This is a genomic window from Pseudescherichia sp., from assembly GCF_031979925.1.
Lineage (GTDB): Bacteria > Pseudomonadota > Gammaproteobacteria > Enterobacterales > Enterobacteriaceae > Pseudescherichia.
In genome coordinates this window covers 280,625-507,275 of sequence record NZ_DALZFB010000002.1, presented here as the reverse complement: position 1 = coordinate 507,275, position 226,651 = coordinate 280,625, and the positions used below count along the sequence as shown (strand labels likewise).

Genomic DNA, 226,651 nt, shown 5'->3' with positions numbered 1-226,651 from the left:
CGGATACGGTGAAAGCGGAAACCGACAAGCTGGCAGTGTTTAACGATCCGCAAAGCCGCTACGCGTTTTGCCTGACCTGCGCCAACATTCGTTAACTATCCTCCCCCCGTCAACGGGGGGATTTTCTTTGCGTTACCAGAACAGATAACCATGCAAAAAAAATCGATTTACGTCGCCTACACCGGCGGGACCATTGGTATGCAGCGTTCGGAGCAGGGCTACATTCCGGTCTCTGGCCATCTGCAACGCCAGCTGGCACTGATGCCCGAGTTCCATCGCCCGGAAATGCCGGACTTTACTATCCATGAGTACGATCCGCTGATGGACTCGTCGGATATGACGCCTGAGGACTGGCAGCATATCGCAGATGATATCAAGGCTAACTACGATCGCTACGATGGCTTTGTGATCCTGCACGGTACGGATACCATGGCCTTCACCGCCTCGGCGCTATCGTTCATGCTGGAGAACCTCGGCAAGCCGGTAATTGTGACAGGGTCACAAATCCCTCTCGCTGAACTGCGCTCGGACGGACAGATTAACCTGCTCAACGCCCTTTACGTGGCGGCGAACTACCCGATCAACGAGGTGACGCTGTTCTTCAACAACCGTCTGTTCCGCGGCAATCGCACCACTAAAGCCCATGCGGACGGCTTTAATGCTTTCGACTCCCCTAACCTACAGCCGCTGCTGGAGGCGGGGATCCATATTCGTCGCCTCGGCAACCCCGGTGCACCGAGCTGCCAGGGCGAGCTGATTGTTCACCGCATCACTCCGCAGCCAATCGGCGTGGTAACGATCTATCCGGGCATCTCTGCCGACGTGGTGCGCAACTTCCTGCGTCAGCCGGTGAAGGCGCTGATCCTACGCTCCTATGGCGTGGGTAATGCGCCGCAAAACGGCGAGTTTCTGCGGGAGCTGGAGGCAGCCAGCGCGCGCGGTATTGTGGTTGTCAATCTCACCCAGTGCATGTCCGGCAAGGTTAACATGGGCGGCTATGCCACCGGCAACGCGCTGGCGCATGCCGGCGTGATTGGCGGCGCGGATATGACGGTTGAAGCAACGCTGACTAAGCTACACTGGCTGCTGAGCCAGGAGCTGGACGCCGGGGCCATTCGCCAGGCGATGACCCAGAACCTGCGCGGCGAGCTGACCCCCGACGAATAAGGAGCCTGGTATGACTCAACGAGCACTTTTGCTGGTGGATATACAGAATGATTTTTGTGCCGGTGGCGCGCTGGCTGTCCCGGAGGGCGACAGCGTGGTAGACGTAGCGAATGCGCTGATCGCGTGGTGTAAAGCGCGTGGTGATGCGGTAGTGGCCAGCCAGGACTGGCATCCAGCCGATCACGGTAGCTTTGCCAGCCAGCACGGTGTAGAGCCCTATACCCAGGGAACGCTGGATGGGCTTCCGCAAACCTTCTGGCCCGATCACTGCGTTCAGGGAAGCGAAGGTGCAGAACTGCATCCCCTGCTTCAGCAAAAAGCCATTGACGAGGTTTTTCACAAGGGTGAAAACCGGACTATCGACAGCTACAGCGCCTTTTTTGACAACGGCCACAAGCAGAAGACTGGCCTGGATGCCTGGCTGCGCATGCGCGGCATCACCGAGCTTATCGTGCTGGGCCTTGCTACGGACTACTGCGTGAAGTTTACCGTGCTGGATGCGCTACAGCTGGGCTATCAGGTCAACTTGATTACCGACGGCTGCCGGGGCGTTAACATTGGCAAACAGGACAGCGCCCAGGCGTTTATGGACATGGCATCAGAGGGGGCAACGCTCTATACGCTGGCAGATTGGGTAGAGACGCACGCCTAGTACGTACAGGCGGCCATATCGCCGGGCGGCACTGCGTTTGCCCGGCCTACGCAAGGCACGGAGCTGTGTAGGCCCGGTAAGCGAAGCGCCACCGGGCGTTTACCAACCCATTACTTGAATGTCGCGATCGGTTTGGGCGCGATGCCAAACTCCTCTTTCAGCTGCTGCTTGCTCTTCATGACCATCTGTCCGTTGGTATCGATAGTCATATGCTGCGCATCGGTATTGTGGCGTGCCTGCCAGAGCATCACCAGCTGCAGGCTGTTCTCTTTCTGCTCGGGGGTCAGCGCCACGCCATCGGGCCATTTTCCCGTCTCAACTGCCGTCGCCAGGCGCTGATAAACTTCCGGCGTCATGCTGGCAACAAGCTCATTAATTTCCATCGTTCACCCGCTCCCGTGGAATAATTTGCTGAATCGATTCTTTAGCCTTTGATCTGCACGCCGTCGGCCTCGTCATTAAAGCTCAGGGAGGCAGAATTGACGCAAAAACGCTCACCGGTCGGTTGCGGACCGTCAGGGAAAACATGACCCAAATGGGCATCACAATTGCCGCAGCGGATCTCAATGCGCTGCATGCCATGTGAGTAATCGTTAAGATAACGGATCGCATTTTCACTGACCGGCTCGTAAAAGCTTGGCCAGCCGCAGCCGGAGTCATATTTGCTCTGGGAGTTAAACAGCGCGGCATCGCATACCAGGCAGTGGTAGACGCCTTCGCGCTTATTATGCAACAGCTTACCGCTGAAAGGCGGCTCTGTACCGTGATTTTGCGTTACATGAAACTGCATTTCAGTAAGGCTTTTTTTCAGGTCATCCTGAGAGGATTGATTAGCCATTTGCTTGCTTCTCGCTATAGGGTCATTTACATCTTTTGTCTGATTCTAACAAAACATTAACAGTGCCGTCCTGACTTTTGTTCTAAACTTAGGCGGTGCGAAAATGTAGCGGAGGAATTGTGATCTATTTCACGTTTTTATCCTGCATGCCCTTTAAAATCCACGCCGGCGACCCCATACGGGTTGTAGCTGATTGGAATAGTGAGACGACATCGCCGCGCAAAGGTTATGCACAGGATTGATTTGTCGCAATGATTGACACGATTCCGCTTGACGCTGCGTAAGGTTTTTGTAATTTTACAGCCAACCTTTTATTCACTAACAAATAGCTGGTGGAATATATGACTATCAAAGTAGGTATCAACGGTTTTGGCCGTATCGGTCGCATTGTTTTCCGTGCTGCTCAGGAACGTTCTGACATCGAAATCGTTGGCATCAACGATCTGTTAGACGCAGACTACATGGCGTACATGCTGAAGTATGACTCAACTCACGGTCGTTTCAACGGCACCGTTGAAGTCAAAGACGGCCATCTGGTTGTAAACGGCAAAACCATCCGTGTTACCGCTGAAAAAGACCCGGCTAACCTGAAATGGGACGAAATCGGCGTTGACGTTGTTGCTGAAGCTACCGGTATCTTCCTGACCGACGAAACTGCTCGTAAGCACATCACTGCTGGCGCGAAAAAAGTAGTTCTGACCGGTCCGTCTAAAGACAACACCCCGATGTTTGTTAAAGGCGCTAACTTTGACAAATACGAAGGCCAGGACATCGTTTCTAACGCATCCTGCACCACCAACTGCCTGGCTCCGCTGGCGAAAGTTATCAACGACAACTTCGGCATCATCGAAGGCCTGATGACTACCGTTCACGCGACTACCGCTACCCAGAAAACCGTTGACGGCCCGTCTCACAAAGACTGGCGCGGCGGCCGTGGCGCATCCCAGAACATCATCCCGTCCTCTACCGGTGCTGCTAAAGCAGTAGGTAAAGTACTGCCAGAACTGAACGGCAAACTGACCGGTATGGCGTTCCGCGTTCCGACTCCGAACGTATCTGTTGTTGACCTGACCGTACGTCTGGAAAAAGCAGCATCTTACGAAGAGATCAAGAAAGCCATCAAAGCCGCTTCTGAAGGCGATATGAAAGGCGTTCTGGGTTACACCGAAGATGACGTTGTTTCCACCGACTTCAACGGCGAAATCTGCACTTCCGTGTTCGATGCCAAAGCAGGTATCGCACTGAACGACAACTTCGTTAAACTGGTCTCCTGGTACGACAACGAAACCGGCTACTCTAACAAAGTACTGGACCTGATTGCTCACATCTCCAAATAAGATGTGACACTCAACTTAAGAGCGACTTCGGTCGCTCTTTTTTTTGGCTTAAGACAGAGGATTGAGGAATACGAATATGATCAATAAAATTTTTGCTCTTCCAGTAGTCGAAAACATTACGCCGGTCATTTCCCGTCGCCAGCTGGACGAGCTGGAGCTGATTGTGGTCGATCATCCGCAGGTTAAAGCCTCTTTCGCGCTGCAGGGCGCGCACCTGCTCTCTTTTAAACCGGCTGGGGAAGAGGAAGTGCTGTGGCTGAGCGGCAACACGCCGTTCAAAAATGGCGTCGCGCTGCGCGGCGGCGTACCGGTGTGCTGGCCGTGGTTTGGTCCGGCACAGCAGCAGGGCCTGCCCGCCCACGGTATTGCCCGCATCCTGCCCTGGACGTTGACCGCCCATAACGAAGATGAGAACGGCGTGGTGCTGACCTTTGAACTGCAAAGCAGCGACGCGACGCGTGAACAGTGGCCGCACGACTTCACCCTTTTTGCTCGCTTTAAGCTCTGCCAGACCTGCGAAATTGAGCTGGAAGCCCACGGCGAGTTTGAGACCACCTCTGCCCTGCACACCTACTTTAACGTAGGCGACATCAGCGCGGTGAAGGTGAGCGGGCTGGGCGATCGCTTTATCGATAAGGTGAACAACGCGCAGGAAGATGTGCTGGCCGACGGCGTACAGACCTTCCCGGATCGTACCGACCGCGTCTATCTGAACCCGGAAGCGTGCAGCGTGATCCACGACGGCGCGTTGAATCGCGCTATTGAGGTGATCCATCATCACCATAGCAACGTGGTAGGCTGGAACCCAGGCCCGGCCCTCTCCGTGAGCATGGCCGACATGCCGGACGACGGTTACAAAACCTTTGTCTGCGTGGAGTCTGCCTGCGTCACCGTGCCGCAGAAGACCACCGAAGAGAAGCCATCCCGCCTGGCGCAAACCATTCGCGTGAGCAAGCGATAATCATTAAAAAAGCTATGCCCTCTCACCCGGAGAGGGCAATTTCTCTACACCACATCCAGCGGCGTTTTACGACCCGGTGCTGGAAAAGCCCGATCCAGCTGGTTCAGCTCATCTTCACTCAGATTTAAACCGAGCGCAGCGGCGTTCTCTTTGACGTGCGCAACGCTGGCGGCCTTCGGGATCGCCATCACGCCCTGGTGACTGATAACCCATGCCAGCAGCACCTGCGCGGCGCTTACGCTATGCCCATGGGCAATCTCGCGCACGGTGGCGTTCTCCAGCAGGCCATCGCGCAGGCGTCCGGCCTGGGCCAGCGGACAGTAGGCCATCACCGGCAGAGACTGCTGCTGACACCAGGGCAGCAGGTCAAATTCAATGCCGCGCGAGGCGAGATGATAGAGCACCTGGTTGGTGGCGCAGGCTTGACCGCCTTTAACGCGCCACAGCTCCTGCATATCGCTATAGTCGAGGTTAGAGACGCCCCAACGGCGGATCTTGCCCTGACGGATCAGCGTTTCCATCGCCTCGACGGTTTCGGTCAGGGAGTAGTTACCGCGCCAGTGCAGCAGATAGAGATCGAGATAGTCTGTACCCAGACGGCGCAGGCTGGCTTCACAGGCGGCAATCGCTTTCTGACCGCCCGCGTTCCACGGGTAAACCTTTGATACCAGGAAAACCTCGTCGCGCTTGCCCATAATGGCCTCGCCGACCACCTCTTCCGCGCCGCCGTCGGCATACATCTCAGCGGTATCGATAAGGGTCAGGCCAAGATCGATCCCGGCCCGCAGCGCCGCCACTTCGCTTTGCCGCTGGCGGGGATTTTCTCCCATATACCAGGTGCCCTGGCCGATAGCGGCCAACGGCTGGCTGTCGGCAAACTGCACGCGTTTTTCTGCCATGATCTCCTCCAGAAATGATTGTCCTACCCTAAAACAAACAGGGCGCAAGCGCCCTGTTTAAATGCACAACAATCAGCATATCAGCATTAGAAGCTATAGGTTACACCGGTAGAGAATGCGCCAGCCCAGGACTTATCGACCATCGGGCTGTCTTTGATCTCATCCCCCAGACGGGTATAACGCCCTACGCCATACACGCTCCAGCTGTCGTTCAGCTGGTAGCTAGCGCTCAGCTCCAGATAAGGACTCCAGTCGCTATCCGGATCGTAAGTGCGTAGGCCGCTGTTGCGAGACTCCTTACCCGAAACACCGTAGTAGTACTCGTTCTGGTTTTCACTACTCCACTCGGCACCGATCCCCGGGGTCAGGGTCAGGCCGCCGTTGGTGTAGCGGTAGAGCCATGCCAGATCCCAGGTGATACCGTTGCTGTTATCCAGCGTATCGCCGGCCAGAGTGGTGCGCAAAAATCCGTACTGGGTGTTATGCACATACGACAGGCCCGCCATCAGGGTAGCTCTACGCTTATCGAGCTGGCGCAGCTGCCAATCATCGCTGTCTTTTGGCCGGAAGTGGAACGGAGAGTAGTAAGCGGTAAGCGAGAGCTTATCGCTTTCGTCATTCCACAAATAGTAGCCGCCGCCGAGGCCACGGAACCAGAAGTTATCCCCTTCGTAGGTAATTACCGGGACGGGGGCGACTTCGCGATCGTAGTCTTTGTAAGGAGACTCAAGCACACCGACGCCCGCGCCTACAGACCAGGGTCCCGCTGCGTTTGCCGTTGCGGCACATGATGCGATAAATACACCAAGCGCCAGAAATTTGAGTTTGGTCACAATCCTTTCCTTCCTGTAGTCAAATAATCAGCGGGAGCAGTGTAACCGCCCGCCTCCGTCATCCCAAATTTTTTCACTGATTATTATATAACTGAACGCGACAGCATGCTGTTTTCGCATGACAACCTGCTTAAGGATAAATGACGGAGAGATGAATCTTTCGCAACCCCCTTTATCTATAAAGAAAATAAATTCAGATGAGTTATTGATATGTCATTGAAATTAGATTGGCGTGCAATGCAAGTTTTGCAAATGCCATCTACGCTTAATTTTAAGAAGGTGTATCGCGGGCGCGTTAACTGCTGGCGTTCACAACCTGGCATAAGGGTTGCTGCATTCCGGTGCTGAAGTAGAGCTAGCGTCGTTCAGCTTATCTCTTCCGGGAGCCTCCACTATTCATATGAACGGCTCTTTTCTTGTGCTAAAAACGAAAGGACGGCATGCCATGAATATATTCGATCACTATCGCCAGCGTTATGAAGCTGCCAAGGACGAAGAGTTCACCCTGCAGGAATTTCTTACCATCTGCCGCCAGGATCGCAGCGCCTATGCGAACGCGGCAGAACGGCTACTTACGGCTATCGGCGAACCCGTGATGGTAGATACTGCTCTGGAGCCCAGGCTTTCCCGTCTATTTTCGAATCGGGTTGTCGCACGTTACCCAGCGTTTGAAGAGTTTTATGGCATGGAAGATGCCATCGAGCAGATTGTCTCCTATCTGAAACATGCTGCTCAGGGGCTGGAAGAGAAGAAACAGATCCTCTACCTGCTGGGGCCAGTGGGTGGCGGTAAATCATCTCTTGCTGAACGCCTCAAATCCCTGATGCAGCGCGTACCAATCTATGTGCTGAGCGCCAACGGCGAGCGTAGCCCGGTTAACGATCATCCTCTGTGCCTGTTCAACCCACAGGAGGATGAGCAGATCCTTGAGAAAGAGTACGGCATTCCGCGCCGCTACCTCGGCACCATTATGTCCCCGTGGGCAGCTAAGCGCCTGCACGAGTTTGGTGGCGATATCACCAAGTTCCGCGTGGTGAAGGTATGGCCCTCTATTCTGCAACAGATCGCTATTGCGAAAACCGAACCCGGCGATGAGAACAACCAGGATATCTCGGCGCTGGTGGGTAAAGTGGATATCCGCAAACTGGAAAACCACGCTCAGAACGATCCTGACGCCTACGGCTACTCCGGTGCGCTGTGCCGGGCCAACCAGGGGATCATGGAGTTCGTCGAGATGTTTAAAGCGCCTATCAAGGTGCTGCACCCGCTGCTGACGGCAACTCAGGAGGGGAACTACAACGGGACAGAGGGTATCTCCGCCCTGCCGTTCAACGGCATTATTCTGGCGCACTCGAACGAATCCGAGTGGGTAACGTTCCGTAACAACAAGAACAACGAAGCCTTCCTTGACCGCGTTTACATTGTGAAGGTGCCATACTGCCTGCGCATCTCGGAAGAGATCAAAATTTACGAGAAGCTGCTTAACCACAGTGAGCTGGCTCATGCCCCTTGCGCGCCGGGAACCCTGGAGACGCTCTCACGCTTCTCTATTCTTTCGCGTCTGAAAGAGCCGGAGAACTCCAGCATCTACTCAAAAATGCGCGTCTACGACGGTGAGAGCCTGAAAGACACCGACCCGAAAGCCAAATCCTACCAGGAGTATCGGGACTACGCCGGGGTAGACGAGGGAATGAACGGGCTGTCCACGCGCTTCGCGTTTAAAATCCTCTCCAGGGTCTTTAACTTTGACCACGTTGAGGTAGCGGCGAACCCCGTGCACCTCTTCTATGTGCTGGAGCAGCAGATCGAGCGCGAACAGTTCCCGCAGGAGCAGGCTGAACGTTATCTCGAGTTCCTGAAAGGCTATCTGATCCCGAAATATGCTGAGTTTATTGGCAAAGAGATCCAGACCGCCTATCTGGAGTCCTATTCTGAATATGGCCAGAACATTTTTGACCGCTACGTAACCTATGCGGATTTCTGGATCCAGGATCAGGAGTATCGCGATCCCGATACTGGCCAGCTGTTTGACCGTGAATCGTTGAATGCCGAACTGGAAAAAATCGAGAAGCCTGCCGGGATCAGCAACCCGAAAGACTTCCGTAACGAGATCGTTAACTTCGTACTGCGCGCCCGCGCCAACAATAGCGGCCGCAATCCGAACTGGACCAGTTATGAAAAACTGCGCACGGTTATCGAGAAGAAAATGTTCTCGAACACTGAAGAGCTGCTGCCGGTAATTTCGTTTAACGCCAAAACCTCTACGGATGAGCAGAAGAAACACGACGATTTTGTCGACCGGATGATGGAGAAAGGTTACACCCGCAAACAGGTGCGCTTGCTGTGCGAATGGTATCTGCGCGTTCGTAAATCGTCCTAAAACAGATGCCCGGTAGCGCTTATGCCTACCGGGCCGACTACTGGAACGGCAATGCACCGTGGATGGAGGGCTTATGACCTGGTTCATCGACCGGCGTCTTAACGGCAAAAACAAGAGCACGGTTAACCGCCAGCGTTTCTTGCGCCGTTATAAATCGCAAATCAAGCAGTCGATCTCCGAGGCGATTAACAAGCGTTCGGTGACCGACGTAGAGAGCGGCGAGTCCGTCTCTATTCCTTCAGAAGATATTAGCGAACCGATGTTCCACCAGGGGCGCGGTGGCCTGCGCAATCGTGTTCATCCTGGTAACGATCACTTTGTACAGAATGACCGTATCGAACGCCCGCAGGGCGGCGGTGGCGGAGGGGGCAGCGGCCAGGGCCAGGCCAGTCAGGATGGCGAAGGTCAGGATGAGTTTGTCTTTCAGATCTCGAAAGATGAGTATCTGGATCTGCTGTTTGAAGATCTGGCGCTACCGAACCTGAAGAAAAACCAGCATCGGCAGCTGAACGAATACAAAACGCACCGTTCGGGCTACACCGCTAACGGCGTGCCTGCCAACATCAGCGTGGTTCGCTCGCTGCAAAACTCGCTGGCACGCCGTACGGCGATGACGGCGGGTAAACGTCGCGAGCTGCGCGCCCTTGAGGCGGATCTCACGACCGTTGCGAACAGCGAACCAGCCCAGCTGCTGGAAGAGGAGCGGCTGCGCAAAGAGATTGCGGAGCTGCGGGCCAAGATCGAGCGTGTGCCTTTTATCGACACCTTTGACCTGCGTTACAAAAACTACGAGAAACGACCGGAGCCATCCAGCCAGGCGGTGATGTTCTGCCTGATGGACGTCTCCGGCTCGATGGATCAGTCCACTAAGGATATGGCGAAGCGTTTCTATATTCTGCTTTATCTCTTCCTGAGCAGAACCTATAAGAACGTGGAGGTGGTCTATATCCGCCACCATACACAAGCCAAGGAGGTCGACGAGCATGAGTTCTTCTACTCACAGGAGACCGGCGGGACTATTGTCTCCAGCGCGCTGAAGCTGATGGATGAGGTGGTGAAGGAGCGTTACGATCCGGCGCAGTGGAACATCTATGCGGCGCAGGCCTCGGACGGCGATAACTGGGCCGATGATTCACCGCTCTGTCATGAGATTCTGGCCAAGAAAATTTTGCCGGTGGTGCGTTACTACAGCTATATCGAGATTACCCGCCGGGCGCATCAAACCCTGTGGCGCGAATACGAGCACCTGCAGGCGACGTTTGAGAACTTTGCTATGCAGCATATCCGCGACCAGGAAGATATCTACCCGGTCTTCCGCGAACTGTTTCATAAACAGACGTCCGATTCTCACAGTTAATCCTAACCAGCCGGTAAAGTGATTTACCGGCTGCCCGGCGGCGCTCTGCTTGCACGGGCCTACATAAGCACGCAGAACCTGTAGGCCGGGTAAGGCGTCAGCCGCCACCCGGCGTCTGTCACATTAGAGCCTTCACAATCTTTAACGTCTACCGATCCTTTAATATCTGCACCACCGACATCTTTTAGCCATAAATACGGAGGGATAGGAATTTCATTTGCTCCTTACTGTTTTGACTAACTTTACCGTTATGAGATATAAAATAATGGAAGATACCAAGTTAAAAACAATTAAAATATAGTCATAACTATAATAAATGTCTTCAGGTGTAGGCTCAGAACTAAACCAGTATGCGACTTTGATTGCGGCATCGTTGCTGATCATTGGGTTCTCAGAGAAGTGACGAACATCTATCCATGACACGACGCAAAAGAGAGTAATAAACCAAAGCAACTTAAGGGAAACTTTCCAAATAACCACTATCAATCACCTCAATTGTTCCGTATGAGTCTATATTTTTACCTGGAGATCAGACGCCGTTACCCGCGACGACCCTACATGCGCCTTTATTCCTGTAAACACTATTATCAAAAAAATTGATAAATACTCCAGTTCTATCAAAGGGAAAGGATGAGTTAGGTGCAGCATTTTTACTATATTAGTCGATGCGGTAACTCCGGCCAAGTGTAGATTGGTGACTAATTCATATTTGCCGCAATTATATATGTCTTAATTACATTTATCATAGGTATATTTTAACTAAATTCATTCATGAATGACATGGCACAAATTGTGCTTAATGTAATATCCGCTTATGCTTATATAATAAGCAACAGAAACCATTATTATGTACTAAGGAACATAAATAGCTATTTCTTCTTACCTAAGGCTTCGAAACATAATGGCGGTCGTCCTAATTTCAGTGATTTGGCTTTTTACCTGCGCTACGCTTTGGGCACAACTCTTCCCGCTCGAAAAGGTCTACTCGCTTGCCGGGACGCTAAGCCTTTATGGAGTAGAGAACATTTATGACCTGGCAGCAGCGCTTGGCATTATCGTCTCAGGCGCGGGTTCGCTGGCGCTAACGTGGCTGTCTATTGTGCTTTTAAGACGCTGCTCTACCTGCCCTGGCTCACCCCATACGCTCCAAAATAAACACCGACGCCACCAGCACGGCGACGATGGCTAAAAAGGAAGAGGCAATAATAAGCGTCTCGGTCAGCATCGGATCGTTCATTTTGTCGTCTCTTTTCTGCGCGATACAGCATTCATAATAGAGCGACATGAACATTCAATGACAGCCAAACTGACTTTAAGTGAAACTTTTAAGAACTTTCGTAGCGGGGTGAAAAAATTCTGCTGCCACACGGAGATAGGGTAAAGTAAGCGGGCTTATATTTCTGCCTGGAATCCTCTTTTATGTTCGATACCACTCTGTTTATTCTGCTTGGCCTGACTGCTCTCGGCTTTATTAGCCACAACACCACCGTTGCCGTGTCGATCATGGTATTGATTATGATCCGCATGACCCCGCTGAACGCTTATTTTCCGTGGATTGAGAAACAGGGTCTGACCATCGGGATTATCATTCTTACCATTGGCGTCATGGCCCCTATTGCCAGCGGTACGCTTCCGCCCTCCACCCTACTGCACTCCTTTGTAAACTGGAAATCACTGATCGCCATTGCGGTAGGGATCTTTGTCTCGTGGCTTGGCGGACGCGGCGTGGCGCTGATGAGCGCGCAGCCCTCACTGGTGGCAGGGCTGCTGGTGGGTACAGTGTTGGGCGTGGCCCTGTTCCGGGGCGTCCCGGTCGGGCCACTGATTGCGGCAGGCCTGGTGTCGCTGCTACTTGGCCGCCAGTAAGCTGCGGCGCTGCCAGCGCTTAACCGAGTGCTCCAGCAGAGTACAGAGCAGGTAGTAGACCAGCCCGGTAAAGATAAACAGCGCTGCCGGGTAGACCTGCACGCGGTTATTAACCTGCCCTGCAACGGTGGTTAGCTCTGGGACGTTGACGATAAACGCCAGCGACGTGTCCTTTAATAGAGCAATCAGCAACCCCGTGTACGAAGGGAGCGCGTTGCGCAGCGCCTGCGGGAGCAGCACCCAGCGCAGCAGTTGAAAGCTACTGAAGCCTCCCGCCAGCGCCGCCTCATGCTGTCCCTTAGGCAGAGAGCCGATGGCAGCGAGCGTGGAGTACATTACCGAGGCGGAGGTGAACCATGCCAGCGCCAGGGTCACGGTCAGCGCGCCAGGCAGATCGGCCCCGGTCAGCATCGGCAGTAAAAACCACAGCCAGAAGATGACGAAGATCAGCGGAATGCCGCGAATGATCTCCGCCCAAGCGAACAGCACACGCCGCGGCCAGCCCTTGAAACGCCAGGCGAAGCAGGCCAGCGCGATACCGCCGGGAAAGGCCAGCAGCGCCGCCCCGAGGGTCATCAGCACCGACAGCAGCACTCCGCCCGGCTCGCCCTGAGCTGCGCGGCCCAGCAGCAGATAGTCCAGGTTATCGGTAATCACCGTAATATTAGCGATCATCCTGCATCTCCCTGCGCGCCAGCGTCCTCTCCTGTCGCGCCGCACGCCACCACATGGGAGCGTTGAACAGCAGGCTCATCACCAGCCCCAGGAGCAGATAGAGCACGCTTCCGATGGCAAATGCCTCCAGGGCATGGGCGTTATAGCTCTCAATCTGCCGGGTCTGATAGGTCAGCTCGGCAAAGCCAATCCCGGTTGCCAGCGAGGAGAGCTTCATCAGGTTCAGATACTGTCCCACTACCGGCTGCCAGGCGTTGCGTAACCCCTGGGGCAGCAGCACCCAGCGAAACAGCGCCAGCTCGCTAAACCCCTGCGACTTAGCCGCCTCAATCTGCCCCTTCGCCACGGCATGCAGCCCGGCCTGGATCTCCTCCACCAGGAAGGCGGCGGTAAAGAGTCCCAGCGCCCAGGCAGAGCAGAGAAACTCTGGCGTAAACCACCAGACATCCCCCGGTAAGATGCTGAAGGCGTGATCGTCATTAACATACTGACGAAAGCCCAGCGGCAGCAGGTTCCAGGCAGCAAAGTACCAGAACAGCAGCTGAACCAGCAGCGGCGTATTGCGAAACAGCGACACCCATACCGCCACCGCTCCGCGTCCCAGCGTGCCCCCTGCCAGCCTGAGGGCTAGCAGCAGCACGGTCAGCACCGTTGCCAGCACGATGCCGACAACGGTTACCCAGATTGTGGTGAGAAAGCCAGAGAGGATCCACTGCGCAGCCTGGCCGGTAAGCACCCCGGCCCAGTCGAGATGGATGTGCATTACAGCTCCCTGTTTTCTGCGTGCAGCGGGTTGAGAACCTTCTGCAGGAAGCGCTGCGCCCGGGGATGCTGCGGGGCGGTAAAGAACTGCTCCGGAGCGGCCTGCTCAAGGATCTCGCCACCGTCGATAAAGATCACCCGATCGGCAATCTCGCGGGCAAACTGCATCTCATGCGTCACCACAATAAGCGTCATGCCGCTATGTGCCAGGCTGCGCATGACCTGTAACACTTCACCGATCGTCTCGGGATCGAGCGCCGATGTCGGCTCGTCAAACAGGATGATGTACGGCCTGGCGGCCAGCGTGCGGGCGATAGCCACCCGCTGCTGCTGGCCGCCGGAGAGCTGGGACGGCAGGTGGTGTGCTTTATCGCGCAATCCAACCCGATCCAGCAGGGCCAGCGCTGTCTCCTCCGCCTCACGCGGGGGCTGGCCGTGCACTTTGGTTAGCGCCAGGGTGATGTTATCCAGCGCGTTAAGATGGGCGTAAAGGTTGAACTGTTGGAAAACGAAGCCTACATGGCGACGCAGCTCGCGCAGCGCCCTACCTTTCAGGGTGCTGGTGGGTTTACCATCAACGTAGATTTCGCCCCCGCTCACCGTCTCAAGCTGGTTGATCAGGCGGATCAGGGTCGATTTACCCGAGCCGGAAGGCCCGCAGACGGCAAGCACCTCGCCGGCGCGAACCTGAAGGTCGATCTGCTTTAGAACCTGATGATCGCCATAGCGTTTACTGACCTGACGGAATTCGACCGTGCCCGCCTGCACGGGAAACGCCTCCGTGGCACTGACCACAGAGGCGGAGAAAAGGCCGGCAAACATATTACTTCGCTTCTATTGTAAAGCTGCGCGGCTGGGGCGTTTTGGTCTGCGGACCAAACCAGGTATCGTAGATTTTGGCCGCTTCGCCACTCTGCTCAAGCTTCATCAGCTCGCTGTTCACCGCGTTCAGCAGCGCCGTTTCGCCTTTGGTTACGCCCACGCCAATCTCCTCTTTAGAGAGCAGATCCGGCAGGATTTTGAATTTTGCTTTATCCGGCGCTTCCGCCAGCAGGCCCGCCAGAATGGTGCTGTCCTGAGTGATCGCCTGCACATTGCCGTTACGCAGTGCGGTCAGGGCCAGCGGGATATCGTCATAGGCCAGCACGCGTGCCTGCGGGAAGCGCTGATGCAGCGCCTGCTCGCCGGTAGTGCCTTTCACCGCGCCGATACGCGACTTGCTGTAGGCGTCCAGCTTATCCGCGCCGTCTGCTGCGACCAGGAACTGCTGGCCAGTAACAAAGTACGGCGTGGAGAAGTCGATAACCTGCGCACGCTCTGGCGTAATGGTGATGTCAGCAACGATCAGATCTACTTTGCCGGACTGCAACAGTGGAATACGGTTCGCCGGGTTAGTGGCGACCAGCGCTAACTTAACCCCGAGGCTTTTGGCCAGCGCTTTAGCAAAATCTACGTCATAGCCCACAATGTCATGAGTTTTAGCATCGACCGCACCAAAAGGTGGATTTGCATCAAAGGTGGCGATTTTCACCACGCCAGCCGATTTGATATCGGCCAGCTTGTCAGCGTGAGCGGCAAAAGAGAGCGTTGAGAGGAGTACCAGCGCGGAGAGCGCCCCGCCTTTTTTAGTCTGTGTAATAGTTGCCATGCTTAATCCCTGTTGTCCCTTGTTATAAGTATTAAGCGCTACGTTCACACAAGCCCCAGCGGCAGACAAATATCAAAAAGTGCATTACATATCCATAAACAGAATAAGGCTATATAGGCAGGCGCTTTCCGTTACTTTCATCGTAGCGAAAAAGCGTTATCCTATCGGCAACGTATTCAACCTGAGAAAACAATGACTAGCCAGACCTCCTCCGGTCGCAAGCAGGGACTGCTGCTGATTGCCGGGATCTTAATGATTGCCACTACCCTACGCGTCACCTTTACCGGTGCCGCGCCGCTGCTGGATGCCATTCGCGCTGACTACGGCCTGACTACGGCGCAAACCGGACTGCTGACGACCCTGCCGCTGCTGGCCTTTGCTCTTATCTCTCCGCTGGCGGCCGGTACCGCACGCCGCTTTGGCATGGAGCGCAGCCTCGCCACGGCGCTGATCCTTATCTGTACGGGCATCGCCCTGCGCTCGCTGCCGTCCTCTGCGCTGCTGTTCATCGGTACGGCGATCATCGGCTGCGGGATTGCGCTGGGTAACGTGCTGCTGCCCGGCCTGATTAAACGCGACTTTCCCGGCCAGGTTGCAAAGCTTACCGGAGCCTATTCGCTGACGATGGGGGCAGCCGCGGCGCTGGGTTCAGCACTGGTTGTCCCCCTGGCACTGCACGGATTTGGCTGGCGGGGTGCGCTGTTGATGCTGATGGCTTTCCCGCTTCTTGCCCTGCTGCTGTGGCTTCCTCAGACCGGTCGTCGGGCGGCAAGCAGCCTGACCCAGGCAGGCAGCCTGCAAAACCGTGGGATCTGGCGATCGGCCCTGGCCTGGCAGGTGACGCTCTTCTTAGGCATCAACTCGCTGATTTACTATGTGGTTATCGGTTGGCTACCGGCTATCCTGCTTAGCCTGGGCTACAGCGAAACCCAGGCGGGCTCCCTCCACGGCCTGCTACAGCTGGCAACCGCCGCGCCGGGCATTGCTATTCCGCTTATTCTGCACCGCCTGCGCGATCAACGCAGCATCGCCGCCATGGTGGCGTTGATGTGCGCCGTCAGCGCCGCCGGGCTGTGGCTGATCCCCACCCATGCGGTGCTGTGGACGGTTATCTTTGGCTTCGGCTCGGGGGCAACAATGATCCTCGGTCTGACCTTTATCGGCCTGCGCGCCAGTTCGGCGCATCAGGCTGCGGCCCTCTCCGGCATGGCCCAGTCGGTAGGCTATCTGCTGGCGGCGTTTGGCCCGCCGCTGATGGGTAAGATCCACGACGCCAGCGGCGACTGGCATATTCCGCTCATCGCCTGTGCCCTGCTCTCGGTGGTGATGGCCGTATTTGGTGTCTTTGCCGGACGCGATCGCGAGATCAACGCCCGATAAGCCAACAGTTAATTACTGGCAACGCGCAGCAGGGCATGAACCAGCGGAGACGGGCGTCCGCTCAGCGCTGCGCGCTCGTGCTGGAACAGGGTCACAACAAAGAACGGGTGCGTGACCAGCTCAACGGCACGTACTTCACCCTCTTCATCCCAGCCGGTGACCCGAAGATCGCTCTTATCCAGCTCGGCAGTGAACTCCGGCGAAACCCCGTAGTTGCAATGATAGCCTTCATCAATGGCATCTTTTCCGTAGGCGCGGGCAATCAGCGTATTGGCTCGCAGCTCGATCGTGCCGGTTTGCTCTACCAGCGAGCAGGCCAGCGGGGTCACAACCATTCGGCCTTCGCTGTCGGTTTCAGCGTGGGCCGCATCGTCCCAGCCCATTACGTTACGAGCATACTCGATCAGCGCGTGCTGGAATCCGCCGCAGGTGCCGAGAAACGGCACGCCGTTCTCCCGGGCATAGCGGATGGCGGTAAACGCGCCTTCAGCACTTTTATAGGGGCTGCCCGGCACGACCCAAATGGCGTCATAGCCGACTAAATCGTCCGCGCTGCCAATCTCATCTGTTGCCAGCCAGTCATAATCGGCAGTCAGCTCCTGCACGGCGGCGGCGTCATCAATGGCCAGAGGGATAGCCTGGTGCGCAACAACGTCAGGGTTATAGTCGCCCACAAGGGCAATGCGCAACGTTTCTTTCGGAGGAGTGTGTTCCATGCAGGAGTCCTTACGTCAGGGGCAAATTAGGGATAACATAAGGAACCTCAGACTACCGATCTTTTACTGATATCACAATACCTTAAAATGGGTGGGCGGCGAATTACAGCTTTTCTCATACCGCTGTATTACCCTGTGGCTCTTCTCCCCTCGCCGTCTCTGAAACCATGAAAACGAAGATCCTCGTAAGCGCCTGCCTGATGGGCTTTAAGGTGCGCTATAACGGCAGTGAAAAACAGGCAATAGAGGAAACTCTTGCACGCTGGCAACAGGAGGGGCGGCTGGTGATCCACTGCCCTGAACTTGCCGCTGGACTGCCGGTACCGCGTCTTTCAGCGGAAATTAGCGGCGGCAATGGGATGGACGTAATGCAGAGTACGGCCCACATCATAGAGAGCGACGGTACGGACGTCACCGGACACTATCAGTTGGCGGCCTGGCTGGCACTGCGTGCAGCGCAGGACGCGGGCTGTCACGTGGCGCTGTTAACCGACGGCAGCCCGACCTGCGGCAGCCGTGCTATTTACGACGGGAGCTTTAGTGGTCAACGCCAGCCGGGGATGGGCGTAGCGGCGGCGCTGCTGGCTGAACATGGCATTAAGGTATTTTCAGAGCAGGAACTGCCCGCGCTGGTTGCCTGGATCAACGCGCACGATGCAGCTTAACACCACTCGCGGGCATCGGCCTCCTCCGGCATTGAGTCCGGTAGAAGCGGCATCAGATGCTCGGCACGAACAAATGCAAATCCCTGCTGGCCGTCAAAGGCCACGACGTCTCCTGTCACCAGCCATAGCGCACGGGGAGCGGTAACCGGCATGTCGGTCATCACGCCGTTAACCGGGTTAAGAAAACGTTCTCCCGGCTGGCACAGCGCAAACAACTCCACGGATTTACCAATATTGCGGCGTCCAGCTGGAGTTTGTGCGCCAATAATCATTGCCAGGCTGCCCGGTTTTAACTGAAACATAGCTCTCTCGTTCACGAAAAAATAGAATTTGCGGTTAGGATAATTCCTAACGGAAATTTTACTCCGGGAGACAGGTCATTGTCACGACAGTAATTCATGGCCGCGATCAAAACCTCTGCTATTTTTTTGCAGATGAGAAAACATGATATATGAATCTGCTGGTTTTCATGTTTAATTGTACACATAGTCCAAATATTCACCATAACGTATAAGGGGTTATTGCCTTTATACGGGAGTAAAAGATAGTCATGTCAGATATTATTCTGGCTCGCGTCTCGGAAACGCTCTCTAGTGAACAAACCGTTGAAAGCCTGGTCCGCCAGCTGCTGGAGATGCTTGAGCTGGTGACCGAGATGGAGTCAACCTACCTGACCAAAATCGATATTGATGCCCGTCTGCAGCATATTTTGTATGCCCGGAACAGCAAGCAGATGAATATTCCAGAGGGGTTCTCCGTTTCCTGGGGCGATACGCTCTGCAAACGCGCGCTGGATGATGAACGTTTTTTTAGCAGTAACGTTGCCGAGCAGTGGGGCGACTGCGAACCGGCCCGTGCGCTGGGCATCAAAACCTATCTCAGTACGCCTGTCCATCTGGCTGACGGGTCGCTGTACGGCACGCTTTGCGCGGCCAGCGCAGAAACCCATACGCTAAGCGTGCGGGCGAACCAGGTTCTGCATCTCTTTGCCGGGCTAATTTCTCAGGCGATCCAGAAAGAGTCGCTGGTAACACAGCTGCGGGAGGCCAACGCGGCGCTGATTGCCCACTCCTACACCGATGCGCTCACCGGCCTGCCTAACCGGCGGGCAATCTTTGACAATCTCACCACCCTCTTTTCGCTGGCACGCCATCTTGATGTGCCGGTGATCATCGCCTTTATCGATCTTGATAACTTTAAGTCAATTAACGACAGCTTTGGTCATGACGTAGGCGATATGTTTCTGGTTCAGGTGGGTCAGCGGATTATGCGTCAGTGCGACAGCAACGACATCGCTGGCAGGCTGGGCGGCGATGAGTTTATGCTTGCCTGTCCAGGCAGCGCCCGTGGTAAAAGCGACGAGACCTACCTTAGCGAACTCAAGGCGCGCCTGAGCGAGTATATTACCGGTGATTACACCCTGGGGGATGTACGGATCTACTACCCCGGTGCCAGTATCGGTATTGTAGAGATTGACCCAACGCAGACCGACGCCGATACTGCCCTGCGCATGGCCGATGTCGCCATGTATCAGGAGAAGAAAAGTCGGCAAAAAAGCCCCTTTATTGTTCTGGATTAATTTATTATTTAGCGATCTTTCAGGAGCAACGCGTGAAGAAAACAACCGTTATTATGCTTATCGTGGCAATTGTCGTTGTCGCCGGCACGCAGCTGGGCTGGTGGTAATCCCTCTCGATCCCCCTGGTTCTTTATATCGTCTGCCCGCAATCTGCCTGTAGACGATATATTCTATGCCTCACTCCCTCATCTCAATGGTGCTTTTACCGTATTGACATCGGCTATGCTTAAAAAGCATTAACGCGTGGATGACATGTTAATTTGGTGTTACAAATAATATTGCGTCAGTACTGATTTTGAATGTTTCAGATCGTAATCTGAGCAGGAGCTCATACATGTTCGGCGGACTTAACAAAAACGAAACAAAAAGACTGGCGGCACTTGCGCTCTTACGTAAGCATGATAAAGCGAGAGATACCGCCCTGGGCGAGTTTGCGAATCTGGCTAGCGATATAATGGGTGTTAGCGGATGCTTCGTCACCATTTTCGACGACCAGTATCAATATATTAAATATGTAAAGAACATCTCCCGACTGCAACAAAAATCACCTATCCCCGAAACGATGTGCCAGTATGCTGTCGCCAGCGCTGAAACCGTGATCTGCTACGATACCCGTACCGATAGCCGCTTTGCCAGCCACTCCCTGGTGACCAGAAACCAGGTTATCTTCTACGCCGCCGCGCCTCTGCAAACCAAAGAGGGATTTGTGCTGGGCACGCTGTGCGTTAGCCATGCTCAAACAATCTTCCCAACGTCTGAACAGATTGAAAATTTTCTGCGCGTCGCCGCCCTTGCAAGCACCTATCTTGAGGCCTGGTACTCATTAGGCCGTATTGACGGCCTGACCGGGCTGCCCAACCGTCAGTTCCTCCTGAAAGAGATAGAGAAGCTGGAGCAGGATAGGAATGCGCAGCGTTGGTCACTGATCCTCTTCGACTGCATTGATATGCCCCGCGCCTATGAGCTGGCGCGCTACCTGGGCGTTCCGGAAGTAGAGAAGATGCTACGCGGGTTTGGTCCGCTGCTACGTCTGCGTCTGAAGCTGCCCTCGCGGATGACGCTGTTTGCCTTTGCCCCTGGCCGTTACGCCGTGCTGGTAGGCGCCGATGTTGCCCGGACGCTGATCCAGAGGGCAGAATCCCTGCCGGATATCGAGGCGCAGATCCGTGGCGACATCGATATTAATCTTAAGGTGCATACCGGCTACGTTAACTTCATTCCGCAGGATAGCGATCCGCATGAGATCCTGCGCCAGGCGATCAGCGCCCTGCACGAGGCGATGCGCCAGCAAATTCCCGTTCTGGCATTCGATCCGATCCTCGACCAGAAGCGTAATAATCATTTTCGGCTGCTGCACGATCTGAGCGAGGCGATCAAAGCGAAAGATCAGCTCTATATGGTCTACCAGCCGAAAATTTCACTGCACACCGGCCTGACGGAGGGTTGTGAAGCGCTGCTTCGCTGGCATCATCCGATCCAGGGCAACGTGCCACCCTCCACCATCGTTCAGCTTGCAGAGAAGACCAGCCTGATGACGGATATTACCCACTGGGTAATTAAAACCGTCATTGCCCAGCTTCAGGCCTGGCGCAGAGCCAGAATTGGCCTGCCCATTTCAATTAACGTCACGGTGAGCGACTTTTCGCGCCACGGCTTTGCCGACGAGCTGGAGAAGAAACTTATACGCGCGGGACTCACCGTCGCGGATCTGCGCATCGAATGTCTGGAGACAGAAAAGGTGCTGGAGAGCGATGAGGCGCTATATGAGCTTGACCAGTTGAAGAAGAAGGGTTTTAAAATCCTGCTGGATGATTTCGGCGCAGGTTATAGCAACATCAGCTATCTGCGGCGCATTCCCATCGACATTATCAAGCTCGATCGTTCGCTCATCAGCCAGATTGTCTCTGACTCTGATAGCCGGATTATCGCTCGCAATGTCATCATGATGCTAAAGGAGCTGAACTATCTGGTGCTGGCGGAGGGGGTTGAAGATCGGCAAACCGCCATGATGCTGAAAGAGTATGGCTGCGACGAGGCGCAGGGGTACTACTTCTCCAGGCCGATCCCCGCCGCGGAGATCCCGGCCTGGCTGGCAAAAGGCAGTGCAATAGATAAGCTACCTGGCCTGCTGCGCCGTGGAACCTGTTAGCGTTTACTCAGCGCGAGTTTAGCGGCAAAGAGAATAAACAGCGTGCCGGTCGTGCGATCCATCCAGCGCATTACCGCGCTGCGCTTCAGGAAGCGGCCCAGCGGGCGCGTCGCCAGAATCAGTACCGTCGACCATGTCTGGCCCAACACCACGTGGATCGCCACCAGCCCAAAGGTCCAGGCGATTAACGGCTGACCATGGGGAATAAACTGCGGTAAGAAGGAGACGTAAAAAACGCCCATTTTAGGGTTTAACAGATTACCCAGCAGCCCCTTCATAAACCCGCTCTGCTTTGCTTTTGGCGCATTGCCCTCCACCGCGGCGGTTAACCCACCTCCGCGGCTCAGCAGCATGTTTACTCCCAGCCAGCAGAGGTAGGCCGCGCCGCAGTATTTTAGAATCGAATAGGCCAGTTCAGAGACGGCGATTAGCGCTCCGAGACCAAACGCCACCATTGCTCCCCAGATAAAGCAGCCGGCATTGATACCCAGTGCCACTTTAAACGCCTGTGCCCGGCTCTCCACCGAGGCGGTGCGCAACACCAGCGCGGTATCCAGCCCTGGCGTCAGGGTAAGCAGCGCGGCAGCCAGCGTAAACGCCAGCAGGGAGTCATAAATGGTCACGGGGTTTCTCCATGGTTATGTAAAAGATGCCTAAATCATACTTTACGTCAGACGATCGCCGTCTATACTTCTCTCATTGTAAATGTCCGGCAATCATCGTGAAATCATTGTCGTTTGGCATACACTATTTTTGGTAGTTTTTACTTCATTGAATTGGTTTAAACTCCCCGTCACTTAACCGAAAGGACGCAACAATGAATGTATCAAGCAGAACGGTAGTCTTGCTGAATGTGTTAGCCGCAGCGGGTCTCTTTCTGACACTCTCTTCTAAGTACAACTGGTTTTGACGCTGTTTCAGACCGGGTTGTCATAGGTAATAAAAACGGGAACCGACTGGCTCCCGTTTTTGTTTTCTTGATTAACCGATAAGCTTCAAGTCGCCCTTTCGATTATTTTTCTGATCTTAATAGAAATTTTCGTGCGGGCCGATGCTGAGCAGGTATAGCTCCAGCTTACCCTTGACCCAACTATATCCCAGAAGCACCTGCTGTTTATTCAGCTGAAATTTATGAACCCAGAGAAAACTGAGGTCGCCTCTCTTCTGCTCGCCTATAGCTGGGTTATCAATGATTTTATCGATTTTATCCTCCACCACCTTCAGTAAGGTGGCAGGAAGTTTATCCAGTGCTTTTTCGAAACGGCGACTCTGATAAACATCAATCTTTTGAACGCCCTGTCCTTCTGGCATATCGCGTTACCTTCTGGTTTTTAACTTCGCTTTGCGCCAGCAGGGTTTCACTGATAAAGCTATAGGGAAGGTCGGGGTTATCCTCCGCAATCCGCCCTATTTTTGCCCAGTGCTCAATTTGCCTGGGAACGCTGCGGTTTGCAGCTTCAGCATGAATCTTTACGTCGCTAACGAAGTCGTCGTCTAAACGAATGCTTATGGCCATATCACCTGTCTCCCGGATTTAATCACCTTGCGTGGAAAATTTGTATGCAAAGCGTGCGCAAATCAATATGCGACATTTTGTCGCATTATGCAATCTTTACGCTACGGTGATGAGAAAGAAGATTCATCTGGCTCACGTTTTATAGCAGTATCTTACCGTTCCCCAGTAACCCGGTTTCCCATCCGTCACTTTTTCCCAGCCAGCACGCTCCAGCTCTTTGGATATCAGTTTGTTCATGATGCCGTGCCCCATGCTGAGAACGCGATCGTGTTCATCGGCCAGCGCCGTTAGGCGATCGGCGACTCTTTTAGCTCTCTGTTTCGCATCAGAGCAGGACTCACTGCTCGACGAAGCGCCTGCCAGCCATAGCAGCCTGAAGAGTATTAGCCACAGTGATGGCGACAGTTTAATCGTCGGTACGTTGAAGATGGGCAGTGGAGCTTCGCTCAGCTCATTTAAAATAAGATCCGGCTTCACGCCCAGGGTCTCAAGGGAGGAAGTTGCCCGAGGAAGCGGACTGCTGACGATGAGATTACTGTTTTGACACGCCGCGTTGGCCGCAGACCCTGGCGAGCCAGAAATACGGGACGCATCGTATGCCAATACCCACTCTCCCATGCCTGCCGCACTCACGCTGCCAGACTTCTTCAAATCGGGTTTGCCATGCCTTACTAACGTAATCTCCATTGCGGATAATTTCCCTCTGATTATCAAACAGCCTTAACAAATCAGCAGATTAGCACCTTTGCCAGCAACATGTCTCCGGAACCCGGTTGTTTTCAACTACGCTTCTTAATTAAGATTTTAATCTTGCTCAGGAGAGCGCAATGCCGCCATTAACGTCTGCTCGTCATTCCGACTTAAAACGATCGCTAACAGCCACCGTTCCACTTGGCATCGGTATGATGGCGGCGATTGATGAGGTGGTGTTCCATCAGATTCTCGCCTGGCATCACTTTTTTGACTGGGGTACGCCGGCTTTTAGCCTGCTCTCGGATGGGCTGCTGCACTCCGCTGAGCTGATCTTATTTGTGCTCGGCTTTTTTATGTTTGCCAGGCTTCATCGCCGCGGCACGCTAAACCGGACAGCCGCATGGGCAGGATTCGTTTTTGGCATGGGTGGTTTTCAGCTGTTTGACGGGATTGTCGATCACAAGCTGCTCAGGCTGCATCAGATCCGCTACGTTGACAACGTTCTGCTCTACGACCTTATCTGGAACGGGGTTGCTCTGCTGCTGTTACTGGCAGGTTATTTGATATGGCGTCGCGCACAACGTATGGCAAGGGGTTGAGTCGTGGAGCCGATGATGCACCATCCAGAAAGCGCACCTTCTTTCGCGCTGTTCATTCTACTGGTGATTGTTCCTCTGGTGCTGCTCTGCTTTTATCTCTTCGCCGCCCTGCGCATACGCCGTACCGCTCGCTGGAGCACCTGGCGCATCGCCAGCTTTACCGCTGGAACCCTGTTGATCGTGGCCGCCATGCTGCCGCCTCTGGCAAGCTGGGCCCATCACGATCTGCGCGGCCATATGTTGCAGCACCTGTTTTTAGGGATGTTTGGACCTCTCGGGCTGGTATTTGGCGCACCGGGTTCGCTTTTGCTACGCAGCGTGCCCGCGCGTACGGCTCGCGGCATTATGAACTTGCTCCGCATTCGCCCGATACGTTTTTTGATCCACCCGGTTACCGCTGCGTTTCTGGATATAGGCGGGATGTACCTGCTCTACCTCACTCCCTTTTACGCGTTGAGCATGGGCGATCCCGTGCTGTTTATTTTTCTCCACGTGCATTTTGTCCTCTCCGGCTACCTGTTTACCTGGTCGGTCGCCGGGCCGGATCCTGCCCCCCATCGTCCGTCGAGAAACGTCCGGCTGATAGTGATTTTCTTAGCTACCGCCGCGCACGCGATTCTTGGCAAGCTAATGTACGGGTATGGGTACCCGCAGGGCACCTCGGCCAGCCTTGAGGAGATACAGGCGGCCGCGCAGTGGATGTATTATGGCGGCGATCTTGCCGAGTTTCTCATTATCATCGGCTTCTTTGCGGCGTGGTTCAGGCAGCGCAGCACGTTGCTTGGTGTGCTGAAGGGGTATTAGCGGCAATAAAAAACGGGAGCACACTGGCTCCCGTTATCATCTAACCGCGGAGCTGATTACATATTCGCGACGATCGCGTCACCAAACTCTGAGCATTTCAGCAGTTTAGCGCCGTCCATCAGACGTTCAAAGTCATAGGTCACGGTTTTGTTGTTAATCGCGCCTTCCATGCCTTTAACGATCAGGTCTGCGGCTTCGAACCACTCCATGTGGCGGAGCATCATCTCAGCGGAGAGGATGATCGAGCCTGGGTTGACCTTGTCCTGGCCTGCGTATTTCGGTGCAGTACCATGGGTTGCTTCAAACAGTGCGCACTCGTCGCCAATGTTCGCACCCGGTGCGATGCCGATCCCGCCAACCTGAGCTGCCAGGGCGTCGGAGATGTAGTCACCGTTCAGGTTCATACAGGCAATCACGTCATATTCGGCCGGACGCAGCAGGATCTGCTGCAGGAACGCATCGGCGATCACATCTTTAATGATGATCTCTTTGCCGGTGTTCGGGTTTTTAATCTTCTGCCACGGGCCGCCGTCGATCAGTTCACCACCGAACTCTTCCTGAGCCAGCTGGTAGCCCCAGTCTTTGAATGCGCCTTCGGTGAACTTCATGATGTTGCCTTTGTGCACCAGGGTCACGGAGTCACGGTCGTTGGTGATCGCATACTCAATGGCAGCGCGCACCAGACGTTTGGTACCCTCTTCCGAGCACGGCTTGATGCCGATACCGCAATGTTCAGGGAAGCGAATTTTCTTCACGCCCATCTCTTCGCGCAGGAATTTGATCACTTTCTCAGCGTCAGCGCTGTCGGCTTTCCACTCAATACCGGCGTAGATGTCTTCTGAGTTTTCACGGAAGATCACCATGTCGGTCAGCTCCGGGTGTTTAACCGGGCTTGGCGTCCCCTGGTAGTAACGTACCGGACGCAGGCAGACGTAAAGGTCAAGCTCCTGGCGCAGGGCAACGTTCAGGGAACGAATACCGCCGCCGACTGGAGTAGTCAACGGACCTTTGATTGCTACACGATACTCACGGATCAGATCCAGGGTCTCAGTCGGCAGCCAGACATCCTGGCCATACACCTGGGTCGATTTCTCACCGGTATAAATTTCCATCCAGGAAATTTTACGCTCACCGTTGTAGGCCTTTTGCACGGCGGCATCGACCACCTTGATCATCGGCGGCGTGACGTCCACACCGATACCATCACCTTCGATAAACGGGATGATCGGATTGTTAGGCACGTTCAGCTTGCCGTCTTGCAGGGTGATCTTACTACCTTCCGCCGGAACAACTACTTTGCTTTCCATTCACCTCTCCTTCGAGTTCGAGCGTGTTTTCGTTCTGCTGTTTTGTTAATAAATTGTAATGGGCCTGTCAATACTAACTGATTGTCGGCTGGCATGAAAGGCGCAAGTTATTCCGCTATAATGCGGCAATTGATAACATCTGAAAATACCATGCGCAAAACTTCTTTTACAGATCACCGGGTTAAGCGATTCAGCTCACAACAACCCACCAAACGTAACGGCAAAAACCACCCAAAACGTGTGATTTTGTTTAATAAACCCTACGATGTGTTGCCGCAGTTTACCGACGAGGCTGGCCGCAACACGTTGAAAGATTTTATTCCCGTTGCCGACGTCTACGCCGCAGGCCGTCTCGATCGTGACAGCGAAGGGTTGCTGGTTCTGACCAACGACGGCGCATTGCAGGCGCGGCTGACGCAGCCGGGTAAGCGCACCGGGAAGATCTACTACGTTCAGGTTGAGGGCGAACCCGACGAGAAGGCGCTGACGGCGCTGCGTAACGGGGTGACGCTCAACGATGGCCCTACCTTGCCCGCGGGTGTCGAGTTGGTCAGCGAGCCAGCGTGGCTCTGGCCTCGCAATCCGCCGATCCGCGAACGTAAATCTATTCCTACCGCCTGGCTGAAAATCACTCTCTATGAAGGGCGTAACCGCCAGGTCAGACGCATGACTGCGCACGTTGGTTTTCCCACGCTGCGCCTAATCCGTTACGCTATGGGGAATTACACGCTGGAAAATCTCGCTAACGGTGAGTGGCGAGATATTGCTGAATAAGGAAGAGAGTATGTTTAAACCGCACGTAACCGTTGCTTGCGTAGTGCATGCCCAGGGCAAGTTTCTCGTGGTTGAAGAGACCATTAACGATAAGGCGCTCTGGAACCAGCCTGCCGGACACCTGGAAGCAAATGAAACGCTGGTACAGGCCGCGGCACGCGAGCTTTGGGAAGAGACCGGCATCGATGCCGTACCCCAGCACTTTATCCGCATGCACCAGTGGATTGCCCCGGATAATACCCCCTTCCTGCGCTTTCTGTTTGCCATCGAGCTTAACGAAACGTGCGCTACCTGGCCTAACGATGGCGATATCGATCGCTGCCTGTGGGTCAGCGCCGATGAGATTTTAAGCGCTTCCAACCTGCGCTCGCCGCTGGTGGCGGAGAGTATCCGCTGTTACCAAAGCGGGCAGCGCTATCCGCTGGCGCTGATCGGCGAATTTAACTGGCCTTTTACAAGTGATGCCTGAGGCGCGCTGGCATGATAGAATACGCCGCCTTGAAGTTTAATGTCGCGAGTATTCTATGTCTGAAAGCCCAAAAAAAGTGATCGTCGGGATGTCCGGCGGTGTCGACTCTTCCGTCTCTGCCTACCTGCTGCAACAGCAGGGCTATAAGGTGGAAGGCCTGTTCATGAAGAACTGGGAAGAGGATGACGGCGAGGAATACTGCACCGCCGCCGCCGATCTTGCGGATGCGCAAGCGGTGTGCGACAAGCTCGGCATTGAGCTGCACACCGTTAACTTTGCCGCAGAGTACTGGGATAACGTCTTTGAGCACTTCCTCGAAGAGTACAAGGCCGGACGCACGCCAAACCCGGATATCCTCTGCAACAAAGAGATCAAATTTAAAGCCTTCCTCGAGTTCGCTGCTGAAGATCTCGGCGCGGACTACATCGCCACCGGCCACTACGTGCGCCGGGCAGACGTTGACGGCAAAAGCCGTCTGCTGCGCGGGCTGGACGGCAACAAAGACCAGAGTTACTTCCTCTATACCCTCGGCCACGAACAGATCGCCCAGAGCCTCTTCCCGGTCGGCGAGCTGGAGAAGCCCGAGGTGCGGAAAATTGCTGAAGAGCTGGGTCTGATCACCGCTAAGAAGAAAGATTCTACCGGGATCTGCTTTATCGGCGAGCGTAAATTCCGCGAGTTCCTGGGTCGCTACCTGCCTGCCCAGCCGGGTAAAATCATCACCGTTGACGGCGACGAGATTGGCGAGCACCAGGGGCTGATGTATCACACCCTCGGCCAGCGTAAAGGCCTCGGTATTGGCGGCACCAAAGAGGGTAGCGAAGACCCATGGTACGTGGTCGATAAAGACGTTGAGAATAACGTACTGATCGTCGCCCAGGGTCACGATCATCCGCGCCTGATGTCGGTGGGCCTGATTGCCCAGCAGCTGCACTGGGTCGATCGCGAAACCTTTACCGGCACGCTGCACTGCACGGTGAAAACGCGCTATCGCCAGACTGATATTCCCTGCACGGTCACCGCGCTGAATGACGAACGTATCGAGGTCCGTTTTGACGAGCCGGTGGCTGCCGTCACGCCGGGCCAGTCCGCTGTTTTCTACAGCGGTGAAGTTTGCCTGGGCGGCGGCATTATTGAGCAGCGCCTGCCGCTGCCGGTTTAACGTAGAGCATTCTCCCCGTGGCACGTAAGGCGGCGGGGATACAAGGAGTGAGTGTGGCGAAGAACTATTATGATATCACCATCGCGCTGGCAGGGATCTGTCAGTCGGCCCGTCTGGTACAGCAGCTGGCACACCAGGGTACCTGCGATTCCGACGCGCTGCATGTCTCGCTGAACAGCGTGATTGACCAGAATCCGGACTCCACGCTGGCGGTATTTGGCGGCAGCGAAGCTAATCTGCGCATGGGCCTTGAGACCCTGCTCGGCGTGCTCAACGCCAGCAGCCGTCAGGGGCTGAATGCCGAGCTGACGCGCTACACACTGAGCCTGATGGTGCTGGAGCGTAAGCTCGCCGCAGGTAAAGGCGCGATGGATGAGCTGGGCAATCGCATTGCCGGGTTACAGCGCCAGCTTGAACACTTCGACCTGCACTCCGACACGCTGTTAAGCGCGATGGCCGCGATCTATGTTGATGTCATAAGCCCTCTTGGTCCGCGTATTCAAGTCACCGGCACCCCGGCGGTGCTGCAAAGCGCTCAGGTGCAGGCTAAAGTCCGCGCCTCGCTGCTGGCTGGTATCCGCGCCGCCGTGCTCTGGCACCAGGTCGGCGGTGGCCGTCTGCAGCTGATGTTTTCCCGTAATCGTCTGTCCACGCAGGCGAAACAAATTCTTGCCCATTGTTAACGTCCCGGAGTTTTGTCTTATGGAATTATCCTCACTGACCGCCGTTTCCCCTGTCGATGGACGCTACGGCGATAAAGTCAGCGCGCTACGCGAGATCTTCAGCGAATACGGCCTGCTGAAGTTTCGTGTTCAGGTAGAAGTACGCTGGCTACAAAAGCTGGCGGCACATGCAGCTATCAAGGAAGTTCCTGCTTTTGCTGCCGACGCAAACGGTTACCTTGATAAGATTGTTGCGGAATTCAGCGAAGAAGACGCCGCGCGTATCAAAACTATTGAGCGCACCACCAACCATGACGTGAAAGCGGTCGAGTATTTTCTGAAAGAGAAAGTAGCCGACGTTCCGGCCCTGCACGCGGTCTCCGAGTTCATCCACTTCGCCTGCACCTCGGAAGATATCAATAACATCTCCCATGCCCTGATGCTGCATACCGCCCGGGAAGAGGTGGTTCTGCCCTACTGGCGCAAGATTATCGATGCGGTGAAAGATCTGGCGGTGCAGTATCGCGATATCCCCCTGCTCTCACGCACTCACGGCCAGCCGGCCACGCCGTCAACCATGGGTAAAGAGATGGCCAACGTGGCCTACCGGATGGAACGTCAGTTCCGCCAGCTCGCCCAGGTGGAGATCCTCGGTAAAATCAACGGCGCGGTAGGTAACTATAACGCCCACATCGCGGCTTACCCGGAAGTAGACTGGCACCAGTTCAGCGAAGAGTTTGTGACCTCTCTTGGCATCCAGTGGAACCCCTACACCACCCAGATCGAGCCGCACGACTATATTGCCGAGCTGTTTGACTGCATGGCGCGCTTTAACACCATTCTGATCGACTTTGACCGTGACGTCTGGGGATACATCGCCCTGAACCACTTTAAACAGAAGACGATCGCCGGTGAGATTGGCTCCTCGACTATGCCGCACAAGGTTAACCCTATCGACTTCGAAAACTCCGAAGGCAACCTGGGCCTCTCTAACGCGGTGCTGCAACACCTGGCGGCTAAGCTGCCGGTCTCCCGTTGGCAGCGCGACCTCACCGACTCCACGGTGCTGCGTAACCTTGGCGTGGGCATCGGCTACGCGCTGATCGCCTACCAGTCGACGCTGAAAGGCGTGAGCAAGCTGGAAGTGAATCGCGATCGTCTGCTTGACGAGCTGGATCACAACTGGGAAGTGCTGGCTGAGCCGATCCAGACGGTAATGCGCCGCTACGGTATCGAAAAGCCGTACGAAAAATTAAAAGAGCTGACTCGCGGCAAACGCGTCGACGCTGAAGGTATGAAGCAGTTTATCGATAGCCTTGCGCTGCCGGAAGAGGAAAAAACCCGCCTCAAAGCCATGACCCCTGCCAACTATATCGGTCGGGCCATTACCATGGTTGATGAGCTGAAATAATTTCCTCTCTTTTAGCCTGCTCTCGCTATGGGAGCAGGCTGCTTCCCGCTGGTTTACTCTCTGTTGATTCCGATCGCCTCATAATCACTAATTCGCGTTAAACTATTCACAATAAGAATACATGGGAGTTCGGACAATGCGCGTACTCGTCGTAGAGGACAACCCTTTGCTGCGCCACCACCTGAAAGTGCAGCTTCAGGAGCTGGGACATCAGGTTGACGCCGCCGAAGATGCAAAGGAAGCAGATTACTATTTAAATGAACACCTTCCCGATATCGCCATTGTCGATCTCGGCCTGCCGGATGAGGATGGACTGTCGCTGATCCGCCGCTGGCGCAGCCATGATGTTACCCTCCCCGTGCTGGTGCTTACCGCCCGCGAAGGGTGGCAGGACAAGGTCGAGGTGCTGAGCGCCGGGGCCGATGATTACGTCACCAAGCCGTTCCATATTGAAGAGGTGGCCGCCCGTATGCAGGCCCTGATGCGCCGCAACGGCGGCCACGCCTCGCAGGTTATCTCCATGCCGCCTTTCCAGGTCGATCTTTCGCGCCGGGAGCTCTCTATCAATGACGAGGTGATCAAGCTGACCGCTTTCGAGTACACCATTATGGAGACGCTGATCCGCAATAGCGGCAAGGTTGTCAGCAAAGATGCTCTGATGCTACAGCTCTATCCGGACGCCGAGCTGCGTGAGAGCCATACCATCGACGTACTGATGGGCCGCCTGCGGAAAAAGATCCAGGCGCAGTATCCTCATGACGTGATTAATACCGTGCGCGGCCAGGGCTATCTGTTCGAACTGCATTCATGAAAAAGCTCCGGCGGCACCTGCTGCCGCTCTCCCTGCGGGTCCGCTTTCTGCTTGCCACCGCCGCCGTGGTGCTGGTGCTCTCCCTCTCCTACGGCCTGGTGGCGCTGGTGGGCTACAGCGTCAGCTTTGACAAGACTACCTTTCGCCTGCTGCGCGGTGAGAGCAATCTCTTCTATACCCTTTCGAGGTGGGATAACCAGCGCTTCAGTATTGAGCTGCCTGAGAACCTGAATCTGCACGGCCCTACCGTGGCGCTGATCTATGACCAGCAGGGTCAGCTGCTGTGGTCCCAGCGCAGCGTGCCGTGGCTGGTGCAGCGCATCCGCCCTGAGTGGCTAAAAGTCGACGGTTTTCATGAGATTGAAGCCGACGCCGACGCCACCAGCGTCTTAATTAGCGGCGATCCGTCCGCACAGAAAGCGCTCAGCGACCTACGTGCCAACGACCACGATAGTGAAACCACCCACTCGGTGGCGGTGAACTATTACCCCGCAACGGCTCACATGCCACCGATGACCATTGTGGTGATCGACACCGTGCCCGACGAGCTCAAGCAGGCGCATCAGGTCTGGAACTGGTTTATCTACGTGGTGATCGCCAACCTGCTACTGGTTATTCCTCTGCTGTGGATGGCGGCGCGCTGGAGCCTGCGGCCTATTGAAGCCCTGGCAAAAGAGGTACGCGAGCTGGAGGATCACTACCGCGAGCGCCTGAACCCGGAGACCTCGCGCGAGCTGGTCAGTCTGGTACGTAACCTCAATCGCCTGGTAAAAAGCGAACGCGAGCGCTACGACAAGTATCGCACCACCCTTACCGATCTCACCCACAGCCTAAAAACGCCGCTGGCGGTGCTGCAAAGCACGCTGCGCTCGCTGCGCAGCAACAGGTTGAGCGTGAGCGACGCCGAGCCGGTGATGCTGGAACAGATCAGCCGTATCTCCCAGCAGATAGGCTACTATCTGCACCGGGCCAGCATGCGCGGCGGCAGTATTATGCTCAGCCGCGAACTGCATCCGGTCGCGGCGTTGCTGGACAGCCTGACCTCAGCTCTGAATAAGGTCTATCAGCGTAAAGGGGTGGTCATCACTCTCGATATCTCCCCGGAGATCAGCTTTGTCGGCGAGAAAAATGATTTGATGGAGGTGATGGGTAACCTGCTGGATAACGCCTGCAAATACTGTCTGGAGTTTGTTGAGGTGTCCGCCCGGCAGTCCGACGATCGGCTGCACATTATCATTGATGATGATGGCCCCGGTATTCCGGTCAGCCTGCGGGAGACCATTTTCGACCGTGGTCAACGGGCCGATACCCTGCGACCCGGCCAGGGCGTGGGCTTAGCTGTCGCCCGGGAGATCGTGGAGCAGTACGACGGGGAGATCGTTGCTGGCGAAAGCCCGCTTGGCGGCGCACGGATGGAGGCTATATTTGCCCGTCAGCAGGAGAGCGCTGGGGATAATTAACGAATTAAACACGCAGGCGTGTTGCCATCCGTTATAATCCGAGTCAGACACGAGACCGGGAAACTAATATGGAATATCAACTAACACTCGACTGGCCCGATTTTATTCAGCGTTACTGGCAAAAACGCCCGGTGGTGCTGAAGCGAGGCATAGCCAACTTTATCGATCCCCTCTCGCCGGATGAGCTGGCTGGACTGGCGATGGAGAGCGAAGTCGACAGCCGCCTGGTCAGTCATCAGGATGGTAAATGGAACGTCAGCCACGGCCCCTTTGAGAGCTACGATCACCTGGGTGAAACCAACTGGTCGCTGCTGGTGCAGGCGGTGGATCATTGGCACGAGCAGAGCGCCGCGCTGATGCGCCCCTTCCGGGCGCTGCCGGACTGGCGTATTGACGATCTGATGATCTCTTTCTCCGTCCCGGGAGGCGGCGTGGGTCCACATCTCGATCAGTACGACGTGTTTATTATTCAGGGTACCGGCCGCCGCCGCTGGCGCGTGGGCGATAAGGTGCCGATGAAGCAGCACTGTCCGCACCCGGATCTGCTACAGGTTGATCCTTTTGAGGCGATCATTGATGAAGAGCTGGAGCCGGGCGATATCCTCTATATTCCCCCTGCCTACCCGCACGAGGGCTACTCCCTTGAAAACTCAATGAACTACTCGGTGGGCTTCCGCGCACCCAGCGGTCGGGAGATGATCAGCGGTTTCGCGGACTATGTATTGCAGCGCGAGTTGGGTAGCCACCGCTATAGCGATCCGGACGTGCCGTCGCGGGAGCACCCGGCGGATATCCTGCCTCAGGAGCTGGATAAGCTGCGCGGCATGATGCTTGAGCTGATTAACCAGCCAGCGCAGTTCCAGCAGTGGTTTGGTGAGTTTATCTCCCAGTCGCGCCACGAGCTGGACGTCTCTCCGCCGGAGCCGCCGTATCAGCCAGATGAGATCTACGACGCGCTGAAGCAGGGTGACAAGCTGGTACGCCTTGGCGGCCTGCGCGTGCTGCGCGTCGGCGAAGAGGTATTTGTCAACGGTGAGAAGGTCGACTCCCCGCACCGCCCGGCCCTTGCCGCGCTGGCGAATCATATCATCGTGACCGCCGACACGCTCGGCGACGCGCTGGACGACCCGTCGTTCCTCGCCATGCTCGCCGCGTTGGTCAACAGCGGCTACTGGTTCTTCGAGGATTAATTCTCGGTAACGTAACGCCCGGCGGCGCAGGCTTGCCGGGCCAACAAAGCCCGAGATATGCGATTAACGCCGTTCTCCGGTGGTAAACTCGGTATAATCTCCGGCCCAATCCAGCGGATATAATCCGTTTTTGACATCACGATGAAAGGTCGAATAAGGCCAGTCCTGCACCCGCTTAACCCAGCCATGCTTAACCGGGTTGATATAGATGTAATCCATATGCCGCCGGTAATCCTCTTCATTGCGCAGGGTATGCTCCCAGAATCGGGGCTGCCAGATACCATTCGTTTGCAGCATCCGGGTGAAGTGCTTTTTGATGTCGCGCCAGCGGCCGGAGTAATCACTCTCTTCAGCCGGTAGCGTCCAGATACAGTGCATATGCTCAGGCAGAACAACCCAGCCGTTAATTAAAAATGGCTTACGGCGCTTTACCTGCGCCGTTGCCATACGCAATGCGTCAATGCGCCTGACCAGCAAATCACTATAGCGGTTGCGCAGGTTGACGGTGAAAAACCAGCTCCCGCCGGGAACGTAATGACGACGATAGTGTGACAAGCGCCATCAACCCCGTTTTGCGGTCAGCTCCGCAATCCGTACGATCACGCGCACCGCTTTCTCCATCCCTTCCAGGGTCACAAACTCATGCTTGCCGTGGTAGTTGTAGCCGCCGGTAAAAATATTCGGGCACGGCAGCCCCATAAAGGAGAGTTGGGCGCCGTCCGTACCGCCGCGAATCGGCTTGAGGTGAGGTTCAATATCGCAGTCGCGCATCGCCTGCTGGGCGATGTCGATAATATGCGGATGCTCAGCCACCTTCTCGTGCATGTTGTAGTAGCTGTCCTCGATCGTCAGTTCGATATAGCAGTCCGGATGCAATCCCTTACCAACCTTTTTGGCAATCTCCATGATCTTGCGTTTGCGCGCCTCGAAGTTTTTGCGGTCGAAATCACGGATGATGTAGTGCATCTCTGCGCGATCGACCGCCCCTTTCATGCTGGCAAGGTGATAGAAACCTTCGTAGCCCTCGGTAGTCTCCGGGCTCTCATCGGCAGGGACCAGTGCGTGAATACGCGTGGCAAGCGTCAGGGCGTTAACCATCACCCCTTTCGCCGTGCCAGGGTGCACGTTGTTGCCGACGATTTTAATGGTCACCGAGGCGGCGTTGAAGTTCTCAAACTCCAGCTCGCCCACGCCGCCGCCGTCCACGGTATAGGCCCACTGTGCACCAAACGCCGCTACGTCGAAGTGCTTCGCCCCTTTTCCTACCTCTTCATCCGGGGTAAACGCCACGCGGATCTCACCGTGGGGCACGTTCTGCTTAATCAGCACCGCAAGCGCGGTCATGATCTCCGCCACGCCAGCTTTGTCGTCCGCACCGAGCAGGGTCTTACCGTCGGTCGTGATCAGCGTCTGACCCAGCAGCTGATGCAGTACCGGGAACATCACCGGGGAGAGGATCTCATCGCCTACGCCCAGGGCGATATCGCCTCCGCGGTAGTTCTCGACGATCTGTGGATTGACGTTTTTGCCGGTAAAGTCCGGGGAGGTATCGACGTGGGAGATGAACCCAATGGTGGGAATGTCCCCCTCTACGTTGGCGGGGAGCGTCGCCATCACCGTGCCTTTGTCGCTTAGCGTCACGTTGATGAGACCCATCTCGTTAAGCCGATCGCGAAGCAGCTCCAATAGCTTCCACTGCCCTTCTGTGCTTGGAACCTGTCTGACACCCGGTTTCGACTGGGTATCCAACGAAACATAGTGCAAAAAACGCTCAAGTAATTTTTCCATGCGGCCACCCTCACTTTTTGTCACGTCATTATCAAGAAGCGCGACAGGATATGTATTGCGTCAGGTCACTTTTAACTTGTAAACCCTGTATTTTATTACACCCTTAATAGTGGCTGAGATATTACCTGGCCGGGTAAGAAATAAGAACAAGGTTTGGCGATTTCAGTGGTTTGCCGTAGAATGCCAGGCCTTATTAATGTGCCAAAACCCAAGGTGGTTACTCACAAACCCCGCATCGGTAAGCCAGCCGCTGCGTCTACATGGGACAGAGTCAAAAATTGAATACACAATCACGTTCGCTTTCACCGCTGGTACAAATGGCGGGGATTCGAAAAAGTTTTGATGGGAAAACCGTTATCTCCGATCTCAATCTCACCATCAATAACGGCGAATTCCTGACGCTGCTTGGCCCCTCTGGCTGCGGTAAGACCACCGTCCTGCGCCTGATTGCAGGTCTGGAGAGCGTCGACACCGGCCGTATCACCCTCGATAGCGATGATATAACGAACGTTCCGGCAGAACATCGCCATGTTAACACCGTCTTTCAAAGCTACGCCCTCTTCCCGCACATGACGGTGTTCGAAAACGTCGCCTTTGGCCTACGCATGCAGAAGACCCCGGCGGATCAGATTGCTCCTCGCGTTACTGATGCCCTGCGTATGGTGCAGCTGGAGGAGTTTGCCCAGCGTAAGCCGCACCAGCTCTCCGGCGGCCAGCAGCAGCGCGTTGCCATCGCCCGGGCGGTGGTTAACAAGCCGCGCATGCTGCTGCTGGATGAGTCTCTCTCGGCCCTCGACTACAAGCTGCGCAAGCAGATGCAGAACGAGCTGAAGGCGCTGCAGCGCAAGCTCGGCATCACCTTTGTCTTCGTCACCCACGATCAGGAGGAGGCGCTGACCATGTCCGATCGTATTGTGGTGATGCAGAATGGCAAAATCGAGCAGGACGGCACCCCGCGTGAGATCTACGAGGAGCCGAAGAATCTGTTCGTCGCCAGCTTTATCGGTGAGATCAACATCTTTAACGCCACGGTGATCGAGCGCCTGGATGCACAGCGCGTGCAGGCCAGCGTTGAAGGTCGCGAATGCAATATCTATGTCAATTTTGCCGTCACGCCAGGCCAGAAGCTGAACGTGCTGCTGCGTCCGGAGGATCTGCGCGTCGATGAGATCAACGATGACAATGAGATCGAAGGGCTGATTGGCTACGTGCGCGAGCGTAACTACAAGGGCATGACCCTGGAGTCGGTGGTGGAGCTGGAGAACGGCAAGATTGTGATGGTCAGCGAGTTCTTCAACGAAGACGATCCCGACTTCGACCACTCGCTGGATCAGAAGATGGCGATCAACTGGGTAGAGAGCTGGGAGGTCGTACTGGCTGATGAAGAGCACAAGTAAATTCCAGAACGTGGTGATCGCCACTATCGTCGGTTGGCTTGTGCTGTTTGTCTTTTTGCCCAACCTGATGATTGTGGTGACCAGCTTTTTGACCCGCGACGACGTCTCCTTCGTTAAGCTGGTCTTTACGCTGGATAACTACACGCGCCTGCTCGATCCGCTCTATTTTGAGGTGCTGCTGCACTCTCTCAATATGGCGCTGATCGCCACCCTCGCCTGTCTGGCGCTGGGCTATCCGTTCGCCTGGTTCCTGGCGAAGCTGCCGCAGAAGGTGCGCCCACTGCTGCTCTTCCTGCTGATCGTGCCGTTCTGGACCAACTCTCTGATCCGCATTTATGGCCTGAAGCTGTTTCTTAGTACCAAGGGCTACCTCAATGCCTTCCTGCTTGAGCTGGGGATCATCGATACGCCGCTGCGCATTATGTTTACCCCCAGCGCGGTAATCATTGGTCTCGTCTATATTCTGCTGCCCTTTATGGTGATGCCGCTCTACTCCAGCATTGAAAAACTGGACAAGCCGCTGCTGGAGGCGGCGCGGGATCTCGGCGCAAGCAAGCTGCAAACCTTTATCCGCATCATCCTGCCGCTGACCATGCCGGGCATTATCGCCGGCTGCCTGCTGGTGATGCTCCCGGCGATGGGGCTGTTCTACGTCTCGGATTTGATGGGCGGCGCGAAAAACCTGTTGATCGGCAACGTAATTAAGAGCCAGTTCCTCAACATTCGCGACTGGCCGTTCGGTGCGGCGACCAGCATCACCCTGACTGTGGTGATGGGTCTGATGCTGCTGGTCTACTGGCGCGCAATGCGCCTGCTGAATAAAAAGGTGGAGCTGGAGTGATGGGTCGACTGCTGCGCGGCGGTTTTATGACCGCCATTTACGCTTACCTCTATATTCCGATCGTTATTCTGATCGTCAACTCCTTTAACCAGGCGCGCTTTGGCATCAACTGGCAGGGCTTTACCACAAGCTGGTATAGCCTGCTGATGAACAACGACAGCCTGCTGCAGGCGGCCCAGCATTCGCTGACCATGGCGGTGCTGTCGGCAACCTTTGCCACGCTGATCGGCTCCCTGACGGCGGTGGCGCTCTACCGCTACCGCTTTCGCGGCAAGCCTTTCGTCAGCGGGATGCTGTTCGTAGTGATGATGTCCCCGGATATCGTCATGGCGATCTCGCTGCTGGTGCTGTTTATGCTGCTCGGCATCCAGCTCGGCTTCTGGTCGCTGCTCTTCTCGCACATCACCTTCTGCCTGCCGTTTGTGGTCGTGACGGTCTATTCCCGGCTGAAGGGCTTTGACGTGCGGATGCTGGAAGCAGCAAAGGATCTGGGGGCCAGCGAAATCACTATCCTGCGTAAGATCATACTGCCGCTGGCGATGCCCGCCGTGGCCGCCGGCTGGGTACTGAGCTTTACCCTGTCGATGGATGACGTGGTTGTCTCGTCGTTCGTGACCGGGCCAGGGTATGAAATTCTACCGTTGAAGATCTACTCAATGGTGAAAGTCGGCGTCTCACCGGAGGTGAACGCGCTGGCGACCATTCTGTTGGTACTCTCGCTGGGTCTGGTGATTGCCAGCCAGCTTATTGGCCGCGATAAAACCAGGGGCCTGAAGACAGGCTCCGCAATCAGGGGACGTTAAAATGAAAAACTGGTCACGCCACCTGCTCGCCGCAGGGGCTTTAGCGCTCAGCGTGAGCGCCGCCCATGCCGAGGATAATAAGACCCTCTACTTCTATAACTGGACCGAGTATGTGCCTCCTGGCCTGCTGGAGCAGTTCACCAAGGAGACCGGCATTAAGGTGATCTATTCGACCTATGAGTCGAACGAGACCATGTATGCCAAGCTCAAAACCTATAAAGATGGCGCCTACGATCTGGTTGTGCCCTCCACCTACTTTGTCGACAAGATGCGCAAAGAGGGGATGATCCAGAAGATTGATAAGAGCAAGCTGACCAACTTTAGTAACCTCGATCCAGAGGTGCTGAACAAGCCGTTCGATCCAAGCAACGACTACTCTATCCCCTATATCTGGGGCGCGACGGCAATCGGGGTGAATAGCGAAGCGATCGATCCAAAGAGCGTGACCAGCTGGGCCGATCTGTGGAAGCCGGAGTATAAGAGCAGCCTGGTGCTGACCGACGATGCCCGAGAAGTGTTCCAGATGGCGCTGCGCAAGCTGGGCTACTCCGGTAACACCACCGATCCAAAAGAGATTGAGGCGGCCTACCACGAGCTGCAAAAGCTGATGCCAAACGTCGCAGCCTTCAACTCTGACAACCCGGCCAACCCCTATATGGAGGGTGAGGTAAACCTGGGGATGGTCTGGAACGGTTCCGCCTATGTGGCGCGCCAGAACGGTACGCCGCTGACGGTGGTGTGGCCTAAAGAGGGCGGCATCTTCTGGATGGATAGCCTGGCGATCCCGGCCAACGCGAAAAACGTTGATGGTGCGCATAAGCTAATCAACTTCCTGCTGCGCCCGGACGTGGCGAAACAGGTTGCTGAGACCATCGGCTATCCGACACCTAACCTGGCAGCGCGCAAGCTACTCACCCCGGCGGTAGCCAACGATAAGTCGCTCTACCCGGATGCTGAGACCGTCACTAAAGGCGAGTGGCAGAATGATGTTGGCGATGCCAGCGCTATCTACGAGAGCTACTATCAGAAGCTAAAAGCGGGTCGTTAAGCGTAAAATGCCCGGCGGCGCTGCGCTTGCCGGGCCTACAAAAAACACTGTAGCCACACGTAGGCCGGGCAAACGCCGTGCCGCCCGGCGTTTTTCTGGACCTACAGCCCTTTCAGCAGCCGGTCGACAAACTCCGGTACCACCTGGCTCGCCAGCCCGTAGTGCTTCTCTTCAAATTCGCTGCCTACTTGGCTCGGTTCAAGGTTAAGCTCGACGGTATGCGCCCCCTGTAGCTTCGCCTCATGCACAAAACCGGCTGCGGGATAGACGTGTCCAGAGGTGCCGATGGCGATAAACAGATCCGCCAGCGCCAGGGCGCTGTAGATCTCATCCATGCCCAGCGGCATCTCACCAAACCAGACCACGTGCGGGCGCAGCGGCGAAGGGAACTGGCAGCAGTGGCATTTGTCTTCCTGCGTAATATCGCCCGTCCACTCCAGCACCTGGCCGCTGGAGGCGCAACGCACCTTTAGCAGCTCGCCGTGCATATGCAGCACATTATTATTCCCTGCCCGCTCGTGCAGGTTATCGATGTTCTGGGTGATCAGCAGAAAGCGATCCCCAAGCTCCTCTTCCAGCTTAGCCAGCGCCAGATGCGCGGCGTTAGGCGCAATCTCCGGCTGCTGAAGCTGGCGACGGCGCGCGTTATAGAACGACTGCACCAGTTCCGGGTTACGGGCAAACCCCTCCGGCGTGGCAACGTCCTCTACATGGTGCTCCTCCCACAGCCCGTCGGCGGCGCGGAAGGTACGAATGCCCGATTCGGCGGAGATCCCCGCCCCGGTCAATATGACCACTCTTGGTTTTTCCATCACTTCGGGTACCACTCTGTCTCTGAAAAAGATGCGCTGGCGTAGACGCTCGCGCAAACGGCGTTTGTTGCGGCGAAAACGACTTAGTCGGCTAAAACGACGCGACTGCATATCGGCCTCTTGTGCTTAATCGGTGAGATGGAGGAAGGCTGCGCCACGCATGCCGCCCGCGTCGCCGTGCCGGGCGCGCTCAATGCGCGGTACCCGGGCAACCGGCAGCAGACGCAGCGGCAAACGGTCGGACAACAGCGTGGTCAGCGCGGCGAAATTTGACAGCCCGCCGCCGATCACCAGCAGATCCGGATCTACGATGGTCAAAATGGTCCCCAGGCAAGTCGCCAGCAGCTCAACGTAGCGAGCCACATGCGCCAGCGCCCTCTCATCACCTTGTTCCCATAGAGCGATTATTTCAGGTGCGTTCAGAGATTGATCGTAGAAGTGATTGTAGAGCCATGCAAAGCCGTGGCCAGAAAGATAGTTCTCAATGCAGCCCAGCTGGCCGCAGCCGCAGCGGATAAGTGGGATATCACGCCCGAGGATCTCAAGGGCATCGACGGGCAGGCGAATGTGGCCAAATTCACCGGTAATATAGCTGTGGCCGGGAATGGATTTGCCGTTGATCACCAGCCCGCCGCCCACGCCGGTGCCGAGGATCAGCCCCATCACCAGCGGATAGCGGGCAAACTCCTCGTCCCAGGCTTCCGAAAGAGCAAAGCAGTTGGCGTCATTATCGAGGCGTACCTCGCGTCCCAGCAGAGCGCAGAGATCGGCCCGTAATGCCCTGCCGCTGGCGGCAGGAAGATTCGCCGCGTAGAGCGTGCCGTTGGCGGTAGTGGGCATGCCCGGAATACCGATGCCCACCGAGCCGCGTTCGCCCGTGCGGGCGTCGGCATCGTGCACCAGTCCGGCGATGGCGTCTAAAAAGGCGCTGTAACTCTCATGGGGCGTGGCGATGCGCCGCTCCCACTGTAACGTTCTGTCACTGTCGAAGACGCCCAGCGCGATTTTACTCCCGCCAATGTCCAGCCCGTAATACATCGCCACTCCTTGTTACTGGCCGCTTAAGCTATTGCCCGCTCAAAACTCGGGCCGGATCGATATTGCTGGCGCGTCTGGCTGGATACCAGCTTGCCACAAGGCTCAGCACCAGGGCGGTCAGCAGTACGTAAACCACGTCAAGCGCGTGCAGCTCTGACGGCAGGAAATCGATAAAGTAGATATCTCCAGACAGGAATTGATGGCCGATCAGCGTCTCAAGACCGTTGATAATCGGCGTCAGCTGGAGAGCCACCACCACGCCAATCACTACCCCCGCCACGCTGCCGAACAGCCCGGCCAGCAGACCATACCAGACGAAGACCGCGCGGATAAGGCCATCTTTCGCCCCCAGGGTGCGCAGCACGGCGATATCGCCGCTCTTGTCCTTCACCGCCATCACAAGAGTAGAGACAATGTTGAAGCAGGCCACGCCAATCACCAGCACCATCGCCAGATACATAATGGCGCGGATCATCTGGATATCGCGATACATGTAGCCGTAGGTGCCAATCCAGCTCTTGATGTAGACGTAGCTGTCTGTCACGCTACCGGCATCGCGCACCAGCTTGTTGGCGTTGAAGACATCGTTGACCTTGATGGCAATCCCGGTCACGCCGTCGTTCATCTCCAGATACTGCTGAGCATCCTGCATCGGGATCATGGCAAAGCTGTGATCGAGCTGGCCGCTAAGCTGTAAAATTCCGCTGACGTGGAGCCTGACGCGCTTCGGCTGCTGTAACTTATGGTCAGCGCTGGCATTAGGGATCATTATCGAGACCCAGTCGCCCTGCTTAACCTTCAGCGCATCGGCCACGCCTTTACCGAGGATCACCTGCTGCTCGCCTGCTTTGAAGCTGGCCCATGCATTATTCTGCACATAGTGCGGCAGCGCGCTCAGACGCGTCTCCTGCTGCGGATCGACCCCTTTCACCTGAATAGCGCGCAGGTTCACTCCGCTCTCTACCAGACCGGTGAAGTTGATATAGGGCGCGGCGGCTTCAATCCCCGCCACCTTCTCAACCTTGCTCAGCGCTTCACGCCAGTTGCTCCACGGCTGGTTGACTGGCTCGATCTCGCCGTGAGGCACCACGGCAAGGATGCGGTTATTTAGCTCACGCTCAAAGCCGTTCATGGCGCTCAGGCCGACGATCAGTACCGCCACTCCCAGCGCAATACCGATGGTGGAGATGACCGAGATCAGCGACACCATGCCGCCGCGGCGACGGCCGCGGCTAAAGCGCAGGGCAATGAGTAACGACAGTGGTGAAGCCATTACTGCGCCCCCATCAGCGTCATCTCCGCGCTGAGGTGGCCGTCGCGCATCTCCATCTGACGGCTCATGCGTTTTGCCAGCTGCAGATCGTGGGTGACCACCAGAAACGCCGTCCCCTGCGAGGCGTTTAGCTCGCCGAGCAGGGCAAAGATCGCATCGGCGTTACGGGCATCAAGGTTACCGGTGGGTTCATCCGCCAGCACCAGACGCGGATTGTTCACCAGCGCCCGGGCAATCGCCACGCGCTGGCGCTCGCCGCCGGAAAGCTCTGACGGACGGTGGTTCGCCCGGTGCAGCAGGCCGACCGCCTGAAGCATATCCCGCGCCCGCTGGGTAATCTCCGCCGGTTTATGCTTGCCAATCAGCAGCGGCATGGCGACGTTCTCCTGGGCGGTAAAGTCCGGCAGCAGGTGGTGAAACTGGTAGATAAAGCCCAGCTCGCGGTTGCGCAGTTCGGCTTTTGCCGTCGAGGAGAGCTGGCTCAGATGGCGATCGCCAAAAATCACGTCGCCGGAGGTGGGCGTATCCAGCCCCCCCAGCAGGTGCAGCAGCGTACTCTTACCGGAGCCAGAGCTGCCGACAATCGCCACGGTTTCACCTTCGTTCACGCTAAAGCTGACATCGTGCAGCACGTCGGTCTGCACGTTCCCTTCCTGATAGCGTTTGCACAGGTTGTCGCATTGCAACAGGATCTTATTCATAACGTAAAGCCTCAGCGGGTTGGGTGGCGGCGGCGCGCCATGAGGGATAGAGCGTAGAGAGCAGCGCGATGGCCATCGCCACCAGCGCAATAATAACGACCTGCAACGGCTCAATGGCCACCGGCAGCGCCGCGCCGTCCAGCAGCGCGCCAATGATCGGCATCAGATTGTTAAGCTGGCTGGCCAGCAGCGCCCCCAGTACGGCACCGAGCAGCGCGCCGATAATCCCCGCGCTGGCCCCCTGTACCATAAAGACCGCCATGATCTGGCGTGGGGTCAGCCCCTGGGTTTGCAGGATCGCCACTTCGCCCTGCTTCTCCATCACCATCAGCCCCAGCGAGGTGATGATGTTAAACGCGGCCACGGCGACGATCAGGCTCAGCAGCAGGCCCATCATGTTCTTCTCCATGCGCACGGCCTGGAACAGCTCGCCTTTGCGATCGCGCCAGTCTTGCCATTTGGTCCCCTCCGGCAGCGCCTGCTGACTTAGCTCGTCCACCTTCAGCGGCTCGTTCAGCCACAACCGCCAGCCGGTAATATTACCCGCCGGGTAGCGCATCAGGCGTGACGCGTCCTGAATGTTTACCAGCATCTGGTAGCCATCCACTTCGCTGTTGGCGGCAAAGGTGCCGATCACGGTAAAGAGGCGCTGGCTCGGCAGGCGGCCCATCGGTGTGAACTGGCTGGCGGAGGGCACCATCACCCGCAGCTGATCGCCGCGGTTAACGCCCAGCTGCCCGGCCAGCTGCTCGCCGAGGATCACGTTATATTTGCCCGGCTGCAGGTCGGTCTGCTTGACGTTGACGAGGTATGGGGTGAGCGGATCCTTCTGTGCGGGATCGATGCCGAGCATGACCCCCACCGAGACGCTGCGCGCGCTCTGTAACACCACGTCGCCGGTGGTCAGCGGCGCAACGCGGCTGACGCCCTGGAGCTTCGCGGCGCTGGCCGGTAGCTGCTGCGGGTTCAGGGAGCCATTGGCCGAGGAGAGTACCGCCTGCGGCATCAGCCCCAGGATGTTATTTTGCAGCTCGCGCTCAAAGCCGTTCATCACTGACAGCACGGTCACCAGCGCCATCACGCCGAGCGTAATACCAATGGTGGAGAGCCAGGAGACAAAGCGACCGAATCGGTCCGCTGCGCGCCCACGCATATAACGCAGGCCTATGAATAGTGCGACAGGTTGGTACATGACATCCGTCTGGTTGCGATTAGCAGACTCACGAGTATATAAGCGAAACCGGGGATGGTAAATCGCTTATGCGCTAAGAATTGTCGGGGATTGAAGTAAAAAATTGTTCAAAATCAATTTGGTAAAATGAAGTTTATCGGCTAAACCCAGGTTTACCGACCTGATCTTTTTCCGAAAACTTCCCATAACGGGGCAAATCCAGAGCGTTACCGATTACAGCGTCGCCCGCTCTCACCACTATTAACGCCAAAATTTATCGCAACACGGGCGTTTTAACGATGAAGCAAAAAGCATTGTGGATTAACCAGATCAAAGGGTTATGTATTAGCCTGGTGGTGATCTATCACTCGGTTATCACCTTTTACCCCCACCTTGAAGGGCTGCGGCACCCGCTCTCTGGCCTGCTCGCCAAATGCTGGCTCTATATGAATCTCTACCTCGCCCCGTTCCGCATGCCGGTTTTTTTCTTCATCTCCGGCTACCTGATCCGCCGCTATATCAATGAGGTCGAGTGGAAAAGCTGTATCGACAAGCGGCTATGGTCGATCTTTTACGTGCTGGCGCTATGGGGCATTTTGCAGTGGCAAGGGATCGGTTTTCTCAACCGCTGGCTGGCTCCGGATCGTGACCTAAGCCAGTCGGCCAACGCGGCCTACGCCGACTCGTTGAGTGAATTTCTGCACGGCATGCTGACCGCCAGCACCAGCCTGTGGTACCTCTACGCGCTGCTGATCTACTTCGTGGTCTGCAAATTCCTCAGCCGCTGGAAGCGTCCCGCACTGGTGCTGATGCTGGTGGCGTCCATAGCCATTAACTTTCTTCCGCTTCCGTGGTGGGGAATGAACAGCGTGGTACGCAACGTCATTTACTATGCCCTCGGGGCCTGGTACGGCGTGAGCATTATGAGCTGGCTGCAAAGTATCCCCCTGCGCCGGCAAATTTTACCCCTGATACCTGCCCTGCTGGTGGCGGTGGCGCTCTGGTTCTGTAACGTGCCGGTGCTGCTCTCGCTGCTCTCGGCGTGGCTGATCATGTCCCTCTTCTGGCGGCTGGAGCAGCGCTTTACCCCCGGAGAAGACAGGCTCCTGAACGTGATTGGCTCCAACACTATCGCCATCTACACCACCCACCGCATTTTGATCGAAGGCAGCAGTCTTGCCCTGCTACCGCTGTTTCGCCAGAGCGTGCTCTCGCCGACGCTGGAGCTGGGCCTGCTGCTGGTCTACCCCATTCTGAGTTTGCTGGTGTGCACGCTGATTGGGCTAGGTATTCGCCGCCTCTCCGTGCGCCTGTTTGGCGACCTCTTTTTTTCCCCGCCGGAGAAGCTGCGTCTGGACCCTGTCACCCGCTAATGACGCAACTTTGCTACTATTGAAGGATCAAGGATAATAAACTGCATTGTGTATCAGTGATATGCCCCCATATCAGGGGGCATAAACCCATGAGATCCCGATATTCGCTATGCCTGAACAATACCGTTACTCCCTTCCCGCCAAAGCGGGCGACCAGCGCCAACTGGGTGAGCTTACAGGCAGCGCCTGTGCCACAGAAGTGGCAGAAATCGTTGAGCGTCACGCAGGCCCGGTGGTGCTGATTGCACCCGATATGCAAAATGCGCTGCGCCTGCATGATGAGATCCGGCAGTTTACCGACAGTATGGTGATGAACCTCGCCGACTGGGAGACGCTGCCCTACGACAGCTTCTCGCCGCACCAGGAGATCATCTCCTCGCGGCTCTCGACGCTCTATCAGCTGCCCTCTATGCAGCGCGGCGTGTTGATTATGCCGGTGAACACGCTGATGCAGCGCGTCTGCCCGCACAGCTATCTGCACGGCCACGCGCTGGTGATGAAAAAGGGTCAGCGCCTCTCCCGTGACGCCCTGCGCGCCCAGTTGGATACCGCAGGCTACCGCCACGTTGACCAGGTCATGGAGCATGGCGAATACGCGACCCGCGGCGCGCTGCTGGATCTCTACCCAATGGGCAGCGCCCAGCCCTACCGCATCGACTTCTTTGATGATGAAATCGATAGCCTGCGGCTGTTCGATCCCGATACCCAGCGCACCCTGGAAGAGGTGGAGGCGATTAACCTCCTGCCTGCTCACGAGTTCCCTACCGACAAGGCGGCCATTGAGCTGTTCCGCAGCCAGTGGCGCGATACGTTTGAGGTGAAGCGCGACGCCGAGCATATCTACCAGCAGGTGAGCAAAGGCACCCTGCCGGCCGGGATCGAGTACTGGCAGCCGCTCTTCTTCAACGAGCCGCTGCCGCCGCTTTTTAGCTACTTCCCGGCCAATACGCTGGTGATTAACACCGGCGATCTCGATGCCAGCGCGGTGCGTTTCCAGAGCGAAACCCAGGCCCGCTATGAGAACCGCGGCGTCGATCCGATGCGCCCCCTGCTGCCGCCGGAGACGCTGTGGCTGCGCAGCGACGAGCTGTTTGCCGAGCTGAAGCGCTGGCCGCGTATTCAGTTGAAAACCGAGCAGCTGGCGGAGAAGGCCGCTAATACCAATCTTGGCTACCAGACGCTGCCGGATCTGGCGATCCAGGCCCAGCAGAAAGCGCCTCTGGATAGCCTGCGTAAGTTTCTCGAATCCTTCACTGGCCCGGTGGTCTTCTCCGTGGAGAGTGAGGGCCGCCGTGAGGCGCTGGGTGAGCTGCTGGCCCGTATTAAGGTTGCTCCGAAGCGCATTTTGCGTCTTGATGAGGCCACCGCCAGCGGACGCTACCTGCTGATCGGCGCGGCCGAGCGCGGTTTTATCGATACCCTGCGCAACCGGGCGCTGATCTGCGAGAGCGATCTGCTGGGCGAGCGCGTTGCCCGTCGTCGTCAGGACAACCGCCGGACCATCAACCCGGATACGCTGATCCGCAACCTTGCCGAGCTGCACCCCGGTCAGCCGGTGGTGCATCTGGAGCACGGCGTTGGGCGCTACGCGGGCATGACTACCCTGGAGGCGGGCGGCATCAAGGGCGAGTACCTGATGCTGACCTATGCCAACGATGCCAAACTCTACGTGCCGGTATCGTCCCTGCATCTGATTAGCCGCTACGCAGGCGGCGCGGAGGAGAATGCTCCCCTGCATAAGCTGGGCAGCGATGCCTGGACGCGGGCGCGGCAGAAGGCGGCGGAAAAAGTACGCGACGTGGCCGCTGAGCTGCTGGACGTTTACGCCCAGCGCGCGGCCAAAACCGGCTTTGCCTTTAAGCATGACAAAGAGCAGTATCAGCTCTTCTGCGATGCCTTCCCGTTTGAAACCACGCCGGATCAGGCCCAGGCAATCAACGCCGTGCTCAGCGACATGTGCCAGCCGCTGGCGATGGATCGTCTGGTGTGCGGCGACGTGGGCTTCGGTAAAACCGAAGTGGCGATGCGCGCCGCCTTCCTCGCCGTGGAGAACCATAAGCAGGTCGCGGTGCTGGTGCCGACAACTCTGCTGGCCCAGCAGCACTACGACAACTTCCGCGATCGCTTCGCCAACTGGCCGGTACGTATCGAGCTGCTGTCACGCTTCCGTAGCGCCAAAGAGCAGACCCAGGTGCTGGCCGATGCGGCGGAGGGCAAGGTTGATATTCTGATCGGCACCCATAAGCTGCTGCAAAGCGATCTGAAGTGGCGCGATCTCGGCCTGCTGATCGTCGATGAGGAGCACCGCTTCGGGGTGCGCCACAAAGAGCGCATTAAGGCGATGCGTGCCGACGTTGATATCCTGACGCTCACCGCCACGCCGATCCCGCGTACCCTGAATATGGCGATGAGCGGCATGCGCGATCTGTCGATTATCGCCACGCCGCCCGCCCGTCGTCTGGCAGTGAAAACCTTCGTGCGCGAGTACGATAGTCTGGTCGTACGCGAGGCGATGCTGCGTGAAATCCTGCGCGGGGGCCAGGTCTACTACCTCTATAACGACGTTGAGAATATCCAGAAGGCGGCCCAGCGGCTGGCAGAGCTGGTCCCGGAGGCGCGGATCGCCATCGGCCACGGCCAGATGCGCGAGCGCGAGCTGGAGCGGGTGATGAACGACTTTCATCACCAGCGCTTTAACGTGCTGGTCTGTACCACCATCATTGAGACCGGGATCGACATTCCCACCGCCAACACCATTATCATCGAGCGGGCGGATCACTTTGGCCTTGCTCAGCTGCACCAGCTACGTGGTCGTGTCGGACGCTCCCATCACCAGGCCTATGCCTGGCTGCTGACGCCGCATCCGAAGGCGATGACCACCGACGCGCAGAAGCGTCTGGAAGCCATCGCCTCGCTCGAGGATCTGGGCGCAGGCTTCGCGCTGGCCACCCACGACCTGGAGATCCGCGGCGCGGGCGAGCTGCTTGGGGAGGATCAGAGCGGCTCCATGGAAACCATCGGCTTCTCGCTCTATATGGAGCTGCTGGAGAACGCCGTCGATGCACTGAAGGCCGGGCGCGAACCGTCTCTGGAGGATCTTACCAACCAGCAGACCGAGGTAGAGCTACGGATGCCTGCCCTGCTGCCGGATGATTACATTCCTGACGTTAACACGCGCCTGTCGTTCTACAAGCGCGTCGCCAGTGCGAAGAGCAGCAGCGAGCTGGAGGAGATCAAGGTGGAGCTGATCGATCGCTTTGGCCTGCTTCCCGATCCTGCCCGGACGCTGCTTGAGGTAGCCCGACTGCGTCAGCAGGCGCAGAAGCTGGGGATCCGCAAGCTGGAGAGCAACGACAAAGGCGGCGCAATTGAGTTTGCTGAGAAGAACCATGTTAATCCGGCCTGGCTTATCGGCCTGCTGCAGAAGCAGCCGCAGAACTTCCGCCTCGATGGCCCTACCCGGCTGAAGTTTATGCAGGAGCTGGGCGAGCGCAAAACCCGCATGGAGTGGGTGAGTAACTTTATGAAGGAGCTGGCGGAGAACGCCATCGCCTAAGCCTAAGGCGCACGCTGTTACGGCAACGTGCGTCACTCTTTACATATCCTTGCACTTCAAGAAACATCCAGACACACCTTCCGTCCATACTTCACGTTTGCCATTGCATAACAACAAATTGCATAACAATAACCTGAACACACGGTGGTCTAATGATGAAACAGATGCGCATCGCTCGCTGGATAGCGCTGCTGGCCCTTGCGGCAGCGGCAGCCCTCTCTCCCCCCGCCCAGGCCAATACCTGGCCGCTTCCCGCTAACGGCAGTCGCCTGGTGGGCGAAAACCGTTTTCACCTCGTTGAGAACGACGGCGGCTCACTGGAGGCCATCGCGAAAAAGTATAACGTCGGCTTTTTGGCGCTGTTACAGGCCAACCCTGGCGTTGATCCCTACGTGCCTCGCGCTGGCAGCGTTCTGACCATCCCGCTCCAGACTCTGCTGCCGGATGTGCCGCGCCAGGGGATTGTCATCAACCTTTCCGAACTGCGCCTCTACTGGTTCCAGCCGGGGAAAAACCAAGTGACCGTCTACCCTATCGGCATTGGCCAGCTGGGAGGCGACACCTTAACGCCAACGATGGTTACCCGCGTCTCCGATAAACGCGCCAATCCAACCTGGACACCGACGGCTAATATTCGCGCGCGCTATAAGGCGCAGGGCGTTGATCTTCCGGCGGTGGTGCCCGCAGGGCCAAATAACCCGATGGGCCACCATGCGATCCGCCTGGCAGCCCACGGCGGCGTCTACCTGATCCACGGTACTAACGCCGATTTTGGCATTGGCATGCGCGTCAGTTCGGGCTGTATTCGCCTGCGTGATAATGACATTGCGACGCTGTTCCGCCAGGTCACCCCTGGGACGCCGGTGAACATTATCAACGCGCCGGTAAAAGCCTCTGTGGAGCCTGACGGCACGCGGCTGGTGGAAGTGCATCAACCCCTGTCGAAATCCATTAATGACGATCCGAAAACGCAGCCGCTGGTGCTGAATGCCAGCATGGAGAGCTTTAAATCCGCTGCCGAGACCGATGCCCCGCTGATGGATGAAGTCATGGCGGTTCGCTCGGGCATGCCAGTAGACGTCACGCAGCATGAGGCGGCGTCCGTGCAGTCGCTGTAAGCCCTAAAGCGTTAAAAATCATTATGATATGACATAATTATTTTTAATCATTCCCTGCTGGCCTTCGGTGGTAATTATTTTTATAATGATTGCTCAATAATTCAACATCAGGTGAGGAGCCACTATGACCACCGACGTCAGCAGCTGTACAAAAAAAAGCCGTGGCCGACCGAAAGTTTTCGACAGGGAAGCGGCGCTTGATAAAGCCATGACGCTCTTCTGGCAGCATGGCTATGAGGCCACTTCGCTGTCCCATCTTGTCGAGGCCACGGGTGCGAAAGCGCCGACGCTCTACGCGGAGTTTACCAATAAAGAGGGACTGTTCCGCGCCGTGCTGGACCGCTACATTTCGCAGTTTGCGACCAAATACCAGGCGGAGCTTTTTTGCGATGAGAAGCGCGTTGAGCAGGCGCTGCTGGACTACTTCACCGCCGTTGCCACCTGCTTCACCAGTAAAGAGACGCCTTCCGGCTGCTTCTTAATCAGCACCTCGGCGGCGCTGGCGGCATCGTCAAATGAGATTGCCCAGACGCTTAAGTCGCGTCACGCTATGCAGGAGGCGGCTCTGCTACGCTTTTTGGAGCATCGCCAGCAGCGCGGTGACATTCCCGCTAACACTTCCCTGCACTCGGTAGCGCAGTTTCTTAACTGTGTTATTCAGGGGATGTCGGTCAGCGCGCGTGAAGGGGCATCGCAGGAGAAGCTGCTGCAGGTTACCCGCACCACGCTTGCCCTCTGGCCCGAACTCATCAAATCGTAGCGCATCAAATCGTATTATCGCTTTGGCCTATCCTAACGATAGGCTAAAACTTTCTCACACTTTTGTATGACCCTTTGCTACGCTTACTAAGTGATTATTCCCCTGCTAATGATTAGCAGGTTTTTCAGGACATTTTACAACTATACACATGCAGAAGGATAACGGTCATGGTTTTGCTATTACCATTATTTAAGGTGTTAATAGTAATTACATTGTTATTTAGTCTCTGGGTAGTATGTGGTGGTTCGATCCTGTTTGCTTTCATCTCTGTATTGATTACAGGGTGCCTGCTAATCCGCCAGCAGAGTATGATTTGATACTGAGCAATAATAAAAGCCTTGCGTAAGCAGGGCTTTTTTATGCCCATAAAAAAGGCTCCCCAGCCTGAGCGAATGGAGAGCCAAATCGGGGGTACTGCTTTTTTATGCTTTGTTATTCAAAACCAGCTGCCCATTACCATCTAACGGGATCTGGGTGCCGGGATCGTTCTCCATGCGAATTTTTCCCTGCTGATCACCTATTTTATAGGTCACGTCATAGCCGAGCATCTTCTCTGATTTGTCATAGACGGTTTTGCAGCGCTGCTGGGTGCTGGTATAGGTATCACGCTCCTGCATGGCCCCCTGAACCTGGTTACCGGCGTAGCCGCCGCCCAGCGCCCCGACGACCGTAGCGACATCTTTACCGCGTCCACCGCCGAACTGGTGACCAATCACCCCGCCTGCCACTGCCCCCAGCACCGAGCCAGTCAGCCGGTTCTCATCCTGAACCGGACGTCGATGGGTTACCGTCACGTTGCGGCACTCCTTACGCGGCGTTTTTACCGTCTCTTTGATGGGTGTAGCAGAAACCACCTGTGCATACTGAGGGCCGCGATTGAAAACGTCCAGGCCCGCCACCGCAGCAACGCCCAGTGCAGCGGCCACACCAATTCCGATACCCGCTAACATGGATTTATTCATTGAATAGTCCCTCTGGTTGGCTCTGATAGTCACAATTCTGCAATCAGAGCGGACAGAAGCCAATCAGAAAGGCGGTAAATAACGGGGGGTTATGTGGCAAATCACAGTGATTCAGAGAAATCTGAGCCACCTGATGGAAATCAGCAGAAGGATGTGCTAAAGCCCCGCCGGAAGTCGACGGGGCGCCAGGCTTAGTGCAGTTTCAGGCGCGGACGGATCACGCGGTTGATGCTGCCTACCAGCATCATCAGGCCGGTTTTGAAATAACCGTGCAGGGCGACCTGGTGCATACGGTAGAGCGAGATGTAGACGAAGCGTGCCAGACGCCCCTCTACCATCATTGAGCCACGCATCAGGTTACCCATCAGGCTGCCGACGGTAGAGAAGTTGGACAGCGATACCAGCGAGCCGTGATCTTTGTAGACGTAGGCCTTCAGCGGCTTGCCTTTGATCTGCGCGATAATGTTGTGCAGTGCGCAGGTTGCCATCTGGTGCGCAGCCTGAGCGCGCGGCGGCACAAAGCCCCCTTCCGGACGAGAGCAGGAGGCGCAGTCGCCAATCGCATAGATATCCGCATCGCGAGTGGTTTGCAGCGTCGGCTCCACCGCCAGCTGGTTGATACGGTTGGTCTCAAGTCCACCAATCTCTTTCATAAAATCAGGCGCTTTGATCCCTGCCGCCCACACCATCAGATCGGCCTGGATATATTCGCCGTCCTTGGTATGCAGACCGCCCTCGTCGGCGCTGGTGACCATGGTCTGGGTCAATACGCGCACGCCCATCTTGGTCAGCTCGCTGTGAGCCGCCCCGGAGATACGCGGCGGCAGCGCAGGCAGAATACGCTCGCCCGCCTCTACCAGCGTCACGTTCAGCGCCTCGTTGGTAAGGCCCTTATAGCCATAGCTGTGCAGCTGCTTCACCGCGTTGTGCAGCTCGGCTGACAGCTCAACGCCGGTGGCACCGCCGCCAACGATGGCGATGTTGACCTTACCGCTGGCGCCCAAATTAGCGGAGTACTTCAGGAACAGGTTCAGCATCTCCTGATGGAAACGGCGCGCCTGGTGCGGGTTATCGAGGAAAATGCAGTGCTCTTTCACGCCCGGCGTATTGAAGTCGTTGGAGGTACTTCCCAGCGCCATCACCAGCGTGTCATAAGGCAGCTTGCGCTCAGGCACCAGCAGCTCGCCCTTCTCATCACGCAGCTCGGCCAGGGTGATGGTTTTGCTTTCGCGATTAATATCCACAACCGAGCCAAGCTGGAACTGGAAATCGTGATTGCGCGCGTGCGCCAGGTAGCTCAACGCGTCCACGCCCTCATCCAGCGAGCCGGTAGCCACTTCATGCAGCAGCGGCTTCCACAGGTGGCTGTGGTTGCGGTCGACGAGGGTAATTTTGGCTTTTTTACCCCGGCCCAGCTTCTTGCCTAGCTGGGTTGCCAGCTCCAGTCCGCCAGCTCCACCGCCAACAATCACAATCTTTTTCAATGGTGTAGTCAACACGACCCCCTAAAATATTAACCAATTGTTAATTAAAAGTTATTTAAATAGCTTTTAGTTAACAACAAGTTAGCTACATAAAAGTTTAAATACACCCTGAGAATAGCATGAACGGTGCATTGGTCATACCAAAATTGATATATATCAAGTTTTGATGCATAAAAGATAACCAGGGTTTAGCCGAAGGGCGAAAAAAAACCAGTCATTAAAAGGCTGGTTTATTAAGAGGGGGGTTAGCCAAGGGTTTTAAAGGCCTTGATACGCTGTAGATGAGGAGAGATATTCTTAAACTTATGCGTCTGCTCTTCGTCCCAGACAATCTCATAAAAGTTGTGCAGTACCTCGGCGGTACGCTGGCTGTTTAGCGCCTCATCGTGGCGGGAGAGGATCGCCAGGCAGCGGTCGCGGTTCTTCTCACGGAAGTTAGTCACGCACTTGGTAGCGATATCCGTGTACTCCTCCGGCCTGTCGATTTTGCCCTCCATATTCTCTTGCGGAAAGAGATTAGGATTAAAAATCACCTGCCGGATGTCGCAGAGAAAACCGATCCGCTCGGCCCAGTATCCGCCCAGACCTACGCCGCAAATCAGCGGTCGCTCATCGACGTTGAGCTGTAGCATCTTATCGACCTCTTTCAGCAGATGCTGCATATCATGCTTCGGATGGCGCGTGCTGTAGCTCAGCAGGCGCACGTCGGGATCGATAAACTGCAGCTGCAGTACCTTTTCGTGATTGCCCGGACTGTTTGAATCAAAACCGTGTAAGTAGATGATCATCTGTCCTCACCCTGTGCTTTCTCCCTTTCAGGGAGGGTTAATGGGCCGCTGACCGCTCCAGCCAGCGGGCCTGGAGCTGTTCCAGTTTGCTGCTCACCGCTTTCCATTCGGCGGACGCAACCAGCTCCTGACGCGTAAACGAACCTCTATGATACAACTCTGTAACACGCGCTGCATTGATCGGCGACAGGTTATCCAGCACGCTCACCGCCCCCTGGCGATTATTGCAGACCAGAATCATATCGCAACCGGCGTCCAGCGAAGCCTGGGCGCGTTCGGCATAGCTGCCCATGATCGCCGCCCCCTCCATGGAGAGATCGTCAGAGAAGATCACGCCGTTAAAGCCCAGCTCGCCGCGCAGCACCGTTTTCAACCAGTGGGGAGAGCCGCTGGCCGGGCGCGGATCGACCTCGCTGTAGATGACGTGCGCGGGCATAATCGCATCCAGCCTGCCGTCGCGGATCAGAGAGCTAAAGATCGACATGTCGTGCTCGCGGATTAGCGCCTCCGGACGCGGATCGCGCGGAGTCTCTTTATGAGAGTCCGCCGTTACCGCCCCATGGCCTGGAAAGTGTTTGCCGGTGGTCTTCATCCCCGCCCGGTGCATGCCGTCAATCACACGGGTGGCAATGGCCAGCGCCTTATGCGGATCGGCATGGTACGAGCGCTCGCCGATGGCTGCGCTAATGTGGCCGACGTCCAGCACGGGAGCAAAGCTGATATCGATATCCATGGCGATCATCTCGCAGGCCATCAGCCAGCCCGCCTCCTCTGCCAGCCTGCCGCCCTCCTCCATGCCGAGCAACGCAGCGAACGACTGGGCCGCAGGCAGGCGCGTAAAGCCATCGCGAAAACGCTGCACCCGGCCCCCCTCCTGATCCACAGCTACCACGAGACGATGATGCGAGGCGGCGCGGATCTGCCGCACCAGCTCGCGCAGCTGCGCCGGATCGTGATAATTTCGGGTAAAGAGGATCAGGCCCCCTACCAGCGGATGCGCCAGAATCTCGCGCTCCTCCGCATCCAGCTCATAGCCTGCCACATCTAACATTACCGGACCCACACTGACCTCTCTTATCCTTTTGTCTCTAGCTGATACCATGTTTCATTTGCCAACATAATAAATTGCTGCTCCCCGGTCTGCTGCCAGCGGCACTCATACCAGCCTGCCATCAGCATCAGCACCCAGGGCCGCCAGCGCTGCACCTGCCGCGCCAGCCGGGTATTCTCTATATTTGCCATGCAGGCGTAAGCGCGAGTAAGACGCTGGCGCTCGGCCTCATCCGTCGTCCAGACCGAGGCCAGCTCCAAAGCGATATCGCCATCACCGGCATACTCCCAGTCAATCAGCCGCAGGCCCGAGGTGGTATGTACCAGATTACCTGCATGCACATCCATATGTAACGGAGCCAGTCTGATAACGCCCGGCTCGCGCTCACGCTTAAGGTGCTTTAGCCGCGCCAGCCAGCGCGGCGTACGACGTGCAGGATCGCACGCCTGCCAGTAGCGCTCCAGCAGCGGCAGCAGGGTTATGCGCCAGCCAAAACGGGGCTGCTGATGCAGATGATACAGCAAGTCGGCGAGGGGATGGGGATCCGGAAGCGTGGTTTTGACTTCGCCTGCAAGATAGTCAACGGCCATCCAGCCCTGGCCCAGCCACTGTGGGCGGGGTGCAAGCGTGTCTGGAAGTCGCTTCAGGGCGCGGTACTGCCGAAGAAACGGCGCTGGCGTGGTGGCTGCATGCTGCTGGCGCAGTACCAACCGCTGCGGGCCGTTGACAATAACGCAGCTCCCGCCGCTCAGCCCTGTATGGTCAGGACTGGCGACGAGCGCGGCGTGGGGGAAAAAGCGTGACATGATCTCGTCACGCTCAGGATTACTGTTGTTGAACCGCACCTTTACCTGACCAGACGATCTCGCCCGTCTGCACCAGCATCAGCTGCATCTGTAGCGCGGGGGAATTAACGTTGCCGGAGGCGCTGGTATAGAGCACATACTGCGCCCCAACGTTACGGGCGATACCGATCGCTTTACTGCGCGTGCCGAGGCTATCCTGTGGCGACAGGCCAAGCTGCTGCTTAGCCATGGAGAGCTGCTGGGCAGAGACCAGCGTAAATTTCCCGTTATTCGCCAGCGCGCCGCGCAGTACCTCTGTCGCTTCGGCGGTGTTCAACGAGCCGTTGGTACGGTTATTGACGCTGTCGACCAGCAGCACGCTGCCACCGGAAGCGCCACTCGCCTGCAGCATCTTGCTCACCATCGGCGACACTGCCCCGCTCCAGTCAAAATGACGCTCGCGCGGTGCAGGCTGCGCCGTTTCATCCTGGTGCTCAATAGGACCCGGCTGGGATGGCACCGACGGCACGGACGGTACTTCAGGAACCGGCTGCGGCTGCGGCTGCTCAACCGGCTGCTGCGGCTGCGGCTTGGCTTCTTCTACCGGCGCTGGCTGCTGCTCGCCCCGCATAATACATCCCGAAAGGATCATCGCTACGGTCGTGAGTAGCGCATAACGACCCAGTTTATTGATCAAAATTCACCCCTTACAAATAGAGATAGAGTCTCACTTTACGTGCGCCCAGATAGTTGGCGCTGCCGTAGAGCGTTACCGATGAATGCGCAGGAATAGTGATGCGCCGGGGCGCTTCCAGCGGATGCATCTCGAGACCTCTGGCGTCATACCAGAAAAAACGATAGTTTACGGTGACGGTTTCGCCCCGTTCGTTATAGAGCGTTGAGGACGCAGAGGGCTGGATCTCAGCGTTATTCAGCACCGGTTTTTCTGCGTTTATACCTGCCGCCAGTACGGTTGCTTCCATCACCAGCGTCTGATCGTCACTCACCGGAATTGCCGGACGTGAGCTACAGCCGGTCAATGCAGCCAGCGCCAGCAGCGCGGCCAGACCTCCTCTCAGCATGGGCTTAACCTTTATGTGTCAGCATCGGACCCAGCGTGCGGCCACCCAGCAGATGCAGATGAATATGGTACACCTCCTGGCCGCCATGACGGTTGCAGTTCATGATCACCCGGTAGCCATCTTCGGCAATCCCCTCCTGCGCGGCGAGCTTCGCGGCCACGGTGAGCATACGCCCCAGCGCCTGCTCGTGCGCCTCGGAGACGTCGTTTAGCGTCGGGATCAGCAGGTTAGGCACAATGAGGATATGCGTTGGCGCTTGCGGAGAGATATCACGAAATGCCGTGACCAGCTCATCCTGCCAGACGATATCCGACGGAATTTCGCGGCGGATAATTTTACTGAAAATCGTTTCTTCGGCCATGACGTCTTCCTTAATGAATAACTGCGGGACTCAACAAGAGAGTATGATCGAGAATATCCTGATGTTTCAACTATTACGCCGCTTTTCTTCACGCATTAGGATTATGCGCCGCCGTTACGCCTGATTTTTCACCGTTAACGGCGTTCCGCTAATTTACTTAATAAATATTACATCTGTTTACAGCACTAAGATGAATGCGTATATTTCGCATTTGCATTTTCATGCGCAATTGCACCATGAGAACAAACACAGCACGCTCGGCATCGGCAACGTATCGGTCAGAGCGCACTATTAAACTTGCGAAAAGGGTTCACCATGTCTTTCACCGTTCACGCCAGGGATGGACAATGTCCGCCTGCTGCCGCTCCGTCACTGCTGGCAGTCTGTATTGCCTTTGCACTTGCGCCAGCTACAGGCTTTGCCGCCACGCCAGACACCACCAGCGGCGATACCGTTATCGTTGATGGTTCCGCAGCCAGCAGCTATGCCGATGAAGAGAGCCAGGACTACAGCGTTAAAACCACCACCTCCGGCACCAAAATGCTGCTGGTTCCGCGTGATATCCCGCAGTCCGTGAGCATCATCAGCAAACAGCGTATGCAGGATCAGAAGCTGGAGTCCCTCGGCGACGTGCTGAAAAACACCACCGGTATTACCCAAAGCGCGACGGACTCGGAGCGCACCAACTTTTACTCCCGCGGTTTTGAGATCGATAACTTTATGGTCGACGGCATTCCGACCCTGTTTGAGACCCGCTGGAATATGGGTGATGCCCTCTCCGATACCGCCCTGTATGAACGTATTGAAGTGGTTCGCGGTGCCAACGGCCTGACCACCGGCTCCGGTAACCCTTCCGCCGCCATTAACATGGTGCGTAAACACGCCGACAGCCGTGAATTTGTTGGGAACGTCTCCGCCGAGTACGGCAGTTGGAACAAACAGCGCTACGTGGCTGACCTCTCTACTCCGCTGACCGACGACGGTCGCATCCGTGGCCGCATGGTGTCAGGCTACCAGCACAATGACAGCTGGCTGGACCGCTACAGCCAGGAGAAAAAATTCTTCTACGGCGTGCTGGATGTTGATCTGACCGACGCGACGACCTTCTCCGTCGGCTATGACTATCAGGATACCAACTCCAACAGCCCTACCTGGGGCGGCATTCCACGCTGGTATACCGACGGCACCCGCGTTAACTCGGATCGCAGCTTCAGCACCGCGCCGGAGTGGGCTTATGTCGATAAAAAATCCGAACGTACCTTCGCGACCCTGAAGCAGAAGCTGGGCGACAACTGGCAGCTGACCGTCAACGGTACTCATACCGAACAGGATCTCGACAGCAAACAGCTCTATCTGGACGGCCAGGTTGACCGTACCACGGGTCTGATGGTCAGCCCGTACGGTGCATCCTACCCTTACGTGGGCGGCACCGGCTACAACACCGGTAAGCGTAAAGTGGACGCTATCGATACCTTCGCAAACGGCTCCTACGACCTGTTTGGCCGCCAGCACGAGCTGATGATCGGTACTAACTACTCGCGCCAGAACAACATCTACTACAGCTCGTGGGAGAACATTGGCGATACCCAGTTGGGCAACTATGCGAGTTACAACGGCAACTTCCCGGAGACTAACTGGAACCCGCTGAGCCTGGCTCAGGATGACACCATTCACCAGAAGTCAGTCTATGCAGCGACCCGTATCTCCCTGGCCGATCCGCTGCACGTGATCCTCGGTGCACGCTATACCAAGTACAACCTGGATACACTGAACCAGCAGATGGAGAAGAACAACACCTCTCCTTACGCAGGGGTGGTGTTTGATATCAACGACAGCTGGTCTACCTACGCCAGCTATACCTCGATCTTCAAGCCGCAGACCGAGCGCGACGCACAGCGTAAGTACCTGTCGCCGATCACCGGTAATAACTATGAAGCCGGCGTGAAGGCCGACTGGATGAACAGCCGTCTGACCACCTCTCTTGCGGTGTTCCGCATTGAGCAGGATCACCTGGCGCAGTCTACCGGTCTGGTCATTCCTGGCAGCAACGGCGAGACCGCCTATCGCGAAGCGGACGGCACGGTAAGCAAAGGCGTTGAGTTTGAGATCAACGGTGCGCTGACCGATAACTGGCAGATGACCTTTGGCGCAACCCGCTACGTGGCAAACGATGGCGAAGGCGATGCGGTTAACCCGAACCTGCCGCGTACCAGCGTCAAGATGTTCACCAGCTACCGCCTGCCAGCCATTCAGGATCTGACCGTTGGCGGCGGCGTCAACTGGCAGAACCGCGTCTGGTCTAACGTTGCTGTCGCAGACGGCACCCTGCGCGCTGAACAGGGCAGCTATGCACTGGTGGACCTGTTTGCCCGTTACCAGGTCACCAAAGCGCTCTCCCTGCAGGCCAACGTCGACAACCTGTTCGACAAATCCTACGAGACCGACATCGACAGCCGCACCGTTGTTTACGGCGAGCCGCGTAACTTCTCTATCAGCGCTAACTACAGCTTCTGATAGCGCGTACGTAAAAAAGGGAGCCGAAAGGCTCCCTTTTTTATTTGCTTGCAACCCGACGGGGGAACTAACAGACTTCAGTTCCCACCCAGGTGAAGATGAAAACGACATATGAGCCAGACGAAGGCGATCGAAATTGGGCTGCTACTCTACCCCGGAGTCCAGCAGGCAGCCGTTTTAGGGTTAAGTGATCTTTTCAGCGTCGCCAACGGCATTGCCGCAGCGTATCAGCAGCACACCGTCTTACGTGTAACCCACTGGCAGTCGCCGACACCAGAGCAGGACCCGACCCCTACGTGGGACGTGTGCACCCGCAATTCATGTACGCTGTCGGCGTTGATCTTACCTCCTACCCTCTCTACGCCGGTGGTGCCCGACAGAAGTGACAGGCTGACACAGTGGTTACGCGATCGGCATGCACAAGGTGTGGTGCTGGGGTCGATCTGTGCAGGCGCTTTCTTGCTGGGGGCTACGGGGCTGATGGCGGGACGGCGCATGACCACCCACTGGAAATATGCCGAGCTATTACAGCAGCGCTTTCCTGATATTACTGTCGATGCGGATCGGCTCATTATTGACGATGGGGATATTATCTCTGCAGGAGGACTTATGTCCTGGACGGATCTTGGACTCAGGCTGGTTGATCGCCTGCTGGGACCCACCGTCATGATACACACTGCCCGCATGCTGCTGGTTGACCCACCTGGTCGCGAACAGCGCTATTACAGCGTATTCTCCCCTCGTCTTGATCACGGCGACGCGGCGATACTGAAAGTACAACACTGGTTACAAGCTACTCAGGCAAAGAATATCTCACTTAGCGCTCTGGCTCTTCAGGCAAGCCTGGAAGAGCGTACCTTCCTGCGGCGCTTTCAAAAAGCGACGGGAATGACCAGCACTGAATATTGCCAGCGGCTACGCGTAGGCCGGGCGCGGGAGTTGCTCCAGTTTAGCACTGTGCCGGTTGACAGTGTGGCCTGGGAGGTTGGCTATAATGACACCGGGGCCTTCCGTAAAGTGTTTACCCGTATCGTGGGCCTGACGCCTGGAGAGTACCGCCGCCGCTTTAGCGCTGGGGCAGCTCTATAATGTCCTTGAGGCAGCAACGTTGTGTCGTTATTGCCTCTGATAATGTCGTTGAAGCCACTTAGCAGCAGTGCTTAGCCGGGACACAATAGAGCCTCACGATATCATTGAGCGAGAGAATATATGAAAAAGCGTGGCCTTATTGTCATCGACCTGCAAAACGAATACCTGTCCAGCGGTAAGCTTCCCTTAACCAATATTGAAGCTGCTGCAGCCAATGCCGCACGCGTGATTACCGACTTCCGTCGGCATGGGCATCCTATTTTTCACATTCGCCATGAGTTTGCTAGCGAAGATGCACCGATATTTACCCCTGGGACCGAGGGCGTACAGATCCAGCCATCTGTTTACCCAACGGAAAACGAGCCGGTTATTGTTAAAAACTATATAAATGCGTTTCGCGATACCGACCTTAAAGCGCAGCTTGACGCGCAAGGCGTTGAAGAGCTCATTATTGTCGGTGCAATGAGTCATATGTGTGTCGATGCTTGCGTGCGCGCTGCCGCTGACATGGGCTACCCTGTCACCATTCTGCACGATGCCTGTGCCACGTTGGATCTCACCTTTAATAACGTCACCGTGCCCGCTGCCCACGTGCATGCTGCAATGATGGCCGCCTTTGAGTTTGGCTATGGCAAAGTGATATCCACGGAAGATTACCTTCAGAGCTAACGCTCAGACGAAGCCAGTTAAAAACCTGCGCCGCTTAAAGGATCGCAGGTTTTCATTTTCAAAAGGAACCGTCCGCTGTCCGGACGAATCACGCCAACCAGCAAGGTTGTCATGCTGATGCGTTTGTCCTGAATAAAGCGCTGCGCCTGATACCAGAATTTGTTGCAATAGGGACAGAAGGGATCGGATAGCAATTCAAACTGTTCATCGTCCGGATAGGTCACCGCCACATGATAATCCTCCCCGGCAAACGCCTTCACCGCCGATAGGTCTTCCCAGTAGGTTGCGAGGAATTCATATAGAAAAAGGCTGCCGGCCTAAACCAGCAGCCCTTGTAAAGGCGCTAGCGATACTCAGACACATCATTCCTGAAAAGGCGGGGTTGCCCCCGCCTCCAGGTTGCTATTTACCGGATTCGTAAGCCATCGAAGCAGCCACCTCCCTGCTCCCGTCTCTGTAGCGAATTTCACACAGTGATTTTCGCGTCAGCCAGGTGAATATCAATAGCGTTAAACAGACAATTAATACGCACCAGATGAGAGCGTTCCATGGCAGCTTCATCGCCTTCTTCTCCTTGCCTTGCGGCGGGTAAACGGCTACTCTGATGTTGTCTAGCATAAGAGCAAGCCTCGTTGGTTAATTGAAAAATGACCTTCGGGGCTTTCTTCTTTCTGCCTCACCACATCTTTACCACCTCAACGTTATGAGGCAAAAAGCCTCAAGCGCCACGGCCATTCTCTCTGTGTTGCGGCGCGCCACGCATAAAGCCTCGCTGTTGCAAAATAAAGACTCCTTTACCACTCAGCACGTTACACATCCTCATTAAGTTTTACAGGCAAGATTTTCATCCTTTTCTTCTAAAAATGCGCGTAAAGCAGGCTAATATAGTGGTTAGCTTCAAGAGGAAGATGAAGGATTTTTACCGAACAAATAATATAGGGTTGTTGGCAGGATATAAGGGGAAACAATGTCTTTTTTATTTGGTGAGTTATCTGTCGCGCCGACATGGGTGCCTGCGGTATTGGTCGTGACTCTCTCGCTCGCGGTAGGTTTTCTCGCGAGATTTATACTTCTACGATTCATCCGCTACTGGCAGAGTCGCGACAGAAAGCTATTCAAATCACTGGAGAAACACCTTCGTGGATCAATGTTTCTTTTCATTCCTCTGCTGTTAATACGCATAGGGGTTAATTATGTCCACATTCAACCTGAATCCTTTCTATTTATTATAACTGCAATCAATATATTTATTATATTGTCATTTTGCTCTGTGCTGATTCGATTAATTAATGTTGCACAGGATATGCTTTTTATACGCTACGATATTAATATCTCAAATAATCTTCGTGCCCGCAAAATTCGCACTCAGATAATGTATGTTAAGAAAGTCGCTATTGTTGTGCTTGTGACGTTCTGTCTTTCACTGATTCTACTTAGCTTTCCTGGCGTTAGAAAATTTGGTACGACCATCCTGGCCGGTGCAGGGGTTGCCGGAATAATAATTGGTTTCGCCCTACAGAAATCGCTTGTCAATTTGTTTGCCGGAATTCAGATAGCGTTTACGCAACCCATAAAAATCGATGATGCTGTGGTGGTTGAAAAAGAGTGGGGTTGGATTGAAGAGATAAACCTGACGTATGTTGTGGTGCGTCTCTGGGATCTGCGCCGACTGGTCTTACCGATTACCTACTTTACAGAAAATCCATTTCAAAACTGGACGCGTAACAATGCACAAATTTTAGGCTCTGTTTTTCTTTATCTGGATTATTCGATGCCTTTAGAGCCTCTTCGAAAACACTTTGAAAAGGTGCTCAGTGAAACAAAACTCTGGGATCAACAAACGCAGGTCCTCCAGGTTACCGATACGACTGAAAAAAGCATGACAATCAGATTGTTAATGACGGCGCAGAATTCACCTATGGCCTTCGATTTACGCTGTCACGTGCGGGAAAAAATGATTGAGTTTATTCAACAAAATTATCCGCAGAGTCTTCCTCAGGTAAGGGCGACATTGATTGGTCCCGGTGTCTCCGGGAATGAATGATTATCGGCGGGGTTGCCCCCGCCTGCTGTGTCAGGATTTAAACAGGTTCTTAAGCGTGTGAGGCTGGCAGCGAAGGTACTGGCTGGCTGCCCGCACCTGTGCACCCAGTGTCGCCGCGGCGTGCCAGGGCCAACGCGGATCGTACAGCGCCGTACGTGCAATCCCGACAATATCTGCATCACCACTGGATACGATTGCCTCGGCGTGTTGTGGTTCGGTGATTAATCCCACCGCAACAACAGGAATGCTTACAGCGGATTTTACCGCTCTCGCTAACGGAACCTGATAGCCCGGGTAGACATCGATCTTTTGATCGGGATGGAGACCACCGCTGGAAACATGGATAGCATCAACACCACGCGCCTCAAGCATTTTTGCAAACTCCACGGCCTCTTCAATATCGAATCCGCCCTCAACCCAGTCCGTCGCGGAGATGCGCACGCTAATCGCCTTCTCTGCCGGGAACGCTTCCCGAACTACATCAAAAATTTCCAGCGGAAATCTGGCGCGGTTTTCCAGCGAGCCGCCGTACTCATCAGTACGCTGGTTCGATAGGGGCGACAGGAACTGATGCAGCAGGTAACCATGCGCGGCGTGAATTTGAATCAGATCGATATCCAGTTTGGCAGCGCGTTTCGCGGCATTGGCAAACTGGGTGCGGATCTCCTCTAGCCCGGCACTGTCCAGAGCGGTAGGAGGCGTATAGCCTGTGCTGTAAGGTACAGCGGAGGGCGCTAACGTTTGCCAGCCGTTTTCATGGTCAGGCGGGATCTGCCCCTGTTTCTCCCATGGCTTGTAGGTCGATGCTTTTCTTCCTGCATGCGCCAGCTGGATCGCAATCGGCATATCCGACCATTTACGGATTGCATCGAGCACCCGGGCCATGGCGGCCTCAGACTTATCATCATAGAGACCGACGTCGGCAAAGGTGATGCGCCCTTCAGGGGAAACGGCTGTGGCTTCAATCGTCAGTAAACCCGCACCGGATTGCGCCAGCTGTCCCAGATGCATCATGTGCCAGTCAGTCATGCATCCCTCTTCAGCCGAATATTGGCACATGGGGGCAATCACGATCCGGTTTTCAATCTCGAGATTTCTGATGCGGAGCGGTGTAAATAGCGTGGGATTAGACATACAAATACTCTCTGTTTCAGCGTTGGACAAGTATAAAAATCTTAGCCTCCATTCGTTACTTATCATAGTGATTACGCTTTAAGGGCATGAATTACCAAAGGGTAAGCAATAAAAAAGGGAGCCTTGCGGCTCCCTCAGTCTCCCCAGACTGCAAATTAGCTGTTGCGGATGTACTCATCCATTTCGGTTTTCAGGTTATCGGATTTGGTACCGAAAATAGCCTGAACGCCCGAACCTGCAACAACCACACCCGCTGCACCCAGTTTCTTCAGGCCAGCCTGGTCAACCTTCGCCACGTCGGCCACGCTCACGCGCAGACGAGTAATACAGGCGTCGAGGTTAGTGATGTTCTCTTTACCACCGAAGGCGGAGACCAGCGCCGGAGCCATCTCGCTGGTTGCGCCAGCTTTAGAATCTTCGGTTGCGTCTTCACGGCCCGGCGTTTTCAGATCAAGCGCTTTGATCAGCACGCGGAACACGGTGTAGTAGATTGCCGCGTAGCACAGGCCAACAATCGGGAACAGCCACAGTTTGCTGCCGTTACCACTCAGCACGATGAAGTCGATCAGACCGTGTGAGAAGGAGGTCCCGTCACGCATACCCAGCAGGATACAGATCGGGAAGGCCAGACCTGCCAGCACCGCATGGATTGCGTAAAGGATCGGCGCAACGAACATGAAGGAGAACTCGATCGGCTCGGTGATACCGGTCAGGAACGAGGTCAGCGCGGCGGAGATCATGATACCGCCCACTTTGGCACGGTTTTCCGGTTTTGCAGAGTGCCAGATGGCAATCGCAGCAGCCGGCAGGCCGTACATTTTGAACAGGAAGCCACCGGAGAGTTTACCTGCGGTCGGGTCGCCTGCCATGTAGCGCGGGATATCGCCGTGGAAGACCTGGCCTGCCGCGTTGGTGTATTCGCCAATCTGCATCTGGAAAGGAACGTTCCAGATGTGGTGCAGACCGAACGGTACCAGGCAGCGCTCAATGAAACCGTAGATACCAAACGCCACAACCGGGTTCTGGTAAGCAGCCCACTGGGAGAAGGTCTGGATAGCCGTACCGATCGGTGGCCAAATGAAGGAGAGGATCACGCCCATGAAGATCGCAGCCAGACCAGAGATGATCGGCACGAAGCGCTTACCGGCGAAGAAGCCCAGATACTCAGGGAGCTTGATGCGGTAGAAGCGGTTGAACATGTAGGCAGCAATCGCACCCGCGATGATCCCGCCGAGAACACCGGTATCCGCCAGGTGTTTCGCCGCGATCTCTTCCGCAGGCAGATGCAGCACCAGCGGCGCAACTACGGCCATGGTTTTCACCATGATGCCATAAGCAACCACCGCGGCTAGCGCAGATACGCCGTCGTTATTGGTAAAGCCAAGCGCAACACCGATAGCGAAAATCAGAGGCATGTTAGCAAAAACGGAACCGCCCGCTTCTGCCATAACATGGGAAACCACTTCTGGAAGCCAGGTAAAGTTTGCCGAACCGACGCCAAGCAGGATCCCTGCGATGGGCAGTACGGAAACGGGCAGCATCAGTGATTTACCGACCTTTTGCAGGTTAGCAAATGCATTCTTAAACATAATTGAGAGTGCTCCTGAGTATTTGTGCTTTTTTGTACGTTTTCACGCATTGGCGCGGGGGGAGAACCGCGCCCTGGTCAGAGCATCTAAGTGCCCTTTATTTATTACACAGAGTAAAATAAATCGTCCCAAGTTTGTTTGACCGCTATCACGTTTCAAAACGCAGCCGCCGCAAAACTTTCACATATTTACAAAACAGGTGCCAGAACGCGTGAAAAATGGCGTTCACCGCCCCGTTTACGGCGGTGAACTTTACTCGCATTGCAAATTAATTACGAGCTTTAAAAAAACAGAGGTATCAGCGGGATTGCAGGCGGGCGGGGTCAATATGGAACAGCGTGGCGAAGTTCTGTGTAGTCTGCTGCGCCAGCGTCTCCAACGATACGCCCTTCAGCACCGCCATATACTCCGCCACGTCGCGGGTCATTGCGGGCTGGTTCTCTTTGCCCCGGTGTGGTACCGGTGCCAGATAGGGTGAATCCGTCTCTACCAGCATTCTGTCCAGCGGCACATAGCGTGCAGCGTCGCGCAGCTGTTCAGCGTTACGGAACGTAACAATGCCAGAGAACGAAATATAGAAGCCCATATCCAGCAGCTTACCTGCCGTTTCTCTGTCTTCTGTGAAACAGTGTAGTACGCCACCGCAATCCGTCACCTTTTCCTCGGCCAGAATCGCCAGCGTATCTTCGCGAGCGTCACGGGTATGGACAATCACCGGTTTGTTCAGCTCGCGGCCAATGCGGATATGGTTGCGGAACGACTCTTGCTGAATAGGTTTGGTTTCCGGGGTATAAAAGTAGTCCAGCCCCGTCTCGCCCATGGCTACGACGCCCTCTTCTGCCGCCAGGGTACGTAGCTCCTCGACGTCATACACCTCGTCCTGATTGAGCGGATGTACGCCGCAGGAGAAGGCCACGTTGTCACGATTGCCCACCAGCTCACGCATGGCGCGGTAGCCCGGCAGTGTGGTGGCCACGGCGAGGCAGAACTTAACGTCGCGGGCAGCGGCTTTCGCCAGCACGTCGTCCAGGTCCCGGTGCAGAGATTGATAATCAAGGCCATCAAGGTGGCAGTGGGAGTCGACTAAAAACATAATGTCTCTCTTAAAGATGGGATACAGGCAGCACGGCGTCGGGTTGCAGCCAGTGCTCCTGGCTCAGGAGTAAATCGGTTAACAGCAGTTCGCGATTGACGCCGGTCACGGTCAACAGCTGCTCCCGGCAGGTAAAGATCGCCGCTAAGATAACGCGCAACCGGGCAGGCGCGATAATTTTAGCCAGTCGGACCACCAGCGGATGGGCATCAGCGTTGCTAAGCAGCGTCGCCCCCTGCTGGATTTTCATCGCGTCGAGATAGAGCGAAGCCAGCCAGTGCAGACGATCGGTAACGCTGTCATGGTTCAGCGCAGGCAGCAGAGAGAGCCAGTCGCCGCTGGTCAGCGCCGCATCGACTGCGGCACACAGCGCCTGACGCTGCGCCCAGGCATCGGTAGCGAGCATACTTTGCGCCGCGCCCGGCGCACCGCCGCAGAGACGCAAAGCCGTCAGGATCGCCTCGGGCGACGCCTGAACCTCACGCGCAAGCCAGGCGCAGGCGTAGCGCTCTTCAGGTGGCGCAAGGTGATGCAGACGACAGCGGCTGCGCAGGGTGGCCAGCAGACGGGCAGGTTCGCGACAGGCGAGGAAGAACCAGGTGTTAGCCGGCGGCTCCTCCAACGTTTTTAGCAGGGCATTGGCAGCGGCCTCTGTTAGCCGGGCCGCATCGCTGACCCACACCACCTTCGCGCCACCCAGCCGGGCGTGTTCGTAAAGCTTTTCGCTCACCTCACGCACCGCGTCGATACCGAGCGTGCTTTTGCCCTTCTCTGGCTCCAGCACATAGTAATCCGGATGGGTCCCGGCCTGCATCAGCTGACAGCCGCGACAGCGACCGCAGCTTTTATGTCCGTCGGGCTGCTGGCAGAGCAGATAGCGCGTCAGGGCATAGATTAACGCCTCATCGCCCATACCGGGCAGGGCGTGGATCAGTAGCGCATGGTGTCCGCGTCCGGCCTGATAGCTGCTAACCAGGCGTTCAAAGTCGGGGCGTAACCATGGATACCATTTCATGCGCTCTGCTCCTGCACCCAGGCGGTGACCGTCTGGCGGATATCGCTCATCACCTCCTCGAGGGAACGGGTGGCGTCGATGGTTTTGATGCGCGGATCGGCCGCGGCAAGCTCCAGATAACGGGCGCGCGCGCGATGGAAGAAGTCATAGGACTCCTGCTCAATGCGGTCCAGCTCGCCCCGGGCGCGAGCGCGTTTCAGGCCCACTTCCGGCTCTACGTCGAGGTAAAGCGTCAGGTCGGGGCGAAAATCGCCTAACACCGTGTCGCGCAGCGTAGCCAGCATATGCGCATCAATGCCGCGTCCGCCGCCCTGGTAGGCCTGAGTTGAGAGATCGTGGCGATCGCCAATCACCCAGCAGCCTCGGGCCAGCGCAGGCTTGATAACGGTCTCCACCAGCTGAACGCGGGCAGCGTAGAACATCAGCACTTCAGCTTTGTCGGTAATCACCTCATCGCCTACGGATTTGATATCCAGCACCAGGCTACGCAGCTTCTCGGCAAGCTGCGTACCGCCCGGCTCACGGGTAAAGATCATCTCGTTAACGCCGAGCTGGGTCAGCGTCTCCACGACGGTATCGCGGGCAGTGGTCTTTCCGGCCCCTTCCAGCCCTTCGATAACGATGTATTTACTGGCCATTTTTTTCCTTAAGCACTTTCAAATAGTCCTGCACTGCGCGATTGTGGCTGACGAGGTTGGTGGTAAAGGTATGCCCCCCCTTACCGTCCGCCACAAAATAGAGATACGGCGTCTTAGCCGGATGGGCAGCAGCACGCAGCGACGCATCGCTCGGAATGGCAATCGGTCCCGGCGGCAGGCCGCTGATGGTGTAGGTATTATACGCCGTTGGCGTCTCCAGATCGCTACGGCTGATTTTACCGTTATAGCTCTCCCCCATTCCGTAGATCACGGTGGGATCGGTTTGCAGACGCATGCCGGTACGCAGACGGTTGATGAAGACCGAGGCAACCTGGTCCCGCTCGCTGGCAACCGCCGTCTCTTTTTCAATAATTGAGGCCATGGTGACCAGTTGGTTCTGATCCTTGTACGGCAGCCCCTCTATCCGCCCTTCCCAGGCGTTTTTTACCGCGGCGACCATTTTGTCGTGGGCACGCTTGAGCATTGCCACATCGGTGGTGTTCGCCGTGTAGAGCCAGGTATCGGGCCAGAACCATCCCTCGATCCATTCGGGATGGTCAAACTTGAGCACCTCCGCCACCGTGGCGTAGCTGTCATCCTTCAGGGTGTGCTGAATATAGGGTGCGTCCCGAAGCTGCTTCAGGTAGTCGCTAAGACGCATCCCCTCTACCAGACGCAGCGGGAACTGCGCCTCTTTGCCGCTCTCCAGCAGCCGTAGCATATCGCGCACCGTCATATCCGGGGTAAAGCGATAGGTACCGGCCTTAAAGTGAGAAAGATCTGGCTCCACGCGCAGCAGCCACTGGAAAACGCGGGGACGGTTGATAATCTTCTCGCTATAGAGCTGGGTTCCCAGCGCCTGTCGACCAGTGCCCGCTTTCAGGGTAAAGATCGTCTCTGCGTTAATCAGCAGCTTGCTGTCCGCCAGCTGGCGAACCTTCCAGTAACCTGCACCCGCGGCAATGCCCAGCACCACCAACAGGAGTAAAACAAAACGAAGCATTTTCTTCATGACGACATCGCACGCTCACAAAGGGGGGATAAAAAGGTATACAACTCGCGGGAGGTCCAGCCCCACTCGTCACAGGCGTTAACCGGCACAATCGGCATCAGCGCATTGCAGATCAGCACCTCATCGGCGTCAGCCAGCGCCTTTGGCCGCGCGGCCACTTCGGCGAAGCTAAACCCGGACGTAGCCAGCCGATCGATAATGAACCTGCGCATAATGCCCTTCACGCCTGCATGGTCAAGACGCGGCGTAAATACCGTCGTGCCTTTCCGCCAGAATAAATTCGCGGCACAGCATTCCGTAAGCAACCCATCGCTGTCAAGAACCAGCGCCTCGTCCCCTGCCGTCTGCTCAAGATGAGTACGGATCAGCACCTGTTCCAGGCGATTGAGATGCTTAATTCCCGCAAGATGAGGATTACGTCCGAGCCGGATGGGACTGAGCGTAAGGGTAATCCCCTCCTGCCGCCAGCGATCGTAGTGCGCAGGTAGGGCTGACAGGCTTAGGATACGCGTCGGCGTCTCGCAGCCTTTGGCGCTGTAGCCGCGACCGCCTGCGCCCCGGCTGATAATCACCTTCAATACGCCTGTTTGCTGGTGACTCGCAAGGGTAACCATCTCCTGCTCAAGGAGTGCCCAGTCGCTAAAGGGCAGCAGCAGACGCTCACAGGCCTCACGCAGGCGCGCCAGATGTGCCGGGAGCAACTGAACCTGGCCAGTCAGGATCCGGGCGGTAGTAAAGCAGCCGTCACCAAACTGTACTGCCCTGTCGTTTGCCGCCAGCGTCTGCTGTTGGCAGCCATTTATCAAGAACATAGCGGCTCCTGTGTCAGTGACCGGGTAGTCTGGCAGGATGCGTAGCGTAGGACAAGCGGAGAAAGCTGAATTGAAAGGGAAAATGTGCGGAGCAGACCGGGCAGCGCAGAGGCTACCCGGCCATACGGCGTTAGATCCGTTTGAAGATCAGCGAGCCGTTGGTACCACCGAAGCCAAAGGAGTTACACAGGGTGTATTCCAGATTGCTTACCTGGCGTGCGACATGCGGAACGTAGTCCAGATCGCAACCCTCATCCGGGTTATCCAGGTTGATGGTTGGCGGGATCGCCTGGTCGCGCAGGGCCAGGATCGAGTAGATAGACTCTACCGCGCCCGCCGCGCCCAGCAGGTGACCGGTCATGGATTTGGTGGAGCTGACCATCACGCGGCTTGCCGCTTCGCCAAACACCGATTTAACCGCCTGGGATTCGGCCTTATCGCCAGCTGGCGTCGAAGTGCCGTGGGCGTTAACGTAGCCAATCTTCGCCGGATCCAGCTGGGCATCACGCAGTGCGTTAACCATAGCCAGCGCCGCGCCCGCGCCGTTTTCCGGCGGTGAAGTCATGTGGTAGGCATCGCTGCTCATACCAAAGCCAACCAGTTCGGCATAGATTTTCGCGCCGCGTTTTTTCGCATGCTCGTACTCTTCCAGCATGACCATACCCGCGCCGTCGCCCAGCACAAAACCGTCACGATCTTTATCCCACGGACGGCTTGCCGCCTGCGGATTGTCGTTACGGGTTGAGAGCGCACGCGCTGCACCGAAGCCGCCCACGCCAAGCGGGGTACTGGCTTTTTCAGCGCCGCCTGCCAGCATGGCGTCAGCATCGCCGTAGGCGATAATACGCGCCGCATGGCCGATGTTGTGCACGCCAGAGGTACAGGCTGTGGCGATAGAGATGCTCGGACCCTGAAGGCCAAGCATAATCGTCAGGTGACCGGCTACCATGTTAACGATGGTGGAGGGCACAAAGAACGGGCTGATTTTACGCGGGCCGCCGTTGACCAGCGAGGCGTGGTTCTCTTCGATCAGGCCAAGACCGCCGATACCTGAACCGATAGCGGCCCCGATACGGTGAGCGTTCTCTGGGGTAACGTCCAGGCCAGAATCCTGCATGGCCTGCCAGCCCGCAACAACTCCATATTGAATGAAGGCATCCATCTTGCGCTGCTCTTTGCGCGAGATAATGTCATCACAGTTAAAATCCTTTACTAAGCCAGCAAATTTCGTTGCATAGGCGCTAGTATCGAAATGGTCGATCAGGCTGATGCCACTCTGACCGGCAAGGAGAGCACTCCAGGTAGACTCTACGGTATTGCCGACAGGAGACAACATGCCAAGTCCGGTCACAACTACACGACGCTTAGACACGTTTGTCCTCCAGGGAGGGATAAAAAAGAGATTCGTGGGAGAAAAAGATAAAACTCAGGCGGTCGAATGACCGCCTGGAGATGTTCACTTACGCCTGGTGGCCGTTGATGTAATCAATGGCAGCCTGAACGGTAGTGATTTTCTCAGCTTCTTCGTCCGGAATCTCAGTATCAAACTCTTCTTCCAGAGCCATTACCAGCTCAACGGTGTCAAGAGAATCCGCGCCCAGATCGTCAACGAAAGAAGCATTGTTAGTCACTTCTTCCTGCTTAACGCCCAGCTGCTCGCCAATAATTTTCTTAACGCGTTCTTCGATAGTGGTGCTCATACTCTTAAATTTCCTATCAAAACTCGCTTTCGCGATGGTTTTCGTAGTGTATAAAATGTTGAAAAATTTGCAACTAAATCCCGGCAGGTCCTACCACGATTTTGCGCTATTCTGAGGCCTTTTGCCCTAATAACGCAAATAAAATTATTCCCATATAGTGCTTTAGGAAATAACGTGGTTAAACCATATACATTCCGCCGTTGACGTGCAGGGTCTCACCAGTGATGTAACCCGCCTCGTCAGAGGCTAAGAATGCAACCGCACTGGCGATCTCCTTTGGTTCGCCTAAGCGACCCGCCGGAACTGCCGCCAGCGTACCCGCACGCTGATCTTCCGTCAGCGCACGCGTCATGTCCGTTTCAATAAAGCCCGGAGCAACAACGTTTACAGTAATGCCACGGGACGCGACTTCACGCGCCAGCGACTTACTGAAACCGATCAGGCCTGCTTTCGCCGCAGCGTAGTTAGCCTGACCAGCATTTCCCATGGTACCCACCACAGAACCGATAGTGATAATGCGGCCATGACGCTTCTTCATCATAGCCCGCATTACCGCTTTTGACAGGCGGAAAACAGAAGAGAGGTTGGTTTCGATGATATCGTTCCACTCGTCGTCTTTCATCCGCATCAGCAGGTTGTCGCGCGTAATCCCGGCATTATTTACCAGAATGTCCACTTCGCCAAACTCTGCACGGATATTTTCCAGCACAGATTCAATAGATGCAGGATCGGTCACGTTTAACTGTAAACCTTTGCCGTTTGCACCTAAATAGTCGCTGATGGCCTGTGCGCCGCTTTCGCTGGTCGCAGTACCAACCACCTTCGCGCCACGGGCAACGAGGGTTTCAGCGATTGCGCGGCCAATGCCACGGCTTGCACCGGTAACCAGTGCGATCTTTCCTTCAAAACTCATGGTTTTGGGTTCCTTGTTTATTGCTCAGCCGCCGCTGACAGTGCCGCAGGCTCGTTAATGGCCGAGGCGGTCAGGGTGTCAACAATACGTTTGGTCAGGCCAGTCAGCACTTTACCCGGACCGGCTTCATACAGGTGCTCTACGCCCTGGGAAGCCATAAATTCTACGCTCTTCGTCCACTGTACTGGACTGTAGAGCTGGCGCACCAGCGCATCACGGATCGCTTCCGGCGAGGTTTCGCACTTCACATCAACGTTATTCACCACCGGAATCGCCGGGGCGTTGAAGGTGATTTTTTCCAGCTCGGCGGCCAGCTTCTCGGCTGCCGGCTTCATCAGTGCGCAGTGGGAAGGAACGCTCACCGGCAGCGGCAGCGCGCGCTTGGCACCCGCCGCTTTACAGGCCGCGCCTGCACGCTCAACCGCCTCTTTATGACCGGCGATCACCACCTGGCCCGGCGAGTTGAAGTTCACCGGCGAGACGATCTGGCCTTCAGCGGCCTCTTCACAGGCGTTGGCGATGGCTGCATCGTCAAGACCGATAATCGCCGACATGCCGCCAGTGCCTTCCGGTACCGCTTCCTGCATAAATTTGCCGCGCAGTTCAACCAGGCGCACAGCATCGGCGAAATTGATCACACCGGCGCAAACCAATGCAGAGTATTCACCCAGGCTATGGCCTGCCATCAGCGCCGGAGTTTTCCCGCCCTGCTGCTGCCAGACGCGCCACAGGGCGACAGAGGCCGTCAGCAGTGCAGGCTGGGTCTGCCAGGTTTTGTTTAGCTCTTCAGCTGGGCCCTGCTGGGTCAGCGCCCACAGGTCATAGCCCAGCGCCGCAGAGGCTTCGCGGAAGGTCTCTTCCACCAGCGGAAACTGTGCCGCCACGTCGGCGAGCATACCCACGGTTTGAGAACCCTGTCCCGGGAAGACAAAAGCAAATTGCGTCATCTTATTTATCCTTAATACTAAAAACGAACCAGCGCAGAGCCCCAGGTGAAACCGCCACCGAAGGCCTCGAGCAGCACCAGCTGACCCGGTTTGATACGTCCGTCGCGCACGGCTTCATCCAGCGCACAGGGCACCGACGCCGCCGAAGTATTGCCGTGACGGTCAAGGGTCACAACCACTTTATCCATCTCCATGCCCAGCTTTCTCGCCGTCGCGCTGATAATGCGCAGGTTCGCCTGGTGCGGCACCAGCCAGTCCAGCTCAGAGCGATCGATGTTATTCGCGGTCAGCGTCTCTTCAACGATGTGCGCCAGCTCGGTCACGGCCACTTTAAAGACTTCGTTACCGGTCATGGTCAGGTAGGTTGGGCTATCCGGCGTAACGCGATCCAGATTCGGCAGCGTTAACAGCTCGCCGTAGCTACCGTCCGCGTGCAGATGGGTAGAGATAATACCCTGCTCTTCGGATGCGCTCAGCACTGCTGCGCCCGCGCCGTCACCGAAGATAATAATCGTTCCGCGATCGGCAGGATCGCAGGTGCGCGCCAGCACGTCGGAGCCGATCACCAGCGCGTGCTTCACCGCACCGCTTTTAACATACTGATCGGCAATGCTCAGGGCATAGGTAAAACCTGCGCAGGCGGCAGCGACGTCAAACGCCGGGCAGCCTTTGATCTCTAACATGTTCTGCACCTGGCAGGCCGCGCTTGGGAAAGCGTGGGTCGCCGAGGTGGTGGCGACGATGATCAGGCCGATCTCGTTTTTATCAACGCCTGCCATCTCGAGGGCGCGCTTAGCGGCTTCGAAGCCCATCGTCGCTACGGTCTCATTTGGGGCAGCAATGCGGCGCTCGCGGATACCCGTGCGGGTCACAATCCACTCGTCAGAGGTATCGACCATCTTTTCTAAGTCGGCGTTAGTTCGCACTTGCTCGGGCAGGTAGCTGCCGGTACCACTAATCTTCGTATACATATACGCTCAGTCTTTTTCCGGTAACACAGATTCCAGGCGAGCGGCAATCCGTTCGGGGACATGCCGCTGCACCGCCTGCACTGCCTGTTCAATCGCGACAGCAAACGCGCGCTGATTGGCTGCACCATGACTCTTAATCACCGTGCCGCGCAATCCTAACAGACAGGCACCATTATACTGGTCGGGGTTGAGGTGACTGAATCGCCTTGTCAGGCTTTTTTGTAACCAACGCTTTAATAAAAGCAGCCACCACGACCGTTTTTTGCCCTCGCCCTGTGATTTCAGCAACGACAGGAACATTCTGACCATGCCTTCCATCGTCTTCAACGTCACGTTACCGGTGAAGCCATCACAGACCAGCACGTCCGTTTTGCCAGTGAGCAGCTCATTAGCTTCAAGATAGCCAATATAGTTGATCGATGGGATCGATTTTAGCAGCGCCGACGCGTCGCGGATGCTGTCGAGGCCCTTAACCTCTTCTTCACCGATATTGAGCAGCGCCACGCGCGGATGTTCAATACCAATAACCTCTTCGGCCATCACCGATCCCATAATGGCAAACTGCACCAGCATGGTACTGTCGCAGTCAACGTTAGCGCCGAGATCCAGCACCACGGTTCTGCCCTTCTGCTGATGCGGCAACACCGTCATCAGCGCCGGACGTTCAATACCTTCAATGGGCTTAAGCAGCAGCTTAGCCAGCCCCATCAGCGCCCCGGTATTGCCTGCGCTGACGCAGGCCTCGGCGCGCCCCTCTTTTACCAGCTCCAGCGCCATGCGCATAGAGCTACCGCGGCTGTTGCGCACGGCCTGGGCGGGACGGACATCACTGGCAATAACCGACTCAGCAGGAATAACCTGCAGGCGCGAGCGCTGATCAAAATCGGCTTTGGCAAGTAATGGCGTGATAGCGTCGGGATGACCGACTAACAGAAGTGTGAGTTGAGGGTTAGAATGCAGTGCCTGCAATGCTGCAGGCACCGTCACGGAAGGGCCAAAATCGCCCCCCATGACATCTAACGCCAGGGTTAGACGTGTCAAGGTATCGTCGAGCCTGGTTCGGTTAACCCCCGCTTACACGGGGATTTCCTCACTAAGCCTCACGCTTGCGCGTGATTACTTAGTGATAACCTTGCGACCGCGGTAGAAACCGTCAGCGGTCATGTGGTGACGCAGGTGAGACTCACCAGAGGTTTTGTCTACAGACAGGCTGGTGACTGCGGTCAGCGCGTCATGGGAACGACGCATGCCACGTTTGGAACGGGTTGGTTTATTTTGTTGTACGGCCATGGACCTTACTCCTCAATTACGGTAACTCCATTACTACGGAGAGACCTGTTACTTACGCTTTAAGCTGGCTAATACGGCAAATGGGTTTGGCTTCTGTGCCTCTTCAGGCAGTTCACCAAAGACCATGTCCGCGTCGGACACTTCACAGTGTTCAGAATCATGCACCGGCACTACCGGCAGGGAGAGGATAATTTCATCCTCGACCAATGCCAGCAGGTCGATTTCACCGAATTCGTTAACCTGAATCGGTTCATACGCTTCCGGGAGTGCTTCGGCCTGCTCGTCTTTGACGATCGGGCTGAAACAATATTGTGTGTAGACCTGATGGGCAAACGGCTTGCCGCAGCGCTGACACTCGAGCGTTACCGAAACCTTTGCATCGCCGGTTAACACCGCGAGGCGCTGGTTATCGATAGCGAACGACATGGAGCATTCCACATCACTGTCTACACTGACTACGGATTCAGCGACGCGCTCGGCCTGCTCACGAGTGTATACACCCTCGTAATCAAGGCGTTTTTGAGCGGTACGAACCGGATCAAGAGTCAGGGGTAATTTTACCTTTTGCATAGGGCGCGCATATTAACTTTGTAACGTTCTGGAGTCAAAGAAAAAGGCAGTCTGTGATTGCCTTTTGCCAATTATTCGCACACATTGCGGCCTGTAGTTTAAAATGCCTGACCTCGTTATGCCATATAGGGTGGAAAAAATATGTCGAATATTATTCTTGCGTCCACGTCACCATACCGCCGCGCGCTGCTGGAAAAGCTCGGCCTGGCCTTCGAGTGTGCCGCACCGGGCGTAGATGAGACCCCCAAGCCTGGTGAAGCCCCCCGCCACCTGGTGCTGCGCCTGGCACAAGCCAAGGCCCAGTCGCTGGCGGCTCGCTACCCTAACCATCTGATTATTGGATCCGACCAGGTGTGCGTGCTGGACGGAGAGATCACCGGCAAGCCGTTAACAGAGGAGAAAGCTTTTCAGCAGTTAATGAAGGCGCGGGGTAATATCATCACCTTCTATACCGGGCTGGCACTCTATAACTCCGCCACCGGCCACCTGCAAACCGAGTGCGAACCGTTTGATGTCCACTTTCGCCACCTGAGCGAGCAGGAGATTACTGACTATCTGCGTAAAGAGCGGCCGCTGAACTGCGCCGGCAGCTTTAAAAGTGAGGGATTGGGGATTGCGCTGTTTGACCGCCTGGAAGGTCGGGATCCCAATACGCTGGTGGGGCTGCCGCTGATTGCGCTCTGCCAGATGCTGCGCCGGGAGCACTGCAACCCGTTACTGGCGTGATTTACGCCCGGCGGCGCAAGCTTGCCGGGCCTACGAGATAGTAGGCCGGGTCAGGCGAAGCCGCCGGGCGTTACGTTAGCCGCGCAACACCTTCAGGCAGCGCTTCAGCTGCTCATCCAGCGGCGCTTCAATGCGCAGGGTTTCGCCGGTACCCGGATGGGTAAACTTCAACGCCGCCGCATGCAGGAAGAGACGGTTTAACCCGGTGCCTGCCAGCTGCTTATCAAACTCGCGGTCACCATAGCGATCGTCAAAGGCGATAGGATGCCCGGCGTGCTGGGTATGAACGCGGATCTGGTGGGTACGGCCGGTAATCGGGCTGCAACGCACCAGAGTTGCGAACGCATAGCGCTCTTCAACCTTAAAGCGCGTCTCTGAAGGTTTACCTTCGCTATTAACCCGCACAATTCGCTCTCCGCTCTGCAGGATATTTTTCAGCAGCGGAGCCTGTACCGTTTTAACGTGCGACTGCCACTGGCCGCGCACCAGCGCCAGATAGTCCTTCTGCATACCTTTATCGCGCAGCTGCTCATGCAGGGAGCGCAGCGCCGAGCGCTTCTTGGCCACCAGCAGCACGCCGGAGGTGTCACGGTCCAGACGATGTACCAGCTCCAGGAAGCGCGCCTCCGGGCGCAGGGCGCGCAGGCCCTCAATAACGCCGAAGCTCAGTCCGCTGCCGCCGTGCACTGCGGTACCGGAGGGCTTGTTCAGCACCAGAATATGATCGTCTTCATAAAGAATGACATCCGACAGCGCGGCTACCTTATTCAGATGCGGCGACACCGCCTCCTCTTCGCGCTCGGCGACCCGTACCGGCGGGATACGCACCTCATCCCCGCCTTCCAGCTTATACTCGGGCTTCACGCGCTTCTTATTAACCCGCACTTCGCCTTTACGCAGGATGCGGTAGATCATACTTTTCGGCACGCCCTTGAGCTGGGTGCGCAAAAAGTTATCGATGCGTTGCCCGGCGTCGTCGGCCGCGATAGCAACAATTCTTACGGATGGAGTCTCTGTTTTCATGGGGGGCGATTCTAAAAGCCCAGCCCGATTCGCGCCACTCATTTTTATATGCTTATATTTATGGCTGGCGGTCTCTTGTTGACCGTCATCACGCTTTTCGCTGGGTTTTAGAACAATCCCTGGGCAAACGTGAAAAAACTGTTAGTAACCGGGTGATAAATGGCAAAAGTCATCTTGCTATAACAGATTTAGCAAGGAATAATGAAGCTGTTTCCGCTTGAATCTTGTTAAACAAGGAAATTTGCGGAATGACCAGTTTTGCCTGTCCGATCATCCACGCAGCAATGGCGTAAGACGTATTGATCCTTCAGGCACTTAGCGGGCTGCGGGTTGCAGTCCTTACCGGTAAAGGGATCGACTCTGGAGAGTAATACCCAGGCAGTTCCCCTGATAATTGCGCTGTTTTTCCGTATGAAATACAGGCAGCCGACACTCTGCGCCTCTTAAGCGTGCGACAACCGTGAGGTTGGCGACGTGAACAGACACGAGGCCATCGGTTCACCCCCGGAAAGGCGTTAACTATGCCCGCAGCTTAGTCGTCAATGTAAGAATAATGAGTAAGTTACGATGAAAAGAATGTTAATTAACGCAACTCAGCAGGAAGAGTTGCGCGTCGCCCTTGTTGATGGGCAGCGCCTGTACGACCTGGATATCGAAAGCCCGGGACACGAACAGAAAAAAGCGAACATCTACAAAGGCAAAATTACCCGTATCGAACCGAGCCTTGAAGCCGCATTTGTTGACTACGGTGCTGAGCGTCACGGCTTCCTCCCTCTCAAAGAGATCGCCCGCGAATACTTCCCCGCTAATTACAGTGCCCATGGCCGCCCAAACATCAAAGATGTGCTGCGTGAAGGCCAGGAAGTCATTGTTCAGATCGATAAAGAAGAGCGCGGTAACAAAGGCGCAGCCTTAACCACCTTTATCAGCCTTGCCGGTAGCTACCTGGTTCTGATGCCAAACAACCCGCGTGCGGGTGGTATCTCTCGCCGTATCGAAGGTGACGACCGTACCGAGCTGAAAGAGGCACTGGCAAGCCTGGACATGCCGGATGGCATGGGACTGATCGTTCGTACCGCAGGCGTTGGCAAATCTGCCGAAGCGCTGCAGTGGGACCTCAGCTTCCGCCTGAAGCACTGGGAAGCGATCCAGAAAGCCGCTGAAAACCGCCCTGCTCCGTTCCTGATCCACCAGGAGAGCAACGTTATCGTTCGCGCCTTCCGCGACTACCTGCGCCAGGATATCGGTGAGATCCTTATCGATAACCCTAAAGTGCTGGAGCTGGCTCGCCAGCATATCGCCGCGCTGGGCCGTCCGGATTTCAGCAGCAAAATCAAGCTCTACACCGGTGAGATCCCGCTGTTCAGCCACTACCAGATCGAGTCGCAGATCGAGTCCGCCTTCCAGCGTGAAGTGCGTCTGCCTTCCGGCGGCTCCATCGTTATCGACTCTACCGAAGCGCTGACCGCGATTGATATCAACTCCGCCCGCGCTACCCGCGGCGGCGATATCGAAGAGACGGCGTTTAACACCAACCTGGAAGCAGCCGACGAAATTGCCCGCCAGCTGCGCCTGCGTGACCTCGGCGGCCTGATCGTTATCGACTTTATCGATATGACCCCGGTTCGCCACCAGCGCGCGGTAGAAAACCGCCTGCGCGAAGCCGTGCGCCAGGACCGTGCCCGTATTCAGATCAGCCATATTTCACGCTTTGGCCTGCTGGAGATGTCCCGTCAGCGTCTTAGCCCATCCCTGGGCGAGTCCAGCCACCACGTCTGCCCGCGCTGTAGCGGTACCGGGACCATCCGTGACAACGAATCCCTGTCGCTCTCTATTCTGCGCCTGATTGAAGAGGAAGCGCTGAAGGAGAACACCCAGGAAGTTCACGCGATTGTTCCCGTGCCGATTGCCTCCTACCTGCTCAACGAAAAACGTGCGGCGGTAAGCGCGATCGAAGCGCGTCAGGGCGGCATTAAATGCGTGATCGTGCCGAACGACCAGATGGAAACCCCGCACTACTCCGTGCTGCGCGTGCGTAAAGGCGAAGAGACCTCGACCCTAAGCTACAAGCTGCCGAAGCTGCATGAAGAGGCGATGGCGCTGCCGTCCGAAGAGGAGTACGCCGAGCGCAAACAGCCTGAACAGCCTGCACTGGCGACCTTCGTGATGCCTGATATTCCGCCAGCGCCTGCACCGCAGCCGGCTCCGGTCGCGGAAGAGAAAGCGCAGCCGACTACCACACAGCCTGCCGCCGCAGCGGAAACTGGCCTGCTGGGCCGCCTCTTTGGCGCACTGAAGAAAATGTTCGCCAGCGAGCCTGTCAGCCAGCCGGTTGAAGTAAAAGCAGAAGAGGAAGTTAAAGAAGAGAAACCGGCCCGTTCCCAGGAGCGTCGTAAGCCGCGCCAGAATAACCGTCGTGACCGCAACGAGCGCGGTGACCGTGGCGATCGTAATGAACGCCGCGACAGCCGTAGCGAGGGTGCAGAGGCGCGCGAAGGTCGTGATAACCGCGATAATCGCGAACGTGACGAAAACCGCCGCAGCCGCCGTGAAAAACAGCAGCCGACCGGTGAAGTTCGCGAGGTTCGCCAGCCGCAGGCCATTGTTGCTGATGACGCGGATAAATCCAAATCCCGTGATGAACAGCAGCAGTCGCGCCGCGAGCGCAACCGCCGCCGCAACGACGAGAAGCGTCAGGCCCAGCAGGAAGTGAAAGCCCTGAACCGCGACGAGCAGCCAGCTCCGGAAGCGGAACAGGAAGATCGCGTTCAGGTGATGCCGCGCCGCAAACAGCGCCAGCTGAACCAGAAAGTGCGTTTTGAGTCGGCAACGTCCGCTGAAGCCATCGTTGAAGAGACCACTACCGCTGCCCCGGTAACGGATGCCCAGGCGTCCCATACCGAGCTGGCGAAAGTTGATCTGCCTGCGGTCGTTGAGCAGCCTGTTCAGGAGCAGGACGACTCTACCGAGAACCGTGATAACGCCGGTATGCCGCGCCGCTCACGCCGTTCTCCGCGTCACCTGCGCGTCAGTGGCCAGCGCCGCCGCCGCTACCGTGACGAACGCTACCCGACCCAGTCGCCGATGCCGCTGACCGTAGCCTGTGCATCGCCGGAGATGGCGTCAGGTAAAGTGTGGATCCGCTACCCGGTTGCCCAGAACATCGAGCCGGTACAGGATGAAACTACCGTTGAGACCGCACCGGAAGCCATCCAGCAGCCGACCGTTGAGCCAGTGGCCGAGCCGATTGCTGCCTCCGTCAGCGCTGAACCTACCGCTGTGGAACCTACAGCTGTTGAGCCAGTCGCTGCTGAGCCTGCTGTTGTAGAGCCGGAAACCGTCGTGAGCGAGCCACAGCCTGCCGCAGTGGAAACCACGCACCCTGAAGCGATTGAGACGCCGGTTGATGAGCAGCCGCAGCTGATCGCCCCGGAAGACGTCCCGGTTGCTGAGCACATCGCTGAAATTGCCGAGCCTGCTGAAGCCCCTGCCGAAGAGGCTGAAGAGGTGAAAGTCGCTGAGCCTGTCGCTGAGACGAAGCCAGCTGTTGAAGCACAGCCAGCTGTTGAAGCGAAGCCAGTTGTTGAAGCACAGCCAGAGCCAGAAGCGAAACCAGTGGTTGAGCCGAAACCGGCAGTAGCGGTGAAGCCAGCCGTTGCCGCTGAACCTGTTGCCGCGAAACCGCTGCACAGCTTCGCGACCGCACCGATGACCCGTGCGCCAGCCCCGGAATACGTTCCTGAGCCGCCGCGCCACAGTGACTGGGTTCGCCCGGCGTTTGAGTTCTCGGGTAAAGGTTCTGCGGGCGGCCATAGCGCTACCCATCAGGCTACCGCCCCGGCAACGCGCCCGCAGCAGCCTGAGTAATACGCTCTGTTAATAATAAGCCGACCTCCGGGTCGGCTTTTTTTATGCCCCGGTGGCAGGCAGGCGCATCCCGGTGATGCCTGGGACCGCCTCGCGCATCATTTGCAAAAAGGCCCGCAGCCGGGCCGGATAATAACGCGCCCATGGATAGACCAGATGTACCGGCAACGGGGCTGGCTCCCAGTCGGGCAACAGCCTGACCAGCCTGCCCTCACGCAAATCCTCCGCCACCGCCCAGCTTGAGATTATCACCGCGCCTAATCCTTGCAGAGCCGTACTACGCGCAACATAGAGGCTGTCGGTATAGAGCCGCGGGGCAATGGTCACCTGTTCAACCGCCCCGTCGATATGGGTCAGGCTAATGCTGTGCTGGTAAAAGGTACTGAGCGCTACCCAGGGCAGCGCCGCCAGCTGCTGCGGCCCGGTCACGTCAGGGTAGCGAGCCAGCAGCGTAGGCGCAATCACGACGCTACGCGGCACCTCCGCCAATAGTACCGACACCGTACTGGGATCGATCTCCGCGCCGACGCGGATAGCGCAGTCGATGTTAGCGCTCAGAAAATCGACGTTTTTATCGTTTAGCATCCACTCAACCGAGAGCTGGGGATGCTGGCTAAGAAAATGGGTCAGCGGCGCGAGCAGTTGCTCCTGACCGAAAGCGTGGGGGGCGCGTACCCGCAGCGTGCCGACGGGTTCATCCCCGGCGTGGCTCACCTCATCCTCAAGCGTGGACCAGGCCGCTATTAGCTGCCGGGCATGTTGATAGCAGCGCTCGCCGTCGTCGGTCAGCTTCATGGCGTGGGTCGTGCGCAGGATCAGCTTTACCCCCAGCAGCGCCTCCAGCGACTGAAGACGGCGGCTTACCGTCGCCTGGGTGGTCTCCAGCAGCCTGGCAGCTGCCGACAGGGATCCGCTCTCAACGATGCGCACGTAGGTTTGCATCAGGTCAACCCTGTCTATACGTTCATTTCGCTTCATATTGTTTATGCCTATACGTTTCGCGTATAACCCTTTTACCATTGGGCTGGCTACCGCGCCACGTCATCTTCAGCAAAAATGTCCTCACACCATCTTTGAGGACTCGATTATGAACCGCCAGGCATCACCCTTTGACGTACCGCGCTGGATTATCTTTATCCTGGCGATGGGGGCCGGATTCAGCGTTGCCGCCATCTACTATGCTCAGCCTCTGCTGCCGCTGATGGGCAGCGATCTCCATCTAACCATTAACGGCATGGGACTTGTGCCGACGCTGACTCAGACGGGCTACGCGCTGGGCATTCTGTTTCTGCTGCCGCTAGGAGATCGCTACGATCGCCGGATGCTGATCCTGGTGAAATGTGCCGCGCTGGCCCTCTTCCTGCTGGCCTGTAGCCTGACCAGCCACCTTAATACTCTGCTGGCGGTAAGCCTGCTGTTGGGGATGGCGGCGACCATGGCGCAGGATATCGTGCCCGCAGCGGCGATCCTTGCCCCAGAAGGCAAACAGGGAAAAACCGTCGGCACCGTGATGACCGGCCTGCTGCTGGGGATCCTGCTCTCCCGGACGGTGAGCGGCTTCGTGGGTGCGGCCTTTGGCTGGCGGGTAATGTACCAGCTGGCGGCGGCGAGCATTGCGTTTATTGGCGTGGTGATGTGGGCGGTGCTGCCGCGCTTTGCTGTCCACTCTAACCTCAGCTACCCGGCGCTGATGCGCTCTGTAGCTCAACTGTGGGGGCGCTACCCTGCCCTGCGCCGCGCCGCGCTGGCGCAAGGTTTTCTCTCGGTGGCCTTTAGCGCCTTCTGGTCTACCCTGGCGGTGATGCTGCTGGATCGTTTTCACCTTGGCAGCGCGGTAGCGGGTACCTTCGGCATTGCCGGGGCGGCGGGGGCGCTGGCTGCACCGCTGGCCGGTGGCCTGGCTGACCGGGTCGGGGCGGCGAAAGTCACCCAGCTGGGTGCGGCACTGGTCACCGTCTCCTTTGCCCTGATGTTTGCCCTGCCGCTGCTCTCTACCCAGATGCAGCTGGTGTTGATTGCCATTGCGGCGGTAGGCTTTGATCTCGGATTGCAGTCGAGCCTTGTTGCTCACCAGAACCTGGTTTACAGCCTGGAGCCGCAGGCGCGGGGTCGTCTCAACGCCCTGCTGTTTACCGTGGTATTTATTGGCATGGCGGCTGGCTCTGCCCTCGGCAGCAAAATCTACACTCTGGCGGGCTGGCCTGGCGTGGTCGCGCTGGCCACGGCTTCAGGACTCATTGCCCTTGGGATCCGTCTTGTGGCGGGTAGTCGCCAGGCAGCAGTAGCAAACATCGGATAAAAAAAAGCCGCCCCGGTCAATGAGGGCGGCCTGCAAAAAGAGCCGAGACCTGTCCATTTAGCCGGACAGGTTTTCTTGTTTTTAGGAATTAATCTGGAACAGCGACATGCCCTGCATATCAGAGAACGCTTTGTATGAAGCCTGTAACGCCGCCTGCTGCATGGTGTAGGAGGAGATAGCCGCATTCCAGTCAACGTCAATCAGGTCGCTCATCTGCTGGGTTTGGCCCAGAGCGCGATCGGTACCCAGCGAGTCAAGGTTATCCAGCTCATTAAGCTGGGTCCCAACTTCGGCACGCACGGTCAGCACGTTGTTAAGCGCATTGCGCAGGCCGCGGTTGGTTTTATCCATCACGTCCTGAGCCGTGGCCTGGGCGGTTTCATCCCCGCTTACCGGCGTTTTCAGCGAGGCGATTGCCGAGTCCAGCATCGCAAACAGATTCGTTTCCGGGGCTGAACCATCCGGCTCCGGCACCGCATTGCTGGTGACGCTGTCAAAGACCTGGGTGCCGGTGTGGGCAATCACCATGGTCCGTGCGGCGTCGACCTGCTGGGTAATCGGCTGCGCGCCGCCGCCGTACTGGCCGGTAGCCTGATCGAACGGTGCGCTTTCGGTTTTGTAGCCGCCAAAGATATAGCGACCGTTGCCGTCGGTGCTGTTGGCCAGGTTCATGATCTGATCGCGGATACCCTGCAGATCGGTTGCCAGCGAGGCGCGGTCATCATCGCTCAGGGAGCCATTGCCGCTGTTGATCACTTTGGACTGCGCCGACTGGATCGCGGTAGAGACCTGATCCAGAATGCTGTCTTCCAGCGACACTTTCTGGGTCGCGAAGGTGCGGGCCAGCTGATACTGGCTGTTCTGCGCCTGTGCCTGGGAGAGCACCACCGCCTGCGAAGCCGCGATAGGGTCGTCGGAGGCACGGTTTACGCGCTTGCCGGTAGACATCTGCTCACCGTAGCTTAACCATTTGCTCTGCGAACTGGTGACACCACGCATGTTTTGTTCATACATCATCTGAGTGCTAACGCGCATCATTAACCTCTTACTTAGCGGATGTTCAGTAACGCATCAAACAGCGAGCTTGCCGTCTGTAAAACCTGTGCGTTAGCGAGATAATATTGCTGGTAACGCTGCAGGTTACCGTACTCTTCGTCGAGGTTAACGCCGGAGATAGACTGCTGCTGGTTGCTCAGCTGGGTCACGACGTTATCCTGGGTGGTGCTGCTGCTCTTCAGCGTGGCCGTGGTGCTGCCCACGGTGCTGACCAGCGCGGCATAGGCATCGTTGAAGCTCTTGTTGCCCCCGACGCTCTTGCTCTTTTGCAGATCCAGCAGCGCCTGGCCGTTGACGTTATCGCTGTCGCCGCTGGTGGCCGACGCCGCCATAGCAATTTTCGACTCGTCCTGGAATGCCAGATCCATATTGACGATGGCGTTGGCCGTCGGCTTGATAATAAAGCTGTCGTTATTGCCCGCTCCGTTGGTGGCGCTGATGTTCACCTTCAGGCCATCAAAATTCAGGCTGCCGTCGTTAGCATCCGGCGTAGCGGTAAACGAGGTGTTATCTGACAGGCGCGTCACCTGCCACTTCGACCCGTCGTAGACCACCTTATAGTCGGTCGCCTGCACCTTGCTGCTGTCGCTCACCGTAGTGGTCAGTGACGCATCGCCGGTGTTTTTGGCGTTGCTCAGCGTGGAGGGCGATCCAATGGTAAAGAAGTCACCGCCCTTATCGCCGTTAGCGTCATAGCCGTTGGCATGCTGGGTGTTGAAGGCGTCAGCAAAGGAGAGCGCCAGCTGGCCCAGCGAGTTGCGGGTCTGGTCGAGGTTCTGGCTGCGGAAGGTCAGCAGTCCGCCAAGGGAGCCGCTGTTGAGCAGCTTCTCTGGGATCTCCACGTTGCCCGCGGTGGCATCAACGTAGGCCACGGTGGTACGGGACGGATCCGCGCTGGACGGTACGGCAGCCAGCTGGCGTGCAGAGCTGCCCTGCACCAGGGTGTAGCCGTTCGCCATGCTGATGTTATAGGTGCCGCCGTCCTGGATGCTCACTTCCACGCCAACAATCTTATTGAGTTCGCTCACCAGCTGATCGCGCTGGTCCAGCAGGTTGTTCGGCGAGGAGCCTGCGCCTACCCCGGTCAGACGTGAAATCTGATCGTTAAGATTCGCGATCTGGGTGGTGTAGTTATTGATCTGATCTACGCTGGAGGAGATCGACAGGTTAACCTGCTTATCCTGATCGCGCAGATACTGATCGGTCACCTTGAACTGGTTTACCAGGCCGTCGGCCTTGCCCAGCAGCGTCTGGCGGGAGGCGGGATCTTCGGCGTTGCTCACCAGGGTTTGCAGGCTGGTGAAGAAGTCCTGCATGGTGGTGGCCAGGGTATTAGTCGAGCCAGAGAGCATGTCATCAATTTTGGACATCTGCTCGTAGCGCGTGGTCAGGCCGCTGCTCTGAGTCTGCGCGGCGCGCAGCTGATTGGTAATGAAGGCGTCATATTCGCGCTGGACGCCGGTGACGTTCACCCCGTTGCCAACCCAACCGCCTGCACCCAGCGTACTGTTTGCCTGTGCCAGCACCGTCGTCTGACGGGTATAGCCCGCGACGTTATAACTGGAGATGTTATTACTGACGGTATTCAGCGCGGCCTGGGCTGCACTCAGCCCGCTCATGGCGCTGTTAATCAAGCTACTGGACATGGAGATTCCTTATACACTTTTAGACATAAGTCCTGCTAACGATTATCGGCAGCGCCTGGCTGAACTTGAGAGCTGTCAGAACAGATTTTCAATATCGTTGCTGTAGGCTTTGCTCACCTTATCGCTGAGGGATTTCAGCTGCTGGATCATGCTGGTAAGCTTACGGGCATAGTTCGGATCGGTGGCGTAGCCCGCACTCTGCAACGCCTGCGCCCCCTGCTCGGCGGTCGCTGCGGTGGTGACGGCGGCGTAGCGCGGGTTGCGCGACAGCAGGCCAACGTAGTCAGACAGCGCTTCCAGATAGGAGCCGTAGACGCGGAACTTCGCCTTCACCTTCTTCGCCTCACCGTTCTCATACTCGGTGGTGGTGATCTCGGTGGTAGGCCCTTTCCAGCTGCCGCTGGCCTTAACGCCAAACAGGTTGAAACTCGGCTCGCCGTTTTCCCGTTTGATCTGCCGCTGGCCCCAGCCGGACTCCAGCGCCGCCTGGGCGAGGATCAGATGGTGCGGCACCCCGCTCTGCTCACTGGCCAGCCGCGCCGGCAGCGACAGCTGGGCAAGGAACTCTTTGCTATCCCCAGAGAGCGCAGCATCGTTACCTCCGCCGTCGGGCGTTTTCGGCATCGCCTTGCGCACCATCTGGGTCAGGGCCTGGTTTTGATAACTGGTCACCGTTTCCAGTGGGAACTTCATCGGCACCTGCGACGGTGCCTCTGCGGGTTCACTCTGGCCGCCGGACATCTGCTTCACCATCATCTCCGCCAGCCCCAGCCCCTTACCTGCGGTCATCTGCTGGGCAATCTGCTGGTCATACATGCTGGTGTACATGCGGGTGGAGTCGCTGCTGAACAGGCCGTCTTTTGGCAGGGCTTCACGCATGCTCTTCAGCATCATCTGCACGAACATCCCTTCCACCTGACGGGCCACCGGACGCAGGTTAGCCTGCGGATCCTGCCCTGCCTGGGTTTTCAGTTCATTCAGCGATTGCGCATCCCATGCCGCGCTCGCCATCATCCGGCTGTCAGTTAGCATTAGATAATTTCCAGTTTGGCACGCAGACAGCCTGCGCTCTGCATTGACTGAAGGATCGACATCAGATCGATCGGCGTAGCTCCCAGCGCGTTCAGCGCCCGGACAACGTTGTTCAGGTTGGCGCTGGAGCGGACGCTCTGCAACGAACCACCGCTCTGGCGCAGGTCGATCTGCGTCTGCGGGGTGACCACGGTCTGGCCGCCGCCAAACGGCGTATCCGGCTGGCTGACGTTGGCCTGGCGGTTTACCGTCACCGAGAGGTTGCCCTGGGCCACTGCACAGCTGTCGAGGGTGACTTCGCGGTTCATGACCACCGAGCCGGTACGGGAGTTGATCACGACCTTCGCATCCTGCGGCGCTACGCCCACTTCCATATTTTGAATATCGGCGAGGAAACGCACCTGTGAGCTGTTGCCGCTCGGGACGCGGATCTGGATCGTACGCGCATCCAGCGCCGAGGCGCTGCCGTAGCCGCGCGCGCGGTTAATGGTGTCGGTGATCTGCTGTGCGAGGGTGAAATCTTCCTGGTTCAGCTGCAGGTTGATGGTGTTACCGGAGCCAAACTGGGTGGGCAGCTCGCGCTCCACCACTGCGCCGCCGGTGATACGGCCGCCGTTGAGCTGGTTAACCTGCACGCTGCTACCGCCTGCCGCCGCGCCCGCGCCGCCCACCAGAACGTTGCCCTGCGCCAGAGCGTAAACCTGGTTATCAACCCCTTTCAGCGGGGTCATGATGAGCGTACCGCCGCGCAGGCTCTTGGCGTTACCCATCGAGGAGACCACCACGTCGATGGTCTGTCCCTGGCGGGCAAAGGCCGGGAACTGGGCGGTGACCATCACCGCCGCCACGTTTTTGAGCTGCATGTTGGTCCCGGCGGGGACGGTGATCCCCATCTGGGAGAGCATGTTGTTCAGGCTCTGGGTAGTGAACGGCGTCTGGGTGGTCTGGTCGCCCGTCCCATCCAGGCCGACAACCAGCCCGTAGCCAATCAGTGAGTTCTGTCGTACGCCCTGTACGCTGGTGAGGTCGCGGATGCGCTCGGCCTGGGCAATGGTTGCTACCAGTACCAGCGCGATCCCTGCCAGATATTTAAACATTGGTCACCCCGTTACATCGGCGAGAGGTTAAGGAAGAAGCGCTGCAGCCAGCCCATATTCTGCGCTTCATTGATATAGCCGTTGCCGACATATTCGATGCGCGCGTCCGCCACCTGGGTGGACGGAACGGAGTTGCTGCCGCTGATGGTGCGTGGGTTCACAACACCGGAGAAGCGGATGAACTCAGTGCCCTGGTTAATGGCGATCTGTTTTTCACCCACGACGTGTAAGTTGCCGTTGGCCAATACCTGGTCAACCGTGACGGTCAGCGTTCCGCTGAAGGTGTTGCTGGCGTTGGCCCCACCCTTACCGTTAAAGCTGTTGCTGCCGGAGGCATCGACATCCGCACGGGCGTTGCCGAACAGGCCTTCTAAGTAGCGCGGCGCAGTCCCGACGCCGAAATTGGTTTTGCCGTCGCGGCTGGCGTTCGCCGACGAGCTTTTACTGGCGCTGACGTTCTCTTGCAGCACGATGGTCAGCGTATCGCCTACGTTACGCGGTCTGCGATCCTCAAACAGCGGTTGATAGCCGTAGTTAATCGGCTGGGCAGTCTGAAAAATAGAGCCGTTGACAATGGGCTGCGGGCCTGGCGTGGGCTGCGCGGTGGTTGCGCCCTGCACCAGCGGCGTCGAGGGGATCCAGGCACACCCGTTCAGGGTGAGTGCCACCAAAGCCATAAGCGGATAACGAAACGCGGCGGATTTATGCATTGCTTTCATCTTCGAAATCAGGGGCCCGGCGCGGCGATTACCACCGCGCCGGAGCGCGCCTTAGAGTTGCGTCAGTTTTTGCAGCATCTGATCGGTAGTCGATACGGCTTTACTGTTAATTTCGTAAGCGCGCTGAACCTGGATCATATTCACCAGCTCTTCAGCCACGTTCACGTTAGAGGTTTCAACATACCCCTGGTAGAGCAGCCCCGCACCGTTCAGACCGGGCGTCGTATCGTTCGGCGCGCCGGAGGACTGCGTTTCGGTGTAGAGGTTCTCACCAATGCTTTCCAGACCGGTATCGTTCATAAAGGTGGTCAGGTTGAGCTGTCCTACCTGCACCGGCGCGGCCTGGCCCTGCTGGGTCACGCTCACTACGCCGTCACGACCGATGGTGATGCTCAGGGAGTTTGCCGGAATGGTGATAGCCGGCTGCACCTGGAAGCCGCCTGCGGTCACCAGTTGGCCGTTCTGATCCACCTGGAAAGAGCCGTCACGGGTATAGGCAGAGGTACCATCCGGCAGCATTACCTGGAAGAAACCCTGGCCTTTGATCGCCACGTCTTTACTGTTGTTAGTCTGAGAGAGGTTACCCTGGCTGTGCAGGCGCTCGGTGGCCACCGGACGCACGCCGGTACCAATCTGCAGGCCTGATGGCAGCGTAGTCTGCTCGGAAGACTGCGCGCCAGGCTGGCGAACGGTCTGGTAGAGCAGATCTTCAAAGACCGCACGCTGACGCTTGAAACCGTTAGTGCTAACGTTCGCCAGGTTGTTGGCGATGACGTCCATATTGGTTTGCTGGGCATCGAGGCCGGTCTTGGCAATCCATAAGGAGTTAATCATAAATAGTCCTGTATTAGCTCATCGACAGCAGTGAGTTAGCACGCTGCTCATTTTCATCAACGCTGCTGATGACCTTCATCTGCATCTCAAAGCGACGCGCGCTGGCGATCATATCGGTCATCGCTTCAACCGGCTTGACGTTGCTCCCCTCCAGCACGCCCGACATCACACGGATGGTGGGATCGGCCTGGAGCGTAGCACCACGGGTCGCTTGGGCAGCCTGGCTGAGGCGGAACATGCCGTCATCGCCGCGCACCACTTCAGCCCCGGTCGCCTTGACCAGCTTCAGCTTGCCGATTGGCGACACCGTATTAGGCGGATCCCCCGGGGTCAGCGCCGAGATGGTACCGTCCGCCGCAATGGTGATCTCTGCCCCTTCCGGCACGGCAATCGGACCCGCATCGCCCATCACCGGGTTGCCCTGGATGGTCAGCTGGCCCGCTGGGCTAACCTGCATGTTACCGTTGCGGGTATAGCCCTCGGTGCCGTCCGGGGTCTGCACTGCCAGCCAGCCGTCCTGTTGCAGCGCAACGTCCAGCGGGCGGGAGGTGTAATCCATCTGGCCCGGCGTCATATCCGCGCCGGGAGTAGACGCGGTTACCAGCGTACGCGTTGGCAGCGACAGGCCCTCTACCGGCACGGCGCGCAGCGCATTGAGCTGCGCACGAAAGCCTGGCGTGGAGGCGTTCGCGAGGTTGCTGGCCGTGACCGCCTGCTGGTTGAGCGTCTGGCTGGCCGCGCCCATCGCGGTATATATTGCGTGATCCATGAAGCCGTCCCGTCAGGCGCTTAGCGCAGGTTAACCAGGGTATTGAGGATCTGATCCTGGGTTTTGATGGTCTGCGCGTTCGACTGATAGTTACGCTGCGCGACGATCATATTGACCAGCTCTTTACTCAGATCGGTGTTGGAGGCTTCCAGCGCGCCGTTGGTCAGGGTACCGAAGTTACCGTTGCCTGCGGTGCCCAGCAGCGCCACACCGGAGGACTGGGTCGCTGTCCAGACGTTGTCGCCTTCGGAGGCCAGGCCTTCATTGTTAGCGAAGTTAGCCAGCACAATCTGGCCCAGCAGCTGGGTCTGCTCGTTAGAGTAGTTACCCACTACGGTGCCGTCGTCGTTGATCTGGTAGCTCACCAGGTCACCCGGCTTGTAGCCGTTCTGGCTGGTCGCCACGATGTTGTTTGCGCCGGTGTTCTGCTGCATGGAGTTCAGGAAGCTCAGGCTAAAGGAAGCCGGGTCCGCGCCCGGAATAGTGGCCGTCGTCACGTTGGCGGTGCCACCGGAGGTCAGTGCGCCGGTCTCGCTGAAGCCCAGGGTGGTGGAGAGCGTCGCGGCGCTGTTCGCCACGCTGCTGTCCTGAGTGTAGACATCCCAGGTATTGCTGGTGCCGCTCTTCACGAAATAGACGTTCATATCGTGGGAGTTACCCTGGCTGTCGAAGACGGTAACCGAGCCTTTTTTGTTGTAGCTGTCGGCATTGGTCGGATCGAAGGCCACGGTCGGCGCTGCATCGGTGGAGTTCAGGTTGATCTGCATCGCCGCGGTGGTGGTCGTTTTTGCCGACATCAGCGTGTTCGGAATGGAGATCGCCGTCGGGTTTGCGCCCTGCTGGATGGTCGGCGGGGTGCCAGCGGCCGGGAAGCCGGTCAGCTGCAGACCCTGCATGTTAACGATATTGCGGTTTTCATCCAGCTTGAACTGACCGTTGCGGCTGTAGAACACCGAACCGTTACTGTCGACCAGGCGGAAGAAGCCGCTCTGGCTGATGGCAACGTCGAGGCCACGACCGGTATTGGTGGTTGTGCCGTCGGTGAAATCCTGGGTAATACCCGCAACCTTCACGCCGAGACCGACTTTAGAACCGGCAAACATATCGGCGAAGGACGCGGTGCCAGATTTAAAGCCATAGGTGGCGGAGTTGGCGATGTTGTTACCAATGACATCGAGGTTGGTGGCCGCAGCATTCAGGCCGCTGACCGCTTGTGAGAAGGCCATGACTTACTCCTGATAAGTGTAAAGGCTTAGATAATCTGCCGTACTTCGTCGAGGGTGGTGGTACCGTAGGTACCCAAATCTAAGGTGTTACCGGTGCTGCCTTTGGTAATGCCCTGCACCAGCGCAAACTGCAGCGGCTGGGCCACCAGCTGGGTGGATCCGCTGCTGGCGCTGATGGAAACGGTGTAGGCGCTGTCCGGGGCGGCAGTGCCGTCGGTCATCTTGCCGTCCCAGCTAAAGGTGTGAACACCCGCGCTCAGGCCGCCAATATCAATGGTGCGCACCACCACGTTGTTTTTATCGGTGATGGTTGCGGTGACTTTATCCGCCGCCTGGGTCAGCTCAACGCCAAACGGCGTAGTCGTTTCGCTACCCGCCAGCACGGTGGTACCGGGGATCATCACACCGTGACCGATAAGGGTGCTCGCCTGTAACGACTGGCTGTTGTCGATCTGGCCGGAGATAGCGCCCAGGGTGGTATTGAGCTTCTCAATGCCGCTGACGGTGTTGATCTGCGCCAGCTGGGTGGTCAGCTCGTTGTTCTCCATCGGATTGGTGGGATCCTGGTTTTTGAGCTGGGCAACCAGCAGCGTCAGGAAGCTGCTCTGCAGATCCGTCGCGCTACTGCCGCTTGCCGCGCTGGTAGCAGTCGATGTGGCGGTAGTGCTGGTGGTGTCGTTGAGATTTACAGCGATAGACATGCGACTCTCCTTTACGAGCCAAGCGTGAGCGTTTTCAGCATCATGCTCTTCACGGTGTTAAGTACTTCAACGTTTGCCTGGTAGCTGCGCGAGGCGGACATGGAGTTAACCATCTCACCGACGACGTCCACGTTAGGCATCCGCACGTAGCCTTTCGCATCGGCAAGCGGGTTGCCTGGCTCAAAGACCAGCTTGTCCGGGGCCTGGCTCTCAATAACGCTGGCGACCTTGACGCCGCCAGTGGGTGCGCCCGCTGCGGCATTGACCTGGAAAACCACCTGCTTGGCGCGGTAGGGCTGGCCGTCCGGGCCGGTAGCGCTGTCGGCGTTGGCCAGGTTACTGGCCGCCACGTTCAGCCGTTGGGACTGGGCGGTCAGCGCCGATCCGGCGATATCAAAAATGTTCAGTAGTGCCATCTATTAATTTCCTCCCTGCAGCACGCTCATCATGCCTTTGATCTGTCCACCCAGAACGCTCAGCCCGGTCTGGTATTGCAGGCTGTTATCGGCAAACTGGGTACGCTCCCGGTCCATATCGACGGTGTTACCGTCCAGTGAAGGCTGATCGGGAATGCGATAGAGCAGCTCAGTAGACGGTGCGGCGATGGTCTGGGCAGGAATATGACGGCTGGAGGTCAGCGCCAGCGATACACCGCTGGTTTCGGCCCGGCCGCGCTCCATCACTTTTTTAAGTTCGCTGGCAAAATCCATATCGCGCGCCTGATACCCCGGGGTATCGGCGTTGGCAATGTTGGCGGCCAGAACTTCCTGGCGCTGGGCGCGCAGGTTTAATGCTTCTTGCTGAAATCGTAGCGCGGCATCGAGTTTATCGAGCATGTCTCCCCCGCTGATGACGTTACGCTGATGAGAAAATGACAGATGACAGCTTAAAGGGCAGAGGGCACGCCTTATCGTTGGAATAAACGCAAAATGCGTCGCTATTTATTGCGTTGATAGATCTGCGCTACGGGTAAAATCCCCTCACTCTCTAATCCAGGCAGGAGCTAGTCATGCACAGTGTGAAAAGCGTATGCGGCGCAATTTTGCTGTTCGCCAGCCCACTGGCGTCGGCGCAGGATCTCACCGCTCAGCTGACCACCTTTTTTTCCCAACGGTTGGCGGGCTTTAGCGATGAGGTCGCCGTTAAGGTACGAACCCCGGCGAATCTTCTGCCTGCCTGTGAACAACCGGCGCTAAGCGTCGCGGGTAACGCGAAGCTGTGGGGCAGCGTTAACGTGCTGGCCCAGTGCGCCAATGAGAAACGCTATTTACAGGTCATGGTAGAGGCGACCGGCAACTACGTGGTGGCGGCCCAGGCGATTACGCGTGGTAGCACGCTGGAGCCGGGCAGCGTGACCCTGAAGCGTGGCCGTCTGGATCGGCTCCCGCCGCGCACCATGCTGGATATCAACCAGGCCCAGGATGCGGTAAGCCTGCGCGATCTCGCGCCGGGCCAGGCCATTCAGCTCTCGATGCTGCGCCAGTCATGGCGGGTCAAAGCCGGAGAGCGTGTACAGGTAATCGCCAGCGGCGACGGCTTTAGCGTAAACGGTGAAGGCAAGGCGCTGAATAACGCCTCGGTGGCGCAAAACGCCCGCGTGCGGATGGCATCGGGCCAGGTGGTGAGCGGAACGGTGGCGCCTGATGGGAATATTCTTATTAATCTGTAATCTTTTTAAAGATTTTGCGGCCCTTGCCGATAATTAAGCAATATATGATGATGGCAAGCCCCAACGCCGCGAACCCTCGATGAGGACAACACTATGAGCATTGATCGTACATCGCCATTAAAGCCGGTAAGCACTGTCCAGCCGCGCGAAACTAACGACACTCAGACTCCAAAAGCGCGTCTGGAAAAATCCGCTACGGCGAACAGTACCAGCGTCACCATTAGCAATGCGCAAACCAAGCTGACCCAGGCGGGCAGTGAAGATATCAATATGGAGCGCGTGGAAGCCCTGAAAACCGCGATCCGCAACGGCGAGCTGAAAATGGATACCGGCAAAATTGCCGATGCCCTGATTAGCGAAGCGCAGAGTTTCTTACAGAGTAAGTGAGCGTATGAGCAAACTGTCAGAAGTTCTTGATCAAATGACAGTTATCCTGAACGCGCTGAAAGGCGTGATGGATGCTGAGCAACAACATCTTTCGGCGGGCCAGATCAACGGCAGCGCGCTACAGCGTATTACCGAAGAGAAGAGTTCGTTGCTCGCCACGCTGGACTATCTTGAACAGCAGCGTCGTGCCGAACAGAATATGAAGCAGAGCGCAAACGATGATATCGCGGGCCGCTGGCTGACGATCACCAAAAAAACGCAGCACCTGCGCGAGCTTAACCAGCACAACGGCTGGCTGCTGGAAGATCAGATCCAGCGCAACAGACAGGCGCTGGAGGTGTTAAAACCGCATCAGGAGCCTGCCCTCTACGGCGCAAATGGCCAGACTTCAGTATCCCACCGCGGCGGCAAGAAAATTTCCATCTGACCTCTCACCGCGCAGGCCCGGGCGCGCTGCCCAGGCCTGAGCTGTTTTACGCCGTCCGGCGAGCAAACTCCTTCACCTTAAAGCCCAGCAGCGCCAGCGTGGCGAAGTAGGCTATGCCCCCCACCGCCACTACCGCCATCAGGCGTAGCAGACGCCAGGCCATTGTTCCCTGCGACCACTCCGGCATCACCGAGAGAATACCCAACAGCGCTGCGGCCATCACCACCACGGCCACTACCAGACGCAGCAGGAAACGCTGCCAGCCCGGCTGCGGGGTAAAGATTTTTTGCTTACGCAGCTGCCAGTAGAGCAGGCTGGCGTTGAGGCAGGCAGCAAGGCCAATCGACAGCGCCAGTCCGGCGTGTTTGAACGGGCCGATAAAGGCCAGGTTCATCAACTGGGTCACAATCAGCGTGACAACGGCGATTTTAACCGGCGTTTTGATGTCCTGCCGCGAGTAGAACCCCGGTGCCAGTACCTTCACCACAATAAGCCCCATCAGCCCCACGGAGTAGGCTACCAACGCCCGCTGGGTCATCAGCGCGTCGAAGGCGGAGAATTTACCGTACTGGAACAGCGAGACCGTTAGCGGTTTGGCGAGGATCCCCAGCGCCACGGCGCTCGGCAGCGCCAGCAGGAAGCAGAGGCGCAGGCCCCAGTCCATCAGGCGGCAGTATTCATCATGGTTGCCGCTGGCGAAGCTGCGGGAGAGCGACGGTAGCAGGATAGTGCCCAGCGCCACGCCCAGCACGCCGGAGGGGAACTCCATCAGGCGGTCAGCGTAGTACATCCACGAGACCGAGCCGGAGACCAGGAACGAGGCGAAAATGGTGTTGATGATCAGCGAGATCTGGCTGACCGAGACGCCAAGAATAGCCGGTCCCATCTGCTTAACGACGCGGATTGCCCCCGCATCGCGAAAGCTGATGCGCGGCAGCACCAGCATGCCAATCTTTTTAAGGTGCGGCAGCTGGTAGAAGAGCTGCAATACGCCGCCGACGGTGACCGCCCAGGCCAGGGCCAGCACCGGGGGATGAAACAGCGGCGCGGCAAAGAGCGCAAAACCAATCATGCTGATATTCAAGAGCGTGGGCGCGAAGGCCGGCACCGAGAAGCGGTTCCATGTATTAAGGATCGCCCCCACCAGCGAGGCCAGTGAAATCAGCAGAATGTAGGGAAAGGTGATCTTCAGCAGCTGGGTAGTGAGCGCAAACTTGTCGGCGGTATCGGCAAAGCCCGGTGCGGTGACCATAATCACCCAGGGCGCAGCCAGCATCCCGGCGATGGTGACAATCGCCAGCACCAGCGTTAGCAGACCAGAGACATAGGCGACAAAGACGCGGGTGGCATCCTCGCCCTGCTTGCTTTTGTACTCGGCCAGAATCGGCACGAAGGCCTGAGAGAACGCACCTTCGGCAAAGATACGACGCAGCAGATTGGGGAGTTTGAACGCCACGAAGAAGGCGTCAGTTGCCATCCCTGCGCCAAACACCCGCGCCACAATGGCGTCGCGAGCAAAACCCAACACGCGAGAAAAGAGAGTCATCGAGCTGACCGCAGCCAGCGATTTTAATAAATTCATTACCGTATTAATCCGAACCCTGCGGCAAAACGCCTGCAGAGCAGGCGTTAGAAGAAGCGCTTAGTCTACCTGGATTGCGATGAAATACTACATCCAGAAACTATTACCAGATACTACAGTGGGTTATTCAGCCATCGCCTCGCGCCAGAGCCTGTCAATGATACGCTGGGCCAGCACCGCCTGCTCACCGGAAGTTTCAGGTGCAGTCTGATTTTTCACGCAGGAGATAAAGTGTTGGGCGCAGCCAACGAATCCGCGCTGCTCAAGGGTGCTTTGCCAGCCGGGAATCGGACGCAGCGTAATGCCGCTGCCCTGCTCTTCTCGCCACTCGCGCATATCGGTTACGTCGTACAGGCCACCGTCGGTCACCGCCTGCACCCACTCGCGCTGGCTGCCCGCCCGGCGGTGCATGCTGGTGGTGATTTGCAGAGCATCGTGGCTAAAGTGGTGCTCGGCGTAGATCATCGCCCCCTCGTCGTTGGTGAGCAGCGTGCCGCCGTTGAGCTGGCCTTCGCCGCCCGCCAGCCACAGGGCGGTGTCCACCACGTGGAGGTAGTCATCCAGCAGCGTAAAGCGCAGATCCTGCGGCCCGACGCTGTCGCTCCGATGTTTGTCCATGCGCAGCGAGGCCCCGTTAGCCAACTGGGATTTCAGATCGCGGTAGAGCGGCGCGAAGCGGCGATTAAAGCCGACCATCAGGATCAGATTCTTACGCGCGGCCAGCGCCACCAGCCGCTCGGCGTCGGCAAGGTTCTCTGCCAATGGTTTATCGACGCAGACATGCACACCGGCGTTGAGTAACTCGCTTACCACCGCGTAGTGCGAGGCCGTAGAGGTGTGGACAAACACCGCATCGCACTGAGCGGCCAGTTCCGGCAGCGACCCGGCGTAGGGCACCCGCCAACGCTGGCAAATGGCTAACGCTTTCTCCCGCGACGGCGACCAGGCAGCCTGTAGCGTCCAGTCGGTAGCCGCGCCCAGTACCGGCAGCCAGGCCTTCTGGGCGATACCGCCCAGCCCCACTACGCCTATGCGTAACTGTGTCATAGTTAATCTCCCAGGTGTGCCAGCAGCGAATCGAGACGCTGCTTCAGTTCGGCGACTTCACTCTCCAGCGTCGCCACCCGCGCAGCGAGATCCTCTGACGGTGACGCTTCGCTCACATCGGCGGTGGCCTCCGGAACTGCCTCGCCGCTAAACAGGTGCATGTAGCGGCTTTCACGTTTGCCCGGCTCACGCGGCAGACGGACCACAAAGGGGCCATCTTCCCGGCTTGCCAGCGCCTCTAAGGTTTGTTCAACCTCCGGCACGTCGGCAAACTCATGCATTCTGGCCGCCCGCATCCGCAGCTCGCCTGGGGTCTGCGCCCCGCGCAGCAGCAGCGTAGTGACGAGCGCCGTCTCGCCGCTGCTGAGCTTGAGATTGCCAAACTCGGAGTTACAAAAGCGCTGCTCGTATTTCGTGACCCGGTTGCCGAAACCGCTGACGTTGCGCAGATAGTGCCGCTTAACCAGGGCGTCGAGGAGATCCTGCACTTCGGCGTCGCCCAGCGACATGACGGGTTCACGGTTGGTTTTTTGATTGCAGGCGCTCACCACCGCGTTGAGAGAGAGAGGGTATTGCTCCGGGGTCGTGACCTGCTTCTCCAGCAGGCAGCCGATAATCCGCGCTTCGGCGGGGCTTAACAGGATTTTCATCTTATTATTTCCTTAGTTGCGGCCTGCGGTCCACTCCGGTGTGGTCAGCGCCGTCAGCACATGATCGCGCCACTCACCATCAATCAGCAGATAGGCTTTGGCATAGCCCTCTTTTTCAAAGCCCAGCCGTGCCAGCAGACCGCCGCTGCGCTGGTTGTGCGGCATGTAGTTAGCCATGATGCGGTGAATATGCTGGGTGCGCTGCATATAGCGGATAGCGGCGGTCAGCGCCTCAAACATCAGCCCCTGCCCCTGCCACTTTTGCCCGATAGAGTAGCCCAGGTAGCAGGCGTGAAACGAGCCGCGTACCACGTTAGAGAAGTTAGCTACGCCCATGATCTCTTTCTCTTCAGGATCGAGCAGTGCAAAATAGAAGGCGCTTCCCTGCTTATGAAATTCGTTAATCATGCTGAGACGCGCCTGCCAACCGGATGGATAGCAGTGACTCTCATCGCGAATGGGTTCCCAGGGTTTTAAAAACTGGCGGTTTTCTGCGTAGTAGTCTGCCAGACGCCATGCATCGCGCTCATGCACTAAACGCACCACCAGCCGGTCCGTCGTCAAGCGCGCTTTTGGAACGTTGTTACGATAGCCGAACATTAATCACCACTCCTGTCGAAACGTCTTATTACCCCTGCGGATAACTATACCTGCGGTACGCCACTATTACGATAAAGAGCATCAATCAAAGCTTTGCTTTGATAAAAAAATATCGTCGCCGCAACGGTGGGAAAATATCCAGCAACAACGCAGAATAGCAGGGTAACTATTTTGACATTCCCGGGAGGGGAGATGTCCCGCGTATCGCAGGCCAGGCGCCTGGGTAAATATTTCCTGCTCATTGATAATATGCTGGTTGTGTTAGGTTTTTTCGTCGTCTTCCCGCTTATTTCTATTCGTTTTGTGGATCAGCTCGGCTGGGCCGCCCTGATGGTGGGTATCGCCCTCGGCCTGCGTCAGCTTATCCAGCAGGGGCTGGGGATCTTCGGTGGAGCTATCGCCGATCGCTTCGGCGCTAAGCCGATGATCGTCACCGGCATGCTGATGCGAGCCGCCGGTTTCGCCACCATGGCCGTAGCGCAGGAGCCGTGGCTGCTCTGGAGCTCGTGCATCCTCTCCGGCCTCGGCGGCACGCTGTTCGATCCGCCGCGCTCGGCGCTGGTGGTCAAGCTGATCCGCCCTCATCTACGCGGACGTTTCTTCTCGCTGCTGATGATGCAGGACAGCGCCGGAGCGGTGATCGGTGCCCTGCTCGGCAGCTGGTTGCTGCAGTACGATTTCCGCCTGGTGTGCGCTACGGGTGCGGTGATATTTGTCCTCTGCGCCGCCTTTAACGCCTGGCTGCTGCCGAACTGGTCGCTCTCGACGGTAAAAACGCCGGTGCGGGAGGGACTCAGCCGGGTGATGGGCGACAAACGCTTCGTGACCTACGTGCTCACCTTAACCGGCTACTACATGCTGGCGGTACAGGTGATGCTGATGCTGCCCATCATGGTTAACGACATTGCAGGCTCTCCGGCGGCGGTGAAGTGGATGTATGCCATTGAGGCGAGCCTGTCCCTGACCCTGCTCTATCCGCTCGCTCGCTGGAGCGAAAAGCGCTTCCGCCTGGAGCAGCGCCTGATGGCTGGCCTGTTGTTTATGACCCTCAGTCTGCTGCCGATTGGTATGGTCAGCTCGTTACAGCAGCTCTTTACATTAATTTGCACGTTCTATATCGGCTCGATCATTGCCGAACCGGCGCGCGAAACCCTGAGCGCCGAACTGGCGGATGCCAGAGCGCGAGGCAGCTATATGGGCTTTAGCCGCCTCGGTCTCGCCTTCGGCGGTTTCCTTGGCTACGCGGGGGGTGGCTGGCTATTCGACGCCGGGAAAGCGTTCAGCCAGCCCGAGCTGCCGTGGATGATGCTGTCTGCTATTGGCCTGGTTACTCTCTTTGCGCTCTGGTGGCAGTTCAGTCCAAAGCATACCCAGACGGGAATGCTCGAACCGGAGGCCTGATTTGAAAGGCGCTTTTTTCTCTTCCATACTGGTGGTTACGGACAACCATCACCTGGAGGGGAAACGTGAAGCTCTATATTTACGACCACTGCCCGTACTGCCTGAAAGCCCGCATGATCTTCGGACTGAAAAATCTGCCGATCGAACTTAACGTATTACTTAGCGATGATGAAGCCACGCCCACCCGCATGATTGGCCAGAAGATGGCACCGATCCTGCAAAAAGATGACAGCCGCTACATGGCTGAGAGCCTGGACATTGTGAAGTACGTTGACCAACTTGACGGCGAACCGCTGCTCACCGGAGCGCGTAAGCCAGCCATTGAAGCATGGTTACGTAAAGTCAACGAGTACACCAACCGCCTGCTGCTCCCGCGCTTTGCCAAAGCGCCGTTTGATGAGTTTGCGACGCCTGAAGCGCGCGCTTATTTTACCAACAAAAAAGAGGCGGCTATCGGTGACTTTAGCGAGCATCTTGCCCATACCGCAGGGCTGGTAAAAAAAATCAGCGATGACCTGCGCGATCTGGATAAGCATATTGTCCAGCCCAACGCGGTTAACGGTGAACTCTCCGAGGATGATATCCACCTCTTCCCGCTGCTGCGCAACCTGACGATTGTGCCCGGTATCGTCTGGCCTACGCGCGTCGCCGACTACCGCGACAATATGGCCAAGCAGACGCAAATTAACCTCCTGTCATCCATCGCAATTTAACCCCCGGCCCGGCGGAAGCACAGGTTTCCGCCACCGCTTTCAGCCTTTTCTGCTGTTACGCCTCCTGCTGGCACGCCAGACTGCTTTGTGTCACGATGGCATAAATGGATGGCTTTTGAGGGATCCCATGAAGAAGATTTTATTTGCCGCAGCCCTTGTCGCAGGCGGCCTGCTGGCGGGTTGTAACCAGCTTACCCAGTACACCGTCAGCGAGCAGGAGATCAACCAGGCGCTGCAAAAACACAATAACTTCTCCCGCGATCTTGGCCTGCCGGGGGTAGCGGATGCACATATTGTGCTGAATAATCTGGTCAGCGCTATTGGCCGTGAGGAGCCAAACAAAGTCACCCTCTCTGGCGATGCCGGGCTGGATCTCAACTCGCTCTTTGGTAGCCAGCAGGCTACCGTCAAACTGAAGCTCAAGGCGCTGCCGGTTTTCAATAAGGAGAAAGGGGCGATCTTTCTTCAGCAGATGGAGGTAGTAGACGCCTCGGTAATGCCACAGAAGATGCAGCCGGTGGTACAGAGCCTGCTTCCTTACCTGAACCAGGCTCTGCAAAACTACTTTAACCAGCAGCCCGCTTACGTTCTGAGCGAGGACAGCAGCAAAGGCGAAGCGCTGGCGAAAAAGTATGCCAAAGGGCTGGAGATCAAAGCTGGCGAGATTGTTATCCCGTTCGTTAACTGATCTGGCAGGCGGCAATTTTGGTCCTGCGATCAGGAAAGAGGTGCAAACGAAAACGTTTACGCCTATGCTTAGTGCCCGGCATAAAACCAGCCATCACTGACTTTACTTTAGCCGGAGCACTACCATGACAGCACAACCCCAGGTTTTAAAAATTCGCCGCCCTGACGACTGGCACGTACATCTGCGCGATGGCGATATGTTGAAGACTGTCGTGCCCTATACCAGTGAAACCTATGGCCGCGCTATCGTGATGCCAAACCTGGCACCGCCGGTGACCACCGTCGATGCCGCCATCGCCTATCGCCAGCGTATTCTTGCCGCCGTCCCTGCCGGCCACAACTTCACCCCACTGATGACCTGCTACCTCACCGACTCGCTGGATCCCAACGAGGTCGAGCGCGGTTTTAAAGAGGGCGTCTTTACCGCTGCCAAGCTCTATCCGGCTAATGCTACCACCAACTCCAGCCACGGGGTCACCAGCATTGACGCTATCATGCCGGTGCTCGAGCGTATGCAGACGCTGGGTATGCCGCTGCTGGTACACGGCGAAGTCACTCACGCCGAGATCGATATTTTCGATCGCGAGGCACGCTTTATTGAGACGGTGATGGAGCCGTTGCGTCAGCGCCTGCCGGCGCTTAAGGTCGTGTTTGAGCACATCACCACTAAAGATGCAGCCGACTATGTACGTGACGGTAACGAGCTGCTGGCAGCCACCATCACTCCGCAGCATCTGATGTTCAACCGTAACCATATGCTGGTGGGCGGCGTGCGTCCGCATCTCTACTGCCTGCCGATCCTGAAGCGTAACGTCCATCAGCAGGCGCTGCGTGAGCTGGTCGCCAGCGGCTTCGAACGTGCCTTCCTCGGCACCGACTCCGCCCCGCATGCTCGCCTGCGCAAAGAGACCAGCTGCGGCTGCGCAGGCTGTTTCAACGCCCCGACGGCGCTGGCCAGCTACGCCACCGTATTTGAAGAGATGAACGCCCTGGCGCATCTTGAGGCCTTCTGCTCGCTTAACGGCCCACGCTTCTACGGTCTGCCGGTCAATGAAGGTTACGTTGAGCTGGTCCGCGAAGAGGAGCAGGTGCCGGAAAGCATCGCCCTGAGTGATGACACGCTGATCCCTTTCCTGGCGGGTGAGCGCGTTAACTGGCGGATCCGTCGCTAAAAAATAGTCTGCCCCCTGTTGTAAGTTCCTCGTCTATACTGTATAAAAATACAGTACATCATCCAGGGGGCAATCATGCGTATCGAAGTGACCATCGCTAAAACAACACCCTTACCGCCGGGCGCGATTGACGCGCTGGCAAGCGAACTCTCCCGCCGTCTGCAGAGCGACTATCCCGATACCGAAAACAGGGTGACCGTCCGCTATGCGGCCGCCAACAATCTGTCTGTTCTCGGCGGTGCCAAAGGTGATAAAGAGCGCGTTAGCGAGATCCTCCAGCAAACCTGGGAGAGCGCTGACGACTGGTTTACGCAGGATTAACGGTTGTTTCCCTATTGTGCTTTTGCCGGGTCGCCCCGGCTTTTTTTCACTTTTAGGCATTATTCTGATGGTGCCGCTTATCCCTGTAATAAATAAGCCGTAATTAGTCGTTTTCTTGTTCAAAAAATTCTAAGAAAGTTCAGAAAAAAGTGCCCCTCTTTTTTTATTAGCGCAATCTGCTTAATTATTGATATACTTAAGTTGCTTCAATAAACACGCATTGAACCTCAAGAGTCGTTGTCTTTAAACACGCATTTAGGGGGTTAAAATGGTAAAAAATAATGAAGTCATTCAAACCCATCCGCTCGTAGGGTGGGACATCAGCACCGTGGACAGCTACGATGCGCTGATGCTGCGCCTGCACTACCAGACCCCGAACCACGCTGACCGTGATGACACTGAGGTCGGACAGACTCTGTGGTTAACGACCGACGTTGCCCGTCAATTTATATCGATTTTAGAAGCCGGCATTGCCAAGATCGAATCTGGCGACTACCAGGAAAACGAGTACAGGCGGCATTAATGAATGCTCATTTTTCAACCAACAGGCACCCTTAGGGTGCCTTATTTAATTGTGGCTTGTATAACGCCAACGGGTTAATTACTCTCCTGAGCACAGTTTTTGCCAGGAGAGCCTTATGAAATACGATCTCATTATTATCGGTAGCGGTTCAGTCGGCGCGGCGGCGGGCTATTATGCCACCCGAGCGGGGTTAAAGGTGCTGATGACCGATGCCCATATGCCGCCCCACCAGCAGGGTAGCCATCATGGCGATACACGGCTCATCCGCCACGCCTATGGCGAAGGCGAGAAATATGTTCCGCTGGTGCTCAGGGCGCAGGCGCTATGGGAGCAGCTGGCGGCAGAGAGCGGTGAAGAGGTGTTTATCCGCAGCGGCGTGGTCAATCTTGGCCCCGCCAATTCTGACTTCTTGCGTAACGTTGCCCAGAGCGCTAAGCAGTTTAATCTTAACGTTGAGCAGCTCGACGCTGCGGCGCTGATGGCCCGCTGGCCTGAATTCCGCGTGCCTGATGATTACATCGCCCTCTTTGAAGCCAACTCCGGGGTGTTAAAGAGCGAGCTGGCCATAAAAACCTGGATCCGCCTCGCCCGGGAAGCCGGTTGTGCACAGCTCTTTAACTGTTCGGTGACGGCGATCCATCACCATAATGACGGTGTTACCATCGAGACGGCCGATGGTGAGTATCAGGGTGCCAGGCTACTGGTGAGCGCCGGGACGTGGGTGAAGCAGCTACTCCCCTCCCTGCCCATTCAGCCAGTGCGTAAGGTCTTTGCCTGGTATCAGGCCGATGGCCGCTACAGCCGCAAAAACAACTTCCCGGCCTTTACCGGCGAGCTGGCAAACGGCGACCAGTACTACGGTTTCCCGGCGGAAGACGATGCGCTGAAAATCGGCAGGCATAACGGCGGACAGTCCATCAACGCCGAGGATGAGCGCGTGCCCTTTGGCCGTGTGGCTACTGATGGCTCCGAGTGCTTCCCCTTCCTGCGCCAATGCCTGCCTGGCATTGGCGGCTGCCTGTATGGCGCAGCCTGCACCTATGATAACTCCCCGGATGAGGACTTTATCATCGATATGCTGCCGGAGAGCGCCAGCACGATGGTCATCACCGGTCTGAGCGGGCACGGATTTAAGTTTGCCTCCGTGCTGGGTGAAATTGCGGCTGACTTTGCGGCGGGTAAAACATCAACTTTTGATTTAACCCCGTTTTCGCTACGCCGTTTCATGGCAGGATAAGCAAAAGGCCCCGCAGGGGGCCTGTTCACGCTTCATTGTCTCTGGAGATATAATGCGCCGGTTATTTACATGGTTGACTGAAAATGTCCGAGAACATTTGATGGCCTATATTGCTATCTGGTCCCTGCTGGCGTTGATTGATCTTATTTATATAATCTATGCCGGATAGGTAATATTGACAAAAATTGACATTACTTTAATAAACCCTGGTTTTAACGCAGTTTTTTTGAATGAACATAGTAGGCTAACTAGCCTGCAACCTCAGATAGCAAGCAACATTCTGTTGCTTGAAACGAAATCATTGAAAGTCATAAGCCAAATCGAAGCAAAAAAACTGAACAAAATAAAATAGCCATCGCTTTTGTTATTTTTAAGTTGCATTAATATTTTTTGCAGGCCATTTTAAGTTAACTTTATATTTGAACATGGTTAACTGTATGCAAATGCGTAATTCTGCTCGCCGCTATGGCGCGGTCTCGATTGCGTTACACTGGCTGGTTGCCGCTGTGGTTTATGGCATGTTTGCTCTTGGCCTGTGGATGGTCACACTGAGCTACTATGACGGCTGGTATCATCAGGCTCCGGAGCTGCATAAAAGCATCGGCGTGTTGCTGATGATGGGCCTGGTGGTTCGCCTGATCTGGCGCCATGTCTCGCCGCCGCCCAAAGCGCTGGCCTCTTACTCCCGTCTCACCCATGTCGCTGCCGTTGGCGCGCATATCACTCTCTATGGCCTGCTGTTCGCCATTGTGATCAGCGGATACCTCATCTCCACCGCTGACGGTAAACCCATCAGCGTGTTTGGCCTGTTTGAGATCCCGGCGACGCTGGCCGACGCGGGCACACAGGCCGATCTGGCGGGTACCCTACATCTGTGGCTGGCATGGAGCGTGGTTATTCTCTCGGTTCTCCACGCCCTGGCGGCCCTTAAACACCACTTTATTGATAAAGACGACACCCTCAAACGTATGCTGGGTAAATCGTCCCCTGACTCTGGAGCATAAGATGAAGAAAAACCTGCTGGCATTAACTTTCGGCGCACTGCTGTTCACTACCGGCTCTGCAGCAGCTGCTGACTACAAAATCGATAAAGAGGGCCAGCACGCCTTCGTTAACTTCCGTATCCAACACCTCGGCTACAGCTGGCTCTACGGTACCTTCAAAGATTTCGACGGCACCTTTACCTTTGACGAGCAGAATCCCGCTGCGGATAAGGTTAACGTCACCATCAATACCAACAGCGTTGACACCAACCACGCCGAGCGTGATAAGCACCTGCGCAGCGCGGATTTCCTGAACGTAGCGAAATTCCCACAGGCGACCTTTGCCTCAACCGGCGTTAAGAAAGATGGCGACGAGCTGGATATCACCGGTAACCTGACCCTTAACGGCGTGACCAAGCCGGTTACCCTTGAGGCGAAGCTGATTGGTCAGGGTGACGATCCGTGGGGCGGCGTCCGTGCGGGCTTTGAGGCCGAAGGTAAAATTAAGCTGAAGGACTTCAATATCAACACCGATCTGGGTCCGGCATCGCAGGAAGTGGATCTGATTATCTCCGTTGAGGGCGTGCGCCAGAAATAGCACCACCTCGCTGAAGCCCTGCCGGGATCGCTCCCGGCAGGATAGCAACGCTTACTCCGGGTCCGGAATGCCGAGTTTGGTATTCAGGCGACCGCGAGATTTATTAAAGATCTTATTCCCGTTCTCACGCCCCGCCCGCCGGCGACGCTGCTCCTCTTCCGGCAGCTCACGCTCCGTCTGACACAGCTCGCTACAGCAGCCTTTATACTTCTCTGCACACGACGGGCACTGAATAAATAGCAGGTGGCAGCCGTCGTTCAGGCAGTTGGTATGGCTATCGCACGGCGTGCCGCACTGGTGGCAGTGGGCAATCACATCTTCAGAGATACGCTCCCCCATCCGCTCATCGAAAACAAAGTTTTTACCGATAAAGCGTACCGGCAGCCCCTGCTCCCGCGCCCGGCGGGCGTACTCAATGATACCGCCTTCGATATGCCACACCTTGTTAAAGCCGTTGTGCTTCATCCACGCGCTGGCCTTCTCACAGCGGATGCCGCCGGTGCAGTACATAACGATCTTTTTATCCTTATGTTCCTGCATCATCTCAACCGCTTTCGGCAGCTGCTCGCGGAAGGTATCCGCCGGGATCTCCAGCGCCTGCTCAAAATGCCCCACTTCATACTCGTAGTGGTTACGCATATCGATAAAGATTGCGTCGGGATCGTCGAGCATGGCGTTAACTTCAGCTGCCTTTAGATATTCGCCAACGTCGCTGGCGTCAAAGGTAGGATCGTCGATGCCGTCGGCCACGATACGATCGCGCACCTTCATACGCAGCACCCAGAACGATTTACCGTCGTCATCCAGGGCCACGTTCAGGCGAAGGCCGTCCAGCGCCGGGTCAAAGGCGTAGAGGCAGGCGCGCAGCGCCTCGAACTGGCTCTGCGGAACGCTGATCTGCGCGTTAATCCCTTCATGGGCCAGATAGACGCGGCCGAATACGTTCAGCGCGGTTAACGCCTTGTACAGCTCGTCACGGGTAACCTGCGGATCGACAATGGTAAAATATTGATAGAATGAGACAGTGATACGCGGCTCGGTTTCAGCGAGCATACGCGCCTTCAGCTCCTCATTCGAAATGCGGTTGTGTAACACTGGCATGGTGTACGTTCCTGCAATCTGTGAATGATGAATTAAAATCGGGCAGCATCATAAAGCAAATACTGTTAATTTACATCCCTGGCGTTTACGTTACATTGCACACCGTAACGATCATAAGGAGAACAGGTGTTGGAAAACAGGAAAGAGATAACGCATTTACCTCAATTTTCAGCAGCATTGCTGCACCCCCGCTACTGGCTAACGTGGTTCGGCGTGGGCATCTTATGGCTTATTGTTCAGCTCCCCTATCCAATTCTCTATCGTCTGGGCTGTGGTTTGGGACGGCTGGCGATGCGTTTTATGAAGCGTCGGGTGCACGTCGCCACGCGCAATCTTGAGCTGTGCTTTCCTGATATGCCCCCTGACGAGCGCCACGCACTGGTAGTAAAAAACTTTGAGTCTACCGGCATGGGACTGCTGGAGACCGGCATGGCGTGGTTCTGGTCGAACAAGCGCATCGCCCGCTGGATGGATGTCATTAACTTTGAGCCTGTTTATGAGCTGCAAAGACAAAAACGCGGTATTTTGCTGATTGGCATCCATTTTTTGACGCTGGAGCTGGGGGCGCGCATGTTCGGCATGCAGTCGCCGGGCATTGGCGTTTACCGTCCCAACGATAATCCGGTGATCGACTGGCTGCAAACCTGGGGACGGCTGCGTTCAAATAAAACCATGCTCGATCGCAAGGATCTGAAAGGGATGGTAAAGGCGCTGAAGAGCGGTGAAGTTGTCTGGTATGCGCCGGACCACGACTACGGCCCGCGCGCCAGCGTCTTCGTGCCGCTTTTCGCCGTCGATCAGGCCGCCACCACCTCGGGAACCTGGATGCTCTCGCGTCTCTCTGGCGCAGCGCTGGTACCCTTTGTCCCGCGCCGCAAACCGGACGGTAAAGGCTACGAGCTGGTGATGCTGGATCCCGAGCTGTCACCGCCGCTGGACGATGCTGAAACTACCGCCGCCTGGATGAACAAGATCGTCGAGAAGTGCATTCTGATGGCCCCTGAGCAGTATATGTGGCTGCACCGCCGCTTCAAAACTCGCCCCGAAGGCGTGCCGTCACGCTACTAACTTTTGATTCCCGTAACGCCGGATGGCGGCATAATGCCTTATCCGGCCTACGATCCCCAGCGCCCGCACCTCAATTATTTTCCGCAATCATTCTTGTAAAATCTCAGATTCAACTATTCTTTCCCTGAACAACATGTCAATTTCACAGGGAGAAACCAATGACCATGTACGCCACGCTGGAAGAAGCCATTGATGCTGCTCGTGAAGAGTTTCTGGCCAACAGCCCTGAGCTGGACGAAGAGAGCGCCAACATTCAGCAGTTTAATATGCAAAAGTATGTGCTACAGGATGGCGAGATCATGTGGCAGGTGGAATTTTTAGCCGACGAGGGCGAGGACGGGGAGTGTCTGCCATTATTGACCGGCGAAGCCGCGCAGAGCGTTTTTGACGGCGAGTTCGACGAGATTGAGCTGCGCCAGGAGTGGCTGGAGGAGAACACCCTCCACGAGTGGGATGAGGGTGAATACCAGCTCCAACCGCCGCTGGATACCGAAGAGGGTCGCACCGCAGCGGACGAGTGGGACGAGCGTTAATTACTCGTAGGGGCCGTGATGCGCATCAATAGGCAGCAGGAGCGTGTCAAAGACCAGCGAGAAAGGGAGATCCAGAACGGTGATGTAGCGCCACTTTGAGTCGCGTACGTCCCACTGTACGCCGGGGTAGTACTGGTTTCCGTGCCCCTGCCCCGGAATAGTACGGCTGATTATGCTGCCGCATCCGCTAAGCAGCATCGCCATGATCACCAGAGTGATTATCCGCATAGTTTATCCCATATAAAAATACCGGCTACTGGGCCGGTATTACTTTTGTCGGGTGGCGCTACGCTTACCCGGCCTACTTACTCTGTAGGCCCGTGCAAGCGCAGCGCCGCCGGGCGTTGCAAACTTATTTCGTTTTCAGCGCGTCGTATTCACTAATCCACGACGAATAACGCTCCGGCGAGGACCAGACACGGTAGTGCAAACGTGACATTGTCACCGGATCACTCAGCAGCACCAGACGACGGTCGCGGGAGAGTTTATCCGGCGTCTCGTTCAGCGCCTGCTCGACATGGCGATCGCGGGCAATCTCCAGCACCTGGCTTGCTCGGTGACGGGCCGTTGCCATAGCAGTGGCCAGTGCGTTATATGACGGGTTAAACACAGCCTGCATAAAGCCATTTTCCAGCGACCGTTCACGGTTCAGCGTCAGATATCTGTCGGTATCCACCAGCACCTGCGGCGGGGAATACTCTTCCGGGATCAGGAACAGCTTCCAGCGCTTAGTACGCAGGCCTACCGTTGCGCGGCTCGAAATGACCGAGACAAACGGGGAGAGGATCAGCGAGACAACGATCGGTGCCAGCCAGAACAGGAAGCGCAGATCGAGCCACGCCATGCCAATTGCCCAGACCAGACCAAGCAGCATCTGCGAGCCGTGACGCATAAACGCCTCGCCCCACGGGGTAGAGTCATCGTCACGCTGCGGTGAGTTCCAGACCACTTCCCAGCCGAGGAAGGCACTGACCACGAACACGGTGTGGAACAGCATACGCACCGGGGCCAGCAGCACGGAGAACAGCACCTCCAGCAGCAGCGACGCCGTCACACGCAGGAATCCGCCGTACTCTTTCGTGCCTTTGCACCAGATCAGAATGATACTCAGCAGCTTCGGCAGGAACAGTAGCACCATGGTCGAGGCAAAGAGCGCTATCGCCAGTTCAGGACGCCACTGCGGCCAGACCGGGAACAGCTGACGCGGCTGCAGGAAGTACTGCGGCTCGGTCAGGGCGTGAACCACCTGCAGCGCCGTAGAGAGCGCAAGGAACATAAACCACAGCGGCGCGGAGAGGTAGGACATCACCCCGGTCAGGAACACGGCGCGGTGCACCGGATGCATCCCTTTTACCAGGAACAACCGGAAGTTCATCAGGTTGCCATGACACCAGCGACGGTCGCGTTTCAGCTCATCCAGCAGGTTCGGCGGCAGCTCCTCATAGGAGCCTGGCAGATCGTAGGCGATCCACACCCCCCAACCGGCGCGACGCATCAGAGCCGCCTCCACGAAGTCGTGGGAGAGGATAGAGCCAGCAAACGAGCCTTCGCCCGGCAGCGGCGCCAGCGCACAGTGCTCGATAAACGGCTGCACGCGGATGATGGCATTGTGGCCCCAGTAGTGTGACTCCCCGAGCTGCCAGAAGTGCAGACCGGCGGTAAACAGCGGGCCATAAACACGGGTGGCAAACTGCTGACAGCGCGCGTAAAGAGTATCCATACCGGAGGCGCGCGGCGAAGACTGGATAATCCCGGCGTTCGGGTTAGCCTCCATCAGACGTACCAGACCGCACAGGCAGTCGCCAGTCATGACGGAGTCCGCATCCAGTACCACCATATAGCTATACTGGCTGCCCCAGCGGCGGCAGAAGTCGTCAATGTTACCGCTTTTACGCTTCACACGACGGCGGCGGCGGCGATAGAAGATCTGTCCTTCACCCTGCACCTCGGCAATCAGCTCCATCCACGCCTTTTGCTCTGCCACGCAGATATCAGGATTGTAGCTGTCGCTAAGAATATAGACGTCGAAGTGCTCGGCATTACCGGTGGCTTTCACCGACTCCCAGGTCGCACGCAGGCCAGCGAAAACGCGGTCAACGTCCTCATTACAGATCGGCATGATCAGCGCGGTGCGGTGCTGCGGGTTTAGCGCCTCATCCCCCACCGTGGAGGCTGAAATGCTGTATTTATCACGGCCGATCAGCAGCTGGAGGAAGCCCATCAGCGCGGTCCAGAACCCGGCCGACACCCAGCAGAAGAGCACCGCAAAGAGGATCAGGATCCCCGTTTGCAGCACATAGGGCAGAAGCTGCATAAAGGAGACCAGCAGATCCTGACCCATCATGTCTTCCGGGGCGATCAGCGCCCAGCCCTGATAGGGGAGAATGGTTTTCATGTACCAGGTTGCCACCACCGTCTGGGCAATGGTCAGCAACAGCAGAATGTAACGGCGGATAGAGCCCACCGTACGCCACTTCTGCTCGCTCGCCTGCTGCTCTTTAGTCAATCGCGACAGGTAGCGCGGCGGTACATCGCGACCGCGCAGGCGATCCCAGAAACGGCCAATCGGGTTCGTACGCCACGGATCGGGGAACATAGAGGAGCGCTTCGCCTCGGGCATCGCCTTTAGCTGACTGCGTCCTTCATCGTCCTTAATCAGTTGCCCTTCCGCCAGCGAATCCGGCCAGGCGTGCTCAAGGCGCGCCTGAACTGAACCCAGCGGAGTGTCATCGTCCCGCTCATAGCGGCGATGCTCAGCGTCCAGCGCTTCGTGCACGGCGCGCAGATCCGTTGTCGGCAGCGCCGCTCTCTCTTCAGCAGAGAGAGACAGCGCGTCGATATATTCAGTTGTCTTATTCATTGGCAGGTAGCTGATAGCTCCAGGTTTCACTCAGCGGCTGCTCGGCATTCACCAGCGCAGCACGCATATCGGTCGTCTTTTTCTGGTCTTTAACCTTAACGCGTAAGGTTAAACGCCATCCCTGAGTGACCGGGTTATAGCGCACAACGTTTTCAACGATTTCACCGTTATCACCGATGCTGACCTGGGCAGTGACTGGGGTATCCTGCGCCAGCTTTTTCATCTCTTCACCGGTGAAGTCGACGACAAACGCCAGGGTGCCGTCCGGCTGACGGATCAGGTTGGACTGTTTGACATCGCCGGTTGAGCGGCGTGTCTGCGTGACCCAGGCGTTATCCGGAGCATGCAGTTTGTCTTCGTCGCGGCTAAAGGTGATGGTGTACTTAAAGTTCATCTCTTTACCGGCTTCCGGCAGCTGATCCGGCGTCCAGTAGGCCACGATATTGTCGTTGGTCTCATCGTTGGTCGGGATCTCTACCAGCTCGATTTTCCCTTTGCCCCACTCGCCTTTCGGTGTGACCCAGGCGCTCGGACGCAGATCGTAGCGATCGTCGATATCTTCGAAGCGGTTAAACTCGCGGCCACGCTGCAGCAGACCAAAGCCCTGCGGGTTCTCCATGGCATAGCTGCTCACGGCCAGGTGTTTCGGGTTGTTCAGCGGACGCCAGATCCACTCCCCGTTACCGGCATGCATAGAGAGACCGTTGGAGTCGTGCAGCTCCGGGCGGAAGTTGGTCGCCGGTGACGGCTGGTTTGGACCAAAGAGGAACATACTGGTCAGCGGGGCGACGCCCAGCTTGCCGACCTTATCGCGCAGGTAAACTTTAGACTGCACGTCCACTACGGTGTCACGGCCCGGGATCACCACAAACCGGTAGGCCCCGGTCGCGCGCGGCGAATCCAGCAGGGCATAGATAGTCAGGCGTTTGTCGGTGGGTTTCGGGCGTTCAACCCAGAATTCGCGGAAGTGCGGGAACTCTTCGCCGGACGGCAGCGCAGTATCGATGGCCAGACCGCGGGCGGAGAGACCGTAAACCTGCCCGGCACCGATCACACGGAAGTAGCTCGCCCCCAGCATGCTGACAATTTCATCGTTCTTGTCTTTGCTGTTGATAGGATAGAGAACCTTGAAGCCGGCAAAGCCTAAATCTTTGACCGTGTCTTTATCGTGCTGGACGTTGCCAAAGTTAAAATAGTCCGGGCTGTACTTGATCTTATGCACCGCCGTCGCCGTCACTTCATTGACGGTTACCGGCAGGTCGAAGTACATACCCTGGTGGTAGAACTCAAGCTTAAATGGGGTTTTAACGTTGTTCCAATACGCTTTGTCGTGATTGAATTGAATCTGCTGATAGTCCGCGTATTTCATGTCACGGAAGACAGAGGGCAGGTTGCTTTTCGGGGCTTCATAGCCTTTTGCGGCTAACGACTGCGCCTGTTTTGCCACGTCATCGATGTTAAAGGCCCAACCCGATGAAGAGTACAGGGATAACAGCACCGCTGCGCCTAACCAACGCATTTTCATCACTTGTAGATTATGTTTCATAATAACTAAGCACTTCCCCCTTTGTGTGCTTAAATCGATCCGATCTATTTTAATGGTATTTCAGGCAATCCGACAACTTAATCCCCGCTTTGTTCAGCCGCTGGCTCAGTGGATAAGCAAATAAAAGCAACACCTTGCCAATTGCGCGTTTATCCTGGAGACAGGCCGCCACGCTTAGTGTAGGGTTGCCAACGAATGTAATCATAACTGGCCTTAGGGATAAGGCGATAAGTCTGATATTGCACGGAGTGATATGAGTAAAATACCCGCACAGCGCGAATACTTTTTAGATTCCATTCGCGCGTGGCTGATGCTGTTAGGCATCCCCTTTCATATCTCATTAATCTACTCAAGCCACGTCTGGCACGTGAACAGCGCTACGCCTTCGTGGTGGCTGACCCTGTTTAACGACTTTATCCACGCTTTCCGGATGCAGGTCTTCTTTGTTATCTCGGGCTACTTCTCTTATATGCTCTATCTGCGCTATCCCTTGAAGCGCTGGTGGAAAGTGCGCGTCGAACGCGTCGGCATCCCTATGCTGACCGCTATCCCGCTGTTAACGCTGCCGCAGTTCCTGATGCTTCAGCACGTTAAAGGCAAGGCCGATAGCTGGCACACCCTCTCCCTCTACGACAAGTATAATACCTTAGTATGGGATCTGGTTTCCCACCTCTGGTTTTTACTGGTGCTGGTGGTGCTGACTACGCTGGGACTGGTGCTGTTCCGTAAGCTCAAACAGGCGGTGGCGGTGGATCCGGACGCGCTGCTAAGCCAGCTTACCCTGCCAAAGCTCACGCTGCTGTTTCTGCTGCTTGGCGTGCTGTATGCCGCACTGCGCCGCACCCTGCTGGTTCTCTATCCGCCGATCCTCAGCGACGGCCTGTTTAACTTTGCCGTTATGCAGACCCTGTTCTACCTACCGTTTTTTGTGCTGGGAGCGCTAATCTTTATTACGCCTCGGCTCAAGGCGCTCTTCACTACGCCGTCGTGGGGATGCACGCTGGGCGCGGCGCTGGCCTTTGTGGCCTATCTGCTGAACCAGCGCTACGGCAGCGGCGATGCATGGATGTATGAGACAGAGAGCGTGATTACGATGGTGATGGGGCTGTGGATGGTGAACGTGGTCTTTTCCCTGGGGCACCGGCTGCTTAACTTTCAGTCGTCCAGGGTGACCTACTTCGTCAACGCATCGCTCTTTATCTACCTGGTGCACCATCCGCTGACGCTGCTCTTTGGCGCATGGATCACCCCGCTTATTCACTCCAATACGCTGGGCTTTATCTGCGGGCTGATCTTTGTGGTGGGCTGTGCCATAGCACTCTATGAGGTGCATCTGCGCATTCCGCTGCTGCGTTTTCTCTTCTCCGGCAAGCCTGAGGTGAGCAAAGCGCAGCCGAAAGAGGTGCGGAACTAATTTAAAGGAGCCACTCCACTGGCAGCCGGGAGGCTAATCGCACCAGCATTCGCTGCCAGAAACGTGTTTTAGGCTCCTTCTTTAATACTTGCTCCTGGCCGTCCTGGGTGTCGATCCAGTTAATTCGCCCCCAGCGGTCAAGGCGCAGCTCCCAGGCAGCATCGCGCTGGCTCTGCTGAAAACGTTTATGGATCACCTTCGCCAGCGGCTCGCTCTCAATGACGAAGCCCATCTCGGTGTTGAGCATGGCCGAACGGGGATCGAAATTAAACGAGCCGATAAATACTTTCGCGCCATCAATGCTAAAGGTTTTAGCATGCAGGCTGGAGCCGGAGTTACCCGTCAGGCCGCGATCGTGAATATGTCGGCCACCTTCCCGGGTGGGTTTTAGCTCATATAAGGCTACGCCGTGGCGCAGCAGCTTTTTACGCCAGCGCGCATAGCCCGCGTGCACCACCGCCACATCGTTCGCCGCCAGCGAGTTGGTAAGAATGGCAATTTTCACCCCTTTGCGTACCATCTGCAGCAGCTGCGCTACCCCGGCACGGGTCGGGACAAAATAGGCAGAGATGATATCAATCTGCTCCTGCGGCATCCCCATCACCTTCACCAGACGCTGCGGCAGCAGGGTATGCTCGCGCGCCCTGCCCTGCCCCTTGCGCGGATCGTCGCTCAGCAGGCGAGTTTTGGCCCACAGCATAGGCAGCGTTCCCGCCTCTAGCCGGGTGGAAAACTGGGTGGTTTCAAGCTTGGACAGGTAGCGCCGCGCCGTCTCATCGTTGTACCAGGACTCAGGCACCTGAATATGTCCATCGATATCATCATCTTTAATATCGAGCACTTTCTCCAGGGTGGAAACTGACTTACAGGTCCAGTAGCGTTCAAAGTCAGCAACGACGTCGCCTACCACCGGGCCAATCGCCAGTACGTCAAGATCGGAGAAGAGCGGCTGCTCTCCCGCGCCAAAGTACGCGTCGCCAATATTTCTACCACCGACGATGGTAACTTCGCCATCAGCGGTGAAGCTTTTATTGTGCATGCGCCGATTCAGGCGAGCAAAATCGGTAAGATACCCCAGCGCCCTGAAGAGGCGGAAAGAGAAGGGATTAAACAGCCGGACGTCGATATTGGCATGGGCATTTAGCTTGCGCAGAATATCATCCAGCCCCTGGGTGTTGTTATCGTCCAGCAGCAGGCGGATCGTAACGCCCCGCCGGGCCGCTTTAAGCAGCTGGGAGAGCAGCAGCCGCCCGGACATATCGTCTTCCCAGATATAGTACTGAATGTCCAGGGTACGCTCAGCCATCTCAATCAGCCGATAGCGTGCAGCAAAGGCGTCAAGGCTATTGTCCAGCGCCAGAATGCCGCACGCGTCGGGATGGGCTGCGCAAGCCGGAGCGATCGCGCGCCCCAGTCGCGTATTATGCGTCTGGTTCGTCACCCTGCTGGGTGAGTAGTCGTTGATAAAGCCGGGCATTTTCATCGTCATAACAGACAAAGTATACCTGACCAATCGACGGATGCCGGGTTAGATAATCCGAAACCGTAGCGACAGCGATCTCTGCTGCGGCAGGTTTAGGGAAACCGTAAATGCCAGTGCTGATTGCCGGAAACGCCACCGAGTGATAGCCGTTGGCCTCTGCCAGCTTCAGGCTATTACGGTAGGCATCTTCCAGCAGGCGTTGCTCGTGATCCTCACCGCCGCGCCAGATTGGCCCCACGGTGTGGATCACCGCCTTTGCCGGTAGTGCCCCGGCAAGGGTGATCACCGCATGGCCTGGCGGACACTCGCCCTGCTGCTCCCGCACGGCTTTACAGGCGGCCAGCAGCGCGGGTCCGGCGGCACGGTGAATAGCGCCATCGACGCCGCCCCCACCCATTAAGGAGGGATTAGCCGCATTAACAATGACATCTACCTGTAACGTGGTAATGTCACCCTGAATAACCTCCATACGCGATTGCATATTTGCCTCTCTTATCTCATCGCTTTCAACTAAGTGTATAGCAGGGTGTGGCAGGCGGGAGAAATTACACGGCGTTCAGTCAGACTGTATAGCGATCCAGCAGGTTGATTTTACACTGAATATTGCTGCTTTATTGCTCAGCGGGCCACTGCTGCACGAGGTGCAGGGCATCTCCGTCGGTCACCGTCACAACAACTTTGACCGTATCTTTTGGCGAGATATTCATGCTCAGGCGCGCAAGTTTGGTCGGTTGGTTAGCGTGCAGGGTTAGCGTCTTTCGCTGCTGGGTATTGCTCTGCCCGCTTACGCCCGCGTGCACGGTAAGGATCTGGATTTGGCAAACGCAGGGCTGGGTGACAACGACCTGGGGGGTAATGGTATAGATATCCTGCTGGCGCTCGGTCAGAAACGTAATCTGGCTGGCCAGGGCGGCAACTAAGAGAAAGGGGTGCATGGCGGCCTCCTGATAAAAAAACAGGGCCGAAGCCCTGTTTTTTCGCACCAGATAGAATTAGTACTGGTTAGCCGTTGCGTTGTTGCCGTAGCCAACCTGACGTACTTCTACGTAAGACTGAGACGCGGTCTGGTTAACCAGCGCGCCGTTAGCGGTACCGTATTGACGTACGTCGATATCAGAGTGGCGGCTGTTCCACTGGTCGATAGTGGCATTGTTACGAGAGCCGTTCTGGGACAGGCTGATAGAGCTGTCATCAGAACCCTGGCCTACGTCTGCGGCGTTACGTGAGCCATGCTGAGTCACGGTCAGATCGGAGTCACGAGCATCGGTCTGCAGAGCCAGCGCGGAGTTATTGCTGCCGTACTGGAAAATGCTTAATTCAGAGTTCGGGCCGCCGAAGCTGCCGCCGCCATATTGACCAACGGAACCTGCGAAAGCGCTGCCGGAAATAACGATCGCTGCCAATGCTGCCACTTTAATGAATTTCATGGTTAACTCCCATCGGATTGATATATTAGATTCACAACGGATTTAGCGTTGAATAACGCGAATAGCCATTTGTGATTGCCTCTGCACTACAACTGCCGTTTTTTGCGTACCATACTGAGTAATATTCGCTTTGTTACCCGAACCTTTCTGAATAATCATTGCGGTATTACCGTATGCACCTTGCGTTATACTCGCGTCATTAGCACTGCCTGACTGATCTATATACGCAAAGTTATAGGCTCCTGCCTGATCAATCTTTGCCCGGTTACTCGCCCCTTCCTGGGAGATAACAGCGTGCATTTTAGATCCGTCCTGACGTAGCTGGGCGCTATTATTGGTACCATCCTGGCCAATTATCGCAGCCTGATTGTAAGACGTTTTGCTCAATTCATTTACCGCAAAGTTATATTCCGATACAGCCAGATCATAACCTGACGCGGCGGCTATCCCAGGCGCACCCAGCATTGTTAACACCATAATCAACGTTCTGTTTTTCATGTTGTCACCTGGACCTGGATTATTCTCACTATTAAATAATTTGCTCCGCTGTTATTAACGTATTTTTACATCCGTTAACGCTGCGTTACGGAAAAGAGTATGTAACGGCAATTATTAATAATATCTCACCCAGCAGTGGTATTTTTATCTATATGTTCACCTTAAAGTGCTAACGTCCTAAAAAATAGCCGGATGATGCATAAAATAAATTTTGCGACAGAAGTTTGGTACAGGTTTGAGCGTTATAACAACCGGAACTGAGTTATGCCCTGGTAGCAGCCACATGCGGGTACGCGTAAAAATTTTGTGGTTTTGCGATCACCAAAGCAACTTTTTTCACCCCCGACCTGACTTTGATAACGCAAGTTCATAAAATTTAGCAGCATAAAAAAATCAAAATCTTGCCTTTTAAGATATATTACCTTTAAAAACAGTATCTTAAAATAATTTGTATGATTTTTAAATCTGATGCAAAAGTATTAATTTGTACAACTTTTCCATGAAATTTATACATCAAATAATCGTCAATATTACATTTTAAAATTTACTTTTACATTTTGTTACATGTTTAACACTTGATTTAAGATTGGTAATGGCTAGATTGAAATCAGCAGTATGTTTGAGTTTTTGTTAAATTTCGCCCATAGGGCTCACTCTTATTGATTACACACAGCAGTGCAACATCTGTCAGTACTTCTGGATACCCAGTAAGACCTGGGGAAAAAGACAGGTGTACCAACAAGCGGGGTTTATTATGTTTAACGAAGTCCAGAGTTTTCAAAGTCAATCTATTCTCTTGATTACTAAACCTTCCTTACAAGCTGCTGCCTTGCTGCAGCATCTGAAACAGTCCCTCTCTCTATCGGGGAAAGTGCATAATATTCAACGTTCTCTGGATGATATATCGCCCGGAAGCGTGATTCTGTTCGACATGATGGAGGCAGATAAGAAGCTGATCCATTACTGGCAGGACAATTTAGGCAGGAAAAACAATGCAGTTAAGCTGTTATTGCTGAATACGCCGGACGAGTACCCGTTCCGTGACATAGAGAGCTGGCCGCATATCAACGGCGTTTTCTATGTGACGGAGGATCAGTCCCGTGTTGTTGATGGTCTTCTCAGCGTACAGCGCGGCGAGTGCTACTTCTCCCAGAAGCTGGCCAGCTACCTCATTACCCACTCCGGCAACTACCGTTACAACAGCTCCGAAGCCGCGCTGCTCACGCACCGGGAGAAGGAGATCCTTAATAAACTGCGAATTGGCGCATCGAACAATGAGATTGCCCGCTCGCTGTTTATTAGTGAAAATACGGTAAAAACCCATCTCTACAATCTTTTCAAAAAGATATCCGTAAAAAATCGTACACAGGCCGTCTCCTGGGCTAACGATAACCTCAGGCGATAATCCCATGAAACGGTTCGTTGCATGGTTTGCAGCCGCAGGTCTCCTGCTGGCTGCCGGGAACCTGCGCGCTGTCGAAGTGGAAGTTCCCGGATTGCTGACCGATCGTACGGTCTCTTCTGTTGGACACGATTTTTATCGTGCTTTTAGTGATAAATGGGAAAGCAGTTATACAGGGAACCTGAGCATCAATGAACGTCCCAGCGCACGGTGGGGAAGCTGGATAACCATTACGGTCAATCAGGACGTAATATTCCAGACGTTTTTATTTCCTACCAAACGCGACTTTGACAACAACGTCAACGCCGCGATAGCGCAAACCCAGGAAGCACTGGATCGCCGGCAGATAGATCAAGCATTGCTTGGTACTGGCGATTTAGCGCGAGATGAATTCTAAAACACGATAAATTTCTTTCGGAGGCTCACATGCGTATTGCCTGTGCCATAGTCACGCTTTTGCTTGTCTCGCCGTCAATATGGGCTGGAAATATGACCTTCCAGTTTCGCAACCCTAATTTTGGTGGCAACCCCAATAATGGCGCGTTTTTATTAAATAGCGCCCAGGCGCAAAACTCCTATAAAGACCCGGATTATGACGATACTTACGGAATAGAAACACCCTCAGCACTGGATAACTTTACCCAGGCCATTCAGTCCCAGGTACTGGGAGGATTATTGACCAATATTAATACTGGCAAGCCGGGAAGAATGATCACCAGTGATTTTATTGTTGATATCGCTAATAACGACGGGCAGCTTCAGCTCAACGTAACAGATCGCAAAACCGGGAAAACATCCACTATAGAGGTGTCGGGTTTACAGAGTGGTTCAACCGACTTTTAAAGCACAGCTACCGTTTTTACAGGAATAATAATTATGCAGCGCTTACTCACCATGCTGGCTGTCTGTTTACTCAGCGGATGCTTAACGGCACCACCGAAAGAAGCAGCCAAACCAACATTAATGCCTCGGGCCCAAAGTTATCAAGATTTAACCCATCTGCCGATGCCAACCGGTAAGATATTTGTCTCTGTTTATAATATTCAGGATGAAACCGGACAGTTTAAAGCCTATCCGGCGAGTAACTTCTCTACCGCAGTCCCGCAGAGCGCCACCTCTATGCTTGTCACGGCGCTGAAGGATTCACGCTGGTTTATTCCGCTTGAGCGCCAGGGGCTGCAGAACCTGCTTAACGAACGGAAGATCATTCGTGCGGCGCAGGAGAACGGCACGGTGGCGGTTAATAACCGCTTCCCGCTTCAGTCGCTGACTGCGGCTAACGTGATGGTCGAAGGCTCGATTATCGGCTATGAGAGCAACGTGAAGTCCGGTGGAGTGGGTGCGCGTTACTTTGGCATCGGGGCCGACACCCAGTACCAGCTTGATCAGGTCGCGGTTAACCTGCGCGTGGTCAACGTGAGTACCGGAGAGATCCTGTCGTCGGTCAACACCAGCAAGACGATCCTCTCCTATGAGGTGCAGGCCGGGGTCTTCCGCTTCATTGACTACCAGCGTCTGTTGGAGGGTGAGATCGGCTTTACTGCGAACGAACCCGTCATGCTGTGCCTGATGTCAGCGATTGAAACCGGGGTGATTTACCTGATCAACGATGGTATCGATCGCGGGCTGTGGGATCTGCAAAACAAGGCGGAGAGCGAAGATCCGATTCTGGTGAAATACCGCCATATGGCGACGCCGCCAGAGTCGTAATCGCTCCTGAGCACTATCGAAGCGTGGCGGACTACTCCGTCACGCTTTTTTTTGTGCTGTTACTGGCCGCTCTTTCGCGCCAGCTGGCCAGCCACAGGCCGCTGTTCTTCATGGCATAGCCAAACAGTAAGCCGACGGCCAGCGACGGAACGACAGTTCGCCAGTCGCCCTGCCCGGCAAAGGTGGCACAGGCGCCGATAAAGGTACCGGGAACAAAGGAGAGTAGTAGACTCTTTGCCTGGATGCACATCAGGAAGGCTACAACGCCAGTGAGCAGATAGCTAACGATGCTCAAATGCGGACTTAATGCGCTGCCATAAATAATGACCTGCGCCCAGGCTACGCCGCTCATTACCGTAAAGGTGGAGATCAGTAACCCTTTAATCCCACCCTGCGGGCAGGCGAAATAGGCCGTACAGCCAAGGAAACCCGCCCAGCTCAGCAGGCCCAGTGAGACGGCAACCCAGCCCCAGAGGCCGGAGAGAATGCCTGTCGTTAATGCAATTGAGAAGAGTATGTTCATGGCGCGCATCTTAGCAGAAGCGTGCCATTGAAATGAGATCGCCAGCACTTTATTTGCAATCTGGCGACTATTGTTACATTGTTATTGTGATTCTAATCACATTACTCTGCGGACTCTTCCTCAAGCTCATCCCACATGGCGGCGATAGCGTCTCGGGTGAGCGACGCCATGGTGCGCCAGAAAGGGGTAACAGCGTGGGCTTCAACCTTGCCAAGGAACGTTCCACACCAGGGCAGCAGGTAGTCGGCAAACAGCGTCTCCAGGGCCTCACTCTCATCTTCCGCTGCATTATCTTCCAGCCAGGAGGCAGCCAGCAGCAGAGTACCAAAGTGATCCGCTGGCACATCGGTCAGCGGCATACCCCGGGCGGCCAAAAATGCTCTGACCTCTGCCTCGTTTGCCCCCTCCTGCCACGCATGGCGATATGGCGCAACGCTGCACTCGTCACCGATGAACAGATTGTGGTAATCCGTCACCAGGGCGGGATCGTCGACGCTCTTTTGCAGACGGGCCAGCAGCTCATCCTGCTCCAGCGGCCAGTTTGCTGCCAGCTTGCCCTCGCGGATCAGCGTATAGAGCGGGGCTAAAAGCGGATCCTCAGGCTGGCGGTAGTAGAGTGAGCCCAGCACGCGGCAGAGGATTGAAAACTCGTTCATTATAGGTTCCATTAAAAAATTAAAGTTCAGCAAACTCGGCAATCGGCGGCATTCCGCGCGATTTAAGGAAGTTTAACAGGCGGCGCGGCGAGACGTTAAGGATCCGATCTTCGGGAAAACCGACGTCATCCAGCACCTTACGACACTCGGTAAAATCACCCAGCGAAAAGGCGGTGTGCGAGTCGGATCCTAATGCTACCCAGCCCCCGGCATCACGCACGGCGGCGGCGATAGCCCGGCAGTTCGCCTCGCTGCCCTTGCGCGAATGAAGGAAGGAGGAGTTATTGATCTCCAGCGCAACATCATATTTTGCTGCCGCTGCGGCAATGGCCGGTATATCAACAGGATACTTCGGATTCCCAAAAGTAATTTCTGAACATATCATAGCAAAAGTGCACCATCACCGCCATCCAACAGGGCTACAATCTGACATTTTCAATCACAGATCAACAATTAGGTACTCAACCGTTACCACTTCACAAACTACGTTAGTACCGTGCCATTGATCCCGGTAGATAGAAGTATCGATACCGCAACCTGCCTCGAACGTCCAGCCAGTATCTTGAGAGAACTTTTTGTACTTGGTACTTTCACGTCTCTCATAGCAATGTACCCCAGAGTACACAAAACCTGCACTACCTTGCGGTACTATCCATACCCCATACGGGGCTAAGGTACTACCGTGTTCGATTATCTTGTACTCAAACTCGCTACCCGAGTACTTACCAGTTTTAACTTCACTGGTTTTGATCTTACCGAAGGGAGGATTACCATAAACAACATCGTACCTATCAGCACTTGAAAAAGTTAATGCATCACCAGTAACCCATTCAGCTTCTGGTAGTACCCTCTTCCCAATCATTACGTACTCTGGGTTTAGTTCAACGCATGTAATGTGCTCTGGTTTGTTACGCTGGTACTGATCGAATGATAGCCTTCCAATACCCGCACATAGTTCAATGCAACGTCCGGTACATCCGGCATCAATGATGAAATCCCATGAGAGCATTTCAGGGGTAAAGAAGGCTCCGGTCGAACCTACGGCATCCCCTGCATAGTTCTGGAGGATAAACTCTTTTTCATCGTATGTTAGTGCTCTATCTGAATGTACCAACTCCATCACTTTTTGATGTTGTTGTGATTCCTTTTTTGTTAACTTTCCCATAATCTATACCTGTACAATTTAAGTACCAGTATTTAGGAAAAAATAATGAAAAAACTTTGGATGATGTTAATTGCATTAGCTTTAACAGGTTGTGCAATGGTCCAGTACAATGATGGTAAGACTGTTAGTATTCAGGCTGACGCTTGGTATGGTTTGGATAGTTTACAGAAAACAGCTAATAATGCATGTAAGCAGTATGGGAAATCTAAAGCAACATATACACATAGTGCTAACATGAACCCGAATCTACCCGCAGGTACAGGTGTACAAAATACTATCTGGGAATGTAGTTAAATTTTAATGATGATAAAAAAATGAAGAAAGCATTAATATTTTTAGGATTAATTGCTTCATTAAAGTTGAATGCAGCTCAACTTGAAAACCAATTAAATTGGATAAGCATCCCTAAAACAAAACTATGTACAGTCAATGTTCAATTAGATAATGAAACATCACCCCATGAAATGAAGGAGTTTGTGACGATAATTGATTACGGTAATCAATTCTATATAATCCCAGAACCAAAACCTGATCGGAGCAGTATCTTGAGTCCGAAATTAGGTTATTCTGAAAAATATGGACAGCCCAGCGGAATAGCTGATAGAAATGGAATGATCTTTATAAAGGGATTGGGTGCAAGAACGGGGATTTATGACTTATATGATCCAGAGGCGAAATCAAAAATAGTATATCTTTGTCCTTGATCATCCCCCATACAAAGTAAAGGCCGAATTAAATCGGCCTAATTTCTTACTTACTTGCTAATTTTTTTGTTGCGGCAGATGGTTTACCAATAACCATTTGCATACCATCTTTAGTTTTTTTCATTGATTTCATGAGTGATTTGGCCGCAAAAGGTAGCTGGCTATCTTTTTTAACCAAATAGCCACCTTTAACTTTTTCTATAACACCATCTTTTTCAAGTTGTTCAAAGTCGATTGCTGATACTGCTTTAGCTTGCTCAATTAAACTTTTTAAAATTTCGTCGCGTGAGGGCATACCATCATTCATCTTGAAATCTCCAATTAACTCCCACCAACCAATAGTATAAGTACTTTCCATACTTCACTCAACGGTACTGGCGGTAGTAACACACCAAACGCTGCCAGTACCGGAATGATAACATAGTTCCAGAGTACAATGAATGTGAGTACCCATCCCAAGCCTTGCCGCCATGTGTACCCATTACGCGTTTCCTCAAGAGTAATCTGGTTCTGCTCATGACTGTTCTGTACAGTTTCATCCTTCTTCTTCTGAAACAACCCTACCCCTGCCTTGATCAATTCTAAAATTACACTAATCATTTTTTGCATCCTGCATAATTTGGCATACGCATGAATAAACGCGGTGCCCCTTGAAAACATGGTTAAAGGTATAAAGTACCCTAACGTTAACCATACTCTTGTGTAGTTCAATCGATAGTGAATCATCCTCACCCACTCGTGGGGTATTATCATGATTGAACGTATATACCACCAAGTTACCCTGCCCCTTATCTACCTTCTTCTTGATGTACTTACTACCAGATAGACCATTATCATAGGGGATAGTTACGCTTACTGGTGTAATTGTCTGAAATGAAAAATCTTTGAGTACAGAATGATCATAACAGGGGAAATGTTCTAAATCGGTCATATTAATTTCTCCAACGGTAATCGAATGTACCGCGTAATGTTCTTAATTGTTGTATTACCTTCTTCTCTGTTTCATCATAGAAATCAAATAATGGTTTTCTACCTATTGAACCGTAGTACCCAATTACTCGCTTATCTCGTGACAGTTTGGGGTTACGCTTGGATGATTTCTTTGTTGTATCGATGAGGTATGTAGTACCGTTCCTGCTCTTAACTTTCTTGTACTTATTACTCTGAGATCTTGCACGTAACTGTGCAATGTTACCCTGCTTCGTTAGCTTGGCATTCTGGTACGGTATCATTTTCGATTCTGGACGACGTGAGTACTGAGGATCGAGAATATACTTAAGATAAGAAGATTGATTTGGCAGTACAATAATCTGGTTAACAGTTTCATTTTGATTAACCTTTTGGTACTTAAATTTTAAACTACGGTTAGTAAATGGTACTGCCCCACCCTTTACTTCCTGGTTGAGCTTAACTTGCATCTGTTGCGTTACAGTACGCATTCTGGTACTCAATTCTTTTTTAAACTGTTCACCAATCTTTGGACTATTATTATTAATAAATCGTCTCATATCATTTGGGCTATTGCCCCTACGCCATGCCATTATTGTAACTCCCCAATTAGTGTTTGGATTACTCCATACAGGTTCGCACCATTAAGGGGTAAACGAGCTTTACACATTACTGCCTTGTTTAAATTGTCCGGTAATAAGCCAAACATACATATCAATGCAGCTTCTACTATTGCCGCTTCATTTGTTGTTTTGAAACACCATAAGATTGATTTTTCATAATCGTAACCAGCATCAATGAGTTTGTTCACTTTTGTACTACTTCCCGTGTACCTCTTCCAGTCACTTGGCTGCGTAGTACTTAATAGTTTTTTTACATCTCTTGTACGTTTATAAATATTCTTCATACCGATATAAAACCGACCATCTTCAAAACGGATAATGTAGACAAACGAGGCATAGTTACCACTATCTACATCTGACACATCCCATTGTTCTGGATTATGCATACTCCAGTCTTTTGCAATTCTCATAATAAATACTCCTATATATGGAATATTTATTAGGAATTACATAAATGGAATTAAAAGAACGATTAAAAATCTATGAAGGTACGAAAGAGTATCAGGCAAAGTTTAAATACTTTAGAGATGGGAAATTTTACCCCTATGCAGATTCATTAGGAAAAATGACCGTGGGTTATGGTCATCTAATCAAGTCCGGGGAAGATTATAGTAAGGGTCTTACTGAAGAAGAAACAGATAAACTACTATCAAAAGATCTCGCAACTGCGGTACTTGCGGTACAATCATTAGGTTTAGATGTACCATATGACTGGAATGATTTTTTAGTGTTGATGGTTTTTCAACTCGGTTTAGGTGGAGTACAGAAGTTTGTAAAAATGATTGCTGCCCTAAAAGCTAAAAACTATAAAGAGGCAGTAGTACAGGTTAAGGATTCTCGGTGGTATCGACAAACGCCATTCCGCATTATGGATATGTTAGGTCAATTACAAAACAAATAACAAAGGGGCATTATGCCCCTTTTGTATTTTCTAAAATTGTCAGAATCTTTTCAACTTTCAAATTCATCTGGTTAATTTGATTCTCAAGACTCTTAAGCATTTTCTTCATTTCATCTTGTTCTGTTTCAAGGCGTTCAATCGTACTTTCGGCAAGTACAACCTTAGTTTCGATTGTACTTACTCTTTTCTGTAAATCTTCTGTATCAGAACTCTTATCACGGTAGATTGACCATAAAAGGGCAATACCTGCGATGATTAATGATACGATAGTACCAATGTCCATATGTACCTCATTATTGTTATTATTATCGGTATGGGGTATGCACCCCATATTATTTATCCATTACTGACCGGATTTTCACCCGCACGGTATAACCAAATATCTACCCTGTCACCGACTGAATCGCCATATGTTAATGCACAACTACCAGAACGATCATCCTGTGCCATAACATATATGTAGTTCATTTTACCCCGCCCTACTGCTGGTATTAATAAATTATCGACTCTATGTGTGAATGGAGCATATTTACCACCTGTGCCAGCATCATATGATGCGACTAATCTATTGTCGATACCATCACCACCAACAAATACTTGGTAAAGATTCCATTTCACCGCCGATAAGATCATTTTTATATTACTATTCATTATGCGGTCAAAATCTTCGCCATTAATACGTAATACTGTATAAAGTTGGTTAGCAGTAGGTTTACCACCCCATATATTTGGACTTGTAGTAATACCTGATGTTTGTGGCCTGCACTGATCTCCAACAATTCTTGCAGCAGATAGAGTACCTCTAATGGTACAGCTATCGTTGATAGTTACGTTATCCAAAGTACCGGAAGTTGCCTGAATATTACCTCTGACATTCACGTTACCAAAATTTGCAGTACCGTTCTTATTAATCATCCAGCCATTAACACCATCCCAATTAGTACTTTGTAGTTGTTGAGAAATTTTGGCAGAATCGATAATACCATCCTGGAGGTGAAAATTAAGTACGCTCAATCGGGCAATTTTACTTGAGTCTACTGCCTCGGACTGTATTTTCGCTCGTGAGACACTTAAATCATTTATCATGGCCTCATTGATCGAGGCAGTACCTATTACTGTGGAATTAATATAAGTTTTCCCATTCTGTACAACAAATGGATAAACTTTATCACTCTGCTTTGCACTATCTGTACTGATGATACTAAAGCGATCTGCCATAACCGTAAACACAGAATCTTTTTCATCTGCGGCTAAAGCGATACCTGTAACGTTACCATTATTGGATACTTGTACCTGCCAACGTGAACCAAGTTCATCTACGATCTGTTTCTCAACAATACCAGTAGCTACATCGCTTTTCAGAAGATTATCGACTACATCATCATTGAGCTTACTGTACGGTACTTTAGTATTCTGGTTAAAGCCAATAGTCGGCGACCATACTAATTCATCCTGTCCAAACTGATCGTAGGCAGCTACACGAGCGTACCAGGAACCATCCTCTATCCCGAAGGAGGTACTGTAACGGTTAGTAGAGCTGAAGTACTTTGCACCTGAACTAAACCCCTCATCCTTAGCGATCTGCATAACAATACCTGCATAGTCCGGTACGTTCGATTCTGTCCAGTCAATGAATACTGAGTCAAAACCGCTACGTAGGTTGATACCTAACAGTTGTGGATGTTGTGGGTTACTAACTTCAATCTGTACCTCTTCTGAGTAGATACCTGTACCGTAACCATGTGCGATAATACCGAATACTCTGTAACGGCTTAGACCATCACTGGTATTCATGGCAAAGGTATAGGTCCAATCATTAGTAGTTGTATAGTACGATTTGATGTACTTGCGATAACGGTCATATACGCGAACCTCATAGTACTTAAAGAAGTCAGCAAAGGTTTTACCATTAACTACTATAGAGCTTTGATCGTCCCAACGGAAAATAAAATCTTGTGCGTAAGTTTGGTTTAGACTTAAATCATCATTTACCATATCCAGATTAGTGATCTTCGGTAATGCAAAGATCACCTGTGGCATCTGGTTATATAGTGCAACTAACTCTGAAGAGTACCCAAGCGTGTTGTATGCCTCAATACCAAAATCGTATTGAACACCATATATGAGATTTAAAATTTCAAAACTGGTTGAGTACTGGCCTACGTTCCCAATGTTGATCCAGGTAGTGGAATCACTACGTTTGTACCGAATCTTGTAACCACGTACTGAGGTATCTTGTGAAAGATCCCATGAGAGTAGTACCGCGTTACCAGAGGCCGTAGCACCTAATCGCTGTGCTCGTAGGTTACTCGGTGGTGCAACATAGGTAGGGTTAGGTAGATTGGTTAACCCGTTCTGTGGGAACTTACCCGGATCTTTACCCTGATAGATACCATCGTCATATGATATTGCAGTAATCTGGATGATACCCGTTTTATCTACTGTCATTGGTATAGTACGAGATACTACACGGTACTTATTATTTTCAAAGCCAGCTTCTTTAAAGCTAATAGTGAATACATCAAATACTTTCATATCTGTAACGTAAGTATTAAAAGTGATTGTATTGTGAATGTACTTGGATTTTAATAGCTCAATATTACTAAGGGTGGCTAATTGGGTTTTATCCTGAATCCATTTATAGTTTAAGTCTTTCTTAATGATGTAACCATCTTTAACTACTGTCTCATTATTGATTGCATCAGAAGGATAACGAATAATATCTTCTGAATAATCATTATCTGGATTCGTATAAGTACTATCAAGTACGTTCAGGTACTCAGACTTTGAACCAGTAGTAATATTCACATTACCGATAATATTACTTTCGTCAAAATGCTGTACTGCAAGATCTGGTGCATCAACAGTTATATAAAGCACACCATTAGATTCATATAGAACACCACCGAAAGTACTTAACATGGCTTCAATATTTTCTTTGAACGATTTATCGTACTGTATAGAACCGTTCGAATAAAAATGATTCACCTTACAGTAGTTAGCCATATTACGAAAACTTGTAATATCGATATCGTTAGGATTCATACCAAAACCAAACTCTGTATTAGTTATAAAATCGTAAAGTTGGCTTGGAGGGTTAGAGCTTGGTTTTTTAATATTATCCGTTAGGTCATAGATTAGACGGCCTTTCATCTCAACAGATAATGTATAGTTTTCATTTGTTAAAATACCATCAATGAGACTATCATTAGTTTTTTTGATTACACTACAAATTTGAACTAAACCATCACCACGCATTTCATCAGTCCAGCGACTACCGCCATACTGACGTGCTAATGTCATTGAACCACCATAGGTAGGTTTACCGAAACGTACCTCAAGTTGAAGGTAATTTCTAAATTTTGGAATCATTAATGATGCAGGTATCTGGCCTTCTGAGGTAATGAATGCCCCATCAACAAGTATTGGTGCGTTATCGATATATATTTGTTTTATTACACCGCCACCTTCTGTACCTGCACCCGGTTCAAGGCCAATCTCCCCAATAGCAATAGCATGTACCGTACATAATTGGTTAGACGTACCATTATGTACGTTCTGCCAAACAACAATCGAACCTACCTTAACAAATGCCTCATCAAGATTGTTTTTATTAGTACCGCCATATACAATGGGTACGCCAGTACTCGGACTCGTTGACCGTGCATTACTACTACCGGTACTTGGATAATTAACCCCCGACTGACCAATATTCATCATTTGTGATGAGCTAATATATGATAATGCCGCCGAACCTATACCGATAGCTACGATTGCCAGTACAGATAGACCTGCTGCATATGCGGCTGCCGCTGCACTGGCTCCGGCGATGAGGGCTACCCCTAAAGCTGCAATTGCCATTGTTCATTACTCCCCGTAAATCTGTATATTTTTTGTTTTTGATCGGGGTTGTAATAAGAAACGATATACTTAGTTTTATCTTCTGAAAGTACTATAACCTTGCCACGCCAGTACACAGTACTGTGACCTGCTGCAATAATAATATCCCCATCCAATGGTTCTTTAACTAATTTGCCCTTCTCTTTACACAACCCAAGTAATGTAGGAAATGAGCAACTTTCTCTTGCATATTTTCTACCTGCTGTTGGTGTATTATATTTTTGATAGATTTCATCACGGTAATTTGTACCTGTGATCATATCAATTACTGTGAGTACCATAATGTGACAATCATTTTCACCATAAACTAATGGCTCTCCTGCCAAAGTACTTAAGTACTCTGTTATAAATCCATTTTTCATTATTTCTTACTACTCTTCCAGTTTTGCTCACTCGCATTAAGTATCCCGATTAGGTCAAAGAATTTATCCCCCGGATGCATACTCTGGTGTATGCTGGTACTTGATAGTAAGCGTTGAGTTTGATCTAATTTTTTCCAGATACTATTCAGGTTTACTGTTGTTGTATTAGTAGTGTCTGTACCCTGCACACTGAAATCTGAGCTGAAGTAATCTACATACCCACTAAAGATTCTGTATGCATAAAGTATTGAACCATTGGCAGGATTAACAATACCCATCCAGATATTAACCTTGGCATCATTCCATAGGCCACGTAATGCCATTGATAGATAGTCCTGACTAACATTACTTACCTTGAATGATGTACCATTATTGTTAATCTGATTCTTCTCTACATAGTTTGCAAAGCTTGAATCAAGAAAGTCTGGTACAGATTGATAAACGATACCGTTATAGTTCTGATCTGCAATTGAGTCTGTCAGATAGATATTACTGCCCTGTGATGGGAGTAAATCAACTAACTTAACCATAATTCCGCACTGGTATAATTCTTTTTCTGTAAGAGTACTTTTATTGTCACCCCTCATCATGTTCCAGTAGTTCACCAGTACCGGATTGTTTAGTACATTATTTGGAATTGACATACTACCCCCTGATATTTTCGGTGGCTTGTATAGTTACTTCCATTACATTAGTACTTGGTAACTGATAGGTAGAGTTCTGAGGCGTTAGGATGAAAGAACCCTGTAGGTTGTCATACTTGAGTACTTCACTCGTCTGGATAGCTCTCGTTAAGCCTGGGAATATAGTTAAGGTATAACCATTGTTACTGACAACTCTATATAGTTTTTTATGTCCACTGAATTGTACTAAGCTACCAACCTCTAATGTATTTTGGGTAACGTCAATAGAAGTAGCTCCCGCCCCTCTTGCACCTGTAACCTGAATACCAGATGTTTGAGTACCAGTATATGTACCCCACCATCCTAGAGACATATCAAATGGCTTACCATATGCATATGATGCATAGAAATTTGCTAACTCATTTCGATATTTCTTGTTTAAAGTTATTTTGAAACTGAGGGTATAGTATTGTACTCCAACCATACGGGTAATAGTTTCACCCGACCATGTTTGATTTTGATACTGTGGGATATTATCAGATAGTACATAGTCGCTGATTAATGCGTTATTTAACATTTAATAATCCTTTATTAATAAGCCCACATCCTGTGGGCTACATTGTATTTATACGTTCTTCTTCTGAGACTTACGAATTACCTGTACTAAAGTATCGGCGTGCTTATCACACATTGCCTGAAATTTACTATCTGAAAGTTCACCAGCATTTTGGATGATTAATGGTGCTTCGATTTTGATATCACCAGAACCACTACTTCCCTGACTGCTTAAGTACTTTGTAAGATCCTGGTTCAGTGACTTACCTACTACACGTTCACCTTTTTCAAGGTTGTATGTTCCAGTACTAGGTAAAGAGTCCCAACCATCATGTGCCTGACCCTGGATTTTTGTATTTTTTATGGTACTCATGATCTTTGCACCTTCGGCTGCTACTTTTAACCCGGCTGGTATACCAAGAGGCCAACCAAGTTTCATAGCTTCAGATACACCCTGTTGTATGTTGATCATACTCTGAGCCACCGCTACGCCTTTGGAGATCGCGAAACTTGCAACGGCTGCGGCGTTCGACTCGCCAAAAGCCCCGGCCATCATCGTACCGAGATCTTGTGCACCAGTTGCGTACATGGTTAGTGTCTTGTTAGCAGCATCGGTATTAGCCTGGGCGATCTTATTACTGGTGGCATCATTGATTGCTGCCATACGATCCTGGTACTGCTGATACCCAAGAAGTTTCGCTTCGTATAGTTGTTGGTTAAGTGCAAGTTCTGCCTGTCCATCAGTATTGATCTTATCAAGGGTACTTTGTCCTGCTGTCATCTGGAACGGATCGGTACTATCAATACCTAATCGTTCATCCTGAGAGTTCTGTATGTCTGTGAGCTGAGTACCGCTAATGTTGTTACCACCGATTGCGGCAATGTTCTGTGCCAGCTTCTTTGGATCTGATTCGTTCAACATAGATTCAACCATCTCTTTGAACATACGGGTACGGGACTCGTACTGGCCTTTCAGCATTTCTGTAACTTCTGCTTCTGACGTTCCTAACGTTTTGGCACTATCCCGGATACGAGTTTCGATAGCGTCCTGTTGTTCATTGAACTGTTGTACCTGTACCTGTGCACCAGAACCGGCGATAGCGGTTAGAGTTTGCTGAAGAACCTTCTGTGCCTGAATGCGTTTGGCATCTGCCTGTCTCTGAGCGGCGGCAGCCTTTTGAGCGGCGGCTTCAGCCTTCTTCTTTGCCGCCTCGGCTTCCTTGTCCTCAGAAGCAGTAAGACTTTTTACAAGATCCTCTCTTTTCTTCTTATAACCTTCAGTTAGGGTATCAATATCTGCCTGCATAGCTTTGGAGTTACCGCCATAAGCTTTAAGTAAACTCTTCTCAATTGCTTCTTTAGTTTGTTTGTACTGTACATCCAGTGCATCGATTGAAGCCTGAGTAGATTGTTTTGCGGTCTGGAAAGTTTTCATAGAAGCGGTAATAGTACTTTTCTCAACACCTTTGTTATATTCGGTGATAGTACTTTTCAGATTATCTAAGTTGGCCTGAGCAAGCCCTACGGCAAAACTTAAATTATTTGTGAGTTGCTTAGTATCTTTTTCATTTTGCTGTGCTAACTGCCAACCATAAATTGAACTATTTTTTAGAAGATTTTGATCTGCATCTTTTTGATATTGTTTAACAAGATCAATACCCTGCTGACCAGTCGCAGCAGCGGCTGCTGCAACAGGCTTACTGTTCAGAATGCGAGTCATTAGATTTAAAATATCTGCAAGATTACTCGCAATAGGTGCAATTGCAGAATTATTCCATTTTTCCCACGCAATACTTAATGTTGCAGTACTCGCACGATACTTTTCAAATGCTGCACTTTGTTCCTCAGTTAGCTGTACTTGTTGAGTACTTAAACGGTTGTTATATTCTTGTTCACTATTATATTGTTGAAGTACAGTTAAACGTTTAGCTGCATCACTACCCATAGTTTCAAACATATTAACCAATTGTGAAGTACTAAGACCTTGTGCCTTAGCAGCAAAATAAATTTTTGCATATACATCTTCGCCAGCATCTGCCATTTTTTGTAATTCGAGTACATTAAGTTTTAGAGGTTGAATTACATCGGTAAGCATTGACCCAGCTCCGTTTGTAAGTGCATCACCCAAGCGATCTTTTAAATCTTTTTGTTGGTCTGCTACATTCTCAATAGTTAGACCAACTGCGGCATACATGTTTGCCATTTGCTGTAACTGCGTAATTCCCATCTGGGATAAAGAACCAGCCTGAAAGATTTCAAAAGCCTTTTCTGACTGTGCGGAAACTTTTGCCATTGTTGCCGCAATTGCAATACCCGCAACACCTACTGCCCCAGCTAAACTACTTACGGCTATTTGTGTTTGTGACAGTCCAGTGGTAATACCAGAGAATGATCCCCCTGCCCTGTTACTAAAATCACCAATACTATTTGCGGCATTTTTCAATGATCTTTGTAGTCCAGATTCATCACCCCGAATTTCAAATATCATTGCCTGTGTATTATTCTGTGCCATTTGATTTTACTCCCATCCATGTGAGCATATTATTTTTATTTTGTTCTGCGATCCGCTTCTCTCTTTCTGCATGTTTTTCGGCTAACGTTTTATCAGAAATCAAATTCAATGAATCAAGCTCATGTATATTGAACTTTGGAATATCCTCTTTTCTGATATTACCAGTACTAAGCCATATAGCCTGTAGTAGTTCAGTATGCCGAATTTGTTTTATCTGTGCAGAATCGGGATTAACTGTTTCGTTATAAATTAGCAGGTAGTAGAAAAGCAAAATGGGCATAGTGCAGAGTTCGTCCACACCACACCCATTTTTATTAATCAGTGATAAAGCTAATTTGAGAACCGGATCGCGTCTCACTTTGCTTCAACTTCTTCCGGTTTAAAAGCTTCGGCAAATACCCGACCAATTTCATTGTTTAATTTTAATTGAATAGTTAGATCTACATTTTTTTCAACTTGTTCTGCTGAATCAAAAATCTGCTTACCAGTTTCATCAACAACACAATAGAAAATTGCTTTGAATGGATCTGCTACTTCGACATTATCTTTAATTGATGGAAGGCGAATATAAACAGTAACGTCATCAGTAAGTTCGAAACGAGTTAGTTTTACACCGATGACTTTCATTAAAGTATCAAAATCCATCGTTATTCTCCTAATGTTTCACCCTGAGCTACTGGACCGCCAACTACAGAAACAACAAAATCACGAGTTGAGATTGTGTCAAAATCACCTCCAGGGGTAGACGAACCCACGTAACCATTTACAACAGAGTAATAAGCCGCCCCGTTTGTATCTGCCATGTTTTCAAAATACGTAACTTTAACCTGAATTAGTTTTCCAGAAATTTGAGCCGCTGCGAGTTTTTCCTGACCAACTGCACCTGGACGCCATAGTACTGATAGTGTTAGATCTGGTACGCTACGAGAACCGGGAACTTTTTGAACATATTGTTCACCAAAAACATTAACAGTTACCATATTGGTTTCAATACCCGCCGCAGCAGGAAACGCACTTAAATGTTCAAGAGTTGTGAAAGACGTTGCAAGCCCGCCATCTGCTGGAGCATCTGCAATTTCAACCTTTACGTTATTACCAACGAAATTTTTACTAAAAGCCATAATTTTAATCCTTTAAAATGTAGGGTGAAATTCCTTTTCACCCCTTCTTCTTATTTATATATAAAGGTTGTAGTACTTCATATAAAGTGCTAAACCTCTTAGTAGTTCCCCTGTATAGAATCCAAAGTACATACTGTTATTTTGTTCTGTGGTTTCATTACCGCTTCTGATAGCAGGACTCCAGCAGCCATTCATTACATGATTTGGTGTAATTACATCGTAGTTATTCTGAATCTCTGTAAACAATAGATCTAATAGCTCATGATCTGGATAACCTGCGATTGCCATCATTGATGCACCTGCTAACCATAATCCAGACATATGACCTGTGAAACCATCATAGAGTACATCACCATTATCTTTAAAATATGTTGGTGCATGTCCATCATTATTTTTCATAAACCATTTCAGGTAGTTCATCCAGTTTTGACAGTACGTTATGATGTTTTGAGGTATTGCATAATCTCCACGTTGATAGAGTTCATGTACTACATCGCAGCCCGCAAAAAATGCACGAGGTTCATAACCTGACCAGGCTTCAGCGTACCAGTGCTGCATGATAAACGTATCTGGTTCTTCACCTTCAGGTAAGTACGCCAATGCATCCTGTCTGTTCCATACAAAAGCCTGTGCACATGGGCCAGGTAATGTTGGTTTGAACTTATTAGTAAACCAGTTTTGTGCATCGCAGAGGAAATTGATACTATTTTTTAATCTTACCTCATCAATGTTATTACCACTAAAACACCATATAGCGGGCAATTGATACCCAGGATATGGTAATCCTCGCCATCCAGAGTACAATTGTGCATATGGGTCTGTTATATTGCTGAAAGGGATTAACCCTGGCGTATATGCAAGGCTATCTAACATGTATTGCTTTATCGTACAGTCACCCAAACGAGCGGTATAACCATTACCAGTACTATCATTAAATGTCAGATTGAGTAGTACCGAATAATCACCTGTACCGCCATCATCATAAAGTTCTGGCAGATCATTAATACAATACCAGTCAATACGCCCCGAAACTCCATCTACCGGCTCATCATCAAGTAGTAACGTAAATTCTTCACGTCCTGTTAATGTAGGTTGTACCGGAATTAAATCAGGTTGTATCTCTGCCCCATCTTCTGGATCAGTTACTAATGGATGGTCTGGTTGATAGCTATTAAGTTTAAAATCTGTTAGTACAAAACTCTTTGTAACCCATTCACCATTTGTAGCTGGCAGCATAGCCCACCAACGCCAGTTGTTATCATCACTGATACGAAAGTTAAAATTATCGTTATAACTTCTGTAAGTGAAAGAAATTATATCCTGCTTTTCATTATCGAAAATGTAGAAACCTACAACCATCCCCCCGTCACTATCCATAGTACTGGAGATTACGTTATCATAGTACCTTCCAGCAATACCGGATTCGTACTGAAGTTTGGTAACAGTATTTGAACCATAATCACTCACCATACGTAGATCGGCTGTTAGGTACTGCCCGCCGTCTGGTTTACTGATACGGGTAAAGTGATTCATTGGTACGTTCATTGCGGTGATACTGCCATCTGTAGTAGTAATCGGTAAGCCACAACGGTACTTGACTGCACCATCTTCTGTTTTAGTTTTATTTACAGTCAATGCCACTGCTAAACTCAAAGCACTACCGGTAGTATCAACACCGCCATATTCAACATAGAAATTACTGGCATTATTGAACTTAAACCATATTGATTGTTGTTCTAATGTAGTCTGTGCTGTTGCAGCCTGATTAATAACAATGAACCCTTGCTCATCTCGTGAGTATGTTGCTACCTGATCGCTGGGATAGAAGTAGTCATAAGAAATACCATCAGTAAAAGGGGTAATCGCTGCGGTACTTTTACGAAAGAACTGATCGTACTTATCGATATCAGAGTACCCAATACATGTAATCAGTGAGTTCTGCCACGCTAACCAGTACTGACGATCCCCCGTAATATCCCATAGTAATTTACTGGCCTGACAGAACCAGAGTTCTGCATCAGAGGCATTGTCTGCAAAATCAAGATCGCCATAGTTATCGATAGGTACATGTACGGGTCTGTTATGCCAACGTTCATTACGTCCCAGCAGATAGCCGCCATGTTCTACCGGGTTACGTGTAGCATAGTTGAAGCGGTACATACCATTGATGGAGGTATCCTTGAGCTGTACTGTACCTATCTGACTGGTTAACCCAGCCTCAAGTACATCACCATTACTATCTACCTTCCTGCCAGTACGATCTACTATCCAATCTACATCATAAGTTGGTGCTTTGTTCTTCCAGTCAGTAGAACCTTCAGCATCCCACATATATACCGTTGCGTTAACCTGGTTCCATCCTAATGATGCACGTTCTGGAAAAGCAAACCATACAGCATCTAAGTACTCGCCCCATTGAGGTTCACCATGAGGTATCTGTGTACGTCCGTTAGTCCAGTTGAAAACTACCCCTTTGAAGCCCCCATGAGTTGGGTACTCTGGATCTAATGGATAGTTTGCAAGTACCGGTTCCTTGCCATTAGCAATCCAGTTACAACGTAAAGTACCATCCGGTGGATCTGGAAATGGTACGCCACGATAGAAGGCCAGGTGATACCCACCAAAGTACTTTTTAGCAAGTTCAAGGTACTTTGGTTCCTTAGTAGCTTGATAGGCATATATAGCACCCAGGATCGCTAATGACTGTCCCTCTGTAGTACTGTCAGAGTCTGGTTGTGATTCCCACTGAGTTTCTGCAATAAAATGTCTGTTATTTGCCAGTACATAATCTGGATTGAAAACGAAATGCTGTGTTTTGTTATTTGTTGTTAATCCAGTGTTTCTATCCAAAAATTTTAAATGCCCTTCGATCATTTGCAGAGCATTGCTTAAATTACTTTTCCTGATCATTAATGTAAATCCGCCATGAGTAGAGAACCGTACCAGGTACTGCCCCCGTCTACGGATAAAAATTGAAAAATATCTACAGAATCCTTAGTAAAAGTTAGTACCGGAGGACGCCCATAAGACCACTTAACATTGCTGGGCCACTGGATTTTATTTGCACCTGTCCCCTGAGTAATGCATACGGTCACTGTCTGACTGTTCTTATTACCGCCAGCATTGATAATTGATAGCTGAGTATTCGGTACTGATAAAGTAGCCGTGAAAGTACGTTTACCATCGGACATATCAAGTTCCAAGGTTTCTTCAACGGTATTTAGATTTTTAATATCTTGTGTAATTGTTACTTTAGTATCGATGTTTGCCTGTAGTGCAGTATCTTTTGCATCAATCTGTGCTTTTGAGTAAGTACCGACATCATTGTAATTCAACGTAACAGCAGAACTTAAAGGATAACCATTGATAGTAGTAATACGTAGGGCAAAGAGATCATTACTTTGCTGGCGACTATATACATCCGAAATATCGGCGGCAACTAACTGAATGTTTGTACCTGATAGTGGCTTATTATTGATTAAGTAAGTTTTTGGTACGAAAGTACTATTACTATAACTTAAGCTTGCCATATCCGTTAGCTGTGCTGCCGTCAGAGTAATATTACCTGTCAGTGGTAATCCGTTTACAGTAACGCTTTTTGCAACAAAGTTGGTATTAACCTGAGTCTGTGAATAAACATCCAAAATATCTGACGCTACGAGGTTCAGTGAAGTACCCGATAGTGCATGTCCGTTAAGTTGAAAAATCTTTGGTAAGTACTTAGCGTCGGCCTGTGTCTTTGAGTACACATCAGAGATATCGGCTGCTAAGAGAGTGATGTTACTGGTAAGTACCTTACCGTTTACTGTACGGGTATTGGGTACATAGTTAGCAAGATCACTGGCGGCTGCTGCACCAAGTTCCTGTAGTGTAGGTTTATCAGCACTTGTATAGACCTTGTACCATGCCCCCATAGAAGCACTGGAGTAGTTACGTACATCGATAACCGGTGTACCTGTCTTACTTACTACGAGCTGAGTACCATAACCTGCATCCAGGTTAGAGATACCGAGCATATCAGTACCCGTTCTGGAAGAACCAGAAGGTACTTTGACGAATGCGTTACCATCACGGCCCTGGTAACTACTGAACTCTGCCCCATTAGAACCAATACCCCAATTACCACGGTATAGTTCTACCTGAGATTGATCGATGATACCTGATGACACCCTCGCATTTGGCATGAACACATAGGTACGTGTAATGACGTTATCGTAGCCGGATGTATCGCCACGGGATGACAGATGCCCGTTGTACATTACATAGTTGATTGTAGTGTCGTCGATACCCTCATCTGGCATCTCTACCTTGACCTGTACCAGCTCCTGAGACTCTACAAGTGCATCGAGGGTACTATGTACTGAGGGTACATAACTTACCTGTATGGTCATATCCTGATAGGTACTCTCAGCCATAGCTCTGGAAGTGTACTCAGCGTTGTAGGTCTCTACAGATCTGCTTGCAGTACTTTCACCGAGGCTGGGAAAAGCTGAGAGTTGTTGTACCTTACTGAATGCTTTTGAGTTCGGATCGGTATTGGAAGTATCGGTACTCAACCATACGGAGGTTAAGTTACCTGTAAAAATTTGTCCCATGATTATTCCCCATAACTAAATGAAATTGTTTGTGTATGTACGTATGGGGTTTCTGCTGCTTCGGCCTGATTTGTCATCAGACTCTCTTCAATACGAATATTGAAAATAGACATTGCCAGAGTACTGTTTAGTTCGTCGAAAAAATCTGGAGTAAAAAGTGCTGTAATTAATTTTTCTATTTCATCAGAAGCACCCTTGAAACTCTGACCTACAGATACAAACTCAACCCTGAACTCACATAAATTACGTAAATCCGATGGTACTAACTGACCATTCTGAATTTGATTAGCTTTTGAGATTTGAGTACGGGTAACATTACTGTCTCCAATATATACCATTGCGTTTTTATCTACTGAAGCTTTCGAGGGGTATTGAAGGTTAATAAAAGTACTTAATTTATTCATCAGATGTTTTCTGATTGCATAGTCTGCCGTGAACATTAGATATCCCCTAAATCGATATTTTTTATATAGTGATAATTTGAGAGACCACTAAGATCATCTTCAATTCTATTTATTTTGTATTCTGTATTATCGATAGAGAATATACTGTCAAGTTCCAGACCAGACTTTGCAGTGAAATATGTAGTAGTTACCTGCACATCTTCAAAAAAAATCTCGTCCTGTTCAAATATGGCTTTTATAGTTATTGATTTACCATCCTGAACAATGACGAGATTTTCCCCGAAAGCATTAAGTAGTAGCTCACTTTGTGAAGTACTAAAAAATGCTCTCATATTTTTATGCCCCTACGCGTAGAACATAGAAACTTTCTGGACGAGCTACAGCAGTACTCATCGTCGCCCAAATTCTTAGGTACAGACCGCCGCGTGCCCTTGAGGTTGTTGCATCTTTATCGAGTTCAACATCAGAACCCCATTGTGCGATAACGATCTGAGAATAGTCACCTAGAACTACCTGACCATCTTCAACGAGGGTACTTTCAATTACTGGAATCTCACCCGCAAGTACCTGAGAAGTACCCTGGCCCTCAACGAGGAACTTAGCACTGGTATTACCCTTAACAACTTGCTTACGTAGTGCAGCACGAGTTTTTGGGGACATAACAGCAACAATACTTGAACTAATAACATTTTTAGAACCAAGTTCGCCCATTGCATCAACTACTGCATCGAAATCAATATTTGCAAGAGCTGCAACTTCTTTAACATTGCCAGCTTTTTCAGCTTCAGTAATAACATTACCTAAAACATGTTTTTCAAGTTGAGATGCAGCACCTTTGATCATTGCATCTGTGGTGTAACGTTCTGCCGCAGAGCTGGATTTCATCATTAGGCGAGTAAGGTACACAGACCCAGTAAAATCTTTCGGCTCTAAAGTTACTTTACCAAACGCTGGGGTAGCTTCTGGAGAACTGCCATCTTCTGCGACAAAACCAAAAGCATCAGTAAAATCAGAAGATAGTGCAGGTAGAGATAGTTTGCCGTCACCTTCAAGACCACTAATTACAGTGATTGGGAAGTTTGCAAGTACAGAATTAGCACGTAGAATATCGATATATGAATCATATTCGATAGTTTCCTGAATCAGATTAGTACCAACAGTGGTATTAACTGCACGTAGTGCCTGGTTAGGTACAACTACGCCACGTTTACCCTGTTCAAATGCAGACATATCATCATCATTTGCAAAAGCACGTAGGGAGTTCTTTAGAGAAAATTCATTTTTCATTTCATCATCCTTGATGTTATTTTTATCATTAATTTGACGTTTAAAATCGGCCACGCTAATTCCATTAGCAATTGCATCCGATACATCAATATTTAGTACATTACCGATAGAAGTAAGCTCGTGCTGGCGTTCTGCTTCAGCAAAATCTTCCATTACAGGTTCTTCTTCGATTGTTTCTTGTTTAGTTAATTTATTTAGTAACTCTGGACGATTAGAGATAATGTCTAATAGTTCTTCATCACTTTGTTCTGCACGGGTAGCTACTTCTTCTTTGAGTACTTCAGTTTCCTGTACTTCTTCTTGAATAACTTCCGTTTCACTTACAGGTTCATCAATGTCCTGTTTTGTCTCTTCCATGAGTTCACCTTCTTGAATTGTTTCACTGTTACTATTTAGTAAATTCAATTCATTAAGGTTTTCATTTGCGTCAATACTTCTGCCAACCTGACAATTAGTATCTGCCGGGATACTTACAAGAGATATTTCTAAGGGGGTGAACTTCGTAACTACAATATTGTTTTCTTCAATACGGTAATCATCAATGTTATATCCAACAGAAATATGAGTAAGTACCCCTTCCTGAATCATCTCCCATTCATCATTTGCGGTATTACTGATACGAAGAGTGGCACGACCTACCCTGTCCGGGTCCAGACGTGCATCAATTACTGCACCAATAAGAGCATCACGATTATGGTTGTAAAGTACTGCACCAGAGTTATTAAGGCGGCGTAAATCTACATTCTCTGAGCCACACAGAAGAATTTCGTTGTATAACTCACCATTAATTTCTCGTTCTACGGGTTGTTCACTACAGAACGATACGGAGATAGTACGTGAGTCTAAATTAATCGCCTGGTGGGGTACTTGTAGTTCCCTCTTGTTGTTCTTGAGTTCCATCCTGGATCACTTCCTGTTTATTATTATTTTGCTTTTCTTCCTCTTCTATTTCACGCTGGACAACATACGGATCATATCCAAACTCAGAAATAACCATTGAACGGCTCTTGATTTTATTATCAATCATGAGTACTTGAGTCTGCACATCTTTGAGTGGGTCGAGTGAGGTAGCAGTTTCCGAAATATATTTAGCATTAAGTAACTTATCGAAATCACCAAAATTCAGATTTAACTTTCTATTACTTAACATTTCCCTTTTAAGCCACATTGCATAAATTGGTTTTAAGATAGTAGTAGTTAAAGCATTGATTCTTGATTTGAATGTCTGTTGCTGTAGCTTGTCAGTAAGTTTTGCTGCTGAGAATGAAGCGTTTGCAGTTGAACCACTCAATGACTGTTCAGTAATACCTAATGCCATTGCAATCATTTGCATCTGAGTAGAAACGAACTCTGTAATTCCGTCTGTTGCTCCATTTGGGTTTACACTCGTAATGTTCTGTCCCGGTTGTAGTTCAACAATACTACCGCCAGAGAGATAATCATTTTCATAGTACTCTGGTTTATCATCATTGATAAAATCAGTATCACCATCTGAAGAGTCTGCGTTTAAAATGAATGCAGTAGCACTTGCCGAAAGTTTTTTAGAAACAATGGCAGCCTTAATAAAAGACTCAAGATCTTTTAATAATGTAGTACCTGCGATTATGTCCGGGATTCCGCGTTGTTGAGCAGGATAATCGCTTACCATCAGATGTAACATACGTGATGCCGGGATAACATCATAAGTACCAGTCTGGTACGTGTAATTGATTGGATTCAGGCGAGTTACATAGTACTCAATAGGTTTACCGTACTGATCGAATCTAATACCGTTAGAAATATAGCTATTGTCATTAAACATACGGTTTCCAGATACTGGAACACGTAAAGAATCAATCAATTCGAACTTAACATTACCATCAATTTCATGGCAAATTACAAAAGCTTCACCATCAATACTTCGTGTACGTTCAACTAAACGCTGAAAAGAAGCTAAATCTAACTTACCATTTACTGAAAATAGTTCTGGGTTTTCGGCATATTTATAGAAAGCTTTCTCTAATTCTTCATTTACTATGAGGTTCTGTGCATTATCATCATATAAATGTACATCAGGACGGATGTACAGGCCAGAAGCCCCGGTTACACCATCACTGTTGACTTGAAAGAACTTTTTGGCAATACCATTATTCAGGCTATACTCGCGTGATTTTGCTACCAGTACGGGCAATGTGAGATTGATAATACTATTGATATTACCTGCTGCATTTCCTGCCGAAAAGCCGAAATTAATTACAGAGGATTGAGTATTAGTACGTACATCACGTAATTCACGTTTTAGGGTTGAATCTGTAAGAGGTTTACGGTCTTGTTTTGTTTTGTGTTCTTTATTATCTTTTAAATCTAATTTTCTACGCCACGCCATTATGTCCCCCTGTTAAATGTTGTTACTGATTTAATGGGGTTACGTGTCGCAATGCCCTTCATACGTGCATATTCCTGGTTTGCGAGCTTCGTATAATGTGCACGAAGTTTATGTAGTGCATCCAGTGACTCAGTAGTGAGGCTTTTGTTATTAATTGATTGGGTAATTACCCCACCATTCTCTACTTTTGATGAGATAACAATATTGATCTCATCAATAATTTTCATATATTGATTGTACTTACTTGCTGTTGCAGTAGGATCGACAACCTGAAAGACTCGTACTTCAAAACCAGAATCATTGATGATTGCAGTTTGTGCACCCGTTTTCCAGCCAGAGGTATCAATTGGTTGATACGGAAATGAATAGGTAGTTTTAATACCTTCACTATCAACAATATCAATTACAGAATCAGCAGAAAAATCAAATATAACTTTTTCACCCTGGATGATATCTTTACTAAAATCTATCTTCCGAATAGTTGCCATTTTTAATTTCCTTATTCATTAAACCAACTTTTAGTACTCAATCGCTTCCTACGTTTGTTCTGTATTGGTTCTTCGGCGTTTGGTACATCGTCGGTTTGTGTTTCTTCCTTATATTTATGCCTTGCCTGATTATTGTTATATTGTTTGAGCTTTCTATAGGCATCTGTACCTAATTTATTTAACATGTACTCAATGCTTATTAGGTTATAGTTGAGTGTATCGAGCATCTCATTTCGATCTTCTTTCGAACCACTACGCTTTACCCAGACTAATTGACCGCCCTTAACAATTCTTTTTTCGCTCGTATATTGCAAGAATGCATCATCTGGTAATGAATGACTAAAAATTATTCTTTTGCCTTCATGTGCTTCATCATTAATTGCAGCATTCAATAATCTACGGATTCGGTTCTTACCCTCATTAACATTAAGCAACATGAATTTATAACCACTTGAAGTACTTTCTTTATAGAGGGGGATCGTAGTACGTCCATCACCCTTAATTGGCTTGTACTTCTCATTACCCTTCTCATTACAGAAGCGGTAGATAGTATTGGTTGCGGCCCCGTTGGAGCTGTCTACCCATACCTGTAGAATCCTTAGAGGCGTACCGTTCTTAGTTTTTAAATTAAGATTATTAATAAAGCTTTTGAGTTCTTTATAGGCTGGGGAACCATACTTATTACAGTCCACGGCATAAAAAGAGCGGTGATCAAGTACATAGTAAGCAGATGGAGATAATCCTACACAGGTAAGTTCAAGACGATCTAATTGTTGGTCAACTGCAAAAAATGTTCCTACGCAATCATCAGGAATATTATTAATATCAATATCGAAGTTTCTAAGCTGCTCTAATACTGTTAAATCATGTTCTACATTTTCCCTATCAAAGTACGGTTCGCCTAAAGAGTTGTTTACGAATTGCATTAGATCAAAATTCTTAAACGCTTCGGCATAATCAAGTACTAATTTCCGAATTGAGGAAACTGGAGAGTACAAGCGTGAAATGTGATAACCCCGTACATCAGTTATCTCTGGATGGGTTGCAATCCATCTACCTAACGATACCGCCCTTACCCGTTCTGCTTCAGTATACTGGTGCTTGCATTCAGGACATTCCAGGTATGCAGTATCTGCATCAGGGATCGTTCTTCGCCCACCATCAATACTTTTCCATTTGAACTTAACATTCTCCCATACCAGACGTTCTTCTACTCCGCACGCCGGGCAAGGTACATGAAAGTACCGCTTATCCGACATTTCGAACTCCTGGCAGATAGGATCTTCTGGTACGAGTGGGGTACTACACATCATGATTAGTGAATCTCGAAATGATTCACAACGCTGTGAAACTAACGCTATTGGGTTTCCTTCCTCACCATCAGTAGATACCCCAGATATTTCATCACAAAATACACGCTTCGCCGTGAGACCACGTAGAGTTGATGGGGAATTAAGGGATACAAAGTAGTTAAAAGTACCAACGGTTGTTTCCTGGGTATTGGCATCGTTAGTTTTGGTTTTATCGTTTTTACTTGTTATTAGCCTGGCAAGGCTTGGGGTTAACTGGATAGTTGGATCGTACTTACCGTTCTTATACTTCTTGATTGTATTTGCCGTAGTGCCTGCGATTACCATATTTGAGGGATCATGTGCGAGGAAATATAGGGAAGCTCCAGTAACTATTGTCGTCTTAAGTAATTGTGCTGAGGACATTAAACAAATCTTACGTACACCCGGTTCTATAATTGCATTCAGTGGCTCCTGCTGGAACTTGTACAAACGCATGGGAGATCCCTGTAACTCACCGTCACAGAACTTTAAATTATTCTCTACCCAATCACTTGGAAGTACTTTCTCTGGTGGCAATATTGCCTGTACCGACTTGTTCAAAATGCGAATCATTTTCCTCTGATTCTGAAACTCCATTTTCATCTTCTTCTTCCTCATACTCGTAACTTCCAATGTCACGAAGTACTTCATCAATTTTATCTCTTAATATAATCCTTAGATGATTTGCATCTTCACTTGCAAATAGTTCTATGTAGGTTGTATTTGGTATGCCACGTAACATTGATTTTAGTTGATGAAAGTACCCTGATAATGTTTCGGTAACGTAATCAACCTCTATCAAATTTTTTCGTTTTAGGTCTGCTTCCATCTCTTCAATATCTGCTTTTGCCCTGGCTAACCTTAGTTGTTCTTTTTGAGTTTCTTCTCTTAAATCTGTTTGGCCTCTAAGTGGGATTAAAATATTGTCAGTTACCCACTGGTAAATCTCATCATCAGTTTGAGTAATATCCAGCCCTCTTGATTTCCAGTCACGGCTTACAGTTACCGGGTCATAACCATAAATTCTTGCTAATTGTTGATAGGTCATTTGTACCTCATGATATTGTACTGAATGAATGGGTTTTAAAACCTCACACACATTAAAAAGAACGAGCGGCGAAACTACTCGATCTTTCAAAATCTGGCGGAGAACCTATCTGGGATGCTCTCTGTCGCTCTGTGAGATGCATTGTGACTGAATATGCAAAGGTACATGTAATTTTCAGCCCTTCCCATATCGCGTCTTGTTAAGCATTTAGCGGGCATAAAAAAACCCACAGCACTACTGCTATGGGTTATTTATCATTTAGTTATAGTTAGTACGACAGTACTATTTTTTTGTCCGGGTCAGCCACTTTTTTCAAGTGCTTTATTTTGCTGATATAAAGAACGTTATCAATCCTTCGTTAGTTTGTAAAATTGAATATCGTTTCCCATCAACAAAAACCTCATCATTTGGGTACTTATGTTTTACTAGTCCCATAACTATATCTGCCGATTTGCCGCTTTTCATTTCATTGTCCCCTAATGTTGCAGATACTGTTGATAGGACTGTGTGCAGAACATCGAATCCGCTTTGCATACTGCCATTGCCCATAGTGATAATCATCATACTGGTTATCATTCCGGTAGCGTTATCGGATGTAATCAAAACTGCATTGTGATCATTAAGTTCCTGTTTTGATAACGTTGAATTTTCGTTTTTTTCTGTATCAAAATGAACCTTGAATTTTGAACCCAGATCTACAAGGTTTTTTTGCATACGTTTAGTCAGAGTCTCAACATTAATACCAATCGATTTCTTTGGGACGGAATCAACAGCACTGTTATCACCTTCAGTGTTCTTGCTGGTACTAGCACTACTTACAGTATTGGTGGTGCTTTCAGTACTGGAATCATCAAAATAGATAATTGATGCTATTAAACATATAAAGCCAACAACAGCTCCACCTAAAGTACCTGAAAGTCTGGACATCAGTTTATTATTATTCTTTTCCTGCATATTACTAGAGATTGTACACCCAGCTATCGCCCATGCCAATAAACCAATACCCAATGGAGCCAGTATGCTAACACTACTCATTATTATTCCTTAATTGTGGTTCTTTGTTGATAACGAGATAATGCTCCAATCTCTAAATTTTATCAATGTCTGCCCTTAGAATTTGGGTCATCTAAATTGGAGTCTAGCCCATCTTAGGCTCGTGGCATGCTCTTGTGTGTTATCCTCGCATCCTCATTCCAGAGCCAGTTAAGTACTACGGCCTGTAGTGTACGCGAGTAGTACTACATTAAGTCTATAACTGGAACGAGTACATACTTGAAACTATGATGTATGCACTATATGAGCATCTGTAAGCTATTGAACGATACTGGCCTGTACTCACCCTGTACCGCCCATACACCTGCATCACGTAGTATGGATAGATGCTGTCTGTTCTTTATTGGTACTATGAGCTTGTCGCAGTACTGCCCTAGGTTCTTGAGAATGATTGGGAAGATATCTCGATCTATATGTTCCTTGGTAAATGTTCTATCCAGCCTCGCTACCTCAACCACCCCAGCAACAAGGGGGATCGTACTACTGGTATAGGCTCCTACTCCATCCAGCCATACCCCACCTTTAGAACAATCGGTAGTAGTTGTCAGGTACTTCAGGAAAGGTAGTTCTGTGGCCTGGGTATCTGTCTCTGTACTGATTACACAGAAGAGGTTGTTGTTACTGAACCAATTACCCATTCTGCGTACCTCACGGATCTGTTGGGTATGTATGTGCTCCCGTATGTGTGCCGCTTCCCGACTACTACTACCAACTATCATCCGGCAGCCGTTGATCTCAACTCTGGTTTCAAGCTCAACGCCCAACAATTTTCCGTTTAAAGCCGAAGTGATTGGTACTGCAAAATTTTCAATTTTCATTCCGATCCTTCAAGGGGGAATCCTTAGTTAACTTATTGATATTGATCATTTTTTATGTGTTTCATGTCAATACCCTTCCCCCTACCTGATCCTGGGAGTGAACATTTTTTAAATCATTGGGGTGACAGGTTGTGTCACAAGATGTCTTTTTTGGATGAAGGATAAATGGTCAATAATGCAGCAAAGCAAGTTGATGGGACTTTACAAACACTTATGATTGTTAGAGCATAAGAAATAATCTAATAAAGACCGATTTGTACAATTAGCGTTCGATAATCCAAATATTTTAAATGGAGTTTTACACATGGCATACCGTGACGATTCAGATCTTGAGTTTTTGTCAAAATGTTCTGATAAAGATCTTAGTGGCTTGGTTGAATGTTTAATTTATGATAAAGATGGTGAGACCCGCTGGACTGAAGAACTTTCTGCAAATGAGATGTATAAAAAATACAAACCTCAGCATAGCAAGTATTGGCAAGAAATTGCAGCAGAAATTCAATGCTTTGGTGGGAACACATTTGCCACTATGTTGCGTGGTGGTAAGGGCGTCAAATATAAAGAAGTACTAATCGACGTCTGTGATAAAATGAAAGTAAATTACAATAAAGATAGTTCTGTTGAGGTTATTGAGCAGAGTTTATTGCTTAAAGTACTTCGTGATGCTTTAGAGAAAATGACTCCAGAAGAATTGAAAAAATTCGCGAGTGAAGTTGGTGTCAAAAATACCAGTGGTATTACAAGTGAAACTTTAGTTACTGCATTTCAAGTAATTTTTAGAAGCGGTGGCTTTAAATCTTATCAATTGACGTTAGTTCTTGCCAATACGATCTTAAAAGCGTTAATTGGTCGCGGTTTATCTTTTGGTGGTAATATTCTTCTTACAAGAACTATGGCCGTACTTACTGGCCCTATTGGTTGGGCGATAACTGCTATATGGACAATGATTGATGTTGGTGGGGCTGCATATCGGGTTACTATTCCAGCAGTAATTCAGGTTGCTGCACTCCGCAGCAAAATTTCAAATAATATTGCTGACGAAATAGATTTTAATTAGTTTGTAATTTTACCGAACGAGTAGAAATACTCGTTCCCATCCTGTAATTTATAATCATTTAGATGAAGCCGAAACGCTTAGGGGATTAAATGCTTATCATTCCAATGTTTGATAACGAAAAAGAAATGCTTTTAGAATCATTCGACAAAAATGATTCTTTGTATATCGACAATGATGAAGAACCATATTTTAGTACTTTACGGTTTTTCTTAAATGGTTCACCAAGTGACCTTTGGGTTGATAAGTTCACATCAGATTATAGTAATTTCTTTCCGAAAGATGACTCGTACTCCATTGAATTTGACGGTAACAAATTAATAGTAAGAGATCATTATGTCGAGCTTGAGTCATTACAAGAATATGTAAACCAGCTTAAGCTGTTGTTTTCTTCAACTAATCAATACTTTAAAGACAAAGAAGACAATAATAAATCTAAAGAATTACGTTTCAATAACATAGTTGATAATTTAGAGATCTAACATTTAAAAATACTACTCTCGCATCACCTAACAAACCAACCCACCAGATGTGAGAGTAGTACCGGATCATTCTAATGATGGTTCATATCTTAATGCAATGAGATTTTTAGGGTTTAACTCATAGTTAGTCAGCCTGTAGGGTTACACATGGAATAACCCTTGTACTGCTTACCTTGAACTGCCAGTACCGTAATGTACTGGCACTTCTGTCTTTATTCTGACTCAAAACTGATGAACTGAATTTTCCATTTACCGTTGATCTTAATCCAATTCTCAATGAAGTTAGTTTGAGTAATATTATCACCATCATGTATTGCAGCTCTACCGGTAACACAAGCAATATTCTTGAACTCACGAATTTGTAGATCGCTTTCACTTCTTTTCAACTTCACGATGTTTTCTTTATTTTCCAAAATTCTTTTTAACTGGATTTCTTTAGTTAGAAACTTTTGACCATTAGTCGATAAAAACCATTCAGTTTGGAGGTAGGCAAGTTGTTCGGTATCAGCATAATAAAAAGCGTTATACCATTCATTTCTAACAATTACTAAATTTGCACTTACAGTATTCATAGAATCTTCCTTTATCTATTGATGAATCTGAGAGCGATAGTACTACACCCTACCTACCAACAAACCAACCCATTAAGGTAGGGGTAGTACCGAATCATTTTAATAATAGTGCATATCGTAATGCAATGAGATTGTTAGGATAAAACTCATGGTTAATCTGTCTATAGGGTACTAAGGTTACTCATGGAGTACCCCTTGTATGTGCTCACTTTAAGCAGCCAGTACCGCAATGTACTGGCATTTTTTTCATTTATTGGATAGGTACTCTCTAACTGCCGTTTAAGGTATTGAATAGTACTTAAGTGTGGGATATAGAACTTCGTGAATATCGCGTATTGTACAACTATCCATCAATCCTTAAACCTACGTGTTTAGGTAGTTTTGTTAAAATTTTGTTTACAGATGTTTGTTCAATGTTAAGCTGCCCTGGAAAACTATGTTGTACCCGTGTTGGCTCATTTGAGAAGCCAGTACTTAATTGTACTGGTATTTTTTTTACTTAATCTCTGCCCCAATATCTTTCATCTTAGAAAGTACTTTTTCGAGTTCTTCTTCATTCAATGCTAACTGTGCTGCCAGGTAGAACAAGATGTGCAGAGACATATCGCGGGGAGCCGTACCGCCAGTGTACTTCCGCCACTGGTTGTTACTCGATACCCCAGCAAGATCTGCCATCTGGTTTCCCGTGTACCCAAGCTGTGATTTCAACTCATTGAGATCTTCGGTACTTGGTGGTGTGTATTGGTCAATCAGTCGCATATGCTCCCCAAAGCAAAAAGCCCCTTTCGGGGCTTCGTGTTAGATAAATTTTATGAGTAGTGCTGTCATCGTTGCCACTGCCCCGATCAGGCCAGTAGCGACTACTATCGGATACCAGGCTGATTCTCTGTTGAGTTTACTCGTCTCAGCGATCAGCTTTGCGATCTCTGCGTGAATTTTTTCGAGTTCGGCAGTGGTCATTTCGTTGGTACTCATCGTTCATCCTCTCGGGTTGTCGGGCTGCGACTATTCGCTACCCTGTGAAGATAATATAGCCCCTTTGGTGCTACTTTGCAAATTATTTGTACAGCTATTTTAATCGTCGTATTATTCAGTTATCCGCCCTGTTATATTTTAATTGATTAGCATTAAATGGATAAATTTTACACAAAACCCGATTACGCTTTGTACTGCATGGATGTAGTTAAATCTAGAATCAATTTATCAGAAATGCATTTTTTTGAACCCTGCGTAGGTGATGGTTCATTTTACAACCTCATGCCCATTGATCGGCGTAGCGGATATGATATTCATCCGAGAGTACCCAATGTACCAGCACGTAATTTCCTCATACAACGTTCATTAGTCAATAATGGATTACCAGTTTGTGTTGTGAGTAATCCACCATTTGGGCGGTTATCATCAGTTGCAGTAAAATTTTTTAATAAATGTGCATCATTCCCAGATGTATGTTTTATCTGTTTCATTGTCCCCCTAACATTTAGAAAAGCAGCAACACAAAATAAACTGAATGAATCTTTCCATTTAATACATGATGAGGAATGCCCTAAAAAATGTTTTCTCATTGATGGCAGGGAACATCACGTACCAACATGTTTTCAGATATGGGAACGACGCGAATTCTTAAGACCCAAAAACATAATTAAAAACGACTCAGAGTACTTTGAATTTTGTACCAAAGAAGTAGCAGATATTCAGATCAAACGTGTCGGTACTAAAGCCGGAGAGATTGCGGAACTTGGTCATGAACATAAAGATGCTGCCATGTACTACATCAAATCGCCACATAAAGGGCAAATAAAAAAAGTCATGGAATCAGAACATTATATTAATGACATTATCGGTTTACGCAATAGTACGGCAGGGGTTTATTGTGTGAGTAAATCAGAATTGGTACAAACAATTGAAAAGCACATTTCATTTTGAAGAATTTATGATGCACTGTAGGATGGGGTAAAAAAATGGATCGGGTATCGCTTCGCTCCCGTATGTACTGAATGGGGTTTATGTACATGACAATAATCGATAAAAAAATCGAAATTGCTTGCTGCGGGTATCGCCAAAGGCGGTACTTGCGAGAGCTATTTCAAGCCGAAAGCGACGTCGCTTTCGAGCTTCCCTTCTCTATTAAAAGAAATCCATGTACATATTACATAATGTACTCATAAGTACTATTAGATACACGAATCCAGATTCATGGCCGTTCGGCCGAACGGCAACAATCTTTCATAACTATTCGATTTTACTCATTCGCCTTGCTCATTCGTAACAATCGAATAGTTATGGGGTTTTAATTGAATTAAGTACATATAAAAAAAGGGACAACCTCTCTTATAATAGGAAGAGATGTCCCTTTTTAGTTTAACCCCTTCAATATGTTCCCCTTACCTAAAGTGCTTTACCAAAAACAAAAAAGGGGGCTTAATGCCCCCTCTTCATTTCGGTTCAACTGATAAAGTACTTTGCAATTCATGAAAATTCTCACCTACAAACTGTGGATATTTTTTAATGGTTTTTTCCACCCATTTATGAAACCGAATCATTGTATCTGCCCGGTGATTCCATTTGTTTTTCCAGTTTTTGAATAAGTTCTTCAATGCATCACATACATCAAGTACATGCAGATTTTTCAAGGAGTTCAATCCAATATCTATTTTTGATACAGAACCGGATGGGATACTATTTGCAATACCATCATCATACACATACACAGTAACACGTTCGGTACTTTAATAGTTACGTACACAGGTACGATATACAAATTGATAAAATTGCTCCGTTTCAAATTCCCGAAGTGCATCTTCTCTTGTTAGGTCAAAGAGATCATTTAGGTATTCTTCGGCTTGAGGATGTGCATTACATGCCACCATGAATACACATGTATTGTAGCCCGTATAACCATTAAGACCGCGTGTTACTACTGGTACACGTGCACCGGGTAATCTGAAAGTACTTTTATCGTTAGTAGTCCAGTAGTAAGAATCTGCTGGTACATTATCACTAATCCATTTCTGTACTTTCTCAATATTGGCACAATTCTTTTTAAGCTGTTCCTTCGATAGTCCTTTATCATTCTTTGTTGTTTCGAAAAAGTACTTCACATCAATACGTGAATCATTAGTATTGATCTTCACATAATCCAAGGGTATTTTAACTTCCATGAATAGATGTGACCAGCGTTTATATAGTAATGAATTTTCAAAATCATTTGCCAGATATGTAATATCAATTCCTGCATCAACATAACGAGTGAGGTCATACCAACCAGCAATCACTAACTGATCGGCTTTACCAGTCAATGAATCTTCCAGCACTGCAATATGATGATAAAATTTCAATTTACGGTATTGTTCCTTCAATAAATCTACATCAGCAGATAATTTAATCTCATCATTAATCATTACCGACTTGTACTTCTTATTAACTGGATCATTTGCAGTACCACTAATCTCAAGGTACTCTGTCCCCGTAATAAACATCTTGTTATAGATATTGATAATCCCATCACGATCTGAATTACTGATACCACGAATCATTAAATCAAATGATTTTGTACAATCATCAATCCACACTCTCCACCCCACTAAACGATTAGGATCGATACGGTAGAACATTTTATCCGTAATCATTAGTACCTTTGGTTCCGTACATGTTAATGCAGTATTGATACTCGCCAATAGGTTACAACTGAAATCATCCTCAGATACAATCATCTCTGGGTTGTGGTGCTCTAAGTACCCATAGAACTGTTCCAACAATACTTTGGTACTTTGAACAATGATGTGATGTATCTGGTTGCCCGTTGCGATACCTTCATTGATCTCCTTCTGCATATGTAGTCCCTTCCCCGAACCACATTTGGTACTGATAAACTTCAAAAAATTCTGATGATAAATATTATTACTCATGATAAATCCTTTTATGTAAAAGTCGGCATCCTTGCCATTGCTAAAACAACCTAAGTACCAGAACGCCAAATTCTGGTACTTTTTTATTTCTTAAATGTTAAAAATTTTATCTAAGAATACATTTTAATATTTTAAAGTAACTCTATTATTTTTAATATCGTTACTGATTAAATTCTTTCTCTCGATAATTGCATCATACACTCGACTGTCGAAATTATAGGTACATTCGAATTTATATCTCAGTGCGACCTCTTGAAAATTTCTCATCTTGCCTTGCTGCCATGCTTTATGTGCTTCTGTCTCTGTCATAAAAGAACCTAAATGGTATTGCTTATGGTTATATCCAATATGTGCAATATATCTATTGCCCTTCTTTTGCGTACCCAATAAACTGTCTGATTTCTTATTAAACACAATTGATAAATTTACAAACTGAGGAACAAATACACAATACTCAGGGCAATAAACATTATTTCCTATTTTCAATAAATCTTTATCTAACTGAAAGTCTTCGTAATAGTTATTGATATAAAAATCATAAAAATTACTAATGAGTAACCATCTCTTACATACTTTCGTGTTAATATATGATGGATTTCTCTTCAAATTTGTTGGGTTATAACATCGATTAATCATATTCGTCCATAACCCATATACTGTATCTGAGGAATTTAACTCCATATCATTAACTGCACCTACCATTTCAAATACTTTTTTATTCATCCTTGAATCTCCTATCTTCTACTTTTTAAATATCATTTTTTGGTTTATTAGATAATGAATAATTCCACTTCTTGTTTTTGCCATTCCTGTTTCAATCAACTGATCGAGGAATAATGCTTGTGCCTCTGTAACTCGCAAATTTAATTGCACGGTTTTATTTTCTTTCATTGTTTCTCCTTTTGTATTTCAAAATTCCACAATTTTTCCGCAAAAAAGTACCTGCACGAAATGCAGGTAACTTCTTCGGAGGAAAATATAATGTCACCAGACGAATGCCTGATTGAGAAGAGTTTTCTATCTTTATTAATAGTATAGCACAGAATGCCTTTTTGTTTCACGTTTTTCTCTTCTCTGTTTTATTTATCAAATCAGGTCTAAATATAGTCACAAATACCAATAAAATCATTGAAATCGGCAACACCACAATAAAAAGTAACACTCTCAAAAACTCTACTAACCACATCATTGAAACCTCCTCATTTTGTATACAGTATTTATCATTGAGGGTCGAAAACGTGCCATAATGTGGAAAATTAAGGGGCAACTTAACCCTGAGATGGTTACTAAACATACAAATATCCCGTGTTTGCAGTGTATTTGTATACGTTTAGTGCATGAAATTTTCACCACCATACATAAAACGCTCTACAAGCCTCTATGAGCAACTTAAAGCTTAACTCACATAATCGCCTTACTTCAGATGAGATAACGCAACAGAGAGCCTCCTGTGATGTCATTTTTAAATGATTACTGAAATAACTGTATTGTTATTTGTTTCGGATGGAATCTGAAAGTACTTGAGGAAGAGTGAAGGTACTTGAGTACAAAAAAAAAGCCCCATAAGGGGCTTCACGATTCTACCTAAGCTTTTCAGCAGATTGAACAATTTTCATATAGTTTGCGTAATGAATAGTGCCTTTTCCAGTATTGATATAATCGTCAATAGCTTGTTTCAAAAGTACAATAAATTCTTTTAAAGTCATTTCATCATTGGCTTCATAGGTGAAGTACTTACCATCGACTTTGATACCTTTGCCTTCACAGGGTATGAGGTACGTAGCAAGAAGACCCCAATATTTGTCATTTAAGATCATAATGGTTCTTGCGATAATCACATCATCCAAAGTCATAATCTATTTCCTCGGCCAGAACATTTTACCGTCTAACTCTGGATAGCCAACTACCTGTAACATGTTCTTCGCTGCGTTGAGCATACTCATTGAGTCATCATGTAGCCGGGCATACATTGATACCATTTCCTTCAGCATATCTTCTGGTATCTCAATTGTACTTTCAGTTTTAACTTTTTTATCTTCTGTGAAAGGCATGTTACCCATGTGATAGCCCCATTCATATGGCTTCTCACCTGCACTAAAGTTGAAGTACTCTTCATGGCCTTTAATCTGGAAAGATAGGTACAAGCGGCGTTCTACTTTCCAAGCTCTAACATCACCAATACTACTCTTAACAATATCACGTAGCTTCATGCGGTACTCATGATCTACCGTCTGAATCACATTCCAGTGTGCATAGTTGAAAAACTGCATCATCAATTCTTCAAAGGTATTATCCTGTGCAAGAATTTGTTTACGAGTAAGTACTTCTAACTCAAGTTTCAGATCATTACGTTGCACATCTAACGCACGCATAGTACCAATAACTTCATCAACGTTACCTAACCCGTTTGCGACGAGAGTAGTTAGATTACTAATGCGGCTGCTTAGATCTTTTACTTGTTGTTCGGCATCCTTAATTTTTAGGGTATAATCTTCTTTTTCAACCCCACCTCTTTGGTTCATATCGATATGTGCCATTGTTACAACTAACATTAAACAATGTTCGACTAACTCACCTGGTAAAGACCATACACGACACCCATTCTTACCGTAACGACCCTTCTCACATACATACCGAATTGTATCCTTATGACGCATTGCCATCATGGTACTACCACAATGACCGCAGCGGAAAACTTTCATACCAGACAATAAATTAATATTATTTGGTTCTTCACTAACTCGACCTACATATTTTGTGGTTTCACGGATTTGTTGTAAGCGTAAGTATTGACCATGAGTAATAAGAGGAGGAAAATAATTCTCCAATTCGTAATTTTGTCCATCAACCGTTATTTTACGCATACCATATACGGCTGGGTTAATTCTTAACTTACGAATATTTGCATGATCCCAGCTCTTGCCATCTTTCCATTGTAACGGATATGTTGCGTTTAAATACTTACAGACCGAAAAAACGCTTTTTCCTTCCATGAACATATCAATCGCATCTTTAGCAACTTTCCAATATTTCGGGTGACGTTTTACCGCTTCATGTTGGTTTGTACTTGCATCAATCCACCAAGGGTGAGAACCGATACTTTTAATTGTTGTTGGTTCACCTTCTTGAAAACGACGAATTAAAACTAAAGCATTACCATTGGTTCTTAGCTGTTTAGTTTTGCTCTCTTCATGTGCTCGGGAAAAAAGTAAAATACTTTGTAGTAGATCCATCGAGTTTTCATTAACTGATTCTGCTGTATATACCTTTTTATCCGCTCCAGTGACTATGGTAATACCAAGTTCTAATACATCATTAAACAGACCTACCGCCGTAAGTACCTTGTCCCTGGAAATCCTATCTAATGCCTCAACGTATAAAATACTGTTTGATTCAATGTACCCCTGCTCAACGGCACTAATGAAGGCGGCCAAAGCACCTCTACGGCTGTTAACAGATTTGAATGCTGAGATTCCGTCATCGACAATTTCTACTAACTCAAGACCGTTAGCCTTTGCATACTCTTTAGCACCAAAGCTCTGCCTATCTTTTGTTGTCCCCTCTTTCTGGACTGCACTACTCCAACGTTGATATGAATACAGTTTTTTAGCCATTTTCTACACTTTTCCTATGAAAATCAATAATCTATTTAGTGTGTAGAAATTACTCTGGGGTTGCCCGGATGGCTGATAATATGCACGTTACCGCTGGCCATGGTGGCAATCATCGCCTCGGTGTTCGTCGCCTGGTCCTGCGGCGCGAATACCGGCTCATGGAAGCCGGCAATGATGAGATCTAACGCGGGCAGCATCGGCCCGGTGCAATCAATCTCACCGGCGGTGTTTTTAATATTGGCCTCGATGCCGCGTAGGATCCCTACCCCATCCACCAGCCGTGGCCAGATACGCATGTTCACAAAGTGCCAGTAGTGCGGAGCATCCGCCATATCGGGGCCGTGATCGGTGATAGCAAAAAGCTTAAGGCCTTTGCTTTTGGCAATCGCAATATAGTCGTGGAGGGTACTGTAAGCGTGGGTGCTGGCGACGGTATGCATGTGCAGGTCAACGGGGTACATGACGCTCTCCTCTGTTAATAATGCTCAAGGATAACAGGAATTATTACCCTTTTTAATGAAAACCCGGTGCTAGTAGCCGCGGGTCCGGTCAACCTGTCCGGCTACCGGTTCGCCCTGCTCCAGCTTTGTGATGGTTCGGGCAATATAGTCGATAGCCTCATTCGGGCGCGTCACGGCAGCAATGTGTGGGGTCATTGCAACCTGCGGATGCGCCCATAGCGGGCTGCTGGCCGGAAGCGGCTCTTTGCTAAAGACGTCCAGCATGGCACCTTTCACTTTGCCGCTATCGAGCGCTTTAAGAAGATCTTCTTCAACAACATGCACGCCGCGGGCAAGGTTAAGCAGATAAGCGTTATCCACCAGTTGGTTCAGCAGCGGTAAATTAATAATGCCCTGGGTCTCTGGGGTATTAGGCAAGAGGTTAATCAAGACGCGGGTTCCTTTCAGGAAATTCCCCAGCTCGGCTTCGCCGGCAAAGCTCTCAACTCCGGGCCAGGATTTGCGGCTACGACTCCAGCAGCGCAGCGGGAAGCCCCATGCCTGAAGGCTTTCAGCGACTTTCGACCCCAGCACGCCTGCGCCAAGGATGCCGATGGTAAAGTCTTTGCGTTGGTACTCCTCCAGCTCTTGCCAGCGGGCCTGTTGTTTTTGCGCCTGGTAATCATCAAAGCGTCGGAACCAGTGCAATACCTGGCTCACGGCATACTCCTGCATCTGCAATGCCATGCCGGTGTCCTCGAGGCGGAACAGCGGAATGGATTCCGGCAGCATATCCGGGTTGGCGTTAAGCTGGCTAAGAATGGAGTCCACGCCTGCGCCGAGAGCAAAGACCGCTTTCAGTTTACGGCCCTGCAACATTTCTACCGGAGGATGCCAGACCAGCGCATAGTCGGCGGGTTCGTTATCGCCTGGCTTCCATTCACGGACCCGTGAATGGGGAAGTGCCTGGGAAAGTTTATCCAGCCAAAATTGCGTATCGAATGACGGGTGATAGAAGATGATATCCATACTGACTCCAGATGCGATCGTGCTTTGGTTTCGTTGAATTGTTATCTATTGATGAGGATAACAAATTTGTTCTGCGCTCAGGGATAAAGGTTACTGATGATAAAAAAAACAGTTCCTGGATATTTAGAAAGCACGTTGCTTGAAGTTTGTCTAAACGCGCTAAATTATTGAAAAAGAGGATTGACGGAGGGAGCGGATTTCCCTACATTAGCGCCGTCCCAGCGATGCTGGGAAGACAATATGGTGAGGTGTCCGAGTGGCTGAAGGAGCACGCCTGGAAAGTGTGTATACGGCAACGTATCGGGGGTTCGAATCCCCCCCTCACCGCCATATTTCAGATAAGAGCCTGTACGCAAGTACGGGCTTTTTTCTTTTATATTCTCGCTATGGGGGGATGAGAACCTCCGACCGGGGTTCGACAACGGGCAGTTGCCCGTTGGACAGACCGGGAGCGCAGCGAGCGGGCTGCCCTTTAGGGCGAGCGAAGCGAGTCAATCCCCCCCGGTGGCGAGCCCTTCTCTGCTCCTGATTCCCCGGTGGCGCTTCGCTTACCGGGGCTACGGTTTGTGCCACATTTTAGCATCCATGCCCGATGTCTGGACGTAGGTCGGATAAGCGGAGCGCCATCCGGCGATGATTTATATTGCCGAATGGTGCATTTGCTCACGGCTTAACCGAACGCACTTGAAAGCAGAAAATAAGCTTGACCGTTTCAGTGCAACTCCCTATAGTAGCGCCCCGTTGCCCCCGAGAGGAAGGCAGCAAAAACAATATGGTGAGGTGTCCGAGTGGCTGAAGGAGCACGCCTGGAAAGTGTGTATACGGCAACGTATCGGGGGTTCGAATCCCCCCCTCACCGCCATATTTGAAGAGAAGCTCGCATGCAAATGCGGGCTTTTTTTTCGCATGTAGCACCCCGCAAGGGGGGATAAGAACCCCCGACCGGGGTTCGACAACGGGCAGTTGCCCGTTGGACAGACCGGGAGCACAGCGAGCGGGCTGCCCGTCAGGGCGAGCGAAGCGAGTCAATCCCCCCCTCACCGCCATATTCGAAGAGAAGCTCGCATGCAAATGCGGGCTTTTTTTTCGCATGTAGCACCCAGCGGGGGGGATGAGAACCTCCGAACGGGGTTCGACAACGGGCAGTTGCCCATTGGACAGACCGGGAGCGAAGCGAGTCAATCCCCCCCGGTGGCGCTACGCTTACCGGGGCTACGATTTACACCCAACCCCTACTCCCCAAAAAACAAAGCCCGGTTACCCGGGCTTTGCAATCAGATTATTAATTACGTTATTTCATCAGTAGTAGGCCAGGAGCGTTCGCTGGCAGAGGGCCGAGCGCACGCAGTCATCTTTCGTGAAGCGGACTACGCCAACCATCTCATCTTCCTCAAAACGTGCCAGCGCATCGCTCAGGCCGGACTGGACGCCCGACGGCAGGTCGCACTGGGTGATGTCGCCGTTTACAATCACGGTCACGTTCTCCCCGAGGCGTGTCAAAAACATCTTCATTTGCGCGGCGGTCACATTCTGAGCCTCGTCAAGAATCACGACCGCGTTTTCAAATGTACGTCCGCGCATATAGGCGAACGGCGCGATTTCCACCTTACCAATCTCTGGCCGCAGGCAGTATTGCATGAAGGACGCTCCAAGGCGTTTGACCAGCACGTCGTAGACGGGCCGGAAGTAGGGAGCGAACTTCTCCGAGATATCTCCGGGTAAGAAGCCAAGATCTTCATCGGCTTGCAGGACCGGACGGGTGACGATAATTCTGTCCACATCCTTATGGATCAGGGCTTCCGCCGCTTTCGCTGCGCTGATCCAGGTTTTACCGCATCCTGCTTCACCTGTTGCAAAGATTAGCTGTTTACTCTCGATAGCATTCAGGTAGTGCGCCTGAGCTTCATTGCGCGCGACAATTGGCGAGTTATCACGGCTATCCCGCGCCATACCAATTGATTCAACGCCGCTCATCTGCACAAGCGAGGTGACCGACTCTTCTTCACGCTGTTTGTGGCTGCGCGAATCTCGTCTCAGCACACGTTTTGCTTCACGACGAGCTTTGATCACTGCTTTCTGTCTTCCCATGGATAGCACCTTGAGTTGTAGGTTTACATCACACGTGCCGCTGCCGGCACGATTATGCGCACGAACGTCTGAGGTTTGGCTTCCTTGTAAGCCATGACTTGCTGATGAAAAGACGCGGTAAACCCACCCACTGTGTCGTTTGCCACGTCGGTAAATTCAGTTGTTTTGCTGAGGGAAGAGGAGATTCTGGCGGTGAGACGATCGCTATCGGTGGCGTACTGCCCGCACCGAACATGGCGGTTTGAGTGTTCTGATTGTCCTGAGCCGGACCTTACCATTCGCGATCTCCATAGTGAATCGTTCACTGCCGGGAACTACCGCTGTTGATATAAGTAAAACAAAAATTTTCATAAAAGCAACATTATATTTACCTAAATATAACGAGCCTGCCCTCTTACCTGGAGTCAGTTTCTGACATTAATATTACAAAAATATAACAGAATTGCGCTCATAGTAAAAAATGATAGCTCTCCCCTGCCCCGCAGGACAGAGGAGAACGGGTTACGCCTCAAGCAGCGACTGAGCGAGATAGTGTTGCGTATCTTTCACGCCGGGCAGCGCAAAGAAGTAACCGCCGCCGATTGGCTTGATGTACTCCTCCAGCGCTTCGCCGTTGAGCCGCTTCTGCACCGTCAGGAAGCCCTTCTCCAGATCGTGCTGGAAGCAGACAAACAGCAGGCCCATATCCAGCTGGCCGGAGTTGGTTACCCCCAGCGAGTAGCTGTAGCCCCGGCGCATCATTAGGTTCACCTCGGTCTCCGGCGTACGCGGGTTGGCAAGGCGGATATGGCTGTCGAGGGCAATCACCTCACCCTCCGGATCGCGCGTGTAGTCCGGCACGTCATGCTCATGCTGCATACCCAGCGGGGCACCGCTCTGCTTATCACGCCCGAAGATAGTCTGCTGCTCCTTGAGCGGCGTGCGATCCCAGAACTCGACGTGGAACTGAATAATGCGCACCGCCTGATAGCTGCCTCCCACCGTCCAGGCCGGCTCCTGCTGGTCGGGAGTCACCCACACCACGCGCTTCATTAGAGCGCCGTTCTGCCCGTCCGGGTTGCCGGTGCCGTCTTTGAAGCCCAGCAGGTTGATCGGCGTCTCTTTCCCTTTGCTGCGTGCCGCGTGGTCAGAGATAAACCCTTCCCGCTTCCAGCGGATGCTGAGCAGATCCGGGGTATATTTAATGATATCGCGCAGGGCGTGGATCACCGTATCCCCGGTGTTAGCGCAGATTTGCAGCAGCAGATCGCCATGGCACAGGGCCGCATCCAGCGAATCATTGGGGAAGCGCGTCATCTTCTCCAACTTAGCTGGGCGCAGCGGGCCTAAGCCAAAGCGGTCATCAAACAACGATGCGCCCAGCGAGACGGTAATGGTCAGATTATCCGGGGCAATAAAGCCGCCAAGAATACCGGAGTCCATCGGCGGCATACGTGGATTAGGCGTATCCGGTGCCGGGCCACCGGCGGTTAAAAACGCAATCCGCTGGGTCAGCAGGCGAAACAGTCGCTCCAGCTCCGATTTGTCGCTGGCCAGCACGTCAAAAGCCACCAGCATCATTGAAGCCTGCTGCGGCGTCAGGATCCCCGCCTGATGGTTGCCATAGAACGGCTGGGTCTCCATCCGCGCATCCGGAGAGAGGGTGCCGGGAGCGCTTTTAGGCTTTGCCGCATGGGCTACCGGACAGCCGCCCGCCAGCGCCAGGGCGCCACCCAGCGCGCCCATGCCCTTCAGTAAACGGCGGCGTGAAGGCTCGCTCACGCCGTGCTCATCATGCTCTGTCATGCTTAATCCAGTCCGAGTACACCGCGCAGCTGGGCCAGATCTTCCGCCAGGGTGGTGATCGGTCCTTTCAGCGCCGTGCGATCGGCGTCGGTCAGTTTGTCATAGGTCTCAAAGCCATCTTTGGTGCGGTATTTCGCGAGGATGGTATCCACTTTCTTGAAGTTAGCGTCCACCTTCGCCAGCAGCTCGGCGTTGCCTTTTTGCAGCTGCGGGCGCAGCAGGTCGACAATCTTCTGCGCACCGTCAACGTTAGCCTGGAAGTCCCAGAGATCGGTGTGGCTGTAGCGATCCTCTTCGCCGCTAATCTTGCTGGCCGCAACCTCTTCAATCAGCCCAGCCGCGCCGCCGACCACTTTAGACGGCGGGAAAGCCAGCTCGCTGATGCGTTTTTGCAGCTCAAGCACGTCGCTATTCAGCTGGTCAGCATACTGCTCCATACCTTTCGTGGCGTTATCGCCAAACAGCGCTTTTTCGAGGCGGTGGAAGCCGGTGAATTTCGGGTCGGCAGCCTTCTGCTCGTAGTCATCTTCGCGGGCATCGATGCTGCCGTCGAGGTCAGAGAAGAGCTCAGCGATTGGCTCAATACGCTCGTAGTGCTGACGCGTCGGGGCATACAGCGATTTTGCTTTTTCGATATCGCCCGCCTTCACCGCGTCGGTAAAGTCTTTGGTCTTCGCTACCAGGCCGCTCATCTCCTGAGTCACGTAAGCTTTATACTCGGTAATCGCCCCGCCGAGGCTTAGCAGCGCGTCACCCTTGGCTGCATCCGCCGTGGCAGCACCTTTCACAATCAGCTTGCCCTTCGGGTTGGTCAGCAGGCCACAGGTCATCTCATATTCGCCCGGCTGCAGGTTAGCGGTCAGCTTTTGGCTAAACCCAGGAGCAATGTTTTCCCGCTCCTCAACAACCATAACGCCCTTGAGGATCTCCCACTCCAGTGCTTTCTGGCTGTGGTTGAGGATAATGAACTGCGTCTTTCCGGCGTTAACCGTGAGATTCATCGGTTCACACTGTTTATCCGTTACCGTAACCTTCACCTGAGGAACATCCGCCGCCTGGGCGCTGAATGCGCAAGCGAGCAGCGCGGCAATACCAACCTGTAAAGCACTACGACGAAAATGCGTTGCCATGACCTTTCCCTTAAAAAAGTATGTTGTAACTACTGTTATCACTATTAATAAACATCAGGAGGCACCGGGAGACATCTGTGCCCCCGGGCGCGGCGGCAGCATAAACAGCACCAGCGCCGGAATAAGGTAGGCAAACCAGACCACTACTTCACTGACGCTGGGCGCCTCCTGGTAGCCAAAAATGCCCTCTAACAGGGTGCCAAACAGCGTGTGGGTGCTCAGCGTATTGCTGAGATCGAAGGCCACCTGCTGGAAATGGTTCCAGAGGCCCGCTTCGTGGAAGGCGCGGATCGCCCCGGCGGCCAGCCCGGCGGCCACCAGCAGAATAAACAGGCTGGTCCATTTGAAAAACGCGGCCATATTGAGACGAATACCGCCCCAGTAGATAAGGAAGCCAATCACGACGGCTGTCGCCAGGCCGGTGAGTGCGCCGACCGGCGGCCAGATCCCAACATCCTGCTGAAACGCCGCCAGCAGGAAGAAGACTGACTCCAGCCCTTCGCGGGCTACCGCAAAGAAGACCATCATAATCAGCGCCCAGCCGTGATGATTGCCCTGCTTCAGGGCGTTATCTACCGCCTGCTCAAGTTGGACCTTAACGTTGCGCGATACTTTGCGCATCCAGAAGACCATCCACGTCAGGATCACCACAGCAATGACCGCCACGATACCTTCAAACAGCTCCTGCTCTTTTTGCGGAAACTCACCGGTGGTTTCGTTGATGATGATACCGAGAGCAAGGCAGAGCGCGGCGGCGAGAAAGACGCCGATCCACATCATGCCAATCCAGCGGCCGCGTTGGGTACGCTTTAGGTAGCTGGCGATGAGGCTAACGATCAGCGCCGCTTCGAGTCCTTCACGTAACATAATGAGAAATGGCACAAACATGCGGTAAACCTTTGAATGTTAAGCAGCGTCAAATGATGCAAAGAAAAGTAAATTTCAATGATAGTGATTATCATTACGCCAGAGATAAACACAAGTAATTTCTGTGCGGAAGTTTCTCAGAATGTTACGTGGGACAACGTGCGGGCTGGAAGGTGAATTGAGGATTAAAAAATTGTTAACATGAAGTAAGAAAACGCACCGGAGAGTGGCTCCGGTGCGTTAAGAACGGTTAGCCTGCTACGCGTGGTTCCGGCTTAGAGTGATAGTGCGCATCCGCCTCGGCAAAGCGCGCCTGCATACTTGCGGACGGCGCTTTATCCAGCAGGCTGAAGAGCACAATACCGATGCTGCCAAAGATAAAGCCAGGAATGATCTCGTACAGGCCCAGCAGCTCAAAGTGCTTCCAGACGATAACGGTTACTGCACCGATGATCATCCCCGCCAGCGCACCGTTACGGGTCATGCGTGACCACAGTACCGAGAAGAGCACCACCGGCCCAAAGGCGGCACCAAAACCGGCCCAGGCATAGCTTACCAGGCCCAGCACGCGGTTTTCCGGGTTGGCGGCCAGAGCGATGGCTACCAGCGCGACCACCAGCACCATGACGCGTCCGACCCACACCAGCTCGGTCTGGCTTGCGTGTTTGCGCAGGAATGCCTTGTAGAGATCTTCCGTGATGGCGCTGGAGCAGACCAGCAGCTGACAGCTCAGGGTGGACATAACCGCCGCCAGAATAGCGGAGAGCAGCACGCCAGCCACCCATGGGTTAAACAGCACCTGCGCCAGCTCAATGAACACGCGTTCGGCGTTCTGGTTTACCGCACCAGCCTGCCCCGGATTATTACTGTAGTAAGCGATACCGAAGAAGCCTACGGCTACCGCCCCGGCCAGGCAGAGGATCATCCAGGTCATGCTGATGCGGCGAGCGTGAACGATGGTGTGGTGGGAATCCGCCGCCATAAAGCGCGCCAGAATATGCGGCTGGCCAAAGTAGCCCAGGCCCCAGCCCAGCAGCGAGACGATAGCCACGAAATTCAGCCCTTTGAGCATATCCACATTTTCAATGCTCTTCTGCTTGATCACCATCAGCGAGTCGTCAAAGCCGCCCACGGAGACCATCACCATTACCGGGGTGAGGATCAGGGCGAAGATCATCAGGCTGGCCTGCACGGTGTCGGTCCAGCTCACGGCCAGGAACCCGCCCACGAAGGTGTAGATGATGGTTGCCGCCGCACCGGCCCACAGCGCGGTTTCGTAACTCATGCCAAAGGTGCTCTCAAACAGACGCGCCCCTGCCACGATGCCGGATGCACAATAGATGGTGAAGAAGAGCAGAATAACCAGCGCGGAGATGATACGCAGCACGCGGCTCCGGTCTTCAAATCGGCCGGTAAAGTAGTCAGGCAGCGTCAGGGCGTTGTTATTCACCTCGGTGTGCACGCGCAGGCGGCCCGCCACCAGTTTCCAGTTAATCCATGCCCCTAAAGTCAGGCCAATGGCAATCCAGCTTTCAGAGATCCCAGAGATAAAAATCGCCCCAGGCAGGCCCATCAGCAGCCAGCCGCTCATATCGGATGCGCCTGCAGAGAGTGCAGTCACCATCGGCCCTAAGCTGCGCCCACCGAGAATGTAGTCGTCAAAGTTTTTTGTCGATCGCCATGCGACAAAGCCAATTAAAATCATGCCGAAGATGTAAACGAGAAACGTCACCAGCATCGGGGTACTCATTGCCATTAAAAAGTCTCCAGATCTTTTCGTCAGCAGACGTGATATCTGCTGCGTTGACCTTTTCCGGAACGGGGAAAAGGTGTCGTTGTTGTGTTGGGCGACCGTATCCTGCCGGAAGCGATTCCTAACCACAATCGATTTAACATGGCATTCACATGAATTACATCCCCGTCACGATACCATTTTCTAATAGGTTGCACTCGCTCACGCTTTGCAAGGTAACACCGTGCAAAAGTGTTAAGCACCGCATGGTTCCTCGGTTTCAAGAGTGCTAGCGCTGCTATTGAGAGGCCGATCACCTTTAACAATCCATTCATTTTTCAGCTTGTTGACCGCGTCACAATTAACACGGTTGCACAAAGTTGCAACATGGTAGATATTTCTCGCTAACGACACAGAGTGCGATATTAACGAGGAGTAGATGCATGGGTAGCACCACGATGGGGGTTAAGCTTGATGACGCCACGCGTGACCGTATTAAGCAGGCGGCGACGCAGATCGATCGCACGCCGCACTGGCTGATTAAGCAGGCCATCTTTAACTATCTTGAGCGCGTCGAGAGCGGTGATGCGCTGCCGGAGCTACCAGGCCAGAATAACGGCGTAGAGAGCGAACAAGCCGACAACAGCGTATTGAAAGATGAGCCGCATCAGCCCTTCCTGGAGTTTGCCGAGCAGATCCTGCCCCAGTCCGTGAGCCGTGCGGCCATTACCGCCGCCTGGCGACGCGCGGAAACTGACGCCGTGCCGATGCTGCTGGAGCAGGCGCGCCTGCCGGAGCCGGTTGCCGATCGCGCACAGAAGCTGGCCTACCGCCTCGCAGAAAAGCTGCGTAATCAGAAAACCGCTACTGGCCGTGCCGGAATGGTGCAGAGCCTGTTGCAGGAGTTCTCCCTCTCCTCTCAGGAGGGCGTCGCCCTGATGTGCCTGGCTGAAGCGCTGCTGCGTATTCCCGACAAGGCCACCCGTGACGCACTGATCCGTGACAAAATCAGCAACGGCAACTGGCAGTCGCATATCGGCCGCAGCCCCTCGCTATTTGTCAACGCCGCGACCTGGGGCCTGCTGTTTACCGGCCGCCTGGTCTCTACCCATAACGAAGCCAGCCTTTCGCGCTCGCTAAACCGCATTATCGGCAAGAGCGGCGAGCCGCTGATCCGCAAAGGCGTGGATATGGCGATGCGCCTGATGGGCGAACAGTTTGTTACCGGTGAAACCATCGCCGAAGCGCTGGCCAACGCCCGCAAGCTTGAGGAGAAAGGGTTCCGCTACTCCTACGATATGCTGGGCGAGGCGGCGCTGACCGCCACCGATGCGCAGGCCTATATGGTCTCCTATCAGCAGGCAATCCACGCCATCGGCAAAGCCTCCAACGGCCGCGGTATCTATGAAGGTCCGGGGATCTCCATCAAGCTGTCGGCCCTGCATCCGCGCTACAGCCGGGCGCAGTATGAGCGGGTGATGAGCGAGCTCTATCCGCGCCTGAAGTCCTTAACCCTGCTGGCGCGCCAGTACGATATCGGGATCAACATTGACGCTGAAGAGGCGGATCGGCTGGAAATCTCCCTCGATCTGCTGGAAAAACTCTGCTTCGATCCGGATCTGGCGGGCTGGAACGGCATCGGCTTCGTGATCCAGGCCTATATGAAGCGCTGCCCGTTTGTGATCGACTACCTGACCGACCTCGCCTCGCGCAGCCGTCGTCGCCTGATGATCCGTCTGGTGAAAGGAGCCTACTGGGATAGCGAAATCAAACGCGCTCAGGTTGAGGGGCTGGAGGGGTATCCGGTCTATACCCGCAAGGTTTACACCGACGTCTCCTATATCGCCTGTGCGAAAAAGCTGCTCAGCGTACCGAACCTGATCTACCCGCAGTTTGCGACCCACAACGCCCACACTCTGGCCGCTATCTATCAGCTTGCCGGCGAGAACTACTATCCGGGCCAGTATGAGTTCCAGTGCCTGCACGGCATGGGCGAGCCGCTCTATGAGCAGGTGGTAGGCAATATTGCCGACGGCAAACTGAATCGCCCCTGCCGTATCTATGCCCCGGTCGGTACCCATGAAACGCTGCTGGCCTACCTGGTCCGCCGCCTGCTGGAGAATGGCGCGAACACCTCCTTTGTTAACCGCATCGCCGACACCACCCTACCACTCGACGAGCTGGTGGCCGATCCGGTGACCGCCGTTGAAAAACTGGCGGCCCAGGAGGGGCAGATTGGTCTGCCGCATCCGAAGATCCCTCTGCCGGTGGATCTCTACGGCGAAGGCCGGGTTAACGCCGCCGGGCTGGATCTGGCGAACGAGCACCGGCTGGCATCCCTCTCCTCTGCCCTGCTCAACAGTGCCCTGCACAGCTGGCAGGCCGGACCGATGCTGGAGCAGCCGGTTGAGGATGGCGAGATGAGTGCCGTTATCAACCCGGCTGAACCGAAAGACATTGTCGGATACGCGCGAGAAACCACGCCTGCTGAAGTTGAGCAGGCGCTGGAGAGCGCGGTGAACAACGGGCCAATCTGGTTTGCCACCCCTCCCCAGGAGCGGGCTGCCATTCTGGAGCGTGCCGCCATGCTGATGGAGGATCAGACCCAGCAGCTGATCGGTATTCTGGTGCGTGAGGCGGGTAAAACCTTCAGTAACGCCATCGCCGAAGTGCGCGAAGCCGTGGATTTCCTGCGCTACTACGCGGGCCAGGTGCGTGACGATTTTGACAACGAGACGCACCGTCCGCTGGGTCCGGTGGTCTGTATTAGTCCGTGGAACTTCCCGCTGGCGATCTTTACCGGCCAGGTTGCCGCCGCTCTCGCAGCGGGTAACAGCGTGCTGGCGAAGCCGGCTGAGCAGACGCCGCTGATTGCCGCCCAGAGCGTGGCCCTGCTGCGGGAAGCGGGCGTTCCTGCCGGGGTCGTTCAGCTCCTGCCGGGCCGGGGTGAGACCGTTGGCGCGCAGCTGACCGCCGACAACCGCGTGCGCGGCGTGATGTTCACCGGCTCGACCGAGGTCGCCTCCCTGCTGCAGCGCAGCATTGCGCCGCGCCTCGACGCACAGGGCCGTCCGACGCCGCTGATCGCCGAAACCGGCGGTATGAATGCGATGATCGTTGACTCCTCGGCGCTGACCGAGCAGGTGGTAGTTGATGTGATGGCCTCGGCGTTTGACAGTGCTGGTCAGCGCTGCTCCGCGCTGCGTCTGCTCTGCTTGCAGGAGGATATTGCCGATCACACTCTGAAAATGCTGCGCGGCGCGATGGCTGAGAGCCGGATGGGTAACCCTGGCCGTCTGTCGACTGATATCGGTCCGGTAATCGATGCGGAGGCGAAAAACGCCATTGAACGCCATATTCAGGCGATGCGGGCAAAAGGCCATGCGGTGTTCCAGGCGGTGCGGGAAAATAGCGAAGATGCAAAAGAGTGGCAGACCGGTACCTTTGTTGCGCCAACGCTGATCGAGCTGGACAGCATCGACGAGCTGAAAAAAGAGGTCTTCGGCCCGGTACTGCATGTGGTGCGTTACAGCCGCAGCCAGTTAGATGAGACCATCCGCCAGATCAACGCTTCCGGCTATGGCCTGACCCTCGGGGTGCATACCCGTATCGACGAGACCATTGCTCAGGTCACCGGCAACGCTTACGTGGGCAACCTCTATGTCAACCGCAACATGGTGGGCGCGGTAGTGGGCGTCCAGCCGTTTGGCGGTGAGGGACTCTCCGGCACCGGTCCTAAAGCGGGCGGCCCGCTCTACCTTTACCGCCTGCTGGCAAGCCGACCGCAAAATGCGCTGGGGGTTACCCTGGCACGGCATGATGCAGAGCGGCCGGTGGATGCCCGTCTACGCAGCGTGCTGGCCCAGCCGCTGGAAGCCCTGAGCGCCTGGGCGACCAGCCGCCCTGAGCTGGTGGAACTCTGCCAGCAATTTGGCGAACAGGCGCAGAGCGGCACGCAGCGCCTGCTACCTGGCCCTACCGGCGAGCGCAACACCTGGACTCTGCTGCCACGGGATAGCGTGCTGTGCATGGCTGACAACGAGCAGGATGCGCTCGTGCAGCTGGCAGCGGTGCTGGCGGTGGGCAGCAAGGTGCTGTGGCCGGAGGATGGACTGCATCGCGATCTGGTGAAACAGCTGCCGCAGGCGGTTGCGGAGCGTATCGCCTTCTCCAGGCCGGAGTCGCTGCTGAGCCAGCCGTTTGACGCGGTGATCTACCACGGCGACTCTGATCAGCTGCGGACGATCTGCGAGCAGGTGGCCGCGCGTGATGGGGCAATTATCTCGGTGCAGGGCTTCGCCCGGGGTGAAACGACGATCGTACTTGAGCGTCTCTATCTGGAACGTTCGCTGAGCGTCAACACCGCCGCGGCCGGAGGCAACGCCAGCCTGATGACAATCGGTTAATCGTGTAAAATCCCCGGAGGCGCTACGCTTACCGGGGCTACAATGTAACCGTAGGCCGGATAAGCGCAGCGCATCCGGCTTTTTTATGGGGGGAAAAATGAAACGTCTATTTATGGCAGGCGCGGCTTTGCTGCTGAGCACCGGCGCGCTGGCGGACGAGTGTGACAATGCCAGCACCCAGTCCGATCTGAACAGCTGCACCGCACAGCAGTATCAGGCGGCAGATAAAAAACTCAATGAGACTTACGAGGCCGCCATACAGCGGGCCGCAGCACCGCAGCGCGAGCTGTTGAAAAAGGCGCAGCAGACGTGGATTAGCCTGCGCGACGCCGACTGCGCGCTGATCGTCTCCGGCACCGAGGGCGGAAGCGTGCAGCCGATGATCCATAACCAGTGCCTGCACGATAAAACTGCGGAGCGAGAAGCCTTTCTGGCCTCGCTGATGCAGTGCGAAGAGGGCGATCTTAGCTGCCCGCTACCGCCGGCCAACTGATCGCCCCACCCTACTCTTCGGTTAATGACGCCGTCGCCGACGGCGCTTTTTTTCTGTTGATCTTTAGCTCGCTGACCAACACGCCCAGCACAATCAGCACTCCGCCAAACAGCGCCAGCAGCGGCAGGCGTTCACCCGCCAGTCGACCAAAAATGCCCGCCCACACTGGCTCACCGGTATAGATCACCGTTGCCCGGGTAGGCGATACGCTGCGCTGCGCCCAGTTCATGGTGACCTGAATAATGGCGCTGAAAATGCCCAGACCGGCGGCTACCAGCAGCAGCGCAGGTGAGAACGGCGGCACGGACTCTCCGGCTGGACCCGCAGCGGCAAACGCCACCACCGACGCGGTAGCCAGCTGGATCACGGTCACCCGGCGGATATCCACTCTGCCCGCCCAGGCGCTAATAAGAATAATTTCAGCGGCAATGGCTACTGCGCTAACCAGCGTGATCCACTCCCCTTCTCCCATTGCCAGCAGGTTGCCATCTGGTCCCGCCAGTAAAACCAGTCCGGCAAAGGCCAGCGCGATCCCCACGCAGGACATCAGACCCGGCAGTCTGCCGAGGCAAAGCCACTGCAATAGCGGCACCAGCGGCACATACATCGCCGTAATAAAGGCGGATTTGCTGCTGGAGATGGTCTGGAGTCCCCAGGTTTGCAGGCCGTATCCAAAAGCGATGGAGACCCCGATAGCCACGCCCGCCTTGATCTCAAGCCATGTGATACCGCGCAATACCTTAAGGGAAAGCAACGCAACCGCGATAGCCGCCGTAGCAAAGCGCAGGCCGACAAAAAAGAGCGGACCGCTCAGGGTTACCGCGTACTGAACGGCCAGAAACGTGCCGCCCCAGAACATGGTGATGAGGATCAGGAGTGCCTCTTGCGGCTTAACAGAGAATTTATAGCGAGAAAAAAAAGGGATCATTTTACCACCGGCCCAGAGCGAAGCCCCGTAGTGTGCGATGGCAGAAGAGTCAGTTCAACGGCTTAGCAGAAAAAAGACATAAAAAAACCGCCGGGCGAACCCGACGGCGGGACAAATGTAAGAGGGGTCATAAAATTAACTTATCTTACGCTGCGATGGTACTGGCATCTAGCGGTTACCGCCACCGCCCTGGCCGCCACCACCATGGCTACTTTTGCCCCCTTTTTTGCCAGCTTCTGATGCGCGCTCAGGGTCGTTTTTGAAGTTACCCCCGCTGTGCTGGCCACCTTTACGACCTGCTTCTGATGCTTTTTCACGATCTTCTGCGAAGTTACCAGAACCACCACGATGTTCTGCCATTTCTGACCTCCAGAATTAATACATTAGACATCATACTGCATTCAGTAAAAGAGAATTCTTTCACCTCACGGCGTATAAAGAGTAGATATTTCGTCGCCGCGTGAAAGTAAGCTTAGTGCAACCTACACTGTCGGCCAGCGAACAGTAATATTCTGCAACAGGATATCAGGCAAAAGCATGGTTTCTTCACGTTTCAATCCATAAGCCTTTCTTATCTCTTACGAAATCAAGCGGACTAAAAGTGTGTCAATTTGCTACTGACTGTTACCCCGTTTGCGTCGGCGGGCTCCGCGCCCGCCGCTGTTCTGCCTGAAGCCATGTTACTGGCTGTTTTTTAATACTTTTATTGTGTATCTGCCGTCTGCCTTACGGTATGCGCCATGGATATCGGTCTCAAATCCTGGATAGTGTGAGCCGATCTCGCACAGCATTTGAATAAACTCCAGCACCGGTCGGTTATTCTCCGTCAGCATTTCGCCCGGCATCACCAGCGGCACTCCCGGTGGATACGGCAGGATCATGTTGGCGTTAACGCGGCCAATCATCTCATCGATGTAGACCTCTTCGACGTCACCGTTCAGCTCTTTCTGCCAAGCAGCCCACGGATTCATGACCATTTTTGGCAAAGTTTCAAAGGCACGATACATCAGCTCAGGCAGGTTATGCTTGCCAATCACCTCATGCATTCCCTGCGCCAGCTCCTGAATACGCATCTCCTTATAGAACTCAGGATCGAGAGCATAGAGTGCGGGCATCATCTCCTTAATACGCTGGTTACTGTCATACTCGCGCTTGAAGTCTGTCAGAGCGCGCAGCAGGCTCAGCGCCTTGGTTTCGTCAATGCCGATGCTGAACAGGAACAGCAGATTGTAGGGGCCGGTCTTCTCGACCACGATGCCGTGATAGTCGAGGTATTTCGAAACGATCCAGGCTGGAATACCGCGCACCGTCATTTCGCCCTGCTTATTCATCCCTGGCGTCAACAGCGTCACCTTCACCGGATCCAGATGCATATGGTTGTCATCTATGTTTCTGAAGCCGTGCCAGTTATCCTCGCCTTTCAGCGGCCAGCACGCGGTTGTGCTGATATCTTCCGGTTGCCAGACGTCAAAGAACCAGCCGTCGCATTCGTTGCGGAGCTTTTTGATCTCCTGGCGGAAGGAGATGGCGCGCTCGATAGAGTTCTGTACCAGCCGTTTTCCGGCGCTGCCCTCCATCATCGCCGCCGCGGTCTCAATGGAGGCGACGATCCCGTAGTGAGGCGATGTGGAGGTGTGCATCATAAAGGATTCGTTAAAGGTCTCCTCGGTGAAATCGCCCTTAATATGGATCATGGACGCCTGGGAAAACGCCGCCAGCAGCTTATGGGTCGACTGCGTTTCATAGATTACCTTGCCCTCTGTGCGCTCACCGCTCATGCCGCACAGCCCTTTATAGATAGGATTGAAGTTGGTATAGGGAACCCAGGCGGAGTCAAAGTGAATCGAGTTCACCTCAAGGTTCTGCTTGATATAATCGGTGTCATAGAGCAGACCATCATAGGTGGAGTTGGTAATAACCGCATGCACCGGCCAGCTGGCACCTGGCGTCGCGTCAACTTTTTGCTGAATGGACACTCGGGAAAACTCACTTTGTGGAATGCCGCCCAGAATGCCGAAGGCGTTACGAGTAGGACGCAGGTAGATAGGCGTGACATCGCTCATCATCAGCAGATGGGTCAGGGACTTATGGCAGTTACGATCGATCAGCACCGTACTTTTCACCGGCGCTGAATACATGCCGACGATTTTGTTGGCCGTCGAGGTGCCGTTAGTCACCATGTAGCTACGCTCGGCGTTAAAGGTGCGGGCGATATACTCCTCTGCCTCTCTGTGTGGGCCAGAGTGATCCAGCAGCGACCCCAGCTCCGTTACCGATACCGAGATATCTGACTTCATGGTATTGGCACCAAAGAAGTCATAAAAAAGGCTGCCAACCGGGCTTTTCTGAAACGCGGTTCCCGACATATGGCCCGGCGTACAGAAGGTATATTTCCCGGCGTTAACATAGTTAAAGAGCGCCTTTGTCAGCGGCGGCAGAATTTTATCGTAGTAGGACTCCGTGACCTGCTGGATTTTATTAGCAATGTCGCAGGCGACGTCGAGTGCATACTCAAAAAAATGAATATTGGCATCTAAGTCACGCAGGGTAAGATCGAGCGCACTGTTTTTATTAGCAAACATATACATCGGTAGACGATCGTTGAGCGCACCGATCTGCTGAGTCAGACTCAGGTTATAGCTATCCCAGTCAATAACCACGCCACAGATTTTGGCGTTATTGTTAATGAGCCCCAGCAGATCTTCAACGTCCTCTGGGTAGAGAATACGGAAATCCATGGCACTTAAGCGCTGGCCCAGCTCCTGCAGTGCGGTCTCTTTAAAAATAACGCCAGGATGATTCATTATTGCTATGGTTTTCATTTTAATATCCTTATTTATTTATCAGAGTGTGTTTATCTTGCTTATCAATAAAAATTCCCCAGAATGACCAGCCTGCAAACGTGGTGAGCGCCCCGAGCATCATCGCCTCTTCTCCGGAAGCGTAGAGGGCATAGAAGCTGTAGACGGTGCCGATCAGGGCAGTACAGGCATTGATTCTGAACTGGGATTTGGTGACCCCCGCGAGGCGCTGCATGGGAATAAGCGCCGCCATTGAGAGGACGTAGGGAATAAGGTTGGTAATGACCGCCAGGTTAACCAGGCTATTAAACTGTTTATTGAGGGATGGGCTAATGGTCATTAACGCCAGCAGCGTCTGGATAATGCCGAGAATGATCATGCCTACCACAGGCGCATCGGCTTTCGTGACGCGGGAGAATATGCGCGGGAAATAGCCGATATCCGCCGACGACTTAAAGACGCGGCCCACGGTAAACTGCCACCCCAGCAGGGAGCCGATACAGGCGAGGGTCATCAGCAGCATCACCACTTTACCCACGAAGGGGGTAAACATGCTGGCATAGGCCAGGCCAAACGGCGCGGTAGAGTTGAGCAGGTCGGCATTCGGAACAATACCGGAGATGACGTTTGTCGACAGGATATAGATCACGGCGCAGGCCAGCGTGCCGCCAAATACGGCGATAGGAACATTCTTTTGTGGATTCTCAACCGCGTCCATATTGGCGCAGGCTGACTCCAGGCCTAAAAATGCCCACAACGTCATTGAAATAGAGGTCGAGACCGCCGAGAAGAAGCTGCTGTTGTTAGGGTTCCACGCGCTGATATAGAGCGAGGGCTTAAACCAGAACCAGCCAAACACGCTCAGGCCGACAACCGGAATAATCACGCCCCAGACGGTTACGGAGCCGATACGCCCGGTGATTTTTGCCCCACCGAAGTTACAGATGGTCGTCACCCAAATAACGCCGATAGTTGCCAAGCACGCGCCTACTGGAGAGAGAACTACGCCAAAAAAATCGCTGCCGTAGCCTACCGCGGAAATAGCGATGGCGATATTGGCAATTAACAAGCTAATTGCGTAGGTATAATTGGAAATGAAGTTTCCGGACTTACCAAACGCATATTCTGCATAGCCGCCCATGCCGCCGCTCTTTTGGCTAAACAGGCCGCATTTAGAGAAAGCGTAGGCCAGCGCCAGCGATCCTAACGCCGTAACTACCCACGACAGAATTGATATTGTACCGACCTCAGCTAATTTGGTCGGCAGCATAATAATCCCTGAGCCCATCATATTAACTGCAGTTAATACGGTGAGCTGGAGCACACCCATTTTATTCCCAGGCTGACTCATAATGCCCTCTTACAGATATAAAAATAGATTGCCAGTAATCGTTAATTACTGCCCTGTTGATAATAATTTTGTTTTACTGCGCTGTATTATTCATGGCACGGCGGGACTTAATATTTCGCCAGCAAGTGCTTCTCTCAGTGCGTATCCTTCTGTTTTACGTAACGGCTGGGCCAGATCTGCGCAGGCTCTACGCCAATGGCATCGGCAATAATGCGTTCTGCTTTTGGGTAGGCGCGTGAGAGCACGTTTTTTAAGGTGTCCGGTTTGAGACCGGCCTGAATTGACAGTTCGCGTATTGAGTAGCCGCGCTTGTGAAGCGCGGCGACAATGTCGATGCGACACCAGTCAGTCTGCGTGGCTTCAACTTTACTCATAATTCATCTAACCTCTTTTTCAACCCTATGGGATAATCCCGAACGTTAATCACCAGGTGATCACGTGGTAGTATCATTGATCTCTTTTGAGATGAATAAAAGCGTTATCTGAAGAATTTGTGATTTTAAACTCGTTTTATGGTCTCTATGAAGATCAGACTACATAAACCGTTGCGGATGGGCTAACAATGGAAGGCGAAGAGACAATTTCATACCGTACAGCTGAGCAGGAGACGCTGGCGGACAGGCTAAGGCTACTGATTGGTAACCGCAGCACCCGTGCCGCCGCTGAAGAGTGGCAGCTCCCCTACTCCACGCTCAATAATTACATCAGCCGGGGAACCGACCCCTCTTTCAACGTTGCCATAAAGATTGCCGAACGGGAGAACGTCTCTCTGGAGTGGCTGGCCTATGGCGGTACCAACCGTAAGCCCCGAGAGCTGAATGAGACAGAGGCAAAGTGGCATGTTACGTCCAGGCCTGTGGACGATCCCCTGCAGTTTGCCTGGTCAATGGTCTATTCGTCACTGGATGACAATGAGCGTGAAGCGCTGCTGCGCGTTATTCATAAAGAGGGCGTGCAGGGGATCATGAGTCATGCCGAGGTCTTTGGCCCACTGGCGCGCCATATCGCTTCGCTCTCTACCAGCGAAAAAGCCCGCTTTACCCAGGAAGCGATGACGATTATTGAGAAGATCAAGCGCAACGCGTAGCGAGGGCTTGTTAACGGTTTCGGTAACCCCAATTAAGATCAATGTGATCTCATTTTAGATAAAAACGCTTGCTTTTGCCCGCCACCCGGACGTAGATTGTTATGAAAATAGCGATACACAAGGAGCGGCTATGAGCGACGAGAGAGCAGTGTTTGAGCATGAGTTAACGGGTGAACGGGAAGTACGCCGCGAAAAACTGGCGCAGCTACGTGGGGAGGGCATTGCTTTCCCAAATGATTTTCGCCGCAACAGCACCGCAGATGCGCTTTGTGAGCGCTATGCAGGTTGTGATGCCGCGACGCTACAGGTCGAAAACGTTCAGGTTGCCATAGCCGGTCGTGTGATGTCGCGCAGGATCATGGGCAAAGCCGCCTTTCTCGTTCTACAGGACTGCGGCGGAAAAATTCAGGTCTATGCCGCCCAATCCACGCTGGGTGAAGAGCCCTACCAGCAGCATATAAGACGCTGCGATCTTGGCGATATTGTCGGCGTGGAGGGTACGCTGTTTAAAACCCAGACCGGCGAGCTTACGCTCCATGCCAGCCGGATCGCTCCGCTGACCAAAGCCCTGCGGCCGCTTCCTGATAAGTTCCATGGCTTAGCGGATCGGGAGATGCGCTACCGGCAGCGCTATCTGGATTTGATCGTCAACGACAGCGCGCGCCGTACCTTTATCACTCGCTCAAAAATTCTCAGCGCCATTCGCGCGTTTATGCAGGCACGCGGCTTCTTAGAGGTGGAGACACCCATGATGCAGGTTATTCCCGGCGGCGCGTCGGCCAGACCTTTTATGACCCATCATAATGCTCTTGACCAGCAGATGTACCTGCGTATCTCTCCTGAGCTCTATCTAAAAAGGCTGGTAGTTGGTGGCTTCGAGAAGGTGTTCGAGATTAACCGCAATTTTCGCAACGAGGGAATTTCAGTTCGCCATAACCCTGAATTCACCATGATGGAGATGTACGAGGCCTATGCCGACTACAACGACCTGATTACCTTTACCGAAGCGCTCTTCCGTCACGTAGCGGAGACGGTGCTGGGAACGACTACCGTGACGTATGGTGAATGGACGTTTGATTTCGCCCAACCCTTTACCCGCCTGACCATGACCGAGGCGATCCTGCGCTACGGTGACGGTATTGTCCCTGCGGATCTGGCGACGCTGGATGCGGCACGGCGTCTCGCCAACCGCCTGGGTATCGTGATTGAAGCGGGCTGGGGACATGGCCGCATTATCACAGAACTCTTTGATACGGTTGCTGAAAAGCAGCTTATTCAGCCTACGTTTATCACCGAATACCCGGCCGAGGTCTCCCCGCTGGCGCGCAGAAACGACGCTAACCCGGAGATCACCGATCGTTTTGAGTTTTTCATTGGCGGTAGAGAGATAGGCAACGGCTTCTCCGAGCTTAACGATGCTGAGGATCAGGCCGAGCGCTTTAGAGAGCAGGTTATTGCCAAAGAGGCTGGGGATGACGAAGCGATGTTTTACGATGAGGACTATGTGACGGCGCTTGAGTATGGTTTACCTCCCACCGCCGGGTTAGGTATAGGCATCGATCGCATGGTGATGCTGTTTACTAATGCCGCCTCTATTCGCGATGTGATCCTTTTTCCGGCGCTGCGTCCAATAAAACCGTAGCCATTTTTTAGCAAATACGCTTAACAGGAGGATTGAATTGTGCAGCATTATAATTCATTACAACGTCAATACCGGTTGCCTGTGTACGCTCAATGAAAAGGGGGAGTTTACGCTCGCGACCACCCTGAGCGGTTGCAAAGTATTATCCGGCGATCTCCTTAGCAGTAATATGGAGTGCTACGGTCAGACGACGGTGTTTAATTTGTCGTCAAATATCTCTCTGGATATTGATATTAAATATCGAACCCGCTCTGAAGCACATGCGATAAATTTGTTACAGAAAATGACGCAATAAAGCGTCTCCCCTCCGTATTCAGGGATTAGTCCGCAGCTTTTGCGGCTAATCCCTTTGCAAAATAAGCGCGATCCGATTTGCACTCTCAGCCTGACGGCATATCTTTAAATATACTGTAAGGGCAACCGAGGAGTGAAAAGATGGCAAAAGTTTTGGTTCTCTATTATTCCATGTACGGGCACATTGAGACCCTGGCACAAGCCGTAGCAGAAGGCGCAGGCAAGGTAGAGGGCGTGGAGGTGGTGGTTAAGCGCGTACCAGAGACCATGCCGCAGGAGCTTTTCGAAAAATCGGGCGGTAAGGCGCAGGCAGCTCCGGTCGCTACTCCGCAGGAGCTGGCTGAATACGACGCCATTATTGTGGGTACACCAACGCGGTTCGGCAACATGTCCGGGCAGATGCGTACCTTCTTTGATCAGACCGGTGGCTTGTGGGCATCCGGTGCGCTCTACGGCAAAGTTGCCAGCGTATTCAGCTCTACCGGTACCGGTGGCGGCCAGGAGCACACAATTACCTCAACATGGACTACGCTTGCACATCATGGAATGGTAATTGTGCCGATCGGCTATGGCACAAAAGAGCTGTTCGATATCTCTGAGGTTCGCGGCGGCACGCCCTACGGCGCGACGACCATTGCGGGTGGCGACGGTTCTCGTCAACCCAGCGAGGAAGAGCTGACCATTGCCCGCTATCAGGGCGAGTACGTGGCCGGCCTGACCGTTAAGTTAAAAGGTTAACCCTAACAGGAGAAGTAAGATGCCAAATCAGGAAGCAAAAGCTCATCACGTCGGCGAATGGGCAAGTATCCGTAATACTTCGCCAGAAATTGCCGAAGCCATTTTTGAAGTTGCCAACTACGACGAGAAGCTGGCAGAGCAGATCTGGGAAGAGGGAAACGACGAAGTGCTAATTCGTGCCTTCAAGAAAACCGATGCCGATTCGCTGTTCTGGGGCGAACAAACCATTGAGCGTAAAAACGTTTAAGCCCCCTCGCCTCCCCTGCCTGTGCAGGGGAGCGATAACATCCTACCACCCTAGCGTCGAACTGATTTCACGACGATAGAGCGTAGCAATCTGTTCTGGCACCTGCTGAATATAGCGTTTCGCGTGCTCACGCTCCTCTCCCGTTAGCCCCTGCAGATAAGCGATGGCCGCTTCAACCGTGGGTGTTTTACCCTCAATAGAGTCAATTCGCGCCGGCAGCGCCGTCCAGATAAGGGCATCGATGCCGCGCTGACGCGCCCAGTCGGCAAGCACGCCCGTTGTCTGGGGAGTAATATGTAGCGATCCTACCCCGTCCACCCGCTCCTCCGGGATCCCCTCCCGCTTGCGCAGCGCCTGACACGCCTCGTTAAGAGAGGGGGTAGCAAGTGTCGCCCAGAGCACCGGAACAGGCTTTGCGTTAAGGCAGATGGCCGTAGCCAACTCCCCACCGTCACTGACGCGTGTAAACTCAATGGGTAGCGCCGGGCCGTCATGGTGCCACTCGCCCGCCACGGGTAGCTCGCCCGATTTCCAGACCAGCGATCCCCAGCCCAAACACACTATTTTCATCAGCCTTGCTCCTGTAGATGCGTCATATCAACACTAAAGCTTTAACTATGAACGTGATAAAGCGCAACCCGGAGACGATGTATTTTGCTTTACCTTGGCTGGCAAGCCTTCTATAGTAACGCCTGTATATATAACCAGGCTTCGAGGGTGGGTGTGTGTTTGTTGAATTAGTGTATGACAAGCGAAACGTGGCTGGGCTGCCGGGCGCACGTGAAATTATCCTGGACGAGCTGACGCGTCGGGTTCACCGCATCTTCCCGGACGCTGATGTGCGGGTCAAACCGATGCAGGCCAACGGGCTAAACAGCGACGCCAGCAAAAGCGACAGAGAGAAACTGAACCGTATGCTGGAAGAGATGTTTGAAGAGGCCGACATGTGGCTGGTCGCAGAATAAAACCGCTTCGGCGGTTTTATTTCTATTGGTTAAGCGAGGCTTTCAATGCCTCAATAAACAGGCTGACCCGCTGCGGTAAATAGCGGGTCGTTGGCAGCAATGCCCATACTGAAAGCATTTGCGGCTGAGCATCGCTGAGGGTTACTTCAACCAGTGTCCCGTCAGCAATCTCCTTCATGACATCCCAGCGGGTGAGTTGGGCGAGTCCCATTCCCTGAACACACAGCTCCCTGACCCCCTCCACATTATTTGAACTGAAGCGGCCTTCAACGCTGATGCTCGTATTTTGCCCGGCCGCCTCAAACGTCCACTGCGGCACGCTGGTTAAGCGCAGACAGGGGTGATCGCCTAGCTGCCGAAGCATTTCAGGACGTCCGTGGCGCTGAAGATAGGTCGGAGAAGCGCAGATAATTCGCGGGTTATCTGTAATTTTGCGCGCAATCAGCGTTGAGTCGCGCAGCGGCGCAATACGTATCGCCACGTCAATACCGCCACCGACAATGTCCACTACGTCTTCATTAAGCTGAAGATCGACGTTGAGGTGTGGATTAGCCGCTAACAGTTCTGGGATTAGCGGCAGAATGTTTCGCCGCCCAAATCCAGAGGGAGCCGTAACCCGTAATAGCCCAATGGCACCCGCTGTTTTGCCGGTAAACAGCGACTTTGCCCCCTCCTCCGCTTCGACAAGTGCTTTGGCGTAGGGCAGGAACTCTGTTCCCTCTTCGGTCAATGACACTGAACGCGTAGTGCGTTGCAGAAGGCGTACGCCCAGCTCATGCTCCAGCCCAGCCAGTCGCCTTGAAACAGCCATAGGAGACATGTCGAGCCGCCGCGCGGCTTTCGCCAGGCTGCGGGTTTCGCAAATGGTAAGAAAGAGCGAGACATCCTGCAGATGCATAAAACCCCTCATTATAACGAATAATGTTATACAGACGTATCATTGCAGCCAGTTTATGCCAGAAAAAAGAGCGATTACATTTATTTTTTGATTTAATACTCATCAGGAGTTTTAGTATGAAAGCATCAACGCTGTTTACTTCATACCCTCTCGGCAAGCTGTCTCTACGTAACAGGATGGTTGTGGCACCGATGACCCGCGTTACGGCGTCTGTCGATGGCATTGCCAGTGAACGTATGAAAGCCTACTACGAGGATTTTGCGCGAGGAGGCTTCGCTCTTGTCATTACCGAGGGCATCTATATTGATACCGCCTGGTCACAGACCTACGCCTATCAGGCCGGATTAACCAGCGCCAGACAGTCTGCCGCCTGGAGAGAGATTGTCGAGGCTGTCCATGGTCATGGAGGCCGCATTTTTGCCCAGATCCAACACGCTGGCGCGCTCTCGCAGGGTAACCATTTTCAGAAGGGTACCGTTGGACCCTCGGCGATCCGTCCCGTAGGTAAACAGATGTCATTTTACCGGGGTGAAGGTGAGTACCCTGTTCCGCGTGAGCTGGAAGAGGCGGAGATCCTCGGTATTATTGCCAGCTTTGCTGACGCCGCGGCACGTGCGGTTGAGGAAGCCGGTTTTGATGGCGTGGAGATCCACGGGGCGAACGGTTATTTGCTTGATCAATTCTTTACCGACTACACCAACCTGCGTACCGACAGATGGGGCGGGGACATCGCCGGACGGCTTACCCTAAGCCTGGAGACGATCAAGGCTGTCAGAGCGCGCGTGGGTCAGCATGTTCCCGTAGGGATCCGCATCTCTCAGGGCAAAGTCAATGACTTCGTTCATAAGTGGGCCAACGGTGAAGAGGACGCTAAGACGGTATTTACGCTACTCGCCAGTGCAGGTCTGGACTATCTGCATCTGACCGAGTACGAAGCGTGGCAGCCTGCCTTTGCGGGCAATCCACTCTCCCTTGTGGCACTTGCACGGAAGTACGCCCCCGAGCTGACGATTATGGCTAACGGCAGCCTGCACGATGACGCTAAGGCGACGGAGGTTATGAACAGCGGGGCTAACTTTATCTCCCTTGGACGCGGGGCGCTGGCTAACCATGACTGGCCATTGCGCGTTGAGCAGGGCAAACCGCTCCAGCCGTTTGATAGCGCCATCCTCGGCCCCATCGCTGACATTAAAGAGTGCGAACTACCGTAGCGATCACGCCGATCGCTTTTCAGAGAGAGGCCGGGCAGCGAACGAATACGCCCGGTCATCATCCCTTTTTCGGATAACTCCTCCTCGCCTCATAGATCGTGATCCTTTTCTCCTTTTAAGAAATTACCTGCGCAAACCGTAGACAGTTTAACAACTCGGCCTTATCGTTAACATGAATAATAAATCATTATTGAATAAATATTCAATGTGGAGAAAACGATGAACGCTACCTTTGTAAAATCCGTACTGCTCGCTTCCATGATTGCCGCTTCCGGTTCGCTGTTTGCCGCGGATAATGGACTGATCGCTATTATTACCCCTTCACACGACAACCCTTTCTTTAAAGCGGAGGCTGATGGCGCGGCGGCGAAAGCCAAAGAGCTGGGTTATACCACCCTCGTGGCCTCGCATGACGACGACGTGAACAAGCAGAACCAGCTGATTGAGACCGCCATCGCTCGTAAGGCGAAAGCGATTATTCTCGATAACGCTGGGGCCGATGCCACCGTCGGGCCGCTGGAGAAAGCCAAGGCCGCAGGCGTTCCGGCCTTCCTGATCGATCGCGAAATTAACAAAACCGGCATCGCCGTGGCACAAATCGTCTCCAACAACTACCAGGGCGCACAGCTGGGCGCAGAGAAGTTCGCCAAGCTGCTGGACGGTAAAGGCAAGTACGTCGAGCTGCTGGGCCGCCAGTCGGATACCAACGCCAGCGTTCGCTCCCAGGGCTACCATGACATTCTGGACGACTATCCGGATATGAAGATGGTGGCGCAGCAGACCGCTAACTGGAGCCAGACCGAAGCGTTTAACCGTATGGAAGCCATTCTGCAGACCAATCCAGACATTGTGGGCGTGATCTCCGGCAACGATACCATGGCTCTGGGGGCCGAGGCCGCGCTGAAGGCTGCCGGTAAGACGAATGTTATCGTCGTCGGCTTTGACGGCAGCGACTACACCCGCGACTCCATTATTAACAAAGGCAATATTAAAGCCACCGTGCTGCAGCCGGGCTGGGAGCAGGCGCAGATGGCCGTCGTGCAGGCGGACTACTTCCTGAAAAACGGTAAAGCGCAGAAAGATGAAAAACAGCTGATGGATTGCGTCCTGATCGATGAGTCAAACGCTAAAAAACTCAACATGTTTAAACTCGGCGAGTAAGGCGGAGGCGCTATGGGCTTAAAACAATGGGGTGTCGCGCTGATAGGGTGCACCACCCTGTTGCTAACGGCCTGCACGGTGGTGGATCTGGATGAAAACGGCAAGCCGATCATGCCTGCCGATCCAAATGCGAAACAGAGTTTCGACAATCTGACCCCGCAGCAGATCGCGCAACAGACCTGGCAGCCCCGCGTTATGGATGCCGCTAACCAACACGCGCTGGACGCCAGCGCGTTTACCAGCCAGCTGAAAGCCGCCAGCGGCGCACCGAAGAGCGTTTTTGTTCGTCTGACCAGCCCGGTCACCGCGGTTGACGTCAGTAACGAGCGCGAGCAGAAGCTGACGTTCACCGTCGACAACCAGCCGCTGACCATCCAGCTCGGGCCGGTGATGCGCGGCAACGCCATTCGCGATGCTACCGGCTTTAAGTTTGAAGATTTTACTAATCAGGTGCAGTTTGCCCAGCTTTCCCGGGCCTATAACCGCGAAGCTGCAAAGCACCTGCCGAAAATCGACGCCAGCTGGAACGGTAAACCTGCCACCGTGCTGTTTGCGGTGACGCTGGCCAATGGCAAAGCCCAGGACGCCGCCGCGCTGGATGTGAAACAGGAGGCACAGTAATGAGCGTTACCCCTGTGGATGACATTATCCTGCGCACGCGTGGGATCTCGATGCTCTTTCCCGGCACCGTGGCGCTGGATAACGTCGACTATAACGTCTGGCGCGGGAAGGTAAACGTCATCATTGGCGAAAACGGAGCCGGTAAATCGACGCTAATGAAGATCCTGGCTGGCGTGCAGCAGCCCAGCCTCGGCGAGATCCTGCTTAACGGCAAACCGGTGCACTTTCCGAGCACCCGTGCGGCAGCCGCGCACGGGATCGGCATGGTGCACCAGGAGCTGAATCTGTTTGAGAACCTGAACGTCGCCGAAAATATTTTTCTTGGCCGCGAGCTGCAAAAAGGCATCACGCCCATCAACGAAACCGAGCAGGAGCGACGCGCCGCCGAGCTGCTGCAACGCCTCGACCAGCCCATCTCGCCCAAAGATCTGGTGGGCAACCTGAAGGTGGGCCAGCAGCAGCTGGTGGAGATCGCCAAGGCGCTGGCGGAGGATGCCGACATTTTGATCCTCGACGAACCCACCTCGGCGCTGAGTAAAACCGAAGTGGAGATCCTGTTTCGCGTGATCCGCGAGCTAACCCGCCAGGGGGTCTCCATTATCTATATCTCGCACCGCCTGGAAGAGCTGATGGCCATCGGCGACGTCATCACTATCCTGCGTGACGGCAAGTTCCAGGCGGAAGCGCAGGTAAAAGATATTGATGTGCCGTGGATCGTCCGCGAGATGCTTGGTAGCGATCCGGTAAGTAATTTCCTTGAACCGGGCCGCACCTTTGGGCCGCCGCTGCTGGAGGCGGAACACATAACCTGCGTCAACGCCGCGGGAAACACCGTGGTTAACGACGTCAGCTTTAAGGTGCATGCCGGAGAGATCGTTGGTATTTACGGCCTGATGGGGGCCGGGCGCACCGAACTGTTCGAGTGCCTGCTGGGCACCGAGCGCAACTACTTCGGCAAGCTGTGGCTCGACAGCAAGCCGGTACCCCAGCGGCTGGCGACCGCCGACCGCATCCGGATGGGAATGAGCCTGGTACCGGAAGACCGCAAGCGGACCGGCATCTTCCCCATCTCTTCGGTGGCGAGCAACCTGACCATCGCCAGCCTCTGGCGACGCCTCCAGCGCGGGCTGACTATCGCCAGTAAAGAGGAGGATGCCGTCGTGGCGGGCACCATTGGCGACCTGTCGATTAAGGTCTCCTCGCCGGAGGTAGAGATCCAGGCCCTGAGCGGCGGCAACCAGCAGAAGGTGGTGATTGGCCGCTCGCTGCTGACCAATCCCAAGGTGCTGTTCCTTGATGAACCGACGCGGGGCATTGACGTTGGCGCGAAGGCGGACGTGTTCCGCATGATGGTGCAGCTCTCTCAGCAGGGCATCGCGGTGGTCTTCTCCACCTCGGATTTAAAAGAGATCATGGCGGTTTCCGACCGTATTCTGGTGATGTCCGGCGGCAAGCTTACCGCCGACATCGTTCGCGATCGGGCCGAAGAATCAGCGCTGGTCACAGCAAGTGCTCAGGGGTTTTAAAATGAAAAGAGTCCAATCGGCCACGTTAACGCCACGCGGCGGGGCATCGCTGTCCCGCGAGAATATTCTGCTTATTTTGTTGAAATTACGGACGTTTATTGCCCTTTTCCTTATTGTCGGTTTCTTCACCGTGATGGTGCCAGGGTTCCTGTCGGCTGGCAGTATGGTGATCATGATTAAGCATATCGCCATTAACGCCTTTCTGGCGCTGGGCATCACCTTTGTGATTATCACCGCCGGGATCGACCTCTCTATCGGCGCAACGCTGGGCCTGTGCGGGATGATTGCCGGGTGGATGATCACCAAAGGGATCGTACTGCCGATGTTTGGCATCGCCATCTTCCCCAGCGTTTGGGTGATCGTCCCGGTGGTGCTCTTGATCGGCGCGCTGATCGGCGCAGCGAACGGCTGGATCATCACCCGCTACAACGTTGCCCCCTTTATCTGCACCCTCGGTACCATGTACGTCCTGCGCGGCGCGGCAATGCTGACCTCCGATGGACAGACCTTCCCCGGCCTCTCCGGAAACCCGCTGCTGGGCAATACTGGCTTTGATGAGATTGGGGCCGGAACGCTGTTCGGCCTTCCATGGGCGATCTGGATGATGATCGTGCTGGCGCTGATTATCGCATACATCGCCCGCCGCCTGCCCTTTGGCCGCCATGTCTATGCCATCGGCGATAACGAGCGCGCCGCCGAGCTCTCGGGCGTTAAGGTCAAGCAGGTTAAGATCCTGGTCTATATGCTCTCTGGCTTCTGTGCCGCTATCGCCGGGATCGTGGTCTCCGCGCAGCTGGTGGCCAGCCATCCGGCTAACGGCACCGCCTTTGAGATGAACGCTATCGCAGCGGTGGTGCTGGGCGGAACCTCGCTGGCTGGCGGGCGCGGTACCATTGTCGGCACCCTGATCGGCGCGTTCGTGATCGGTTTTCTTGCCGATGGCCTGGTGATGATGGGCGTCAGCGAATTCTGGCAGATGGTGATTAAGGGCATCGTGATTATCGTGGCGGTGATCATCGACCAGATGCAAAACCGGATGCAGCAGAAAGCGGCGGTGGTGGCGCAGAAAGCGGTGATGGAGGGCAAATAGCCCCTGCTCTTCTTCCCCGGGCGATGCCGTCCGGGGAGGTTCGCCCTACTTTTTCAGCAGGCTACGCGCCGTCGCGAAGTCGGTAATTAATACATCGATGTAGTTACCCTCCAGCGCGCCGCGAATGGCATTGCTTTTTTCTAAGCCGCCCGCCAGGGCGATAACGTGCTGGCAGGCGCGCATCTGCGCCAGCTCCATGCCGATCACCGGATCCTCCTCCTGGCTCAGCACCGGATTGCCGGCGGCGTCGTAGTAGTGCAGGCAGATATCCCCTACCGCACCGCGCTCCGCCAGCAGGGTTAACATCTCTTCGTTGTAGTAGTTACCCGAATTTTTCAGCAGCTGGGATGGTTCCAGCTCGCCGATGCCGACGATGGCAACATCCACCTCATCAAATTTTGCCACCGCCGCCGCCACGTCCGGGCTGTTCACCAGCCGGGCGCGCTCTTCCACCGAGTGCTCAATGCTCTGGGAGGGCAGCAGCCACGCCGGGCAGCCAAGGTGCGCCGCCAGCTGCTGGGTGAGGATGGTGGCCTGCACGTTGCCGTTGGGGCCGACGCCCCCCAGCAGCTGGATCACGCCTGCCGCACGGATATTCTGCGGATGCATCTCGTCTACCATGCAGCGAATGGTGCTGCTCCAGGAGGAGATGCCGACCAGGTCTTCCGGCCGAACGCGGGTTTCAACATAGTGCGCCGCCGCGCTGCCGATGGCGTGTTTCAGCTGCCCGTTGCTGGCGTTCTCACCCACATCTACGACGATGGCCTGACGAATGCCGAAGCGCTCTTCAATAGCTTTCTCTAGCTCGACAAAAATATTGGTTGGCTGAACCACGGTGATTTTAACCAAACCCTCTTTCTGGCAGCGGGTCAGGGCGCGTGAGACAAAGGATTGTGACAGGTGCAGCAGTGAGGCAATTTCAGACTGCTTTCTGTTTTCGCTGTAGTAGAGCGTGGCGATCTTCACCAGCAAGCGTTGTTCGTCCTGCTTCGACATAATATTCCCCTTGATTTTATGTCCGTTATTTTTATGCATACCTGAATAGATAACAAGCACGCCCTGGTTTTTTGCTTGCTGAAGCAATTGTGATCGTTTTCTCCTTTCTCAGAAAATTGCCAGTAGACGTCGTGACAAAGGGAAAAGTAAGGCATATCTTACACTCATGAATAATAAATCATAAATGAATATATATTCAAGAGAGATTACTGGAGAGAGAGCAATGTCCCGAATTCCGCAGAACCTGACCATGGGCGTCATTATCGGCAACCGTGGGTTTTTCCCCAGCTATCTGGTAGCCGAAGCACGCGAGCAGGCCACGGCGCTCTTTGCGCGGCTGGGTATCAACACCATTATGCTTGACGACACGCAGACCGAGCTGGGCGGAGTGGAAACCCGCCAGGATGCGAAAATCTGCGCCGAGCTATTTCGCGCCCACCGGGATGAGATCCACGGCGTGGTGGTGCTGCTGCCTAACTTTGGCGATGAAAAAGCGGTAGCCGAAACCCTGCGTCTCTCGGGCCTCAACGTCCCGGTGCTGATTCAGGCCGAAGAGGACAACCTCGATAAGATGGGGCTGGCAACCCGCCGGGACAGCTTCTGCGGCAAAATCTCCCTTTGCAATAACATGCGTCAGTACGGCATCCCCTTTACCCTGACCACCCAGCACGTCTGCGCCCTCAGCGGCGAGATATTTGAAAAGGATCTCCGTCGCTTCGAACAGATCTGCCGTGTAGTGAGCAGCATGCGCGGCGTGCGCGTCGGGGCCATCGGCGCGCGCCCGGCCGGGTTTAACACCGTGCGTTACAGCGAGAAGCTGCTTGAGCGGCTGGGGATTGCGGTTGAGACGCTGGATCTCTCCGAGGTCTTTACCCGCGTCAAGCAGCTGCGCGATGACGATATTCGCGTCGATGAGAAACGCCGCCTGCTGCTCGACAATGCCGACGCCAGCGGGATCCCGGCAGATAAAATCGTCACCATGGCGAAGCTGTTCGTGGTGATCAGCGAGTGGGTTATCGCCAACGATATCGATACCACCGCCATCCAGTGCTGGACGTCGCTACAGGAGAACCTCGGCATTAACGTCTGCTCGATTATGAGCATCATGTCCGGGCAGCTGATGCCCAGCGCCTGCGAGGTGGATGTGATGGGTGCGCTGTCGATGTACGCCCTCGCCAGCAGCAACATGAGCCCGGCGTCTATTGCCGACTGGAACAACAACTTTGGCGACGATCGCGACAAGTGCGTGCTGTTCCACTGCGGTAACTTCGCGGCGGCCAGCCTTGAAGATCCGCATATGGGCACCGCCGATATCATCGGCACCACCGTCGGGAAAGAGAACACCTGCGGGGCGGTTCATGGTCGCCTGAAGAGCGGCAACCTGACCTACTTCCGTCTGAGCACGGACGATCTCACCGGCGAGATCAAAGCCTACGTCGGCGAGGGACAATCGGTGGACGATCCGCTGGATACCGTCGGCTGCCGGGCGGTGATTCAGGTTCCGCACCTGGAGAATCTGCTGGCGTGGATCTGCCGCAACGGCTTTGAGCACCACGTGGCGATGAACCACTCCGCCAGCGCCGAAATTTTGCAGGAGGCCTTCACGCGCTACCTCGGGGTTAACACTTACCTGCACCGGTAGGGTTATATCGGGCGGCGGATGGGGAGATAGTAAATACTCATCGCGCCGCCCTCCTCTCTCTGCACCTTTGCCTTCACTTTCCACCGCTTCTCGATCTCATCCGGAGTGAGCACCGTCTCTGGCGTCCCCACGCTGACAACTTTTCCCGTCTCGATCAGCACCAGCTGCTGGCAGTAGTTTGCCGCCAGATTGAGATCGTGCAGGGCAATCACCACCGTCATTGGCAGCCGGGATATCAACCCCATCAGCTCCAGCTGATGATGGATATCAAGATGGTTGGTGGGTTCATCAAGCAGCAGAACTTCCGGCTGCTGGGCCAGCGCCCGGGCAATCTGGCACCGCTGGCGCTCCCCGCCGGAGAGCTGACGCCACAGCCGATGCCGCAGCCCGGCCAGCTGCATCAGGCTCATCGCCTCCTCTATGGCAGCCCGATCGTCGGCACGCAGGGAGCCAAACGTCAGGCGGTGCGGCGTACGTCCAAGGCGAACGATCTGCTCTACGCTGAGATCCCCGTCAGCCTCCGCATGCTGGGGGACGAAGGCCATCCGGCGCGCCAGCATTTTCAGCGGAAGAGCGCTTAACGGATCGCCATTGAGGCGAATACGTGGTTTAAGCGCAGGATACAGCCCGGCCAGGCAGCGGAGCAGCGTCGATTTACCCGAGCCGTTGGGCCCCAGCAGGCCGATAGTCTGCCCGCCCGCCAGCGCCAGGCTGACATTGTGAAGGATTTTTCGCGACTGGAGGGTAACCTCCAGCCGTTCAGCGCTCATGTTCACTGATTCTTCTCCCGGCTCCGGTAGAGGAGCACAACAAAGGCGGGCGCGCCCACCAGGGCAGTGACCACTCCGATGGGCAGCACCTGATGGGTAATCAACGTCCGCGAGACAATATCGGCCACGATCATAAAGTGGCTGCCAATGAGAAAGGCCACGGGCACCGTGACGGCATGGCCCGCGCCGGTGAGCATCCGCGTTATGTGGGGAATGACCAGGCCGACAAAACCGACCGCACCGATGGCGCTGACGATGTTAGCGGTGATCAGCGCCGTGGTCAGCAGCAGCGCAATACGCACAAAGGTCACCGGGATCCCGAGCGTAGTCGAGACCTCATCGCCAAAGGTGAAGGTATCGAGCGCACGCGCAAATCGCATTACGATCAGAAATCCCAGTAGCGTCACCCCCAGGCTCAGCAGCGCATCCGGCCAGCGTACGCCGCTTAAGCTCCCCAGCAGCCAGAACATCACGCTGCGCGACTGCTCGGCATTGGCCGAGGTGCTGACCACGTACGCCGTCAGCGCGTTAAACAGCTGGGTACCGGCAATGCCCGCCAGCAGGATACGCGGCGGACTGTCGCTCATGCCACGGGTGATCAGCACAATCAGGCCAAACGCCAGACAGGCACCGACGAATGCCCCGCCGCTGACGCTCAGGGCGCTGCCGCCGATACCCAGCAGCATCACCCCTACTGCCCCCAGCGAAGCCCCTGCGGAAATGCCCAGTAGATAGGGTTCCGCCAGCGGGTTACGCAAAATAGCCTGCATCACCAGCCCACATAGCGCCAGTCCGCCGCCGCTGCAGGCAGCCATCACCGCCCGGCTCATCCGATACTGCCAGACGATCCCGGCCTCTAAGGCAGGGAGGGGAAAGGCGGTGATCCCCAGCCCGTTACTAATAGACTTTGCGGTATCCATAAACGAAACCGGCATATCGCCAATCGTCGCCGCCAGCGCCAGCATCAGCGGCAGCCCCGGCACGCAGGCCAGCATAAGGCCAGCAGCGCGCCATCCCGGTAAGGCATGACTCATGGTTTAGCCCGATCCGCCAGCCTGCCGCCAATCAGCTCAACGGCGTCCACGTTGCGTAAGGAAGGGTTCAGAGACATGGCAGGCACCACGATGATGCGGTTGTTTTTCACGGCCGGGATCGCCTTCGTCACTGGATCGCTGCGCAGGAACTGCGCCTTCACCGCCACGTCGTCAGCCGGGTAGAGACGGCGTTCCATATCAGCAATAACGATGATATCAGGCTGAGCGCGGGCGATGGACTCCCAGGTCACCGCGGGCCACTCATCCTTTGACTCAACAACGTTGATGAGGCCGAGGGTTTTGCTTATCCAGCCGGGGGCACCATAGTTACCCGCCACCCACGGATCGCCGTTCAGACGACTGCTGGAGAACCAGAACACCACCTTCAGCGGATGCTGGCGATGAGCATCAGCCTGGCGCTGCGCATGGGCGATGCGTTCGGCCAGCGCCTGATTGAGCTTCCGGCCGCGCTCAGGAGTGCCGAAGATGGCCGCCAGCTGACTCACCTCCTCTTCAATGGCCTGCAATGAGAAGGGAACGCTCCGCGCCCCGTCGGCGTTAGAGGTATCGGTCACGTTTTTACCGATGCAGTCGGCAGGTGAAATCCACGTTTTGATCCCGAGGCTGGCAAACTGCTCCCGGGTTCCTACCTCTCCCTGCGGTCCAATGTGCCAGTGATACTGGGCGAGAACCAGATCCGGCCTCTCAGCCACCACTGCTTCAAACGACGGCGAGTTCTCCGCCAGTTTCTTTAGATCCTTGCCCTCCCCGGCGAGCGACTCGGGTAGCTTGCCAAACCACACCGAGGTGGCGCTGATTTTACTTCCCAGCCCGAGGGCCAGCAGGAGTTCGGTTTCGTGCTGGCCGACGGTGACCACCTTTTGCGGCGGCGCGGTAAAGGTTTGTTTCACGCCGCAGTTCTCTACCGTGACGGGAAAAGCGGCGGCGGGCGCGACGGTGGCAAAGCCGAGCAGCGCGGCGAGCAGGAGCAGACGACTATTGCGCATCTCTGCTCTCCTCAAACCAGGGGTCGATGGGATCGTCGTAGCCTGTCCACCGCTGCGGCCCCTCGGCCATCTCCCTGTCCGTCAGCAGGGCGGCATCCAGCTGCATCCGCAGCCGCGCCTCGTCCATCTCCATTCCAATGAAGACCAGCTCCTGACGGGCATCGCCGACCCCCTCAAGCCAGTTAGCCATAATAAACTGCAACGACTCCTCATCCTCAGGCCAGCGCTCCCGGGGAGTGCTGGCCCACCAGCTTCCCGCCAGCCCCTGGCGAGCCACGCCGCCCGCATGGGACCAGGAGCCGGCAAATTCTGGTCGGCTGGCCAGCCAGAAGTAGCCTTTTGAGCGCACCACGCCCGTCAGTTCGTTTTCCAGCACCTGCGCAAAGCGGGCCGGGTGGAAAGGACGCCGGGCGCGGTAAGCAAAGCTGGTGATGCCATACTCCTCCGTCTCCGGGGTATGCTCTCCACGCAGCTCCTTAAGCCAGCCCGGCGACTGAGCGGCTTTGGCAAAATCGAACAGTCCGGTGTTCAGTACCTCGCTAAGCGGCACCCGGCCGAATTGTGCAGTCACCACTTTCGCCCCAGGGTTGAGGGAGCGCAGAATAGCCAGCAACCTGCGCTGCTGCTCGTCGCTGATCAGATCGATTTTGTTAATCACCAGCACATCGCAAAACTCTACCTGCTCGATCAGCAGATCCACTACGGTACGGGTATCGTCCTCTCCTAACGACTCTCCCCGCGAGTGAATGCTCTCTTCCGAGCCGTAGTCGTTAAGAAAGTTGAAGGCATCAATGACGGTAACCATGGTATCGAGGCGCGCTACGTCGGCAAGGCTGCGCCCCTCATCGTCGGCGAAGGTAAAGGTCTCTGCGACCGGGAGCGGCTCCGCGATACCGGTGGACTCGATCACCAGCTGGTCAAAACGCCCCTCCCGCGCCAGGCGATTCACCTCAACCAGCAGGTCCTCCCGCAGCGTGCAGCAGATGCAGCCGTTGCTCATCTCTACCAGCTTCTCGTCGGTACGTGACAGCTCGGCCCCGCCGTCCCTCACCAGCGCGGCGTCGATATTGACCTCTGACATATCGTTAACGATAACTGCCACGCGCCTGCTCTCCCGGTTATTCAGGATATGGTTAAGCAGCGTGGTTTTCCCTGCACCTAAAAATCCGGACAGGACGGTAACCGGTAATCTTTTTGCTTCGCCTGTTTTTAGACTTGCTTGTGCCATTTTACTTACCTCTCATTATTTCGTTAATGTTATAACATAACATTATTGAGGTTCAAGAGCTGAGTATGAGGTTGGCAGCAGGGGTATTCAGGGTATTTTTTACACGACGGAGGTATTACAACAGCAGATGGAACGCACTACTGATTGCGCGCATAAACAGGACAATGCCATGGCCATACGCGCGATCGAGGACAGAGTAGAATGATCCGAAGGGAAGATAGCGCTCGGGCTATCAGTGGATCATTTTACTGCCGGAGGGATAGTCACTACCTGCCTGAAAGCCGCTGAATTCCGGAGGATAAGCCTCCGGAAAGAGACCTTCATGTTGAAATGTAAGGCTGCTTTGCACTTCCAGAAGGGCGCTGATACAGGCCTGCTTTCTGAATGCCAAATTCTCTGAGGCTGCCATTTGCTGAAGTTTTGCTATCAAACTGTATGGCGTTATGGGATCGCCCTCGCTCAAAAGAGCAAGAATGGCTTCTCCCAGCACAATATCGGTCAATCTTTTATCATCAAATCTATTCATATCTGTGCCAGTTGCTTCTTTTGCCGGATATTTAACGGTACGACGCTAAACAATTTAGCCCATAATGTACAGGGTTTTATCTGTAACCTACTGATTTCAGACTTCTATTCCCAATATCAATCGTGCAGTTCTCACTATGGCGATACCGGAAAAGATCGCTTGAGGCTAAAAGGTATCTCCGAGATTGTAGCCTGCATCCCCGTTTCTGCCACAGGTTACAGCATGATCCGCTGGTATGATCGCTGATTAAACCAGACGAATACCGGCATCAACAAAAAAGAGCGCCCCTGTACAGCCGCGCGCGTCGTCAGAAGCAATAAACAGCGCCATCGCTGCAACGTCCCGGCCCTCCAGGTTGATATTAAGCGACTGCATAGCGCTAATCTCCTGCTCCGACTGTGGCGTACGCCACAGGGCCTGCTGGCGTGGGGTAGAGATCGCTCCAGGAACAATACAGTTTACCCGAATGCCAGAAGGCCCCAGCTCACGCGCCAGCGTCTGGCTCAGACCCACAATAGCTGCCTTTGCCGTGGTATAGCCGACCATGCCTGGCCGCCCCTTCATAAACGACGTCGAGCTGGTAAGAATAATATTGCCCCCTGCCTGCCGTTTCATCAGGGCCGCAACGGCCTGGCTGGCAAAGAACTGATGATCGAGATTTATCCCCAGGCTGGCACGCCACGCCTCTGGCTCCACGGCAAAAGTATCATGGCGATCGTCACAGGCCGCATTGTTGATTAGCACGTCAATGTCACCCTCCTGTTCGGCAATCGACGCCACTGTTTTTCTCAAGGCAGGAATATCGCGCAAATCGGTAAAGTGAAATTGCGCGCCGGTGGCCGCGGCAACCGCTGCCCCGGCGTGGCTATCGATATCGAGAAAATGAACGCGGCTCGCCTGCTGGCTGAAGGCCGTGACCAAATCGGCGCCAATCCCGCTTGCGCCGCCGGTGATAACCACCACTCTGCCCTGCAAGCTGGCGTACCGGGTATAACGGTGCTCGGTCATCGCTTCTCCTCTCTTTCCGCTGTCAGCAGCGCCTGCATGATCGTGCCGTCCAGAGTATCTTGCTCCACGCCCAACAGCCACGCAATGGTTGCGCCAGGATCTGCCATCCGGTACGGGCCATGAAGCTGGCGATCGTGATAGTAACCTTGACGAATGCCCGCCCCGAGGGCCAGCAGCACGCCGTAATTAGAGGTATGCCCTGTCTCTGCCGTCGGCTTTTGCGGGCCATGATTGGCCCCCGGCGCGACCACGGGACAGATATCCTCGCCGTCGAGGCTGGTTCCCCAGACAAAGCCGGTATCGTAGGTGAAAAGCACATCGCCAGCATGCTCTCCCCAGTAGCCGATCCCTACCGCATCCTCTTTGCGCACGGCCCATGCTACGGCATGGCGCCTCTGTCCTCGATATTCAATATGCCAGTTGCGCAGCAGATGCAGGAGCCGATCCTGGAGTGCGCCATACGCCACCGGGGCAACATGATCGGCGTTGATAAAGATCTCCAGCCCGCCGCGCTCATCTTTCAGATAGACCAGGCTTTGGCTGCGCACCGGCAGGCCATTTGCGTCCAGCGTCACCAGACCCTGTTTCGCCAGGTAGCGGTTTACGTCACACATGAAGTGGTTGGGCACTGCCCCATGGTCAGAGGCCAGCAGCAGCGTAGTCTCCTCATCCATGCTGTCGATGATTTTGCCGATCGAACGATCGAGCACCTTATAGCACTCGCGGAGCACCGCCTCATAGCGCGGAGCCTGCTGCGGATCGTAAAACGGCGAGGCCGGATCGTACTGCCCGAGACAGAGGTGGTGAGACTCATCGATCAGATGATGCACCGCCGCCCAGAGGGCGTAGCCATGCTCATGCGTTAAACGGATAGCGCTCTCCGCCAGCCACAGCGACTGACGCTCGGCATCGTCCAGAGTAGAAGCCAGATGCGCCTCATCCGGTGAGGTCTTCACCGCCCACTGACTGTGGAACGGCCCCAGCTCGTCAATAAGCTGCCGTGCCAGCGCGCCGTCAGAGGCGAGACGCTGAGGATAGCTCACCTCGCTCTGGATGAGCTCAATCTCTCGCGTGTGCGGTGCAAACCGCGCCAGCCAGAAGCGGACCGCGCCACCTTCGGCTACGTCCCCCAGCGGCAGCCAGCGGCTCCATGCCTCCGGCGTTAAGGTGACCTGGGCATCGCCCGCGCCCAGCGTGAGGGTTTGCACGTCCAGCGCGAGCGTCACCTCTGCGCCGTGCCCTGAACGGATCGTCAGGCGGTAGCATCGCCCCTCCTCATCGCCGATCAGCGGCTGCCACAGGCCCTTGTCGTGATAGGCCAGCGGCGATGAGGGCGGCCAGCCCAGCGTCTGTTGTCGATGCCGGGCTGGCGCATCAACGCGGGCGGCGTCCGTGGTAAATATCGCCGGGGCGGCAAAGGTGTGCGGATTCGGATCCGGGGCAGACCAATAGGGAGAGAGGGTAAAATGGGGTGACGGCGCAGCCACGCTCTCCGGAAAATGGATCAGCGCGGCGCGTAGTCCCTGCTGCTCCATCTTTTGCAGCAGCGGCTGCGTGCGTGAATAGTCAGCCGGTTGCGCCTGGCCGCGCCACGAGGTACCGGGGCTTTGCCCGCTAATAAATGCCGCCCAGTTTACGTCGCCCCAGGCAGAGATATAGGGCAGCAACTCAGTGGCCGCGCCCAGCTCCAGCATCCGGCTGATATGCGGCAGCTCGCCCTCGGCGGCAAACTTCTTGATCAGCGGCATCATCAGACCATCGACGCCAAACACAATGACTTTCTTGCTCATGCCCTTCTCCCGGTCAATTCAGCCGCACGCCGCTGTCGGCATCAAACAGATGCGCATGACGGGCGTCAGGCAGAACGTTGAGCGTCTCGCCCGGCTGCGCCGCCACGCGCTGATGAAACAGCGTAGTGACTTTTTGCTGACCGATGTTGAGCATGATCTGCGTCTCTGACCCGGTCGGCTCCACCACGTTGACCTGCGCTTTAATCGACGGCCCCGTAGAGAGGGTAAAGTGCTGGGGGCGCACGCCGTACAGCACGCGCTGCCCGACGCTCAGCCCTGGCGTCTGCGCCATCGGCAGCGCCACGCCATCATCGGTAAGCACCACTCCCGGCTGCTCCACGCGCCCGGTAAAAAGATTCATCGACGGCGAGCCGATAAAGCTGGCAACAAAGGCGTTTGCCGGCCGATCGTACAGCTCAAGCGGGGTGCCTACCTGCTCAATGTGTCCGTCGCGCAGCACCACAATGCGATCCGCCATGGTCATGGCCTCGATCTGATCGTGGGTTACGTAGATCATGGTGGTGTTGAGCCGCTGATGCAGGGCTTTGATTTCGGTGCGCAGCTCTACGCGTAGCTTGGCATCCAAATTCGAGAGCGGCTCGTCAAAGAGAAATACCCTGGGGTGGCGAAGGATGGCTCGCCCCATCGCCACGCGCTGGCGCTGTCCGCCGGAGAGCTGGGCTGGCTTGCGCGCCAGCAGCGGCGTCAGACCCAGCGTCTCGGCAGCCTGGCGTACCTGTTTAGCGATCTCATCCCTGGCTATGCCCTGCATCTTCAGCGAAAACCCAAGGTTCTCCGCTACCGTCATGTGCGGGTAGAGAGCGTAGTTCTGGAAGACCATCGCCATGTTGCGTGCCTGGGGCGAGAGATCGTTGATCGCCTCGCCGTCCAGAATCAGCTCGCCGCCGTCAATGCTCTCTAATCCGGCGATCATCCGCAGCAGCGTAGACTTGCCGCAGCCGGAGGGGCCCACCAGCGCGATAAACTCGCCGTGATGAATAGCCAGGTCGAGACCGGGAATGATAGTCTGCCCGTTAAAAGTTTTTACGATATTCTGTAGCGTCAGGGTTGCCATAGTTAATCCTTCACTCCTCCGGCGGTTAAGCCATGTACCAGATAGCGGCGCACCAGCAGCGTAAAGGCTACTACCGGCAGCATCACCAGCGTGCCGCTAGCGGCAATTTTGCTCCACTCCCACCCTTCGTACTGCAGGAAATTCACAATGGCGACCGGGGCGGTGACAGCGTTAGTTCGGGTTAAGATCAGCGCGTAGAAAAAGTCGTTCCACGAGAAGATGAAACAGAGAATGGCGGTCGCTGCGAGGCCTGGCTTCACCAGCGGCAACGAGACCAGCCAGAAGCTGCGCCACAGCGGGCAGCCATCCATCCAGGCCGCCTCCTCCAGCGCCACCGGCACGGCGGAGAAAAAGGTCTGCATTAGCCAGATCACTATCGCCAGGTTAAAGGTGAGGTAGACGATAGCCAGGCCAATAATGGTGTCCTGCAACCCCAGCCAGCGCCAGGCGAGAAAGAACGGAATGGTAAAGGCGATGGGCGGAGCCATGCGCGTCACCAGGATCCACAGCGCTACGTAGCGGCGGGCGCGAAAACGCCAGCGGGTTAGCACCCAGGCCGCCGGTACGCCCAGCAGCAAGGAGAAAAAAGTAGAGAGCAGGCTCACCATCAGGCTGTTGCCAAACGGCTCAAGAAAGTTTCCGGCAATCAGCGCCCGGTAGGCGTCCAGCGTCGGCGTAAACAGCAGGGTTAGCTCGAACGCGTCCAGCGCCGGGCGCAGGGACATAATCACCATCCACAGAAAAGGCGCGAGGATGATCCCCATCAGCAGCAGGGCCAGCAGCGTGCGCTTCCCCTTCAGCCGCCATGTTTTACGCCGGACGGCGGTTCTCACCTGCGGGCGGCCCACCTCACTCTGTTGTATTGTCATCGTTCCACCCTGCCCGGCCAATCAGCCAGCTTAAGATAAATACGCCTACCAGGATCACTACCGCGATGGCACTGCCGTAGCCCCACCAGGAGAAGTTAAACGCCTGGATAAAACCGTAGTAGTTAGTGACCTCCGTTACCGAGCCTGGCCCGCCGTCGGTGAGGATGTAGATCAGCGGAAAGGCCTTGAAGCTGTCGATGAGGCGAAACAGAATGCAGACCGCCAGCACCGGCTTCAGGTGTGGAAAGACCACGTAGCGGAAAATGTTGAACGGCGACGCGCCGTCGAGGCTCGCTGCCTCCCGTGGCTCATTGGGCACCATCTGTAACGCCGCCAGCACCATCAGCATGGTGAAGGGGAACCACTGCCAGACATCGGCTACCATAATTGCCCACAGTGCGGTGTCAGGATTGGCGATCAGCGAATCCAGCGGCAGGTTAAACCGGTCCAGCACCTGGTGCAGCGGGCTGATATCCGGGGTGTAGATAATCTTCCAGATCAGCGCCACAATAATCGGCGGCAGCACCATCGGGATCAGCAGCAGAGTGCGTACGCCGTTGAGCCAGCGCGAGGTGCCGTTCAGCAACAGCGCCAGCAGCAGGCCAATCAGCACCTGAAAAAAGACGCTGACCACCGAGAGCTTAAGCTGAGTCACCAGCGAGTTGAGAAAACGATCGTCATGCAGCAGCTGCTGATAGTTAACTAGCGGATTACTGAACGTAAAGGTCGCCTCTGGATTGGTCAGGCTGAACGGCGTCAGGCTGACGATCAGCAGCGCCGCCGCCGGTATCAGCGTCAGCAGGGTCAGGACCACCAGCGAGGGGGCCAGCCCCAGCATCCAGGCATAACGCTGGCGCTGACGCCAGCCGAGTGATTGTCCCATCGCCGCCCTCATGAGAGTTTCGCGCCCGCGCGTTTCAGGTCGGAGAGCGTCCCGGCCTGCGCCTGGGCCATCGCCTCTTTTGCCGACAGCTGGCCTGAAGCGATGAGCGCAATGGCTTTATTGAGCTGCTGATCGACCTGCGGATAAAACTCCACGGTGCGATACTTCATGTAGCCCCCCTTGCCCGCCTGGTCGATAGCGTCAATAGAGAGCTGGGCCAGATCGACGCCGTTAATGACCTGCCTGCTGCGGAACGCCTGTGAGTCGATATCGCTGCGGCGGGTAGGCGAACCGTAGCCTGCCTCCAGCGCCCGGGCGGTCATCTGCTTCGACAGTGACCACTGGATAAAGGCCCACGCCGCCTCTTTATTTTTCGAGCCTGCCGGAATACCCAGTGCATGGGTTGCCATGCCCGGGAACGCCCCTTTCGGCCCGCTGACCATCGAACCAAAATGGGCGGTTTTCAGGGTGCGCGAGGTTTGCGCATTGCCTAACTGGGCGAGGTAGGTCTGGCTGGCGTCGGAGACGTTGACCCGCCCCTGCTTTAACGCCTGCAGAGACTGGTCGGCGGTATAGGTGATCCCGCCGTTGGGGCCGAAGTCGCGGATCAGCCGGGCAAAGTAGTCTGCCGCTTCGACGGCTTCCGGCGTATCGAGCGTTGGGAAGAGATCGTCCGGCGGCGTACGGAAGACGTTGCCGCCAAAGGCTTGCAGATAGGGAATAAAGGTCCAGCCGTAGTGGTTGTCGGTAACATAGCCCGCCACGCGATCCTTTTTGTTCACCGCCTGCAGTACCTTCACCAGCTCGTCGGTGGTTTTAGGAAACGCCAGCCCGGCCTGCTGGATCAGGTCGTAGCGCGAGGCGCCCGCCAGCATGGCTTCAACCACATAGGGGATCCCATAGAGCTTGCCGTCGCGCCCGGTCTCTGCCGCCAACGTGGCGGGCAGGAAGTCCTGAAGACCCCAATCCTGCGGGGTCAGATTCGGGTTGGCGATAAACTCATCCAGCGGGGTCAGCCAGCCGGCGTTGATCCAGCGGCTGGTGTAGATAAAGGTCACGTTCACCACATCATAGGCCGAGCCGCGGGTGGATAGCTCAAGGTCGGCGCGCTGGTTATAAACCGGAAACGCCGGGGTATCCAGCTGCACCCGCGCCCCGGTCAGGGCTTCAAACTCCGGCAGCCACTTGCGGATCAGCTGCGGCCACGCGGTGCTAAAGGTGGAGACGTTAAGGGTCACGCCCTCATATTTACGCGCGACGTTGGCGCCGCGGGCGATGGCGGGCATCATGCTGTAGACGCCGAACGCCGCCATGGCTTTTAACAGATCACGACGCTGCATAGTTCACATCCGTATGCTGGTTTGCAGAGAGGGGTTCATTGCCTGCGGGCTGCGGGCGAGTGACGGTGCGGCTGCGGCTGCCGTCAATGCCCACCGCCGGTTCGCCTTCTACTGTGACCCGGCGCACCACGCGAGGCTGGTCACCGTAGTCGTTAACCGCATAATGCTGGGTGCTGCGGTTGTCCCAGATGACAACGTCATCCTGCTGCCACTGCCAACGCACGGTATTCTCCAGGCGGATGACGCGGTTTTGCAGCAGTTCGAAAATCTGCGCCGACTCGCGGCTGCTCAGTCCCACCAGCTTTTTGACAAAATGGCCGAGCAGCAGCGCGCGCTCCCCGCTTACCGGGTGAACATGCACCAGCGGATGCTCCGCCTCCCACACCGAGGAGACAAAGATATTTTTGTGATGATTGAGGCGATGCTCTTCGGTGACGATGCGCTCCGCGCCGTAGTCATAATTATTGCTATGGATAGCGCGCAGGGAATTTGCCAGCTGCTTCAGCGACTCCGGCAGCTGCTCATAGGCGCGGGCGGTATTGGCCCACACGGTATCGCCGCCGTACTCGGGGATCGTCACGCCGCGCAGAATAGATATTTTCGGGAAGGCGTCGACGAAGGTGACGTCCGTATGCCAGGAGTCGGCCCGGCCGCCGCCTTTGGAGGCATCCAGCTCAAACAGGCGAGTGCCCTGCGGGGCGGGTACCGTCGGGTGCGCCACAATGTTGCCAAAGCGTGCGCCAAATGCCTGGTGACTCTCATCGGTTAAATGCGACTGTTTACGGAAGAACAGCACCTTATATTTCACCAGCGCGTTTTCTATCTGGCGAAAAACGGCATTGTCCAGTTCACCGGAGAGGGAAATATTACGCACCTCCGCACCGATATTTCCGGCGACGGGATGAATATCTAATAACTCGACATCTTGATTAGCAATATGGCTGGCTAAGGTCATGGCTGTTTTCCTTCAGTATTGTCGGGAAAACAACTTTATTAATAAACTAATGCAGGCAAAAATATCTTTTGGTCATAATATAGTAACTGGCTTTGTCTTAGCTAAGTTAAAAAATAGCTAAGTTAAAAAAGCCAGAGCGGTGAATATCGCAATGCCGGACGGCACTGCGTTTGCCCAGCCTACAAAAAACTAGCTCGCCAGGGCGGTGACCGCATAGCTAAACGCCGCTATCGCCAGCGCCACATCGTTGGTCTCTACCGACTCCGCTGGATGGTGGCTGATACCGCCCTTGCAGCGGACAAAGAGCATTCCCACTGGCCAGCGTTCGGCCACAGCGATGGCGTCATGCCCGGCTCCGCTGGGCAGCAACAGGGACGTGCCTTGGGCCTGATGGACCGCATCGGTAAGCAGGCTCTGTAAACGTAGATCGCAGGGGGTCGCGGCGATGCGGTAGAACTCATCGGCGCTAAACGTCAGCCCCCGGTGGGCGGCGATCGTCTGCGCATGGGCCAGCAGCTCATTCAGCAAAGCATCCAGCGGCGCGTCCTGCGGCCCGCGAATATCCAGCGACAGGGTCACCTCGCCAGGAATAACGTTGACCGCTCCCGGCAGACAGCACAGCGTACCCACCGTGGCGACCAGGTTGCCGCCCCGCTCGCGGGTTAGGCTCTCCACGGCCACCATCCATTCGGCCGCCGCCGCGAGGGCGTCTTTACGCTGGCTCATCGGCACCGTGCCGGCATGGCCCGCCTCGCCGGTAAAGCAGCAGTTCAGTCGGCGTGCGCCGTTGATTGCTTCGACCACCCCCAGCGCCAGCCCCGCCTGCTCCAGGCAGGGGCCCTGCTCGATGTGCAGCTCCAGATAGGCGGCGATCTCCTCTGCACGACGAGCCGCCTGTGAGACGCGGGCTGGATCCAGACCGGCCAGCACCATCGCCTGCGCCACGCTTATGCCGCTGGCATCAGTCTGCGCCAGCCACTGCTCCGGCCATGTTCCCGTCAGACCCCGGCTACCGAGCAGGGTAATGCCAAACCGCGTCCCCTCCTCATCACAAAAGCCCACGATCTCAATCGCCTTCGCCAGCCGCCGTCCCTGCTGATGCAGGCTCTGCACCACCTCAATAGCTGTCAGCACTCCCAGCATACCGTCGTAGCGTCCGGCGTTGCGCACGGTATCCAGGTGTGAACCCAGCAGAATTGCTGCGGCCCCCTCCTGCTCGCCCTCGTAGCGACCGCAGATGTTGCCCACGCTATCCTGCCAGACGGTCATTCCTGCTGCCGCCATCCACTGCGCTACCTGCTGGTTAGCCTGCAAATGCTGCGGGGAGAGGTAGATCCGGGTCAGGGCATCCGGGCTTTCACTGATGGCGGCAAGGATATCGGCGCGCGCCATCACACGCTCTGCCGCCTGGCTCATAGCGGACGCTCGCTGCGGTAGCAATCCCATGCGGCCTGCATCGCCGCGCCCTGAACAGTAGAGAATTTAAGGTAGTTAAGCACCGACTCCAGTGCGCTCAGGGTGGTCATCACGCAATCCTTGCGGGCGTTATAACCCATGGTGCCGATGCGCCACACCTTGCCGTGCAGCGGGCCGAAGGAGGTGCCGATCTCAATGCCGAAATCCTCCAGCATTAGCTTGCGCAGCAGGTCGCCGTTGATCCCCTGCGGGATCACCACTCCCAGCACGTTGTTCATCTTGTGCTTCAGGTCGCCGAAGGTCTCCAGTCCCATCGCCTGAATGCCTTTCAGCAGCGCATCGCCGTGCAGCTTATGGCGGGCGATGCCGTTATCCAGCCCCTCCTGCAGGATCAGACGCGCACACTCCCGGGCGGCAAACAGCGCTGAGGTGGCCTCGGTGTGATGATTCAGGCGCTCCGGCCCCCAGTAGTCCATCACCATGCCGAGGTCGAAGTAGTTGGAGTAGATCATCTCGTCTTCGCCGTCGCGGTGGGCCTCGGTGCGGATCCCCTCTTCGACGCATTTTCGGCGGCAGATGACCTCCTCCATGCGCGGGCTGAGGGTGATGGGCGAGGTACCGGACGGGCCGCCGAGGCACTTCTGCATCCCCGCCGAGACCGCGTCCAGCCCCCAGGCATCGCTCTCCAGCGCGTTGCCTCCCAGTGAGGCGGTAGCGTCGGTGTAGAACAGCACGTCATGGCGGCGGCAGATATCCCCCAGCTCGGCAAGAGGCTGCAGCATTGTGGTGGAGGTATCACCCTGCACGGTGAGCAGCAGGCGCGGACGCACCCGCTTGATGGCGTCCTCGATCTGGTCGGGAGTAAAGACCTCCCCCCACGGCACCTCGATGGTATGTACTTCGGCCCGACAGCGGCGAGCGATCTCGCACAGTAGATGGCCAAAGCGGCCAAATACCGGCACCAGCACTTTGTCACCAGGGCGGATAGCCGAGACAAGGATAGCTTCAATTCCCGCCCGCGAAGTTCCATCCACCAGCATCGTCCAGCGGTTTTCGGTGCGGAACACGCCGCGATAGAGGACCATCACCTCGTTCATATAGTGGGTCATGGCAGGATCGTACTGGCCGACAAGCTGGCTTGCCATCGCGCGCAGCACGCGCGGATCGGCGTTGATAGGTCCAGGCCCCATCAGCAGGCGCTGGGGCGGATTGATTTGCGAAAATTGCGCGATATCCATTTTTGAGTCCTTATTAGTTGAGGCCGCGTACGGAGGAGATAAACTGTTTCAGCTCGGTGGTCTGCGGATTGGCGAACAGCGCTTTACTGTCGCCCTGCTCCCATACTTTCCCCTGATGCATAAACACCACGCGGTCGCCCACTTCGCGGGCAAAATTCATTTCATGCGTCACCAGAATCAGCGTCATCCCTTCTGCTGCCAGCTGCTCCAGCACCTTGAGCACCTCGCCCACCAGCTCCGGATCGAGCGCCGAGGTGATCTCGTCGCAGAGTAACACCTTCGGCGACATCGCCAGCGCACGGGCAATCGCCACGCGCTGTTGCTGGCCGCCGGAGAGGCTAGAGGGGTAGTAGTCCAGCCGGTCGCCCAGCCCTACCTTCTCCAGCATCTTTTGCGCCAGCTCGCGGCACTCGGCGGCGCTCTTTTTCAGCACCCGACGCGGAGCCAGCATCACGTTCTCCAGCGCCGTCATATGCGGGAACAGGTTGAAGTTCTGGAATACCATGCCAACGGAACGGCTGATTTCCCGCGCCTGTGAATCACGATCGGTGATGGTCATGCCACCCAGCTTGATGCTCCCCTCCTGGTAACCCTCAAGGCCGTTAATGCAGCGCAGCAGCGTGCTTTTACCCGATCCGCTGCGGCCAATAATGGAGATCACCTCGCCCATATCGATATCCAGATCGACGCCCTTGAGCACGTGGTTATCACCGTAGTACTTCTGCATCTGATTAATGGTGATGAGAGGCATTGAATTTATTCTCCAGATAGCGGCTGTAGCGGGACAGCGGGTAGCACAGAATGAAGTAGCCCAGCGCCACCAGCGCAAAGACTTTAAATGGCTGATAGGTGACGTTAGTCAGCATCGTCCCGGCCTTGGTCAGGTCGACGAAGCCGATGATCGAGGCCAGGGCCGTGCCTTTGATCACCTGCACGGCAAAGCCCACCGTCGGTGCAATGGCAATGCGTAGCGCCTGCGGAGCGACTACCCGCCAGAGGGTCTGGCCAAAGCTCAACCCCAGACAGCGCGACGCTTCCCACTGGCCTTTCGGCAGGGCGCGAATGCTGCCAAACCAGATATCGAGCAAAAAGGCGCTGGTATAGAGGGTCAGCGCCAGCGAGGCTGCCGTCCAGGGTGAGACGTCGATACCAAACATCGCCACGCCGAAGAAGGCCAGAAAGAGCTGCATCAGCAGCGGTGTCCCCTGGAACAGTTCGATATAGCCGCGGATCAGGCGCTTCACCTGCCGTCCGCCGGTCAGGCGCAGCAGCAGGAGCGGCAGCGTCACCAGCGCACCGCCGGTAAAGGCCACCAGCGAGAGCAGCACCGTCCAGCGCCCGGCCAGCAGCAGGTTGCGGATAATGTCCCAGTCGGTAAAGGTCGTCATCATGCCTGCACTCCAAGCCATTTCCGCCCGGCTGCCAGCAGCAGCTGGCGCATGGCAATCGACAGAATTAAGTAGATCCCAGCCGTCACCAGATAGACCTCGAAGCTCAGAAAGGTTCGGGACTGGATCAGGTTGGCGGCAAAGGTCAGCTCTTCATAAGAGACCTGTGACACCACCGACGATCCCAGCATGACAATGATGCACTGGCTGACCAGCGCCGGGTAGATTCGCTGCAATGCAGGGGGCAGCACGATGCGGATAAAGGTTTGGGTACGGCTCAGGCCCAGCACCCGCCCGGCTTCCCACTGACCCTTCGGGGTAACCTGAATCCCGGCGCGCACGATCTCGGTGCTGTAAGCCCCCAGGTTAATCACCATTGCCAGCAGCGCAGCCTCACCGGCCGTCATTTTGAGGCCCATATTGGGCAGGCCAAAGACAATAAAGAACAGCTGTACGACGAAGGGCGTATTGCGGATCAGCTCCACATAGGCCCCCCAGATGCGGCTGAACCACGACGGACGCCCGCTGCGGATGGCAGCCCCGAGAATGCCCAGCGCCAGGCCTCCCGCCGTCGCCATCACCGTAAGCTGCACGGTGATCCACAGTCCCGCCAGCAGCTCCGGCCAGTGCGGCCAGAGTGCAGAAAATTGAAGTTGTTCAGTCATTCACTGGCCTTATACGCCAAGGCTTGCCGGCAGCGGAGCTTTCATCCACTGCTCAGAGAGTTTATTCAGGGTGCCATCCTTCACGCCCTGTTCGATCAGCGCATCAACCTTCGCCTTCAGCGCTGGCTCGTTCTTCTTCAGGCCGATAAAGCACGGTGAGTCCTTGAGCATAAAGCTCGGCACCGGCGCTTTGTCGGCGTTTTGCCGGGAGATGGCCGCCACGACCAGGTTGCCGGTGGCGACATACTCCACCTGGCCCGACAGATAGGCCGACAGGGTGGTGTTGTTATCCTCGTAACGCTTCACCTGCGCCTCTTTCGGTGCAATGCCGGTCAGGACCATATCCTCAACCGCACCGCGGGTGACGCCGATGGATTTTCCGCTCAGCCCCGCAGCGTCCTTCAGCTCTGAACCTTTCGGACCAAAGACGCCAAGGAAGAACGGCGCGTAGGCGCGACTGAAATCAATCACCTTTTCACGCTCGGCATTCTTACCGAGGCTGGAGATCACCAGGTCCACCTTATCCGTTTGCAGATAGGGCACCCGGTTGGCGCTGGTCACCGGGACCAGCTGCAGTTTGAGTTTCATCTCTTTGGCAAGATAGCGCGCCATATCGATGTCGTAGCCCTGCGGCTGGAGATCGGTCCCTACCGAGCCAAACGGCGGGAAGTCCTGCGGGACGGCGACACGAAGCGTGCCGCGTTTCTCAATATCCTGTAGCTGGTCGGCCTGCGCTGCCGACAGGTGAGTTAACAGAACAGCGGCCCCGGCCAGTGCGATCAACAGTTTTCTCATGATGTTTACCCGTTACGTTAGCATGAAACAAAAGATTCTATAATTAGACTTTTGCAACTTATGTGCCAAACACGAACAAACGGGAAAACCTCGTTAAGCCTCTAAATAGCGAGCAGAAGAGCCAGAAAAGCCGCGTTGTTATCTAACTCATCTGCACCAAAAAAGTGCCAAACCCCAGCGTGGTGCCCCATTATCGCTGCTCCAGCTCGTCCAGCTGCTGGTAGAGAGTGGCGATGTTATGAATACGCGGCCGTCCCTTATCGAGGATTTCATGCAAAAAGGCGTTGGCCAGCAGGTTAATCAGGCTGTTCACCGCCGCATAGCTATCGTAGGCAGAGACGCTGTCCAGCGGAGTGCAGAACTGCCAGCGCGCCAGCGGCAGCAGGCTAAGGGCCTGCGGTTCGCACATCAGCACCACGGGGACGCCCTCGGCCTGCAGTTGCTCTAGCAGCGGGCGGATAATGCGCGGGCGGCGGCGAAACGCCATCACAATCACCAGATCGTCAGGGGTGAGATCCACCAGCTCCTCGCTCAGGCTCTGCCCCGGCTGCGGCAGAACCAGTACCTGGCCGCGGGCCTGTAACAGCTGCTGGCGCAGGTGCAGCGCCGCCGGATAGGCGTTGCGCATACCGATAATCACAATTCGCCGGGCGGTCACCATGGCGGTAATCGCCTCGGCAAACTGCTGCGGGTCGAGGGCGTTGGCCCACTGGGTCAGGTTCGCCATCTCCTGCTTATAGTGGCGGGCCAGCAGCGTGTTGCCCTGCACCGCATCGCGGTTGTCGGTCAGCGGCATGCCGCTCTGGCGCAGAGTGCGCAGCTCGTCGCGCATATCCTTATACTTTTCGTATCCCAGGCGCTTAAACAGACGACTCACCGTCGCCTTCGATACTCCGCTAAGCTGTGCCAGCTCGGCGCTGTTGTAGCTGATCAGATCGTCAAAGTGATCGAAAATAAAGTTCGCCACCCGCTGCTCCTGGGGTGATAGCGACGCATATTGCCCTTTCAGGCGTTCATCAAGCTGTTCCATAGGGCCTCTGTAACTTTTGTTTCAGCAAACTATACCGCTAACCCCTTTCACAATGCATGCCAGCTGCGATAAAAACGCTGCCCCCTTCGCGGCTGAAACTTTTCGCCCGGAAGTGGAACAGCTTTTGCAAGTTCACGGATACACTTCTGATCATGAGGACAGCCCGTGCAGAGTCATTTTTCCGCTCATGGAATGGCGGTGGCCCCCCACCATCTGGCAAGCCAGAGCGCGCTTGCCGTATTACGCGAAGGCGGCAGCGCCATTGAGGCGATGGTGGCCGCTGCCGCAACCATTGCCGTTGTCTACCCCCATATGAACGGCCTCGGTGGCGATGGCTTCTGGCTCATCGTCCCGCCGGAGGGAGAACCCATTGCCATTGACGCCAGCGGTGCGGCGGGCTCGCTAGCCTCGCTTACCACCTATGGCGATCTTGCACAGATCCCGCACCGTGGGCCACGCGCCGCGCTAACCGTTGCAGGCACCGTCAGCGGCTGGCAGGAGGCTCTGGATGTATCCCAGTCGCTGACCGGCAAAGCGCTGCCGCTCTCGCGCCTGCTGGCGGACGCCATCGGCTATGCCACAGAGGGGATCCCGGTCACGCAATCTCAGGCCAATGCTACCGCCAGCAAGTTAGAGGAGCTGCGTCACCTGCCCGGCTTCGCTGAAACCTTTCTGGTCAACGGTGAGCCACCGGTTGCCGGTAGCCGCTTCCACCAGCCTGCCCTCGCCTCTACCCTGCAACGGCTGGTTGAGGAGGGGCTGGAGAGCTTTTATCGCGGTCCGCTGGCGGAGCGAATGGCCGATAGCATGGCTAACTACGGCCTCCCTGTTACCCTTGCCGATCTGCACCAGCATCGCGCCCGCCGTCCACAACCGCTCAGGCTTCAGCACCAGCACGGCGAGCTGTGGAACCTGGCACTGCCTACCCAGGGGCTGGTGTCGCTGGCGATCCTCGGCATCACCGACCGCTTAAATATGGCCGAGGCCGATGAGACGCAAACCGTGCACCGCATCGCCGAGGCCACCAAGCTGGCCTTTCGCCTGCGCGATGCGCACATCACCGATCCCCGCCATCTCGATACCGACATTCAGAGCCTGCTCGATCCCGTAGCGCTACAGCCGCTGGCCGATCGGATAGATGACAGTCGCGCCGCCCCCTGGGGCGCGGGTAAAGGCCCGGGCGACACCGTGTGGATGGGGACGATGGATAAGAGCGGACTGGCGGTCTCCTTTATTCAGAGCCTCTATCATGAGTTCGGCAGCGGCGTGGTCCTTCCCGATACCGGGATCGTCTGGCAAAACCGTGGAGCCTCGTTTAGCCTCGATCCAACGCATCTGCTGGCGCTGGCTCCGGGCAAGCAGCCGTTTCATACCCTCAACCCTGCGGCAGCACGCCTTCGCGATGGCCGGGTGATGGTTTACGGCTCGATGGGTGGCGACGGCCAGCCCCAGACCCAGGCGGCGATCTTCACCCGCTACATTCTACAGGGCGTGCCGCTGCAGGAGAGCATCTCCCGGCCACGCTGGCTGCTGGGGCGCACCTGGGGGCAAACTTCGGATTCGCTAAAGCTTGAAGGGCGCTTTACGCCAGAGAGCATTGATCGTCTGCGCGCGCTGGGGCATGAGGTGGAGGTCCTGCCTGATTTTAGCGAGGCGATGGGCCATGCCGGGGCTATCGTTCGCCATCCCAACGGCCTGTTTGAGGGCGCATCCGATCCGCGCAGCAACGGTTCGGCCGCCGGCTTTTAAGGAGAAATTGATGAACAATGCACAGCCCGACTGGGCCGACTACCTGACACAGATGACCCAACTGCTCGACCTGACGTTGGACGATGCCCGCCGCGCCGAGCTGGAGATGCAGTTTAGCCGCATCGCCGCCCTGGCCGAGCCGCTGATGGCCGTTCCACTCGACGATCGACTGGAGATTGCAGGAGTCTATAGAGCATGACCCTTAACGAGATGAGTATAAACGATATCCAGCAGGCGCTGACCAGCGGCACGGTGAGCGCCCGGGAGATCGCCTGTCAGACGCTGGATGATATTGCGCGGGTCAATCCGCACATCAATGCCTGGACGGCGGTGACCGACGCGCGGATGCTGGAGGAAGCGGAGCGCATTGATACCCTGCGCCGCCAGGGGCAGCCGCTGCCCCCTCTGGCGGGCATTCCCTACGCGGTAAAAAACCTGTTTGACGTGGCCGGACACGCTACCCTTGCCGGGGCACAGCTGTTTAGCGATCGTCCTGCCGCCGCGCGCGACGGCTTTGCGGTGCGCCAGCTTAATCGCGCCGGGGGGTTACTCTCCGGGATGCTGAACATGGACGCCTACGCCTACGGCTTTACAACCGAAAACAGCCACTATGGCGCGACGCGCAATCCGCACGATCTGACGCGTATTGCGGGCGGCTCCTCGGGCGGATCGGCGGCAGCGGTGGCCGCCGGGCTGGTGCACTTCTCTCTTGGCAGCGATACCAACGGCTCGATCCGTGTGCCCGCCTCGCTGTGCGGCATCTTTGGGCTGAAGCCAACCTTTGGCCGCCTCTCCCGCGCGGGCAGTCACCCTTTTGTTGCCAGCCTGGATCATATCGGCCCCTTTGCCCGTCGGGTTGCCGATCTGGCTACGGTTTACGATGTATTGCAAGGAGACGATCCTGAGGACGGTTTCCAGCGCGACCGCGCCAGTGAGCAAACAGCGCCGCTGCTGGAACGCGGGCTGGAGGGGCTGCGCTGTGCGGTGCTCGGCGGCTACTTTACCACCTGGTGCGATGACGACGCCCGGGAGGCAGTAAGCCGTGCCGCGCATGCCCTTGACGCTCGTGAAGAGCGGGTCTTTCCGGAGGCGGAACTGTCGCGCTCGGCGGCGTTTATCATCAGCGCTGCCGAGGGAGGCAATCAGTATCTATCCGCCCTGCGCCGCGAGCCGGAGCGGTTTGAGCCGCACTCCCGGGAGCGTCTGTTGGCGGGCGCGATGATCCCCTCCGCCTGGTACGTGCAGGCCCAGCGCTTTCGCCGCCACGCCCAGCAGGCCTTCAGGGCGCTGTTTAATCATGCCGACGTGCTGATCGCCCCGGCTACCCCGCGCAGCGCGACACTGATTGGCGAGCAGACGATGATGATTAACGGCCAGCCGCTGCCCATCCGTGCCAGCATGGGAATGCTGACTCAGCCAATCTCGTTTGTAGGCTTGCCGGTGACCACGGTGCCGCTGCGCAGCCGCAGCGGGCTGCCGATAGGTTTACAGCTGATTGCCGCTCCCTTTAATGAACAGGCCTGCCTGCGCGCGGCACGTGTACTGGAACAACAGGGCATCGCCGATGCCCGCCCTGCGGCGTCCTTTCTACGGAGATAGCACATGATACATCTGGATGATATAAACCGCCCGCTCGTGCTCGCCGAGGTTACCGCCGCCTTCTACCGTTACGAAGAGGCGCTGGTGAGTAATGACGTTGAGGTGCTGGACGAGCTGTTCTGGCACGACATCCGCACCGTACGACTCGGTGCCGGGGAGAACCTCTATGGCATTGAGGCAATCCGCGACTTCCGCGCCGCCCGCCCGGCGGTGGGGCTACAGCGCGAGCTACGCAACACGGTCATTACCACCTTCGGCGAGGACTACGCGGTATGCAGCACCGAATTTACCCGCGAAGGCAGCGACCGTATTGGCCGCCAACAGCAGACGTGGGTGCGCTTCCCCTACGGCTGGCGAATTGTTGCCGCACAGGTGAGTGTGATGAGCTAACCGTAACGCCGGGTGGCGGCTTCGCCTGACCCGGCCTACGGTGGGCACGGTGCGGTTTGTAGGCCCGTGTAAGCGAAGCGCCACCGGGCGATGATGTGTTAGCACCTGAACGGATGTACCTCCCGCCAGTGGTCGGCAATCTGCTGGCGGGTGCAGACCCAAACGCGGTCGTGCTGCTGGATATAATCGAGGAAGCGCTGCAGGGCGCGGAAGCGACCCGGACGGCCCAGCAGCCGGCAGTGCATACCGATGGACATCATCTTCGGCGCGTTCTCCCCCTCCTCGTACAGCACGTCAAAACTGTCTTTCAGATAGGTATAAAACTGCTCGGCGGTGTTAAACCCCTGGGCGGTGGCAAAGCGCATATCATTAGCGTCCAGGGTATAGGGGACGATCAGGTGCGGTTTGCGGGAACCGTCGCTGCACGGCACTTCAGTCCAGAAAGGCAGGTCGTCACCGTAGTAGTCGCTGTCGTAGTCAAAACCACCGTGCTCGGCCACCAGCTGGCGAGTGTTGGGGCTGTCGCGTCCGGTATACCAGCCGGTGGGCGCTTTACCGAACAGATCGGTCAAGACCTGCACGGCGTTATGCAGATGCTCGCGCTCCTGATTAATGTCCATACTCTGATAATGGATCCAGCGCCAGCCGTGGCTAACGACGTCATAGTCCGCAGCCTTGATCGCCGCAACAATATCCGGATGACGGGCCAGCGCCATCGCCACGCCAAAGACGGTGAGCGGCAGGCCTCGTTTAATAAACTCATTGTGAATGCGCCAGAACCCGGCGCGGCTGCCGTACTCATAGAGCGAGTCCATTGACATATGCCGATCCGGATAGCTGGCGGCCCCGATAATATCAGAGAGAAACTGCTCGGATCCGGCATCGCCGTGCAGAACGTTGTTCTCTGCCCCCTCCTCGTAGTTCAGCACGAACTGAACGGCAATCCGCGCCCGCTGCGGCCACTGCGCATGGGGTGGGTTTCCGGCGTATCCACGCAGGTCGCGGGGGTAGTCATCGTCTAAAAACGTCATTGCGGATCCCTCAGTTAAAATGGGTTTAGTGCCTGAAATTTGCCGCTCAGGGCCTTGGCTTCCGGGAAGGCTAAGTCTCCCTGCTTGCTGGTGGAGAGGCCCAGCGCGACCAGCGACTCCACCATTTTCACCGCCGCGCTAACCCCGTCGATCACCGGCACGCGCAGCTCGCGCGTCAGCTCCTGGGCCAGCGTCGCCATCCCGCCACAGCCCAGCACAATCGCGCCGCAGCCATCCTCTTTTAGCGCCTGAATGCAGCGCTCGCGGACCCGCTCCTGCGCCTGCCCGCTGCCATCTTCCAGCGCCAGCACCGGCAGATCGATGGCGTGCAGTGCGGCGCAGTGGTCATGGAAACCGTACTGGTGCAGCAGATGCCGGGCGATGATCACTGTGCGCGGCAGTGTGGTGACAATAGAAAAACGGGTGGCGACAAGCGTTGCCATATGCATCGCCGCCTCGGCAATGCCGATCACCGGCCCCTGGGCCAGCTCGCGGGCGGCCAGCAGGCCCGGATCGCCAAAGCAGGCGATCACATGTCCATCCACCCCCTGCTGGCGACCGGCTTTGATCTGCTCCAGCACGCCAACGGCGGCAATGGCCTCATCAAAATGACCTTCGATGGAGGGCACCCCCTCGCTGGGGCAAACCGCCACAATCTCCGTCCCCGGCGCGGCTACTGCCCTGGCGGCAGCGCCAATGGTCTCGGTCATTGCCTGGCTGGTGTTGGGGTTAATAACCTGGATACGCATAGCCGACATTACTGCTCCTTAAACTGGGCAAACAGCCGGGCAAAATCCGGCAGGGTGACGCCAGCACGCTCGAAGCAGAGGCTGGCGACAATATGTTCAAAGTGGTGCGTCAGGGCCGCGCTTAACGGCGCAAGCGCCCTCTCCCGCAGCAGCTCGACTAAACGCTCATGATCGTCACAGCGGCAGCCCTGACGCCACGGCGCGCCCCAGGCCGCAATCACTAAGGAAGAGCGCTGGCTCAGGCGGGTCACCGTTTCGGTCAGCACCTGATTCCCGGAGATCGCCTGCAGCTGAATATGAAACTCGGCGGAGTAACGGATCGCCGCCGGGCCGTCGTAGTCCTCATGCGCCTGCTGCTCCAGCCGAATAATGGCTTCCAGCGCCGCGAGATGCGGCGGCTGACAGCGCGCCAGCACGTCCGGCAGGTTGGCAACCTCCAGCAGGGCGCGAGTGCGGAAGATATCCTGCGCCTCCTCTACCGTCGGGCTGGCAACCTGTGCACCACGTTTGGGCGTCAGGGTGACCATTTGCACAGCGGCGAGTCGTTGCAGCACCTTGCGGATGCCGGTTCGGCTCACGCCAAACACCTCCGCCAACGCCTCCTCCGGCAGTTTGCTTCCCGGCGGCAGCTGATGTTCGACAATGGCGGTCATCAGCGCCTGAAAGATTGATTCGTCCCGCTCCTGCTGGGCTGACGCCGCTTGCAGCCCGTTTTCGTTATGCATTACTCCACTCCGGATTAACCTTTTGATAGCGAATCGTATACAAAAAAATAAAATCTCGTATACAAAAATAAACATTCTGGCCTAAATCCTGCAACACCCTGCGTAGTCCATCTCAAAACGCTTTTATTCACAGGAGCAGGTTTCATGCCAAATAAACAGAACGTGCAACAGATTAAGGCCGCTGACTCCACCGCAGGCTACAGTCCACGGCTTTGCAATGAGGATCTGGCCCCAACGCGGGACCAGAACTGGAGCTGGTACAACATCTTCTCTTTCTGGATGTCTGACGTGCATAGCATGGGGGGCTATGTGGTGGCCGCGAGCTTCTTTACCCTTGGGCTGGCGAGCTGGCAGGTTCTGCTCTGCCTGTTAATGGGGATCTGCATTGTGCAGCTATGCGCTAACCTGGTGGCGAAGCCCAGCCAGATGGCGGGCGTGCCCTATGCGGTGATCTGCCGCCAGGCGTTCGGCGTCTTTGGAGCAAATATTCCGGCTGTGATCCGCGGCCTGATCGCCTTTGCCTGGTACGGTATTCAGACCTATCTGGCCGCCAACGCGCTAATGCTGGTGGCACTGAAGTTCTGGCCGTCGCTCACTGCCCTTACCACAGGCTCGTTCCTCGGTCTGTCGCACCTGGGCTGGCTCTGCTTCGCCATTATGTGGGTGTTGCAGGCGATGGTCTTCTGGCACGGCATGAGCGCCATCAAGCGCTTTATCGATATCGCCGGACCCGCGGTCTATGTCGTCATGCTGGCGCTGGCGGGCTGGATTGTATACAAGACCGGCATCGACGGGATCTCCTTTACTCTCGCCAGCAAATCTCTGACCGCGGGAGAGCAGACCTGGCAGATGATCACCGCTACGGCGCTGGTGGTCTCCTACTTCTCCGGACCGCTGCTGAACTTTGGCGACTTCTCACGCTACGGCAAAAGCATAGGTGAGATCCGCCGCGGCAACCGCTGGGGCCTGCCGTTTAACTTCCTGCTCTTCTCCCTGGTTACGGTGGTGATCGTCTCCGGAACCCAGTCGCTGTTTGGTCGCATGATCACCGACCCGATTGAGACCGTCAGCCGCGTAGGCAACGATCTGGCGGTCGCCATTGGCCTGCTGACCATGATCACCGCGACTATCGGGATCAACATCGTGGCTAACTTTGTCTCGCCGGCCTTCGACTTCTCTAACTGCTCGCCGCAGAAAATCAGCTTCCGTACCGGCGGAATGATCGCCGCCGTTGGCTCGATCCTGCTTACGCCGTGGAACCTGTTTAACTCGCCAGAGCTGATCCACTACACCCTGGACGTGCTGGGTGCCTTTATCGGTCCGCTGTTTGGCATCCTGATTACCGACTTCTATATCATCAAGCGCGGACGGGTCTCGGTTGACGATCTCTTTGACGATACGCCGAAGGGTAAGTACTGGTACCGCAACGGCTTTAACCCGAAAGCCATCGCCGCGCTGGTGCCTTCGGTAGCGATCGGCCTGGCGATCAGCTTTATTCCTGCGCTGCATGAGGTCGCCAACTTTAGCTGGTTTATTGGCGTCTTCCTGGGCGCGGTAGCCTACCGCTGGCTGGCCCGTGACGAAGTTGCCGTTGCCCCCGCAGCAGGATTCAACGCGGGCGTCATGGCCCAGAAAGAGTAACCTTCCGCCTGGCTGCGGCGTCTTGCCGCAGCCCTCTCTGTCCTGGCACCAATTTTGCTCATACATTTCTACCAACAATAAAAAGAGAAGGCAGAGCTTATGATTGCTTACGATACGGCTATTCGCGGCGCGTTTTTTGATGTTGCCCAAGTGGCGGACAGCGCCGACGATATTGCCCGCCACGCGCGCTATCTTCCTGACGGGCTGCTGTTTATTGCCGGGGGGCATATTCAGGCGCTGCTGCCGTGGCAGGAGGGCGAACAGTATCTCGATCCGCATAAAGGTTATATCGATCAGAGCGGCAAGCTGCTGCTGCCCGGTTTTATCGACGCCCACGTGCACTATCCGCAAACCGAAATGATCGGTGCCTTCGGCGAACAGCTACTGGAGTGGCTGACCACCTACACCTTTCCGGTCGAAAGTCAGTTCTCCGACGAGGCGTATGCCAAAGAGATAGCGGAATTTTTTCTCGGACAGCTGCTGAGCCACGGCACCACTACCGCGCTGGTGTTCTGCACCCTGCACCCCGAGTCGGTCAACGCCCTGTTTAGCGAGGCGCTACGCCTCAACATGCGGCTTATCGCCGGCAAGGTGATGATGGATCGCCATACGCCTGACTACCTGACCGAAACCGCCGAAGAGAGCTATCAGCAGACCCGGGAGCTGATCCAGCGCTGGCACCAACAGGGCCGCCTTGGCTACGCCATCACGCCGCGCTTTGCCCCCACCTCAACGCCGGAACTATTGTCGGCGGTGCGCCAGCTGCGTCAGGAGTTTCCGGACACCTGGCTCCAGACCCACCTGAGTGAAAACCCAAACGAGGTGGCGTGGGTGAAGGATCTCTGGCCGGAGCACGAGCGCTATCTGGACGTCTATCATCACTACGGGCTGACCGGCGAGCGCAGCCTCTTTGCTCACGGTATTCATCTGGAGGATCGGGAGTGGCAGTGCCTGCATGAGACCGGTTCAGCAGTCGCCTTCTGTCCCACCTCCAATCTGTTCCTCGGTAGCGGCCTGTTCCGCCTGCCCGCCTGCTGGCAAAACCGGGTGCGGATGGGCATCGGGACCGACGTTGGCGCGGGCACGACCTTCAGTATGCTGCGCACGCTGGGAGAAGCCTACAAGGTGGGCCAGCTGCAAAGCTATCGTCTGCGCGCCAGCGAAGCCTTCTACCACGCTACCCTCGGCGGGGCGCACGCCCTGCGCCTGGACGAGAAGATAGGTAACTTCCAACCGGGCAAGGAGGCTGACTTTGTGGTGCTTGACCCGGCGGTGACGCCGCTCCAGCAGCTGCGAATCAGCCGCTGCAAGGATATCTACGAGCAGCTGTTTGTGCTGATGACGCTGGGAGACGAGCGCAATATTCGCGAGACCTGGGTCAATGGAGAGCGGGTTTGGCAGGCCTCAGCTTCCCCGGTAGGTTGACCAGCCGCCGGGGGCGATGAGAAACGGCAGATGGAAATGTACCTCTGCCGTCCCGGCAAGCACAAAATCGATCTGCGCGCAGGGGAAGATACTCTCCCGCCCGCCTGCGACAAACCACTCGCCCGTCTCGGCCACCAGCCGGTAGCGGCCCGGGGCCAGCGCCGCCGGGGTAAACTCGCCGATGCGGCCGTTACTATCGGTTATCTGGCTGGCGATGGCCTGCTCCTCCCGCAGCAGGCGAACCGTGACGCCCGCCGCCGGTTTGCCGGTAGAAATATCCAGAATATGGGTGCTCAGGGTGCTCATTCGCTAATCGCTCCTTCCAGTCGCAATAGAGTAATTTCACGCAGCTGTGCCAGCGACTCAGCACTCTCCTGCGCATCGCTGTTTTTCAAACGCTGCTCAAGGGCAGCCAGGATCGCCTCGCCGCTGCGCCCTTTAGCACGGATCAGGAATATCCGGTCAAAACGCGCTTCATAGCGGGCATTGCCCTCCCTTAATGCCTGCGCGAGGCGGGCGTCGCTGGCGTCAACCGCGCCCTGCTCCTGACGTGACAGCGCAGCATGGGTCTGCTGACCAACGGGTTTCTCGCCGATCCGCGGGTGGGCGCTGAGCGCCTGCGCCAGCTCTGCCTCGCCCCATGCCTGCGCGGCCTCCCGCGCCGCGCTCAGCAGCGCAGGGAGATCCGCATAGGGACGCCCCTGAACCAGCGCTGCCGTCCAGGCGGGGATGGCAACGCAGGGCTGCAGCAGGGCCGTAGCCTCGCCACTATCCAGCTGATTAAAGCGTTTGAGGGCGATCATCGTTGCTCCTTGCCGCCGCCGCAGCGGTCAGCTTCTCTTCTGGAATAATCAGGTTCAGCACAATCGCCACCAGCCCGCCGCTGGTCGCCGCCGATCCAAACAGGTTGCCAATAATCGGCGGGAAATGGGTGAGAAACGTTGGAACCGCCTCTACGCCCAGCCCGAAGCCAAACGCCAGGCCAACAATCAGCATATCCCGGCGCGTGAGCGGCGTCTGGGTAATAATACGGATCCCTGCGGCCACTACACAGCCAAACATCACCATCGTCGCTCCGCCCAGCACCGGGGTCGGGATCTGACGCAGGATCTCACCGAAGGGCGGAAACAGCCCCAGCAGGATCAGGACAACGCCGATATAGCGCCCGACATAGCGGCTGGCGACGCCGGTCATCTGGATCACGCCGTTGTTCTGCGCAAAGGTGGTGTTAGGGAAAGCACAGAGCATCGCGGCAACCATGCAGCTAATACCGTCGGCAAGGATCCCGCCCTTCAGCCGGGAGCGGAACGCGCCATCATTAATAGACTGCCGTGAGATCAGGCAGTTGGCGGTCAGATCACCTACCGCCTCAAGAATGCATACCAGCGAGACCAGGGCGATGGGTAAAAAGATAGCGCTGTTGAACTGAAAGCCAAACGGAAACAGCGCCGGGACACGGAACCAGGTCTCGCCGATGCCGCTGAGGTGAAAATTACCGCTCAGCGCCGCCCCCACGCAGCCTGCGGCGATACCAATTACCACTGAGGAGAGCCGCAGCCAGCGGTTTTTCGCGCAGCTCAGTAGAACAATAATCCCCAGCGTCCCCGCGCCAAGGGCAATATTGCTCATGCTGGCGAAATCCTTTGCCCCTTCGCCGCCGCACCAGTTGATGACGCTGACCTTGATCAGGCTAATTCCAATCAGGGCGATGACGCTACCGGTGATCACCGGTGTAAAAATCTTTTTCAGCGGCTCAATAAAGCGGCTAACGATAACCGGCACCAGCGCGGCAACAAAGTTAACGCCAAACAACATGGCCATCACGTCCTGGGCGCTGCCGCCCTGCCCTTTGACCCACATCCCGCCGGCAATCGCCACGCCAAGAAAAGCAAAGCTCGTCCCCTGCATGCAGATCATCCCTGCGCCGACTCCCCAGACGCGGTTGGCCTGGAGAAAAGTGCCAATACCGGACGCCAGCAGCGACATACTGATCAGATAGGGCATCCACTCCCCTAGCCCTAGGGTGGCACCGATGATCAGAGGCGGGGTAATGATCCCCACCAGCCCGGCCAGCACGTGCTGTAGAGCGCTAAAAAAAGCCGGAAGCGGCGGGATCCTCTGTTCGAGGCCGTAAAGTAGCGTACCGTTCTTTTCATCAGACATGGTTGTTCCATCCCATTGTGAATAAGCGTTAATCCCTCAATGCACAAAGCAGGCCAGAGTCATCCAGGCACGGATTTCTGGCGTTGCGCAATGAAACTTACGATTCCTGATGGCTATTTTGGAAATTTTTGATTCATAAAAAGGCAACCTTTGTACAAGAACGCACCATATATGTGCAGGACCGGTTCACATCTTCTGCGCAAGGCCCGTATCAAGCGATTGCGCAACCTGGTACGCAAATTGCTCCTGCCTATAGCACGCTTGCAAAAGGAGACAAGAATGAAAGCACTCGTGATCGGCGCGGGAATTGGTGGCCTAAGCGCAGCCGTGGCGTTGAAAAACGCCGGGATTTCCTGCGAGGTGTTTGAAGCGGTAAAAGAGATCAAACCGGTCGGCGCGGCCATCTCCATCTGGCCCAACGGCGTGAAGTGCAT

At 54.0% G+C, this 226,651-nt stretch carries 233 protein-coding genes, 2 tRNA genes and 4 pseudogenes (2 of these 239 cut by a window edge); 86 read left to right on the top strand and 153 right to left on the bottom strand.

Going from position 1 to position 226,651, the window contains the following annotated elements; genetic code table 11:
- The 3 genes in view from sppA to pncA are tightly spaced (at most 55 nt apart) and all read left to right on the top strand, a layout consistent with a single transcriptional unit that may run on beyond the window.
- Window positions 1-95 carry the end of a signal peptide peptidase SppA gene (sppA, locus tag RTM13_RS05910; RefSeq protein WP_312210908.1) on the top strand. It extends 1,759 nt beyond the left edge of the window, so the window shows 95 of its 1,854 coding nt (coding positions 1,760-1,854); its start codon lies beyond the left edge, outside the window; the stop codon is at window positions 93-95.
- A 55-nt stretch (window positions 96-150) separates the two neighbouring features.
- Window positions 151-1,167 carry an asparaginase gene (ansA, locus tag RTM13_RS05905; protein ID WP_312210906.1) on the top strand — a complete coding sequence of 339 codons (1,017 nt, stop codon included), beginning with the start codon at window positions 151-153 and terminating at the stop codon, window positions 1,165-1,167.
- A gap of 10 nt (window positions 1,168-1,177) precedes the next feature.
- Window positions 1,178-1,819 carry a bifunctional nicotinamidase/pyrazinamidase gene (gene pncA / locus RTM13_RS05900; protein WP_312210904.1) on the top strand — a complete coding sequence of 214 codons (642 nt, stop codon included), beginning with the start codon at window positions 1,178-1,180 and terminating at the stop codon, window positions 1,817-1,819.
- Window positions 1,820-1,929: 110 nt separating this feature from the next.
- On the opposite strand, the gene RTM13_RS05895 is transcribed toward pncA, so the two are convergent.
- A complete protein-coding gene (locus RTM13_RS05895) occupies window positions 1,930-2,202 on the bottom strand; it encodes a YeaC family protein (protein ID WP_268108285.1) in 273 nt (90 codons plus the stop codon).
- A gap of 41 nt (window positions 2,203-2,243) precedes the next feature.
- Window positions 2,244-2,657: a peptide-methionine (R)-S-oxide reductase MsrB gene (gene msrB / locus RTM13_RS05890; RefSeq protein WP_312210901.1), complete on the bottom strand. Its 414-nt coding sequence runs from the start codon at window positions 2,655-2,657 to the stop codon at window positions 2,244-2,246.
- A gap of 341 nt (window positions 2,658-2,998) precedes the next feature.
- On the opposite strand from msrB, the gene gapA reads away from it, so the two are divergent.
- Window positions 2,999-3,994: a glyceraldehyde-3-phosphate dehydrogenase gene (gapA, locus tag RTM13_RS05885; RefSeq protein ID WP_042392940.1), complete on the top strand. Its 996-nt coding sequence runs from the start codon at window positions 2,999-3,001 to the stop codon at window positions 3,992-3,994.
- A gap of 76 nt (window positions 3,995-4,070) precedes the next feature.
- Complete coding sequence (locus RTM13_RS05880) at window positions 4,071-4,955, top strand: D-hexose-6-phosphate mutarotase (RefSeq protein WP_312210899.1); 885 nt, start codon at window positions 4,071-4,073, stop codon at window positions 4,953-4,955.
- A 44-nt stretch (window positions 4,956-4,999) separates the two neighbouring features.
- Here RTM13_RS05880 and RTM13_RS05875 read toward each other — a convergent pair whose 3' ends face one another.
- Both RTM13_RS05875 and RTM13_RS05870 read right to left on the bottom strand, forming a co-directional pair.
- Complete coding sequence (locus RTM13_RS05875) at window positions 5,000-5,854, bottom strand: aldo/keto reductase (RefSeq protein ID WP_312210897.1); 855 nt, start codon at window positions 5,852-5,854, stop codon at window positions 5,000-5,002.
- Window positions 5,855-5,940: 86 nt separating this feature from the next.
- Complete coding sequence (locus RTM13_RS05870) at window positions 5,941-6,687, bottom strand: MipA/OmpV family protein (protein WP_312210895.1); 747 nt, start codon at window positions 6,685-6,687, stop codon at window positions 5,941-5,943.
- Window positions 6,688-7,132: 445 nt separating this feature from the next.
- On the opposite strand from RTM13_RS05870, the gene yeaG reads away from it, so the two are divergent.
- Window positions 7,133-9,067 carry a protein kinase YeaG gene (gene yeaG / locus RTM13_RS05865; RefSeq protein ID WP_312210894.1) on the top strand — a complete coding sequence of 645 codons (1,935 nt, stop codon included), beginning with the start codon at window positions 7,133-7,135 and terminating at the stop codon, window positions 9,065-9,067.
- A gap of 73 nt (window positions 9,068-9,140) precedes the next feature.
- Entirely contained in the window at window positions 9,141-10,424 is a 1,284-nt protein-coding gene (locus RTM13_RS05860) for a YeaH/YhbH family protein (protein WP_312210892.1), read from the top strand.
- Between the two features lie 125 nt (window positions 10,425-10,549).
- Here RTM13_RS05860 and RTM13_RS05855 read toward each other — a convergent pair.
- Window positions 10,550-10,636 (bottom strand): annotated as a pseudogene (locus RTM13_RS05855) (type VI secretion system tube protein Hcp); the annotation flags it as partial.
- Window positions 10,637-11,556: 920 nt separating this feature from the next.
- Complete coding sequence (gene yoaI, locus RTM13_RS05850; protein WP_312210891.1) at window positions 11,557-11,661, bottom strand: small membrane protein YoaI; 105 nt, start codon at window positions 11,659-11,661, stop codon at window positions 11,557-11,559.
- Window positions 11,662-11,843: 182 nt separating this feature from the next.
- Here yoaI and RTM13_RS05845 point away from each other — a divergent pair, with 182 nt between their 5' ends.
- Window positions 11,844-12,290 carry a DUF441 domain-containing protein gene (locus tag RTM13_RS05845; RefSeq protein ID WP_312210889.1) on the top strand — a complete coding sequence of 149 codons (447 nt, stop codon included), beginning with the start codon at window positions 11,844-11,846 and terminating at the stop codon, window positions 12,288-12,290.
- On the opposite strand, the gene RTM13_RS05840 is transcribed toward RTM13_RS05845, so the two are convergent.
- From RTM13_RS05840 to RTM13_RS05825, 4 genes are read right to left on the bottom strand one after another with little or no spacing between them, the layout of a single operon-like run.
- Window positions 12,273-12,965 carry an ABC transporter permease subunit gene (locus RTM13_RS05840; protein WP_312210888.1) on the bottom strand — a complete coding sequence of 231 codons (693 nt, stop codon included), beginning with the start codon at window positions 12,963-12,965 and terminating at the stop codon, window positions 12,273-12,275. The genes RTM13_RS05845 and RTM13_RS05840 overlap by 18 nt on opposite strands.
- Window positions 12,955-13,728 carry an amino acid ABC transporter permease gene (locus RTM13_RS05835; RefSeq protein WP_312210886.1) on the bottom strand — a complete coding sequence of 258 codons (774 nt, stop codon included), beginning with the start codon at window positions 13,726-13,728 and terminating at the stop codon, window positions 12,955-12,957. Before RTM13_RS05835 ends, RTM13_RS05840 begins: the two co-directional genes overlap by 11 nt.
- Window positions 13,728-14,549, bottom strand: a complete 822-nt coding sequence (locus RTM13_RS05830; RefSeq protein ID WP_312210884.1) for an amino acid ABC transporter ATP-binding protein — start codon at window positions 14,547-14,549, stop codon at window positions 13,728-13,730. The genes RTM13_RS05835 and RTM13_RS05830 overlap by 1 nt, the downstream gene beginning before the upstream one ends.
- A 1-nt stretch (window position 14,550) precedes the next feature.
- Window positions 14,551-15,375: an ABC transporter substrate-binding protein gene (locus RTM13_RS05825; RefSeq protein WP_312210882.1), complete on the bottom strand. Its 825-nt coding sequence runs from the start codon at window positions 15,373-15,375 to the stop codon at window positions 14,551-14,553.
- A gap of 192 nt (window positions 15,376-15,567) precedes the next feature.
- Between RTM13_RS05825 and RTM13_RS05820 the strand changes: the two genes are divergently transcribed.
- Window positions 15,568-16,755, top strand: coding sequence for a CynX/NimT family MFS transporter (locus tag RTM13_RS05820; RefSeq protein WP_312210880.1), 1,188 nt, complete (start codon window positions 15,568-15,570; stop codon window positions 16,753-16,755).
- Between the two features lie 8 nt (window positions 16,756-16,763).
- On the opposite strand, the gene RTM13_RS05815 is transcribed toward RTM13_RS05820, so the two are convergent.
- Window positions 16,764-17,471, bottom strand: a complete 708-nt coding sequence (locus tag RTM13_RS05815) for a CTP synthase (RefSeq protein WP_312210878.1) — start codon at window positions 17,469-17,471, stop codon at window positions 16,764-16,766.
- Between the two features lie 167 nt (window positions 17,472-17,638).
- On the opposite strand from RTM13_RS05815, the gene RTM13_RS05810 reads away from it, so the two are divergent.
- On the top strand, window positions 17,639-18,136 hold the full coding sequence (locus tag RTM13_RS05810; RefSeq protein WP_312210877.1) for a DUF523 domain-containing protein: 498 nt from the start codon (window positions 17,639-17,641) through the stop codon (window positions 18,134-18,136).
- On the opposite strand, the gene RTM13_RS05805 is transcribed toward RTM13_RS05810, so the two are convergent.
- Window positions 18,133-18,438: a hypothetical protein gene (locus RTM13_RS05805; RefSeq protein ID WP_312210875.1), complete on the bottom strand. Its 306-nt coding sequence runs from the start codon at window positions 18,436-18,438 to the stop codon at window positions 18,133-18,135. The genes RTM13_RS05810 and RTM13_RS05805 overlap by 4 nt on opposite strands.
- A 248-nt stretch (window positions 18,439-18,686) precedes the next feature.
- On the opposite strand from RTM13_RS05805, the gene RTM13_RS05800 reads away from it, so the two are divergent.
- A complete protein-coding gene (locus RTM13_RS05800; RefSeq protein WP_312210873.1) occupies window positions 18,687-19,715 on the top strand; it encodes a sensor domain-containing diguanylate cyclase in 1,029 nt (342 codons plus the stop codon).
- A gap of 334 nt (window positions 19,716-20,049) precedes the next feature.
- Window positions 20,050-21,864 (top strand): EAL domain-containing protein, encoded by a 1,815-nt coding sequence (locus RTM13_RS05795; RefSeq protein ID WP_312210871.1) that lies wholly within the window; start codon window positions 20,050-20,052, stop codon window positions 21,862-21,864.
- Here RTM13_RS05795 and RTM13_RS05790 read toward each other — a convergent pair.
- Complete coding sequence (locus RTM13_RS05790; RefSeq protein WP_312210870.1) at window positions 21,861-22,487, bottom strand: LysE family translocator; 627 nt, start codon at window positions 22,485-22,487, stop codon at window positions 21,861-21,863. The genes RTM13_RS05795 and RTM13_RS05790 overlap by 4 nt on opposite strands.
- 194 nt (window positions 22,488-22,681) lie before the next feature.
- Between RTM13_RS05790 and yncL the strand changes: the two genes are divergently transcribed.
- Window positions 22,682-22,774, top strand: a complete 93-nt coding sequence (yncL, locus tag RTM13_RS05785) for a stress response membrane protein YncL (protein WP_103821162.1) — start codon at window positions 22,682-22,684, stop codon at window positions 22,772-22,774.
- Window positions 22,775-22,890: 116 nt separating this feature from the next.
- Here the strand turns inward: yncL and RTM13_RS05780 are convergent, their stop codons facing one another.
- The 3 genes from RTM13_RS05780 to RTM13_RS05770 all read right to left on the bottom strand — a co-directional run bounded on the left by RTM13_RS05780 (window position 22,891) and on the right by RTM13_RS05770 (window position 24,067).
- Window positions 22,891-23,175 carry a type II toxin-antitoxin system RelE/ParE family toxin gene (locus tag RTM13_RS05780; RefSeq protein ID WP_312210869.1) on the bottom strand — a complete coding sequence of 95 codons (285 nt, stop codon included), beginning with the start codon at window positions 23,173-23,175 and terminating at the stop codon, window positions 22,891-22,893.
- Window positions 23,144-23,380: a TA system antitoxin ParD family protein gene (locus RTM13_RS05775; RefSeq protein ID WP_312210868.1), complete on the bottom strand. Its 237-nt coding sequence runs from the start codon at window positions 23,378-23,380 to the stop codon at window positions 23,144-23,146. Before RTM13_RS05775 ends, RTM13_RS05780 begins: the two co-directional genes overlap by 32 nt.
- A 132-nt stretch (window positions 23,381-23,512) precedes the next feature.
- Complete coding sequence (locus tag RTM13_RS05770; protein WP_312210867.1) at window positions 23,513-24,067, bottom strand: histidine phosphatase family protein; 555 nt, start codon at window positions 24,065-24,067, stop codon at window positions 23,513-23,515.
- Between the two features lie 140 nt (window positions 24,068-24,207).
- On the opposite strand from RTM13_RS05770, the gene RTM13_RS05765 reads away from it, so the two are divergent.
- The gene (locus RTM13_RS05765; RefSeq protein ID WP_312210866.1) at window positions 24,208-24,672 is read left to right on the top strand and encodes a DUF2243 domain-containing protein; all 465 of its coding nucleotides are present in this window, start codon (window positions 24,208-24,210) and stop codon (window positions 24,670-24,672) included.
- Window positions 24,673-24,687: 15 nt separating this feature from the next.
- Window positions 24,688-25,476, top strand: a complete 789-nt coding sequence (locus RTM13_RS05760; RefSeq protein ID WP_312210864.1) for a cytochrome c oxidase assembly protein — start codon at window positions 24,688-24,690, stop codon at window positions 25,474-25,476.
- Window positions 25,477-25,532: 56 nt separating this feature from the next.
- On the opposite strand, the gene icd is transcribed toward RTM13_RS05760, so the two are convergent.
- Window positions 25,533-26,783 carry an NADP-dependent isocitrate dehydrogenase gene (gene icd, locus RTM13_RS05755; RefSeq protein WP_103821166.1) on the bottom strand — a complete coding sequence of 417 codons (1,251 nt, stop codon included), beginning with the start codon at window positions 26,781-26,783 and terminating at the stop codon, window positions 25,533-25,535.
- A 120-nt stretch (window positions 26,784-26,903) separates the two neighbouring features.
- Between icd and rluE the strand changes: the two genes are divergently transcribed.
- The 8 genes from rluE to RTM13_RS05715 all read left to right on the top strand — a co-directional run bounded on the left by rluE (window position 26,904) and on the right by RTM13_RS05715 (window position 34,722).
- On the top strand, window positions 26,904-27,557 hold the full coding sequence (rluE, locus tag RTM13_RS05750) for a 23S rRNA pseudouridine(2457) synthase RluE (RefSeq protein WP_312210862.1): 654 nt from the start codon (window positions 26,904-26,906) through the stop codon (window positions 27,555-27,557).
- A 10-nt stretch (window positions 27,558-27,567) separates the two neighbouring features.
- Window positions 27,568-28,026, top strand: a complete 459-nt coding sequence (locus RTM13_RS05745; RefSeq protein ID WP_312210861.1) for an NUDIX hydrolase — start codon at window positions 27,568-27,570, stop codon at window positions 28,024-28,026.
- Window positions 28,027-28,081: 55 nt separating this feature from the next.
- Window positions 28,082-29,188 carry a tRNA 2-thiouridine(34) synthase MnmA gene (gene mnmA, locus RTM13_RS05740; RefSeq protein WP_312210860.1) on the top strand — a complete coding sequence of 369 codons (1,107 nt, stop codon included), beginning with the start codon at window positions 28,082-28,084 and terminating at the stop codon, window positions 29,186-29,188.
- A 53-nt stretch (window positions 29,189-29,241) separates the two neighbouring features.
- Entirely contained in the window at window positions 29,242-29,871 is a 630-nt protein-coding gene (gene hflD / locus RTM13_RS05735) for a high frequency lysogenization protein HflD (protein WP_312210859.1), read from the top strand.
- 19 nt (window positions 29,872-29,890) lie between these two features.
- A complete protein-coding gene (gene purB / locus RTM13_RS05730) occupies window positions 29,891-31,261 on the top strand; it encodes an adenylosuccinate lyase (protein WP_312210857.1) in 1,371 nt (456 codons plus the stop codon).
- Between the two features lie 136 nt (window positions 31,262-31,397).
- Window positions 31,398-32,072, top strand: a complete 675-nt coding sequence (phoP, locus tag RTM13_RS05725; RefSeq protein WP_312210855.1) for a two-component system response regulator PhoP — start codon at window positions 31,398-31,400, stop codon at window positions 32,070-32,072.
- The gene (gene phoQ / locus RTM13_RS05720; protein WP_312210853.1) at window positions 32,069-33,532 is read left to right on the top strand and encodes a two-component system sensor histidine kinase PhoQ; all 1,464 of its coding nucleotides are present in this window, start codon (window positions 32,069-32,071) and stop codon (window positions 33,530-33,532) included. The genes phoP and phoQ overlap by 4 nt, the downstream gene beginning before the upstream one ends.
- A gap of 68 nt (window positions 33,533-33,600) precedes the next feature.
- Complete coding sequence (locus RTM13_RS05715; protein ID WP_312210851.1) at window positions 33,601-34,722, top strand: cupin domain-containing protein; 1,122 nt, start codon at window positions 33,601-33,603, stop codon at window positions 34,720-34,722.
- 63 nt (window positions 34,723-34,785) lie between these two features.
- Here the strand turns inward: RTM13_RS05715 and RTM13_RS05710 are convergent, their stop codons facing one another.
- Both RTM13_RS05710 and pepT read right to left on the bottom strand, forming a co-directional pair.
- Window positions 34,786-35,277: an REP-associated tyrosine transposase gene (locus RTM13_RS05710; RefSeq protein WP_312210849.1), complete on the bottom strand. Its 492-nt coding sequence runs from the start codon at window positions 35,275-35,277 to the stop codon at window positions 34,786-34,788.
- Between the two features lie 6 nt (window positions 35,278-35,283).
- Window positions 35,284-36,510 (bottom strand): peptidase T, encoded by a 1,227-nt coding sequence (gene pepT, locus RTM13_RS05705; protein ID WP_312210848.1) that lies wholly within the window; start codon window positions 36,508-36,510, stop codon window positions 35,284-35,286.
- 260 nt (window positions 36,511-36,770) lie between these two features.
- On the opposite strand from pepT, the gene potA reads away from it, so the two are divergent.
- From potA to potD, 4 genes are read left to right on the top strand one after another with little or no spacing between them, the layout of a single operon-like run.
- A complete protein-coding gene (gene potA / locus RTM13_RS05700) occupies window positions 36,771-37,907 on the top strand; it encodes a spermidine/putrescine ABC transporter ATP-binding protein PotA (RefSeq protein ID WP_312210846.1) in 1,137 nt (378 codons plus the stop codon).
- Entirely contained in the window at window positions 37,891-38,748 is an 858-nt protein-coding gene (gene potB / locus RTM13_RS05695) for a spermidine/putrescine ABC transporter permease PotB (RefSeq protein ID WP_312210844.1), read from the top strand. Before potA ends, potB begins: the two co-directional genes overlap by 17 nt.
- The gene (gene potC / locus RTM13_RS05690) at window positions 38,745-39,551 is read left to right on the top strand and encodes a spermidine/putrescine ABC transporter permease PotC (protein WP_312210843.1); all 807 of its coding nucleotides are present in this window, start codon (window positions 38,745-38,747) and stop codon (window positions 39,549-39,551) included. Before potB ends, potC begins: the two co-directional genes overlap by 4 nt.
- Before the next feature lies 1 nt (window position 39,552).
- On the top strand, window positions 39,553-40,599 hold the full coding sequence (potD, locus tag RTM13_RS05685; RefSeq protein WP_312210841.1) for a spermidine/putrescine ABC transporter substrate-binding protein PotD: 1,047 nt from the start codon (window positions 39,553-39,555) through the stop codon (window positions 40,597-40,599).
- A gap of 101 nt (window positions 40,600-40,700) precedes the next feature.
- Here the strand turns inward: potD and cobB are convergent, their stop codons facing one another.
- From cobB to lolC, 5 genes are read right to left on the bottom strand one after another with little or no spacing between them, the layout of a single operon-like run.
- Complete coding sequence (cobB, locus tag RTM13_RS05680) at window positions 40,701-41,522, bottom strand: Sir2 family NAD+-dependent deacetylase (protein ID WP_312210839.1); 822 nt, start codon at window positions 41,520-41,522, stop codon at window positions 40,701-40,703.
- Between the two features lie 15 nt (window positions 41,523-41,537).
- Window positions 41,538-42,449: an N-acetylglucosamine kinase gene (nagK, locus tag RTM13_RS05675; protein ID WP_312210838.1), complete on the bottom strand. Its 912-nt coding sequence runs from the start codon at window positions 42,447-42,449 to the stop codon at window positions 41,538-41,540.
- A 28-nt stretch (window positions 42,450-42,477) separates the two neighbouring features.
- Window positions 42,478-43,722 carry a lipoprotein-releasing ABC transporter permease subunit LolE gene (gene lolE / locus RTM13_RS05670; RefSeq protein WP_312210836.1) on the bottom strand — a complete coding sequence of 415 codons (1,245 nt, stop codon included), beginning with the start codon at window positions 43,720-43,722 and terminating at the stop codon, window positions 42,478-42,480.
- Entirely contained in the window at window positions 43,722-44,423 is a 702-nt protein-coding gene (lolD, locus tag RTM13_RS05665; RefSeq protein WP_144812314.1) for a lipoprotein-releasing ABC transporter ATP-binding protein LolD, read from the bottom strand. The genes lolE and lolD overlap by 1 nt, the downstream gene beginning before the upstream one ends.
- Window positions 44,416-45,615, bottom strand: coding sequence for a lipoprotein-releasing ABC transporter permease subunit LolC (lolC, locus tag RTM13_RS05660; protein ID WP_312210834.1), 1,200 nt, complete (start codon window positions 45,613-45,615; stop codon window positions 44,416-44,418). The genes lolD and lolC overlap by 8 nt, the downstream gene beginning before the upstream one ends.
- A 278-nt stretch (window positions 45,616-45,893) precedes the next feature.
- Between lolC and RTM13_RS05655 the strand changes: the two genes are divergently transcribed.
- The 4 genes from RTM13_RS05655 (at window position 45,894) to RTM13_RS05640 (ending at window position 52,401) form a co-directional block, all read left to right on the top strand.
- Window positions 45,894-46,967 carry an acyltransferase family protein gene (locus RTM13_RS05655; RefSeq protein WP_312210832.1) on the top strand — a complete coding sequence of 358 codons (1,074 nt, stop codon included), beginning with the start codon at window positions 45,894-45,896 and terminating at the stop codon, window positions 46,965-46,967.
- 109 nt (window positions 46,968-47,076) lie between these two features.
- Complete coding sequence (mfd, locus tag RTM13_RS05650) at window positions 47,077-50,523, top strand: transcription-repair coupling factor (protein ID WP_312210830.1); 3,447 nt, start codon at window positions 47,077-47,079, stop codon at window positions 50,521-50,523.
- Window positions 50,524-50,675: 152 nt separating this feature from the next.
- A complete protein-coding gene (locus RTM13_RS05645) occupies window positions 50,676-51,641 on the top strand; it encodes a L,D-transpeptidase family protein (RefSeq protein ID WP_312210829.1) in 966 nt (321 codons plus the stop codon).
- A gap of 124 nt (window positions 51,642-51,765) precedes the next feature.
- Window positions 51,766-52,401, top strand: a complete 636-nt coding sequence (locus RTM13_RS05640) for a TetR/AcrR family transcriptional regulator (protein WP_312210828.1) — start codon at window positions 51,766-51,768, stop codon at window positions 52,399-52,401.
- Between the two features lie 422 nt (window positions 52,402-52,823).
- Here the strand turns inward: RTM13_RS05640 and RTM13_RS05635 are convergent, their stop codons facing one another.
- The 8 genes from RTM13_RS05635 to hinT form a co-directional block, all read right to left on the bottom strand.
- Window positions 52,824-53,363 carry a glycine zipper 2TM domain-containing protein gene (locus RTM13_RS05635; RefSeq protein ID WP_312210826.1) on the bottom strand — a complete coding sequence of 180 codons (540 nt, stop codon included), beginning with the start codon at window positions 53,361-53,363 and terminating at the stop codon, window positions 52,824-52,826.
- 191 nt (window positions 53,364-53,554) lie between these two features.
- Window positions 53,555-54,859: an NAD(P)/FAD-dependent oxidoreductase gene (locus tag RTM13_RS05630; protein ID WP_312210824.1), complete on the bottom strand. Its 1,305-nt coding sequence runs from the start codon at window positions 54,857-54,859 to the stop codon at window positions 53,555-53,557.
- A gap of 233 nt (window positions 54,860-55,092) precedes the next feature.
- Window positions 55,093-55,635 (bottom strand): alpha/beta hydrolase YcfP, encoded by a 543-nt coding sequence (gene ycfP / locus RTM13_RS05625; protein ID WP_312210823.1) that lies wholly within the window; start codon window positions 55,633-55,635, stop codon window positions 55,093-55,095.
- A gap of 37 nt (window positions 55,636-55,672) precedes the next feature.
- Window positions 55,673-56,698, bottom strand: coding sequence for a beta-N-acetylhexosaminidase (gene nagZ, locus RTM13_RS05620; protein WP_312210821.1), 1,026 nt, complete (start codon window positions 56,696-56,698; stop codon window positions 55,673-55,675).
- Window positions 56,699-56,709: 11 nt separating this feature from the next.
- On the bottom strand, window positions 56,710-57,531 hold the full coding sequence (gene thiK, locus RTM13_RS05615) for a thiamine kinase (RefSeq protein ID WP_312210819.1): 822 nt from the start codon (window positions 57,529-57,531) through the stop codon (window positions 56,710-56,712).
- Window positions 57,512-58,165, bottom strand: coding sequence for a penicillin-binding protein activator LpoB (lpoB, locus tag RTM13_RS05610; protein WP_312211020.1), 654 nt, complete (start codon window positions 58,163-58,165; stop codon window positions 57,512-57,514). The genes thiK and lpoB overlap by 20 nt, the downstream gene beginning before the upstream one ends.
- Before the next feature lie 13 nt (window positions 58,166-58,178).
- The gene (locus RTM13_RS05605) at window positions 58,179-58,553 is read right to left on the bottom strand and encodes a YcfL family protein (protein WP_312210818.1); all 375 of its coding nucleotides are present in this window, start codon (window positions 58,551-58,553) and stop codon (window positions 58,179-58,181) included.
- Between the two features lie 4 nt (window positions 58,554-58,557).
- The gene (hinT, locus tag RTM13_RS05600; protein ID WP_312210816.1) at window positions 58,558-58,914 is read right to left on the bottom strand and encodes a purine nucleoside phosphoramidase; all 357 of its coding nucleotides are present in this window, start codon (window positions 58,912-58,914) and stop codon (window positions 58,558-58,560) included.
- A gap of 315 nt (window positions 58,915-59,229) precedes the next feature.
- On the opposite strand from hinT, the gene fhuE reads away from it, so the two are divergent.
- The 3 genes from fhuE to RTM13_RS05585 all read left to right on the top strand — a co-directional run bounded on the left by fhuE (window position 59,230) and on the right by RTM13_RS05585 (window position 63,186).
- A complete protein-coding gene (gene fhuE, locus RTM13_RS05595; RefSeq protein WP_312210815.1) occupies window positions 59,230-61,428 on the top strand; it encodes a ferric-rhodotorulic acid/ferric-coprogen receptor FhuE in 2,199 nt (732 codons plus the stop codon).
- A 111-nt stretch (window positions 61,429-61,539) separates the two neighbouring features.
- Window positions 61,540-62,517 carry a GlxA family transcriptional regulator gene (locus RTM13_RS05590; protein ID WP_312210814.1) on the top strand — a complete coding sequence of 326 codons (978 nt, stop codon included), beginning with the start codon at window positions 61,540-61,542 and terminating at the stop codon, window positions 62,515-62,517.
- 120 nt (window positions 62,518-62,637) lie between these two features.
- On the top strand, window positions 62,638-63,186 hold the full coding sequence (locus RTM13_RS05585) for a cysteine hydrolase family protein (protein WP_312210813.1): 549 nt from the start codon (window positions 62,638-62,640) through the stop codon (window positions 63,184-63,186).
- A 176-nt stretch (window positions 63,187-63,362) separates the two neighbouring features.
- On the opposite strand, the pseudogene RTM13_RS05575 reads toward RTM13_RS05585, so the two are convergent.
- From RTM13_RS05575 to RTM13_RS05565, 3 genes and pseudogenes are all read right to left on the bottom strand, one after another.
- Window positions 63,363-63,479, bottom strand: a pseudogene (locus RTM13_RS05575) (hypothetical protein); the annotation flags it as partial.
- A 109-nt stretch (window positions 63,480-63,588) separates the two neighbouring features.
- Window positions 63,589-63,708 (bottom strand): type I toxin-antitoxin system Hok family toxin, encoded by a 120-nt coding sequence (locus tag RTM13_RS05570; protein WP_255211695.1) that lies wholly within the window; start codon window positions 63,706-63,708, stop codon window positions 63,589-63,591.
- Window positions 63,653-63,835: a DUF5431 family protein gene (locus RTM13_RS05565; RefSeq protein ID WP_312211017.1), complete on the bottom strand. Its 183-nt coding sequence runs from the start codon at window positions 63,833-63,835 to the stop codon at window positions 63,653-63,655. The genes RTM13_RS05570 and RTM13_RS05565 overlap by 56 nt, the downstream gene beginning before the upstream one ends.
- A 318-nt stretch (window positions 63,836-64,153) precedes the next feature.
- On the opposite strand from RTM13_RS05565, the gene RTM13_RS05560 reads away from it, so the two are divergent.
- On the top strand, window positions 64,154-65,230 hold the full coding sequence (locus tag RTM13_RS05560) for a mechanosensitive ion channel domain-containing protein (RefSeq protein WP_312210811.1): 1,077 nt from the start codon (window positions 64,154-64,156) through the stop codon (window positions 65,228-65,230).
- A 30-nt stretch (window positions 65,231-65,260) separates the two neighbouring features.
- Here the strand turns inward: RTM13_RS05560 and RTM13_RS05555 are convergent, their stop codons facing one another.
- The 15 genes from RTM13_RS05555 to yceD all read right to left on the bottom strand — a co-directional run bounded on the left by RTM13_RS05555 (window position 65,261) and on the right by yceD (window position 78,914).
- Window positions 65,261-66,364, bottom strand: a complete 1,104-nt coding sequence (locus RTM13_RS05555) for an NADH:flavin oxidoreductase/NADH oxidase (RefSeq protein WP_312210809.1) — start codon at window positions 66,362-66,364, stop codon at window positions 65,261-65,263.
- 155 nt (window positions 66,365-66,519) lie between these two features.
- On the bottom strand, window positions 66,520-67,953 hold the full coding sequence (gene ptsG, locus RTM13_RS05550; protein WP_312210807.1) for a PTS glucose transporter subunit IIBC: 1,434 nt from the start codon (window positions 67,951-67,953) through the stop codon (window positions 66,520-66,522).
- Window positions 67,954-68,251: 298 nt separating this feature from the next.
- Window positions 68,252-69,046 (bottom strand): metal-dependent hydrolase, encoded by a 795-nt coding sequence (locus RTM13_RS05545; protein ID WP_312210806.1) that lies wholly within the window; start codon window positions 69,044-69,046, stop codon window positions 68,252-68,254.
- A gap of 10 nt (window positions 69,047-69,056) precedes the next feature.
- Entirely contained in the window at window positions 69,057-70,061 is a 1,005-nt protein-coding gene (holB, locus tag RTM13_RS05540) for a DNA polymerase III subunit delta' (protein ID WP_312210805.1), read from the bottom strand.
- Complete coding sequence (gene tmk / locus RTM13_RS05535) at window positions 70,058-70,699, bottom strand: dTMP kinase (RefSeq protein ID WP_312210803.1); 642 nt, start codon at window positions 70,697-70,699, stop codon at window positions 70,058-70,060. Before tmk ends, holB begins: the two co-directional genes overlap by 4 nt.
- Window positions 70,689-71,711, bottom strand: coding sequence for a cell division protein YceG (yceG, locus tag RTM13_RS05530; protein ID WP_312210801.1), 1,023 nt, complete (start codon window positions 71,709-71,711; stop codon window positions 70,689-70,691). The genes tmk and yceG overlap by 11 nt, the downstream gene beginning before the upstream one ends.
- A complete protein-coding gene (gene pabC / locus RTM13_RS05525; protein ID WP_312210799.1) occupies window positions 71,708-72,523 on the bottom strand; it encodes an aminodeoxychorismate lyase in 816 nt (271 codons plus the stop codon). The genes yceG and pabC overlap by 4 nt, the downstream gene beginning before the upstream one ends.
- Before the next feature lie 130 nt (window positions 72,524-72,653).
- On the bottom strand, window positions 72,654-73,895 hold the full coding sequence (gene fabF, locus RTM13_RS05520) for a beta-ketoacyl-ACP synthase II (RefSeq protein WP_312210797.1): 1,242 nt from the start codon (window positions 73,893-73,895) through the stop codon (window positions 72,654-72,656).
- Window positions 73,896-73,983: 88 nt separating this feature from the next.
- Window positions 73,984-74,223 carry an acyl carrier protein gene (acpP, locus tag RTM13_RS05515; protein WP_042392766.1) on the bottom strand — a complete coding sequence of 80 codons (240 nt, stop codon included), beginning with the start codon at window positions 74,221-74,223 and terminating at the stop codon, window positions 73,984-73,986.
- A gap of 178 nt (window positions 74,224-74,401) precedes the next feature.
- Window positions 74,402-75,136 (bottom strand): 3-oxoacyl-ACP reductase FabG, encoded by a 735-nt coding sequence (gene fabG / locus RTM13_RS05510; RefSeq protein WP_312210795.1) that lies wholly within the window; start codon window positions 75,134-75,136, stop codon window positions 74,402-74,404.
- Window positions 75,137-75,153: 17 nt separating this feature from the next.
- Complete coding sequence (gene fabD / locus RTM13_RS05505) at window positions 75,154-76,083, bottom strand: ACP S-malonyltransferase (protein WP_312210793.1); 930 nt, start codon at window positions 76,081-76,083, stop codon at window positions 75,154-75,156.
- Between the two features lie 17 nt (window positions 76,084-76,100).
- Entirely contained in the window at window positions 76,101-77,054 is a 954-nt protein-coding gene (locus tag RTM13_RS05500; protein WP_312210792.1) for a beta-ketoacyl-ACP synthase III, read from the bottom strand.
- A 6-nt stretch (window positions 77,055-77,060) separates the two neighbouring features.
- The gene (gene plsX / locus RTM13_RS05495; protein ID WP_312210790.1) at window positions 77,061-78,095 is read right to left on the bottom strand and encodes a phosphate acyltransferase PlsX; all 1,035 of its coding nucleotides are present in this window, start codon (window positions 78,093-78,095) and stop codon (window positions 77,061-77,063) included.
- Window positions 78,096-78,170: 75 nt separating this feature from the next.
- The gene (gene rpmF, locus RTM13_RS05490) at window positions 78,171-78,344 is read right to left on the bottom strand and encodes a 50S ribosomal protein L32 (RefSeq protein WP_042392755.1); all 174 of its coding nucleotides are present in this window, start codon (window positions 78,342-78,344) and stop codon (window positions 78,171-78,173) included.
- Window positions 78,345-78,392: 48 nt separating this feature from the next.
- Window positions 78,393-78,914 carry a 23S rRNA accumulation protein YceD gene (yceD, locus tag RTM13_RS05485; protein ID WP_312210789.1) on the bottom strand — a complete coding sequence of 174 codons (522 nt, stop codon included), beginning with the start codon at window positions 78,912-78,914 and terminating at the stop codon, window positions 78,393-78,395.
- A 141-nt stretch (window positions 78,915-79,055) separates the two neighbouring features.
- Here yceD and RTM13_RS05480 point away from each other — a divergent pair, with 141 nt between their 5' ends.
- The gene (locus tag RTM13_RS05480) at window positions 79,056-79,640 is read left to right on the top strand and encodes a nucleoside triphosphate pyrophosphatase (RefSeq protein ID WP_312210787.1); all 585 of its coding nucleotides are present in this window, start codon (window positions 79,056-79,058) and stop codon (window positions 79,638-79,640) included.
- A gap of 75 nt (window positions 79,641-79,715) precedes the next feature.
- Here the strand turns inward: RTM13_RS05480 and rluC are convergent, their stop codons facing one another.
- Window positions 79,716-80,663, bottom strand: a complete 948-nt coding sequence (gene rluC, locus RTM13_RS05475) for a 23S rRNA pseudouridine(955/2504/2580) synthase RluC (protein ID WP_312210785.1) — start codon at window positions 80,661-80,663, stop codon at window positions 79,716-79,718.
- Between the two features lie 567 nt (window positions 80,664-81,230).
- Here rluC and rne point away from each other — a divergent pair.
- On the top strand, window positions 81,231-84,530 hold the full coding sequence (rne, locus tag RTM13_RS05470) for a ribonuclease E (RefSeq protein ID WP_312210783.1): 3,300 nt from the start codon (window positions 81,231-81,233) through the stop codon (window positions 84,528-84,530).
- Between the two features lie 42 nt (window positions 84,531-84,572).
- Here the strand turns inward: rne and RTM13_RS05465 are convergent, their stop codons facing one another.
- On the bottom strand, window positions 84,573-85,508 hold the full coding sequence (locus RTM13_RS05465; protein ID WP_312210781.1) for a LysR family transcriptional regulator: 936 nt from the start codon (window positions 85,506-85,508) through the stop codon (window positions 84,573-84,575).
- A gap of 109 nt (window positions 85,509-85,617) precedes the next feature.
- Between RTM13_RS05465 and RTM13_RS05460 the strand changes: the two genes are divergently transcribed.
- Window positions 85,618-86,829 (top strand): MFS transporter, encoded by a 1,212-nt coding sequence (locus RTM13_RS05460; RefSeq protein WP_312210779.1) that lies wholly within the window; start codon window positions 85,618-85,620, stop codon window positions 86,827-86,829.
- Window positions 86,830-86,910: 81 nt separating this feature from the next.
- Here the strand turns inward: RTM13_RS05460 and flgL are convergent, their stop codons facing one another.
- The 11 genes from flgL to flgB all read right to left on the bottom strand — a co-directional run bounded on the left by flgL (window position 86,911) and on the right by flgB (window position 96,745).
- The gene (flgL, locus tag RTM13_RS05455) at window positions 86,911-87,864 is read right to left on the bottom strand and encodes a flagellar hook-associated protein FlgL (RefSeq protein ID WP_312210777.1); all 954 of its coding nucleotides are present in this window, start codon (window positions 87,862-87,864) and stop codon (window positions 86,911-86,913) included.
- 14 nt (window positions 87,865-87,878) lie between these two features.
- The gene (flgK, locus tag RTM13_RS05450) at window positions 87,879-89,531 is read right to left on the bottom strand and encodes a flagellar hook-associated protein FlgK (protein WP_312210775.1); all 1,653 of its coding nucleotides are present in this window, start codon (window positions 89,529-89,531) and stop codon (window positions 87,879-87,881) included.
- A gap of 75 nt (window positions 89,532-89,606) precedes the next feature.
- Window positions 89,607-90,563 (bottom strand): flagellar assembly peptidoglycan hydrolase FlgJ, encoded by a 957-nt coding sequence (flgJ, locus tag RTM13_RS05445; protein WP_312210774.1) that lies wholly within the window; start codon window positions 90,561-90,563, stop codon window positions 89,607-89,609.
- On the bottom strand, window positions 90,563-91,660 hold the full coding sequence (locus tag RTM13_RS05440; protein WP_312210772.1) for a flagellar basal body P-ring protein FlgI: 1,098 nt from the start codon (window positions 91,658-91,660) through the stop codon (window positions 90,563-90,565). The genes flgJ and RTM13_RS05440 overlap by 1 nt, the downstream gene beginning before the upstream one ends.
- Window positions 91,661-91,671: 11 nt before the next feature.
- Window positions 91,672-92,370, bottom strand: coding sequence for a flagellar basal body L-ring protein FlgH (gene flgH, locus RTM13_RS05435; RefSeq protein WP_312210770.1), 699 nt, complete (start codon window positions 92,368-92,370; stop codon window positions 91,672-91,674).
- A gap of 60 nt (window positions 92,371-92,430) precedes the next feature.
- Complete coding sequence (gene flgG / locus RTM13_RS05430; protein ID WP_268108376.1) at window positions 92,431-93,213, bottom strand: flagellar basal-body rod protein FlgG; 783 nt, start codon at window positions 93,211-93,213, stop codon at window positions 92,431-92,433.
- A gap of 13 nt (window positions 93,214-93,226) precedes the next feature.
- A complete protein-coding gene (locus RTM13_RS05425) occupies window positions 93,227-93,982 on the bottom strand; it encodes a flagellar basal body rod protein FlgF (RefSeq protein ID WP_312210767.1) in 756 nt (251 codons plus the stop codon).
- Window positions 93,983-94,002: 20 nt separating this feature from the next.
- On the bottom strand, window positions 94,003-95,208 hold the full coding sequence (flgE, locus tag RTM13_RS05420; protein ID WP_312210765.1) for a flagellar hook protein FlgE: 1,206 nt from the start codon (window positions 95,206-95,208) through the stop codon (window positions 94,003-94,005).
- 26 nt (window positions 95,209-95,234) lie between these two features.
- Entirely contained in the window at window positions 95,235-95,909 is a 675-nt protein-coding gene (flgD, locus tag RTM13_RS05415; protein ID WP_312210764.1) for a flagellar hook assembly protein FlgD, read from the bottom strand.
- An 11-nt stretch (window positions 95,910-95,920) separates the two neighbouring features.
- Window positions 95,921-96,325 (bottom strand): flagellar basal body rod protein FlgC, encoded by a 405-nt coding sequence (flgC, locus tag RTM13_RS05410; protein ID WP_312210762.1) that lies wholly within the window; start codon window positions 96,323-96,325, stop codon window positions 95,921-95,923.
- 3 nt (window positions 96,326-96,328) lie between these two features.
- On the bottom strand, window positions 96,329-96,745 hold the full coding sequence (gene flgB / locus RTM13_RS05405) for a flagellar basal body rod protein FlgB (protein WP_312210760.1): 417 nt from the start codon (window positions 96,743-96,745) through the stop codon (window positions 96,329-96,331).
- A 173-nt stretch (window positions 96,746-96,918) separates the two neighbouring features.
- Here flgB and flgA point away from each other — a divergent pair, with 173 nt between their 5' ends.
- From flgA to flgN, 3 genes are all read left to right on the top strand, one after another.
- Entirely contained in the window at window positions 96,919-97,578 is a 660-nt protein-coding gene (flgA, locus tag RTM13_RS05400; RefSeq protein WP_312210758.1) for a flagellar basal body P-ring formation chaperone FlgA, read from the top strand.
- A 93-nt stretch (window positions 97,579-97,671) separates the two neighbouring features.
- Window positions 97,672-97,965, top strand: coding sequence for a flagellar biosynthesis anti-sigma factor FlgM (gene flgM, locus RTM13_RS05395; protein WP_312210756.1), 294 nt, complete (start codon window positions 97,672-97,674; stop codon window positions 97,963-97,965).
- Between the two features lie 4 nt (window positions 97,966-97,969).
- Window positions 97,970-98,392: a flagella biosynthesis chaperone FlgN gene (gene flgN, locus RTM13_RS05390; protein ID WP_312210754.1), complete on the top strand. Its 423-nt coding sequence runs from the start codon at window positions 97,970-97,972 to the stop codon at window positions 98,390-98,392.
- A 46-nt stretch (window positions 98,393-98,438) separates the two neighbouring features.
- On the opposite strand, the gene murJ is transcribed toward flgN, so the two are convergent.
- The 4 genes from murJ to rimJ all read right to left on the bottom strand — a co-directional run bounded on the left by murJ (window position 98,439) and on the right by rimJ (window position 102,271).
- Window positions 98,439-99,974: a murein biosynthesis integral membrane protein MurJ gene (gene murJ / locus RTM13_RS05385; RefSeq protein ID WP_312210752.1), complete on the bottom strand. Its 1,536-nt coding sequence runs from the start codon at window positions 99,972-99,974 to the stop codon at window positions 98,439-98,441.
- 123 nt (window positions 99,975-100,097) lie between these two features.
- On the bottom strand, window positions 100,098-101,021 hold the full coding sequence (locus tag RTM13_RS05380) for a Gfo/Idh/MocA family oxidoreductase (protein ID WP_312210751.1): 924 nt from the start codon (window positions 101,019-101,021) through the stop codon (window positions 100,098-100,100).
- 2 nt (window positions 101,022-101,023) lie between these two features.
- Window positions 101,024-101,671, bottom strand: coding sequence for a YceH family protein (locus RTM13_RS05375; protein ID WP_312210750.1), 648 nt, complete (start codon window positions 101,669-101,671; stop codon window positions 101,024-101,026).
- Between the two features lie 12 nt (window positions 101,672-101,683).
- The gene (gene rimJ / locus RTM13_RS05370) at window positions 101,684-102,271 is read right to left on the bottom strand and encodes a ribosomal protein S5-alanine N-acetyltransferase (protein ID WP_312210749.1); all 588 of its coding nucleotides are present in this window, start codon (window positions 102,269-102,271) and stop codon (window positions 101,684-101,686) included.
- A 192-nt stretch (window positions 102,272-102,463) separates the two neighbouring features.
- Here rimJ and mdtH point away from each other — a divergent pair, with 192 nt between their 5' ends.
- From mdtH to RTM13_RS05320, 10 genes are all read left to right on the top strand, one after another.
- Window positions 102,464-103,672 carry a multidrug efflux MFS transporter MdtH gene (gene mdtH / locus RTM13_RS05365; RefSeq protein WP_312210747.1) on the top strand — a complete coding sequence of 403 codons (1,209 nt, stop codon included), beginning with the start codon at window positions 102,464-102,466 and terminating at the stop codon, window positions 103,670-103,672.
- 65 nt (window positions 103,673-103,737) lie between these two features.
- Window positions 103,738-104,385: a glutaredoxin 2 gene (gene grxB, locus RTM13_RS05360; RefSeq protein ID WP_312210746.1), complete on the top strand. Its 648-nt coding sequence runs from the start codon at window positions 103,738-103,740 to the stop codon at window positions 104,383-104,385.
- 127 nt (window positions 104,386-104,512) lie between these two features.
- Entirely contained in the window at window positions 104,513-105,073 is a 561-nt protein-coding gene (locus RTM13_RS05355) for a lipoprotein (RefSeq protein WP_312210744.1), read from the top strand.
- Window positions 105,074-105,197: 124 nt separating this feature from the next.
- On the top strand, window positions 105,198-106,244 hold the full coding sequence (gene pyrC, locus RTM13_RS05350; protein WP_312210742.1) for a dihydroorotase: 1,047 nt from the start codon (window positions 105,198-105,200) through the stop codon (window positions 106,242-106,244).
- A gap of 75 nt (window positions 106,245-106,319) precedes the next feature.
- Complete coding sequence (gene dinI, locus RTM13_RS05345; protein WP_312210740.1) at window positions 106,320-106,565, top strand: DNA damage-inducible protein I; 246 nt, start codon at window positions 106,320-106,322, stop codon at window positions 106,563-106,565.
- A gap of 268 nt (window positions 106,566-106,833) precedes the next feature.
- A complete protein-coding gene (bssS, locus tag RTM13_RS05340; protein ID WP_103821249.1) occupies window positions 106,834-107,088 on the top strand; it encodes a biofilm formation regulator BssS in 255 nt (84 codons plus the stop codon).
- A gap of 115 nt (window positions 107,089-107,203) precedes the next feature.
- Entirely contained in the window at window positions 107,204-108,325 is a 1,122-nt protein-coding gene (gene solA / locus RTM13_RS05335; RefSeq protein WP_312210738.1) for an N-methyl-L-tryptophan oxidase, read from the top strand.
- Between the two features lie 52 nt (window positions 108,326-108,377).
- Entirely contained in the window at window positions 108,378-108,494 is a 117-nt protein-coding gene (locus RTM13_RS05330; RefSeq protein ID WP_312210736.1) for a YceO family protein, read from the top strand.
- 268 nt (window positions 108,495-108,762) lie between these two features.
- Window positions 108,763-109,329, top strand: a complete 567-nt coding sequence (locus RTM13_RS05325; protein ID WP_312210735.1) for a cytochrome b — start codon at window positions 108,763-108,765, stop codon at window positions 109,327-109,329.
- Between the two features lies 1 nt (window position 109,330).
- Window positions 109,331-109,906: a YceI family protein gene (locus RTM13_RS05320; protein ID WP_312210733.1), complete on the top strand. Its 576-nt coding sequence runs from the start codon at window positions 109,331-109,333 to the stop codon at window positions 109,904-109,906.
- Window positions 109,907-109,957: 51 nt separating this feature from the next.
- On the opposite strand, the gene RTM13_RS05315 is transcribed toward RTM13_RS05320, so the two are convergent.
- Window positions 109,958-111,007: a rhodanese-related sulfurtransferase gene (locus RTM13_RS05315; RefSeq protein WP_312210731.1), complete on the bottom strand. Its 1,050-nt coding sequence runs from the start codon at window positions 111,005-111,007 to the stop codon at window positions 109,958-109,960.
- Window positions 111,008-111,154: 147 nt separating this feature from the next.
- Here RTM13_RS05315 and RTM13_RS05310 point away from each other — a divergent pair, with 147 nt between their 5' ends.
- Entirely contained in the window at window positions 111,155-112,075 is a 921-nt protein-coding gene (locus tag RTM13_RS05310; RefSeq protein ID WP_312211016.1) for a Kdo(2)-lipid IV(A) acyltransferase, read from the top strand.
- A 158-nt stretch (window positions 112,076-112,233) separates the two neighbouring features.
- Window positions 112,234-112,608 carry a MysB family protein gene (locus RTM13_RS05305; RefSeq protein WP_268108392.1) on the top strand — a complete coding sequence of 125 codons (375 nt, stop codon included), beginning with the start codon at window positions 112,234-112,236 and terminating at the stop codon, window positions 112,606-112,608.
- Here RTM13_RS05305 and RTM13_RS05300 read toward each other — a convergent pair whose 3' ends face one another.
- The 3 genes from RTM13_RS05300 to mdoG all read right to left on the bottom strand — a co-directional run bounded on the left by RTM13_RS05300 (window position 112,609) and on the right by mdoG (window position 116,996).
- Entirely contained in the window at window positions 112,609-112,836 is a 228-nt protein-coding gene (locus tag RTM13_RS05300; RefSeq protein ID WP_312210728.1) for a YceK/YidQ family lipoprotein, read from the bottom strand.
- A gap of 124 nt (window positions 112,837-112,960) precedes the next feature.
- Complete coding sequence (gene mdoH, locus RTM13_RS05295) at window positions 112,961-115,468, bottom strand: glucans biosynthesis glucosyltransferase MdoH (protein ID WP_312210726.1); 2,508 nt, start codon at window positions 115,466-115,468, stop codon at window positions 112,961-112,963.
- Entirely contained in the window at window positions 115,461-116,996 is a 1,536-nt protein-coding gene (gene mdoG, locus RTM13_RS05290; RefSeq protein ID WP_312210725.1) for a glucans biosynthesis protein MdoG, read from the bottom strand. The genes mdoH and mdoG overlap by 8 nt, the downstream gene beginning before the upstream one ends.
- Window positions 116,997-117,267: 271 nt before the next feature.
- On the opposite strand from mdoG, the gene mdoC reads away from it, so the two are divergent.
- On the top strand, window positions 117,268-118,428 hold the full coding sequence (mdoC, locus tag RTM13_RS05285) for a glucans biosynthesis protein MdoC (RefSeq protein WP_312210724.1): 1,161 nt from the start codon (window positions 117,268-117,270) through the stop codon (window positions 118,426-118,428).
- A 1-nt stretch (window position 118,429) separates the two neighbouring features.
- Here the strand turns inward: mdoC and RTM13_RS05280 are convergent, their stop codons facing one another.
- The 5 genes from RTM13_RS05280 to csgB all read right to left on the bottom strand — a co-directional run bounded on the left by RTM13_RS05280 (window position 118,430) and on the right by csgB (window position 121,836).
- A complete protein-coding gene (locus RTM13_RS05280; protein WP_312210722.1) occupies window positions 118,430-119,917 on the bottom strand; it encodes a phospholipase D family protein in 1,488 nt (495 codons plus the stop codon).
- Complete coding sequence (gene ymdB, locus RTM13_RS05275) at window positions 119,850-120,392, bottom strand: O-acetyl-ADP-ribose deacetylase (protein ID WP_103819491.1); 543 nt, start codon at window positions 120,390-120,392, stop codon at window positions 119,850-119,852. Before ymdB ends, RTM13_RS05280 begins: the two co-directional genes overlap by 68 nt.
- Before the next feature lie 130 nt (window positions 120,393-120,522).
- On the bottom strand, window positions 120,523-120,846 hold the full coding sequence (csgC, locus tag RTM13_RS05270; protein WP_312210720.1) for a curli assembly chaperone CsgC: 324 nt from the start codon (window positions 120,844-120,846) through the stop codon (window positions 120,523-120,525).
- A gap of 57 nt (window positions 120,847-120,903) precedes the next feature.
- Window positions 120,904-121,338, bottom strand: coding sequence for a curli major subunit CsgA (gene csgA / locus RTM13_RS05265; RefSeq protein ID WP_312210719.1), 435 nt, complete (start codon window positions 121,336-121,338; stop codon window positions 120,904-120,906).
- A gap of 42 nt (window positions 121,339-121,380) precedes the next feature.
- Complete coding sequence (gene csgB, locus RTM13_RS05260; RefSeq protein WP_312210718.1) at window positions 121,381-121,836, bottom strand: curli minor subunit CsgB; 456 nt, start codon at window positions 121,834-121,836, stop codon at window positions 121,381-121,383.
- 754 nt (window positions 121,837-122,590) lie between these two features.
- Here csgB and csgD point away from each other — a divergent pair.
- The 4 genes from csgD to csgG are packed head-to-tail and all read left to right on the top strand — an operon-like array spanning window position 122,591 to window position 124,948.
- Window positions 122,591-123,241 carry a biofilm master transcriptional regulator CsgD gene (csgD, locus tag RTM13_RS05255; RefSeq protein ID WP_042392665.1) on the top strand — a complete coding sequence of 217 codons (651 nt, stop codon included), beginning with the start codon at window positions 122,591-122,593 and terminating at the stop codon, window positions 123,239-123,241.
- Window positions 123,242-123,245: 4 nt separating this feature from the next.
- Window positions 123,246-123,635 (top strand): curli production assembly/transport protein CsgE, encoded by a 390-nt coding sequence (csgE, locus tag RTM13_RS05250; protein ID WP_312210716.1) that lies wholly within the window; start codon window positions 123,246-123,248, stop codon window positions 123,633-123,635.
- Between the two features lie 29 nt (window positions 123,636-123,664).
- Window positions 123,665-124,081 (top strand): curli production assembly/transport protein CsgF, encoded by a 417-nt coding sequence (gene csgF, locus RTM13_RS05245; RefSeq protein WP_312210714.1) that lies wholly within the window; start codon window positions 123,665-123,667, stop codon window positions 124,079-124,081.
- A gap of 33 nt (window positions 124,082-124,114) precedes the next feature.
- Window positions 124,115-124,948 carry a curli production assembly/transport protein CsgG gene (gene csgG / locus RTM13_RS05240; RefSeq protein WP_312210713.1) on the top strand — a complete coding sequence of 278 codons (834 nt, stop codon included), beginning with the start codon at window positions 124,115-124,117 and terminating at the stop codon, window positions 124,946-124,948.
- A gap of 31 nt (window positions 124,949-124,979) precedes the next feature.
- On the opposite strand, the gene RTM13_RS05235 is transcribed toward csgG, so the two are convergent.
- From RTM13_RS05235 to RTM13_RS05220, 4 genes and pseudogenes are all read right to left on the bottom strand, one after another.
- Window positions 124,980-125,471: a DUF1097 domain-containing protein gene (locus RTM13_RS05235; protein WP_312210711.1), complete on the bottom strand. Its 492-nt coding sequence runs from the start codon at window positions 125,469-125,471 to the stop codon at window positions 124,980-124,982.
- A gap of 101 nt (window positions 125,472-125,572) precedes the next feature.
- The gene (locus tag RTM13_RS05230) at window positions 125,573-126,127 is read right to left on the bottom strand and encodes a molecular chaperone (protein WP_312210708.1); all 555 of its coding nucleotides are present in this window, start codon (window positions 126,125-126,127) and stop codon (window positions 125,573-125,575) included.
- A gap of 19 nt (window positions 126,128-126,146) precedes the next feature.
- Window positions 126,147-126,488, bottom strand: a pseudogene (locus RTM13_RS05225) (phosphatase); the annotation flags it as partial.
- A gap of 78 nt (window positions 126,489-126,566) precedes the next feature.
- Window positions 126,567-127,292 (bottom strand): methyltransferase, encoded by a 726-nt coding sequence (locus tag RTM13_RS05220; protein ID WP_312210707.1) that lies wholly within the window; start codon window positions 127,290-127,292, stop codon window positions 126,567-126,569.
- 45 nt (window positions 127,293-127,337) lie between these two features.
- On the opposite strand from RTM13_RS05220, the gene RTM13_RS05215 reads away from it, so the two are divergent.
- Both RTM13_RS05215 and RTM13_RS05210 read left to right on the top strand, forming a co-directional pair.
- Window positions 127,338-127,586: a hypothetical protein gene (locus RTM13_RS05215; protein ID WP_312210706.1), complete on the top strand. Its 249-nt coding sequence runs from the start codon at window positions 127,338-127,340 to the stop codon at window positions 127,584-127,586.
- A 20-nt stretch (window positions 127,587-127,606) separates the two neighbouring features.
- Window positions 127,607-127,996, top strand: a complete 390-nt coding sequence (locus tag RTM13_RS05210; protein ID WP_312210704.1) for a hypothetical protein — start codon at window positions 127,607-127,609, stop codon at window positions 127,994-127,996.
- A gap of 46 nt (window positions 127,997-128,042) precedes the next feature.
- On the opposite strand, the gene RTM13_RS05205 is transcribed toward RTM13_RS05210, so the two are convergent.
- The 4 genes from RTM13_RS05205 to RTM13_RS05190 all read right to left on the bottom strand — a co-directional run bounded on the left by RTM13_RS05205 (window position 128,043) and on the right by RTM13_RS05190 (window position 129,977).
- Entirely contained in the window at window positions 128,043-128,354 is a 312-nt protein-coding gene (locus tag RTM13_RS05205) for a hypothetical protein (protein WP_312210702.1), read from the bottom strand.
- Window positions 128,318-128,596 carry a hypothetical protein gene (locus tag RTM13_RS05200; RefSeq protein ID WP_312210701.1) on the bottom strand — a complete coding sequence of 93 codons (279 nt, stop codon included), beginning with the start codon at window positions 128,594-128,596 and terminating at the stop codon, window positions 128,318-128,320. Before RTM13_RS05200 ends, RTM13_RS05205 begins: the two co-directional genes overlap by 37 nt.
- Window positions 128,597-128,928: 332 nt before the next feature.
- Window positions 128,929-129,537 (bottom strand): hypothetical protein, encoded by a 609-nt coding sequence (locus RTM13_RS05195; RefSeq protein ID WP_312210699.1) that lies wholly within the window; start codon window positions 129,535-129,537, stop codon window positions 128,929-128,931.
- Window positions 129,537-129,977, bottom strand: coding sequence for a hypothetical protein (locus tag RTM13_RS05190; RefSeq protein ID WP_312210698.1), 441 nt, complete (start codon window positions 129,975-129,977; stop codon window positions 129,537-129,539). Before RTM13_RS05190 ends, RTM13_RS05195 begins: the two co-directional genes overlap by 1 nt.
- Before the next feature lie 44 nt (window positions 129,978-130,021).
- Here RTM13_RS05190 and RTM13_RS05185 point away from each other — a divergent pair, with 44 nt between their 5' ends.
- Window positions 130,022-130,468, top strand: a complete 447-nt coding sequence (locus tag RTM13_RS05185) for a glycoside hydrolase family protein (protein WP_312210697.1) — start codon at window positions 130,022-130,024, stop codon at window positions 130,466-130,468.
- A 10-nt stretch (window positions 130,469-130,478) separates the two neighbouring features.
- On the opposite strand, the gene RTM13_RS05180 is transcribed toward RTM13_RS05185, so the two are convergent.
- From RTM13_RS05180 to RTM13_RS05085, 20 genes are all read right to left on the bottom strand, one after another.
- Entirely contained in the window at window positions 130,479-130,751 is a 273-nt protein-coding gene (locus tag RTM13_RS05180; protein ID WP_312210696.1) for a hypothetical protein, read from the bottom strand.
- A gap of 53 nt (window positions 130,752-130,804) precedes the next feature.
- Window positions 130,805-134,329, bottom strand: a complete 3,525-nt coding sequence (locus RTM13_RS05175; protein WP_312210695.1) for a phage tail tip protein — start codon at window positions 134,327-134,329, stop codon at window positions 130,805-130,807.
- Window positions 134,311-134,730 (bottom strand): DUF6950 family protein, encoded by a 420-nt coding sequence (locus RTM13_RS05170; RefSeq protein WP_312210693.1) that lies wholly within the window; start codon window positions 134,728-134,730, stop codon window positions 134,311-134,313. Before RTM13_RS05170 ends, RTM13_RS05175 begins: the two co-directional genes overlap by 19 nt.
- A complete protein-coding gene (locus RTM13_RS05165) occupies window positions 134,730-135,374 on the bottom strand; it encodes a hypothetical protein (RefSeq protein WP_312210692.1) in 645 nt (214 codons plus the stop codon). Before RTM13_RS05165 ends, RTM13_RS05170 begins: the two co-directional genes overlap by 1 nt.
- A gap of 1 nt (window position 135,375) precedes the next feature.
- Window positions 135,376-135,930 carry a hypothetical protein gene (locus tag RTM13_RS05160; protein ID WP_312210690.1) on the bottom strand — a complete coding sequence of 185 codons (555 nt, stop codon included), beginning with the start codon at window positions 135,928-135,930 and terminating at the stop codon, window positions 135,376-135,378.
- A 48-nt stretch (window positions 135,931-135,978) separates the two neighbouring features.
- Window positions 135,979-138,420 carry a hypothetical protein gene (locus tag RTM13_RS05155; RefSeq protein ID WP_312210689.1) on the bottom strand — a complete coding sequence of 814 codons (2,442 nt, stop codon included), beginning with the start codon at window positions 138,418-138,420 and terminating at the stop codon, window positions 135,979-135,981.
- Complete coding sequence (locus RTM13_RS05150) at window positions 138,407-138,778, bottom strand: hypothetical protein (protein WP_312210687.1); 372 nt, start codon at window positions 138,776-138,778, stop codon at window positions 138,407-138,409. Before RTM13_RS05150 ends, RTM13_RS05155 begins: the two co-directional genes overlap by 14 nt.
- The gene (locus tag RTM13_RS05145) at window positions 138,775-139,065 is read right to left on the bottom strand and encodes a hypothetical protein (RefSeq protein WP_312210685.1); all 291 of its coding nucleotides are present in this window, start codon (window positions 139,063-139,065) and stop codon (window positions 138,775-138,777) included. Before RTM13_RS05145 ends, RTM13_RS05150 begins: the two co-directional genes overlap by 4 nt.
- 2 nt (window positions 139,066-139,067) lie before the next feature.
- Window positions 139,068-139,541, bottom strand: a complete 474-nt coding sequence (locus tag RTM13_RS05140; protein ID WP_312210684.1) for a hypothetical protein — start codon at window positions 139,539-139,541, stop codon at window positions 139,068-139,070.
- Window positions 139,542-139,595: 54 nt separating this feature from the next.
- Window positions 139,596-142,451 (bottom strand): hypothetical protein, encoded by a 2,856-nt coding sequence (locus tag RTM13_RS05135; RefSeq protein ID WP_312210682.1) that lies wholly within the window; start codon window positions 142,449-142,451, stop codon window positions 139,596-139,598.
- Window positions 142,451-144,136 carry a hypothetical protein gene (locus RTM13_RS05130; protein ID WP_312210680.1) on the bottom strand — a complete coding sequence of 562 codons (1,686 nt, stop codon included), beginning with the start codon at window positions 144,134-144,136 and terminating at the stop codon, window positions 142,451-142,453. The genes RTM13_RS05135 and RTM13_RS05130 overlap by 1 nt, the downstream gene beginning before the upstream one ends.
- Window positions 144,137-144,138: 2 nt before the next feature.
- Window positions 144,139-144,540 (bottom strand): hypothetical protein, encoded by a 402-nt coding sequence (locus tag RTM13_RS05125; protein WP_312210678.1) that lies wholly within the window; start codon window positions 144,538-144,540, stop codon window positions 144,139-144,141.
- 35 nt (window positions 144,541-144,575) lie between these two features.
- Window positions 144,576-144,872: a hypothetical protein gene (locus RTM13_RS05120; protein WP_312210677.1), complete on the bottom strand. Its 297-nt coding sequence runs from the start codon at window positions 144,870-144,872 to the stop codon at window positions 144,576-144,578.
- A gap of 4 nt (window positions 144,873-144,876) precedes the next feature.
- Entirely contained in the window at window positions 144,877-146,727 is a 1,851-nt protein-coding gene (locus tag RTM13_RS05115; protein WP_312210675.1) for an HK97 family phage prohead protease, read from the bottom strand.
- A complete protein-coding gene (locus tag RTM13_RS05110; protein ID WP_312210673.1) occupies window positions 146,675-148,192 on the bottom strand; it encodes a phage portal protein in 1,518 nt (505 codons plus the stop codon). The genes RTM13_RS05115 and RTM13_RS05110 overlap by 53 nt, the downstream gene beginning before the upstream one ends.
- Entirely contained in the window at window positions 148,192-148,680 is a 489-nt protein-coding gene (locus RTM13_RS05105; RefSeq protein ID WP_312210671.1) for a hypothetical protein, read from the bottom strand. Before RTM13_RS05105 ends, RTM13_RS05110 begins: the two co-directional genes overlap by 1 nt.
- 11 nt (window positions 148,681-148,691) lie before the next feature.
- Window positions 148,692-150,614 (bottom strand): terminase gpA endonuclease subunit, encoded by a 1,923-nt coding sequence (locus tag RTM13_RS05100; protein WP_312210669.1) that lies wholly within the window; start codon window positions 150,612-150,614, stop codon window positions 148,692-148,694.
- Window positions 150,520-151,059, bottom strand: coding sequence for a hypothetical protein (locus tag RTM13_RS05095; RefSeq protein WP_312210667.1), 540 nt, complete (start codon window positions 151,057-151,059; stop codon window positions 150,520-150,522). Before RTM13_RS05095 ends, RTM13_RS05100 begins: the two co-directional genes overlap by 95 nt.
- A 321-nt stretch (window positions 151,060-151,380) precedes the next feature.
- Complete coding sequence (locus RTM13_RS05090) at window positions 151,381-152,094, bottom strand: hypothetical protein (protein WP_312210666.1); 714 nt, start codon at window positions 152,092-152,094, stop codon at window positions 151,381-151,383.
- Between the two features lie 257 nt (window positions 152,095-152,351).
- On the bottom strand, window positions 152,352-152,930 hold the full coding sequence (locus RTM13_RS05085; protein WP_312210664.1) for a hypothetical protein: 579 nt from the start codon (window positions 152,928-152,930) through the stop codon (window positions 152,352-152,354).
- A gap of 304 nt (window positions 152,931-153,234) precedes the next feature.
- Between RTM13_RS05085 and RTM13_RS05080 the strand changes: the two genes are divergently transcribed.
- Entirely contained in the window at window positions 153,235-153,987 is a 753-nt protein-coding gene (locus RTM13_RS05080; protein WP_312210662.1) for a DUF3944 domain-containing protein, read from the top strand.
- Window positions 153,988-154,076: 89 nt separating this feature from the next.
- On the top strand, window positions 154,077-154,466 hold the full coding sequence (locus tag RTM13_RS05075; RefSeq protein WP_312210660.1) for a hypothetical protein: 390 nt from the start codon (window positions 154,077-154,079) through the stop codon (window positions 154,464-154,466).
- A 212-nt stretch (window positions 154,467-154,678) separates the two neighbouring features.
- On the opposite strand, the gene RTM13_RS05070 is transcribed toward RTM13_RS05075, so the two are convergent.
- The 3 genes from RTM13_RS05070 to RTM13_RS05060 form a co-directional block, all read right to left on the bottom strand.
- A complete protein-coding gene (locus tag RTM13_RS05070) occupies window positions 154,679-155,038 on the bottom strand; it encodes a nuclear transport factor 2 family protein (RefSeq protein WP_312210658.1) in 360 nt (119 codons plus the stop codon).
- Between the two features lie 495 nt (window positions 155,039-155,533).
- Window positions 155,534-155,797: an XRE family transcriptional regulator gene (locus RTM13_RS05065; protein WP_312210656.1), complete on the bottom strand. Its 264-nt coding sequence runs from the start codon at window positions 155,795-155,797 to the stop codon at window positions 155,534-155,536.
- Between the two features lie 39 nt (window positions 155,798-155,836).
- Window positions 155,837-156,013, bottom strand: coding sequence for a hypothetical protein (locus tag RTM13_RS05060; RefSeq protein ID WP_312210653.1), 177 nt, complete (start codon window positions 156,011-156,013; stop codon window positions 155,837-155,839).
- A 156-nt stretch (window positions 156,014-156,169) separates the two neighbouring features.
- Between RTM13_RS05060 and RTM13_RS05055 the strand changes: the two genes are divergently transcribed.
- A complete protein-coding gene (locus RTM13_RS05055) occupies window positions 156,170-156,964 on the top strand; it encodes a hypothetical protein (RefSeq protein ID WP_312210652.1) in 795 nt (264 codons plus the stop codon).
- A 509-nt stretch (window positions 156,965-157,473) separates the two neighbouring features.
- On the opposite strand, the gene RTM13_RS05050 is transcribed toward RTM13_RS05055, so the two are convergent.
- The 8 genes and pseudogenes from RTM13_RS05050 to ghrA all read right to left on the bottom strand — a co-directional run bounded on the left by RTM13_RS05050 (window position 157,474) and on the right by ghrA (window position 164,029).
- On the bottom strand, window positions 157,474-157,743 hold the full coding sequence (locus RTM13_RS05050; RefSeq protein WP_312210651.1) for a hypothetical protein: 270 nt from the start codon (window positions 157,741-157,743) through the stop codon (window positions 157,474-157,476).
- A 24-nt stretch (window positions 157,744-157,767) separates the two neighbouring features.
- The gene (locus RTM13_RS05045; RefSeq protein ID WP_312210649.1) at window positions 157,768-158,946 is read right to left on the bottom strand and encodes a hypothetical protein; all 1,179 of its coding nucleotides are present in this window, start codon (window positions 158,944-158,946) and stop codon (window positions 157,768-157,770) included.
- Window positions 158,947-159,069: 123 nt separating this feature from the next.
- Window positions 159,070-159,669, bottom strand: coding sequence for a hypothetical protein (locus RTM13_RS05040; RefSeq protein WP_312210647.1), 600 nt, complete (start codon window positions 159,667-159,669; stop codon window positions 159,070-159,072).
- An 18-nt stretch (window positions 159,670-159,687) separates the two neighbouring features.
- The gene (locus RTM13_RS05035; RefSeq protein ID WP_312210645.1) at window positions 159,688-159,837 is read right to left on the bottom strand and encodes a hypothetical protein; all 150 of its coding nucleotides are present in this window, start codon (window positions 159,835-159,837) and stop codon (window positions 159,688-159,690) included.
- Window positions 159,838-160,526: 689 nt separating this feature from the next.
- Window positions 160,527-160,799 carry a hypothetical protein gene (locus RTM13_RS05030; protein WP_312210643.1) on the bottom strand — a complete coding sequence of 91 codons (273 nt, stop codon included), beginning with the start codon at window positions 160,797-160,799 and terminating at the stop codon, window positions 160,527-160,529.
- A 3-nt stretch (window positions 160,800-160,802) separates the two neighbouring features.
- A complete protein-coding gene (locus tag RTM13_RS05025) occupies window positions 160,803-162,560 on the bottom strand; it encodes a recombinase family protein (RefSeq protein ID WP_312210641.1) in 1,758 nt (585 codons plus the stop codon).
- A gap of 53 nt (window positions 162,561-162,613) precedes the next feature.
- A pseudogene (locus tag RTM13_RS05020) lies at window positions 162,614-163,021 on the bottom strand (PHP domain-containing protein); the annotation flags it as partial.
- A 69-nt stretch (window positions 163,022-163,090) separates the two neighbouring features.
- Entirely contained in the window at window positions 163,091-164,029 is a 939-nt protein-coding gene (gene ghrA / locus RTM13_RS05015; protein WP_312210640.1) for a glyoxylate/hydroxypyruvate reductase GhrA, read from the bottom strand.
- Between the two features lie 242 nt (window positions 164,030-164,271).
- Between ghrA and RTM13_RS05010 the strand changes: the two genes are divergently transcribed.
- Together RTM13_RS05010 and RTM13_RS05005 are read left to right on the top strand one after the other, a co-directional pair.
- Window positions 164,272-164,359: transfer RNA gene (locus RTM13_RS05010), tRNA-Ser, on the top strand.
- A 444-nt stretch (window positions 164,360-164,803) separates the two neighbouring features.
- A tRNA-Ser gene (locus RTM13_RS05005) sits at window positions 164,804-164,891 on the top strand.
- Window positions 164,892-165,328: 437 nt separating this feature from the next.
- Here RTM13_RS05005 and phoH read toward each other — a convergent pair.
- The 5 genes from phoH to putP all read right to left on the bottom strand — a co-directional run bounded on the left by phoH (window position 165,329) and on the right by putP (window position 171,655).
- The gene (gene phoH / locus RTM13_RS05000; RefSeq protein ID WP_312210638.1) at window positions 165,329-166,117 is read right to left on the bottom strand and encodes a phosphate starvation-inducible protein PhoH; all 789 of its coding nucleotides are present in this window, start codon (window positions 166,115-166,117) and stop codon (window positions 165,329-165,331) included.
- 501 nt (window positions 166,118-166,618) lie between these two features.
- Window positions 166,619-167,902, bottom strand: coding sequence for an iron uptake transporter deferrochelatase/peroxidase subunit (gene efeB, locus RTM13_RS04995; protein WP_312210636.1), 1,284 nt, complete (start codon window positions 167,900-167,902; stop codon window positions 166,619-166,621).
- Between the two features lie 2 nt (window positions 167,903-167,904).
- Window positions 167,905-169,032 (bottom strand): iron uptake system protein EfeO, encoded by a 1,128-nt coding sequence (gene efeO, locus RTM13_RS04990; protein ID WP_312210634.1) that lies wholly within the window; start codon window positions 169,030-169,032, stop codon window positions 167,905-167,907.
- A 54-nt stretch (window positions 169,033-169,086) separates the two neighbouring features.
- Window positions 169,087-169,920 (bottom strand): iron uptake transporter permease EfeU, encoded by an 834-nt coding sequence (efeU, locus tag RTM13_RS04985; RefSeq protein WP_312210632.1) that lies wholly within the window; start codon window positions 169,918-169,920, stop codon window positions 169,087-169,089.
- A 229-nt stretch (window positions 169,921-170,149) separates the two neighbouring features.
- The gene (gene putP, locus RTM13_RS04980; RefSeq protein WP_312210630.1) at window positions 170,150-171,655 is read right to left on the bottom strand and encodes a sodium/proline symporter PutP; all 1,506 of its coding nucleotides are present in this window, start codon (window positions 171,653-171,655) and stop codon (window positions 170,150-170,152) included.
- A 419-nt stretch (window positions 171,656-172,074) separates the two neighbouring features.
- On the opposite strand from putP, the gene putA reads away from it, so the two are divergent.
- Window positions 172,075-176,037, top strand: coding sequence for a trifunctional transcriptional regulator/proline dehydrogenase/L-glutamate gamma-semialdehyde dehydrogenase (gene putA, locus RTM13_RS04975; RefSeq protein WP_312210628.1), 3,963 nt, complete (start codon window positions 172,075-172,077; stop codon window positions 176,035-176,037).
- A gap of 97 nt (window positions 176,038-176,134) precedes the next feature.
- Entirely contained in the window at window positions 176,135-176,530 is a 396-nt protein-coding gene (locus tag RTM13_RS04970) for a lysozyme inhibitor LprI family protein (RefSeq protein WP_312210626.1), read from the top strand.
- Window positions 176,531-176,540: 10 nt separating this feature from the next.
- Here RTM13_RS04970 and RTM13_RS04965 read toward each other — a convergent pair whose 3' ends face one another.
- The 5 genes from RTM13_RS04965 to RTM13_RS04945 form a co-directional block, all read right to left on the bottom strand.
- Window positions 176,541-177,458: a DMT family transporter gene (locus RTM13_RS04965; RefSeq protein WP_312210624.1), complete on the bottom strand. Its 918-nt coding sequence runs from the start codon at window positions 177,456-177,458 to the stop codon at window positions 176,541-176,543.
- Window positions 177,459-177,626: 168 nt separating this feature from the next.
- The gene (locus tag RTM13_RS04960; RefSeq protein WP_042392600.1) at window positions 177,627-177,818 is read right to left on the bottom strand and encodes a general stress protein; all 192 of its coding nucleotides are present in this window, start codon (window positions 177,816-177,818) and stop codon (window positions 177,627-177,629) included.
- A gap of 320 nt (window positions 177,819-178,138) precedes the next feature.
- On the bottom strand, window positions 178,139-180,280 hold the full coding sequence (gene cadA, locus RTM13_RS04955; RefSeq protein WP_312210622.1) for a lysine decarboxylase: 2,142 nt from the start codon (window positions 180,278-180,280) through the stop codon (window positions 178,139-178,141).
- 10 nt (window positions 180,281-180,290) lie between these two features.
- Entirely contained in the window at window positions 180,291-181,610 is a 1,320-nt protein-coding gene (gene potE, locus RTM13_RS04950) for a putrescine-ornithine antiporter (RefSeq protein ID WP_312210620.1), read from the bottom strand.
- Between the two features lie 134 nt (window positions 181,611-181,744).
- Window positions 181,745-181,984: a helix-turn-helix domain-containing protein gene (locus RTM13_RS04945; protein WP_312210618.1), complete on the bottom strand. Its 240-nt coding sequence runs from the start codon at window positions 181,982-181,984 to the stop codon at window positions 181,745-181,747.
- Window positions 181,985-182,172: 188 nt separating this feature from the next.
- On the opposite strand from RTM13_RS04945, the gene RTM13_RS04940 reads away from it, so the two are divergent.
- From RTM13_RS04940 to RTM13_RS04925, 4 genes are all read left to right on the top strand, one after another.
- Entirely contained in the window at window positions 182,173-182,697 is a 525-nt protein-coding gene (locus tag RTM13_RS04940) for a helix-turn-helix domain-containing protein (RefSeq protein WP_312210616.1), read from the top strand.
- 130 nt (window positions 182,698-182,827) lie between these two features.
- Entirely contained in the window at window positions 182,828-184,339 is a 1,512-nt protein-coding gene (gene lysS, locus RTM13_RS04935; RefSeq protein WP_312210614.1) for a lysine--tRNA ligase, read from the top strand.
- A gap of 435 nt (window positions 184,340-184,774) precedes the next feature.
- A complete protein-coding gene (wrbA, locus tag RTM13_RS04930) occupies window positions 184,775-185,371 on the top strand; it encodes an NAD(P)H:quinone oxidoreductase (RefSeq protein ID WP_312210613.1) in 597 nt (198 codons plus the stop codon).
- A gap of 19 nt (window positions 185,372-185,390) precedes the next feature.
- Complete coding sequence (locus tag RTM13_RS04925; RefSeq protein ID WP_042392585.1) at window positions 185,391-185,618, top strand: YccJ family protein; 228 nt, start codon at window positions 185,391-185,393, stop codon at window positions 185,616-185,618.
- Between the two features lie 42 nt (window positions 185,619-185,660).
- Here RTM13_RS04925 and RTM13_RS04920 read toward each other — a convergent pair whose 3' ends face one another.
- Window positions 185,661-186,188, bottom strand: coding sequence for a hypothetical protein (locus RTM13_RS04920; RefSeq protein WP_312210611.1), 528 nt, complete (start codon window positions 186,186-186,188; stop codon window positions 185,661-185,663).
- Window positions 186,189-186,343: 155 nt separating this feature from the next.
- Between RTM13_RS04920 and RTM13_RS04915 the strand changes: the two genes are divergently transcribed.
- Window positions 186,344-186,583, top strand: coding sequence for a DinI family protein (locus RTM13_RS04915; protein WP_312210609.1), 240 nt, complete (start codon window positions 186,344-186,346; stop codon window positions 186,581-186,583).
- Window positions 186,584-186,605: 22 nt separating this feature from the next.
- Here the strand turns inward: RTM13_RS04915 and RTM13_RS04910 are convergent, their stop codons facing one another.
- Window positions 186,606-187,481, bottom strand: coding sequence for a LysR family transcriptional regulator (locus RTM13_RS04910; protein ID WP_312210607.1), 876 nt, complete (start codon window positions 187,479-187,481; stop codon window positions 186,606-186,608).
- Window positions 187,482-187,597: 116 nt separating this feature from the next.
- On the opposite strand from RTM13_RS04910, the gene RTM13_RS04905 reads away from it, so the two are divergent.
- The 5 genes from RTM13_RS04905 to RTM13_RS04885 all read left to right on the top strand — a co-directional run bounded on the left by RTM13_RS04905 (window position 187,598) and on the right by RTM13_RS04885 (window position 193,090).
- Window positions 187,598-188,692, top strand: coding sequence for an NADH:flavin oxidoreductase (locus RTM13_RS04905; protein ID WP_312210605.1), 1,095 nt, complete (start codon window positions 187,598-187,600; stop codon window positions 188,690-188,692).
- Between the two features lie 219 nt (window positions 188,693-188,911).
- On the top strand, window positions 188,912-189,853 hold the full coding sequence (locus tag RTM13_RS04900; protein ID WP_312210603.1) for a D-ribose ABC transporter substrate-binding protein: 942 nt from the start codon (window positions 188,912-188,914) through the stop codon (window positions 189,851-189,853).
- Between the two features lie 12 nt (window positions 189,854-189,865).
- Window positions 189,866-190,474, top strand: coding sequence for a DUF2291 family protein (locus tag RTM13_RS04895; RefSeq protein ID WP_312210601.1), 609 nt, complete (start codon window positions 189,866-189,868; stop codon window positions 190,472-190,474).
- The gene (locus RTM13_RS04890; protein WP_312210599.1) at window positions 190,474-192,000 is read left to right on the top strand and encodes a sugar ABC transporter ATP-binding protein; all 1,527 of its coding nucleotides are present in this window, start codon (window positions 190,474-190,476) and stop codon (window positions 191,998-192,000) included. The genes RTM13_RS04895 and RTM13_RS04890 overlap by 1 nt, the downstream gene beginning before the upstream one ends.
- Before the next feature lies 1 nt (window position 192,001).
- Window positions 192,002-193,090, top strand: a complete 1,089-nt coding sequence (locus RTM13_RS04885; protein ID WP_312210598.1) for an ABC transporter permease — start codon at window positions 192,002-192,004, stop codon at window positions 193,088-193,090.
- Between the two features lie 45 nt (window positions 193,091-193,135).
- On the opposite strand, the gene RTM13_RS04880 is transcribed toward RTM13_RS04885, so the two are convergent.
- Entirely contained in the window at window positions 193,136-194,086 is a 951-nt protein-coding gene (locus RTM13_RS04880; protein ID WP_312210597.1) for a sugar-binding transcriptional regulator, read from the bottom strand.
- Between the two features lie 223 nt (window positions 194,087-194,309).
- Here RTM13_RS04880 and RTM13_RS04875 point away from each other — a divergent pair, with 223 nt between their 5' ends.
- On the top strand, window positions 194,310-195,728 hold the full coding sequence (locus RTM13_RS04875) for an L-fucose/L-arabinose isomerase family protein (protein ID WP_312210596.1): 1,419 nt from the start codon (window positions 194,310-194,312) through the stop codon (window positions 195,726-195,728).
- A gap of 2 nt (window positions 195,729-195,730) precedes the next feature.
- Here the strand turns inward: RTM13_RS04875 and RTM13_RS04870 are convergent, their stop codons facing one another.
- From RTM13_RS04870 to hpxU, 19 genes are all read right to left on the bottom strand, one after another.
- Entirely contained in the window at window positions 195,731-196,498 is a 768-nt protein-coding gene (locus RTM13_RS04870; protein WP_312211015.1) for an ABC transporter ATP-binding protein, read from the bottom strand.
- 2 nt (window positions 196,499-196,500) lie between these two features.
- Window positions 196,501-197,532, bottom strand: coding sequence for an iron chelate uptake ABC transporter family permease subunit (locus RTM13_RS04865; protein ID WP_312210594.1), 1,032 nt, complete (start codon window positions 197,530-197,532; stop codon window positions 196,501-196,503).
- A complete protein-coding gene (locus tag RTM13_RS04860) occupies window positions 197,529-198,539 on the bottom strand; it encodes an ABC transporter substrate-binding protein (RefSeq protein ID WP_312210593.1) in 1,011 nt (336 codons plus the stop codon). The genes RTM13_RS04865 and RTM13_RS04860 overlap by 4 nt, the downstream gene beginning before the upstream one ends.
- On the bottom strand, window positions 198,529-199,767 hold the full coding sequence (gene zigA, locus RTM13_RS04855; protein WP_312210591.1) for a zinc metallochaperone GTPase ZigA: 1,239 nt from the start codon (window positions 199,765-199,767) through the stop codon (window positions 198,529-198,531). The genes RTM13_RS04860 and zigA overlap by 11 nt, the downstream gene beginning before the upstream one ends.
- 232 nt (window positions 199,768-199,999) lie before the next feature.
- Complete coding sequence (locus RTM13_RS04850) at window positions 200,000-200,293, bottom strand: hypothetical protein (protein ID WP_312210589.1); 294 nt, start codon at window positions 200,291-200,293, stop codon at window positions 200,000-200,002.
- Window positions 200,294-200,539: 246 nt separating this feature from the next.
- Window positions 200,540-201,301, bottom strand: a complete 762-nt coding sequence (locus tag RTM13_RS04845; RefSeq protein WP_312210588.1) for an SDR family oxidoreductase — start codon at window positions 201,299-201,301, stop codon at window positions 200,540-200,542.
- Entirely contained in the window at window positions 201,298-203,091 is a 1,794-nt protein-coding gene (locus RTM13_RS04840; protein WP_312210586.1) for an alkaline phosphatase family protein, read from the bottom strand. The genes RTM13_RS04845 and RTM13_RS04840 overlap by 4 nt, the downstream gene beginning before the upstream one ends.
- A 13-nt stretch (window positions 203,092-203,104) precedes the next feature.
- Window positions 203,105-204,166, bottom strand: a complete 1,062-nt coding sequence (locus tag RTM13_RS04835; RefSeq protein ID WP_312210585.1) for a sn-glycerol-3-phosphate ABC transporter ATP-binding protein UgpC — start codon at window positions 204,164-204,166, stop codon at window positions 203,105-203,107.
- A gap of 2 nt (window positions 204,167-204,168) precedes the next feature.
- Window positions 204,169-205,035, bottom strand: coding sequence for a carbohydrate ABC transporter permease (locus RTM13_RS04830; protein ID WP_312210583.1), 867 nt, complete (start codon window positions 205,033-205,035; stop codon window positions 204,169-204,171).
- Window positions 205,016-205,918 (bottom strand): sugar ABC transporter permease, encoded by a 903-nt coding sequence (locus RTM13_RS04825; protein ID WP_312210581.1) that lies wholly within the window; start codon window positions 205,916-205,918, stop codon window positions 205,016-205,018. Before RTM13_RS04825 ends, RTM13_RS04830 begins: the two co-directional genes overlap by 20 nt.
- Before the next feature lie 8 nt (window positions 205,919-205,926).
- The gene (locus RTM13_RS04820; RefSeq protein ID WP_312210580.1) at window positions 205,927-207,258 is read right to left on the bottom strand and encodes an extracellular solute-binding protein; all 1,332 of its coding nucleotides are present in this window, start codon (window positions 207,256-207,258) and stop codon (window positions 205,927-205,929) included.
- A complete protein-coding gene (locus RTM13_RS04815; RefSeq protein ID WP_312210579.1) occupies window positions 207,245-208,213 on the bottom strand; it encodes a TauD/TfdA family dioxygenase in 969 nt (322 codons plus the stop codon). Before RTM13_RS04815 ends, RTM13_RS04820 begins: the two co-directional genes overlap by 14 nt.
- 189 nt (window positions 208,214-208,402) lie before the next feature.
- Window positions 208,403-209,629 (bottom strand): allantoate amidohydrolase, encoded by a 1,227-nt coding sequence (gene hpxK, locus RTM13_RS04810; protein ID WP_312210577.1) that lies wholly within the window; start codon window positions 209,627-209,629, stop codon window positions 208,403-208,405.
- Window positions 209,626-210,867, bottom strand: coding sequence for an alanine--glyoxylate aminotransferase family protein (locus RTM13_RS04805; RefSeq protein WP_312210575.1), 1,242 nt, complete (start codon window positions 210,865-210,867; stop codon window positions 209,626-209,628). Before RTM13_RS04805 ends, hpxK begins: the two co-directional genes overlap by 4 nt.
- Window positions 210,868-210,880: 13 nt before the next feature.
- Window positions 210,881-211,618 carry an amino acid ABC transporter ATP-binding protein gene (locus RTM13_RS04800; protein ID WP_312210573.1) on the bottom strand — a complete coding sequence of 246 codons (738 nt, stop codon included), beginning with the start codon at window positions 211,616-211,618 and terminating at the stop codon, window positions 210,881-210,883.
- Entirely contained in the window at window positions 211,599-212,255 is a 657-nt protein-coding gene (locus RTM13_RS04795; protein ID WP_312211013.1) for an amino acid ABC transporter permease, read from the bottom strand. The genes RTM13_RS04800 and RTM13_RS04795 overlap by 20 nt, the downstream gene beginning before the upstream one ends.
- Window positions 212,255-212,920 carry an amino acid ABC transporter permease gene (locus tag RTM13_RS04790; protein ID WP_312210572.1) on the bottom strand — a complete coding sequence of 222 codons (666 nt, stop codon included), beginning with the start codon at window positions 212,918-212,920 and terminating at the stop codon, window positions 212,255-212,257. The genes RTM13_RS04795 and RTM13_RS04790 overlap by 1 nt, the downstream gene beginning before the upstream one ends.
- A 9-nt stretch (window positions 212,921-212,929) precedes the next feature.
- The gene (locus RTM13_RS04785) at window positions 212,930-213,715 is read right to left on the bottom strand and encodes a transporter substrate-binding domain-containing protein (protein WP_312210570.1); all 786 of its coding nucleotides are present in this window, start codon (window positions 213,713-213,715) and stop codon (window positions 212,930-212,932) included.
- A 190-nt stretch (window positions 213,716-213,905) separates the two neighbouring features.
- The gene (gene hpxU, locus RTM13_RS04780) at window positions 213,906-214,745 is read right to left on the bottom strand and encodes a MurR/RpiR family transcriptional regulator HpxU (RefSeq protein WP_312210569.1); all 840 of its coding nucleotides are present in this window, start codon (window positions 214,743-214,745) and stop codon (window positions 213,906-213,908) included.
- 192 nt (window positions 214,746-214,937) lie between these two features.
- Here hpxU and hpxW point away from each other — a divergent pair, with 192 nt between their 5' ends.
- From hpxW to hpxZ, 4 genes are read left to right on the top strand one after another with little or no spacing between them, the layout of a single operon-like run.
- Entirely contained in the window at window positions 214,938-216,494 is a 1,557-nt protein-coding gene (gene hpxW, locus RTM13_RS04775) for an oxamate amidohydrolase (protein ID WP_312211012.1), read from the top strand.
- Between the two features lie 10 nt (window positions 216,495-216,504).
- Complete coding sequence (hpxX, locus tag RTM13_RS04770) at window positions 216,505-216,693, top strand: oxalurate catabolism protein HpxX (RefSeq protein ID WP_312210567.1); 189 nt, start codon at window positions 216,505-216,507, stop codon at window positions 216,691-216,693.
- Window positions 216,690-218,093: an AtzE family amidohydrolase gene (locus RTM13_RS04765; RefSeq protein WP_312210566.1), complete on the top strand. Its 1,404-nt coding sequence runs from the start codon at window positions 216,690-216,692 to the stop codon at window positions 218,091-218,093. The genes hpxX and RTM13_RS04765 overlap by 4 nt, the downstream gene beginning before the upstream one ends.
- Window positions 218,094-218,096: 3 nt before the next feature.
- Window positions 218,097-218,483, top strand: coding sequence for an oxalurate catabolism protein HpxZ (gene hpxZ, locus RTM13_RS04760; RefSeq protein WP_312210564.1), 387 nt, complete (start codon window positions 218,097-218,099; stop codon window positions 218,481-218,483).
- Window positions 218,484-218,581: 98 nt separating this feature from the next.
- Here hpxZ and puuE read toward each other — a convergent pair whose 3' ends face one another.
- The 3 genes from puuE to RTM13_RS04745 are packed head-to-tail and all read right to left on the bottom strand — an operon-like array spanning window position 218,582 to window position 220,988.
- The gene (gene puuE / locus RTM13_RS04755) at window positions 218,582-219,514 is read right to left on the bottom strand and encodes an allantoinase PuuE (protein WP_312210562.1); all 933 of its coding nucleotides are present in this window, start codon (window positions 219,512-219,514) and stop codon (window positions 218,582-218,584) included.
- Window positions 219,515-219,528: 14 nt separating this feature from the next.
- Complete coding sequence (gene hpxA, locus RTM13_RS04750; protein ID WP_312210561.1) at window positions 219,529-220,272, bottom strand: allantoin racemase; 744 nt, start codon at window positions 220,270-220,272, stop codon at window positions 219,529-219,531.
- Window positions 220,272-220,988 carry a GntR family transcriptional regulator gene (locus RTM13_RS04745; RefSeq protein WP_312210560.1) on the bottom strand — a complete coding sequence of 239 codons (717 nt, stop codon included), beginning with the start codon at window positions 220,986-220,988 and terminating at the stop codon, window positions 220,272-220,274. The genes hpxA and RTM13_RS04745 overlap by 1 nt, the downstream gene beginning before the upstream one ends.
- Before the next feature lie 144 nt (window positions 220,989-221,132).
- On the opposite strand from RTM13_RS04745, the gene RTM13_RS04740 reads away from it, so the two are divergent.
- Complete coding sequence (locus tag RTM13_RS04740) at window positions 221,133-222,629, top strand: NCS1 family nucleobase:cation symporter-1 (protein WP_312210558.1); 1,497 nt, start codon at window positions 221,133-221,135, stop codon at window positions 222,627-222,629.
- A gap of 99 nt (window positions 222,630-222,728) precedes the next feature.
- Window positions 222,729-224,054: a guanine deaminase gene (gene guaD / locus RTM13_RS04735; RefSeq protein WP_312210556.1), complete on the top strand. Its 1,326-nt coding sequence runs from the start codon at window positions 222,729-222,731 to the stop codon at window positions 224,052-224,054.
- Here the strand turns inward: guaD and uraH are convergent.
- From uraH to RTM13_RS04720, 3 genes are read right to left on the bottom strand one after another with little or no spacing between them, the layout of a single operon-like run.
- On the bottom strand, window positions 224,034-224,360 hold the full coding sequence (gene uraH, locus RTM13_RS04730; RefSeq protein WP_312210554.1) for a hydroxyisourate hydrolase: 327 nt from the start codon (window positions 224,358-224,360) through the stop codon (window positions 224,034-224,036). The genes guaD and uraH overlap by 21 nt on opposite strands.
- Window positions 224,357-224,857: a 2-oxo-4-hydroxy-4-carboxy-5-ureidoimidazoline decarboxylase gene (uraD, locus tag RTM13_RS04725; RefSeq protein WP_312210552.1), complete on the bottom strand. Its 501-nt coding sequence runs from the start codon at window positions 224,855-224,857 to the stop codon at window positions 224,357-224,359. The genes uraH and uraD overlap by 4 nt, the downstream gene beginning before the upstream one ends.
- Window positions 224,835-226,217 (bottom strand): nucleobase:cation symporter-2 family protein, encoded by a 1,383-nt coding sequence (locus tag RTM13_RS04720; protein WP_312210551.1) that lies wholly within the window; start codon window positions 226,215-226,217, stop codon window positions 224,835-224,837. Before RTM13_RS04720 ends, uraD begins: the two co-directional genes overlap by 23 nt.
- Window positions 226,218-226,496: 279 nt before the next feature.
- Here RTM13_RS04720 and hpxO point away from each other — a divergent pair, with 279 nt between their 5' ends.
- Window positions 226,497-226,651 carry the beginning of an FAD-dependent urate hydroxylase HpxO gene (gene hpxO / locus RTM13_RS04715; RefSeq protein ID WP_312210549.1) on the top strand. Its footprint extends 1,000 nt past the window's final position, so only the first 155 of its 1,155 coding nucleotides appear in the window; its start codon is at window positions 226,497-226,499; its stop codon lies beyond the right edge, outside the window.

Bases quoted from the DNA above. Each gene is read 5' to 3' on its own strand.
- RTM13_RS05835 (WP_312210886.1), bottom strand. From the start codon at position 13,728: ATGCACATCCATCTCGACTGGGCCGGGGTGCTTACCGGCCAGGCTGCG.
- gapA (WP_042392940.1), top strand. From the start codon at position 2,999: ATGACTATCAAAGTAGGTATCAACGGTTTTGGCCGTATCGGTCGCATT.
- potD (WP_312210841.1), top strand. From the start codon at position 39,553: ATGAAAAACTGGTCACGCCACCTGCTCGCCGCAGGGGCTTTAGCGCTC.
- purB (WP_312210857.1), top strand. From the start codon at position 29,891: ATGGAATTATCCTCACTGACCGCCGTTTCCCCTGTCGATGGACGCTAC.
- RTM13_RS04795 (WP_312211013.1), bottom strand. From the start codon at position 212,255: ATGACGACCTTTACCGACTGGGACATTATCCGCAACCTGCTGCTGGCC.
- potE (WP_312210620.1), bottom strand. From the start codon at position 181,610: ATGAGTCAGCCTGGGAATAAAATGGGTGTGCTCCAGCTCACCGTATTA.
- mfd (WP_312210830.1), top strand. From the start codon at position 47,077: ATGCCTGAACAATACCGTTACTCCCTTCCCGCCAAAGCGGGCGACCAG.
- ymdB (WP_103819491.1), bottom strand. From the start codon at position 120,392: ATGCAATCGCGTATGGAGGTTATTCAGGGTGACATTACCACGTTACAG.
- csgG (WP_312210713.1), top strand. From the start codon at position 124,115: ATGCAGCGCTTACTCACCATGCTGGCTGTCTGTTTACTCAGCGGATGC.
- guaD (WP_312210556.1), top strand. From the start codon at position 222,729: ATGATTGCTTACGATACGGCTATTCGCGGCGCGTTTTTTGATGTTGCC.
- RTM13_RS05465 (WP_312210781.1), bottom strand. From the start codon at position 85,508: ATGAAGCGAAATGAACGTATAGACAGGGTTGACCTGATGCAAACCTAC.
- RTM13_RS05045 (WP_312210649.1), bottom strand. From the start codon at position 158,946: ATGAGTAATAATATTTATCATCAGAATTTTTTGAAGTTTATCAGTACC.
- RTM13_RS05320 (WP_312210733.1), top strand. From the start codon at position 109,331: ATGAAGAAAAACCTGCTGGCATTAACTTTCGGCGCACTGCTGTTCACT.
- RTM13_RS05805 (WP_312210875.1), bottom strand. From the start codon at position 18,438: ATGTTTCAGTTAAAACCGGGCAGCCTGGCAATGATTATTGGCGCACAA.
- pepT (WP_312210848.1), bottom strand. From the start codon at position 36,510: ATGGAAAAATTACTTGAGCGTTTTTTGCACTATGTTTCGTTGGATACC.
- RTM13_RS04830 (WP_312210583.1), bottom strand. From the start codon at position 205,035: ATGACAATACAACAGAGTGAGGTGGGCCGCCCGCAGGTGAGAACCGCC.
- RTM13_RS05330 (WP_312210736.1), top strand. From the start codon at position 108,378: ATGCGCCGGTTATTTACATGGTTGACTGAAAATGTCCGAGAACATTTG.
- RTM13_RS04790 (WP_312210572.1), bottom strand. From the start codon at position 212,920: ATGACTGAACAACTTCAATTTTCTGCACTCTGGCCGCACTGGCCGGAG.
- RTM13_RS05770 (WP_312210867.1), bottom strand. From the start codon at position 24,067: ATGGAGATTACGTTAGTAAGGCATGGCAAACCCGATTTGAAGAAGTCT.
- RTM13_RS04745 (WP_312210560.1), bottom strand. From the start codon at position 220,988: ATGCATAACGAAAACGGGCTGCAAGCGGCGTCAGCCCAGCAGGAGCGG.
- mdoC (WP_312210724.1), top strand. From the start codon at position 117,268: ATGAGTAAAATACCCGCACAGCGCGAATACTTTTTAGATTCCATTCGC.
- nagK (WP_312210838.1), bottom strand. From the start codon at position 42,449: ATGTATTACGGGCTGGACATTGGCGGGAGTAAAATCGCGCTGGGCGTC.
- flgJ (WP_312210774.1), bottom strand. From the start codon at position 90,563: ATGCTAACTGACAGCCGGATGATGGCGAGCGCGGCATGGGATGCGCAA.
- zigA (WP_312210591.1), bottom strand. From the start codon at position 199,767: ATGGCACAAGCAAGTCTAAAAACAGGCGAAGCAAAAAGATTACCGGTT.
- RTM13_RS04765 (WP_312210566.1), top strand. From the start codon at position 216,690: ATGACCCTTAACGAGATGAGTATAAACGATATCCAGCAGGCGCTGACC.
- RTM13_RS05090 (WP_312210666.1), bottom strand. From the start codon at position 152,094: ATGAGTAGTGTTAGCATACTGGCTCCATTGGGTATTGGTTTATTGGCA.
- ansA (WP_312210906.1), top strand. From the start codon at position 151: ATGCAAAAAAAATCGATTTACGTCGCCTACACCGGCGGGACCATTGGT.
- RTM13_RS05095 (WP_312210667.1), bottom strand. From the start codon at position 151,059: ATGACCTATCAACAATTAGCAAGAATTTATGGTTATGACCCGGTAACT.
- icd (WP_103821166.1), bottom strand. From the start codon at position 26,783: ATGGAAAGCAAAGTAGTTGTTCCGGCGGAAGGTAGTAAGATCACCCTG.
- RTM13_RS05315 (WP_312210731.1), bottom strand. From the start codon at position 111,007: ATGCCAGTGTTACACAACCGCATTTCGAATGAGGAGCTGAAGGCGCGT.
- RTM13_RS04840 (WP_312210586.1), bottom strand. From the start codon at position 203,091: ATGAGCAAGAAAGTCATTGTGTTTGGCGTCGATGGTCTGATGATGCCG.
- acpP (WP_042392766.1), bottom strand. From the start codon at position 74,223: ATGAGCACCACTATCGAAGAACGCGTTAAGAAAATTATTGGCGAGCAG.
- hinT (WP_312210816.1), bottom strand. From the start codon at position 58,914: ATGGCCGAAGAAACGATTTTCAGTAAAATTATCCGCCGCGAAATTCCG.
- wrbA (WP_312210613.1), top strand. From the start codon at position 184,775: ATGGCAAAAGTTTTGGTTCTCTATTATTCCATGTACGGGCACATTGAG.
- RTM13_RS05765 (WP_312210866.1), top strand. From the start codon at position 24,208: ATGCCGCCATTAACGTCTGCTCGTCATTCCGACTTAAAACGATCGCTA.
- csgC (WP_312210720.1), bottom strand. From the start codon at position 120,846: ATGCACCCCTTTCTCTTAGTTGCCGCCCTGGCCAGCCAGATTACGTTT.
- tmk (WP_312210803.1), bottom strand. From the start codon at position 70,699: ATGGCCAGTAAATACATCGTTATCGAAGGGCTGGAAGGGGCCGGAAAG.
- RTM13_RS05545 (WP_312210806.1), bottom strand. From the start codon at position 69,046: ATGTTTTTAGTCGACTCCCACTGCCACCTTGATGGCCTTGATTATCAA.
- RTM13_RS05845 (WP_312210889.1), top strand. From the start codon at position 11,844: ATGTTCGATACCACTCTGTTTATTCTGCTTGGCCTGACTGCTCTCGGC.
- rimJ (WP_312210749.1), bottom strand. From the start codon at position 102,271: ATGTTCGGCTATCGTAACAACGTTCCAAAAGCGCGCTTGACGACGGAC.
- lolC (WP_312210834.1), bottom strand. From the start codon at position 45,615: ATGTACCAACCTGTCGCACTATTCATAGGCCTGCGTTATATGCGTGGG.
- csgE (WP_312210716.1), top strand. From the start codon at position 123,246: ATGAAACGGTTCGTTGCATGGTTTGCAGCCGCAGGTCTCCTGCTGGCT.
- RTM13_RS05795 (WP_312210871.1), top strand. From the start codon at position 20,050: ATGTTCGGCGGACTTAACAAAAACGAAACAAAAAGACTGGCGGCACTT.
- RTM13_RS05300 (WP_312210728.1), bottom strand. From the start codon at position 112,836: ATGCGGATAATCACTCTGGTGATCATGGCGATGCTGCTTAGCGGATGC.
- RTM13_RS05860 (WP_312210892.1), top strand. From the start codon at position 9,141: ATGACCTGGTTCATCGACCGGCGTCTTAACGGCAAAAACAAGAGCACG.
- RTM13_RS05780 (WP_312210869.1), bottom strand. From the start codon at position 23,175: ATGCCAGAAGGACAGGGCGTTCAAAAGATTGATGTTTATCAGAGTCGC.
- cadA (WP_312210622.1), bottom strand. From the start codon at position 180,280: ATGAAAACCATAGCAATAATGAATCATCCTGGCGTTATTTTTAAAGAG.
- RTM13_RS05555 (WP_312210809.1), bottom strand. From the start codon at position 66,364: ATGTCTAATCCCACGCTATTTACACCGCTCCGCATCAGAAATCTCGAG.
- RTM13_RS05060 (WP_312210653.1), bottom strand. From the start codon at position 156,013: ATGAGTACCAACGAAATGACCACTGCCGAACTCGAAAAAATTCACGCA.
- RTM13_RS05775 (WP_312210868.1), bottom strand. From the start codon at position 23,380: ATGGCCATAAGCATTCGTTTAGACGACGACTTCGTTAGCGACGTAAAG.
- RTM13_RS05325 (WP_312210735.1), top strand. From the start codon at position 108,763: ATGCAAATGCGTAATTCTGCTCGCCGCTATGGCGCGGTCTCGATTGCG.
- flgK (WP_312210775.1), bottom strand. From the start codon at position 89,531: ATGTCCAGTAGCTTGATTAACAGCGCCATGAGCGGGCTGAGTGCAGCC.
- pncA (WP_312210904.1), top strand. From the start codon at position 1,178: ATGACTCAACGAGCACTTTTGCTGGTGGATATACAGAATGATTTTTGT.
- RTM13_RS04720 (WP_312210551.1), bottom strand. From the start codon at position 226,217: ATGTCTGATGAAAAGAACGGTACGCTACTTTACGGCCTCGAACAGAGG.
- RTM13_RS05200 (WP_312210701.1), bottom strand. From the start codon at position 128,596: ATGATTAGTGTAATTTTAGAATTGATCAAGGCAGGGGTAGGGTTGTTT.
- hpxZ (WP_312210564.1), top strand. From the start codon at position 218,097: ATGATACATCTGGATGATATAAACCGCCCGCTCGTGCTCGCCGAGGTT.
- flgM (WP_312210756.1), top strand. From the start codon at position 97,672: ATGAGCATTGATCGTACATCGCCATTAAAGCCGGTAAGCACTGTCCAG.
- mdoH (WP_312210726.1), bottom strand. From the start codon at position 115,468: ATGAATAAGACAACTGAATATATCGACGCGCTGTCTCTCTCTGCTGAA.
- RTM13_RS04900 (WP_312210603.1), top strand. From the start codon at position 188,912: ATGAACGCTACCTTTGTAAAATCCGTACTGCTCGCTTCCATGATTGCC.
- csgD (WP_042392665.1), top strand. From the start codon at position 122,591: ATGTTTAACGAAGTCCAGAGTTTTCAAAGTCAATCTATTCTCTTGATT.
- RTM13_RS05500 (WP_312210792.1), bottom strand. From the start codon at position 77,054: ATGTATACGAAGATTAGTGGTACCGGCAGCTACCTGCCCGAGCAAGTG.
- RTM13_RS05605 (WP_312210818.1), bottom strand. From the start codon at position 58,553: ATGCTGAGAGGAGGTCTGGCCGCGCTGCTGGCGCTGGCTGCATTGACC.
- RTM13_RS05230 (WP_312210708.1), bottom strand. From the start codon at position 126,127: ATGAACGAGTTTTCAATCCTCTGCCGCGTGCTGGGCTCACTCTACTAC.
- RTM13_RS04890 (WP_312210599.1), top strand. From the start codon at position 190,474: ATGAGCGTTACCCCTGTGGATGACATTATCCTGCGCACGCGTGGGATC.
- flgD (WP_312210764.1), bottom strand. From the start codon at position 95,909: ATGTCTATCGCTGTAAATCTCAACGACACCACCAGCACTACCGCCACA.
- RTM13_RS05425 (WP_312210767.1), bottom strand. From the start codon at position 93,982: ATGGATCACGCAATATATACCGCGATGGGCGCGGCCAGCCAGACGCTC.
- uraD (WP_312210552.1), bottom strand. From the start codon at position 224,857: ATGATCGCCCTCAAACGCTTTAATCAGCTGGATAGTGGCGAGGCTACG.
- RTM13_RS05170 (WP_312210693.1), bottom strand. From the start codon at position 134,730: ATGAAAAATGGATTTATAACAGAGTACTTAAGTACTTTGGCAGGAGAG.
- fabD (WP_312210793.1), bottom strand. From the start codon at position 76,083: ATGACGCAATTTGCTTTTGTCTTCCCGGGACAGGGTTCTCAAACCGTG.
- hpxA (WP_312210561.1), bottom strand. From the start codon at position 220,272: ATGTCGGCTATGCGTATCCAGGTTATTAACCCCAACACCAGCCAGGCA.
- hpxK (WP_312210577.1), bottom strand. From the start codon at position 209,629: ATGAGCCAGGCGGCAGAGCGTGTGATGGCGCGCGCCGATATCCTTGCC.
- phoQ (WP_312210853.1), top strand. From the start codon at position 32,069: ATGAAAAAGCTCCGGCGGCACCTGCTGCCGCTCTCCCTGCGGGTCCGC.
- flgH (WP_312210770.1), bottom strand. From the start codon at position 92,370: ATGCATAAATCCGCCGCGTTTCGTTATCCGCTTATGGCTTTGGTGGCA.
- hpxW (WP_312211012.1), top strand. From the start codon at position 214,938: ATGGCGGTGGCCCCCCACCATCTGGCAAGCCAGAGCGCGCTTGCCGTA.
- RTM13_RS05645 (WP_312210829.1), top strand. From the start codon at position 50,676: ATGATGAAACAGATGCGCATCGCTCGCTGGATAGCGCTGCTGGCCCTT.
- RTM13_RS05140 (WP_312210684.1), bottom strand. From the start codon at position 139,541: ATGGCTTTTAGTAAAAATTTCGTTGGTAATAACGTAAAGGTTGAAATT.
- RTM13_RS05745 (WP_312210861.1), top strand. From the start codon at position 27,568: ATGTTTAAACCGCACGTAACCGTTGCTTGCGTAGTGCATGCCCAGGGC.
- RTM13_RS04940 (WP_312210616.1), top strand. From the start codon at position 182,173: ATGGAAGGCGAAGAGACAATTTCATACCGTACAGCTGAGCAGGAGACG.
- flgG (WP_268108376.1), bottom strand. From the start codon at position 93,213: ATGATTAACTCCTTATGGATTGCCAAGACCGGCCTCGATGCCCAGCAA.
- RTM13_RS05830 (WP_312210884.1), bottom strand. From the start codon at position 14,549: ATGTTTGCCGGCCTTTTCTCCGCCTCTGTGGTCAGTGCCACGGAGGCG.
- RTM13_RS04820 (WP_312210580.1), bottom strand. From the start codon at position 207,258: ATGCAGCGTCGTGATCTGTTAAAAGCCATGGCGGCGTTCGGCGTCTAC.
- mnmA (WP_312210860.1), top strand. From the start codon at position 28,082: ATGTCTGAAAGCCCAAAAAAAGTGATCGTCGGGATGTCCGGCGGTGTC.
- RTM13_RS05100 (WP_312210669.1), bottom strand. From the start codon at position 150,614: ATGAAAATGGAGTTTCAGAATCAGAGGAAAATGATTCGCATTTTGAAC.
- ptsG (WP_312210807.1), bottom strand. From the start codon at position 67,953: ATGTTTAAGAATGCATTTGCTAACCTGCAAAAGGTCGGTAAATCACTG.
- RTM13_RS05715 (WP_312210851.1), top strand. From the start codon at position 33,601: ATGGAATATCAACTAACACTCGACTGGCCCGATTTTATTCAGCGTTAC.
- RTM13_RS04815 (WP_312210579.1), bottom strand. From the start codon at position 208,213: ATGACCTTAGCCAGCCATATTGCTAATCAAGATGTCGAGTTATTAGAT.
- flgN (WP_312210754.1), top strand. From the start codon at position 97,970: ATGAGCAAACTGTCAGAAGTTCTTGATCAAATGACAGTTATCCTGAAC.
- RTM13_RS05235 (WP_312210711.1), bottom strand. From the start codon at position 125,471: ATGAACATACTCTTCTCAATTGCATTAACGACAGGCATTCTCTCCGGC.
- RTM13_RS05180 (WP_312210696.1), bottom strand. From the start codon at position 130,751: ATGGACATTGGTACTATCGTATCATTAATCATCGCAGGTATTGCCCTT.
- RTM13_RS04850 (WP_312210589.1), bottom strand. From the start codon at position 200,293: ATGAATAGATTTGATGATAAAAGATTGACCGATATTGTGCTGGGAGAA.
- rluC (WP_312210785.1), bottom strand. From the start codon at position 80,663: ATGAAAACAGAGACTCCATCCGTAAGAATTGTTGCTATCGCGGCCGAC.
- yceD (WP_312210789.1), bottom strand. From the start codon at position 78,914: ATGCAAAAGGTAAAATTACCCCTGACTCTTGATCCGGTTCGTACCGCT.
- hpxX (WP_312210567.1), top strand. From the start codon at position 216,505: ATGAACAATGCACAGCCCGACTGGGCCGACTACCTGACACAGATGACC.
- putA (WP_312210628.1), top strand. From the start codon at position 172,075: ATGGGTAGCACCACGATGGGGGTTAAGCTTGATGACGCCACGCGTGAC.
- RTM13_RS05125 (WP_312210678.1), bottom strand. From the start codon at position 144,540: ATGAATAAATTAAGTACTTTTATTAACCTTCAATACCCCTCGAAAGCT.
- RTM13_RS05115 (WP_312210675.1), bottom strand. From the start codon at position 146,727: ATGGAACTCAAGAACAACAAGAGGGAACTACAAGTACCCCACCAGGCG.
- RTM13_RS05380 (WP_312210751.1), bottom strand. From the start codon at position 101,021: ATGACACAGTTACGCATAGGCGTAGTGGGGCTGGGCGGTATCGCCCAG.
- RTM13_RS04880 (WP_312210597.1), bottom strand. From the start codon at position 194,086: ATGTCGAAGCAGGACGAACAACGCTTGCTGGTGAAGATCGCCACGCTC.
- yceG (WP_312210801.1), bottom strand. From the start codon at position 71,711: ATGAAGAAAATGCTTCGTTTTGTTTTACTCCTGTTGGTGGTGCTGGGC.
- RTM13_RS05840 (WP_312210888.1), bottom strand. From the start codon at position 12,965: ATGATCGCTAATATTACGGTGATTACCGATAACCTGGACTATCTGCTG.
- csgF (WP_312210714.1), top strand. From the start codon at position 123,665: ATGCGTATTGCCTGTGCCATAGTCACGCTTTTGCTTGTCTCGCCGTCA.
- RTM13_RS05590 (WP_312210814.1), top strand. From the start codon at position 61,540: ATGAGCCAGACGAAGGCGATCGAAATTGGGCTGCTACTCTACCCCGGA.
- yncL (WP_103821162.1), top strand. From the start codon at position 22,682: ATGAATGTATCAAGCAGAACGGTAGTCTTGCTGAATGTGTTAGCCGCA.
- RTM13_RS05155 (WP_312210689.1), bottom strand. From the start codon at position 138,420: ATGGCACAGAATAATACACAGGCAATGATATTTGAAATTCGGGGTGAT.
- RTM13_RS05210 (WP_312210704.1), top strand. From the start codon at position 127,607: ATGAAGAAAGCATTAATATTTTTAGGATTAATTGCTTCATTAAAGTTG.
- RTM13_RS05070 (WP_312210658.1), bottom strand. From the start codon at position 155,038: ATGAATACTGTAAGTGCAAATTTAGTAATTGTTAGAAATGAATGGTAT.
- RTM13_RS05220 (WP_312210707.1), bottom strand. From the start codon at position 127,292: ATGGGAAAGTTAACAAAAAAGGAATCACAACAACATCAAAAAGTGATG.
- RTM13_RS05280 (WP_312210722.1), bottom strand. From the start codon at position 119,917: ATGACGATGAAAATGCCCGGCTTTATCAACGACTACTCACCCAGCAGG.
- RTM13_RS05130 (WP_312210680.1), bottom strand. From the start codon at position 144,136: ATGGGACAAATTTTTACAGGTAACTTAACCTCCGTATGGTTGAGTACC.
- dinI (WP_312210740.1), top strand. From the start codon at position 106,320: ATGCGTATCGAAGTGACCATCGCTAAAACAACACCCTTACCGCCGGGC.
- RTM13_RS05800 (WP_312210873.1), top strand. From the start codon at position 18,687: ATGTCAGATATTATTCTGGCTCGCGTCTCGGAAACGCTCTCTAGTGAA.
- msrB (WP_312210901.1), bottom strand. From the start codon at position 2,657: ATGGCTAATCAATCCTCTCAGGATGACCTGAAAAAAAGCCTTACTGAA.
- RTM13_RS04895 (WP_312210601.1), top strand. From the start codon at position 189,866: ATGGGCTTAAAACAATGGGGTGTCGCGCTGATAGGGTGCACCACCCTG.
- csgB (WP_312210718.1), bottom strand. From the start codon at position 121,836: ATGAAAAACAGAACGTTGATTATGGTGTTAACAATGCTGGGTGCGCCT.
- RTM13_RS05160 (WP_312210690.1), bottom strand. From the start codon at position 135,930: ATGTTAAATAACGCATTAATCAGCGACTATGTACTATCTGATAATATC.
- mdtH (WP_312210747.1), top strand. From the start codon at position 102,464: ATGTCCCGCGTATCGCAGGCCAGGCGCCTGGGTAAATATTTCCTGCTC.
- bssS (WP_103821249.1), top strand. From the start codon at position 106,834: ATGGTAAAAAATAATGAAGTCATTCAAACCCATCCGCTCGTAGGGTGG.
- RTM13_RS05110 (WP_312210673.1), bottom strand. From the start codon at position 148,192: ATGGCGTGGCGTAGAAAATTAGATTTAAAAGATAATAAAGAACACAAA.
- RTM13_RS04905 (WP_312210605.1), top strand. From the start codon at position 187,598: ATGAAAGCATCAACGCTGTTTACTTCATACCCTCTCGGCAAGCTGTCT.
- RTM13_RS04945 (WP_312210618.1), bottom strand. From the start codon at position 181,984: ATGAGTAAAGTTGAAGCCACGCAGACTGACTGGTGTCGCATCGACATT.
- RTM13_RS05145 (WP_312210685.1), bottom strand. From the start codon at position 139,065: ATGGATTTTGATACTTTAATGAAAGTCATCGGTGTAAAACTAACTCGT.
- fabG (WP_312210795.1), bottom strand. From the start codon at position 75,136: ATGAGTTTTGAAGGAAAGATCGCACTGGTTACCGGTGCAAGCCGTGGC.
- RTM13_RS05560 (WP_312210811.1), top strand. From the start codon at position 64,154: ATGTCTTTTTTATTTGGTGAGTTATCTGTCGCGCCGACATGGGTGCCT.
- lolD (WP_144812314.1), bottom strand. From the start codon at position 44,423: ATGAATAAGATCCTGTTGCAATGCGACAACCTGTGCAAACGCTATCAG.
- RTM13_RS05105 (WP_312210671.1), bottom strand. From the start codon at position 148,680: ATGGCAACTATTCGGAAGATAGATTTTAGTAAAGATATCATCCAGGGT.
- lolE (WP_312210836.1), bottom strand. From the start codon at position 43,722: ATGGCTTCACCACTGTCGTTACTCATTGCCCTGCGCTTTAGCCGCGGC.
- RTM13_RS05880 (WP_312210899.1), top strand. From the start codon at position 4,071: ATGATCAATAAAATTTTTGCTCTTCCAGTAGTCGAAAACATTACGCCG.
- RTM13_RS05460 (WP_312210779.1), top strand. From the start codon at position 85,618: ATGAACCGCCAGGCATCACCCTTTGACGTACCGCGCTGGATTATCTTT.
- RTM13_RS04960 (WP_042392600.1), bottom strand. From the start codon at position 177,818: ATGGCAGAACATCGTGGTGGTTCTGGTAACTTCGCAGAAGATCGTGAA.
- RTM13_RS05480 (WP_312210787.1), top strand. From the start codon at position 79,056: ATGTCGAATATTATTCTTGCGTCCACGTCACCATACCGCCGCGCGCTG.
- RTM13_RS05075 (WP_312210660.1), top strand. From the start codon at position 154,077: ATGCTTATCATTCCAATGTTTGATAACGAAAAAGAAATGCTTTTAGAA.
- rluE (WP_312210862.1), top strand. From the start codon at position 26,904: ATGCGGCAATTGATAACATCTGAAAATACCATGCGCAAAACTTCTTTT.
- RTM13_RS05190 (WP_312210698.1), bottom strand. From the start codon at position 129,977: ATGAGAATTGCAAAAGACTGGAGTATGCATAATCCAGAACAATGGGAT.
- RTM13_RS04805 (WP_312210575.1), bottom strand. From the start codon at position 210,867: ATGGATATCGCGCAATTTTCGCAAATCAATCCGCCCCAGCGCCTGCTG.
- RTM13_RS04920 (WP_312210611.1), bottom strand. From the start codon at position 186,188: ATGAAAATAGTGTGTTTGGGCTGGGGATCGCTGGTCTGGAAATCGGGC.
- murJ (WP_312210752.1), bottom strand. From the start codon at position 99,974: ATGAATTTATTAAAATCGCTGGCTGCGGTCAGCTCGATGACTCTCTTT.
- RTM13_RS04835 (WP_312210585.1), bottom strand. From the start codon at position 204,166: ATGGCAACCCTGACGCTACAGAATATCGTAAAAACTTTTAACGGGCAG.
- RTM13_RS04860 (WP_312210593.1), bottom strand. From the start codon at position 198,539: ATGCGCAATAGTCGTCTGCTCCTGCTCGCCGCGCTGCTCGGCTTTGCC.
- RTM13_RS04785 (WP_312210570.1), bottom strand. From the start codon at position 213,715: ATGAGAAAACTGTTGATCGCACTGGCCGGGGCCGCTGTTCTGTTAACT.
- flgE (WP_312210765.1), bottom strand. From the start codon at position 95,208: ATGGCCTTCTCACAAGCGGTCAGCGGCCTGAATGCTGCGGCCACCAAC.
- RTM13_RS05895 (WP_268108285.1), bottom strand. From the start codon at position 2,202: ATGGAAATTAATGAGCTTGTTGCCAGCATGACGCCGGAAGTTTATCAG.
- flgB (WP_312210760.1), bottom strand. From the start codon at position 96,745: ATGCTCGATAAACTCGATGCCGCGCTACGATTTCAGCAAGAAGCATTA.
- RTM13_RS05080 (WP_312210662.1), top strand. From the start codon at position 153,235: ATGGCATACCGTGACGATTCAGATCTTGAGTTTTTGTCAAAATGTTCT.
- RTM13_RS05065 (WP_312210656.1), bottom strand. From the start codon at position 155,797: ATGCGACTGATTGACCAATACACACCACCAAGTACCGAAGATCTCAAT.
- RTM13_RS05165 (WP_312210692.1), bottom strand. From the start codon at position 135,374: ATGTCAATTCCAAATAATGTACTAAACAATCCGGTACTGGTGAACTAC.
- RTM13_RS05820 (WP_312210880.1), top strand. From the start codon at position 15,568: ATGACTAGCCAGACCTCCTCCGGTCGCAAGCAGGGACTGCTGCTGATT.
- RTM13_RS05875 (WP_312210897.1), bottom strand. From the start codon at position 5,854: ATGGCAGAAAAACGCGTGCAGTTTGCCGACAGCCAGCCGTTGGCCGCT.
- RTM13_RS05810 (WP_312210877.1), top strand. From the start codon at position 17,639: ATGAAAACGAAGATCCTCGTAAGCGCCTGCCTGATGGGCTTTAAGGTG.
- cobB (WP_312210839.1), bottom strand. From the start codon at position 41,522: ATGCAGTCGCGTCGTTTTAGCCGACTAAGTCGTTTTCGCCGCAACAAA.
- RTM13_RS05040 (WP_312210647.1), bottom strand. From the start codon at position 159,669: ATGAATAAAAAAGTATTTGAAATGGTAGGTGCAGTTAATGATATGGAG.
- RTM13_RS05760 (WP_312210864.1), top strand. From the start codon at position 24,688: ATGCACCATCCAGAAAGCGCACCTTCTTTCGCGCTGTTCATTCTACTG.
- efeB (WP_312210636.1), bottom strand. From the start codon at position 167,902: ATGACAGAGCATGATGAGCACGGCGTGAGCGAGCCTTCACGCCGCCGT.
- RTM13_RS05215 (WP_312210706.1), top strand. From the start codon at position 127,338: ATGAAAAAACTTTGGATGATGTTAATTGCATTAGCTTTAACAGGTTGT.
- phoP (WP_312210855.1), top strand. From the start codon at position 31,398: ATGCGCGTACTCGTCGTAGAGGACAACCCTTTGCTGCGCCACCACCTG.
- RTM13_RS04965 (WP_312210624.1), bottom strand. From the start codon at position 177,458: ATGATCCCTTTTTTTTCTCGCTATAAATTCTCTGTTAAGCCGCAAGAG.
- ghrA (WP_312210640.1), bottom strand. From the start codon at position 164,029: ATGGATATCATCTTCTATCACCCGTCATTCGATACGCAATTTTGGCTG.
- RTM13_RS05025 (WP_312210641.1), bottom strand. From the start codon at position 162,560: ATGGCTAAAAAACTGTATTCATATCAACGTTGGAGTAGTGCAGTCCAG.
- RTM13_RS05635 (WP_312210826.1), bottom strand. From the start codon at position 53,363: ATGAATAAATCCATGTTAGCGGGTATCGGAATTGGTGTGGCCGCTGCA.
- RTM13_RS04870 (WP_312211015.1), bottom strand. From the start codon at position 196,498: ATGAGCGCTGAACGGCTGGAGGTTACCCTCCAGTCGCGAAAAATCCTT.
- RTM13_RS05305 (WP_268108392.1), top strand. From the start codon at position 112,234: ATGACCATGTACGCCACGCTGGAAGAAGCCATTGATGCTGCTCGTGAA.
- RTM13_RS05035 (WP_312210645.1), bottom strand. From the start codon at position 159,837: ATGAAAGAAAATAAAACCGTGCAATTAAATTTGCGAGTTACAGAGGCA.
- RTM13_RS04910 (WP_312210607.1), bottom strand. From the start codon at position 187,481: ATGCATCTGCAGGATGTCTCGCTCTTTCTTACCATTTGCGAAACCCGC.
- fhuE (WP_312210815.1), top strand. From the start codon at position 59,230: ATGTCTTTCACCGTTCACGCCAGGGATGGACAATGTCCGCCTGCTGCC.
- RTM13_RS05175 (WP_312210695.1), bottom strand. From the start codon at position 134,329: ATGGCAATTGCAGCTTTAGGGGTAGCCCTCATCGCCGGAGCCAGTGCA.
- solA (WP_312210738.1), top strand. From the start codon at position 107,204: ATGAAATACGATCTCATTATTATCGGTAGCGGTTCAGTCGGCGCGGCG.
- csgA (WP_312210719.1), bottom strand. From the start codon at position 121,338: ATGAAATTCATTAAAGTGGCAGCATTGGCAGCGATCGTTATTTCCGGC.
- RTM13_RS04825 (WP_312210581.1), bottom strand. From the start codon at position 205,918: ATGGGACAATCACTCGGCTGGCGTCAGCGCCAGCGTTATGCCTGGATG.
- RTM13_RS05205 (WP_312210702.1), bottom strand. From the start codon at position 128,354: ATGGAAAGTACTTATACTATTGGTTGGTGGGAGTTAATTGGAGATTTC.
- RTM13_RS05815 (WP_312210878.1), bottom strand. From the start codon at position 17,471: ATGGAACACACTCCTCCGAAAGAAACGTTGCGCATTGCCCTTGTGGGC.
- RTM13_RS04875 (WP_312210596.1), top strand. From the start codon at position 194,310: ATGTCCCGAATTCCGCAGAACCTGACCATGGGCGTCATTATCGGCAAC.
- RTM13_RS04845 (WP_312210588.1), bottom strand. From the start codon at position 201,301: ATGACCGAGCACCGTTATACCCGGTACGCCAGCTTGCAGGGCAGAGTG.
- RTM13_RS04925 (WP_042392585.1), top strand. From the start codon at position 185,391: ATGCCAAATCAGGAAGCAAAAGCTCATCACGTCGGCGAATGGGCAAGT.
- phoH (WP_312210638.1), bottom strand. From the start codon at position 166,117: ATGGGAAGACAGAAAGCAGTGATCAAAGCTCGTCGTGAAGCAAAACGT.
- ycfP (WP_312210823.1), bottom strand. From the start codon at position 55,635: ATGATCATCTACTTACACGGTTTTGATTCAAACAGTCCGGGCAATCAC.
- efeU (WP_312210632.1), bottom strand. From the start codon at position 169,920: ATGTTTGTGCCATTTCTCATTATGTTACGTGAAGGACTCGAAGCGGCG.
- RTM13_RS04970 (WP_312210626.1), top strand. From the start codon at position 176,135: ATGAAACGTCTATTTATGGCAGGCGCGGCTTTGCTGCTGAGCACCGGC.
- RTM13_RS04740 (WP_312210558.1), top strand. From the start codon at position 221,133: ATGCCAAATAAACAGAACGTGCAACAGATTAAGGCCGCTGACTCCACC.
- RTM13_RS04885 (WP_312210598.1), top strand. From the start codon at position 192,002: ATGAAAAGAGTCCAATCGGCCACGTTAACGCCACGCGGCGGGGCATCG.
- yeaG (WP_312210894.1), top strand. From the start codon at position 7,133: ATGAATATATTCGATCACTATCGCCAGCGTTATGAAGCTGCCAAGGAC.
- puuE (WP_312210562.1), bottom strand. From the start codon at position 219,514: ATGACGTTTTTAGACGATGACTACCCCCGCGACCTGCGTGGATACGCC.
- uraH (WP_312210554.1), bottom strand. From the start codon at position 224,360: ATGAGCACCCTGAGCACCCATATTCTGGATATTTCTACCGGCAAACCG.
- RTM13_RS05825 (WP_312210882.1), bottom strand. From the start codon at position 15,375: ATGGCAACTATTACACAGACTAAAAAAGGCGGGGCGCTCTCCGCGCTG.
- RTM13_RS05640 (WP_312210828.1), top strand. From the start codon at position 51,766: ATGACCACCGACGTCAGCAGCTGTACAAAAAAAAGCCGTGGCCGACCG.
- RTM13_RS05135 (WP_312210682.1), bottom strand. From the start codon at position 142,451: ATGATCAGGAAAAGTAATTTAAGCAATGCTCTGCAAATGATCGAAGGG.
- potB (WP_312210844.1), top strand. From the start codon at position 37,891: ATGAAGAGCACAAGTAAATTCCAGAACGTGGTGATCGCCACTATCGTC.
- pabC (WP_312210799.1), bottom strand. From the start codon at position 72,523: ATGTTCTTGATAAATGGCTGCCAACAGCAGACGCTGGCGGCAAACGAC.
- RTM13_RS04865 (WP_312210594.1), bottom strand. From the start codon at position 197,532: ATGAGTCATGCCTTACCGGGATGGCGCGCTGCTGGCCTTATGCTGGCC.
- flgA (WP_312210758.1), top strand. From the start codon at position 96,919: ATGCACAGTGTGAAAAGCGTATGCGGCGCAATTTTGCTGTTCGCCAGC.
- yoaI (WP_312210891.1), bottom strand. From the start codon at position 11,661: ATGAACGATCCGATGCTGACCGAGACGCTTATTATTGCCTCTTCCTTT.
- hpxU (WP_312210569.1), bottom strand. From the start codon at position 214,745: ATGGAACAGCTTGATGAACGCCTGAAAGGGCAATATGCGTCGCTATCA.
- RTM13_RS05585 (WP_312210813.1), top strand. From the start codon at position 62,638: ATGAAAAAGCGTGGCCTTATTGTCATCGACCTGCAAAACGAATACCTG.
- RTM13_RS05655 (WP_312210832.1), top strand. From the start codon at position 45,894: ATGAAGCAAAAAGCATTGTGGATTAACCAGATCAAAGGGTTATGTATT.
- holB (WP_312210805.1), bottom strand. From the start codon at position 70,061: ATGAAATGGTATCCATGGTTACGCCCCGACTTTGAACGCCTGGTTAGC.
- flgC (WP_312210762.1), bottom strand. From the start codon at position 96,325: ATGGCACTACTGAACATTTTTGATATCGCCGGATCGGCGCTGACCGCC.
- putP (WP_312210630.1), bottom strand. From the start codon at position 171,655: ATGGCAATGAGTACCCCGATGCTGGTGACGTTTCTCGTTTACATCTTC.
- RTM13_RS05440 (WP_312210772.1), bottom strand. From the start codon at position 91,660: ATGTTTAAATATCTGGCAGGGATCGCGCTGGTACTGGTAGCAACCATT.
- RTM13_RS05120 (WP_312210677.1), bottom strand. From the start codon at position 144,872: ATGAGAGCATTTTTTAGTACTTCACAAAGTGAGCTACTACTTAATGCT.
- lysS (WP_312210614.1), top strand. From the start codon at position 182,828: ATGAGCGACGAGAGAGCAGTGTTTGAGCATGAGTTAACGGGTGAACGG.
- RTM13_RS05030 (WP_312210643.1), bottom strand. From the start codon at position 160,799: ATGACTTTGGATGATGTGATTATCGCAAGAACCATTATGATCTTAAAT.
- rne (WP_312210783.1), top strand. From the start codon at position 81,231: ATGAAAAGAATGTTAATTAACGCAACTCAGCAGGAAGAGTTGCGCGTC.
- potA (WP_312210846.1), top strand. From the start codon at position 36,771: ATGGGACAGAGTCAAAAATTGAATACACAATCACGTTCGCTTTCACCG.
- pyrC (WP_312210742.1), top strand. From the start codon at position 105,198: ATGACAGCACAACCCCAGGTTTTAAAAATTCGCCGCCCTGACGACTGG.
- RTM13_RS05185 (WP_312210697.1), top strand. From the start codon at position 130,022: ATGGAATTAAAAGAACGATTAAAAATCTATGAAGGTACGAAAGAGTAT.
- RTM13_RS05195 (WP_312210699.1), bottom strand. From the start codon at position 129,537: ATGGCATGGCGTAGGGGCAATAGCCCAAATGATATGAGACGATTTATT.
- flgL (WP_312210777.1), bottom strand. From the start codon at position 87,864: ATGCGCGTTAGCACTCAGATGATGTATGAACAAAACATGCGTGGTGTC.
- efeO (WP_312210634.1), bottom strand. From the start codon at position 169,032: ATGGCAACGCATTTTCGTCGTAGTGCTTTACAGGTTGGTATTGCCGCG.
- RTM13_RS05355 (WP_312210744.1), top strand. From the start codon at position 104,513: ATGAAGAAGATTTTATTTGCCGCAGCCCTTGTCGCAGGCGGCCTGCTG.
- RTM13_RS04800 (WP_312210573.1), bottom strand. From the start codon at position 211,618: ATGCCTCTCATCACCATTAATCAGATGCAGAAGTACTACGGTGATAAC.
- RTM13_RS05055 (WP_312210652.1), top strand. From the start codon at position 156,170: ATGGATAAATTTTACACAAAACCCGATTACGCTTTGTACTGCATGGAT.
- RTM13_RS05375 (WP_312210750.1), bottom strand. From the start codon at position 101,671: ATGAAAATCCTGTTAAGCCCCGCCGAAGCGCGGATTATCGGCTGCCTG.
- rpmF (WP_042392755.1), bottom strand. From the start codon at position 78,344: ATGGCCGTACAACAAAATAAACCAACCCGTTCCAAACGTGGCATGCGT.
- RTM13_RS05085 (WP_312210664.1), bottom strand. From the start codon at position 152,930: ATGAAAATTGAAAATTTTGCAGTACCAATCACTTCGGCTTTAAACGGA.